The following is a 226,433-nucleotide window of genomic DNA, read 5'->3' on the forward strand; positions in this document are numbered from 1 at the left end:
TCGAGATTCGTCCATCCGTCGCCGTCGCGGTCGGCGTTGCCGTCGGCGGCCTGGTAGGGGTTCAGGCCGCGCGCGCGTTCCCAGGCGTCGGGCATGCCGTCGCCGTCGCTGTCCTTCGGTGCAGGAAGCGACTTCAGCATTGGCCACCCGCCCATGTCGTCCTGGCTGTCGATGATCCGGCCGGTGCCCGCACGAACGCCGGCGACGATCGCCGCGTCGATCGCATCACGGGTCTTCGACGCACCGGCGCGAAGCAGCACGGCGTCGAGGGGCCGTGCGTCGGGGGTGACAGGCGCCACGTCGATCGGGCCGGGCAGCTTCCAGCCCGGCACAATCGTGCCCTTCACCAGCGTCATCTGGTCGACGGGCACCGTTCCGGCCATCGCGTTGCCGGCGAACCAGGCCTTTGCCAGCACATTCGATTCATCGAACGCGAAAGCGCCCTTGCTGTCGGGGCCGGGCAGATAGACGTTGTCGATAAAATTATATCGGACGATGGCGGCCTTGTCGGCGTCATAGCCCGAATGCGATCCGCCCCAATTGTAGAACACGTTCGACCGGAAATCGAAGGTCGCACCCAGGGGATCGATGTCGGGCCCATCGTAATTGCCGGGTCGCGGCATACGGGCGATGTGATTGGCCCAAAGGTTATGATGCCAGCTTGCTTTCGCGCCGCGCCCACCGCGGATCAGGCTGCCGTAACCATGGTCGCCCTTCACATGGCCCGACTTGCGCAGTGAATTGGCGATGATCGACCATTGGACGGTCAGGTCGTACCAGCCCTGCTCCGGATCCTTGTAATTGGCGCTGGCCGACAGCGACTCGTCGATCGACCAGCTGGCCGAGACATGGTCGAGGATGATGCGCCGCCCCTTGGTGACGGTCATCGCGTCTTCCTGACTCTGCGACACATTGCCCAGACGCGATCGGATGTAGCGAATGACGACGTCGTCAGCAGCGACCACCAGGCTATGATCGCGCAGGGTGATGCCGTCGCCGGGTGCGGTCTGGCCGGCGATAGTGATGCGCGGTTCGCGAATCTTGAGTTCGGAGGCGAGCGCGATCGTGCCGGAGACGTCGAAGACGATGGTGCGCGGCCCCTTGGCCTCGACCGCGGCGCGCAGCGAACCGGGCCCGGAATCGGCGAGCGTAGTGACCTTGATGACCCGCCCGCCACGACCGCCCTGGGCGAAGCGGCCAGCGCCCTCCGCGCCCGGAAAGGCAGTGACGGATTGCGGCGCGGCGACGCTCAGCAAAAGCAGCGAAATCATCTGGTTCCTCTCCGAGATATACCCACGATGACCGCACAGGAAACCGGTGTCAATTGCGCACGGGGGGTCACCTCCGTGGAGACGGGGAGCAAGGGTCGCGGTATTCGGTGAACGGCCGGTAGGTCATTCCGAATCGAGCCCCGCCTTCGTGCGAATATCGGGGAGAGGGCGGGTAGCCTAAACCGGCGGCAGTTTGGCCTTCAGCTCGGCGAGCCACACCGCCGCCGTTCCGTCCGACGGCGCGCGCCAGTCGCCGCGCGGGCTGACCGCGCCGCCAGCCGACACCTTCGGTGCATTGGGCAACGCCGATCGCTTGAACTGGCTGGTCTGGAAGAAGCGCCACACGAACGCTTCCAGCCATTTGGCAATGGTGGCGAGGTCGTAGGCATTGCGCGCGTCCTCCGGAAATCCCATCGGCCAGCGCCCCGTGCCCGCATCGCGCCAAGCGTGCCAGGCGAGGAAGGCGATCTTCGACGGCGGCAGGCCGTGGCGCAGGACGTAATGGGCGAAGAAGTCGTGCAACTCGTAGGGGCCGATCCTGTCTTGCGTACTCTGCATCGCTCCGCTTGCGTCGGCGGGGACGAGTTCGGGCGAAATCTCGGTCGCCAGGATCGCTTCGAGCACGGCATCGGTCTCGGCGTCGAACTGGTTCGTGCGCGTCGCCCAGCGGATCAGATACTGGATCAGCGTCTTGGGTACGCCCGCGTTGACGCCGTAATGGCTCATGTGATCGCCGACGCCGTAGGTGCACCAGCCCAGGGCCAATTCGCTCAGGTCGCCGGTTCCGAGCACGATACCCTGCCGCTGGTTGGCGAGGCGGAAGAGGTAGTCCGTGCGAAGACCCGCCTGGACGTTCTCGAACGTCACGTCATATTCGGGATGCCCCTCGGCAAAGGGGTGGCCCATGTCCTTCAGCATCTGCGTCGCGGCGGGGCGGATGTCGATTTCCTCGCCGGTCACGCCGAGCGCCTTCATCAGTCCCCACGCCTGGGCCTTGGTCGCCTCACCGGTCGCAAAGCCGGGCATGGTGAAGCCGAGAATGTCGGAACGCGATCGCCCCATCCGGTCGAACGCCTTGGCCGCGACGATGAGGGCGTGGGTCGAATCGAGCCCACCGGAGACGCCCACGACCAGATGCTTCGATCCCGTGGTGGTCAGACGCTTGCGCAGGCCTTCGACCTGGATGTTGAAGGCTTCGTAGCAATCTTCGTCGAGCTTCGACGGCGTGTTGGGCACGAACGGGAAACGCCGGATGTCGCGTACCAGTCCGCGGTCGGCGAAGTCGGGCGTGTGACGGAACATGACGCGGCGGAAGCGCGTCTCCGGATGCCCGCGCGCGGCGGCGCAGTCGTTGAACGTGCCCGTGCGCATCCGCTCCAGCCGAAGTCGCTGGACGTCGATGTCGGCAACGACGATCTCGGTCGCCAGATCGAACCGGCCGCTTTCCGCCAGCATCTCGCCCAATTCCAGGATCATGCCCTGGCCGTCCCACGCAAGGTCGGTCGTGCTCTCGCCCGGTCCCGAGGCCGAATAGATATAAGCCGACGCCGTCCGCACCGATTGCGACGCGCACAGCAGGGCCCGCTCGCGCGCCTTGCCGATGACGATGTTGGAGGCCGACAGATTGGCGAGGATCAGCGCGCCCGCCAGTGCGCCGTCGGTCGAGGGCGGGGCGGGGGCCCAATAATCCTCGCACACCTCGGCATGGACGATGAAGTCCGTCAGGTCGTCGGCGGCGAACAGCAGGTCGGTGCCGAAGGGCACGCTCCGTCCGGCGACCGCGATCTCCAGCCCCGTCAGCCCGACGCCGGCCGCGAACCAGCGCTTCTCGTAATATTCGCGGTAGTTCGGCAGATAGGTCTTCGGCACGACGCCCAGGATCTGCCCGCGGTGGATCGCCACCGCGCAATTGTAAAGGCGTCCGTTCCGCCGCAGCCCGGCGCCGACGAGCAACAGGGGCGTCAGTTCGGCGGTCGCGGCAGCAACCTCGGCCAGCGCCGCTTCGACCGCGGCGGCATGGGCGTCCTGCAGATGCAGGTCGTCGATCGCGTAGGACGACAGATTGAGCTCGGGGAAGACCAGCAGGTCGCAGCCTTGCTCATGCCCCTGCCGCGCAAGCGCGATCGTCGCGGCGGCGTTGGCGGCTGGGTCGCCCACCGTGCCGATGGGGGTACAGGCGCCGACGCGGACGAAGCCCTGCGCGTGATGCGAATAGAAGGGATGGGTGCTGGTCACAGCGCCTTTTCGATCATCTCGAGCGCCACTTCCAGGCATTTCACGCGCGTCGGTCCGCGACCGATATCGCCGAAATGCTCCTCGCGATGATCTGTCGCGCGACCGGTGCGCGCGCAGCCGAAGTGGACCAGGCCGGGTTCGTCGTCCGGGCCGCCGGGACCGGCGAAACCGGTGATCGACAGCGCGACATCGGCATGGCTCGCCGCGAGCGCGCCATCGGCCATTGCGATCGCCACATCGCGACTGACCGCACCGCAACTCTCGACGACGTCCCGCGCGATGTGCAGAAGTTCGCACTTCGCGTCCTTCGAATAGACGACATAGCCGCGCTCGAACGCGCCGGACACGCCTTCGACGTCGGTCAGCAGTGACGCAAGGAGGCCACCCGTACAGCTTTCGGCGGTAGCGAGCGACAGGCCCGCGTCGGTGGCCTTTTCAAGCACACGGCGCGCTGAGTCTTCGACGTGGTCGGGCAGGGCGGAGGAGAGGGTTTCGGTCATCGCGCCGAGACTAAAGCGGGGCCGTACACAGACGCTATGATGCGCGTTTAGACGGCGCCACTATTCCCGCTCGAGCTGGGCCTGTCGAGGCACCGTTCCGAGATCCGCGAGCGATCGGCGCGGGTATCGCAGGACCGCCCTTCGACAGGCTCAGGGCGACTGCGTCAATATCAGCCTTAGACCTTCGCCGCGTAGATCATCCGGCCTTCGCCCAGCAGGTCGAACACCGTTGCCAGCGAATATTCACCGACCGCGAAGCAGCCCTGGCTGCGGCCGAGCTTGCCGTGCTTGGCCAGCATGTCTTCGTTCGAATACCAGGCGCCATGGATGACGATCGCGCGGTCGAGCGCATTATTGTTGGTCGGGTCCAGACCGACCAGCCGCTGCGAGCGACCGTGCTTGCCGACATAATAGTCGCTCGCGACGAACGCCCCCTCGCACGAGGCTTCGCTGTTCACTTCGTTGGAGAAGCGCTGAAGCCAACCGGTGTGTGCCGGGTCCGACCCGCTGCCGTGCGCGACGAGCAGCGAGGTGACGGTTCCGTCGTGCAGATTGATCAGATGGAAGCGCGGGCTGGACGAGGAACGCGAGAAATCCGCGAGCGCGATCCGGTCCTGCTTCACGATCGCGCTGCTGTGCCGCTGGAGCGCCTGGCGCGCGCGGTCGAACAGCGCGGCATGAATGCCCGGCGGTGCGACAGACGGCGCCGCGGCTACGGCGACGGGCGGCTGCACGACCGGGACGACCGGCGGCGGCGGTGGCAGATGCAGCGTGGCGATCTTGGTCGCCTGCTGGGCACAACCCGGCACGACGGCGACTGATCCGGCGACAAGTGCAGTCTTCAACAGCGCGCGACGCGAGGCCGCACGCGCGAGCAACGGCTCCATTCACTGGTCCTGGTGATTATCCCGGCCACGCATATAGCATCAAATGGTTGCCTTTTCAGCGGGTTGAGGTGCGCACCCCGTCGCATGCCCGGCTCGTCTCGGCGTGGGGCGGCGCGGCGTCTGTCCCGCCGTGGGACGTGAAAAGCTCGCGTTAACCGTCAATTTCGGCTAGCGAATGTCGCGTCCTCCCGCCCGAAAGGCTGCCTGTTGGCGATCCGATCGACCCTGTTGGTCCTCCTGACGCTCCTTGCGACCGATTCGGCCAACGGCAGCGAACCCGGGCCGCGGGTGCCGACGACGCCGGCCGCCCTTTATGCCGCAGCGGAAGGGCTGCGTCCGGGGCAATATCTGTGGCGCGACGACGATCTGACACTGGGCGAGATTTCTGTCGTCATCAATCGCTCGGCACAGGTCGCGCTCGTCTATCGCGGGAGCGTGCTCGTCGCGGTATCGAGTGTATCGACGGGCAAGCCGGGCAAGCGCACGCCGCTTGGGGACTTCACGATCCTGCAGAAGAAGGTCTGGCACCGCTCCAACCTCTACAGCAATGCCCCGATGCCCTATATGCAGCGACTGACCTGGGACGGCATTGCGCTGCACGCCGGGGTCAATCCGGGCTATCCGGCGTCGCACGGCTGCATCCGCCTGCCCAACGGCTTTGCGCAGCTGCTGTACGGGGTGACGAAGATGGGCGCGTCGGTCGCGGTGATCGACGATGCGTCTGCCGCTCCGGTGCCGAAGGAACGTTTCCCGTTGATTATCGCCGATGTCGACGGGCTGGATGACGCTGCGTTCGAACGGGTGACGTGGACCCCGGGCGCGGAACCGCCGCCCGAAGTCCGTGGATCGACCGGGCTTGCGGTACTGGGTGACGAGTGGATCGTGCCGGACAGTCCGCTGATGATCCCCAGCGGGCGCCGGCGCTCCTGACCTCGGGAAGCTTGGGTCAGTCGATCCGTTTCAGCCCGACCGCATAGTCCGCCGCCTTCGCGACATAGACCGCCGCGGACGCGCGGAGCATTGCCTTGGCCGCATCATCTAGCGTGCGCACGGCGCGCGCGGGGCTGCCGACGATCAGGCTGCCAGGCGGAAAGGCCTTGCCCTCGGTCACCAGCGCGCCGGCACCGACGATGCAATCCTCGCCGATCACCGCACGATTCAGGACGATCGCGCCCATGCCGATCAGGCTGCGCGCGCCGATCGTACACCCGTGGAGGACCGCATGGTGGCCGACCGTCACGTCTTCGCCGATCATCAGCGGCGCGCCCGGATCGCTGTGCAAGGCCGCGCCCTCCTGCACGTTGCTGCGCGCCCCGATCATAATCGGGGTGTTGTCGCCGCGGACGACCGCGCCGAACCAGACGCTCGCCTGGTCGCCCAAGTGAACGTCGCCGATCAGGTCCGCGCTCGGCGCGACCCACGCGTCCGCGCCGAGCGTGGGTGCCTGACCCGCGAATGCGTAGAGCGGCACTTCAGCCACCCAGGCCCGGGACGATTCCCGCGGCGTAATAGGCGACCGCCGCCATGACGGCGGAGGCGGGCAGGGTGACGAACCAAGCGAACACGATGTTCGAAGCAACGGCCCAGCGCACCGCCGTCAGCCGCTTGGCCGCCCCGACGCCGACGATCGCGCCGGTAATGGTGTGGGTGGTCGATACCGGAACGCCGATATGCGTCGCAAAGAAGACGGTCAGGGCACCGCCCGTTTCGGCGGCAAAGCCCTGCGCCGGGGTCAGCCGGGTGATCTTCGATCCCATCGTGTGGACGATCCGCCACCCGCCGGACATCGTGCCGATCGCGATCGCGATATAGCAGGACACCGCGACCCAGCCGGGCACCGCGAATTCGGCGATCATGCCTTGCGAGTAGAGCAGGGCGGTGATGATCCCCATCGTCTTCTGCGCGTCGTTGCCGCCATGGCCGAGCGAGTACATCGCCGCCGAGACGAGCTGAAGCTTGCGATAGCGTTTGTCGACGCCCATCGGGGTCAGGCGGACGCTGGTCCACGCCACCGCCAACACGATGACGAGGGCGAGCGCCAAGCCCAGCGCGGGCGACACGAAGATGCCCGCCACCGTCTTGATGACGCCGGCCCAGACGATCGGGTCGAGCCCCGCCTTGACCATTGCTGCGCCCAGCAACCCGCCGATCAGCGCGTGGCTCGACGACGACGGGATCCCGCGCACCCAGGTGATGACGTTCCACGCGATGGCGCCGCACAGCGCGCCGAAGATGACGCGCGGATCGATCACGCTCGCATCGACGATGCCGGAGCCGACCGTCTTCGCGACGGCGGTACCGAAGACGAAGTAGGCAGTGAAGTTGAAGAATGCCGCCCAGATGACCGCGACCACCGGCGACAGCACGCGCGTGGCGACGACGGTCGCGATCGAATTCGCCGCGTCGTGAAGCCCGTTCAGAAAGTCGAACAGCAGCGCGACGACGATCAGGACGACCAGCAGGGTAAAGGAGATGGTCACGGGGCCCGCCTCAGGCGTGGTCGATCACGAGACCCTGGATCTCGTTCGCGACATCCTCGAACCGGTCGCACACGCGCTCCAGGTGGCTGTAGATCTCACGACCGATGATGAAGGCCATCGGATCGGCCTTGGTCTTGCCGAACAGCGCGCGCAGGCCCGCGTCGTGCATGTCGTCCGCCTTGCCCTCGATGCGAACCAGACGCTCGGTCAGGTCATGCAGTCGGCTCGCATTGGGGGCCAGGTTGCGCAGCAGCGGGATCGCCTCGGCGGTGACTTCGGCTGCCTCGACGATCGCTTCGCTCATTGCCACCATCTGCGGTTCGAAGCTGGTCACTTCATACATCGCGATGGTGCTGGCGGTCTGGTTCATCTGGTCGATCGCGTCGTCCATCACCCCGATCAGGTCGGTGATCGCGCTGCGGTCGAACGGCGTTACGAACACGCGGCGCACGTCCATCAGCACTTCGCGGGTGACGTCGTCGGCCTCATGCTCGCGGCGGACGATTTCGGCGATGTGGTCGCTCAGCACGCCCTGGCCGTGAAACAGCTGCGTCAGCGCCTGCGCGCCGGCCACCACGACTCGCGAATGCGCTTCGAATTGATCGAAGAAGCGCCCTTGGCTGGGCATCAACTTCTGGAACCAGCCCAGCATGGGCGTTTCTCCTGGAGGGGATGAGTCGCCGCGCCGTTACACGGGTTAGGGGTGCGCGACAATCGGCGGTGGCGTCCCACCCGCCCGCCGCAAAAAATCATCGGCCGAATCGACAAAACCGCTTGCACGCCGCGCGAACGATGATATTGGGCGCCCTCCCGATCGGGACGCGGCGCCACGGCGTTGCCTACCAAGCCGATCAATGTGGACGCATAGCTCAGTTGGTAGAGCAGCTGACTCTTAATCAGCGGGTCCTAGGTTCGAGCCCTAGTGCGTCCACCACCCCCCCCAAGCGATAGTGCAAAGCGAGACAGGCTGGCCGCCAGCGACGCGTCACGTCGGGCGGTCAGTCTTGCGTCGCGCGTTTCGTCCGGCGTTCGTTGATCGCGGCGTCGACGGCGCGGCGGGCGCTTTCCGAATCGGTTTGCGGCATGCGGGGTTCCGGTGCCGGCGCGGCGGCCGGACTCGCCGACGCGGCTTCCAGCGTTTCGACGCGTTTCGTCAGCAGGTCCAGGTCCAGGCTCTGAGGATTGGCCTTCAGCTCGCCGACCTCGCGTTCGAGCGCGACGACACGGTCTTTCAGGATCTCGATCTCGGTACGATCCTGAAGGTTGATGACCGCGGCGACTTCGGCATCGATCGCGTTGGCGCTGGGGTCGGCGGCGGGATCGCGCGGTGTCCCTTGCGGCGAGCAGGCAGCGAGGCCGAGGCCGAGCAGGATCGGTACGTGGCGCATGGCAGACGTCCTCACCATCCCGCTACCCGGCGATTCTGCCGATCGATCGACATCAGGATGCCGATGCAGATCATCACCGTCATCTGCGCCGAGCTGCCAAAGCTGATGAAGGGCAGGGGAATGCCGACGACCGGCGCCAGACCCATCACCATCATCAGGTTGATCGCGACGTAGAAGAAGATCGTCGTGGCAAGACCGGCTGCGGTGAGCCGCTCGAACCGTCCTTCGGCCCGCACGCCGACCATCACGCCCCAGCGGATCAGCAGCATGAAGGCGAGGATCAGCGCAAAGCCGCCAAGCAGCCCCCATTCCTCCGCCATCGTCGCAAAGGCGAAGTCGGTATGGCCCTCGGGCAGATAGTCGAGATGGCTCTGGCTTCCCTGGAGGAAGCCCTTGCCGGTCAGGCCGCCCGACCCGATCGCGATCTTCGACTGGCTGATGTGATAACCTGTGCCGAGCGGATCGCTCTCGGGATCCAGGAAGATCAGGATGCGGTTTAGCTGATAATCGTGCAGCACGTAATTGATCGCCAGCGGAATGCCCGCCGCGAAGACGATTGCGCCGGTGACGAACAACCGCAGCGGCACGCCCGCCAAAAACATCACCGTCAGCCCGCCGAACGCGATCATTGATCCCGTGCCGAGGTCGGGCTGCGCCATCACCAGCAGGAAGGGCAGGCCGAGCAGAATGCCGGCAGGCACCAGCGGGCCATAGCGGCGCACTTCGGCCGGCGGCAGCATGTCGTAGAATTTGGCCATCGCGAGCACGATCATGACCTTCATCAGCTCGGACGGCTGCAGTCGGATGATGCCCAGGTCGAGCCAGCGCTGGCTGCCGCCTTTCACCGCGCCCAGCAGTTCGACGAGGACCAGCAGGACGAGCAGCACGCCATAGCCCGGCAACGCGAGGTTCGCCCAGAACCGCGGCGACACGCGCGAGATGACGATCGCCATGCACAGGAACGCGCAGAACAAGGTCGCTTGCTTGAGCGCCCAGGGCGACAGGCTGCCGCCCGCGGCCGAAAACAGGACGACCCAGCCGAACCCGCCGATGGCCAGTACCAGGAAGATGATCTTCCACGGCAGCTGAGCGAGCGGCGCGGGAACCAGACCGGAGACGGGTGCACGGATCATTGGGTGTTCCCCATCGGCTGTGGGCCGGGCAGGTCGTCTTCCAGCGGCAATTCTTCGGTCCGCCCCTCGGCGACCCCGGTGGTCGGCGTGGTCGCGTTCGATTCGGCGACGGCGGCGTCGACGACATTGCTTGCCGCGGACTCGACGTCCTCAGGCGGCGCGGCGACCGGGTTCTGCGCCGCCTCGAACGCAGCCTTTTGCGCGGCCATGCGGGTGCGGATGTCGCCGCCCCAGGTCGGCTCGACCTCTTCCAGTGCCTGCACCGCGCGCTTCTTGTCGAACAGATAGGTCATGATGTCGCGGCCGGTCAGCGGCGTATCGAGGTTGCGGACCGTGTGGCCATTGTGTTCGAGCACGATGGCGGCGGCATAGCGGGGATTGTCCGCCGGCGCGAAGCAGATGAAATGAGCGTGGTCGCGCAGCTTGAAGGGCAGCTGGCCGTTCGACAGCACGCCCGACCGGCGCTCCGCCATCGTGATGCGGCGGACCTGCGCGGTGCCGGTCTTGGCCGCCAGCGATACCCCGGGCACATACATGCGCGAGGCACCGCCGGTGCCGCCGCCGTTGACGACCGCCCACATCGCTTCGCGCACGATCGCCAGATGCTCCGGCTTGTAAGGGAGGGCGGCGGCGTTTCGGCTGTCGGGCCCGGCAAGCAGGTGCGGCTGGATCATCCGGCCGCTGGCGATGCGTGCCGCCATCACCGCCATCTGCAGCGGGTTGGCGAGGACATAGCCTTGCCCGATCGAGGCGTTGAGCGAATCCGCAACGGTCCAGTCGGTCTTGTACTTCTTCTGCTTCCACGCGCTGTCGGGGACGGTGCCGTAGCGCTGGCTGGGGTAGGGCAGGTCGTACTTCTGGCCGAGCCCGAGTGCACGTGCGACCGGCGCGATCCGATCATAGCCCAAACGCCGGATCATCTCGTAGAAATAGATGTCGCAGCTCTGTGCGATCGCGCCCTTCAGGTCGACCGGGCCGTGCCCCCGCCGCTTGTGGCAGTGAAACACGCCACTGCCGACCCGCAGCGCGCCCGAGCAGAACACGCGCTCGTTCGGACTCACGCCGGCTTCGAGCAGGGCGAGGCCGTTCATCGGCTTCACCGTCGAACCCGGCGGGTAAAGCCCCTGAAGGACCTTGTTCATGAGGGGCACGTGGTCGTCGTCCGACAGCATCTTCCATTCATTATGGCTGATGCCGTCGGAAAAGCTGTTGGGGTCGTACGCCGGCATCGACACCATCGCCAGCATTTCGCCGGTCTGGCAGTCGAACACGACGCAGCTGCCCGAATTCGTGCCCAGGCGCCGCGCGGCATATTCCTGAAGCCCGGCATCGATATTGAGGCGGATCGTGCGACCAGGGATGTCGGGCCGGGTCTCGAGTTCGCGCACCAGCTTGCCGCGGGCGGTGACCTCGATCCGTTTCGCGCCGGCCTGGCCCCTCAGCTGCGGTTCGAGGCTTTTCTCGAGCCCGTCCTTGCCGAGCTTGAAGCCCGGGGTGAGGAGCAGCGGGTCGCGGCTCGCCTTGAACTGTTCGGCGGTCGCGGCGCCGACATAGCCTGTCAGATGCGCCACCGCCGCGCCGAGCGGATAGTTGCGGGAAAAGCCGCGCGAGGGCACGATGCCGGGAAGCTCGGGTACGCGGACGCTGACCGCGGCGAACCGGTCCCAGTCCAGGTTCTCGGCGACCTGGACGGGTTGGAAGCCCGCGGCGCGCTTCAGCTCGGCATCGACACGCGCGCGCTCGTCGGCATCGAGCGACAGGATGTGCTGGACGGCACCCAGCACGCGGTCCTTGTCGTTGTCATGGACGCGGTCGGGAATGATATCGACGCGAAAGTCGGTGCGGTTGTTGGCGATGGCGTGGCCATGCCGGTCGACGATCCAGCCACGCCGCGGCGGGACCAGCGTCGCGTTGACACGGTTCTTTTCGCTGGCCGCCGAATAGCGTTCGTTCTCCGCCACCGCGAGCCATGTCATCCGGCCGGCGAGCAGCACGCCGAAACCGATCTGCAGGCCCGACACGAACATCGCGCGCCGGGTGAAGGTGTAGGATTGGACGGCTTCGCTCGCGATGGCGAAAGGATTGCTGATCCTCACCGACGTTGCTGCCCTTGCTCGTCGACCCAAGCGCATAGCGCGGCCGCGAGCGGATAGAGGGCGATCGCGATCAGGATCTGGATCAGCAACACCGTATCGACATGCGCGCGAAGCGGCGTTCCGGCAAGTCGCGCGCCGATCAGGAATCCGGCAACGGCGCCTGCCGCGACCAACCACTCCTGCCAGAAATCCCGCCAGACCAGCCGATGGTCGATCAGGTCGATCGTCAGCATTATGAGCGTCCACAGCGACATTGCGCTGCCCAGCGGATGACCGCTCAGTAGGTCGTCCCACAGGCCCAGCGGCACGCCGGCCCATACCGGCAGTATGTCCGGACTGCGCTGGCGCCAGGCGACGAGCAGCAAGAGGCCCAGCGGCGGGAGATAGGGAACGACCGCGACGATCGGTACGATCGGCAGCAGCGACCCCACCATGACCACCGCCGCGGCAATCAGCGACCGGCGACGCGCGCTGATTGGCTCGCCGAACTTCGACGGCCGCGGCGGCCTCATTTTCTCGCGTCCTGGGCAGGGGGCGGGGGCAGGGGCGGCAGGAACGCCTTTTGCACGACCGCAAAATCTAGGGCGTCGGGATCGGCGAAGGGGCGGGCGAGCGCCGCATCGCGCGACTCGGCGTTCACGCGCGCCACGGGGATATTGGGCGGATAGATTCCGCCGGTGCCCGACGTGACGAACACGTCGCCCGCGCGAAACGGCGCGTTGACCGACCCGGCCGATCGAATGTCGAGCATCCCGTCGCCGCGCCCGGCGGCGATCGCGGGAAACCCGTCACGGGTACGGCGCACGGGGACGATGCTTTCGGCATCGGTGATCAGCAGGATGCGCGCGGCATTCAGGCCGGTTTCGAGCACGCGCCCGATCAATCCTTCCGGTCCACGAACGGGCTGGCCCACATCGACCCCCTGGAAGCGGCCGGCATTGAGCGTCGCGAAGCGGCGTGTGCTCGATCCACTCGAATTGACCAGGCGCGCCGTGACGACGGGCGCGGGGTCGACGTCGCGAACGCGCAGCAAGGCGCGCAGCCGGGCGTTTTCGCGATTGATCATCCGCGCACGCAACACGATCGCGCGTTCGGCCTCCAGTTGCTGACGCAGGGCGCGGATCTTGTCCGCGCCGCCGAAATAGTCGGTCAGACCGCCCGGGACGGTCGCCGCGCGACGCAGGCCGTGAAGGCCGCTGGAAATCGGGGTCGTGATCTCCGCCACGCCCGACCGCAGGGCGGCGAAGGCGGGCGGATTGAAGAAGGACAGCAGGACGAGGACGGCGCCGACCAGTGCCCCGGTCGCTGCCGCAACATAACCGATAAAGACCCCGTACTGCGCGCGCCGCGAAAAGCCGGTGCGTCTGGCAATCGGCGGCGCCATCCCGTCCGCGCCCTTCTCTTAATGGTTTAACCGAAACCCTGCCCCGCTCGGGCTGACCCTGTCGAAGCCCTTTGCTTCTCTTCCGAAAAAGAAGGGCGGCCCTTCGACAAGCTCAGGGCGAACGGGGAAGGCATTATCTGCCTTTGCGTTCAGACCTGCAGCAGGACGCCGCGGAACTGCTCGTCCTCCAGCGCGCGGCCGGTGCCGAGCGCAACGCAGGTCAGCGGATCCTCGGCAACGGTAACCGGCAGGCCGGTTTCATCCCGCAGCACTTCGTCGATGCCCTGCAGCAGCGCGCCGCCGCCGGTCAGGACGATGCCCTGGTCGACGATGTCGGCCGCCAGTTCGGGGGCGGTGTTCTCGAGCGCGATGCGCACGCCCTCGACGATCGTGCCGACGGGTTCGCTCAGCGCTTCGGCGATCTGCCCCTGGTTGATCTGGATTTCCTTCGGCACGCCGTTGACCAGGTCGCGGCCCTTGATGTGCAGCGTCATGCCGATGCCGTCGACCGGCGGCTTGGCGATGCCGACTTCCTGCTTGATGCGCTCGGCGGTGGCTTCGCCGATCAGCAGATTGTGGTTGCGGCGGACATAGCTGACGATGGCTTCGTCCATCTTGTCGCCACCGACCCGCACCGATGTCGAATAGGCGAGACCGCGCAGCGAGAGCACCGCGACTTCGGTCGTGCCGCCGCCGATGTCGACGACCATGGACCCGACCGGTTCGGTGACCGGCATGTCGGCGCCGATCGCGGCGGCCATCGGTTCCTCGATCAGGAAGACCTGGCTTGCACCCGCGTTCGACGCGGCATCGCGGATTGCGCGGCGCTCGACGCTGGTCGAGCCCGAGGGCACGCAGATCACGATCTGCGGCCAGCGCAGCATCGACTTGCGACCGCCGTGCACCTTGCGGATGAAGTGCTTGATCATCTCCTCGGCGACGTCGATGTCCGCGATGACACCGTCGCGCAACGGGCGGATTGCTTCGATCGAGCCAGGCGTCTTGCCCATCATCAGCTTGGCATCGTCGCCGACCGCGCGCACCTTCTTGATGCCGTTGATCGTTTCGATCGCCACGACCGACGGTTCGTTCAGCACCACGCCGCGCCCGCGGACGTAGACGACGGTATTCGCCGTGCCGAGGTCGATCGCCATGTCGTGCGACATGAATTTGAAGAAACGCGAAAGCATCATTGAAATCTGTTCCGTCCCATGCCGGGCGTCGCCCACGCCGGCCAATCGCACATATGAACGTCCCTCACCCTGGCGAGCCAGGGGTCCGGCTCCGGCTGTTCGGATACGGGTCGCGGGATGGCGTCGCTTGGGCTAGAGCGTCCCCCATGTCAATACGCCGCCTCCCCAGCCATCTCGTCAACCGCATCGCGGCCGGAGAAGTGGTGGAACGCCCCGCTGCTGCGTTGAAAGAACTGGTCGAAAACGCGATCGACGCCGGCGCCACCCGGATCGCCATTCGTCTGGCCGGCGGCGGCACCGACCTGATCGAAGTGATCGACGACGGCTGCGGCATGACGGCCGCCGACATGGCCCTCGCACTGGAGCGTCACGCGACCTCCAAACTGCCCGACGAGGACATCGAGGCGGTCCAGACCCTGGGCTTCCGCGGCGAGGCGCTGCCGTCGATCGCCAGCGTCGCACGGCTGATGCTGGAGAGCCGGGTGCGCGGCGCCGATGGCTGGATGCGCCAAGTCGACAACGGAGCGGTGGAGCAGGAGGGGCCAGCTGCGCTGCCGCCCGGTACCCGCGTGCGCGTCGAGGGGCTGTTCGCCCGCGTGCCCGCCCGCCGCAAGTTCCTGCGCTCGGCCCGCGCCGAATATGCCGCGTGCCTCGAAATGGTGCGCCGGCTCGCAATGGCCCGTCCGGGTGTCGGCTTTTCGCTCGAACATGACGGCCGCCGCACGCTGTCGGTCCAACCCGACGAGGATCGCCCGGCGCGCGTCGCGGCCCTCACCGACCGTGAACTTGCGGCAAACAGCGTGACGATCGATTTCGAGCGCGAGGGGCTGCGTCTCGGGGGTGTCGCAGGGCTGCCGACCTTCCACCGCGGGATCGCCGATCATCAATATCTGTTCGTAAACGGCCGCCCGGTGAAGGATCGCCTGCTGATCGGTGCGATTCGCGGTGCGTACGCCGAGATGATGCCACGCGATCGCCATGCGGTGGTGGCGCTGTTCCTCGACGTACCGGCCGATGTGGTCGACGTGAATGTTCACCCGGCAAAAACCGAAGTGCGGTTTCGCGATCCGGCACTGGTGCGCGGGCTGATCGTCAGCGGCTTACGACGCGCGCTCGATGAGGCGGGCCACCGTGCGGTGCAGCGGCCGAGTGCCGGGGCGCTGGGAGCTTGGACCTCTTCCTCTAGTCTTTCCCCTTCAGGGGAGGGGTCGGGGTGGGGCCTCGCCGCGAGTCTCGATCTCGGTGAGACATCCCCCACCCCCTATCCCTCCACGGAAGGCGAGGGGCGTCTCAGCGTGCATGACCGTCGCCCGACCTTCGCCATGCCGCCCCCGATGGCGCGTGCCGAACCCGCCTGGGCCCCACCGCCCGAAACCAGTGCATACCCGCTAGGCGTCGCGCGTGGGCAGGTTGCCAAGACCTATATCGTCGCGGAGGCGGAAGACGGCCTGGTCATCGTCGACCAGCACGCCGCGCACGAGCGTCTGGTTCTGGAGCGCATGCGCAACGCGATGGCCGGGGGCGGGGTCGCCAGCCAGGCGCTGTTGCTGCCGGAAGTGGTCGAGCTCGACGAACCTGCCTGCGACCGCCTGGAAGCGCGCGCGCGCGAACTCGCCGACTTCGGGCTCGACCTCGAACGGTTCGGCCCGCGCGCGATGCTTGTCCGCGCGACGCCGGCGCTACTTGGCAGCGGTGATGTATCGGGCCTCGTCATCGACCTCGCCGACGAACTCGCCGCCTATGACGAGGCGTTGTCCTTGCGCGAACGGCTCGATCATGTCGCCGCCACGATGGCCTGCCACGGTTCTGTTCGGGCAGGGCGCGTCCTGTCGGTCGCGGAGATGAACGCGCTGCTCCGCGAGATGGAAGTCACACCCCACTCGGGCCAGTGCAACCACGGCCGCCCGACCTGGGTGAAGCTGGCGCATGGCGATATCGAGAAACTGTTCGGACGGAAATGATGGTCAAGACGACGGAAGAACTCGCGATCCAGCGAGAGGCGGGGCGATTGCTCGCAAGCGTTTTCGAAATGCTCGACCGCGTCGATCTCGCCGGCATGTCGACGCTGGCGGTCAACGATCTGGTCGAGCGCTACATCGTCGACGAACTCCACGCGCGCCCGGCGAGCAAGGGGCAATACGGCTTCGCCTTCGTCCTGAACGCGTCGATCAACCATGTCGTCTGCCACGGGGTACCGAGCGCGGATGACGTCATCCGACAGGGCGACATCGTCAATCTCGACATCACGCTGGAGAAGGGGGGCTTCATCGCCGACTCGAGCAAGACCTATCTGGTCGGCGATGTGGCGCCGGCCGCCCGGCGGTTGGTAAAGGTCGCGCAGGAGGCGATGTGGAAGGGGATCGGTGCGGTCCGGCCCGGCGCGCGGCTCGGCGACATCGGCTTCGCGATCGAGCGCCACGCGAAGAAGCATGGCTATTCCGTGGTGCGCGACTTCTGCGGTCACGGGATCGGGCGCGAGATGCACGAGGCGCCGGAGGTTCTGCACTATGGGCGCGCCGGCACCGGGCAAGTGCTGCGCGAAGGCATGGTCTTCACCGTCGAACCGATGCTCAATCAGGGCACGCGCAAGGTGTCGACGGCGGCGGATGGCTGGACCGTCACGACCGACGACGGCAAATTGTCGGCGCAGTTCGAGCATACGGTCGCGGTGACGCGGGACGGGGTCGAGGTGCTGACGCTCCGCCGCGACGAACGGGCCGCTGCCTGACATCGCGGGCTGCCGGAGTATCGCGGCGCGCGAGCCGTGTTCATGCTCCGGAAACCTTTTCCGCCGGCAAAGCATTGAGAGGCCAAACATCGATTGGTCGCTCAAATGAAACAGATTGTCCCCGTCGTCCTTGCGCTGATCCCGCTAGCCGCCGTCATCGGTGCGTGCGTGACCTGCCCCTGACGCGTCACGCCGCCCGATATTCGCCGACGTCCGGCGAGAGAAAGCCGTTGTTGGCGCGCCGGATTTCGGCAGCGGCCTCGTCGTACAGGAACGGCAGCGTCGCATAGCGCCGACCCCGAACCATCGGCGTGGCTTCGTGCAGGAGCGAGCAGGAGAAGACGATCGCACCGCCCTTCGGAGCGCGATAGGTTCGCCGGCCGAACTCGGGAAACCGCAGGTCGCCGCCCTCGTAATCGTCGTTGAGGTTGATGGTGACCGCAAACCGGCGATGCGCGGTCCCCTTCGTCGTATTGTCCCGATGCGCGTGGAAATAGCCGCCGCCATCGGCGTCATAGGCCGCGACGATATAGCGTTCGATCCGCGTCGCCTCGAACTGAAAACTCCGCTTGATTGCCGGGACAAGCCGCTGGCTTATCCGGGCGGCAAGCGCACTGCGCAGGGCCGGGTCCTCGATATCGGCGTCCCGTCGCCGCTTGAAATCGGCGTTGCTTACCAGCGTCGTCTTGCCGTCGATTTCCTGCATGAACCCGGACTCGCGCCCGCCGTCGCGATCATAGACCGCGATGAGCGCGCGGCAGAGCTCGTCTTCGAGAAGATTCGGCACGGTCAGGACCGGTGCCCAGTCCTGCTCCGCCTGCGCCGCCAGCATGTCGAGCACGGAAAACACGATGCCGGCCTGATCCAGCGTCAGTCGCGCTGCGACCTGCAGCGTGCGATTGAGCACCAGAATATGCGGCTGATAGGAATCGCTGCCCGGCGCGCAGGCGCCATAGGCCTGGCTGATCGCGCGATCGTAATCGAGGAAATGCCGAATGCCGGGCAGTCGCTGGGCGATCCGGCGCTGCGCCGCGTCATTCGGATCGCACGTGACTCCGAACAGGCGCGCCTGGACGTCGTCGAACCGGCTGGCTTGCGCGAGCAAGGTCGCGAGCGCCGCTGCGACTCGCGGTGCCCCGGCGCTTCCCATGAAGAACAGGACGACCGGCGCGCCGGCTGCAGAGCCGAACGCCCAGTCTGAGCGGCCGTCGAGAATCCGGCCCTTGAACCAGGGCGCGAACTCGCCGCAGTCGAGCGGGCGGGCAGCGTGTATCGGAATCGTCATGCACAAGCGGATACCGCGTCCGAAGACGAAACGAAAGAAGCCGCCCGTATCACTACGGGCGGCTTCCTCGAACTTGTTCGGATAAGGAGCGTATCAGCCCTGCTGGGCGTCGCCCTCGTCCGCCTGCACTTCGGCAGTCGCGCCCGGCTCGGCGTTGGGATCGTAATCCTCGGTGAAGCCCGCTTCGTCCTTTTCGAACATCGCGGCCATCACGTCCACGCCCGATGCCTGCATCTCGGCCTCTTCCGGCGAGCGGGCGACGTTGACCTTGACGGTCACCGACACTTCCGGGTGCAGCTGAACGCGGACTTCCGACAGGCCGATCGCCTTGATCGGACGGTCGAGCACGACCTGGCTCTTGTTGACCTTGTGGCCGTCGGCGACCAGCGCCTCGACCAAGTCGCGCACCGCAACCGAGCCGTACAGCTGGCCGGTGTTCGACGCCTGACGGATCAGCGTGACGGTCGCGTCCTTGAAGGTCGCCGCTTCCTTCTCGGCTTCGCCGCGACGGTTGGCGTTGTCCGATTCGATCCGCGCACGGTTCGCTTCGAACACCTTCTTGTTGGCTTCGTTGGCGCGCAGCGCCTTCTTGCGTGGCAGCAGGAAGTTGCGGGCGAACCCGTCCTTCACCTTCACCACGTCGCCGATGGCGCCGAGCTTCTCGACGCGCTCAAGCAGAATGACGTCCATGACTGCTACTTCCTCACTTCACGATGTAGGGCAGCAGGCCCAGATGACGCGCGCGCTTGATCGCCGTGGCGAGCTCACGCTGCTTCTTTGCGCTCACGCTAGTGATGCGCGACGGGACGATCTTGCCACGCTCGGACACGAAGCCCTGGAGCAGACGAACGTCCTTGTAATCGATCCGGGGAGCGTCCTTCGCGGAGAACGGGCAGCTCTTGCGGCGGCGGAAAAATGCGCGGGCCATTATGCGGCTTCCTCTTCACGGTCACGACGGGGCGCACGATCGGGGCGGTCACCGCCACGCTCGCCGCGGTCGGCACGACGCTCACGGTCGCGCTCCTGCTTGCGCATCATCACGGTCGGACCCGCTTCATGCTCATCGACCTTTACGGTCATGTAGCGGATGATGTCTTCGTTGATGCCGGCCTGACGCTCCAGCTCGGCGACGGTGTCGCCCGGGGCATCGATTTCGAGCATCACATAATGCGCCTTGCGGTTCTTCGCGATGCGATAGGCGAGGCTGCGGAGACCCCAGGTTTCGGTCTTGACGACCTTGCCACCCTTGTCTTCGACGATCTTGGTCGCGGCTTCCGCCAGCGCGTCCACCTGCGCCTGTGCCAGATCCTGGCGCGCAAGGAACGTATGCTCGTAAAGAGCCATGCGTCTTTCTCACTGTTGGCCGATCGCTGACATGGCCCCGTGCCATGCCCCTCCGGCTGTCGTTCACTTCAAACAGCACAGGGGCGGAAGAGACTGGCTCCTCCGCCCCGGCTGAGGGGCCCTTAGCGGTTTCCCGTCAAAAGGCAAGCGCGGGCCTTAGTTAAATACGCCGCCCAGCACCGCGCCGATCACGCCGCTGGCAACCGCGATCAAGACCGCATCGTTGCCTGACTGTACCCACTGATAGCCGCGGGGCGGGGCATAAAGGCGGCGGTTCTGATACTGGCGCCAGTTGTTGATCTGGCGAAAGTTGCGTGCCTCGGCCCGGTTGAACCGTTGGCCCTTGTACCATTTCGCGCGGTAATTGGTACGCGCCGGCGTGTTTCGGACGGTCTGCTTCTTCACAACGACCGTGCCGTTGGGCTTGTAGCGGACCGTTTCCTGCGTGTGGCGCGCCTGAGCGGCGGCCGGAACGGCGGCGACGATCGGGCTGGCGACCATCGTGGTGGCCTGTGCGGCGATCAGGACCTTCTTCATGTCTCGTCTCCTTCGACAAATATCTGCGCCGTGTCGCGGCGTCGACGTAGAAGATGGGGCCTGACCGTCCCAGGCACGTGTCATGGCTCACGCGATTTGGTCGCGAAGTGTCGCAAAGGGACAATGATGCTGACGTTTCGTTCAGCTTGCCCTCCCGCGCGCGCCTGCCTAGTCGGCACGGCATATTGAAATTCGGAGACGATCATGCGCGCGTTCATCTTTCCCGGACAGGGCAGCCAGGCGGTCGGCATGGGCACCGCGCTCGCCGCGGCCAGTCCGCACGCGCGCGAGGTGTTTCAGGAAGTTGACGACGCGCTCGGCCAGCATCTGTCGAAGCTGATGGCGGAGGGGCCTGAGGGCGACCTGACGCTGACCGAGAATGCCCAGCCTGCGATCATGGCGAATGCGATCGCGACGCTGCGCGTGCTGGAACGCGAAGGCGGGATTCGGTTGGCCGACAGGGCGGACTTCGTCGCTGGCCATTCGCTCGGCGAATATACCGCGCTATGTGCGGCGGGTGCGCTCGATCTCGCGACGACGGCGCGGCTGCTGAAACTGCGCGGACAGGCGATGCAGGCCGCGGTTCCGGTGGGGCAGGGCGCGATGGCCGCGATCCTGGGCGCCGACCGCGACAAGGCGCAGGCGATCGCCGACGCTGCGGCCGAAGGCGAAGTCTGCACGGTCGCGAATGACAATGATCCGTCGCAGGTCGTGATCTCGGGCGCGAAGGCCGCCGTCGAGCGCGCGGTACCGCTGGCAAAGGACATGGGCGCAAAACGCGCGATCCTGCTCCCGGTGTCGGCCCCGTTCCACTGCCCGCTGATGCAACCCGCAGCGGACGCGATGGCCGAGGCGCTGGCCAAGGTGACTCTGCAGGCGCCGCTGGTTCCCGTCTATACCAATGTCACCGCGGCGCCGGTCGCCGATCCCGCGACGATCGTGTCGCTGCTCGTCGAACAGGTCACCGGCATGGTCCACTGGCGCGAATCGGTTTTGGCCATGGTCGCGGGCGGTGTGCACGACTTCGTCGAAATCGGCGGCAAGGTGCTGGGCCCGATGGTCAAGCGAACGGCCCCGGACGCGACGGCGACGAGCGTGGTGACGATGGACGACATCGAAGCGCTGCTTAAGGTGATTTAATTTTTTCGCGCAGAGGCGCAGAGAACGCAGAGGCTTTCGATGGAAGATATCGATCGGATCACTCGCGATGTGATAGACTCGTCGATCCGTATCCATCGGGAATTAGGCCCGGGACTGCTGGAAAACGTCTATGAAACAGTCCTTGCCGCCAAACTGACCTCGCTCGGATATGCGGTCGTCCGCCAGCATCCTGTTGCGATCGAGTTCGAAGGCTTGAGTTTCGACGCAGCATTCAGGATCGATCTATTCGTCGCAGACCGATTGATCGTCGAAATTAAATCGGTTGAGAGCTTGTCTAAAGTGCATGCGAAGCAAGTTCTAACGTATCTCAGGCTGTCAAAGCAGCCCGTCGGGCTGCTGATAAACTTCGGGGGCGAGACACTGAAGGAAGGTGTCCGTCGATTAGTCAACAACTACGTCCCCTCTGCGTCCTCTGCGCCTCTGCGCGAACTAAAATAAGGAAGGTACGATGTTCGATCTGACAGGCATGACCGCGCTGGTGACCGGCGCTTCGGGAGGGATTGGATCGTCGATCGCCAAGGCGCTGGCAGCGCAGGGCGCGCGGCTGGCGGTTTCCGGGTCGAATGTCGACAAGCTCGAGGCGTTTCGTGCCGGGCTGGGCGGCGATCATGTCGCGGTGCCATGTAACCTGTCCGACGCCGCTGCGGTCGACGCGCTGGTCCCGCAGGCAGTCGAGGCGCTGGGTGGGCGGCTCGACATCCTGATCAACAACGCCGGCGTCACCCGCGACAACCTGGCGATGCGGATGAAGGACGACGAATGGGATCAGGTGATCCGCGTCAATCTGGAGGCCGCGTTTCGACTCTGCCGCGCCGCGGCCAAGCCGATGATGAAGGCGCGCTTCGGACGGATCGTGTCGATCACCTCGGTTGTCGGGGCGACCGGCAATCCGGGCCAGGCGAACTATGCCGCGTCGAAGGCCGGCCTCGTCGGCATGTCGAAGGCACTGGCGCAGGAGCTCGCCAGTCGCGGCATCACCGTCAATTGCGTCGCACCGGGTTTCATCCGCTCGGCGATGACCGACGTGCTGCCGGATGCGCAGAAGACCGCGCTGCTCACCAAGATCCCGGCCGGCGACCTGGGCACGGGCGAGGATATCGGTGCTGCGGTCGTCTATCTGGCGTCGAAGGAGGCGGGCTACGTCACCGGCCAGACGTTGCACGTCAACGGCGGGATGGCGATGCTGTGAGCATGGTCCTGACCCTCGCGCTGCTTGCAGCAGCAGAAGATGGCGTGGTCGTTCGCTGCGCTCTGGCAAAAACACCTGCGGCCGAGAAAATCGCGATGCAGAATGCCACGATCGCTTCCGTCACCCGCGGTACGCCGCCGAGTGCGCAGACCGAGGCGTTGATCGTCAAGCTGCGCCAGCGCGCTGCCGAGTGCCAGCCCGGAAGCGGCAACGTCGATTCGCGCGCCGGCGAGATCACGGTCGCCAGCCTGGTCGTCGAAACCTTGTCGAACGCATTGCAGGGGCAGGGTGTCGATGTGCTCGCGATTAACACGAAGCTCACCCGCACCTCGCCGGCGACGCTCGATGCGCTGCTGGCCAAGAAGCGCTCGGCGGAGGTGGGCGCGATGATGGAGGGCTTGCAGGCTGCTGCCGGGCCTAAGGGCAAGACGGCGACCGTATCGCGGCTGCTGGCCGGCTATGCGTTCAACGCCGCGCGTCTCGGCAAACTGTTCAAGTCGACCGCGCGGTGACACCGCGCCCCTTGCGCGGGCATTGCCTGCGTTCTAGGTGCGTTCAGGAATTTCGAATTTCTACAGAAGGAATTGGGTATGAGCGAAACCGCCGACCGCGTGAAGAAGATCGTCGTTGAGCACCTGGGCGTCGAAGCCGACAAGGTGACCGAGGATGCGAGCTTCATCGACGATCTGGGCGCGGACAGCCTCGACATCGTCGAGCTGGTGATGGCGTTCGAGGAAGAGTTCGGGGTCGAGATCCCGGACGACGCCGCCGAGAAGATCGCCACCGTCAAGGACGCGATCACCTACATCGACGAGCACAAGGGCTGATCGCCCTTGGCGCCGCCCGGCGTTCGGGCGGTGCCACTCGATTTCCAGCGGCTCCCCGTCCCGGGTCCGGGGCCGGGAGCCGCTGTACGTTTGAGCTGATACGGAGAGCTGTATGCGCCGCGTAGTCGTGACCGGGCTGGGCCTGGTGACCCCGCTGGGGGCGGACGTCGAAACCGCCTGGGCCAACATCATCGCGTCCAAATCGGGCGCCGGCACGATCACCCGCTTCGACGCGACCGATTTCCAGTCGAATTACGCCTGTGAAGTGAAGCCGGCAGGGCACGAATACGGCTTCGACGCCGGCAAGCGCGTGGACCACAAGATCCAGCGCCAGGTCGATCCGTTCATCGTCTACGGCATCGACGCCGCCGGCCAGGCGCTGGAAGACGCTGGTCTGACCGACATGAGCGAAGCCGAGCGGTTCCGCGCCGGCTGCTCGATCGGTTCGGGCATCGGCGGCCTGCCGGGCATCGAGAGCGAATCGCTGGTGCTCGCCGAAAAGGGGCCGAAGCGCGTGTCGCCGCATTTCGTCCACGGCCGCCTCATCAACCTGATCTCGGGTCAGGTCAGCATCAAGTACGGCCTGATGGGCCCGAACCATGCCGTCGTCACGGCCTGCTCGACGGGGGCGCATTCGATCGGCGATGCCGCGCGGATGATCGCGATGGACGATGCCGACGTGATGCTGGCGGGCGGTGCGGAAAGCACGGTCTGCCCCATCGGCATCGCAGGCTTCGGCCAGGCGCGCGCGCTGTCGACGGGCTTCCGCGACGAACCGTGGCGCGCGAGCCGTCCGTGGGATCAGGGCCGCGACGGCTTCGTCATGGGCGAAGGCGCGGGTGTCGTCGTGCTGGAGGAATATGAGCGGGCGAAGGCGCGGGGCGCGAACATCTACGCCGAAGTCGTCGGCTACGGCCTGTCGGGCGATGCCTATCACGTGACTGCGCCGCATCCGGAAGGGTCGGGCGCGTTCCGATCGATGGAAATGGCGATGAAGAAGTCGGGCCTCGCGCTTGAGGACATCGATTACATTAACGCCCACGGCACGTCGACGCCGCTCGGCGACGAATTGGAACTGGGCGCGGTGCGCAAGCTGTTCGGCTCGGCTCTCGACGGGCTCAGCATGTCGTCGACCAAGTCGGCGATCGGCCATTTGCTCGGCGGTGCCGGCGCGGTCGAGAGCATCTTCTGCATTCTGGCGATGCGTGACGGCATCGTGCCGCCGACCCTGAACCTCGACAACCCGAGCGAAAATTGCGCGGGCGTCGACCTGGTCCCCCACACTGCCAAGAAGCGGTCGGTGAAGGCGGTGCTGAACAATTCGTTCGGCTTCGGCGGCACCAACGCTTCGCTGGTGATGCGGGCGATCTGATAACGACATCGCTATGGGTTCTCCGGCGAAAGCCGGGGGCCCGGATATAAGCCGGTGGCGACTGTGCCACGATGTTCGCCGGGATACGGTTATGCGGAAGCTTGGGTGTCTCGGACTATTGCTCGCCCTGGCCGCAATCGCCGGCGTGTTCCTGGTCGTCCAGAGCTGGGGCGGGGCCGGGCCGTTGCCGCGCAACACATCGGTCCAGATCGCACCCGGCTCGACGCTGACCAGCGCCGCGGATGATCTCGAAAAGGCCGGCGTCGTCCGATCGGCCAGCCGCTTCCTGCTGTTCGCCAAGATCTTCGGCGGCAGCGAACCGATCCGTGCCGGCGAATATCGCTTCCCCGCGGGCGTCAGCCAGGCCGATGCGCTGAAGCTGATGCAGGGCGGGCGAACGCTCCAGCGGTTCGTGACCGTGCCCGAAGGCTGGCCCTCGGTGCTGGTCCACGATGCCGTGATGGCCGCCCCGCAGCTGGAGGGGACAATCGACGTCCCGACCGAAGGTTCGATCCTGCCCGACAGCTACAGCTACGAACGCGGCGACACGCGCGCGTCCGTTATCCAGCGGATGCAGACGGCGATGACTCGTTATCTCGACGCGGCCTGGGCCAAGCGCAAGCCGACGACGGTAGCAAAGACCAAGCAGGAAGCGCTGATCCTCGCCTCGATCGTGGAGAAGGAAACCGGCAAGCCCGAGGAGCGCCGGATGGTCGCGTCGGTCTATTCGAACCGCTTGCGCCAGGGCATGCCGCTGCAGGCGGACCCGACGACGATCTACCCGATCACCAGGGGGCGGCCGCTCGGTCGCCGCATCCTGCGATCGGAACTGCAGGCGAAGAACGGGTATAATACCTATGCCATGCCCGGCCTGCCGGTCGGTCCGATCGCCAACCCGGATCGCGCGAGTATCGATGCTGTCCTCGACCCGGCAGAATCCAAGGCGCTGTACTTCGTCGCGGACGGCACCGGCGGGCACGTCTTCGCCGACACGCTTCAGCAGCACAACGCCAATGTGCAGAAATGGTATGCCATCCGCCGCGCACGCGGCGAGATGTGACGTTCGGAGCCTTTTCAGGCTGAACGGACGGGCAACCTGCTCACGCCAGCAGCCATGCCCGCGCCGCATCCACATCGGTAAACAGCCCGAAATCGTCCCGGCTGGCCAACCGCGTGATCTGAAGCTTTGACAGAAAGCTGGCGATCACGAAGGCGTTGCGGTCGCCGGGTTGCTTCAGTGCGGTAGCACCGTCGCGCACGTGCAAGGCGACCGAGGGGGATTGCACCATTTCCACGCGTATGAGGGCACGGACATTGGCATAGCGTGCGCGGGCTTCGTTGTGCAGCGGCAGGATCGCGACGAAGAACCGGTCGACCTGCTCGGTGGTCCAGAAGCCGCGGATGGTGATGTCGAACACGCCATCGTCGGCCAGCGCGGCGGAGAAATCCCCGTCGCCGGCCGATCGATTGCCGTGGATCTCGGTCAAGACCTGAGTGCCGAAGCTTCGCGCGCCAGACGCTCGACCTCCGCCATCGACGCCCCCTTCGGCGTCACCCAGCTGCCCCCGACACAGCGGACGGGGCCGAAGCCGAGATAGTTGGGCGCCGTATCCGCGGTGATCCCGCCGGTCGGGCAGAATTGCGCTTCGAAGAACGGCGCCGCGAGCGCCTTCAGCGCGGGCAGGCCGCCATTGGCTTCCGCCGGGAAGAACTTGAAATGGCGCAGGCCCAGCTCGTAGCCGCGCATGATGTCGCCGGCATTGGCCACGCCCGGCAGGAACGGCACGCCGCTGCGGACGATGACTTCGCCCAGATCGGTGGTCAGGCCCGGCGACACGATGAATTCGCCGCCCGCCTCCATCACCTGCGCGAACTGGTCCTTCGACACGACCGTGCCCGCCCCGACGATCGCGCCGGGCACCTGCTTCATTTCGCGAATGGCATCGAGCGCGGCGGGGGTGCGCAGCGTGACTTCGAGAACCTTCAGGCCCCCGGCGACCAGCGCCTCGGCCAGTGGGCGGGCGGTCGCGACGTCGTCGATCACCAGGACGGGGATGACCGCACTGGTGCGCATGATCGTTTCGATGTCAGGCATGGGTGTGCTCCTGGGCAAAGGCGGCCGCGGCGCCGAACAGGCCGGGCTGGGGATGGGTGATCAACTTGACGGGAATGCCCGCCATCAGGTTGCGGAATCGGCCCTTGGCGACGAACCGGTCGGCAAAGCCCGAGCGCAGCAGATGATCCTTCAACCGCAAACCAAGGCCGCCGGCGATCACCACGCCCTTCGGCCCATGACTCAGCGCCAGGTCGCCGGCGACCGCGCCCAGCGACAGGCAGAAGCGGTCGAGCGCGGCCATGGCCAGGCTGTCGCTGCCCTCGAGCGCCATCGTCCAGATCGCTTTGTCGTCCAGCCGTTGCACCGCGCGTCCCTCGATCGCCGCCAGCGTCTCATAGATCACGACGATGCCCGGCCCGGCGACGATACGCTCCACCGACACGCGGTTGAAGATGCCACGCGCGTGGGCGAGGATTGCGTCCTCGATCTTGTCGAGCGGAGCGAAATCGGTGTGCCCGCCTTCCGTTTCGACGACGTGATAGCCGTCGTCGCCGACCCGCAGCACGCCGGCGACGCCGAGGCCGGTGCCCGGACCGCAGACGGTGATCATGCCTTTATCGGGCAGGGCGCCGTCAGGGCCGCACAGGTGAAGAAAGTCGCTTTCCGGCACCTGCGCGACCGCATGGCCAACGGCGCCGAAGTCGTTGACCAGCGTCCAGCTATCGACGTTCAGCCGTTCGTTGATCAGAGCGGGGCGGATGATCCAGGGGTTGTTGCTCAACCGGATCATCTCGCCGCCGACCGGCGCGGCGACCGCGATGGCCGCGGCGCGGGGCAGGGTGCCGCCACGGGCCGCTGCATAGGCCTCCCAGGCGAGTTGCAGGCTGCCGTGTTCGGCGGTTTTCATCGTCGTCGGTTCGCCCAGCGACACCACGCGGCCGTCCGCGACTTCGGCGATGGCGAAGCGGGCGTGGGTTCCCCCGATATCGACGGCGACTGTCTTCAAAACTCCCTCTCCCCTTCAGGGGAGAGGGCAGGGGAGAGGGGCATATTGCCGAACTCTCCGAACTGCCCCTCTCCCAACCCTCTCCCCTGAAGGGGAGAGGGCTCTTTAAAACCCGCCCGCCGCGAGCATGGCCGATCCGCCTTCTTCGGCGGTCGAGCAACCCTGACGCATCAGCGCGAAGAGCTCGCGGCCCGTGCCCATCGCCGATGGCGGCGCTTCAGCCGGCGCGCGCGCGGCCCACTCCGCTGCGTCGACCAGCGCCTCGAGCGTGCCGGCTTCGGCATCGACCCGCACCACGTCGCCATCACGCAAACGCGCGATCGGGCCGTCGGCCAAGGCCTCGGGCGACAGGTGGATGGCGGCGGGCACCTTGCCGCTCGCCCCCGACATCCGGCCATCGGTGACCAGCGCGACGCGGTGTCCGCGGTTCTGAAGGACGCCCAGCGGCGGGGTCAGCTTGTGCAACTCGGGCATGCCGTTGGCGCGCGGGCCCTGGAAGCGGACGACGACGACCACGTCGCGGTCGAGTTCGCCGGCCTTGAACGCGTCCTGGACCTGTTGCTGGTCGGAAAAGACGCGGCACGGCGCCTCGATCACCCAGCGGTCGCGCTCGACCGCCGACACTTTGATGCACGCACGGCCGAGATTGCCCGACAGGATGCGGAAGCCGCCTTCCGCCGAGAAGGGCGCGTCGACCGGGCGCAGGATCGTGTCGTCGCCCGACGCGTCCGCCAGGTCGCGCCAGACGAGCGTGTAACCATCCATGTCGGGCTTGCGGCCATAGTCCGCCATCTCGCCTGCGATCGTCAGCACATCGCCGTGGAGCAAGCTGCCCTTCAGCAGTTCGCGGATGGTGTAGGCGGTGCCGCCGGCATCCTCGAAGCCGTTCACGTCGGCCGAGCCGTTGGGATAGACGCGCGCGAGCAGCGGCACGACGCGGGAGAGGCGATCGAAATCCTCCCAGTCGATGACGATACCCGCACAGCGCGCGATGGCGGGCAGGTGGATCAGGTGATTGGTCGAACCGCCCGTCGCGAGCAGCGCGACCGCCGCGTTGACGATCGCTTTCTCATCGACGCAGCGACCGATCGGGCGATAGTCGTCGCCGTCCCAGCCGATCTTCGCGAGCCGGTGTACGGCGGCGCGGGTCAGTTCCTGACGCAGCTTCGTGCCCGGATTGGCAAAGGCGGCGGCGGGCATGTGCAGGCCCATCGCCTCCACCATCATCTGGTTCGAATTGGCGGTGCCATAAAAGGTGCAGGTGCCCTTGCCGTGATAGGCGGCGATCTCTGAATCGAGCAGTTCCTCGCGGCTCGCCTTGCCTTCGGCGAAGCGTTCGCGGACCGCGGCCTTTTCCTTGTTAGAGATGCCCGAACGCATCGGCCCGCCGGGGATCAGGACCATCGGCAAATGGCCGAACCGCAGCGCGCCCATCAGCAGCCCCGGTACGATCTTGTCACAGATGCCGAGCAGCGCAGCCCCTTCGAACATGCCGTGGCTGAGCGCGATCGCGGTCGACAGCGCGATGGTGTCGCGGCTGAACAACGACAGCTCCATTCCCGCGAACCCTTGCGTCACCCCGTCGCACATCGCCGGCACGCCGCCCGCAACCTGCGCGGTCACTCCTGCCTCGCGCGCCCAAACCTTCATCTGTTCGGGGTAGCGGTAATAGGGCGCGTGGGCCGACAGCATGTCGTTGTAGGCGGTGACGATGCCGATGTTCATTGCAGTGCCACGGCGCATGTCGTCGCGCTGTTCCTCGGTCCCGGCATAGCCATGGGCAAGGTTCGCGCAGCCGAGCCGCGGGCGATCGACGCCGCCCTCACGCTCGCTGGCGATCAGCGCGAGATACGCCTCACGCTTGGGACGCGAACGTTCGATGATGCGGTCGGTGACGGCGGCGACTTGGGGGTGGAGGCTCGGCATTTCGACTTATCCCTTTTGTCACCCTCACCCTTCCGGCGCTTCGCACCTCCCTCCGTCCCCCGGTGGGAGAGGGGAGGGGCCGCTCGCGCCAGCGAGTGGAACGGGTGAGGGTGACTTAACTCACGGTGCCCAGTGGATGTCGACGGGCAGTTCCACGTCCGCCAGGATCCGTCCGATCGGATATGGGGACGATTGCCCTTCCTTCACAGCGTCCTCGATCACCTGTCGCTTGGCGTCGCCAGTCACCGCGATCATCATCGCGCGGGCGGTGGTGAGCGCCGCCTTGCTGAGCGTCACGCGCGCGACCGGGGCCTCGGGCGGCAGCGGGTCGGGCATGACGCCCAGCGCGCGGCGTTCCTTTGGACCATTCAGCGCCTCGTCGAAGTCTGGGCCGGGGAAGATCGACGCGGCATGGCCGTCGCCGCCGACACCGAGGAGCACGAGGTCGAGCGGCCAGTGCAGGTCCTGCAGCAGCGCGTCCGCCGCACGACCGGCGGCCTTGTAGTCGGGCGCGGTCGCCGACACGAGCGGGATCACCCGCGCGCCCTTCGGCAGGAACGCCTTGCCGATTGCGGTCACGTTCGACAATGCGTCGCCCAGCGGAACGATGCGCTCGTCACCGGGGATGATGGTGACGCGCTTCCAGTCGATCTTGGCCTTGGCGAGCTTCTCATAGATCGGCAGCGGAGTCTTGCCGCCGGCCAGCGCGATCACCGCTGCGCCGCGCGCATCGATCGCGCTTTCGATGATGAAGCCGATGTCACCCGCCACCGCGTCGGCCATTTCGGCTGCGTCGTCGTAATCCCACCATTCGATTTCGGTCGTCATGTTTACTCTTCTAGATCGTCATCCCCGCGAAGGCGGGGATCAATTCTGGCTGAACGAAGCGGGTCTCACGATGTTCAGCGGCAAGCTACCCCCGCCTCCGCGGGGCCACGAAGGAGGGAGGCGCTATTCCGTCCACGTCACGCCATCCCGCTCGGTCAGCGCAATCCCTGCGCTCGGCCCCCAGCTCCCGCTCGGGTACGGCTTGGGCTTCACGTCATTCGCCTCCCAGCCGGCGCGGATCGCATCGATCCAGCGCCACTGCGCCTCCACCTCGTCGCGGCGCACGAACAGCGTCGGGTCGCCCTCGATCAGGTCGAGAAGCAGCCGTTCATAGGCGATGCGGCGCCGCGTGCCCGCGAATTCAGTATCGAGGCTGAGGTTCAGCGGCACCTCGCGCAGGCGGATGCCGTCACGGTCGAGGCCCGGCTGCTTCGCCATCACCAGCAGGCGGACATATTCCTCGGGCTGCAGGCGGATGACCAGCGTATTGGGCTGCAGTTGCCCACCGCGATCGGCGAAGATCGAGTGTGGCACCGGCTTGAACTGGATGGCGATCTCGCTCTGGCGGGCAGGCAGCCGCTTGCCCGTGCGCAGGTAGAAGGGGACGCCTTGCCAGCGCCAATTGTCGACATGTGCCTTGATCGCGACGAACGTCTCGGTGCTCGATGGCTTGCCCAGCTCGTCGGCGTAGGACTTCACGACCTTCTCGCCCACCGCACCCGCACCATATTGGCCGGTAACGGTCAGATGGCCCGCGTCCTTGGGCTCGATCGGGCGAAGCGAGCGCAGCACTTTTACCTTTTCGTCCCGGATCGAGGTGCCGTCGAAGCGGGCAGGCGGCTCCATGGCGATCAGCGCGAGCAGTTGAAGGATGTGGTTCTGCACCATGTCGCGCAGCGCGCCGGCGCCTTCGTAATAGCCTGCGCGATCCTCCAGCCCGACCGTCTCGGCGATGGTGATCTGGACGTGGTCGATCCCGCGCGCGTTCCACACCGGCTCGAACAGCGAATTGCCGAAGCGCAGCGCCAGGATGTTCTGGACGGTTTCTTTGCCCAGATAATGGTCGATCCGGAACGTGCGCTCTTCGGGGAAGGCGGCAGCGACAGCATCGTTGATCTCGCAGGACGAGGCGAGGTCGTGTCCCAGCGGCTTTTCGAGGCTGATCCGCACCGTGTCCCCGGCAAGGCCCGCCGATTCGAGGCCCTTGATCGTCGGCTCGAACAGCGAAGGCGCCGTCGACAAGAAAATTGCGAGCCCATCGGACACGTCACCGATCTTTTCGGCAAGTGCTGGAAAGCCTTCGGTCTTCGATGCGTCGAGCGGCTGATACTGCAGCCGCTTTAGGAAAGACGCGATCTTGTCGGCATCCTTGCGGTCGGCCGGCAAGAACTCGTCGAGCGCGGCAGCGGCAAAGTCACGGAAACCCGCATCGTCATAATCGGAACGCGCCGTGCCGGTGATCGTCAGCGCGGTCGGCAGCAGGCCGTCGGCATGCAGCCCGAACAGCGACGGGATCAGCATCCGCCGCGACAGATCGCCCGTCGCTCCGAACAGCAGCAGCTTGCCAACGGCTCCGGTCACTCAGCGCTCCCCCAAAGAATGCACCCCCTCCCTAACGGCGTGGGGGCGGGGGGCAAGGCTTCAGCGTCCAAGAAAACGTATGCGGCGGCGAAGCGGAGTGTGAGCGCTACCAGTCGATCGGTATCGGCGCGTTCAGAGCACCAGTCCGGCCGTCGGATCGAACCCCGCCATGACGTTCAGGTTCTGCACCGCGGCGCCTGCAGCGCCCTTGCCGAGATTGTCGAGGGTCGCGATCAGCCGGGCGTGCCCGCGCTCGGCATTGCCGGTAACGCGCAGGGTCAGCCGATCGGTGCCGGCGTCGTCCTCGACGCGCACCAGCGACGCGCCATCGTCGACGACGCGGACGATCCGGCTGCCGTCATAGGCGGCCGCCAGCGTGTCGCGAAGTGCCTCGAGGCTGGGACGACGGGGCAGGGCGTGAAGCGCCAACGGCACTTCGACCACCATACCGCGATAGGTCCCGACGACCGAAGGCGTAAAGATCGGCGGATGTTCAAGCCGGGCGTGGCGCTGCATCTCGGGGACATGCTTGTGTTCGAGGCTGAGCGCATAGCCGCGCCACGCGCTCTTCTCGGCGCCGCCTTCATAGTCCTCGATCATCTGGCGGCCCCCGCCGGAATAGCCGGACACGGCGTTCACCGTCACCGCGCCATCGACAGGAATCAGACCAGTGCGGACCAACGGCCGAACGAGAGCCAGGAAACCGGTCGGATAGCAGCCGGGGTTGGTCACCCGCGGCGCCTCGGCAATCAGTGCGGTCTGGCTCGGCTCCAGCTCGGGAAAGCCGTAGGTCCAGCCATCGGCCGTGCGATGCGCCGTCGACGCGTCGATCACTCGCGTGCGCGGATTGTCGATCAGCGCGACGCTGTCGCGCGCGGCGTCGTCGGGCAGGCAGAGGATGACGAAATCGGCGTCGTTGAGCGCCGCGCGCTTGGCGGCGGCATCCTTGCGCAGGTCGCCCTCAAGCGTGATCAGGTCGATTTCCGGACGGCCGCTCAACCGCTCGCGAATTTCCAGGCCGGTGGTACCGGCGGCGCCATCGATGAAGACCGAACGCTTCATGGCATCCTCCGCCGCGTCATGATCGGGCCGAGATCGGCAAGCGCGACCCGCGCCACGCCCGCGTCGCCGACGTGGATCGCGTGCGTCCCGTCGGTCGCGATGGCGACGTCGGTTTCGGTGAAGACCAGATCGCCGCGCAGGACCGGTGCGCTATCGCTGACGACATGGCCAAGTTCGCGCGCCTGGATGTCGACGAAGCGGACGGTTTTTGTCCCGGACAACGACAGGACGAGCGACACGAGCCCGCCGGCATCGACGCCCGCGCTCGACCGGCCACCGGCGACGGCGGGCGTTCCGGTCAGCGACTCGGCGATCGCGACGAAATCCTTCGGCAACGCATCGAGCGGACGCACGATCGCCGGATCGAGGCGATCGGCCTGTTCGTTCGTCAGGCGTGTGCCGACCGGAACATCGCCGCCGGGCGCACATACGACATGTGTCGGTTGGACTGGCGTATCGAGCACGTCCATCGCCACGAACCCGACCGTCCCGTCGACGCCGGCGACGCCCCAGGCATAGCCATGCGACAATTCCAGCACGTCGAACGACTCGCCCGGCAATATTTCGGAGATCGGCTCGCCCCCATGCGCTGCCAGGATCGGCGCGCGGCGCGTGGCGCTACGCTGCACCGCGGCCGCATAGTGCGGCGCGAACACGCGGTCGGCCAGGCGGACGTCGGCGAGGTCGCCGCGGGCAGCCTCCACCCGCGGATCGACGCTGTGACTGCGTCCGGTGAGCGCGAAGCGCTTACGCGTGCGCGGGCTGGCGCTGGGCGGCGCCTGATGAGACCGGTGATCCGTCACCGGAGAGGAAGTGCCCGAATTCTGCAAGAAAGTCTGCCCCCTTAGGCGTGCGCGCGACGAAGATGTTACGCTTGTCGGTGTCGTCGCGCTGGCGGCGCAGATAGCCGAGAGCGCCCAGACGATTCAAGGCACGCGTGACGACTGGTTTCGACACGTTCAGCGCACGGGCCAGTCCGCGCACCGTATGGGGGCCTTTTTCCAGATAGACGAGCATCAGCAGCGCCATCTGGCGATTGGTGAGGTCGGGTTCGCCGGAACGCACATAATCGACGAGCGTGTGCATCCAGGTGAACAGCGATTTTTCGGAGATTGCGTTCACGTCATCGGGTCCGCTTCTTACCGTTGCGAGCCCGTCACGGCGGGCGGTCTTGCGGCATTAACGCCAAGATAAGCCTCGGGTTTCAGTGCGTTCGCGAAATGTTTGCGATAGTGTGACAGGGGCGTCCGGGTGCGTGTGCGGCGGCCGCGGTTGATCCCCGGGCAGGCGTCGCCTATGTGCGCCGCCAGTCCACTCATATCGATCGGTTTTCGTCCCCCATGTTCACCTTCCTGCTCGTCGTCCAGGCGATCATCGCCGCGTTGCTCGTGACGGTGATCCTGATGCAGAAGTCGGAAGGTGGCGGGCTGACCACCGGCGGCAGCCCGTCGGGACTGATGTCGGCGCGCGGGGCGGCGGATTTCCTGACGCGGGCGACGGCCGTGCTCGCCAGCCTGTTCATCATCATGTCGATCGGCCTCGCCTTCCTGGCGGCGGCGAACAAGACGTCGACGGTCGATACCAGCCTGGCCCGTACCGCCCCCGCGCCGCAGCAGGCACCGGTCGCAGGCGGCGATCAGGACGCACTGAAGGCCGCTGCCGATGCCGCGGCGCAGAATGCAGCCGCGCCGGCCAACGGCAGCGGCGTTCCGCTCCAGCAGTAATCGCACACGCATTACCGCTTTCACGTCAAGCGCGGGCACTTCCGCGCTTGCCCAACACGCATGTTCAAGGTTAGGCGCATCCTCCCATGGCGCGGTATATCTTCATCACCGGCGGCGTGGTCTCGTCGCTCGGCAAAGGCCTCATGGCGGCCTCTCTCGCAGCTTTGTTGCAGGCACGCGGCTACCGCGTCCGCATCCGAAAGTTCGATCCCTATCTGAACGTCGATCCGGGCACGATGAGCCCGTATCAGCACGGCGAAGTCTATGTGACCGACGACGGGGCGGAAACCGATCTCGACCTTGGCCATTACGAGCGCCTCACGGGGGTGCCGAGCCGTCAGAGCGACAACATCACCTCCGGCCGCATCTACCAGACGATCATCGCCAAGGAACGTCGCGGCGACTATCTGGGCGCGACCGTGCAGGTCATCCCGCACGTCACCGATGCGATCAAGGAATTTGCCCGCAACGAAACCGAAGACCTGGATTTCGTGCTCTGCGAAATCGGGGGCACGGTCGGCGACATCGAATCGCTGCCGTTCATGGAGGCGATTCGCCAACTCCGGAACGATGTGGGCCGGCAGAACACCTGTTTCGTCCATCTGACGCTGGTGCCGTACATCGCCGCGGCCGGCGAGCTGAAGACCAAGCCGACCCAGCACAGCGTGCGCGACATGACCGCGCTGGGCATTCAGCCTGACGTGCTGGTCTGCCGCTGCGAACGGCCGCTCCCGGCCAGCGAACGCGCCAAGATCGCCTTGTTCTGCAACGTGCCGACCGAAGCGGTCATCCCCGCGCTCGACGCCAAGTCGATCTACGGCGTGCCGCTGCAATATCATGCCGAGGGCCTCGACCGCGCGGTCCTGAACAGCTTCGGCCTGCCGTCCTCGGACACGCCCGACCTGCGCCGCTGGGACGACATCATCGACCGGCTGACCAATGTCGAAGGCGAAGTGTCGATCGGCGTGGTCGGTAAATATGTTGGTCTGCAGGACGCGTACAAGTCTCTGCACGAAGCGCTGGTGCACGGCGGCATCGCCAACCGGGTGAAGGTCAACATCCGCTGGCTCGACGCCGAACTGTTCGAACAGGCGCCCGACGATATCGCCGCGACGCTGGAACCGTTGCACGCAATCCTGGTGCCGGGCGGATTTGGCGAGCGCGGGTCCGAAGGCAAGATCGCCGCGGTCCGCTTCGCCCGCGAACGCAAGGTGCCCTATTTCGGCATTTGTCTCGGCATGCAGATGGCCTGCATCGAGGGCGCGCGGAATACCGCCGGCATCGCGGAGGCCTCGACCACCGAATTCGGCCCGACGCCGGAGCCGGTCGTTGGCCTCATCACCGAATGGATGACGGCCGAGGGTCTGCAGCAGCGTCAGGAGGGCGGTGATCTGGGCGGCACGATGCGTCTGGGCGCCTATGACGCGGCGCTGGCGGGCAACAGCCATGTCGCGAGCATCTATGGCTCGAACGCGATCAGCGAGCGCCATCGCCACCGGTATGAAGTGAACGTCCATTACAAGGACGCGCTGGAGGCAGGCGGCCTACGCTTTTCGGGCATGTCGCCCGATGGCGCGCTGCCCGAGATCGTCGAGCGGCCGGATCACCCGTGGTTCGTCGGCGTGCAGTTCCACCCCGAACTGAAGTCGAAGCCATTTGAACCGCACCCGCTGTTCGCCAGCTTCATCGCAGCCGCCGTGCAGCAGAGCAGGCTGGTCTGACGAGCACCGCCGCACGCGGCCCATAGAAAAAGCGCCCGGATCGGAACCGATCCGGGCGCCCTCCTGACGGCGCTGAAAAGGGAGCAAAGCGCCGCTAGTTGGTCAGGCCGCTGTCAGGCGGCCTTGGCCTCGATCGCCGGCTGGCGATCCGCGCTCGCATCGCCGCCGATCGCAACCTTCTTTGGCTTCATCGCCTCGGGCACTTCGCGAACGAGGTTGATGACCAGCAGGCCATCCTTCAGGTCGGCGTCGGCCACGCGGATGAAATCGGCGAGCTCGAAGCGGCGCTCGAAGCTGCGGTTCGCGATGCCCAAATGGAGCATCTGCGCCGCATTGTCCTGCGACTCGGTCTTCTTGCCCGCAACGACCAGCAGATTCTGCTGTGCGGTGATGTCGAGTTCGTCCGAGCGGAAGCCCGCGACTGCCAGCGTGATGCGATAGCGATCGTCGGCAACGCGTTCGAGATTGAACGGCGGATAATTCTCGCTCGGCGCGCTTCGCGTGCCCTGTTCGAGCAGGTCGAACAGGCGGTCGAAGCCGATCGTCGAGCGGCGGTAGGGGGTGAAATCGATCTGACGCATGGTTCAAACCTCCAACTGATGAGCGTTCTGAAACGTCGATCCGGATGTCCGCAGTTGCGCGACACCGGGGTCGCCGCGGCCCGCCAGGCGGCACCGCGTACGCGCTATTTTGGTAGGAGAAGGCGGGGTTTCAAGGGGGCTAAGTCCCTGAGAACAGGCGATACGTAGCGAAGCTTTTGCAGGCGATATTCCTTCTTCCTGTCAAATCCGAGCGTTGGAGTGGGAATAAGGCCGGGACATTCCATAAAAGGGGCCCGATCTATGCCGTCCATCCTGCCGCTCGCGTTGATCCTGCAATCGACCACCGCGTTGCCGCCGCCGGTCGTGGTCGAAAGTCCGGCCGCACCGCAGACGGCGCCGGGCGATCCGCAACGCACCGAAGTCGATGTCCAGCGCAGTTCGGTCGCTTCCGACATCGTGGTGACGGCTCGGCGGCGTGAGGAACGGGCGCAGAATGTGCCGATTCCGATCTCGGTGGTCGGCGTGAAGGAGATCGACGACACCGGCAGCTTCAATGTCGCGCGGCTCCAGCAACTGCAGCCGACGCTGCAATTCTATTCGACCAATCCGCGCAATTCGTCCGTCAATATCCGCGGGCTGGGCGCTCCGCTCGGGCTGACCAACGACGGGATCGACCAGGGCGTCGGCGTCTATATCGACCAGGTCTACCTCAGCCGCGTGGCAGCCGCGACGCTCGACTTCCTTGACGTCCAGCAGGTCGAAACGCTGCGCGGGCCGCAAGGCACGCTGTACGGCAAGAACACGGTCGCGGGCGCCATCAACATCACCAGCCGGGCGCCGAGCTTCGACTTCGAAGGGCGGGCGGAGGTGTCGGCTGGCAATCTCGAGTTCAAGCAGGCGAAGGCATCGGTATCCGGTCCTCTCGGCGAGCGCGTGGCAGCGCGCCTTGGTCTCGCAGCGACAAGCCGGCGCGGAACGGTCTTCAACGTCCGTAGCGGCACCTACGTCAACGAGCAGGACAATCTGGGCGTTCGCGGCGCGCTGTTGTTTCGCGCGAGCGACAGCCTCGACCTGACGCTCAGCGGCGATTATTCGCGCCAGAATCCCGAATGCTGCGCGCAGATCTTCGTTCGCGTCGGCGCGACGCAGCGTCCGCTAAGCCGCCAGTATGATGCGCTTGCCCGCGCTCAGGGCTATGAGCCGGTGAGCCGCAACGCGTTCGCCCGGTTGACCGACCTCGATGCCGAATTGAATGCCGGCAATATCCTGGGCGGCGTATCGTTGCGTGGCGAGCTGGAGACAGGGGCGGGGCAACTGACCTCGATTACCGCTTGGCGGTTCTGGGACTGGAAACCGGCCAACGATCGCGACTTCACCGGCCTGCCGATCACGACCAAGTCGAACAATCCGACCAAGCAGGATCAGTTCACGCAGGAGTTCCGCTTCGCCGGCGACGGCCGCGGGTTCGATTACGTCATCGGCCTGTTCGGCTTCTACCAGGACATCCATACCACCGGCATCCAGCAGCAGGGATCGGCGGCGAGTCGCTGGCTCATCAATCCGACGAACGCACTGTCCAACGATCCTAGTGTGCTCGAGGGCCTGACCGCGAACAACGACATTCGCCTGAAGAACTTCAGCGGCGCGCTGTTCGCCAAGCTCAACTGGCGTCTGGGCGAGCGCTTCACCCTGTCCCCGGGCTTCCGCGTCAACTACGACGACAAGGTCGGCAGCTACGTCAGCATCGTCCGCGATGCGCAGGGTAATCTTGTGCCCTATTCGGGCGGCACCGCGCGCCAGGCCGCGCAGCGCGACGCGATCCAGCCGCAGGCGTTCACGGATGAAGCCTATCGCGCCTGGAACGTGTCGTACGATCTGACCGGATCGTACAAGCCGGCACAGGACGTGCTGCTCTATGCGACCTATGCGCACAGCTTCAAATCGGGCGGGCTAAACCTGAACGGCGTGCCGGTCGTGAACGGCGTCGTGCAGACGCAACTCGCCCAGATCGCGCCCGAGAAGGTCGATCATTTCGAGGCGGGCGTGAAGTCGCAGTTCTGGGACCGCAAGGCCACGCTCAACGTCACAGGCTTCTGGACGACGATCCGCGACTACCAGGCGATCGTGAACAACCAGTCGACCTCGACGCTGCGCGGCTATCTTGCCAATGCCGGCAAGGTTCGGGTCCGCGGCATCGAAGCGGATTTCTCGATCCGCCCGTCGGAGCGGCTGACCGCTTACGTCAATGGTGCGTTCAACGACGCCCGCTACCTCGATTTCAAGAACGCGCCATGCCCGCCCGAACTGTCGGGCGGCGGCAGCGGTGCGACCATCGGCGCGCCGGGCACGCCGGGCACCAACAGCCCGGTCGTCTGCGACATCTCCGGCCAATGGCTGCCCGGCGTGTCGAAATGGGCCTTCTCGTACGGCGGTGAATACAATCTACCGGCGCGGTTGTTCGGGCTCGACGGCCAAACCTATGTCGGGGTGGATGCGAGCACGCGAACCAAGTTCTCGTCGAATGCATCGCGGTCGATCTACACCGATATCGATGGCCACACGCTGGCAAACCTGCGTGCAGGCTTCCGTAGCACGAACGGGTTCAACGTGTTCGGCTGGGTGCGAAACGTGTTCGACAAGCAATATTATGAAGTCCTCGCCACCACCCCGGGAAATACCGGGCTGATCGCGGGCAATGTCGGCGATCCGCAGACATATGGGATCACGATCGGGAAGAGCTTCTGATCGCAGGCGAAGGCAAATGCCGGTGCCCGTCAAGACGGGCATCGCCGAGATCGGTCGGCGGACGGCCCAGGGCCGGTCCGGCCGACGGCCGCTTTACCGGGGTCGCGAGAAGAGGGAACATTAGCCCCCTCACGTTCACCCCGAGCCTGCCGAGGGGCAGGACTGCGAGACAAACGGTCGGCTTTGCGGCACGAAGTACGGTTCTTCGACAAGTTCAGCACGAACGGAGGTTGAGCAGCCGAAGCCAGCGCCGGCGGCAAAGCCGCGTCTGCGGGCGCTGAGGTCAGCGCCCGCCGGCCGGCTTGGTGACGCGCGTTGCGCGACGCGCGCAGTGTGCGCAGTGTGCGCAGTGCCACCAAACGCAAACGCCCGGGCCGTTTCCAGCCCGGGCGTCCTGCGTGACGAAAATGAATTCGTCAGCCCCCTTGATTCCAACCTTCTACCCGCACGCCGATCCTCCCAGAACGGCGGGGCCGAAGGCCTCCCTGAACCGCGGCCATTGCCTGCGTCTCAGTGCGTTTGTGACTATGCAGCCGAGCGCCGCTTGTCATCCCTGAACAGAAGCTGTCGCAACGATTGCGCGACAGTTGTGGGAATCGTGCAACAGCGCGCTTGCCCGCCGTCATGGCGCCCCCTAGGGCGTCACCCATGTTATTGTCCTCCTACGAGCGGATGATCGCGCGCCGTTACCTGTTGCCGGGCCGGGGAGAGGCGTTCATCGCCCTCGTCGCGGGCATCAGCCTGGTCGCGGTCATGCTCGGCGTCGCCGCCCTCGTCGTCGTAATGAGCGTCATGAACGGCTTTCGTGCCGAACTGTTCGACAAGATCGTCGGGCTGAACGGGCATGCGGTTGTCCAAGGATACGGCAATCAGCTGCGCGACTGGCGCGAGATTCTAGCGGAAACGCGAAAAATTCCCGGCGTCATTTCGGCGACCCCGTTAATCGAAAACCCGTTGATGGCGAGTGCCGAGGGACGGGTCGCCGGCGTGATCGTCCGTGGGATGCGGGTGGAAGACATCCAGGCGAACCCGTCGTTGAACAGCAATGTGCTGGCAGGGTCGCTGCGCAAACTTCAGCCCGACAGTGGCATGATCGGGATCGGATCACGCCTGGCCGAATCGCTGGGTGTCACTGAAGGGTCCGAGGTTCAGCTGATCAGTCCCGAAGGCCCCGCGTCACCGATGGGCACCGTGCCGCGGATCGTCAGCTACCGTGTTGGCGCAATCTTCGAAGTCGGGGTGTTCGATTACGACAAGGCCTTTGTCATCATGCCGATGCAGGATGCACAGACGCTGTTGCTGATGGGGGATTCGGTCGGCATGATCGAGATCGATGTTGCCGATCCCGACCGCGTCGACGCCATCGCGACGCCGCTTGCGCAGATCGTCGGCCGGCGCGGCGTCGTCCAGGACTGGCGTCAGATGAACGCGCAGCTCTTCGAGGCGCTGGCCGTCGACCGGCTGGTCACCTTCACCGTGCTGTCGATCCTGATCATGGTGTCGGTGTTCAATATCCTATCCTCGTTGATCATGCTGGTCCGCGCAAAGACCCGCGACATCGCGATCCTGCGCACGATGGGTGCGACGCGCGGTGGACTGATCCGTATCTTCATGACGGTCGGCACGTCGATCGGCGCAGTCGGGATCGGGCTGGGTCTGATCCTCGGGTTCATCCTGCTGACCTATCGCCAGGGCGTGGTGAGCTTCCTGGGCTTCGTGACCGGGCAGCAGATCTGGGACCCGTCGATGCGATTTCTGACCGAACTCCCGGCGAAGACCGACCCACTCGAAGTCGTCGGCATCGCTGCGATGGCGTTCGGCTTCAGCTTCCTCGCGACGCTGTATCCCGCGTTCAAAGCGGCCAATACCGATCCGGTGCAGGTGCTGCGTTATGACTAATCCGGTTCTCGAAACCATTGATCTGCGCCGCAGCTTCACGCAGGGCGAGGTCACGATCGAGGTTCTGCGCGGTGTGAACCTGCGCGTGGGGCAGGGCGAAATCGTCGCGCTGCTCGGTCCCTCGGGCTCGGGCAAGTCGACGCTGCTCCAGGCGGTCGGCTTGCTGGAGGGCGGCTTCGACGGATCGATCCGCATCCTCGGGACCGAAGCGGCAAAGCTCGACAGCGCCGGCCGGACCGAGATGCGCCGCGACCGCCTCGGCTTCGTCTACCAGTTCCACCATCTGCTTCCCGACTTTTCCGCGCAGGAGAATGTCGTCCTGCCGCAGCTGATTCACGGGGCCCCGCGCACCGAAGCCGAAGCGCGTGCCGAAACGCTGCTGAGCGCGCTCGGCCTTGCCAAGCGCCTGGGCCACCGCCCGAGCCAGCTGTCGGGCGGCGAACAGCAACGCGTCGCGGTCGCTCGCGCGCTGTCGAACAAACCCGCGCTGGTGCTTGCCGATGAACCCACCGGCAACCTCGACGAAGCGACCGCCGACGTGGTCTTCGCCGAGTTCCTGCGCCTGGTCCGCGACCAGGGCTCCGCCTCACTCGTCGCGACGCACAATGAACGACTGGCCGGACGGATGGACCGCGTGGTGCGGCTGCACGAGGGAGTGCTCGAATGACCGACATCACTACCATCCCCGTCACCGCCACCGACGGCTCGTCGACCGACCTGTCGGCCTATGCCGGCAAGGTGCTGTTGATCGTCAATACCGCGTCGAAATGCGGCTTCACCCCGCAATATGCCGGGCTGGAGGCATTGCACCGGCGCTACGCCGACCGGGGGTTCGCGGTGCTCGGCTTTCCGTGCAACCAGTTCGGCGCGCAGGAGCCCGGGGATGCGGCGGAGATCGCGAATTTCTGCTCGCTGACCTATGACGTGACCTTCCCCCTATTTTCCAAGGTCGATGTGAACGGCACGGATGCAGCGCCGCTATTTAGGCACCTGAAGCATGAGGCGCCGGGGCTGTTGGGGTCGGAAGGGATCAAGTGGAACTTCACCAAGTTCCTCGTCGATCGCAATGGGCGGGTGGTCGACCGCTACGCGCCGACGACGAAGCCTGAAGATATTGCGAGGGATATCGAGCGACTGCTCTAAGCGCCCGGCGTTCCCAAGACGGTCGAAGGACGGATAATAGGGGCGCGACCTCAAACGTCTCTCGAGCCGAACGGGGGTTGGGTGGGCAGAAATCGACACGCCGATTGGTGTGGATAACCCGGCCGGCCGCCTTTCAAATCCGACCCCGACCGCCTACGCTCCCGACCGTGGCACATTCCGGTTTCGTCCCCCTTCGCGTCTTCTCCTCCTACACCATGCTGGAAGGCGCGATCGAGCCGAAGGCGATCGCCAAGCGGGCGAAGGCGCTGGGGTTTCCCGCCGTCGCGCTGGCGGATCGCAACGGGCTCTACGCCGCCATGGCATTCGGCGACGCGTGCAAGGATGCGGGCGTCCAGCCGATCATCGGTACCCTGCTCGCGATCAAGCGACCGGTCCCGGAGGGAGTCGAGGCGCCGATCGACTGGTTGGCGCTCTATGCCCAGGACACGACCGGTTATGACAATCTGTGCGCGCTCGTCAGCCATGCGCATCTTGGGCGGCCGGTCGAGGAGGATGCGCACGTTCCCCTCGACGCGCTCGAAGGACGGACCGACGGCCTAATCGCATTGACCGCGGGCGGGGAGGGGGCGCTGGCGCGCCTGTATGCAGAGGACCAGCCGGGCGCCGCGGCCGCCTATGCTGATCACTTGCAGGCGCTGTTCCCGAACCGGCTCTACGTCGAGATCAGCCGCCGCGGCGATACGGTCGAGGGGCGCGCCGAAGCCGCGTTGATCGACCTCGCCTACGCCCGCGACCTGCCGCTGGTCGGTACCAACCCGTGCTGCTTCGCCGAGGACAGTTTTCACGAAGCCCATGACGCTATGCTGTGCATCGCCTCGTCGAGCTATGTCACCAGCGATGACCGCAAGCGATCCTCGCCCGAAGCGTGGATGAAGCCGGCGGACGTGATGCGCGAGATGTTCGCCGACCTGCCCGAAGCGATCGAGAACACGCTTGTCGTCGCGCAGCGTTGCGCGGTCGCCGCCCCCAAGCGCAAGCCGATCCTGCCCAGCCTGGCGGGCGACATCGCGGGCGAAGCGGCGATGCTGCGCGAACAGGCGCGCGCAGGGTTGGCGATGCGGCTGGAGAAAGCCGGCATTGCCGACGACGCCGCGGTCGACACCTACCGCAAGCGCCTCGAATTCGAGCTCGACGTCATCATCCAGATGGGCTTCCCGGGCTATTTCCTGATCGTTGCCGACTTCATCAAATGGGCGAAGGAACGCGATATTCCGGTCGGGCCGGGACGTGGTTCGGGCGCGGGATCGGTCGTCGCCTGGGTGCTGACGATCACCGACCTCGACCCGATCAAGCTCGGGTTGCTGTTCGAACGCTTCCTGAATCCGGAACGCGTGTCGATGCCCGACTTCGACATCGACTTCTGCGAAACCCGGCGTGGCGAGGTCATCCGCTACGTCCAGGAACGCTATGGCCATGACAAGGTCGCGCAGATCATCACCTTCGGTAAGCTGAAGGCGCGCGCGGTCGTGAAGGACACCGGCCGCGTGCTTCAGATGAGCTACGGCCAGGTCAACCGCCTTGCCGGGCTGATCCCCAACCACCCGACCGACCCCTGGACGCTGGAGCGCGCGTTGAACGGCGTCGCCGAGCTGGCGGCCGAGTATAAGAATCACAGCGACGTCCGCCATCTGCTCGACCTGGCGCAGAAGCTGGAAGGCTTGCCGCGGCACTCCTCGACCCATGCTGCGGGGGTGGTGATCGGCGATCGGCCGCTCAGCCAGCTGGTCCCGCTCTACCGCGATCCGCGATCGGACATGCCGGTCACCCAGTTCGACATGAAATATGTCGAAGGGGCGGGGTTGGTGAAGTTCGACTTCCTTGGCCTCAAGACGCTGAGCGTCCTGAAGAAGGCGGTCGAGCTGCTCGCCAATCGTGGGATCGACGTCGATCTCGACACGCTCGCCTGGGATGATCCGGAGGTGTACGCGCTCCTCCAGCGTGGCGACACGGTCGGCGTTTTCCAGCTCGAATCGGACGGCATGCGGCGTACGCTGTCGGCGGTCCGCCCGTCCAATTTCGGCGATATCATCGCGCTCGTCTCGCTCTACCGGCCGGGCCCGATGGACAACATCCCGACGTTCGGCGCGCGCAAGAACGGGCGGGAAGCGGTGCAATATCCGCACCCATTGCTCGAGCCGATCCTGGCGGAAACCTACGGCATCTTCGTCTACCAGGAACAGGTCATGCAGGCCGCGCAGATCCTGGCGGGCTATTCGCTGGGCGGCGCCGATTTGCTGCGCCGCGCGATGGGCAAGAAGATCAAGGCGGAAATGGACGCCCAGCGGGCGACCTTCGTCGAAGGGTGCGCGCAGCACAACCAGATACCCGAAGCCTATGCCAACCAGCTGTTCGACTTGATCGACAAGTTTGCCGGCTATGGCTTCAACAAGAGCCACGCCGCGGCCTATGCGCTGCTCGCGTACCAGACCGCGTGGTTGAAGGCCCATTACCCGCACGAATTCTTCGCCGCGTCGATGTGCTTCGACATGCATCAGACCGACAAGCTCTGCATCTTCATCGACGACATGAAGCGCCTGGGCGTGCCGTGCCTGCCGCCGGACCTGAACGCGGCGGAGGCCGAATTTTCGGTGGAGCCGCATGAGGACGGCCACGCGGTCCGCTATGGTCTGGGCGCGCTGAAGGGTGTCGGCGAGCGGGCGATGGAGTTGCTGGTCGCCGAGCGTGAGGAGAATGGGAAGTTCGCCTCCCTCGACGATCTGGCCAAGCGAGTCGATCCGCGGCTGCTGAACAAACGGCAGGTCGAAACTCTAGCCGCGGCCGGGTCGTTCGATTCGATCGATGCGAACCGCGCAGGCGTCTACGCAGTGGCGGAAACATTGCTGGCCGAGGCGTCGCGTCACAAGCAGAGCGAGATGTCGGGACAGGGCGACTTCCTGTCCGCGGTCACCGAACACCGGGTTCACATCGAACTCCCCCAGAGCGCGCATTGGTCGCTTGCCAAGCGGATCGAGGCCGAGAAGGAGGCGTTCGGCTTCTTCTTCTCCTCCCATCCGCTCGATCGCTATGCGCACCTGGCCCGCGGGCAGGGCGCGCGACCGATCGCAGCGCTGGGCGAGGTTCCGGTGGCGGAGGGGGCGCGGTCGGGCGCGACGATCGCGGCGCTCGTCGAGGACGCCCGTTGGCGAACCTCGGCGCGCGGCAATCGCTACCTGATGATGACGCTCAGCGATCAGTCGGGGCAGGTGCCGGCGACGTGTTTCGACGAAGCGGTGTCGAAGGATCTGGAAGAGGCGAGCCGCGAGGGCGGCTGCGGGCTGATGACCGTCGAACTCGATCGCCGTGCGGGCGAGGACAGCGCGCGCGTCACGGTGCGGCGAATTCGACCGCTCGAGGACATGGCACAGAACGCGCGGATGAGCCTCACTTGCGTCGTCGATACGTCGAACGCGTGGGCGCATCTGGCGACGCTGCTCGACCCGGCGCGCGGCGGCCGGGGCGAGGTGCGCGCGCAGGTGCCGCTACCGGACGGGGGCGAGGCGATCCTGGTCGTCGGCCGTGATTTCAGGATCGATCCGGAATTGGCGAGCGCAATCGGGCGGGTTTCGGGTGTCCGCGACGTTGCACTGACGACGGAGCCGGGTCTGTCGCTCGCCGGCTGAGACGCTGCAAGCCCGCTACTGACGGACCTTGATCATCCGTTCGCCTGGCGCTTGGCGAAGGGCATTTCTTGCACGTACGGTCCGATATCAAAGGCGCGACCGGCGCTTTGTGAAGCAAGCCGGCGGACCAAGCCTTGCCAACGCCTATCGACCTGCGGCACTCTCTTTCGAAAGATCGGTATGAAGGAGAGAGGCGATGCTCGGTGCGATGCAGGACGTGGAGCTCAGGATTCCTCTGCTGCTCGATCACGCTGCCCGCGAGCATGGCAGCCGCGAGATCGTCACGCGCTGGGCCGATGGTCGCACGACGCGGACAGACTGGGCCGGCGTTCACCGCGACGCCCGGCGACTGGCGCAGGCGCTCGAGCGGCTGGGCGTCAAAAAGGGTGACCGCGTCGCTACGCTGGCGATGAACCATGTCGGCCATTTGGTGGCATGGTATGGTGTGATCGGGATGGGCGGGGTGATCCATACGGTCAACCCGCGGCTGTTCGACGACCAGCTGGCCTTCATCGCCAATCATGCCGAAGACCAAGTGCTGCTGTACGACGCGATGTTCGCCCCGATCGTCGAGCGCATGAAGCCCCAATGGACGACGATCCGCCATTACGTCTGCTTCGACAACGGCGAATATGACGCGCTGCTCGATGCCGAGGACGGCGACTATCAATGGGTGACCGGACCGGAGCGCGAGCCGTGCCTGCTGTGCTACACCAGCGGGACGACCGGCGATCCCAAGGGCGTGCTCTATACCCATCGCTCCAACATGATTCATGCACTGGCCGAATTGCAGCCGGCGGTGTTCGACCTCGACAGCCGGGCGGTCGCGCTGCCGATCGTGCCGATGTTCCACGCGGTCGGCTGGGGCCTGCCGTTCGCCAGCGCCGCGGCCGGGATCAAGATCGTCTTCTCCGCGGTCAACGACCCCAAAGTGCTGTGTGCGCTGATGAACGACGAGAAGGTGACGCACACCGCGGGCGTGCCCACCGTCTGGCTGGCGATGTTCCAGCACATGGACGCGACCGGCGAATCGCCCAAGCATCTGAAAGTGGTGACGATCGGCGGCTCGGCCGCGCCGCGCGCGATGATCGAGCGGATCATGAACATGGGCGTGCGGGTCAATCACGCCTGGGGCATGACCGAGACCTCGCCGATCGGGACGATGGGGGCGCCGAGCCCCGACTGGGACGAACTGACGTTCGAACAGAAGGTCGACCAGACCGTTCGCCAGGGGCGTGTGCCCTTCGGGGTCGAACTGCGCATCGTCGATGATGAGGATCACGTCCTGCCGCGTGACGGCGAAGCGACCGGGCGTTTGCAGATTCGCGGACCGTGGATCGTCCAGCGCTATTTCAAAGGCGAGACGGACTGCGTGACCGCCGACGGCTGGTTCGACACCGGCGATGTCGCTGCGCTGCACCCCGACGGCACGATGCGGATCACCGACCGATCGAAGGACGTGATCAAGTCGGGCGGCGAATGGATCAGCTCTGTGGAACTCGAAAATGCCGCAGTAGGCTGTCCCGGCGTAGCCGAAGCGGCGGCGATCGGCGTGCGGCATCCGAAGTGGGACGAGCGGCCGATCCTGCTGGTCGTGCGGAAGCCCGGAAGCGCCGTGACCCCGGCGGAGATCACCGCACATCTTGCGAAGTTTGTCGCGAAATGGTGGCTGCCGGACAAAATCGTTTTTGTCGACGAATTGCCGCACACCGCGACGGGCAAGCTGCTGAAGACCGCCATCCGCGAGAAGTACCGCGACTACCGGCTTGCGGCGGCCTAACGCGCAGCGCGCGGTCATAATACGTCATCCCCGCGAAGGCGCGGATCGATTAGCGCTGGACGCCTTGAGGCTCATGTCTTTCAGCGCCAATTGATCTCCGCCTTAGCAGGGACGACGGCGCTCGTTTTACCGCTCCGGCGGCTTCGTCTCGTCCTTGTCGTCTGGCGTCTGCGCCTCTTCGCTCGCGCCACCGGCAGCGGTGCCGGCAGTATCAGGCACGGCGGATTCACCACCCAGGATTGTATCGTCCGGCTGCGGGGGATTGGGGTCGGTCATCGCACTCTCCTTCGCCCCCTCCAACGAGCGACCACCGTCTCTCGATCCCGCCTCAGAACAACTCACCTTGCGGGCCGGCCGGACGGCGGAACAGGTCGGTGCGCAGCCGGTCCCGTTCGCTGTTCAGGCCGTGCTTGCGGCATGCGATGTGGAACCGCGTCCGTAAAAGATCCGCCCACGGGCCGCTGCCACGCATGCGCGAAAAGAAATTCGGATCGTTCCGCTTACCTTCGCGCATCGATGCGATCGTCGCCATCACCTTTGCCTTGCGGTCGGGATAATGCGTGTCCAGCCACGCTTCGAACAGCGGCGCGACCTCCCAGGGCAGGCGCACCGGAATGAACCCCGCCGCGCAGGCGCCAGCCACCGCCCCGCGCGCGATCAGCCGTTCGATCTCATGGTCGGTGATCGCCGGTATCACGGGCGAAATAGACATCCGCACCGGCACGCCCGCGGCCGACAGCGTCGCGATCGCCGCCAATCGGCGTTCGGGATGCGGGGCGCGCGGTTCCACCGTCATGGCGACCTTCGGATCGAGCGAAGTCACCGAGATCATCACCGCCGCCAGCCCTTTCGCCGCCATCGGCGCCAGCAGGTCGAGATCGCGCACGACGCGGTCGGACTTGGTCGTGATCGTGACGGGATGGTCGTGTTCCGCCAGGACCTCCAGGCAGGCGCGCGTGATCCGCCAGTCGCGCTCGATCGGCTGATAGGGATCGGTATTGGTGCCGAATGCGATCGGGCTGCAGACATAGCCCGGCTTGGCAAGTTCGGTACGTAGCAACTCCGGCGCGCTCGGCTTGGCGAACAGCTTCGTCTCGAAATCCAGACCCGGCGACAGATCATGAAACGCATGGCTGGGGCGCGCGAAGCAATAGATGCACCCATGCTCGCAGCCACGATACGGGTTGATCGAGCGGTCGAACGGCACGTCGGGCGACCGATTGTGCGCGATAATTGTCTTCGGCCGCTCGACCGTGACAATGGTGCGCAACGGCGGCGGCGCGCCGTCGACCTGGTGCCGATCGTCGAGCCAATCGCAGTCAACTTCGCGCCGCGGGAGGTCAAAGCGCCGACTCGCCTCGTTCTCCGTTGCTCCTCTGCTCGTCCGCTTCACCATCGTCATATAAGAACATACGTAGAACATGCGTACAAGTGCCATGCCCGTCGTCGCGCAGTCTCCGCGCGCACCGCCGACAAACGCTCTTATTGAGATACAATAAGGCGCATATTGCTATTCAATAATGCGCCTTGCAAACACCCGGCTTTGGCCGTATCGATATTCGATAAGCCACCTCGAAATATGCCATCTTGGAGAGACTGCCATGACCGAGAGCCATAAAGACTCGCTACTGCTGTTCGGCAAAACGCTCGCTCGGCTTCTACAATGGGGCTGCGCGATCACGGCTGGCTTCGCCCTCCTGCTCGTGCCCGTCGTCCTGTTGGCCAGCCAGGGCATGTTGCCGGACTTTGGTAAAAGTGACGTCATCGCGGCATCGCCGCTGTCGGCCGTCGCGATCGTCGCGATGCTCGCCCTTATTCTCGCGGCGCTGTCGCAGTTCTTTGGCAAGCTGCGGGCGATCGTCGCGAGCACCAGCGAGGGGGATCCGTTCACTCCCGAAAACGCGAAGCGGCTGAGCGCGATGGCGTGGTTGTTTCTGGGCGTGAAAATCCTCACCGTGCTGATCGTAGCACTGCGACACCATTTGGCAGACCTTATCGATAAAGGCGCGAGCGGCGACAGCGTCCTCGGATTCAGCCTGTACGATCTCGACGCGTTGCTGATCGTCGTAGTGTTGTTCATTCTCGCCCGCATCTTCCGCGACGGTGCGGCGATGCGTGACGATCTGGTCGGGACCGTCTGATGCCTGCCGATAATGAGGGGGCGTCGATCACGGTCAAGCTAGACGACCTGCTCCACGCACGACGCATGACGCTGACCGAACTGGCCGATCGCATCGGGCTGACGCTTGCGAACCTTTCGATCCTCAAGACCGGAAAGGCCAGGGCGATCCGCTTCTCTACGCTGCAGGCGATCTGTCGCGAATTGCAGTGCCAGCCCGGCGATGTGCTGACCTATGAGGAAAACTGAATTCGACGGAGATCGGCGCGTCGCGTTCGGCCTGGCACAGGACGGTCAACGTCGCGCCGTTACTTCGCGGTTTCCGGTTCCTCCACGGTCACCTTGGCCTGTTGAATATATACGGTGACGTCATAGCTGCCGAAGTTGTCGGAAAACTTGTCGTCATTCGTGCCGAGCGAGATCGCAGCAGCCCCTTCGGGAACTTCGACCTCCGCCTTCCGTCCGATCGCGAACGGCTTGCCGATCACGGTGCCATCGGCGTCGACGAATGCGCCGACCAGCTGGACGAGACGCACCGGGCCTGCCCGCTTGGAAATATAGTAGCTTGGCAGCAGGGTCACTGACCGGTCGAGGACCAGATCGGGATCGCCATCCGGATCGAATGCTCGTCCACCATCGATCCATCCCACTCGACCCGTCGCTTCGAACCGGATCTTGCTGCCCACCGGCAGGAACCGAACGATCATCGTCGGCGCCCGCCCGTCGCCAACGCCGAACGCCAGCTTGGGATTGGCCCCCGGCGACCACGGCCGACTCTGCGCGTCCACCCTGACCGTCATCGTCTGCCCACTGGCTGCGGTCGCGAACAGCAGGGCGGAGATGCCGGCCGCGGCAAGAGGCAGGCGGCCGATACCGCGTCTTGAAGTTGCCCGAAGCCTGCCGGACGTCTGTTCCATCGTATCTCCCCAATCTGATTCGTCTGTGCGGACACTATCATCGGGCATCACGCCAAAACAGTATACGGTATTATTCAATTAGGCGGGATGGGTCGTACACTATTGTTTTTTCTCCGTAACAACTTGCAGGCCAAGGGGTCTTCCATCACCGTGTCGCACCCAAACCGGACGGGAAAGGGAAGTGCGATGAGCTATTCGGGCAGCTGCCACTGCGGAACCGTGGCGTTCACGATCGTCGAGGATGCGCCAACGACCGCGATGAGCTGCAACTGCTCGCACTGCCGTCGCAAGGGCCTTCTCTTGAGTTTTGTTCCGGGCGACGCGTTCACGCTCGATAGCGGCGACGGGGCGCTATCGGCGTATCTGTTCAACAAGCACGCGATCACGCACCGGTTCTGCACGACCTGCGGCTGTCAGCCGTTCGCGATGGGGCAGGGGCCGGGCGGAGCGGCAACGGTCGCGGTCAATCTGCGGTGCGTTCCGACGATCGATCTCGACGCGCTGACGGTTCAGAAGGTGGACGGCGCGAGTTTCTGATGTTCGGGCGAACGGACCATCGTCGCATCGTTGCGCGCGACGGACTTTACCGCTCCATCAGACGCGGCATCAATTCGACGAAATTGCACGGTCGGTGCCGGATATCGAGCTGGCTCACGAGGATGCCGTCCCATCCGTCCTTCACGGCGCCTGTCGAACCCGGCAAAGCGAAGATATAGGTGCCGCGAGTCACGCAGGCGCAGGCACGCGACTGGATGGTCGAGGTGCCGATCTTCTCGTAGCTCAGCCAGCGAAACAGCTCGCCAAAGCCGAGGATCATCTTGTCGGCGACGCGCTCAACCGCCTCGGGCGTGACATCGCGCCCGGTGACGCCCGTGCCGCCGGTGGTGATGATGCAGTCGATCGACGCATCGTCGATCCAGCCGTGCAGCCGCGCGACGATCGTGTCGGTGTCGTCGCGGACGATGGCGCGGTCGGCGAGCTCGTGGCCCGCGGCCTCCAACCGGGCGACCAGCGTGTCGCCTGACCGGTCCTCGGCCAGCCCGCGGGTGTCGGACACTGTCAGGACCGCGATCCGCACCGGGCGGAACGCGATGCTTTCGTCAATTGGCACGCGCAACCGCGTTCGGTGTGGCGCCGGAGGAGACGCGGACGGCGCCCGCGCCCGACATGCCCGGGAATTTCGGCCATAGTCCCTGCGCCAGCGCGGAGCGGCTCGACGACGCTTTGCCCGCCTTGCCCTCGTACATCCAGTAATTGCGCAGGACGGTCATGACGTAGCCGCGCGTCTCCCAATAGGGAATGCTCTCAATATAGAGCAGGGGGTCGCCGCCGTCGCGGGCTTGCGCGTTCCACACGCTGACCGGCAGCGGGCCGGCATTATAGGCCGCGATCACCTTGGGCAGCAGGCCGCCCGTGATGCCCATGTCGCGCAGCTTTTCCAGGTGGCGCTGACCGACCTCGATATTCGTCGACGGCCGGGTCAGGGCCGCGCGGTCGACCGGCGTGCCGCGTTCGCGCGAATAGTCGGTCGCAGCAGCCGGCATGATCTGCATGAGGCCATAGGCCCCGGCCGGGCTGACGACGGCTGCGCGGAACCGCGATTCCTGCAGCGCGTGCGCGTAGACCAGTGCCTTGTCGACGCGCCAGCCGCCGTCGGGCGTCCAGTTGGGCGTCGGATAGCGCGCCGTCATCACCGGCTGGGCGCCCTGCGGACAGTTGTGCGACAGCCACAGCTGGGTCGCCGGAAGGTCGAGCCGCCCGGCCAGGCGGGTCAGCGCCGCATAGTCGGCCCGGTCGCCGATCTTGGCCTGCTGGCGGATGACGGTGTCGGCAAGCTCGCTTTCGCCGATCTCGACAAGGGCGGCGGCGACACGCACGTTGGGGCGGCGCGACAGATCGTGCCAGTCCTCGGCCGTCGTCTTTTCGCCTGCCGGGGTCAGCGGCGCGGAAATGCCGAGCGCCTGGCGTGCGAGCTGGCCGTAGAAGGTCTCGCTAAACTGCGCCGCGCCCTGCAGACGACCCTGAACCAGGTCCGGCCGTCCGCTCGCCATATCCGCCCGCGACGCCCAATACAGCCCGGCGGCTCGCAGGTCGGCGTCCGACGCGCGACGTGCGACGTTCGAGAAATTGGCGGATGCCGACGCGAAGTCCTTCGAGCGCCACGACGCCAGGCCCGCGACCCAGTCCGCCTGCGCGGCCCAGTCGCCTGAACCGGTCTGCGCCAGCGCAGCGACGCGGCGGGCGGAACCATCGTCACCGCCGACATAATAAATCCATGCGACCCGCTGGCGCCATTCGACCAGCGCCTCCGGTGTCAGCAGCGCTGCCTTGCTTTCGACCAGCGCTTCGGCTTCGGGGCCGCGGTCGTCCTTGATCAGCGGCTGCATGGCCACGGCCAGATCGGCGGCGGCGGCATCGCTCTTCACGGTCGCGGCGCGCTGCCGGTTGGGGGCGCCATCATACCAGACGAGCCGTTGTTCGGCGGGCAGCGTGGGCAGGGTTTCCGCGCCGCGCAGCTTTGCCAAGCGCGCGATCTGCGCCGCCTGCGGAAGCTCGGGCGCTTCGGCCAGGAGCGCGAGCAGTGGTTCGAGCGGGGTCTTGGGCGAGCCCTTGGCGGTAAACATCTCCGCGCGGGCGATGGCATGGAGCGGGCCGGGCTTCATCGCATCGAGCTGAAGCTGGGCATCGGCCCATTTGCCGGTGCGGATCGACGCGAAGACCGCGCGATACGCCGCGCGTTGTTCGCCATCGAGCTGGTCGGGAACGCCGTCGCCCTTCGGCGCGGACGAGGCGGTCGGAAACCGCACATCGGGAACGGACGCAGGAGCATCGCCGGCAGCGACATCGGCCGCCTGCGCGGCCATCGGCAATGTGGCGGCGAGCACCGCGAGTCCGAACCTGAAGCGCATCAGCGCGGTCCCCCCATCAGCAGTTGCAGATCCTTCCACGCTTCCGCCTTCATCGCCGGCTGCTTCAGCAGAAAGCGCGGGTGAAGACTGGAAACCACGGAAATCTCTGATCCGTTTAGGTTAATGGCCCGTAAATTTCCCTGACCATCAACGCCGTCCGTCCCGCCGATCGCACGGCTCGCCGCTTGACCGAGCATCAGGACGCGCTCTGGCGACGCGAGCGCCAGATGGTGCCGCGCCAACTGACCGAGCCGGGGAAGCGCCTCGGGCGGCAGGCGGTCGCCGAGCGGTCGGGCCGTCGTCAGCGCAACCAGATAGACCGATTCGCGCGACATCCCGATCGCGGCAAGCATCCGGTCGAACAGCACGCCCGCTTGGCCGCCGATCAAGCCGTCATCGTCGGCGAAATCGACCACGATCGCGGTGGTCGCGGCAGGATCGCCCTCGGCCATGACCGCACCGGCGCGCGCGCCCTCCGGCGCCTCGTCGCCGACCCGCCACGCGAGAAAAGCGTCGAGCGTAGCCGGCAGGGTCGCCGCCGCAACGACAGGCGATGCCGTAACGTCGGCCGGCGGGGGCGGGGGCGGGCTCTGCGCCAGCCAGTTGCGCGGTTCGTCCGTGACGATCACGTCGACGCCGGCATCCCGCCACCAGTCGAGCACGCTGCGGGCGTTCGCCGCCCAATCGAAATGCTGGTCCGCCCCCATGATGTGCCTGTTGGATGCTGTCTTGACGCGGCCGTCAATCTGCTTGAACCGGAGGAAAGGCAAGGCGCCCTGCGCGCACGATGGAAATAGGAATTGGAGACGGGACATGGCCGATCGGGAGTCGATGCCCTATGACGTGGTCATCGTCGGCGCAGGCCCGGCCGGCCTGTCGGCGGCGATCCGGCTGAAGCAGCTGGCGAACGAGGCGGGCAGCGAGCTGGCCGTCTGCGTGCTCGAAAAGGGCTCCGAGGTCGGCGCCCATATCCTGTCGGGTGCGGTGATCGATCCGAAGGCCCTCGACGAACTGCTGCCCAATTGGCGCGAAGACGGCTGCCCCTTGGCCGAGGTGCCGGTCACCGACAACCAGCATTGGGTGCTGACCAGGAAGGGTCGGCGCAGCCTGCCGCATGTCCTGACCCCCGGCTTCATGCACAACAAGGGCACGTATACCGGCAGTCTCGGCAATCTGTGCCGCTGGCTGGCGGGCAAGGCCGAAGAGCTGGGCGTCGAGATCTTCCCCGGATTCGCGGCGGCCGAGGTGCTGTTCAACGAAGACGGCAGCGTTAAGGGTGTCGCGACCGGCGACATGGGCGTCGCACGCGACGGCACGCATAAGGGCGACTATCAGCCGGGGCTCGAGCTTCACGCGAAGTACACGTTCCTCGCCGAAGGCGTGCGCGGTCACCTGACCAAGGAGCTGATCCGCAATTTCGACCTGGCGGCGAACAGCGATCCGCAGGTCTACGGCATCGGCATCAAGGAGCTGTGGGACATCGCGCCCGACAAGCATGTCCCCGGCCGCGTCATTCACACCCAGGGTTGGCCGCTCAGCGAAACGCAAGGATCGAACGGCGGCGGTTTCCTGTACCATCAGGCGAACGGGCAGGTCGCACTCGGGTTCGTGACGTGGCTCAGCTACACCAACCCCTATCTTTCCCCATTCCAGGAAATGCAGCGGTGGAAGACGCATCCGGCAATCGCCGAGATACTGGAGGGCGGCAAGCGCGTGTCCTATGGCGCGCGCGCGATCAATGACGGCGGACTGCAGTCGATCCCGAAGCTGGTCTTTCCGGGCGGCGCGCTGATCGGCTGTTCCGCGGGCTTCCTGAACGTGCCGAGGATCAAGGGCACCCATACGGCGATGAAGTCGGCGATGATGGCGGCCGAAGCCGCCTTCGCCGCTGTCCAGGCGGGTCGCGCGGGCGACGAATTGACCGCCTATCCCGAAGCGTTCGAGGCCAGCTGGGTCAAGTCCGAGCTGTCGATGGTCCGCAACGTCGTTCCGCTGGTGAAGAAATTCGGCGATTTCATCGGATCGGGGCTCGCCGGCGTGACCATGTGGCTCGAAAACTTCGGGCTGAAGGTTCCCTTCACGCTGCATCACAAGCCCGATCACGAGACGCTGTGGCGCAAGGACCTGGTCCGGCCGATCGATTATCCGAAGCCCGATGGCAAGCTGACCTTCGACCGGCTGTCTTCGGTATTCCTGTCGAACACCAACCATGAGGAAGATCAACCGGTCCACCTCACGCTGCGTGACCCTGACATTCCGATCGCCTATGATCTGCCGATGTTCGACGAGCCGGCGCAGCGGTACTGCCCGGCGGGTGTGTACGAGGTGGTCGGTGCGGAAACGGATGACCCGAAATTCGTCATCAACGCGCAGAATTGCGTCCACTGCAAAACTTGCGACATCAAGGACCCCACCCAGAATATCAATTGGGTCGTGCCCGAAGGTGGCGGAGGCCCGAACTATCCGAATATGTAAGCCAAAGCCGCCCGCGGCGAGTGATGCTCGCTGCGAGACGGCGCAAGGCCGGCCGGCGCGAGCATCGCGCGTGTCCGACGTCACGGGGTCTGTTTTCGTGGCGGCTCGTCCGTTTATGGTGGGCTTCGCCGCTTTAGCCGCAATCATCACCAGCCCCGCCCACGCCGACGTCCCGCGCGGGCTGGGCGCCTATGCGCGCGCTCGTGCTGCCGACGCGGCTGGCAAGACGGACCTCGCAATCGAGGGGTATCGCGCGGCCATGGCGGCCTCGCCCGGCAACCCGTTGATCGCCATGCACGCCTATCGCGAAGCGCTGCTGGCGGGCGATATGCCGCTGGTGCGTCAGGCCGCCACCACGCTCAAACAGGCCGGCATCGCCCCGGCCGACGTCGCCTTGATCGACGTTGCCGACGCGATCGTTGCAGAGAGCTGGCAGGAGGCGAATGCCGCCGCCGACAGGTTGGCGACGGGCCCGCTCGATTTCCTGGCGCTCCCCATCAAGGCCTGGCTCGCCTTCGAACGCGGCGAAGCCGCTCCGGCGGCGGGGCTCGATCCCGAGGCGAAGAGCGGTATCGCCCGTCGGTTCAATCTCGAAAATCGCGCGCTGCTCGATATCGCGTCGGGACGCAGCGACGCCGGCATCACCGCGCTACGATCGTTGGTGGCGAGTGGCACCGACAGCATCACGATCCGCGCCGCCGCCGCCCAGCTGCTGGTCGGGCAGGGGCGCCGCGACGACGCGCGCACGCTCCTTGCCGGCGACGACCCCGTGCTCGCCGCTTTGCGCGCGGATATCGCAGGCGCGAAACCCGGTGCCGCGTTCGGCGTGTCGCGGCTGTTCGTGCGGTTGGCCGGTGATATCGTCGATGGCGACGCGCGCCCCCTTGCGATCCTGCTGTGTCGCGCGGCCCTCGTCCTCGATACCGGCGACGATCGTGCCCGGCTGACGCTGGCGGGGGCATTGTCGAACGACGGCGCCCAGGCTCGAGCCCTGGCGGCAGCGGACTCGATCGATCGCGGCGGGCCTTATGCCGCAACGGGCGCGGCGATGGCGGTGACGATCCTGTCCCGGATGGGCGAGACCGATCGCGCAATTGCCGCCGCCGAACGCGCGGCTGCGGCCAAGGGTGCCGGGGTCGACGACGCCCAGCGCCTGGGCGAATTGCTCGACGGCGCCGGCCGGCATCGCGAGGCGGCCGCTGCCTATGCCCAGGCGCTGGAGCGCGCCGGCGACCGGGCGGACTGGACCTTGTACCTGCAACGCGGCGGCGCGCTCGAACAGGCCGGGCGCTGGGCGGAGGCGAAACCGTTTCTGGAGCGGGCCGTGGCACTCGCGCCGGAGGAGGCGCATGCGCTCAACTATCTCGGTTATGCGCAGATCGAGCGCGGCGAAAACCTCGTCGGCGCCCGCGCGCTGCTCGAACGGGCGTCACGCTTGCAGCCCGACGATGCCGCGATTACCGACTCGCTTGGCTGGGCCTATGTCCGGACGGGGGAGGCGGCGAAGGGGCTCCCGTTGCTCGAACGCGCCGCCCGCGCCGAACCGGGTGATGTGACGATCAACGACCATCTCGGCGACGCCTATTGGGCGCTCGGCCGGCGGTACGAGGCGCGGTACGCCTGGCGCGCGGCATCGATCTATGCGGACGCGGGGGACAGCGCGCGGATCGCGGCGAAACTGGTCGACGGGCCGGCACGCTGACCGCATGATCGTCGAGCCCGCACCCGCAAAGCTGAACCTGGCCCTCCATGTCCGTCGCCGACGCGATGATGGCTATCACGACCTTGAGACGCTGTTCGCCTTCGTCGCGGACGGCGATATCCTGACCGTCGCCCCTGCCGACGACGACCGGTTCGAGATCGTTGGCCCCTATGCCGCAGGTTTGTCACCGGACAGCGACAATCTCGTAACGCGCGCCCGCGATGGCTTCGTCGTCGATATTGCGCCCTTGCCGCCGCTCGCCGTGACGCTGGACAAGCGGGTGCCGGTCGCGTCCGGCATCGGCGGGGGATCGGCGGATGCGGCGGCGATGTTGCGCGCGGCGGCGCGGATTACGGGCATTCCGGAGGACGATGCGCGGTTGATGCGCCTGGCGGCCCGGCTAGGCTCCGACGTGCCCGCCTGCCTGCTTGGCAAGACTGCGTTCGGGTCGGGGCGGGGGGAGGCGTTGGCGGAGGTTGCTGGTCTTGCCGGCCGCCCGGTGCTTCTGGTCAACCCCAACGTCGGCGTTCCGACCGGCTCGGTCTTCGCGCGCTGGGACGGCATCGACCGTGGGCCGCTGCCGCAGGGCGATGCCTGGCAGGTCGCGTGCAACGGCCGCAACGACCTGGCCGTGCCGGCCAAGCTCATCGCTCCGGTGATCGGCGAAGTGATCGATGCGCTCGATCGGTTGGCGGGAACGACGCTGGTGCGCATGTCCGGCTCCGGCGCTACCTGTTTTGCCGTCTTCGACGACGCCGATGCGCGGCAGGCCGGTGCGAGAGCGATCCGCACCGCCTATCCGGATTGGTGGTGTCTCGAAACGGTGCTGACGTGACAGTCTTCTGTCCCGTTTCGGGACGTGGTCCGTCAGCGAGCCGTCGCTTAGCGAGGCGGCGGCGCGCTGGCACGATCCATGCGTCGGGCGTGGGCAGCGGATCGAACGCCGGGAGCGAACCGTCCGCCGGTGGCCCGTGGACCGTCCACGCGCCACCGCCCCGGCGGGGCGTGGGGCGATGATTGCAACTCGCCGCGACGGGCCGGTCATCCGCATCGCCTTCGACCGCGCGGTCGCGCGTAACGCGATCGACGCTGACGGTTGGGACGGATTGGCGCGCGCGATCGCCTTGGCCGCCGATAGCGATGCCGCGGCCGTGATTTTGACGTCCGAGGTGCCGGGCATTTTCTCCGCTGGCGCCGACCTGGCGATGCTGGGCACGCTGCATCACGATCCCACCGAGCGCCCCCGCTTTCGTGGCCGCATGGCGCAGGCGGTGGAAGGGCTGGCCGCACTGCCGATGCCGGTGATCGCTGCTGTCGACGGCCCATGCTATGGCGCTGCGGTCGCTCTGGTACTGGCGGCCGATCTCGTGATCGCGGGCGACGATGCGCGCTTTGCCATCACGCCGGCCAAGCTCGGCATCGGCTATCCCGCCGCCGATATCGCGCGTCTGGTCGCGCGGATCGGGCGTGGGCAGGCAAGCCGGATGATGTTCACCGCTGTCCCGATCGACGCCGACGAAGCGGTGCGGATCGGTCTTGCGGACATGCGCGCGACCACGGCGGTGCTGAACGCTTATGAGGTCGCGGCTACGATCGCCGGCAATGCCGCCAGCGCGGTCCGGCTGCTCAAGCGCACGATCGCTCGGCCGGACGGTGGTGACGCGGGCTTCGACGCGGCGTTCGGCGGCGCCGACTTCGCCGACCGGCTCGCCGCTTTCAGGAACAGGCCGCGATGATGCCGATGGTCCTTCGCGGCGACGCGCCCGTCTTGCTGCTGTGCGATCACGCAAGCAATCATGTGCCGGACGACGTCGATCTGCGAATCGCGCCTGATCTGCTCGACCGGCATATCGGAATCGACATCGGGGCGGGGCCGCTGACCCGTGCTCTCGCTGCCGACCTCGCCGCCCCGGCCGTGTTCGGGACCGTCTCGCGGCTCGTCATCGACCTGCACCGCGAGCCCGATCATCCCGGGCTCATCCCGACGGAGAGCGATGGGCATCCCATCCCCGGCAACGTCGGCGCGGACCGCGCGGGTCGAATCGCCCGCTTCTATGCTCCCTATCACCGTACGGTCCGCGACGTCGTCACCCGTATGCGACCCGAACTGATTGTCGCGATCCACAGCTTTACGCCGCGGCTCGAAACCGAACCTGGACCCGATCGTCCCTGGCACGTCGGCATCCTGTCCAACCGCGACCGCCGCGCTGCCGACGTCGCGATCGCATCCTTATCGGCACGCTCCTCGCTGATCACCGGCGACAACGCGCCATACAGCGGGCGCCTGCTCAATCTGACGCTGAACCGTCATGCCGAGGCGCGCGGCATCCCGTCGTTTAGCATCGAGACCCGCAACGACCTGATCCGCGACCCCGGCGGCGTCGCCGAATGGACGCGGATCGTCCGCGAAACGATCGATGATGTACGCAACAGTCTTGCGCAAAGGGTGCCTGTCGCGACATAGGCTTGCCGCATGACCCAGCGTTTCGACAAATCCCGCCTGCCCAGCCGCCATGTCTCCGTCGGTCCAGAGCGCGCCCCCCACCGCAGCTATTATTATGCGATGGGACTGACCGAGGAAGAGATCGCGCGCCCCTTCGTCGCGCTGGCGTCGGCTGGAAATGACAGTGCGCCGTGCAACACCGCGCTCGATGCGCAGGCCGATGCCGCGCGCAAGGGCGTGGAGGCGGGCGGCGGCATGCCGCGGCGGTTCAACACCATCACGGTGACCGACGGGATCGCGATGGGCCATCAGGGCATGAAGTCCTCGCTGGTCAGCCGCGAAGTCATCGCCGACTCGATCGAGCTGAGCGTCCGCGGCCATTGCTACGACGCGCTCGTCGGCTTTGCGGGATGCGACAAATCGCTGCCGGGCATGATGATGGCGATGCTCCGCCTCAACGTGCCGTCGATCTTCGTCTATGGCGGCTCGATCCTGCCCGGCCGGTTCGAGAACCGCGACGTCACGGTGGTCGACGTGTTCGAAGTCGTCGGCCGCTATGCCGCCAAGGCCTGTCCGATCGAAGAGGTTCATGCGCTGGAGAAGGTCGCGTGCCCGGGCCACGGCGCGTGCGGCGGTCAATATACCGCGAATACCATGGCCTGTGTCGGGGAAGCGATCGGATTATCTTTGCCGAACAGTAACATGGTCCCGGCGCCGTATACCTCGCGGGAACAGATCGCGGTGGCGGCAGGCGCGCAGGTCATGGAACTGATCGCGGCCAACATCCGCCCGCGCGACATCTGCACGCGCGAGGCGTTCGAAAACGCCGCGCGCATTGTCGCGGCGACCGGCGGGTCGACCAACGGCGGGCTGCATCTGCCGGCCATGGCGCACGAGGCCGGGATCGACTTCTCGCTGCACGACGTCGCCGAGATATTTAAATCAACACCTTACCTCGCTGACCTCAAACCGGGTGGCAAGTACGTCGCCAAGGATATGTACGAAGCCGGCGGCGTCTACATGCTTATGAAGACGATGCTCGGGGAAGGGCTGCTCCACGGCGATTGCCTGACCGTGACGGGCAAGACGCTGGCCGAGAATATCGATCAGGTGACGTGGAACCCCGATCAGAAGGTCATCTACGACGCCAGGACTCCGATCACTCCCACCGGCGGCGTGGTGGGCCTGCGCGGTTCGCTGGCCCCCGACGGAGCGATCGTGAAGGTGGCGGGCATGCACCGCCTGCAGTTCGACGGTCCGGCGCGGGTGTTCGATTGCGAGGAAGATGCCTTCGCCGCCGTCGAGGCTCGCGATATCGCCGAGGGCTCGGTCGTCGTCATCCGCTATGAGGGCCCCAAGGGCGGTCCGGGGATGCGCGAAATGCTCTCGACGACCGCAACGCTCTACGGCCAGGGGCTGGGCGAGAAGGTCGCGCTGATCACCGATGGTCGCTTCTCGGGGGCGACCCGCGGCTTCTGCATCGGCCATGTCGGTCCCGAAGCGGCCGAGGGCGGGCCGATCGCGCTGGTCGAGGATGGCGACCTGATCCGTATCGATGCCGAGGCGGGGACGATCGACCTGATCGTCGACGACGCGGTGCTGGAGACGCGGAAGGCGGCGTGGGTCCCGCGCACGAACGACTATCAATCCGGGGCACTGTGGCGCTATGCCCAGAACGTCGGCCCGGCATGGGCAGGCGCAGTCACCCATCCCGGAGCGAAGTCAGAAACTCATGTCTTTGCGGATATTTAGCGCAGGATTTCTGTTCGCTCTGGCAAGTTGCGGCGGGCCGCCCGACAGCGTTGCGCCCGCCGAGTCTCCCAACGTCCGGGCCGGCGAGACCGGCACGCCTGCCGGCGACCCGGTCGAGCGCATCGGCTGTGCGGTCGATAACGCGCCGCTGGCCGATGTCTGTACGGTTGATCGCGCGCCGGATGCGGATGGCACGCTGCTGACCATCCGGCACCCCGACGGCGGGTTCCGCCGCCTGCGCGTGTCGCGTGGGGGAGAGGTGAGCGCTGCGGACGGCGCCGTTCCTGCCGTCGTTCGCATGCGCGAGGGCGTGGCCGAGGTCGCGCTGGGCGACGCGCGCTACCGCCTGGCGCTTACCCGCCCGTGATCCGCCGCATTCCCGAAGGCGCGCCGATCGTCACGGCGGACGAGATGCGCGCGTGCGAAGCGGCGGTCTTTGCAACGGGCGTATCGCAAGACGCGCTGATGGAGCGCGCCGGCGCAGCGGTCGCCGAACAGGTCCTTCGCCTTGCGGCGGGCCGGCCGGTGCTCGTGCTCGCTGGCCCCGGCAACAACGGCGGCGACGGCTATGTCGTCGCGCGGGTGCTGAAGGCGCGCGGCGCGTCGGTGGCCCTCGCTACGCTCGGCGCCCCCAAGGACGGCGCGGCGGCGCGCATGGCGGCGCGGTGGGACGGGCCGATAGTCACGCTGAACGATGCCGAGCCACGCCCGATCCTCGTCGATGCGCTGCTCGGGATCGGAACGCCGCGGCCCTTCGATGCACCGATCGCGACTCACATCGCCCGCTTGCAATCCGCCGCCGAGCTCACGATCGCCATCGACATACCGAGCGGCCGGCATGCCGACACCGGCGAGGGATCAGGGAGCGCTGACGTCACCATTGCGCTCGGCGCGCTGAAGCCGGCGCATGTGCTGGGGGCGGGCGGGGCCGCCTGCGGACACATCATCGTGGCAGACATCGGTGTGCCCGTGCCCGACGACGTCACCACCATCGCGCGCCCGCTGCTCCCGGCGTGGCGGCATGACGTCAACAAGTTCAGCCGCGGGATGGTCGCGGTCGTCTCCGGCGCGATGCCGGGCGCGGGATGGCTGGCCGGCCGGGCAGCGCTCGCAGCGGGGGCGGGCTATGTCCAGCTCGTCGGGACGGCGCCCGCGGAAGGCGCGCCGCACGCGCTCGTGCGCCGGAGCATCGGTCGGGTGCAGGATCTTCACGACCTGCTCGACGATCCCCGCATCGGCGCCGTCGTCATCGGCCCGGGCCTCGGCCGCGATGACGAGGCAAGAACCCTGCTCGACGCCGCGCTGGCCTCGGCGCACGATCTGGTCGTCGATGGCGATGCGCTGACGCTGCTTGGCCGCAGCGTGCGCGAACGGATCGCTACGGATCGCCGCCGGGTCTGCCTGACCCCACACGCCGGCGAATTCGCGCGAATGTTCGATACCGACGGCGATAAACTGACCGTCACCCGCGCCGCAGCCCGCGCGACCGGCGCAACGATCGTGCACAAGGGGCCTGATACGGTGATCGCCTATCCCGACGGCCGCGCGATCGTTTGCGCCGGCACCAATCCGGGGCTTTCGACCGCGGGGACCGGCGACCTCCTGGCCGGGACGATCGGTGCGCGACTGGCGGCCGGGGCGGCGGCAAGCGATCCGGTCGCCGCCGGCGTCTGGCTTCACGCGCGGGCGGCGGACCATATGGGCGCCATATTCGCCGCCGATGCGCTCGCCGACCGGCTTACCCAGGAAGTGAACGCATGCCCGACTCGTTGAGCCCCATCGTCCGCATCGCCGCCCGCGGCGACGGGGTCACCGAGGACGGCCGTCATGCCCCGCTGACCGCACCCGGCGATCTGTTGTCGGCGACGGGCGTCCTGACCCGCGGCCCTCACCACCGGGAACCGCCCTGCCGTCACTTCCCATCTTGTGGCGGATGTCAGCTGCAACAGCTTGACGATGATAGCTATTCTGCCTTCGTTCACGATCGTGTAGCCGGCGCGATCGCCGGTCAGGGGCTGACGGCGCCGGTCCGCGCTCCGATCGTCTCGCCGCCACGCAGCCGCCGCCGTGCGACGCTGCATGCGGAGCGACGCGGGCGGCAGGTCCTGTTGGGGTTCACGGAGGGGAGCAGCCATCGGTTGATCGACCTGGCCGAATGCCATGTCCTCCTGCCTGACCTCTTTGCGATGCTGGCGCCGCTGCGGGGGCTGCTCGCTGCCGTGCTGACCGAGCGGGGGCGGGTCGATATCCATTTGACGCGGGTCGATCAGGGGATTGATGTGCTGATCGGCGGGACGCTGGCGGACGGTCTGCCGGCAATCGAGGGCATCACCCGCTTTGCCGAACGTCACAAGCTCGCGCGACTGTCGGTCGACGATGGTTTCGGCCCCGAGGCGCGCTGGGAGCCGGAGCCAGTGACCATCACTCTCGGCGGCGTCGCCGTGCCGTTTCCAGCCGGCAGCTTCCTTCAGGCGACCGTGGACGGGGAGGCGGCGTTGGTCGCGGCAGTGCGCGAAGCCATCGGGGACGCGCGCCTGATTGCGGACCTGTTCGCAGGCCTCGGCACCTTTGCGCTGACGCTGCCTGGCAAAATCTATGCGGGCGAGGCGGCGCGGGAGCCGATTGCGGCACTGAAGGCGGCTGCCGGCCGTGCCGGCCGCGCGATCTTTGCCGAGCACCGCGACCTGTTCCGTCGCCCGCTGACGACGACCGAACTCGATCGGTTCGATGCCGTCGTCATCGATCCTCCACGGGCCGGGGCGCGCGAGCAGGCACAGCAACTCGCCAGCGCGAAGACTCCTCGTATCGCCTATGTTTCGTGCAATCCCAGCAGCTTCGCGCGGGATGCGAAACTTCTGTGCGAAGGCGGTTACACGCTCGACTGGGTACAGCCGGTCGGGCAGTTCACTTGGTCGACTCATGTCGAACTGGCGGCGACGTTCAGTCGGCGGGATAATCCGCGCTGACGAAGAACAGCCCGTCGGGGGGCGCGTTCAGCCCGAGTGCCGTGCGATCGCGGGCCTCCAGCGCCTCAGCCATGTCGTCGGGCGACCATTTGCCTTCCCCGACCAAAGACAGACAGCCGACCATCGATCGGACCTGATGGTGAAGGAACGACCGTGCCGAAGCGCGGATTGCGATGACGTCGCCGATGCGCTCGACATCCAGTCGGTCGAGCGTGCGCACGGGGCTGTCGGCCTGGCAATGGACCGAGCGAAAGGTCGTGAAATCATGCCGCCCGAGCAGCCGCGCCGCCCCTGCCGCCATCGCGTCCGCGTCCAGCGGGCGGGCGAACTGCCACGCCAGCCCCTTGTCCCAGGTCAAAGGCGCGCGGCGATTGACGATGCGATATTCATAATGGCGGCCAAGGCACGAGAAACGCGCGTGCCAGTCGTCCGCTACCGTTTTGCACGCAATGACCGCGACGGGTTGCGGGCGAAGGTGGGCGTTCAAAGCCTCCATCAGGCGGAACGGCGTAATGTCGCGCGCCAGGTCGACATGTGCGGGCATCGCGCGGGCATGAACGCCGGCATCGGTCCGGCCCGAGGCATAGACCAGTGCCTGCTCGCCGGTGATGCGCGTCGCCGCCTCTTCGACCGCCTGCTGCACACTCGGCCCATGGTCCTGCCGCTGCCAGCCCATGAACGGGCGGCCGTCATATTCGATCGTCAGCGCGAAGCGGGTCACAGCTGCGTGCCGGCCGGGATCGGAAAGCCTCGGAGCAGGTCGGCTGACGTCATGACGCCACGTCCGGCCCGTTGAACACGCGTGGGTCGAATGGCACCGTTCGCGCTGGCGATGGTAAGAAGGTTATCCAACACCGTTCCCCGGCGAAGGCCGGGGTCCAGCTCCGACGATGTGGAAACCAAGCCCCGGCCGTCGCCGGGGATCACGTCCGCGGACAGGACACGGACGCGTTCCCCGGCATATTCGAACCATGCCCCCGGCGGATTGAAAGCGCGTATCTGGCGCTCGACCTCGATCGCGGTCTTGTCGAAATCGAGCCGCGTCTCCGCCTTGTCGACCTTGGCCGCGTAAGTAACGCCCTCGTCCGGCTGCGCGACGGCAGGATGCGCTTCGAGATCGGCCAGCACCTGGACCATTAACCGTGCGCCCATCGCGGCCAGCTCCGCCGTCAACGCGCCCGCCGTCTTGCCGCCGATCAACGTCCGCGCCTCTGCCCGCACCGGCCCGGTGTCGAGCCCGGCCTCCATCTGCATGATGCCGACGCCCGTTTCCGCGTCACCTGCCAGGATCGCGCGCTGAATCGGCGCGGCGCCCCGCCACCGCGGCAGGAGCGACCCGTGAACGTTCAGGCACCCGTGGCGCGGCGCATCGAGCACCGTTTGCGGCAGGATCAGGCCATAGGCGGCGACCACCGCGACATCGGCATCATGGGCCGCGAACGCTGCCTGCGCCTCGGCCTTGCGCAGGCTGACCGGGGTGAACACCGGTATCCCCAGCGCGATCGCTCGCTGATGAACAGGCGAGGGCACCTCCGCCTTGCCGCGCCGTCCGCCCGGCCGCGGAGGCTGGCTGTACGCTGCGACGACATCGTGCCCGGCGGCGACCAGCGCGTCGAGCGTCGGCACCGCAAAGTCGGGGGTTCCCATGAAGACGATCCGCATGGGACATGCGCTTCCACGCTGGCGCGCGCCCGCGCAACCCCCTATCTGTTCCGGTGATATGGCTTCCCCCGAAATCGAGGCGCTGACCAACGCGCTGGCGCGGCTTCCCGGTCTCGGCCCCCGCTCGGCACGACGTGCCGTCCTGCATCTGTTGAAGCGCCGCGAAACGACGTTGGCGCCGTTGCTGAGCGCCCTCGCCGCGGTCAACGATCGGCTGGAAACCTGCGCGGTGTGTGGGAATGTCGACACGTCGAACCCTTGCGCGATCTGCGCCGACCCGCGCCGCGACACGCGCTCGCTCTGCGTCGTGGAGGAAGTCGCCGATCTGTGGGCGCTCGACCGCTCACGGCTTTTCCCCGGCAAGTTTCACGTGCTCGGCGGTCGGCTGTCCGCGCTTGAGGGCGTGCGACCGGAGGATCTGGCGATCGACAGCCTGGTTCGCCGGATCGAGGGCGGCGGGATCGACGAGGTCGTGCTGGCGATGAATGCGACGCTCGAGGGGCAGACCACCGCCCATTATGTCGCCGAGCGGATCGAGCGGTTTCCGGTGCGCGTGACGCAACTCGCCCACGGCCTGCCGGTCGGTGGGGAGCTCGACTATCTGGATGACGGGACTCTCGCTCAGGCGCTCAGGGCACGACGCCCTCTCGCTTGACGGGGCGGCCCCCGCGGGATTAGCCGGACGCCATGACCGTGATGACCATCCTCGAAATCCCTGATGCGGGGCTTCGCGCCGTTGCCGAGCCGGTGCCCCAAGTCGACGACGCCGTTCGTACGCTGATCGACGACATGTTCGACACCATGTACGACGCACGCGGCATCGGCCTCGCCGCGACCCAGGTCGGTGTCGAGAAGCGCGTCGTCGTGATCGACCTGCAGGAGGGCGAGGACGAGGACGGCAAGCCGATCCGCGATCCGAAGGCATTCGTGAATCCCGAGATCCTGTGGGTCAGCGAAGAGCTGTCGAAGTATAATGAGGGCTGTTTGTCGATCCCCGAGCAATATGCCGAGGTCGAACGCCCCGCGCGCTGCCGCGTGAAGTGGCTCGACCGCGACGGCAAGGACCACGAGCAGGAGATGGACGGCCTGCTGGCGACCTGCATGCAGCACGAGATCGACCATCTGAACGGCGTGCTTTTCATCGACCATATCTCGCGGCTGAAACGCGACATGATCGTGAAGAAGCTGAACAAGGCGCGGCGCGCGGGCTGACCACGCTGGTCGTCATCCCCGCGGAGGCGGGGATGAATTGATGGCGAACGTGCGGCTCCTTCCGTGCGGTCAGCCAGACTTGATCCCCGGCTTCGCGGGGATGCCGTTCCGCTCTGTCAAGACGATACGCTCAAACGCCTCACCGCACACCGCTTGTCGCCCGTCCCGTCGCGGGATAGGTTCGACGTCTGTTCCCGTCAGCGTCGAGCATATTCATGGATTCCACTGCCTTCCTCCTGATCGTCCTCGCGCTCGTGATCGGGGTTGGGGTGGGCTGGCTGCTCGGCAGCCGCGGCGTGGCGGAGGTCCGCGCCGAGCGCGACGCGCGCGAGGCGGAGTTCAAGCGCGCGATATCCGAACTCGCCGTCGCATCGGAACGCGTTCGCGACATGCCCGAGCTGCGCGAGGCCCTGGAAGTCACCACCGAAGAACGCGATCGCGCCCGCCTGGAATGCGTTGAGCTTCGCACCAAGGCCGCTGCGTTCGAAGCGCGGTTCGCCGAATTCAAGGCCGACCGTGAGGCGATGGCCGCGCAGTTCCGCGACCTCGGTGCGAAGGTACTCGATTCGGCGCAGGAAAGCTTCCTGAAGCGCGCCGACGCCCGGTTCGGCCAGGCCGGGGAGGCGAACGAAGCGAAGATCAAGGCGTTGCTCGCACCCGTCGAGACGACGCTGAAGCGCTACGAGGAGGGCCTGCACCGCGTCGAGAAGGACCGGATCGACAGCTATGCGGGATTGCGCGAGGCGGTCGAGCAGGTCCGCGTCGGCCAGGGGCAGGTCCGCGACGAAACCGCCAAGCTCGTCAACGCTCTGCGCACCAGCCCGAAGGCACGCGGGCGCTGGGGCGAACAGTCGTTGCGCAACGTGCTCGAACAGGCGGGGCTCTCGCCATTTGCCGATTTCCAGCAGGAGGTTGTCGTCGGCACCGACGAGGGTGTGCTGCGCCCCGACGTGATCGTTCGCCTGCCGGGCGGACGGCGCCTGGTGATCGACGCGAAATGCTCGCTCAACGCCTTCCTCGACGCGAGCGACGCGATCGACGACGAGACGCGGACGCGGGCGATGAATGCGCATGCCGCGTCGGTTCGCAACCACGCCCAGCAGCTTGGCTCCAAAAGCTATTGGGACAAGTTCGGCGACGCCGCCGACTATGTCGTGATGTACATTCCAGGCGAACATTTCCTGTTCGCCGCCTTGGAGCAGGACCCGCGGCTGTGGGAATGGGCGATCGAGCGCCGCGTGCTGCTCGCGACGCCGACCAATCTGGTCGCCATCGCCAAGACGATCGCGAACATCTGGCGTCAGGAAAAGCTGATCGACGATGCCCGCGCCGTCGATGCGCTGGGCAAGGAACTCCATGAGCGCCTGGCGACCGCGGCGACGCACCTGAAGCGGGTCGGCGGCGGGTTGAACTCGGCGGTCGACAACTACAATAAATTCGTGGCCAGCTTCGAAGGCCGCGTCCTCGTCTCCGCCCGCCGCTTCCGCGACCTGAGCGTTGGCACGGGCGCAAAGGAGATCGAGAGCGTCGACACGGTCGACGCGCTCGCCCGCCAGACCGCGGTCGACGTCGCCATGCTCCCGGCCGCGGATGCTCCGCCAGCCGACGACGGCGTGACGGAACGGGAAGCGGCGGAGTAGCCCTGTCCCCGTTCGTGCTGAGCGCGTCGCCGCGCGGTTCGGGCGAACGGGCAGGGCGGCTCGTTCAGTCCGCGCGCCGCAGCGTCACGCTCGACCTGCCGTTTGACAGAACGAGCGTATCCGCGCGGCTGCCGCTCGACACCTTCAACGGCGTGCGCAGCGTCGCGACCAGCGTGGTCTCCACCTGCGTCCGCCCGTCCATGCATGCCATCTGGGTGCCGATGATCTCGCTCGTCGTCAGCGTTCCCCGAGCGAAACGATAGGTCCCGCCAAAGCCGTTGCAGACCCTGCCCGACAGCCGGTTGCCGGCAAAGGTCAAAGTGGCTGGCCGGTCGAGGCGGACCGGGCGGCCGTTCAGGGCATCGACCCGCCACGTCCCGGTCAGCGCGTTCGCAGCCCCGTCGCTGACGATCCGCCCGCCGCAGCCGTTTCGCTCCTGCCGGCCGATGCGAACCCGGACCGTGTCGGCATAGACGCGGTCGCTCATCCCGTCCGAACAGCGCGTGTGGGTGATATCGACCGTCATCCGCGGCGTGCGGTAGAGCTCGCCGTTGATCCCGACGATCGGCCGTGGCTTCACTACGGTAATGGGGCGACCGCCGGCGGGCTCGTACCGGAGCGTGGCGGCATCGATGGTCAGCGACCAGAACGGTTCGGTCCCGAGCGCGCGATAGGGTGCGCGGTCGGACTGGGCGGCGGCGGGCACCGCGATCAGCAGGGCGGGGACCAGAAACAGGGCTTTCATCGACCATCTCCTTCGCCCTGAGAATTGCCAGCTCGACCTGAACCCCAGGTGGCCCGTGCGTTCATCCTCGGGTTTGGGCGAGGACCTCATACGCCATCACCGCGGTTGCGACCGCGGCGTTCAGGCTGTCCGCCTTGCCCAGCATCGGGATCTTCACCAGCAGGTCGCACTCTTCCGCCATGTGATCGGGCATGCCCTGCGCCTCGTTGCCGGTCAGCAGGAACGTCGGGGCCTCATAGGTCGCGGCGCGGTAGTCGTGCGTCGTATCGAGGCTCAAACCGACCAGCTGGCCCGGTCCGGCGCGCAGCCAGTCGCGGAACTCCTCCCACCGCGCGCGGGCGACGGGCACGGTGAACAGTGCGCCCATGCTCGCCCGCACCGCTTCGACCGAAAAGGGATCGACGCAATCATCGACCAGGATCAGCCCGCCTGCGCCGACCGCGTCGGCGGTGCGCAGGATGGTCCCGAGATTGCCCGGGTCGCGCAGCCGTTCGGCGACCAGCCATATCTTCGCGGCTGTACGGTCGATATTGGCAAGCGGAGTCAGGAATTCACCATAAACCCCTATAACGGAACCGGGATTGTCCTTGCCCGACAGCTTCGACAGAATGTCGGCGGTCGTCTCGATCGCGTCGCCGCCCGCGGCTTCCACCGCGTCGACCAACGCGCCGACCAGGCGGTGATCTGCGGTCGTGGGCGTGAAGAACAGTGTCTCGGGTAGACGCCCCGCCTCCCGCGCTTCGGTCAGGATGCGCAGGCCCTCCGCAAGGAACAACCCGGCGTCACGGCGATGCTTCTTGTCGCGCAGGCGCTGGGTGGCTTTGACCAGTGGATTGGAGAAGGCGGTTATCTCGCGGGGCATGACATCACCTTACCCTCTCCGGGCGGGAGAGGGAGGGGCCCGCGCCGAAGGCGGGGGAGGGTGAGGGCGGGTGAAGGCGGCATATGGCTGCCCTCACCCTTCCGCCGGCTCCCTCCCTCTCCCGCAGGAAGAGGGATTTAATCCTCACCGAACTTGGCTTCTACCAGCTCGCACAACGCCGCGACCGCGGTCTCCGCATGCTCGCCCTCGGCCGAGATCACGATGTGGTCGCCCATCGCCGCGCCGAGCATCATCAGCCCCATGATCGACGTGCCGGTCACACTCGACCCGTCCTTGCGGACCACCAGCTCACACGGCTGCGACGACGCGAGGGTAACGAACTTGGCGCTGGCGCGAGCGTGGAGCCCGCGGCGGTTGGCGATCAGGACGGTGCGTTCGGCCTTTTCGCTCATGCAGCGGCTTCTCCCAAAACTTCGGAGGCGACGGAGATATATTTGCGGCCCGCATCGCGCGCAGCACTGACCGCGTCGGCGACCTTCATCGCCTTGCGCGCGCCACCCAGGCGGATCAGCATCGGCAGGTTGATCCCTGCGATCACCTCGACCTTGCCTGGCCGCATCAGCGAGATGGCGAGGTTGGAGGGCGTGCCTCCGAACAGGTCGGTCAGCACGATTACGCCAGCGCCCTGGTCGACGTCGGCGATGGCGGTGGCGATGTCGGCGCGGCGACCTTCCATATCGTCCTCCGGCCCGATGCAGATCGTGGCGATCCGATCCTGTTTGCCGACGACATGCTCCATCGCCACAACAAATTCTTCCGCCAGACGACCATGCGTGACGAGAACCAGGCCGATCATGGCGTCAGTCTTGGAAATAGCGTTCATCCGGAAATCAACTTCGCCTTCGGCGCACCCTCGAGCGAGTCCTGCGGCGCCGTGCCGAGGTCGCGATGTGTCACCGTGGGCGAAAACCCCTCGGCTTGCAACCGTCGCGCGATGCGGTCGGCGACATGGACCGAGCGATGCCGCCCGCCGGTACAGCCGATCGCGACGGTGACATAGGATTTCCCCTCCGCCCTGTAGCGTGGGAGCAACAACAGCAGCAGATCCTCGATCCGCGCCACCGATTCGGCATAGGCAGGGTCGCCCGCGACATAGGCCGCCACATCGGCGTCAAGCCCCGTGCCGGGGCGCAGATCCGCCACCCAATGCGGATTGCGCAGATATCGCATGTCGAAGACCAGATCGGCATTGCGCGGCAACCCACGGGCAAATCCGAACGACATGACCGACAGCACCGGCCGCCCCAGTTCCTCGCCGGCGAAGGTCGCGCGAATGGCCTGGGCCAGCTGGTTGGAGCTGAGGTCCGTCGTGTCGATGACGCGGTTGGCCCAGTCGCGAAGCGGGGCGAGCATCTCGCGCTCGCGCGCGATCCCGTCGCTCGCCGGGCGGTCGAGCGCGAGCGGATGCCGGCGCCGCGTCTCGGAATAGCGTCGGTCGAGCTCGGCACCGGCGCAGTCGAGAAACAGCGCGCCGATATCGGTGCCCAATTGGTGCTGCAGCGCCTGGATGCGGCCGATCACCTGCGCCGCGTCGAACCCGCGAGTGCGCGTACCGATGCAGATCGCGAGGGGGCGGTCGGCGCCGTCGGACCCGGCCGGTGCCTTCGTCTCCAGCAGCCGCTCGATCAGCGTCATCGGCAGGTTGTCGACCGTTTCCCAGCCGAGATCCTCCAGCGTGCGCAGGACGGTCGACTTGCCCGCACCCGACATGCCGGTGACGAGCAGGATCTGCTGCGGCATCGTCATGAGCCGTTTCGCCCGTGGCGCAGCGCCCATTCGACCTTGATCGGTGCCGATGGCTCAAGCGAGGGCAGGGCGATTTCGCGCACCTCGACCCCGGCAAGGACACGCTTGCGCCCGCCCGCTGGCATCCGCGGCGGGGTTTCGGTGATGGCGACCAGCATCGCAACCGGCATATCGACCACATGCGACAATTCGACGATGCCGATCCCGCGAATTTCCATCTTCCCCGCCAGATTGTCGGGCGGCCGCGCGATCAGGTCGGCGCCGCGCCGCAGCAGCATCGTATAGTCGTCACTGACCAGGCGCGCGCCGCGATCGATCAGGCGGAGCGCCAGGTCGGATTTGCCGGTACCGGATCGTCCCTCGATCAGGACCGCCTGCCCGTCGATGGCAACGCAGCTGGCATGGATCGTTTCGCTGGACAGCGATGCCATCAGTCCCGTCCCGCCAGCGGCAGGCGGACGACAAAGGCGGCGCCGGTCCGCCCATCCTCACGCGATTCGACCATGATGCTGCCACCATGCCCCTCCACGATCGTCCGGGCAATCGCGAGGCCCAGCCCCGAATGCCGGCCAAAGGCTTCGCTCGCCGGACGCACCGAATGGAACCGGCGAAAGATTGATTCGCGATCCGCCTCGGGGACGCCGGGGCCTTCGTCTTCTACCCGGATCTCCAGCATGTCGTCGGCGCGCGTTGCGGCCAATATGATGCGGCCCCCGTCGGGGGAGAAGGAAATCGCGTTGTCGACAAGGTTGTCGAACACCCGTTCCAGCCGCGCGCCTTCACCATAGACGTTCAATGGTCCGCCGTCATCGGGGCGGAAGGAAAGGCGGATGCCGCGCTCGACCTCGCGCGCGTGGCGCCCGTCGATCAATGCGGTGATCATCGCGCCGACGTCGACACTTTCGAATTTCGCCCGGCTCAACTGCGCATCGAGCCGCGACGCGTCGGAAATATCGGTAATCAGCCGGTCGAGTCGATGGACGTCGTCCCGCACGACCGCCAACAGCTGTTCCTGCAGCGCCGGATCCTCGACCCGCGCGAGCCCGTCGACTGCCGAGCGCATCGATGCCAGCGGGTTCTTCAGCTCATGCGTCACGTCGGCTGCGAAAGCTTCGGTCGCGTCGATCCGGGCGCGCAAGGCCCCGCTCATGTCGGACAGGGCCCGCGCGAGCAGGCCGATCTCGTCGCGGCGGTCGGGCAGGCGGGGGACGACGACTTCGCGCGCGCGGCCCAACCGGACCCGGACCGCCGCGCGCGCTAGGCGGCGCAGCGGGCGCACGATGGTCCGGGCGAGGAACAACGACAACAGGATCGACAGCAGCGAGACGATCGCCAGCACGACGAACAGGCGGAACCGCTCGTTACGGACGGTCGTGGTGATGTCGCGGGCGTTGGCGGTGGTGAAGACGATGCCATCGCCGTAGCGTGCCGCTGCGGTGATGACGGGCGTTCGGTCCGGCGCCCGCCATACGCTCGCGCGCGCCACCGTCGGGTCGAGCGCGGCGGCGACGTCGGGCCAGTCCAGCCCGTTGCGTCGCTCGCGAAACAGCGGCGCGCGGGTGGCACCGACGATGGTGTCGATCGCGCCGTCCAGAAAGCGCGCCACGTCTTGGCGCCACGGGTCCTTGTCGGGATCGCGCAGGATCGCGTTGGTCGATCCGCGCGTCCGGGTATCGTCGAGCAGCCGCCCGTTCGGGTCGTACAGCCGCAGCCGGGCACCGGTGTCGCGGGCATAGCCCATGATCAGCGCACCGCGTTCCTCTGTCGGCACGGCTGCTATCGCATCGGCGATCAACCGCGCCTCGCGACTCGCCTGGGCGATGCGGCTGTCGAGAATGCGGCTGCGGAAGCTGTCGAGATAGAAGAACCCGCCGGCGAGCATCGCGAGCGCGATGATGTTCACCGCCAGAATGCGTGGCGTCAGTGAAACGCGCGCAGACCACGTCAGCGACAGGTCGCGGGGGGAAGTGGGGTCGTCGGAGGGCATTCAGAATCCTCCCCTGGTAGGGGAGGTGGCCGGCGAAGCCGGTCGGAGGGGTGTCGCGCTATCGAGGGGGGGACAACCCTCCGTCATCGCTTCGCGATGCCACCTCCCCGCGGAGGGGAGGACGGGCATGGGTTGCAACCTCACTCGTCCGAAAACCGATATCCGGCCCCGTACAGCGTCTCGATCGCGTCGAACTCCGGGTCGACCTCGCGGAACTTGCGGCGCACCCGCTTGATGTGGCTGTCGATCGTGCGGTCGTCCACGTAGATGTCGTCCTGATAGGCAGCGTCCATCAGCTGGTTGCGCGTCTTCACGATGCCGGGCCGCTGCGCGAGCGTTTCCAGGATCAGGAATTCGGTGACCGTCAGTGTCACCGGATTTCCTGCCCAGGTTACGCGGTGGCGTGCCGGGTCCATGACCAGGCGGCCGCGCTCGATCGGCGCCTGTCCTTCCTGCGCCCCTGCTTCCACGCCCATCGGCGCGCCTTCGGTACGGCGCAGGATCGCACGGATGCGAGCGATCAGGAGCCGCTGGCTGAACGGCTTGGCGATATAATCGTCCGCGCCCATCGCCAGACCCAGCGCCTCGTCCAGTTCGTCGTCCTTGCTGGTGAGGAAGATGACGGGGACCATCGACTTCTCGCGCAGGCGGCGCAGCAGCTCGAGCCCATCCATCCGCGGCATCTTGACGTCGAGCACGGCCAGGTCGGGAGGGTTGTCGAGCAGCGCCTTCAGCGCCGTCTCGCCATCGGAATAGACGCGGGTCAGAAACCCTTCCGTCTGCAGCGCGATCGAGACCGAAGTCAGGATGTTCCGGTCGTCGTCGACGAGCGCGATCGTTGCGGTCATGTGACGGCGTTAGTCGAGAAAAGCACCGTCCTCAACAGTGACACCGGTAGCAGGTTTGACCCTCCCGAAACCCACCGATAAGCGCCGGGGACCAATGACAACATACGTATGCATCGGCGGTCAGCCGGGCACGGAGGAGAATAGAGTTGAGCGATCGCGTTCCTGACGCCGGCCTCGAGTCGCAGGGCATCGAAACCCGCGCCGACATCCACTGGAATCTCGTCACCGCCCGTCTGGTCGACGCCGCGCTGCGCCGGAACGAGGGGAAGCTGAGCGCCGACGGCCCACTGGTGGTCGAAACCGGTCCGCACACCGGGCGCAGTGCGCAGGACAAGTTCATCGTCCGCGATGCCGAAACCGAAAACACCGTGTGGTGGGGTAAGACCAACAAGGGTATGCTCCCGGAACATTTCGCGGCGCTGAAGGAAGACTTCATGACCGCGCTGAAGCGCCGCGAAGACCTGTACGTGCAGGATCTGTACGGCGGCTCGCAGCCCGAGCATCGCGTCAAGGTGCGCGTCATCAACGAACTCGCCTGGCACAATCTGTTCATCCGCACGATGCTGGTCCGCCCGGAGGAGCAGGAGCTGCGCGGCTTCGTGCCCGATTACACGATCATCGACCTGCCGAGCTTCCGCGCAAATCCGGCACGGCATGGCACGCGCAGCGAGACGGTGATCGCGGTCAACCTGACCGAGAAGCTGATCCTGATCGGCGGCACCCGCTATGCGGGCGAAATGAAGAAGAGCGTCTTCGGCCTGCTCAACTATCTGCTGCCGACGACCGGCGTCATGCCGATGCATTGTTCGGCCAATATGGGCGCCGACGGTTCGACTGCGGTGTTTTTCGGCCTCAGCGGCACGGGCAAGACGACGCTGTCGGCCGATCCGAAGCGCACGCTGATCGGCGATGACGAGCATGGCTGGTCGGATACCGCCGTCTTCAACTTCGAAGGCGGCTGCTATGCCAAGATGATCCGCCTGTCGGAGGACGCCGAGCCCGAGATTTTCGCGACCACCAAGCGCTTCGGCACCGTGCTGGAAAACGTCGTGATGGACCCGGTTACGCGCCAGCTCGACCTCGACGATGCAAGCCTCGCCGAGAATTCGCGTGGCGCCTATCCGATCGACTTCATTCCGAACTCGTCGGAAAAGAACATGGGCGGGGTGCCGAAGAACATCATCTTCCTGACTGCCGATGCGTACGGCGTGCTGCCCCCGATTGCGAAGCTAACGCCCGAACAGGCGATGTATCATTTCCTGTCCGGCTATACCGCGCGCGTCGCCGGCACCGAGATCGGCGTGACCGAGCCCGACGCGACCTTCTCGACCTGCTTTGGCGCGCCGTTCATGCCGCGCCATCCGAGCGTCTATGGCAATCTGCTGAAGGAGCGGATCGCCAAGGGCGGGGTCGATTGCTGGCTGGTCAACACCGGCTGGACCGGCGGCAAGTACGGCGTCGGCAGCCGCATGCCGATCAAGGTGACGCGCGCGCTGCTCGACGCGGCACTCGACGGCAGCCTGAAGGACGCCGAATTCCGCACGGACGAGAATTTCGGCTTCCAGGTGCCGGTCGCGGTGCCGGGAGTCGATTCACAGATCCTGAACCCGCCCGAAACCTGGCCCGATGCGGCCGACTATGACGCGACGGCGGCAAAGCTGGTCGGCCAGTTCACGGAGAACTTCGCGCAGTTCGCGGACCATGTCGACGAAGGCGTCCGCCAGGCCGCACCGAAGGTAACGCGACAGGCGGAGGCGGCTTAAAAAATCCTCCCCGGCAAGGGGAGGGGGACAGGCGAAGCCGGTGGAGGGGCTTACGGAGTACTCCCCAAGCCCTTCCGCCACCGCTTCGCGCCCCCCCCATTCTGGGGAGGATTTCTTCACGCCCCGATCATCCGGTCCGTATCGCGCGCCACGAAGCTCAGCGGCCGTGACCCACCGCCCACCACCATGTCGTTGAACGCGCGGTAATCGAACCGCGCGCCCATTGCCGTCTTGGCGCGCTCGCGCTGGCGGTTGATCTCGCTGTGGCCGACCTTGTAGCCGCACGCCTGGCCGGGCCACACGCAATAGCGATCGATTTCGCTCGTCACGCCCTCGACGGTGTCACCGGTCGCTTCCGCGAACCATTCACGCGCGTGATCGCGGGTCCAGCGTTTGTAGTGGATGCCGGTATCGACGACCATCCGCGCCGCGCGGAACGCCATCGAGTCGAGATAGCCGAGCCGCCCGGCCTTGGATTCGATGCTGTCGCCCTCATACACCCCCAGCTCACCCGCCAGCTGCTCGGCATAGAGCGCCCAGCCTTCGACATAGGCGCTGAACCCGTCGCCGATCAGCGTCCCGAGCAGCGGCTGCTTCTGGTTATATTCGCCCTGCCAGACATGGCCCGGCAGCGCTTCGTGATAGGTCAGCGTCGGCAGATTGTACTTGGTGTGCCGCGCCGGGTCGCGCAGGTTGATCCAGAACCGTCCCGGGATGCTGCCGTCGAGCGACCCCGGTCCGCCATAGGCGCCCGGCGCGCCGATCTCCTCCGCCGGCGCGATCCGCCGCACCTCCACCGTGCCGCGCACGAGCGTGTGAAACGCGTTCGGCAGCCGCGGGCGAATGTCGGCGATGCGTCCTTCGATGAACTTCAGGATCTCCGCGCGGCCCGCGTCGCCGCTGGCAAAGGTGAACCGCGGGTCCTTGTTCAGCGTCCGCATGCGTGCGCCGACCGATCCCTGGGTCAGTCCCATCGATCGCAGGATCGTGTCCATCTGGCGGTGGTAGTCGGCGTGCTGGCGCAAGCCGTCGGCATGGACCTCGTCGGGCGTCATCCGCGTCGTCGTCGCCGCGCGCAGCGCCCAGGCGTAATAGGCCTCCCCCTGCGGCAGCTTCCACGCCCCGGCATCGCTCTTGGCCCGGGCGCGGTGCACATTCAGCTCGGCGATCTGGCGATCGAGCGCGGGCAGCACGCCGCTCGTGATGATCCGCTCCGCCCGGGCGGCCCAATCGCCGGGGATGCCGGCTGCCTTCCTGGCGAGCGCGGTGACCACGACCATCTGCGCCGGTGGCTCGTTGCGGGTCAGCGTCATCGCAGCGAGCGTCTTGTCGAGGATGAAATCCGGCGCGATCACACCGCGTCCGCGGTCGATCTTTAGTCGTGCGGTTTCGCCGTCCAGCTGCTTCGGCCACGACGCCAGGCGGGCGAGATAGGCGTCCGCGTCCGCCGCCGTCTTGATCGGATGGTCGCCCTCGAGGAACTTGGGCGTATCGAGGTAGCTGCCCATGTTTTGCGCGACCACATAGGGTCCGTTGCGCCACCCGGCGACCGACGGGTCCCCGTAGCCGAAGGCGAAGCCGTCTGCACTCGTGCGGTACGCCGCCAAGGCGACCTCCGCGGTGCGCGTCGTCGCCGCATCGCCGGCACCCGCGACGACCGCCTGCAGCCGCGGTATCGCGCCGCGTAGCCACGCCTCGACCCGCTTCGCCCCGGCGGGGCTCAGGTCCATCAGCTGCGAGCGAAGCCCGGCCCGCGCGCCGGTATCGATGCCCAGCGATGTGGCGCGGTCGGGAGCGAGGCGCAGCCATTCTTCCGCCAGCACATCGATTACCGACGCCGGCTGGGCGGGACGGGCCGCCGCGGGCATGGCCGCGATCAGCGTCGATCCGGCACCGGCGGCCAGGACATCGCGGCGGGAAAGCAACATCACTTCGTCTCCAAGGGGGAAATGGCTTCGACGACCAGCGCGGTGTCGCGCACGCCGGTCACGCGGACGCGCGCGCCGACCGGCGCATCGGCACCGATCGCGATCCACTCGCTGTCTCCGACGCGCACGCGTCCCCGCCCACCGTCGATTGCCTGGGTCACGGTGACGACGTCACCCAGAAGTCGCACAACGCGGTCGTTGAGCAGCGGATCGGCGCTCTCCGGCCGGGTGTCGGCATACCAGCGGCGCCCGGCCAGCACGGCGATCACCGACCAGGCGGTGAAGCCCAAAAGCTGGCCCCAGAGCGGCAGCTCGGGAAACAGCAGCAGGAAGAGGCCGACGACCGCTGCCGCCGCCGCCAGAAACACGAGGAACACGCCCGGCACGATCAATTCCGCACCACCGAGCAGCAGCGCGGCGATCAGCCAGAACAGGCCGGGCGTCATGGTCACGCGTCGGGCGCCTGCACGCGCGGAACGGACGGCGTAGGCTCACGCTTCGGCGGCGTCGGCGCCGCGCCACCCAGCGCTTCCTTGGCGAGCTCGCCAATCCCACCGAGCGTTCCGATCAATTGCGTCGCTTCGACCGGGAACAGGATCGTCTTCGCGTTCGGACTGGTTGCGAACTTGCCCACCGCCTCGACATATTTCTGCGCGATGAAATAGTTAAGCGACTGGGTGCCGCCCTTTTCGATCGCATCGGACACGACCTGGGTCGCCTTCGCTTCGGCCTCGGCGGCCCGTTCGCGCGCCTCCGCGTCGCGATATGCCGACTCGCGGCGCCCCTCGGCCTCCAGGATGCGCGCCTGCTTCTGCCCTTCGGCACGCAGGATTTCCGACGCGCGGCTGCCTTCCGCCTCCAGGATGTTCGCGCGCTTTTCGCGCTCGGCCTTCATCTGGCGACCCATTGCGGCGACGATGTCGGCGGGCGGGCGGATGTCCTTGATCTCGACGCGGGTGATTTTCACACCCCATGGCACCGTCGCATGATCGACCACCGACAGCAGGCGCGCGTTGATCTCGTCGCGCTTCGACAGTGTCTCGTCCAGGTCCATGCTGCCCATCACGGTCCGCAGGTTGGTCGTCGTCAGCTGGAGCAGCGCGACATAGAGGTCGCTGACCTCATAGGCCGCCTTGGGCGCATCGAGCACCTGGAAGAAGACGACGCCGTCGGTGGAGACGATCGCATTGTCCTTGGTGATGATTTCCTGACCCGGAATATCGATCACCTGCTCCATCATATTCACGCGGCGGCCGACGCGGTAGAAGAAGGCGGGGTAGAAATTGAACCCCGGTGACGCGGTGGTCGTGTACCGGCCGAAATGTTCGATCGTATATTGATAGCCTTGCCGCACGATCTTGATCGACGCGAACAGGTAGAAGACGACGATCAGCAGCGCGACCAGGGCGGCGACGGTCAGTTCCATGTCGGCGATTCCCACTCCCGTTAAGCGCAAAGGGGTAGCATAAGCGCCGGCGATGACCACTCCCCGTCGCCTCGCGCCCCGATCGCTCCTGTTCCTGCCGGCCTCCAACCCGCGCGCGGTCGCCAAGGCGCGGACCCTGGCGGCGGACGCGGTGCTGCTCGACCTGGAGGATGCCGTCGCGGATGACGTCAAGGCAGCAGCACGCGCCGCGGCGGTGGCCGCGGTGAAGGAGGGCTTCGGCCCCCGCCTCGCCGCGATCCGGGTAAACGCGGTCGGTCATGGCGAACATGACGCGGACGTCGCCGCCGTGGCCGCTTCGACCGCGGACCTAATCGTCTTGCCGAAGGTCGAGCGCCCCGAAGATGCTGGAGCGGTCGCCGGTGCCAGTGGCAAGCCGCTGCTCGCGATGATCGAAACACCGCTCGGCGTGCTGGCCGCAGCGGAGATCGCCGCGCAGCCAGGCGTCGTCGGCCTGATCGTCGGCACCAATGATCTGCGCGCGACGCTCCGCCTGCCGCCCTCGGCCCCGCGTGAAAGCCTGTCCCACGCCCTCCAGACGATCATCCTCGCCGCCCGCGCGAACGGCGGCTGGGCCTTCGACGGCGTCTACAACCGCCTCGACGATGCGGAAGGATTTGGTGAAGAGGCGAGGGCGGGGCGCAACCTCGGCTTCGACGGCAAGACGCTGATCCACCCGTCTCAAGTCGACCCGTGCAACATCGCCTTCGGCCCGACGCCGGAGGAAATCGAGGAAGCCCGCGCTCTGATCGCCGCCTTCACCGGCGGCGCCGAACGCTTCCGCGACCGGATGATCGAAGGGATGCACGTCGATCAGGCGCGGGCAGTTCTTGCTCGGGGGGAGTGAAGCAGATTTGTTCAGAGAAGGCGCGAAGGTGCTAAGAAGAATTGGTTTTACGCAGAGGCGCTGAGGTGACGTGCTCGCCGCGACAGCGGCTCTAGAATGCGGCGGTAACGCCCTGCGAAACGTGGCGAAGACATAGCGCGCTGGCGCGCGCGAACGATCTCTGCGCCTCCGCGCCTCCGCGTGAATCTCCCTTCTTCTCTTCGCGCCTTTGCGCCTTCTCTGAACCAATCTTCTTCCTTCTTCCCCGCGCCCGCCCGACCGAAGGACTAGCGCCCGTCACCCCGCTTGGTTACATGGCCCGCCAATTCTCGACTCGACCCAGATTGGCGCACCCATGATCGACATCCCCTACGGCCTGACCTTCGACGACGTGCTGCTGGTGCCGGCCGAAAGCGAAGTGCTGCCGTCGATGGCGGATACCCGCACCCGCGTGACGCGCGATCTGGCGCTCAACATTCCGATCCTGTCGTCTGCAATGGACACGGTCACCGAAGACGCGATGGCGATCATGATGGCGCAATTGGGCGGCATCGGTGTGCTGCACCGCAATCTGACCGTCGAGCAGCAGGTCGCGGCGGTCACCGCGGTCAAGCGGTTCGAAAGCGGCATGGTCGTCAATCCGATCACCATCCGCCCTGACGCGACGCTGGCCGAGGCGCAGGCGCTGATGACCCGTCACCGCATCAGTGGCATTCCGGTCACCGAAGCGTCGGGCAAGCTGGTCGGCATCCTGACGAACCGCGACGTCCGCTTCGCCGAAAACCCGAACCAGCCCGTTGCCGAGCTGATGACGCACGAAAATCTCGCGACCGTCAGCGTCGGCGTTAGCCAGGAGGAGGCGCGCCGTCAGCTCCACCAGCGCCGTATCGAAAAGCTGCTGGTCGTCGACGACGTCTATCGCTGCGTCGGTCTGGTGACGGTCAAGGACATCGAGAAAGCGGTGACCTATCCCGACGCGACCAAGGATGCCGCCGGCCGGCTGTGCGTCGCGGCCGCGACCACCGTCGGCGACAAGGGCTATGAGCGCACCGAGGCGCTGATCGACGCCGATTGCGATCTGATCGTCATCGATACCGCGCACGGCCACAACAAGGACGTCGCGCGTGCGGTCGAACGCGTGAAGGCCCGCTCGAACCGCGTCCAGGTGATCGCCGGCAACGTCGCCACGGCGGAGGCGACCCGCGCGCTGATCGACGCGGGCGCTGACGGCGTGAAGGTCGGCATCGGCCCGGGCTCGATCTGTACCACGCGCATCGTCGCCGGCGTCGGCGTGCCCCAATTGACCGCAGTGATGAACGCCGCGGAAGAAGCCGCCAAGGCGGGGGTGCCCGTCATCGCCGACGGTGGTCTCCGCACCTCGGGTGATCTGGCCAAGGCGCTTGCGGCAGGTGCTTCCACCTGCATGGTCGGCTCGCTGCTGGCCGGGACCGAGGAAGCTCCCGGCGAAACCTTTTTGTATCAAGGCCGTGCGTACAAATCCTACCGCGGCATGGGAAGTGTCGGCGCCATGGGCCGTGGTTCGGCCGACCGCTATTTCCAGGGCGACATCAAGGATCAGCTGAAGCTGGTGCCCGAGGGGATCGAGGGTCAGGTCGCCTTCAAGGGCTCCGCGCGCGAAGTCATCCACCAGCTCGTCGGCGGCATCAAGGCGGCGATGGGCTACACCGGGTCGGCCACCATTCCAGACCTGCAGCAGCGCGCGCAGTTCGTGCGGATCACCGGCGCAGGGCTTCGTGAAAGCCATGTCCACGACGTCACGATCACGCGGGAAGCGCCGAACTACCCGACGCGGGGCTGAGGGCGTCTTCCGCCAACCAATCTCGCCGTCACCCCCGCGCAGGCGGGGGTAAATTCTGGCTGGCGTCGCGAAAAGAGCCGCTCGACCAGCCAAAATCGATTCCCGCCTCCACGGGAATGACGGCTGATAGCGTCGGTTCTGCCAACAAACCGCTGGCAAAGTTGGAAGCGATTTGCTCCACGCGAGTGATGCCTTCTGACCTCACTGTTATTAGTTTCAAAATGAAACCTATATTCCGGCACGAAACCGCCTCTTGGCGTGAACTTCGTGAACTTCGGGTCCGTGTCGCATGACCCCCGCCGCCCGCACCCAGGCCGCGATCGAACTGCTCGATGCGATCGTCACCGCCGCCCGTGACGGTGGCCCGGCGGCCGACACGCTGATCGCCCGCTACTTTGCGCAGCGCCGCTATGCCGGCTCGAAGGACCGCCGCGCTGTCCGAACACTCGTCTACGATGCGATCCGCAGCCTCGGCGAGCGCCCGGCCAGCGGCCGCGCGGCGATGCTCGCACTGGCGAAAGACCGGCCTGAGCTGGCCGAGACGTTCGACGGCAGCGCGCACGGCCCGGCCCCGATTGATGCGAAGGAGCAGGCCGCGCTTTCCGGTGTCGCGCCCGCGTGGCTGGTGGATGGGTTGCAGCGCTCCGGCCTCGACCGTACGCAGCTGACTGCGCTGCTCGACCGAGCGCCGCTCGATATCCGCGTCAACACGCTGATGGGCAGCCGGGACGACGCGCTCGCTCTGTTCGACGGCGCCGCGCCGATCGATCGCACGGCCGCCGGGCTTCGTCTTCCCGCCGACACTGCGGTCGAACGCTCGCCGGCGTTCGAGGGCGGCCTGATCGAAGTGCAGGACGCGGGCAGTCAGATCGTCACCACCGTCGCCCAGGCCATGCCCGGCATGACCGTGGTCGATCTGTGCGCAGGGGCCGGCGGCAAGACGCTGGCGCTCGCCGCGCTGATGGCGAACGACGGCCGCATCGTCGCGACCGACACGGATCGCGCCCGGCTTCAGCGCCTCCAACCCCGCGCCGATCGCGCCGGCGTGACGATCGTCGAGACGCGACTGCTCGATCCGGGCGAGGAAGCCGATGCATTGGCCAACCTTACGGGGGCGGCCGACGTCGTGCTGATCGACGCGCCCTGTTCGGGGACCGGCACCTGGCGCCGAAATCCGGAGGCACGGTGGCGGCTGACCGCGCCGCGGCTCGAGCGTCTGGTCGCGACCCAGGCGCGGTTGCTCGACCTCGGCGCGACGCTGGTGAAGCCGGGTGGATCGATCACATACATCGTCTGTTCACTGCTGGACGCCGAAGGTCGTGCGCAGGTCGACGCCTTCCTGGCCCGGCATCCGGGCTGGGCGGCGGAGGGGCCGGCGGCGGGCACGGCGCACGGTGCAGGCGCTCGATTGGCGCCGGCAACCGACGGGACCGACGGCTTTTTTGTCGCACGCCTGCGGGCTGCGTGATAACTTTGCCCGTGATGATCGGGTGGGAGACTGTGATGCGTTATCTTTCGGTCGCGGCGGCAGTGGGCCTGACGCTCGTCTCGCTCTCGACGTCGCTCCACGGCCAGCGCCGCGACGACCAGATCGATCCGCGTTCGGTCGCGTTGCTCGAAAAGGGCCGCGCTCTGAAGGCCGCGGGCAATCTGTCGGGTGCGACGGACATGGTCGAAACCGCACTGGTCGTCGATCCGCGCAACCGCCCGGGCTTCCTGCTGCTTGCCGAAATCGCGCGCGCGCAGAATCTGCCGGGCAAGGCGATCCGCCTGTACCGCGAGGCTTTGCTGCTCGAACCCAACGACGTCGCAGCGCTCAAGGGGCAGGGCGAAGCGATGGTCCAGAAGGGTGCAGTCGAGAAGGCGAAGGAAAATCTCGCCAAGATCCAGAAGCTGTGCGCCGCCAAGCCCTGCGCCGAGGGCGCGCAGCTTTCGGCGGTGATCGCGAAGGGTCCGCCGGTGGTCTCGGCCACCGCGCAGGTGGCGAAGCAGGACGCGACGAAGGTGCCCGAGGCTCAGAATTAACCGAGCAGGCGGGCGACCGCGACGAACTCGGCCACGCTGACCGTTTCCGCCCGCCGCGCCGGGTCGATCCCGACCACTTCCAGCGCGTCGAGGGCACCCGGCACCGCTTTCAGGCTCTGCCGCAGCATCTTGCGCCGTTGACCGAACGCCGCCGCTGTCAGGCGCTCCAGCGTCGCGATCCGCACGCCCTCCGGCGCCTCGGTCGGAACGATGTGAACGACCGCCGACATGACCTTCGGCGGCGGAGTAAAGGCGGAGCGATGAACCGGCATCGCGATCCGCGCGGTCGAGCGCCATTGGCTGAGCACTGCCAGCCGGCCGTAATGGTCGCTACCGACCGGGGCGACCACGCGCTCGGCGACCTCCTTCTGGAACATCAGCGTCAGGCTTGCCCACCACGGTGCCCATTCCGCCGAGAGCCAGCCGACAAGCAGGGGCGTGCCGATATTGTAGGGCAGGTTCGCGACGATATGCGGTCGGCCGGTGAACAGGCTGCGATGGTCGATCGTCATCGCGTCGCCTTCGACGACGGTCAGCTTGCCCGGATAGGCCGCCTCCAGCTCGGCAAGCGCGGGAATGCAGCGCCGATCCCGTTCGATCGCGGTCACGCGCGCGCCTGCTGCCAGTAAGGCGCGGGTCAGGCCGCCGGGACCGGGGCCGATCTCCAGGACCTCGGCATCGGTCAGGTCACCCGGGATCGCTGCGATACGGGCCAGCAATTGCCCGTCGAACAGGAAATTCTGCCCGAGCGCCTTCGATGCGGCCAGGCCGTGGCGCGCAACGACGTCACGCAACGGGGGTAGGGTTGGCGGCGTCATGCGTCGGATCGCCTCAGGCGACAGCGCGGCGCGCGGCAGCGTCGCCGGCAAGGCGGATTGCCGCGATCGTCGCGCCTGCTTCCGCCATCCCCTTGCCCGCGATGCCAAACGCCGTGCCGTGATCGGGAGAAGTCCGGACGATCGGCAGGCCGAGCGTCATGTTGACACCCTCGTCGAAGTGCAATGCCTTCAGCGGGATCAGCGCCTGATCATGATAGAGGCACATCGCAGCGTCATATTGCGCTCGGGCGCGCGCGTGAAACATGCTGTCCGCCGCCATGGGGCCGACCGCGTCGATCCCTTCCTCGATCAGCTGCGCGATCGCCGGCTCCAGGACGTCGATCTCCTCTCGCCCGATCGCGCCCGACTCGCCCGCGTGAGGATTGAGGCCGGCAAAGGCCAGTCGCGGGCGCTCGATACCGAAATTGCGGTGAAGCCCCCGCGCGGTTGCCCGGGCCTTCGCCAGGATAAGTTCGACGGTCACCAGCCGTGGCACCTCGGCCAGCGCGACATGGGTCGTGATCGGCACGACCCGCAACGTCGGGCCGGCAAGCATCATCACCGCATTTTCGCGCGCGATGCCGCAACGTTCGGCGACGAACTCGGTCTGGCCGGGATGGGTGAAGCCGATACGGTAAAGCTCTGCCTTCGAAACCGGCCCCGTCACCAGTGCGCAGGCCGCACCCGAGCGGGTCACGCCAACCGCAAGCTCCAGCGATTCGATGGCGCAGCGGGCCCCATCGACGTCAGGCTGCCCCGGCACGATCGCACCGGCGTCCGATACGGATAGAACCGGCAACGCGTCGCCGAACACCGGGACGGCTTCGGCAGGGGCAGCGATCCGGGCGATCGGCCCCTTCCACACGGCCGAGATCGCCCGCACGTCACCGATCGCGAAGAAGGGAGGTAGGGCGTGCACACCCCGCGCGTCCCACGCCTTTGCGATCGTCTCCGGCCCTATGCCGGCCGGGTCGCCCATCGACACGGCAATCGGCGCCATGTCGGGGCGGGCGACCCCCGTCACCTTAGCGATACTCGACGACCGCGTCGCGACGCAGGTCGCGCAGCATGCGCTGGGCGCGCAGGTTCACGCGCGTGTCTTCCAGCTTCGCCACGACCTGCTCGACAGTCGGCAGGTTAGCCGCCTTCGGATCATCGCGACCGCACAGCACGAAGGCGCGCACGCCTTCCTTCGGGTCGCCGAAGATCGGCGTCGACTGGCCGATCTGCATATTCAGAATGACGTCCTGCAGCGCTGGCGGCAATTCACGGGCGCTGATCGAATCATTGTCGACGACCTCCGCTCCGATTTCCTCAGCGATCTTGGCGACGCTGCCGCAGCCGTTGATCCGCTTGACGGCAGCCGCCACGACCGAGCCGCGCTGGCTGGCCTGAGCTTCGCTGATGCCGTTAGGAAACTTCACCGTCAGCTGGCGCAAAGCGAGCTTGGCATCGCGCGGATCGACGGTCAGCACCTGCCGCTTGTCGACGAGATACAGGATCGAATAGCCGCCCGGCACTTCGATCGGTCCGGCGATCTGCCCGACCTGCAGCCCCGCGGCCGCGGTCTGCAACTCCCGCGGCAGGACGTCGAGGCGCACCCAGTCGAGGTCGCCGCCAACCGCCTTGGTCGATGCATCGGAGAAATTGCGTGCAAAATATTCGAACGGAGCTCCACCGCGCATCTGTTCGATCATCTTGCGGCTGGCATCGACGACTTCCTCGGCTGGCCGCGACGCGTCGACACGCAGGAAGATTTCGGCGAGGTGATATTCCTCGGTGCCCTTGGCGGCTTCGAGGCGGGCGATCATCGCCTTGGCCTCTTCCTCGCTCACGTTGACCTGCGGGCTGACCTTCTTGCTCAGCAGGCGGTTCCAGGCGAGATCCCCTTCCAGCTGGCGCTTGAGCGCGCGGTCCGACGAACCCATGCCGCGAAGCAGCTTCGTCAGCTCCTCCGGCGTCTTGTTGAAGTTGCGCGCAACGCGGGCGTAGCTCTGATCGATCTGCGACTGCGGAATGGTGATGTCGTTGGCCTTGGCCTCCTGCACCTTCAGCGTATCGTCGACCAGTTCGCGCAGCATCTGCAACTTGACCTGATCGACCTGATCCGCCGGCAGATTGACCTTCCGGCCGTTCTGGATTTCGCTGAGGCCGATCGTCATCGCCATGCGCTGATCGACATCGGTGCCGGTCAGGACCGATCCGTTGACGATGGCGGTGGGCTTGCGAACATTCGGGTCGGCCTTGCCGAAAATCTGCAGGTTCTGCGGCAGGTCGAGCCCGGTCGAAGGTACCTGGCTGTCGGGCACCGTCTGGGCCGCCAGCGCACCCGCTGCCGCCGTCGTCAAAAGCGCCGCGATCTGTGCGGCCGGGCGGCTGAGCCGCACCAGGTGAGAAACCTTCGTCACGTCGTTTCTGCTATCCCGTCATGCGCCCAAAGCGCGAATGGAAATGTCGCTATACACCAATTCCGGCTGAACCGTGGCTTACGCGACGTCAGCGACCCAAATTCTTGAGTGACAAGGTCAGGAGATAGCTGTTCCCCCGACGCGCGTCGCCGCGATCCTGATAGTCGCGCCGCCACGTCACGCCAAGCCTGAGACAATCGTCCTCATATGTGACGCCGACACGGTGTCGTACCGGATCAAACCCTTGCGACTGAGACAGCGGGTCTTCTGCGCGATCTGTCAGGTCGATCGTGGCCGATCCGAAGGCGGACCAGAAGCGAGCGAACTGCACCCGTCCGCCGACCCGCGCTTCCTCGCGGTCCTGCAAGTCCTCGAGCGTGGGATCGATATTCCGGTCGAGCCGCAGATAGCCGAGCAGGACATAGGTCGAGCGGGTCCCGATCGTCGCATCGATCTCGTTTCGACGGACGGCAAACCCGTCTTTGTCGACCCGGTAGCGGTGGATCAGCGACACGAAATCACGGTAGCGGATCGTCGTGCGACCGATGATGTCGGAAAAGCGATCCGACAATCCGGTACCGTCGGGCAGGATCGATAGGCGATTCGACAGGCGATAACTCTGGCCGACATTCGCCTCGACCGAGATGCCGGGCAGGTCGAGCGCATAGTCAACGCCGTAGGTGAAGCGGGCGGTATCCTCGAACCGGTCGTAGCCGGGGAAGCGATTGAGCGCGAAAAGGTTCGAATCCTCCAGCTCGACCGCCCGCGCGTCTTCGTTCGGTATCGACAGGTTTGCGATCTTGGGGCTCGCGACGATCTGCGCGCGCGGGGTCACGCGCTGGGTTCCGCCCAGAAAGTTGCCGATGAACGGCCATTTCACATCGACCGCGAGCGCGCCGATGGCCCGGCTCGAAAAACCCTCCTCGCCGCGGTAGCTGGCAACCGTCGTCGCCAGCACGTCATTGGCGTTATACACATCGCCGCGAGCGAAGGCGGTGAAGGTGACTTCCTGACCCCAACGGGTCAGTCGGCGCAGATCCCACCGCAGCGATGCAAAGGCGCGTTGCGTGTCCTGCCCTTCGGGCCGAGTCAGGGCCAGTGTGTTGAGCTGAAGAAGCGCCTGTCCGCCGAGGAGACCAGTGATGCGACGGCGATAGTCGATCTCCGGCAGAGCGATCGGCTGAACGCTCTGGTTCTCGGTCAACCGCATCGTCTGGGTCGACCAGCCCGCGATCGAGAGATAGCTGTCCGCGTCGATGCGTTCGACCCGGACCGTCGATCGCAGACGGTCATCGCGCGAAATGTCGTACCGCCGCAGGAACGTCTTGTCGGTGACGAGTCGGATCGATTCGCTGACGCTCCACGTCGGGCTCAGCTGGAAGCGACCGGCGCTGTCGAGGTAACCGCGAAAGGCATATTCGGTCGTGCCGGTCAGGCCGGCGATCGCCGGATCGTCGCTCCGCCGGCTTGAGGTCGCCCAGGCCGCGACGCGAAAGGCGCCGAGTGGGTTGAGTTCGCGATATTCCGCCGACAGCATAGGCACCGCATTGGTGAAAATCCGCGGCGTGACGGTAAGGTCGCGATTATCGCCAAGTTCGAAGAGATAGGGCAGGCCGATCTCGAGCCCGTTGACCCGGCCGATCCGAATGTCCGGCAACAGCAAGCCGCTGGCCGGACGCCCGCCGATCGGATGCGAGAAAGTCGGCAGGGGGATGGTCGGCAGACCGAACAGCGACAGCCGCGCCCCCTTGTACCGGATCCGCCCCGCCTCGGAATCGTAGACCACGCGCACCGCGCTGATCTTCCACGACGGCTCCTTCGGGCAGCCCGCACTGTTGGTCACGTTGCACGGTGTGTAGGCGGCGTCCTCGACAGTAATGACACCGCCGTCCGCCCGGCTGCCGCGCCGGGCCGCGATGCGCCCCCCCTGTTCCAGGACGACGAGCATATTCTCGATCACGCCGTCCTTCAGCGAGTCGGTGAGCTCGATCCGATCGCCGTACGCGACATCGCCGCCCGGATTCGTGACAGCGATATTGCCGTTCGCGATTACCTGTCCGGTCTTGCGGTTCCACGTCACCGTGTCGGCCCGCAGGCGGTCGGCTTGGCGGAACATTCGGACGTCACCCTTGGCGGTGACGATGTCGTCTTCGAACTGATACTCGAGCGTGTCGGCGCTGAACTGTACCTGGTCGTCCCGCGCTGGAAGTGACACCTCGGACGGCGGCGGGGGCGCAACCGATCGATCCTGCAGATCCTGGGCAGCGGCCGGAAGCGCAATCAGCGCAAGCGCCAGGGCGCCGGACGACAGCAGGGCAGGACGCTTCACGAAACTCGAGTCTCCACACGGGCGCCCTCGGCCCATCCCGGCGCCCTATCGCACCGGAAGGGCTTGCCCGCAATCACCGTGTCGGTGCTTTGCGAAACCGATCGGCCATGCCTAGATAGGACGGCATCAATCACAATTTCCCGGACACCTTAATGCAGGTCATTTTTGCCGCCACTGTTCCCGCCGACGCCGATGTTCTCGTGCTGCCGGTCGAAAAGGACGGGCTGTCACGCGCTCGACTGACCGGACTCGATGCGGCCGCGCAGGCGCTGGTCCACGGCGGCGCGTCGGCAACGAAGTTCGAAGGCGAAGCAGGAACGATCGCCGAAATGGTCGTGCCGGCGGACGGCCGTATCCGGCGCGTGGCACTACTCGGTGTCGGCGCGGGTGCGGATCGAGACTGGGAAAAGGCTGGCGGCGCCCTCGTCGCGCGGTATCAGGTCGGCGGGACGATCGCCTTGACGGCCGACCTGTCCAGCCTCGACACCCCGCCGACCGCGCAGGCGATAGCGGGTTTCGCAGCGACGGCCGCGCAGCGCGACTGGCGGCATGATATCTATCGCACCAAACTGCCCGAAAAGCAGAAGCCGACGCTTAAGACCCTCACGATCGTCGGTGCGCCGGGCGATACGGATAACAGCTTCGCCGCAGTCGATGCAGTGACGCAGGGCATGGCCCTGACGAGGACGCTGGTCGCGGAACCGGCGAACATCCTCTACCCCGAAAGCTTCGTGGAGCGGGTGACGCAGGCCGTCGATGGCCTCGGGCTCGAGGTCGAAGTTCTCGATGAGGCCGCGATGCGGGCGCACGGCATGGGCGCGTTGCTCGGGGTAAGCCAGGGCTCGCGCCGCGAAGCACGGCTGCTCGTTCTCAAGTGGAACGGTGCCGGCGAAGGCGCGTCGACAGTGGCGCTGGTCGGCAAGGGCGTGACCTTCGACACCGGCGGCATCTCGATCAAGCCGGCGGGCGGGATGGAGGACATGAAGTGGGACATGGGCGGGGCAGGGGCCGTTGCTGGCGCCATGCTCGCGCTCGCCAAGCGCAAGGCCAGGGCGAACGTCGTCGGCGTGATGGGCCTGGTCGAGAACATGCCGGACGGCAATGCACAGCGCCCCGGCGACGTCGTGACGTCAATGTCGGGCCAGACCATCGAGGTGATCAACACCGACGCCGAGGGGCGCCTGGTGTTGTGCGACGCGATCACCTGGGTCCAGCAGGCGCACAAGCCGGCAACGATTGTCGATCTCGCCACGCTGACGGGTGCGATGATCGTCAGTCTGGGCAACGAATATGGCGGGTTGTTCTCGAACGACGAGGATCTGGCCGGCCAGTTGCTCGCCGCCAGCCTCGCCTCGGGCGACAAGCTGTGGCGCTTCCCGCTGGCAGACGCGTATGACAAGCTGATCGACAGCCCGATCGCCGACATGAAGAATGTCGGCCCGCGCGGCGCCGGGTCGATCACGGCGGCGCAGTTCCTGAAGCGCTTCGTGGATGAGGGCGTAAAGTGGGCGCACCTCGACATTGCCGGCATGGTCTGGTCGGACAAGGACGGGACCAACTACGGCAAGGGAGCGACCGGCTACGGGGTGCGGTTGCTCGATCGGTTCATTCGCGACGCGTTCGAGCGCTGACACAGGCCTGTGCAGGTCGACTTCTATCACCTCGTCGCCAGCCCGCTCGAACGGGTGTTGCCGCGGATCGCCGAGCGGGTGGTCGGCGGCGACGGGCGGCTGGTGATCGTGGCTGGCGACGAGCGCCAGCGCATGGCGCTCGACCGGTTGCTATGGACCTACACGCCCGACAGCTTCTTGCCCCATGCCCAGGCGGGAGGAGCGCGGGATGCCGACCAGCCGGTGCTGATCGCGAGCGAGCCCGTTGCCGCGAATGGCGCGCGTAACGTGGCGCTGGTCGATGGCGTCTGGCGTGACGACGTCCTCGGCTTCGACCGAGCGTTCCATTTCTTCGACGGCGACAGCGTCGGCGCCGCGCGCCAGGCCTGGAAGTCGCTCGGTAATCGGGAGGGCGTCGAGCGGCGGTACTGGAAGCAGGACGATGCCGGCAAATGGACGCAGGCGGCCTGACGGTTGCCAAACCGCCGCCCCGGCCCTAGGGCGGCGCCGCAATTTCCGCACCTCACAAGACAGGAGCCCGTGACCGTCATGGCCGCGAACCGTACCTTTTCGATCATCAAGCCCGACGCTACCCGCCGCAACCTGACCGGCGCCGTCACCAAGATGCTGGAAGACGCTGGCCTGCGGGTCGTCGCGTCGAAGCGCATCCAGATGACCAAGGAACAGGCCGAGGGCTTCTACGGCGTTCACCGCGAGCGCCCGTTCTTCAACGACCTGGTCAGCTTCATGATCTCGGGCCCCGTCGTCGTCCAGGTGCTGGAAGGCGAGAACGCCGTGCAGCGCAATCGCGACGTCATGGGCGCGACCAACCCGGAAAACGCCGAGCCCGGTACGATCCGCAAGGAACTGGCCGAATCGATCGAAGCGAACTCGGTCCACGGTTCGGATTCGGACGAGAACGCCGCGATCGAAATCGCCTATTTCTTCAAGCCGGAAGAAATCATCGGCTGATGTCTGGCGGGCGGCCGGTGATCCGGCCGCCCGCATCCAAGATCAATTGCTCGTCGTGCTTGCCGGACGTGCGACGGCAGTGATCGGCGTGACCGAAGCGCCCGCGGGCAGGGTCACCGGCAGTGCGTCCACCGTATAGGCCTTGAGCTCCCGCCCCTGTGGGATCCGCGCGCTCTTGCCCGTCACGAACGGCGCGACCGGCCAGATCAGCGCGACCGACGCGACCGTCGCGACGGTGTTGCCTTCGCCTTCCTGACGATACTTACCCGTCACCGGAATACGGCGACCATTCAGGTTAATCGAGCGCATCTCGACTTCCATCTTGCCCGATTTGCCGAACGCACCCTTGCCGGTCTTCCACACGACTTCGCCCACCGCAGGCGTGCCCTTCGGGATTACGACATAGTCGCCCATCATCACGTCGTAAGCGACCGACAGGTCGAACTTCGTACCGACATCGACCTTCGCACCCTTCGTCGTCAGGTCCTGATTCATCGACAACACGATTTCGGTATTGGCGGGAAGTGTGCTGGCGGGGTCGGTGGGCTTGGCGGCGGCCACCGCCTGGATGGGCTCGGCAGTCTGCGCCGAGAGAAGTGTCGGCGTTGAAAGTGCAGCCGCGAGCGCGGCCGTGACGACGAGCGTCTTCATGATTGGCATCCCCCTGTGCGCCATCTCCCCCCTGGAGCCAGCGTGTCGTCAGCCTAGTCCGCAAATCGCCCATCGCAATGGCGCCGATTGGGTCATTTTGGTTGAAGTTCAGCCCGTTGCCTTCAGTGCTTCCGATGCCCAAAGCGCGTCAAGCTTACGCCCATCACCGCCCGATTGCCGGCGGACCAGCCCGCGCACGGTGAACGACCGCCCGCCGATCAGTCCGCCCGGCTCCGTTCGCCACAACAGGTCGTAGATCGCGGTTTCGCTGCGCTCGCCGTCCTCCGCGGTGCAGGTCGCCGCGATCAGCACGGGCACACGCCCCTCGCGCCGGTCGGCGCCGCCGTCGGTCAGCTTCAGCATCGGCTTCGCCAGCCAGTCCGCTTCGATCAGGTGGGTGGCGACGGTGGTTTGCGTGGCCACGCCCAAGGCGGTCGGAAAGCGGATGTCGGCGCTTTCCAGCGGGCAATCTGCGGGACCGCGAAACGTGACCCCGCGTGCATCGACCGAGGCCGTCGTCAACGGCACGCGGTGGCGCTGGGCCGATTGCTCCGCCTTGGTCGCCGCCTTCTCCGCAGCGGCATCCTGGCGGTCCTGGTAGCCACTCCAGAAGGTCAGACCCGCGATGACGACACCGGCGACGGCGACAGCTTCGCCGATCGAGATCCAGCGGCGGCGGATCGCCCGGGTCTCGGCCTTCTCGGCCGGCGTTTCATCGCTCATCGTCCGCCTGCTTCGAGGAAGCGGCGAGGCGCGACCATTTCCCAGCTCTGTGCAACGCGGTCGCCGATGTGATCCCAATTGCTGCCAGACGCATCGGTGCGAATGGCGATCCAACCCGACGGCCCGAGGTATGCGGGCTTGAAGTAAAGCGCGGGATCGGCCTCGATCAGCGCCGCCATCTCGTCCACGCCTGTGGTCTTGACCAGGACCGCCGTTTCGCCGTCGCTATGATAATTGTGCCAGAAATAGGCGAAGAACTTGCCGCCCTCGATATGGAAGCCGGGCGAGCCATGCGACGTCCGTTCGGCGGCACCCGGCAGGGCGAGGGCAATGGCCCGCAGTTTTTCGAGGTCGCCGTCCTGATCCGGGCTCATCGTCGCACGAACTCCGCGAGTATCCTTGGGTAGAGCGAATGCTCGACCGCGAGCACTCGTTCCGCGAGCGTATCTGCGGTGTCGTCGGGCAGGATCGGGACGCGCGCCTGACCGAGCACTTGGCCTGCATCGAGTTCCTCGGTCACGACGTGGACCGAGCAGCCGGCCTCCGCATCTCCGGCTTCGATCGCGCGGGCGTGCGTGTCGAGGCCTTTGTAGAGCGGCAGCAGCGACGGGTGAATGTTGAGGATGCGCCCCGCCCAGCGCGCGACGAAATCGTCCGAGAGCAGGCGCATGTAGCCAGCCAGCGCGATCACCTCGACCCCGGCATCGCGCAGCGCAGCGTCGAATGCGGCTTCGCGGTCGGCGCGCTTGCCGGGATGGGCGAAGGTCGCGATGCCCTGTTCCGCGGCCCAGGCGAGGCCGGCAGCGTCAGGCTTGTCGCTGGCGACGAGCACGACCCGATAGGCTTCGCCGGCGGCCCGAACGAGCGACTGCATGTTCGAGCCGCGGCCCGAAATCAGGATACCGACGCGCCTGGTCATCGGCGGCAAAGTTCACGAAGTTTACCCTTATGGCCCAAAAAAACCGAAGTGAAATTTCGCATGTTGGGACTCAGGGTGATTAACATCGATGACGGCTGACAGGATTTTTCCAACATTACCAGTCGCGCGTCAGTCGGAGTGGGTCGCCGACCAGTCGCCCCGCGCGCTCCACGTTTCGGTCGACCCCGCCACGGTGCAGCCGCGCCGGCCCGCGCGGACATCGCCGATGCGAACGACGGTCTCACCCGCCGCGGTCAGGTTGGCCGCGACCGTGTCAGCATCCGCGGCGGCAACGATCACCGCCATGCCAATACCACAGTTAAAGGTGCGGGCCATTTCCTCGGGCTCGATCGCCCCCTGCGCCTGCAGGAACGCCATCAGCCGCGGCTGCGGCCAGGCGTCGGCGTCGACATGGGCGTGCAGCCCCTCCGGCAGGACGCGCGGGATGTTTTCGAGCAGGCCGCCACCGGTGATGTGCGCCAGGCCATGAATGCGGCCGGCACGCAGTTCCGGGAGGAGCGGCTTCACGTAGATGCGGGTTGGCGCCATGAGCGCATCGATCATGCGAACCTCATGATCGAAGGTCGCGGGACGATCGAGCTTCCAACCCTTGTCAGCGGCCAACCGCCGGACCAGGCTGAAGCCGTTCGAATGGACGCCCGACGACGCGAGGCCGAGGATCACGTCGCCATCGGCCACGCGGTCTCCGGTCAGCAGCTCTTCGCGCTCGACCGCGCCGACGCAGAAACCGGCGAGGTCATAGTCGCCGTCCGCATACATGCCCGGCATCTCCGCCGTCTCGCCGCCGATCAGCGCGCAACCAGCCTGGCGGCAGCCCTCCGCGATGCCGGCGATGACGCGTTCGGCCACGGCATTGTCGAGCTTCCCGCTGGCGTAATAATCGAGGAAGAACAGCGGCTCGGCGCCCTGGACGATCAGGTCGTTGGCGCACATCGCGACCAGGTCGATGCCGACACCGTCGTGCGCGTCATGCTCGATCGCGAGCTTCAGCTTGGTGCCGACGCCGTCGTTGGCGGCGACGAGCAGGGGATCCTTGAACCCGGCCGCCTTGGGGTCGAACACCCCGCCGAACCCGCCAAGCGCAGCATCGGCCCCGGGGCGGCGCGTCGACTTGGCGAGCGGGGCGATGGCGCGGACCAGCGCGTTGCCGGCGGCAATCGAGACGCCCGCCTGTTCGTAGGTGTAGCTTTCGGTCATCGCACAGGCCTCGACAAGATTCCGGTCGCCCTGGGCTGTCGGAGTGCTGCCCTTCTTCTGCGCGGAAGAAAGGGCAGGGCTTCGACACGCTCAGCCCGAACGGGGGAGTGGATCGCGCGCCCTCTAGCCACAACGCGCTTGGATTTCCACGCCCGCTTCGCCAAAAGGGCGCTCAGATGGTCATTCGCCGTATCCCCCGCGCGCTGGAGTTCGGACTGGCAGCAGCCTTGCTGGCCGGTGCCGGCTATGTTTCCGCGCAGATCGAAGGCGAGGATCGCGGCGCTGCGCCGATCGACAGCTCGGGCGATTTCGAGGTCGGCGGGGTGACCGTCGACACGACCGGCAAGACCGCGGAGGCCGCCCGCCTTGCCGGATGGCGGATCGCCCAGCGCAAAGCGTGGAACCTGCTGAGCCGGCGCCTGACGGGCGCCAATGGCAGTCTGGCCGATGGGGCGCTCGATTCGATCGTCACCGGCATCGTCGTCGAAAACGAACAGATCGGTCCCGGGCGGTACATCGCGCGACTGGGCGTCCTGTTCGACCGGGCCCGCGCCGGGCAGATCCTGGGCGTCGCGACGACCTTCACCCGATCGCCGCCGATGCTGGTCATTCCCGTGATGTGGTCGGGCGGATCGGGACAGGTGTTCGAACGCACGACGCCGTGGCAACAGGCCTGGGCGCGCTATCGCACCGGCAACAGCGTGATCGATTACGTCCGCCCCGTCGGCACCGGGTCAGACCCGCTGCTGCTCAACGTCGGCCAGACGGGGCGACGCGGACGTGGCTGGTGGCGTACCGTGCTCGACCAATATGGCGCGAGCGACGTGGTGATGCCGGAAGCGCGCCTCTACCGGCAATATCCCGGCGGGCCGATCATCGGCGTGTTCACGGCCTTTCACGGGCCGGACAGGGTACCGCTCGCCCGCTTCACGTTGCGGGCGCCCGACGCGAACGGGCTGAACGCGCTGCTCGACGCAGGCGTCGCGCGGCTCGACGAGGCCTATCAGTCGGCATCGCGCGGCGGGGCGCTGAACCCCGACGCTATGCTCGCGCCACCGCCCAAGCCCGAAGCCACGCCGACGCCGACCCCGACGCCAACCCCCAGCGGCACCGATCCGATCGGCGACATCATCGCGGCGTCGGGTGGGCAGACGATTCAGGTCCAGTTCGACACGCCGACCGTGGGTGCGGTGACGAGCGCCGAGGCGGCCGTCCGCGGCATTCCCGGAGTATCGTCGGCGTCCACCGCCAGCCTGGCGCTGGGCGGCGTATCGGTAATGCGCGTCACCTTCGCCGGCGACGTGGCGGTGCTCCGCACGGCGCTGGAGGCGCGGGGGTGGACCGTTCAGGAAGGCGGCGGCACGTTGCGCATCCGCCGCGCCGCCGCGCCCAACGCGCCGCTTGCCGTCCCGTCACCGGGGGGCTGATGCAGCAACTCGACCTGCCGCTGCCGAAACCGGTCAATCCGCGGGCGGAGGAATTTCTGGTCGGGCCGTCCAACGCCCAGGCCGTCCACGCGATCGAACATTGGGGCACCTGGCCGGTGATGACCGCGTTGCTGGTCGGCCCGCGCAAATCGGGACGCAGCCTGCTGGCCCGCGCTTTCCTGGCCAAATCGGGTGGAACGGTGATCGACGACGCCCACCGATCGAGCGAATCAGAGCTGTTCCATGCCTGGAACCGTGCCCAGGCCGATCATCGCCCGCAATTGCTGATCGCCGACCACGCCCCGCCCGACTGGGTGATCCGCCTGCCCGACCTGCGCTCGCGGATCGCGGCATCGCCGCACCTGGCGGTCGATCATCCCGACGATGCGCTGGTCGGTGACCTCCTCCGCTACCTGTTCGAACGGCGCGACCTGGATGCGCGCGACGATGTCGTCGCCTGGCTCGACCGGCGGTTGGAGCGGACGCACCTGGCCGTCCTGCGCGCGGTCGAGCGGATCGAGGAGGAGGCGGATCGTCGCCGGGTGCGTCGCCTGTCGATCCCGCTCGCGCGCGCGGCGCTGGGCGGCGGCGGCTTTATCATCGATCCGTCACATGAAGATGCAAGGGCGGTCGGATGATTCCGCCCCAGACATCGCAAGCCCCCGTTTCGCCCGTCATGCCGGAGCCAGCTCGCCCGGATGCCGAAAGCCGCTATTTCAACCGCGAACTGTCGTGGCTGGCGTTCAATCGCCGGGTGATCGAGGAAGCGTGCAACCCGGCACATCCGCTGCTCGAACGGCTGCGGTTCCTGTCGATCTCCGGTTCGAATCTCGACGAATTCTTCATGACGCGGGTCGCCGGGCTGATCGGCCAGCAAATCCGGGGGGTCGAGCAACGCTCCGCCGACGGCCGCACGCCCAAGCAGCAACTGGCGGCGATCGTCGAAGTGGGCGACGCGCTCGTCGATTCGCAACAGGGGGTATGGCGCGACCTGTCGGCGGCACTGGCGGGCCAGGACATCCGCATCGTCGATGGCGACGTGCTGGACGAAACGAGCGCGGCCTGGCTCGCGATCTATTTCCGCGAACAGCTGTTCCCGATCCTGACACCGCAGGCGCTGGATCCGGCGCACCCGTTCCCCTTCATTCCGAACGGCGGTCTGAGCGTCATCTTCGACCTGGTCCGCCTGTCCGACCAGGAGCCGATCCGCGAACTGATCCTGCTGCCCGCGGGCCTGTCACGGTTCGTCCGGCTTCCGGGTGAGGACTTCCGCTTCCTGACCATCGAGGACATCATCAAGCGTTTCTCGGGGCAGCTGTTCCCGGGATATGAGGTGAAGGCGTCGGCTGCGTTCCGCATCCTGCGCGACAGCGATATCGAGCTGGAGGAGGAGGCGGAGGATCTGGTCCTCTATTTCCGCAGCGCGATCAAGCGACGGCGGCGGGGCCGCGTGATCCGCCTGGAGATGGAAAGCGGGATCGATCCCGAACTGGAGCAGGTGCTGAAGGAGGAACTGGGCGGCGCCCGTGCGCTGCTCACCGAAATCGGCGGGTTCCTGGGGATCGGCGACCTCTCGCGCCTGGTCGAGATCGAGCGGCCCGACTTGCGATTCGCCCCATATGTCGCGCGGTTTCCCGAGCGCATCCGCGAATTCGGCGGCGATTGTTTCGCGGCGATCCGGGCGAAGGACATCATCGTCCATCACCCCTACGAGAGCTTCGACGTCGTCCTGGAGTTCCTGAAGCAGGCCGCCGCCGACCCCGATGTGGTTGCGATCAAGCAGACGCTGTACCGCGCAGGCAAACAGTCGGCGGTCATCAACGCCCTGATCGCCGCGGCCGAAGCGGGCAAATCGGTGACGGCGGTCGTCGAATTGAAGGCGCGGTTCGACGAGGAGCAGAATTTGCTGTGGGCCTCCGCGCTCGAGCGCGCCGGCGTGCAGGTCGTCTACGGCTTCATCGACTGGAAAACGCACGCCAAGATATCGATGGTGGTGCGGCGCGAAGGGGCGGGGTTCCGCAGCTATTGCCACTTCGGAACCGGCAATTATCACCCGGTCACCGCGCGCATCTACACCGATCTCAGCTTCTTCACTGCCGACCCGCGCCTCGGGCGCGATGCGGCGGCGGTCTTCAATTACATCACCGGCTATGTCGAGCCCGATTCGCTCGAGCTGCTGCACATCTCGCCGCGCCACCTGCGCAACGAGCTGGCGAAGCTGATCGACGTGGAGATCGGTCATGCGCTGGCCGGGCGGCCGGCGGCGATCTGGGCGAAGATGAATTCGCTGGTCGACCCGGCGATCATCGAAAAACTCTATGAGGCGTCGAACGCGGGGGTCGAGATCGACCTGATCGTTCGCGGTATCTGCTGTCTGCGGCCGGGCGTGCTGGAAATGTCGGCGCGCATCCGCGTGCGCTCGATCGTCGGTCGCTTCCTGGAGCATAGCCGCATCTGGGCCTTCGCCAACGGCAAGGACCTGCCCAACGACGAGGCGAAGGTGTTCCTGTCGTCGGCCGACTGGATGCCGCGCAACTTCGACCGCCGCGTCGAGTTCATGTTGCCGGTGCTCAATGAAACCGTCCATGATCAGGTGCTCGACCAGGTGATGGTCGCCAACCTCCTCGACAGCGAACAGAGCTGGGAACTGCAGCCTGACGGACGCTATGTCCGGGTGGCGCCGGGGCCGAAGCCGTTCAACCTGCACCGCTATTTCATGACCAATCCGTCACTGTCGGGCCGCGGCGCGGCACTGGGGCGGCGCGGGGCGGTACCCAAGCTGTCGCTGGCGCGACGCGGGCGCGGCGCGGGATGAGTGCCGCGCGCCGGCTGGCGATCATCGATATCGGATCCAATTCGATCCGCCTCGTCGTCTATCAGGGCGCGCGACGGGTGCCGGCGCCGATCTTCAACGAGAAGGTGATGGCCGGGCTTGGCCGGTCGCTGTCCGAAACCGGTGCGATCGATGCCGACGCGTTCGCGCTGGCGCGCACCGGTCTGGCCCGCTTCGCCTGGCTGACGCGGGAAATGAAGGTCGACGAGGTCCGCACCGTCGCAACCGCCGCCGTCCGGGATGCGAGCAACGGCGCAGACCTGATCGCGGTCGCCGAGAGCCTGGGCCTCTCCGTCGAGGTGCTGAGCGGGGAAGAGGAGGCGACCGCGGCCGGGATGGGCGTACTGTCGGCGATCCCCGACGCGGACGGCATCGTCGGCGATCTGGGCGGCGGCAGCCTGGAGTTGGTGCGGATCGTCGCCGGTACCGTCACCGACCGCGTGTCCTTCCCGCTCGGCGTCCTGCGCCTCTCGGCGATCCGCGCCAAGGGCAAGTCGTCGCTGGATCGCCGTGTCGCCGCCTTGCTGGCCGAGACCGGCTGGGCGGGGCGGGGGAAGGGGCTGCCGCTCTACATGGTCGGCGGGTCGTGGCGGTCGCTGGCCAAGCTGGACATGGAGCTGAACGGCTATCCGCTGCCCGTCATCCACGGTTATGCGATGAGCGGCGACGAGGTCGCCCGCCTGGGCCGGTCGCTGACGCATCTCGACAAGGCGCGAATGAAGGCGGTCGCAGGGATTTCCGCCGCCCGTGCGCCGACGCTCGGCGACGCGGCCGCGTTGCTGGCGATCCTGATGCGGCGTCTGGGGACGACCGCTGCGGTGGCGTCATCGCACGGGCTGCGCGAGGGGCTGCTTTACCAGCGCCTGCCCGGCGCGGTTCGTGCCGAAGATGCCCTGATCGTGGCGGCGCGCGAGGAAGCCCGGGTGGCGGGGCGATTTCCCGAACATGGCGACGTGCTCGATCGCTGGATCGCTCCGCTGTTCGACGCGGATCCGCCCGAACGTGCCCGCCTGCGGCACGCCGCCTGCCTGCTCGCCGACGTCGGATGGCGCGCGAACCCCGAATTTCGGGCCGAACGCGGGGTCGAGATCGCGCTGCACGGGAATTGGGTCGCGATCGATGCGCGGGGACGCGCGCTGATCGCGCAGGCGCTGCACGCCTCGCTCGGGGGGGAAGCGACATCGCCCGATCCGCTCGGTCGGCTGGCGCCGCATGACGAGCTTGCGGTCGCGCTGCAATGGGGGCTGGCGATGCGGCTCGGGCAGAGATTGTCGGGCGGCGTCGCAGGACCGCTCGAGCGTACGCGCCTGTCGATCGACGAAGACGCGGTACTGCTGCATGTCGCTCCGGCCGATTCCGCGCTCTACGGCGACACGGTCGAAAAGCGGCACCGCGCGCTTGCCGCCGCGACGGGACGGCAGGCGCGGCTGGTGATCGGCTGACCCGGATCAGCCGCAGTAGATTCGGCTGACGCGGTTATTTTCGTCGATGGCCACGTTTACGCGGCGCGACTTGAACTCCATCGTGACGACGTCGCCCGGCCGGATCGCGCGGAGCTTCTCAGCCCGCGACTGCATGCGGATGCGACGGGCGATGCCGTCGCCGTAGACCTGCCCGACATAGGCCTGGACGCGGTCGTTGAGACAGATGCCCTTGGTGTTCAGATCCACCGTACAACCGGTGAGCAGCAGCAGGGCGACGATCAACAATCTGCGCATCAGGCGTCCTCTTCGCTGTCGGTCCGGGTCATGGTCAATTTGCCGCCGCGCACGGTGAAGCCCAGCCGGCCTTCGACCAGATCGAGCGCATCGCGGCCGAATTGTTCGAAGCGCCATCCGTCCAGGATCGCCAGATCCTTGCGCTGGCCGGCGGCAAGCGCTTCCAAGTCGTCGGAGCGGGCGAGCAGGCGCGCGGCGACGTTGATGTCGCGGGCGCGGATCTTGAGTAGCAGCTTCAGCAGGTCGGCGACCAGCGCGCCTTCCTTGCCGAGCGCCGGTCCGCGTTCGTCGCGAGCCGGCATCTCGGCAGCGGGCAGGGGCTTGGCATCGGCGATGGCCGCCATCAGTCGACCGCCGATATCGTTGCCCGCCCAACTGGCCGATAGCCCGCGAACCTTGGCGAGGTCGGCCTGTTTGCGCGGCGGATTGCTGGCGAGGTCGGCGATCGTCTCGTCCTTGGCGATGCGGCCGCGCGGCAGGTTCTTGCCCCGCGCCTCGGTCTCCCGCCAGCGTGCGATCGCCTTCAGCCGGCCGAGCACTTCGGCCTTGCGGCTGTTGATGCGCACCCGCTGCCAGGCGGCATCGGGGTCTTGGGCGTAATTTTCGGGGTCGCCGAGCCGCTCCATCTCCTGGTCGAGCCAGTCGCCGCGCCCGGTCTTGCGCAGTTTGTCGAGCATCTTGGGAAAGATCTTCGACAGATGCGTCACGTCCGCGATGGCGTAGCTGATCTGGCGGTCGTCGAGCGGGCGACGGCTCCAGTCGGTGAAGCGCGCGCCCTTGTCGACCTGGATGCCCAGATAGCTGTCGACCAGGTTGGAATAGCCGATCTGTTCGCCCTGACCCAGCGCCATCGCCGCGATCTGCGTGTCGAAGAGCGGGAAGGGGGTCTTGCCGGTCAGGTTGTAGACGATCTCCAGATCCTGGCCGCCGGCGTGGAAGACCTTCAGCACCTCGTCATTCTCGGTCAGCAGGTCAAGCAGCGGTTTCAGGTCGATGCCGGGCGCCAGCGGGTCGATCGCCGCCGCTTCCTCGGTATTGGCGACCTGGATCAGGCAAAGCTCAGGCCAGAAGGTGTTCTCGCGCATGAATTCGGTGTCGACCGTGATGAACGGCGAAGCGCTGAGGCGGGTACAAAGATTGGCGAGGGTAGCCGAGTCTTCGATCAACGGGTGAATGTGCATAGGCCGGCGGCCATAGACCCGTGCGCGCGGCTTGACAAAGGGCGTCGTGGAGGGGAGGGCGCCGGCCTAGAATTCCAATCCGTCATCCCCGCGCAGGCGGGGATCAATTCTGGCTGGCTTATCGGCAAGAGCCTCACGCGTCAGCCAGAATTTGCCCCCGCCTTTGCGGGGGTGACGAACAGCAGAGATACGAATGATGCACGCCTATCGCACCCACACTTGCGCCGCGCTCCGCGCTACCGACGTCGGCCAGACGATCCGCCTGTCAGGCTGGATCCACCGCAAGCGCGATCACGGCGGTGTGCTGTTCGTCGATCTGCGCGACCACTACGGCATCACCCAGGTCGTGGCCGATGCCGACAGTCCGGCACTAGCGATCCTGGAGGCCGCGCGGGTCGAATCGGTCATCACGATCGACGGCGAGGTGAAGGCGCGCGCGGCCGGCACGGTGAACGCCAATCTGCCGACCGGCGACATCGAAGTCTTCGCGCGAGGTGCCACCGTGCTATCGGCCGCCGACGAACTGCCGATGCCGGTCGCCGGCGAGCAGGAATATCCCGAAGACATCCGCCTGCGTTACCGCTTCCTCGACCTGCGGCGCGAGACACTGCACGCCAATATCGTCCGTCGGACGAAGGTCATCTCGGCAATGCGCCGCAAGATGGAAGAGGTTGGCTTCACGGAATATTCGACGCCGATCCTGACCGCCTCTTCGCCCGAAGGCGCGCGCGACTTCCTGGTGCCGAGCCGCATTCATCCGGGCAAGTTCTACGCGCTGCCGCAGGCACCGCAGCAGTATAAGCAGTTGCTGATGGTCGCGGGCTTCGACCGCTATTTCCAGATCGCGCCGTGCTTCCGCGACGAAGACCCGCGCGCCGACCGCCTGCCGGGTGAATTCTACCAGCTCGACCTGGAGATGAGCTTCGTCACGCAGGAAGAAGTGTGGGAGACGATGGAGCCGGTCATCGGCGGCATCTTCGAGCAGTTCGCCGACGGCCGCAGCGTGACGCCCTCCGGCGAATTCCCGCGCATCCCCTACGACGAGGCGATGCTGAAGTACGGCAGCGACAAGCCGGACCTGCGCAACCCGCTGATCATCACCGACGTGTCGGAGCATTTCACGCAAAGCGGGTTCGGTCTGTTCGAGAAGATCGTCGGGTCGGGTGGCGTCGTCCGCGCCATCCCGGCGCCGGGGACGGCGGACAAGAGCCGCAAGTTCTTCGACGACATGAACGAATGGGCGCGCAGCGAAGGCCATGCCGGTCTCGGCTATGTCACCCGCAAGGGCGGCGAATTCGGCGGGCCGATCGCCAAGAACCATGGCCCCGAGAATATGGAGGCGCTGTACGCCGCGCTCGGCCTGGGCCCGGATGACGGCCTGTTCTTCGCCGCCGGCAAGGCTGACGCGGCGGCAAAGCTCGCCGGTGCCGCGCGCACGCGTGTCGCCGACCAGCTCGGCCTGATCGAGCAGGGCGCATTCCGCCTGTGCTGGATCGTCGACTTCCCGTTCTACGAATGGGACGAGGATACGAAGACGGTCGACTTCGCGCACAACCCCTTCTCGATGCCGCAGGGCGGACTCGAAGCGCTGGAGGGACAGGACCCGCTGACGATCAAGGCGTATCAGTACGACCTGGTCTGCAACGGTTATGAGATCGCGTCAGGCTCGATCCGCAACCAGTCACCCGAGCTGATGGTGAAGGCGTTCGAGCTGGTGGGTCTGAGCAAGGCCGACGTCGAGGAGCGCTTCGGCGGCCTGTATCGCGCGTTCCAGTATGGCGCGCCGCCGCACGGCGGCATGGCGGCGGGCGTCGACCGCATCGTCATGTTGATCTGCGGCGCGCAGAACCTGCGTGAAATCACGCTGTTCCCGATGAACCAGCGGGCCGAAGACCTGCTGATGGGCGCACCGAGCCTGGCGATGCCGAAGCAGCTGAAGGAGCTGAGCATCAAGGTGGCCGAGCAGGCGAAGCCGGGTGCGACGGCGGGGACGAGCACGCAGCCGATCGCGGCGGTGGTGAAGCCGGAGTAAGCGGGGAAGGGGCGCCGACTTGACCTGCCATGCTCCGGCGAAGGCCGGAGCCTCGGCGGTCGGCCCTCCTTAACTTGCCAGAATTCCGGCTTTCGCCGGAGCGCATATTCGGATCAGGCGGACCGCTTCTCGCCGGCCTTGACGCGCTGCCAGAGCTGTTCCTGCTCCTCCAGCGGAAGCCCGGCGAAGGCATCACCCGCCATGGCTTCCATCGCGCGGAAGCGGCGTTCGAACTTGGCGTTCGCGACGCGCAAGGCGGCCTCGGGCTCGACACCGAGCTTGCGCGCCCAATTGACGACGGCGAGCAGCAGGTCGCCGACTTCTTCGACACGCTCATCGTCCGACGCGGCCTCGACTTCGGCCAATTCTTCGTCGACCTTGGCACGGGCTCCGCTCGGATCGGGCCAGTCGAAGCCGACCCGCGCGGCACGCTTTTGCAGCTTCTCCGCACGCAGGAGCGCCGGCAGGCTCAGCGCAACGCCGGCGAGCGCGCTCGGGTCGGTCTTGGCGGCACGTTCCTCGGCCTTGATGACTTCCCACAGATGATGGCCGCCCTCGGTCGCGTCGCCGAAGATATGCGGGTGTCGGCGTTCCATCTTGTCGCTGATCGCGGCGACGACGTCGGGCAATGCGAAATGGCCGGCTTCCTCGGCGATCCGCGCATGGAACACGACCTGGAGCAGCAGGTCGCCGAGTTCGTCCTTCAGTTCGCCCATGTCGCCGCGCGCGATCGCGTCGGCGACTTCATACGCTTCTTCGATCGTGTAGGGCGCGATCGTGTCGAACGTCTGCACCGTATCCCATTCGCAGCCATGCTCGGGGTCGCGGAGCCGGGCCATGATGGTTACCAACCGTTCGATCATCGCCCACCCGTCAGTTCGATAACATACATTATGTAAAATGGTGTCAGCTTTGCGGGTTGCGCTTCGGCTCTAGAATTAGCGTCCGCCCCTCGACCCGCCATGATCCGAGCCGCGACAGGAAATTCATTCCGAGGACATCCGTCCCGCCAAACGCCGGCGACACAACGACGCCCAGGTCGTTCGTCTCAAGCGTCCCGAGCGAAACCCGCTCGACCCGTGCGCGGCGCGCGGTCACCGACCCGTTGGCGGTGTTGATCACCACCGGAAAGCCCACCGCGTCGGGCTCGATCCCGATTGCGTTCGCGCTCGCTTCCGACACCGCGGTGATCGTCGCGCCGCTGTCGACCAGCATGCGTTTCTCGACGCCGTTCAGCGTGACGCGCGCCCAGAAATGGCCGTCCTCGCTCATCTGGATGCGCACCGTGTCGCCGACCACGGTCTGTCCGCCGATGCCGATCCGTTCGCCGATATCGGTAAAGATCGGTGCGATCCGATCGCGGTTGGCGAACGCCAACGTCGCCACCGCGAAGATCGCGACCCAGCTCAGCACCGAGCGCAAGATCTGACCGAACGAAAGACGGCGCGCCGACAAAGCACTCAGCACCAGCACCAACGCGCCGATGCCCCACAGGAAGGACGCGCTGTCGTCGGTCACAGCCGGACCTCCAGCCCGTCATAGCCGGGCTCGACACCCGCGGGCAGCGTCGCGCACAGCGTTCGGTAATCCATCGACTGATCCATATGGGTCAGAATGGCGCGCTTGGGCCGCAGTTCCGCGATCCAGCCGAGCGCCTGGTCGAGCGTCGGGTGCGTCGGGTGCGGAGCACGGCGCAACGCGTCGATGACCAGCACGTCGGCATCTTGATACAGACTTCGCATATTTTCAGTTAAGATATTGAAGTCGGTTGCATAAACGATCGCTGAACCGGCATGTTCGAAGCGAAGCCCGGCGCTGATGATACTGCCGTGCGGCTGATCGGTGACGCGGATAGTCAGCGAGCCGATGGTCAGATGATCGGGTAGCAATTCGCCGACGACGGTCGACGGATAGCCGTCGCGACCGTGAAAGGCGTAAGCGAACCGGCCTTGCAGACTGGCAAGCGTCGCCTGTCGGGCCAGACCGCGCACCGGCGTGCGCTGCGCATGGTAGACCTGGCGCAGGTCGTCGAGCCCATGGCAGTGGTCCGCATGGTCGTGCGTCCAGATCACTGCATCGACTGTCGCCACGTCCGCGGCGAGCAATTGTTCGCGCAGGTCGGGACCGGTATCGACCAGGATCCGGGTGTCGCCGGTTTCGATCAGGATCGACACTCGCAGCCGGCGGTTGCGGGGCTCGTCCGGATCGCACGCACCCCAGTCGTTGCCGATCCGCGGGACGCCCGAGGATGTGCCGCAACCGAGGATGCGCAGCTTCATGCCCGGCGGGTCTTGGCGAACAGCGTGTGAAAATTCTCACGCGTGCGATCGGCAAGCATCTCGGCGTCCTCGCCGCGCAACTGCGCAAGGAAGCGGCAGGTATCGGCGACGTACGCCGGTTCGCCGGTCTTGCCGCGATGGGGCACGGGCGCGAGGAACGGCGCATCGGTTTCGATCAGCAGCCGGTCGATCGGGAGGCGTGCGGCGGTCTCTTGCAAATCGCGCGCGTTCTTGAACGTCACGATGCCGGAGATCGAGATGTAGAAGCCCATCGCCAGCGCGGCATCGGCAAAGGCCCCGCTGGCGGTGAAACAGTGGATGACCCCGGGATAGGCCCCCTTCCCCAGCTCATCCTCCAGGATCGCCAGCGTGTCGGCTTCGGCATCGCGGGTGTGGACGACGATCGGCAGGCCGGTCTCGCGGCAGGCGGCGAGATGCGCGCGGAAGCTCGACTGCTGCTGCTCGCGGTCGCTCTTGTCGTAAAAATAGTCGAGGCCGCTCTCGCCGATCCCGACCACGCGCGGGTGGGCGGCGCGGGCGACCAGCTTGGCGGTGTCGATATGCGGGTGCTGGTCGGCCTCATGCGGGTGAATGCCGACGGTCGACCAGACGTCGGGCTCGCTTTCGGCGGTGGCGAGCACCGCGTCCCACTCGCTCTCGCGCGTGGCGATGTTGAGCATCGCGACGACGCCGGAGGCGCGAGCGCGTTCGAGCACGCTCTGCTGATCCTCCGCCAACCCTTTGTAATTCAGGTGGCAATGACTATCGGCGAGCTTCATTCCGCGGCGAGCTCCAGGCGGGGGAAGACTGGGCTGGGTGGGTTCAGTCGGGCGCTCGTGGGGTCCCAGTCGGACAGCAGTGCGGCGTGGTCACGCGCTGCCACGCCCAGCTGATCGAGCACCGCCGCCGCCGATGTCGGAATGACCGGCAGGATGGTGATCGCCAGACGCCGGATCGCGTCGACCAGTGTACCGAGCACCGCGTGCATCCGCTCCGGATCGGCCTTGCGCAGAGCCCAGGGCGCCTGGGTGTCGATGTATGCGTTGCAGGCGAAGACGCCGCGCATCCACGCCTCGATTCCCTGGCTCAATGCCAGATCGTCGAACTGCGTCACGAATTCACGCGTTGCCGCATCAACCTCGGCGAGCAGTTCGGCATCGGCCGGTTCGCTCCGTCCGGTCTCAAGCTGGCCAGCAAGGTTCTTGGCGATGAAGGCCAGCGTGCGCTGCGCCAGATTGCCGAAGCTGTTCGATAGATCGGCGTTCGACCGCGTCACGATCGCTTCGTCGCTGAACGTCCCGTCCTGGCCGAAGCTGACGTCGCGCAGCAGGAAATAGCGCAACGGATCGACGCCGTAGAGTTCGGCGAGCGTCATCGGGTCGACGACATTGCCGACCGACTTCGACATCTTCTCGCCCCGGTTGAGCAGGAAGCCATGGCCGAATACCTGTTTCGGCAGCGGCAGCTTCGCCGACATCAGGAAAGCGGGCCAATAGACGGTGTGAAAGCGGACGATATCCTTGCCGATCAGATGCAGGTTCGCAGGCCAATATTTTGAAAACAGAGCGTTATCATCCGGGTATCCGGCGCCGGTGATATAGTTGGTCAGTGCGTCGACCCAGACATACATGACGTGGCCCGGGCTGTCGGGCACCGGCACGCCCCAGTCGAAGCTGGTCCGCGAGACGCTGAGGTCGGCGAGCCCGCCTTCGACGAAGCGCAGGATCTCGTTGCGGCGGCTTTCCGGGCGGATGAAATCGGGCTGCGCCGCATAGAGGTCGAGCAGCGGCTGCTGATATTTCGACAGGCGGAAGAACCAGGTTTCCTCCGCGGTCCATTCGACCGGCGTGCCCTGCGGCGACAATTTGCTGCCGTCCTCCGCGACCGACAGTTCCTTCTCTTCGTAGAAGGCCTCGTCGCGGACCGAGTACCACCCCTCGTAGCGGTCGAGATACAGGTCGCCGGCATCCGCCATCGCACGCCAGATCGCCTGGCTGGCGGCGTAGTGATCGGGCTCCACGGTGCGGATGAAGCGATCATATCCGATGTTCAACTTACCGGCCATCTTGTGGAAATAGCCCGACATTTCATCGGCCAGCGCGCGCACATCGACGCCGCGGTCGCGGGCGGTCTTGACCATCTTCAGCCCGTGTTCGTCGGTGCCGGTCTGAAACCGCACATCGCGCCCGGCCTGGCGCTGGAACCGCGCGATCGCGTCGGCGGCGATCATCTCATAGGCGTGGCCGATGTGCGGGCGGCCGTTCGGGTAATGGATCGCGGTCGTGATGTAATAGGGCTCGGACATGGGCGTGCCCTAGCCAGTTCAGCGGCCCCGCGCCAGCCGTGCAACATAGCCGCCCATCTCGAACGTCGTCGTCGCCGCGTCGAGCGACTGGGCGAGCGACGCGCGCGCGAGGTCGGCCGCCGCGGCATAGGCATCGAGCGCCTCGCGCAGCCCCTCCCCGTTCAGCGTCCGCGCACGTTCGGCGATGAAGGCAGGGACGCGCTCCAGAAAAGCTTCGTAACGGGGCTGGGCCGCTTTGGGGGACAGGGCCTTCGACAGCTTGACCCGCTGTTGTGTGTCGACGTCACCGTCGCGGACGATCGTCTCCAGCGCCGTCTCGATCGCGGCGAGATCGAGCCCGGCGAAACGCAGCGCACGTCCCGGCGACCCCGCACCGGCGCGGATCAGCGCCGCCAGCTCGGCCTCGGTCGCCTGTGGAACAGCCTCGCGCAGGACGGTGCGCATCTCGCCTTCGCCCAGCACGTCGAATCGCAACAGGCGGCAGCGCGATCGGATCGTCGGGAGCAATCGGCCGGGCGCATGGCTGACGAGCAGGAAGATCGTCCCCGCGGGCGGCTCCTCCAGGCTCTTGAGGAGCGCGTTGGCGGCGGGGCGTTCGAGGTCGTCGATCGCGTCGATCACGATCACGCGGCGGTCGGACATCGACGGCTTGACGCCGAGCATCGGCCCCAGCGCGCGGATCTGGTCGATCTTGATCGAGCGTGCGGTGCCCTTTTCGGGCTTGTCTGCATCGACAGGCAGGCGGTCGAGCACGCGATAGTCGGGATGTGCGCCCGCGGTGATCATCGCCGCAGTACGGCCCGCCCGGTCCCCCGCCGCGCGCGCCAGCAACCGCTCCGCGGCATGTTTGGCAAAGGTCGCTTTGCCCAGCCCCTCGGCCCCGGCGATCAACCAGGCGTGATGGAGGTTACCCGCGACGTCGGCGGCCTCTATCGCCGCGCGGGCCTCGTCATTGCCGACAAGTGACGTCATGGCAGCAGGTCGGCGAGCGCTTTCAGCAGCCGTTCGGTCACCACTGCGGGCGTCGCCGCGGCATCGACCAGCCGAACGCGCTCGGGCTCCTGTTCGGCGATGCGACGGAACTGCGCGGCGACGTCGGCATGGAAGTCGGGCCCGCGTTGGGCGAAGCGGTCCGCGGCACCGGCGTCGCGGGCGGCGGCGCGTTCGGCGCCCTGACGATGATCGATCTCGAGCACCAACGTCCGGTCGGGCAACACCCCTTTGGACCCGAAGGCATGGAGCGCCAGGATCGCGGCATCGTCGATGTCCTGCGCCCCCTGATAGGCCCGCGTCGAGTCGACGAACCGGTCGCAGATCACCCAATGTCCCGCTTCCAGAGCCGGGCGGATGCGCTTTTCGACATGGTCGGCGCGTGCAGCGGCGAACAGCAAAGCCTCGCTGTGCGAGCTCCACCGCGAGACGTCACCGCCCAGCAACAGGCCACGGATTGCCTCCGCCCCTTCGCTGCCGCCGGGCTCGCGCGTGACCACCACGTTGAGCCCGCGCGATTCCAACGCGCTGGCCAGGGCGGCGGCCTGGGTCGACTTTCCCGCCCCCTCCCCGCCTTCCAGCGAGATGAACTTGCCTGGTGTCACGCGCCGAACAGCGACATCAGCCCGGCCCAGGCGCGACCGAAGAAGCCGGCCTCGCCCACATCGGCTTCGGCGACCAGCGGCATCGTCGAGGTCGGGCCGCCTTCGGTCTGGACGACCAGGTCGGCGATATGCTGGCCGGCCTTGATCGGTGCCTGGATCGGGCCGTTATAGACGACCTTCGCATTCATCTTCGGATCGCTGCCCGCCGGGATTGTGATCTTCAGATCCTTCGGCGCGACGAGGCCGACTTCGCTCTCGCTGCCGCCCTGGACTTCGGCGGCCGACACGCGCTTGCCCTTGCCAACGACGGGCTTGGCCTTCCACGCGCGGAAGCCCCAATCCATGAACTTGACCGATTCGCTGATCCGCTCGTTGAAGCTGTTGAGGCCCGCGACGACCATCACCAGACGCCGGCCATTCTGTTCGGCCGATCCGGTGAAGCCATAGCCGGCTTCCTCGGTGTGGCCCGTTTTCAGGCCGTCCGCGCCGGCGACCCGGCCGAGCAGCGGGTCACGGTTGGCCTGGGTAATGTCGCTGCCCGAGCCCAGCGTCTTGCCCCAGGTGAATTCCTTCAGCGAGTAGAAGCGCTTGTAGAGCTGCGGGTGGTTCTCGATCGTCGCCTGCGCCAGACGGGCGAGGTCGCGCGCGGTGACATAGGTCACGCCGCCATCGGGCCAGCCGTTCGACGTCCCGAAATGGCTGTTCTTGAGCCCCAACTCCGCCGCCTTCTTGTTCATCAGCGCGGTAAAGGCTTCCTCGGTTCCCGCGATCTGTTCGGCAAGCACGACGCAGGCGTCGTTGCCCGACAGCACGACGATGCCCTTTAGCAGATTGTCGACGCTGACCTGCTCACCAGGCGACAGGAACATGGTCGAGCCGGCCTGGGGCCCGTGCCACTTCTGCCATGTCTCCGGCCGCACCGTCGCCATCGTGTCGAGTTTCAGCTCCCCCTTCTTGATCAGGTCGAACGCGACATAGGCCGTCATCATCTTCGCCATCGATGCCGGCGGCATGCGGACGTCGGCGTCCTTGGCGTAGAGCACCGCGCCGGTCGACAGATCTTCCAGATAGGCGACACGCGCCGTCGTCTGGAACGGCGGGGCCTGGGCGATGCCGGGGGTCGCCGCAAGCAAGGCAAAGATCGAGGCGAGAGCAGGAGCTTTCATCATGGGACGGTCCATTACGCTGAATATTACGGGAAGCGGACGATCGTCGCGCCAGGATAGCCGCGGCGGGCGACATCGGCCTTGGCACGCTGGGCGGCGGCGAGATCGGGATAGGGGCCGAGCCGGACGCGCCACACCGGAGGCCCGGCGATGACAGCCCCACCCAGCGCCTGGGCGAGAGTCATCGCCCGGTCCGCACTGGACACGGCAGCGACCTGAACGGAATAGCCGGCGGCAACGGCCGAACGGGGCTCGGCCGGTTTCTCCGGACGGGTGGCGGTTGCGGGCGCTTTGCGCGCCGCCGGAGTGGACATGGCGCGCAGCGTCGGCACCACCAGAGGTGCCGATGCGAGTTTTCGGCGCAACGCGGCCAGGAGCGCCGGCGGGGCATCCGGGCGCGGTTCGCCCGGGCGACCGGCGTTCAGTTGCGCAACGTCCTGCGGCAGGGGGACGACCCGGCGGACGCGGACGCCCTGTCCGACGCCACCCAAGGCGGCTGCCGCATCGCTCGACACCATGGCGATCCTGTCGGGCGCGACGTTTCCGCTGGCCACGCGCAGAACGATAGTCCGGCCGGTGTCCAGCGCCGTCACCTCCGCATAGCCCCCCGGCGGCAGATCGCGGGCGACTACGAACAGGCCGGACATCTGCGCTTCGTCGGCCCGTCCGACCAGATCGTAGCGCGTTTCGCCGGCAGCCAGCTGCGACGACCCGCGCGGACCGTCTCCGGCCGCCGGTTCCTGCGCTAGGGCCGGCGCAGCAAGGATCAAGGCAAGGCTAGCGAGCGACTTCATCGGCGAGCAGCCCTACCGAAAGCGCGTAGAAATTCGAGCAGTTATAATCGAGAATCACGCGATAATTGCCCGTCAGCAGGTAAGCGGTGCGCCCGGGACCGTCCGGTTCGATCAGCGACGCCAGCACGTCGTCCGCGGGCCAGGCGCGATCCTGCGGCGCGATCCCCACCCGCCGCCACTCGGCGATCGTCCGCCAACGGCTGTGCCGGTCGTGCACGCGCGGGCAGCGCGGCGAGAGCGTCCGGTTTTTCATATCGGCGCGATTGAAGCCGGCCGGCACCGTGACCGCCAAGCCCCAGGGTTGCCCTGCGCGCCACCCGGCGTTGACGAAGTAATTTGCGATCGACGCCAGCGTGTCGGCCGGGTTCGACCAGATATCGGCGCGACCATCGCCGTCGCCATCGCGAGCGAGGCGCAGATAGACCGATGGCAGGAACTGCGGATACCCGAACGCGCCGGCCCAGCTGCCCTTCAGCCGGTCACGCGGCACCCCGCGGTCGATCATCTTCAGCGTGGCGATGAATTCGTCGGTGAACAGCTGGCGACGACGGCCTTCGTAAGCGAGGCTGGCCAGGCTGCGTGGCAGGTCGAAATTACCCGTGTACGAACCGTAATTCGTTTCATGCCCCCAGATCGCGACCATCATCGATTCGGGAACGCCGGTCTCGCGCTCGATCCGTTCGAGCCGTGGGCGTTCGCGCTGGTAGGCGGCACGCCCGCGCGAGATGCGAGCGGCATCGACATGCTGCGCCCTGTACGGCGCGAAGTTCGCAACTGGCGCATTCGGCGATGCTTCGGGCTGCTGGCGATCGAGTTCGACGACCCGCGGGTTGAAGGTCAGCGACGCTGTGACGCTGTCGAAGGTCTCCGGCCTAACCCCTTCCGAAAGCGCGCGACCGCGGATCGATCGGAGGAAGCTCTGGAACCCGGCCTCGTCCTGCGCGCTCGCGCCTGTGGCCAGCAGCAGCGTCGCTGCCACCAGACCATTCGCCCATCCACGCCAACGCATACGCAACCCCTGTTTACCAAGGACAGGTGATGCCACAGCGAGCGCCGCGGGGGGAACCCCAAACATCCCGGTGCTTGCACAAATGGTCGCAGGGGTTAAGGGCGTGCGAACCCGGAGAGATGGCCGAGTGGTTTAAGGCAGCGGTCTTGAAAGCCACTGGAGGTTCACGGTCGACGCGGTGAGAAGGTGAGGATTTCTGCGGGTTTGCCGCTACGTCTGGGTTGTGGGCGAAAGAACCCGTAAGTAGATTGTAAGCAGCAGGCGCGCTGACGGTACGGAAGAGTGTCCGAGTGGTTTAAGGAACCGGTCTTGAAAACCGGCGAGCGGGCAACCGTTCCGTGGGTTCGAATCCCACCTCTTCCGCCAATTTGAAATATGGGGGCTCCGGTGGCGCTGACAGGTAGAATCGATGTCCCCAGCTTTGGCGCGCCTGTCTCGGTCGAGGTAAGCGCAGGCTCCAGCATCGTGTTCGTTGGAGCGAACGGGGCGGGCAAGACAAGGCTTGGTGTGTACCTTGATACTAGCCTGTCCCAGGCTGGCTTGGAGGTCCACCGCATCGCCGCCCATCGATCATTGACCTTGAATCCGGCAGTGGTTCCGCCAAGCCTTGAGATCGCAACCAACCGGCTTTTCTACGGATACGACCAGGGCAATTACGCTCACAAATATGGGCATCGGTACCAGAACAAACCCGAGACGGCCCTGCTCTCCGACTTCGATCATGTGCTCGCTGCGCTGTACGCGGAGAACAATGACGTTTCCATCAAGTATCGTCAGGATGCCCTCAGCAAGCCAGATGAACGAATCACGCCTACCCCAGCCAAAGTGGATAAGTTAAAGAGCATCTGGGAAAAGCTTCTTCCTCATCGAGAGCTGATCGTTCTCGGCGGTAATCTGAGAACCAAGCCACCTGAGGGGGATGAGTATTCAGCGTCTGATATGAGCGACGGCGAGCGCGTCACGCTTTACTTGATTGCGCAGGCATTGCTCGCAAAGCCCGATACTCTCCTTATCTTCGATGAACCCGAGCTTCATATCAACCGCTCCATTCTTGCGAAGCTATGGGACGAGATTGAGTCTGCGAGGCCAGACTGCTGTTTCCTTTATATCACCCACGACGTTGAGTTTGCCAGTTCCAGGCATGCGGCGTCAAAATACGCACTCCGTGCCTTCCGGCGAGCACCGGGGGATGCCTGGGATATCGAGCAGGTTCCCGAGAGCAGCGAGCTACCAGACGATATCGTCGCCACTATCGTGGGTAGCCGCCGACCAGTTTTATTCGTCGAGGGGGATGGCGGCAGCCTGGACTCCGCGCTGTACCGCCGTGTGTACGACAAGTTTACAGTTGTCCCGGTTGGATCATGTGAGCAGGTGATACATACTGTATCCGCGTTTGCCGCCAGGCCGGAGTTGCACCGGGTGGGTTGCGCAGGCCTCGTGGACGCCGATGGGCGAACGGACGAAGAAGCCGCTTATCTCGAAACGAAGGGTGTTTATCGACTCCCGGTCTCCGAGATAGAAAACGTGCTCCTACTCCCCGGCGTCTTTTTAGCCCTCGCCGCATCTTTGAAGTTTTCTGCCCAAGAGGGGCAAGCCAAGCTAACCGCGCTTAAGGGCATAGTTTTTGCTCAAGCCGCGAAGCAGGTGGACGAGATTTGTCTTCGCTACACCCGGCGGCGGGTCGATGCGCAAATGAAGAAGATTGGCCTGTCAGGTTCGGACATAGGAACTCTTGATACAGAGTTTCGGCAGGCCGCGTCGAGCGTCGACCCTTCCGCAATATTCGGCGATGCGAAGGCCAAGCTGACCGACGCGATATCTAACCAGGAATACGAGAAGGTGTTGCTGGCCTACGACAATAAGGGCCTTCTCAGCGAAGTGGCCAAGCAGTTGGGCTATCAGCAGAAAGCGTTGGAGGAGTTCGTGGGACGGACGCTGAGGTCTGACGACAGTTCCGTTCTACATTCGGCGCTCAAAGACGATCTACCAGCAGCAACCCCCCGACCGTAGCCTCTACCGGCTTACGACTTACTTCTGTTTGGCTCAGGCCAGCAAAACTGCTTTGCGGCATAGCGCCTTACGGGAGCGTCCAACAGTTATGATAACTGACGGGCGGGGCCGGTTGCCGACCGGCCCCTACGCACGTCACTTCTTCTTTTTATCCGGCCGCTGCGACAAGGCAGACCCGGCCGCCGTCTTCGAGTCCTTGCCGGTGCGACCATCCCGGAGGACGTTGGAGGCGGCCTTGCCCGCCTTCGCGCTCGTGTGCTCGTTCTTCGCCATCGTTCAGGCTCCAAGCTCACACCATCTTGTGGTGCGGCCCTACGAACGACCTATTAGTTGATTTGTTCCCTGCCCGTTCCACCGTCGCGGCGGCAGCGCCCCGCTCCCCTAGGAGTGCAGGTGCGTGGCGCTGCCGATGGGCGCGGCGGCGGGAGTCTAGCACCACCGCGCCCACTAGGTCGGTCACTGGCCCGTGCCCGTTACCGACTGTCCCTAGATCGCTTCCTTGCACGGGTCGCACATGCGTACCCGCGCCACGTCGGCGGAGAAGAACGGGCGGCGGCAGCGGAGGCATGAGCGCCAGCCCACGTGTCTGACCACGCGAGGCGGGTGTCGGTCAGTGTCGAGCACCGGCTCGCGCCGGGTGCCACCGTCCCAGGGCCACTGCCGCGGCTCCACGAACCCCAGACCGTCCGCGCCCCGCGTCCGCTGCTCCGGGGCGCTGGGCGCTGCAACCGCCTGCGTGGGCGCGGACGCCCCCGTGCGCTCGCGCCACAGCGAAAGCCACTCGGGCAGGGGCACGGGCGCGGTCACCGCCACAGGTCCCACACGCGGTCGTTCCGCCAGCGGTACACAATGGCGATCAGCGCTTCGCCGTCGCGTGGGTCCAGCATCCCTGCGCTCATCATGCCCCGCCACTCACGGGCCATGTTCTCCAGCGTGCCGTATTGGCGCTCGAACGGGCACTGCGCCGGGGCGTCGGAGCGCTCTAGCCGCCCGACCCGCGCCAGCATGGAGCGGACGCGCGCCACGCTACGCCCTGACCACGCCCATGTCGGTCAGCAGCGCCAGGGCGTCAGCACGCGCTTCGTGGTCAGGGCTGTCGCGCACGATCTGCCAGAGCCTGTCGACCGTGGTCCGGTGCAGCTCGGCGTCGAATGGCTGGGGTTGCTCGGGCCGGGTGATGCTGAGCAGGTTGAACAGCTCGTCGCCCGTCATCGGCAGCACCTTGATCTGGCACGGGTGATCGCGGTGGAAGGCCCGTGCGCGCGCCAGGGCGGCGTCGTAGTCGGTGATCGGGTCTACCGCGGCGCGCCTGCCGTCCACGAGCGTCAGCACGAATAGGTCAAGCTTGCCGGGGGCCACTGTCGTGCAGCGATGGCGCGGCTCCCAAGACGCATAGGTCATGCCCTTCTGTCCTGCTCCAGCGCCGTCAGGCGCGCCTCCAGCTCCTCGGTCGCGCGGATGGACGCGAGCGCCCCGATTGCCTCGATGATCTGGCGACCCACGTCGGGGGCGACGACGCCGCCCGCGATGGCGGCCAAGACCTGCTCGACCTGGGTGGCGACCGGAGCCTGCGGATCGAAGTCGAAGGTCACCTTCTCGACCTGGGAGCGCAGCGCGGGCAGCACGCGGGCGAGGATCAGCGAGGCCGCGCCGACCTCCCCCTCCAGCGCCCGCTCGACCAGGGCCGAGACGATGGACTCCGCGTCGGCCAGCATCCGCTGGGCGATCTTGGCCCGCTTGTCGACGATGCCCCGCGGACGGCCAGCCGGGTTCGGGCTGCGCATACCCGGCGTCCAGGCGCGGCTGGCGGGCTTGGGCAGTTCCGGGGGCTGCGGCCCCGGCTGCGGCTGGACGGGCAGCGACACCGCCGCCTGGGCACCGTCCAGCCAGGGCGGCGGGTAGTAGGTATGTGCCTCGCTCACTGCGCTGGCTCCCCCTGTTCAGATCAGCTCTGGATCAGTCCGACGGTGAGCGCCTTGTCGGCGCGGGCCTTGGCGGCACGGAGCGCCTGAACCTCGTGCGGCTTCGCGCCGACGGCGGACTCGAGCGCGGTGAACATCATGCCTCCGCGGTTGCCGAGCAGCTTGAGCGCGCCCTGCATCACCGCCAGCTTGGCGGCCTCCTCCGGCGCCGCCTGCTCGTGGTACTTGCGCAGCAGCGCCGCGTGGCCCTCGGGCGTCAATCCGCAGAGGTACGAGGGACCGGCCAGCGCGGCCTCGGCGGTGACCAAGTCGCCGCGCGTGATGGCAGCGAACACGAAGCCCGGTCGGTCAGACGCCGGCATCCCCCGGATGTAGGCGCGTATCTCGGCTGCGATGGGGTGGGCCGCACGCGCGTTGACGGACGCGTTCAGCTTCTCCTCGATCTGCGCGATGCCCTTCGACAGGTTGGAGTGCTCGGTGTCGAACAAGGCCGCGCACTTCTTGAAGACGCGCTGCGCCATGTCGTCCACCTTGATGGTGCGACCGGCCTCGGTCAGCGACAGGTCGCGCTTCACCGCCTCGCCTGCATCGAACACGGCGGCGACGCCTTCGTACGCCTCCTTGAGAGCGCGCTCTGCCCCCGAGACGTACCCCTTGGTGGCGTCGTCGTAGCCGGGGAGATTGGTCACGTTGGCGGGGTGGAGGCTGGGCGTGACGCGGTTGTCGAGCTTGATGGACATGGGGGGCTCCCTGATTGAACCCGCTTACGGTACGCGCCACCCAAACTGTTGTCTCGCTGTTTTCCTGTTACATCACAGTGACTTAGCATCATGTTCCGGCAGTTTCGTTGTTTGTCGGAGCGACCCCGCGAGAGACTGGAAGGATGGCGCAGCGCGCCAGCGAACCCCCACGCACGCCAGGCGGCGCACGGTGTGGTGGGGGTGGGTTGGTTGGTGGGGTTCGCTACCTTAAGGGCTTACACCCTACCGGCGAACCCTAGTTCGCCAGGGCGGCCCAGGGCTGTCGGGGTTCGCTAGCTAACCCACCAGCGAACCCCCAGCGAACCCCCGCTACGCTGGCGAACCCTCCGGCGCTGCCTCCTCTGGACGCAGCCACGGGTTGCCGTTCGGCGACTTCGGCTCGTGCGTCAGCTTGCGTTTCGCGAACAAGCGCTCGACGGCCCCGAGCACGCGGTCCTGCGTGATGGCATACCCAGTCGCCTTCATCTCGCCGAGCTGTGCCTTCAGGCTGTTCTTGCTCGGGAATGCGCCAGCCTGCACCTGCTCGCGAGCCCACTTCAGAACGAAGTTGTCGTCGAGCTGCGAAGTCAGCGCATCGATCTCGCGGAGGGCGGCCTTCGTCCCCTTTCCGCCCTTGTTGGTCTGGAACGGATGCTCCGGCTTCTCCCCCGGCACCGCCCGACGCAGCGTCAGCGAGGTGATGGGGTCCCCGTCCTCATCGACGCCGATGTGTACCAACTGCATCTGGAAGGGGAAGCTCGTGCCGGTGGTACCGTCCTTCACCTTCGCCAGTCGGAAGCTCGCCATCCTCTCGGCCGGGTCGCCTTCCTTCTGGCACTCCACGACGAAGTCCATGGCGGCGTGCAGCCCTGACCAGCCGCGCATCCCCTTCGTCTCGTCCTTGCCGCTGTGGTGCACGAGCAGGATCACACCGCCGAGCTGCTGCTGAAGCTCGCGGAAGATTGAGATCATCTCTCCCATCGCACTGCTGTTCTCCTCGATCCCAGCTGACGCATGTGCCAGCGTGTCGATGCACAAGACGCCCCCCGCCCAGCCTTGTGCTTTCAGCCCCGAGACCAGCCTCTCGCGGTCAGCCTGTTCGCGCAGGTTTAAGGGCTCCATGATAACGGCTACGTGCGAGCGGATGTCGTTATCCGGTTCAAATGTCGCGAGGTTGTCGGGGTAGCGTTTGGCCGTCTGTGCGGTGCGCCACGCCCTGACGCGGTTGGGAACGCCGCCCTGACCCTCAAACGGCACGTAGACGGCCGGGGCGGCCTTCACCCGATGACCGAACCATTCAAGTCCATTTGAAATGTGTGAAAGCAGATCGAAGATGAGGAACGACTTGAAGGTGCCAGACGCTCCATAGATCGCGCCGATCCCGGCGTCGGGAATGATGCCCTTCACCAGCCAACGCAGCTTCGGCAGTGCGTCGAGGTCGCTGTCCACCAGAAGGCGGAGCGGAGGCGGCGCAGGCAGTCCGCCCGCCTCCGGCCGCATCGTCGCCACAAGGCCCGCGGCGATTTCAGCACCGCGTCGCGACTGCTCGGCCTGCTCCGTAACCCGCGCGGCGGCAACCGCCAGCGTGCTCCGCATGTAGTCGGGTCGGCCCGCCTTGGCCCGCTGCCCGAGGGCTGACAGTCGGAAGGTCGCCCAACACTCGCGAAGGGAACTAGTCCGCGGCAGCAGCAGCATCACAAGCGCAAGGTCGGCCTCAGACTGGGATTCGTACCGTTCGAGGCCCTCTCCCCGAAAGAGTCGCCCGAGCGCCCCACCGTCCGCACGCGCGAGCGACGCTAGTTCGTGGTTAGGCTGGTCCTCACCGGTGAGCAGGATGTCGGGCGCTGGCGGCTCCATCTGCCCCACCATGTTGGTGACGAGGGCTTGCCGGTCGGCGACTGGTTGATCGCGCACCACGTCACCAGTGCAGATGATGAAGCGCTCCTGGGAATATACCTCAACACCGTCGCGCCTGCGCCCTGGCCCCACCTCGGCTCGCACCCAGACGTGCCACCCTCGTCCCGACCGGGAATGTTCAGTGTAGCTGTCCGCCGCGTTGATTATGCTCCCGAAGCGTTCCAGGTCCTCAGCAGACGTGCCATCCTTCACGTCGAGGTCGATGCAGCAAAGCGGATCGCCCTAGTGGAGCATGAAGCCGACGTGCCATCCGTCGCCGCGCTCTGCCGCTGCGCGGCAGGCGGCATCGAAGTCCACCCAGGTCGCCGGGTCCGTGCTGCTCGAGGGGCGACCAGCGGTCGTCAGGGGTCGCTTATCGCCCGGAGCCGCGAGCGCCCACTGCGGACGTTGGCGTAGCTCTGCGGGGATGCGCTGCCAGCGCTGGTGCTGGTGCTGGTCGGGTTGCGGCTGAGCGCCGCCCTGTAGTATAGCGTTCATTGCTTGAAGTGCTCCAGGCGGCGGGATGTTGGCGCGTCCCGCCGCTTTTCTATGAGTTGCTTATGGTCTGCTTCCGCTGGACTGGGTGCGCGCAAATCGACGCACATCCTCAGCAGCCTGCGTCGGCAGACGAGCGGTTAAGTGATTTCATGGAGGTCTGCGCAGCGGGGCTGTACTCGCTCGTGCTGGCGAACGATTGACGCTCGATCCAGTCGGCTACGTCGGTGCGCCAATATCGTATCGGTGATTGCTTCTCGGTTCCGAGCTTGATGAAGCGCGGTCCTTTGCCTTTGCAGCGCCAGATTTCGAGGGTGTTCGGCTTGATGCCGAGCAGCGTGGAGGTTTGCTCGTTATCGAGCAGGTCGTTCAGACGAACGGATTCGGACATGGCGGTGACCCCGCGACAAGCATTTGCATGTACGCTGTGGACACCAGCACCAAGCGAGGCCGCATGCCCCCCTGGCAGTGTCCGGGTCCTGGGGGAATCTCACCCTTACTCCACCGGCTCCGTTTTCTGGAACTTCCCTCGTGGGGGCGCGCCCAGCAGCGCCGACCCTGTAAACCAAGGCTGTGTGCAGGTTTACGTGAGCCCGTTTGCATCAAGCAAGAGGCTTTTTTGGATCAATGGCGCAGCAGCGGTTGCATCTCCGCTATTGCAATTCTGCAATTCCGCGGGTAAGGCGGTTTCTCGCAGTATGTGCGGTGGTCGTCCAATATGGTAGGACGTCTCGATTTCGGTCGAGGAAATCCCGGTTCGATTCCGGGCTGCCGAAAGAAGCCAGAATTGACTTCTTTCGGCAGCCCGGATTTGTATGGTGGATGGACAACGCAACTCGCCTTACCATCTTCAACGCACAAGTTGCGAACGGTCGAGCGCTTAAGGGTGCTATCAGACAGATTCGCCGGGCCGTTAATGACGGACTGCGGAAAGGTAATGACGCTCAGGCTAGCGTTCATACAAAAGTGTTTGCGCAAACATTCTGCTCTTGGGCGGAGGCAAACTTTTCAAAGGTTTTGCATACACCTCATGGATTCACCCTCACCGAAATAGCCGAAGTGAAGCGAGTGTGGTCCGCACAAAGCTTGGCGGATGCATGGATCAAAGCCGTTGATTTAGGATTGAAGAAAGTTCCTGCTCAGCGGAGCGGCTTCGTGCCGAACGCGAGGCAGTCAATCCTGCGGCACATCAAGACCTACGTCTCAGATCCTGCTCTCCTGCGTAACAAGGTAGCCCATGGACAGTGGGAGGTCGCACTCAATCGGCATAACACTGCCGTGAACGCCGACTTGACGGCCGCCATGGTCGCGCTCGACATAGTCCAGATTGATCGCTGGCACGGAGGGCATGAGATGCTTGCGGCGATTGTCGAAAGCTTGATCGAATCTCCGGAGCGTACATTCGCACGTGACTACTGGCCACAGTTGGCAGCACTAGAAGGCTTTGCTCAACGATCCGCGCTTTGGACACTCGCTGCAAAGCGCGAGGCACTTCGTAGAAAGGTGCCAGCAAATGGAGCTTGATAGTTTAGGCTGAAGCGCCACCTGCTACCGAGCAACTGGTCAGGTGCCGGCGCCACACTGGCATTATGCCCGGAGCGCAACCACGTTCGCGCCGCTGGCCTGGGACTCGGCGACCGCGGCCTGCTGATCCAGCCAGTCGCCCACCATGTCGGCCTCGGGCTGGAGCCACTGGAGGTTCGTCGTGTCGAAGTAGTGCTCGGCGGTGACGTCGCGCGTGATGTGGTTCGTCAGCAGGTCGACCCTGAATTTCTCAACTCGGCACTGCCGCAGGGCGACGTTCGTGTATGTGCGCCTCACGTCGTGAGGCGTGACCTTGTTGCCTGCGACCTCGCTCAGCTTGCGCATGAGGTCGCGGGGGTCCTTGATGTGGCCCGCCTTGCCCCAAGAGGGGAAGACGTAGGGGTTGCCCTCGACCCGTGGCCGGGCACGAAGCAGCTCCACGGCCTGGGCAGCGAGCGGCATCGACACGGGGTTGCCGTTCTTGGGGTTCGGTAGGTGGAACCACCCGTCGTCCAGATGCACCTGATCCCACTTGAGCGACGACGCCTCACCGATGCGTAGGCCCGTGAGAAAGAGGAAGCGCACGCGGTCGATGCTGGAGGCGGTGTCGCGGTTGTGGGCCACCGCCCGCCACTGCCGCAGCGCCAGCCAGGCCGCGCCCACCTTGTTGTCCAGCACGCGGCTGGTGCGCGCCTTGAGCCGCACGCGATCGTCCTTGAGCACCCCGACGGGGTTGTGCGCGATCAGCGGCGTCCCGTCGCCGCGCCGGTACTGGCGACCTGCATAGTTGATCAGCGCCCCCAAGACGGAGAAGCCCTGGTTGGCCTGCCCTGGCGCTCCCTTCTTCCCGCGCAGCCCCTCCGTGAGCATCTTGCGGTAGCGCGCCTTGCACATGTCCTCGGTGATCGAGAGGATCGGCTTGTCTGCCCAGTCCGCGAACGTGGTGGTGACGTGCCGTGTGATGGCGCTGCGGCTGCTGGCCTTCAGCTTGCCCGGTCGGTCCACGTAGGCGTCTGCGACGGTGCGGAGCGTGACGGCCAGCGCGGCGTCCTGCTTCTTGAGGTCGCGCGGATCGATGCCCTGGCGCATCGTGCGCAGGTGCTCCCGCGCCTGCTCGCGCGCTTGGTCCACCGTGAAGACGCCGTAGGGGCCGATGGTGATTCGGGGCGTGGCGTCGGTGTTCTCCACCCTACCCTGCACGATGAAGGTCAGCTTGCCCCGCGGCGTGACGCGCACGCCGAACCCTTTCACATCGGTGTCCCAGTGGAACTCGTCCTTGGGGCCGGGGCCGATCTTATCGACGTAGCCCTTGGTCAGTTTCGCCCGCTTCGGCTGTGTAGTCATCGCGCTTCCCCATAACGTGTTCGTAAGCTGATGGAGTAAAGCTACCTCAACCTACAACAAACGTCTCGGGGGTGATTCTTCTCAGAAATCAGCCATTCGTATGCTTATGAATGGCTACGTAAAGGTGTCTAAAGCTGGCCGCCGGGAAACTTGAAAACCGCCGTGGGTGGAAGCTCACCGTGGGTTCGAATCCCACTCTCTCCGCCATCACCTTGGGCGTTGGATCACCGACGCGCGTGCATCATTTGCCGACAAGTGTATCGAAGAGATCGCGCTCGATCGGTTCCTGAAACTCGCAGCCGGCTTCGAAATCGTCGGACCAGCGAACCGTGGCGACGACAGGGCCGATGATCGGCAGCGTCAGCCAGATCAGCGAGCCTTTTTTGAGCGCGGAATAGGTCTGGATCCGGGCGCCATGGATCGACAGGTCGGTGACCTTGCACAGCGTCCGGTCGAGGCCGCCGCGGCCGATCTTCGCATCGAGTGATACCGGGGCGCGGGGCGTCCGGCGCCGGTCGTTCGAGACGGCCGGTTCAAATTCGGCGTTGAAGAGGACGGGCTCATTTGGCGTCATCATGCGACGCCCTTGTGCCACGCGACGGTTAACGTCGCGTTGACTTTCGCCCGTCCTCTCGTAGCGTGCTTACTTCTTTCCGAGCGTAAGGCCACCGAAACGCTTGTTAAAGCGTGCGACCTGGCCGCCCGAATCGAGCACCTGACCACGGCCACCGGTCCAGGCCGGATGCGCCAGCGGATCGATGTCCAGCTGCATCGTGTCGCCTTCCTTGCCCCAGGTCGAGCGGGTCTCGAAGACGGTGCCGTCGGTCATCTGAATCTTGATCATGTGGTAATCGGGATGGGTATCGGCCTTCATGGTCTTGCTCCGGTACGTGGCTGGTTCCGACCAGCCTGAAAGGAAGGCGCGCGCATAGGGCGCGCCGGGGGGAAAGTCAAAGTTTTGCTCGGTCTGGCGAGGCGCGCCGCGGCGACGCCGCGTCCTCGGTCGCCTGACCGTGCTGCGCACCGCGGCCGTTCGCCGGCATGGCCGGCGCAACGCCGCTCGCTCAGGCGGGCGGATCCGCGATCATCGCGGTGAATTCGCATTCCGCCGCCAGTTCGCCGTCGATCTTCGCCTTGCCGGCAAACTTGCAGACACGCGCACGCTTCTGGACGAACTCGACCTCAAGGCGCAGCAGTACGCCCGGTTCGACCGGCTTGCGAAACTTCACGCCGTCGATCGACATGAAATACACCAGCTTGCCGGTGCCGGCGAGGCCCAGGCTCTCGACCGCCAGCACGCCGGCGGCCTGCGCCAGCGCCTCGACGATCAGCACGCCCGGCATGATCGGACGGCCGGGGAAATGCCCCTGGAAGAAGCCTTCGTTGATCGTCACCGCCTTGATCGCCGCGATCGACCGGTCGAGGATCAGTTCCTCGACGCGGTCGACCAGCAGCATCGGATAGCGATGCGGCAGCGCCGCCATGACCCGCGCGGTATCGAGCGGGCCAATCGCGGTCACGGCCGAGTCCGCGCCGTCACTCATCGGCCGGTGGCAGGCCGGGTCGGGGCCGGGGTCGGCGTCGCGGCCGGCGCGGTCGTTGCGGGGGCAGCCTGCGCCGGGGCGGTCACGCTGACCGACGGCAGCGCCGCGTTCAGCGCCGCGAGCACGGCGTCGGTGATCTCGACCGCGGGGGCGTTGTAGAAGGTGTTGTTCTTGTCGACCGCGATCGTCGCGCCGCGCTGGGTCGCGACCTGCGTGATCACCGGGCCCAGGCGCTCGCCGATCTGCTGGCGGACATAGGCGACGTTACGCTGGAACGTCTGCTCCTGCGTCGCGACCTGCTGCTGTGCCTGCTGCTGGCGCGTCTGGAACGCGTTGATGCGGGTCTGGAGCGCGGCGTCCGGGGTGCCCTTGACGGCGTTCACCGCGGTCTGCAGCGACTGCGCTTCGGTCTGCAGCGGCGTTCCGAGCTGCTGAGCCAGCGTCTGCAACTGGTTACGCTGCGCCTGCAGCTGGGTGTTGGCCGCCCGGCACGCGGTGCATTCGGCAAAGATCCGGTCCGAATCGACGACGGCGATCTTCGCGTCGGGCAGCGCCTGCGCGGCGGCCAGCGTCGGGGTCATCGCCGTCGCGGCGAACAGGGCGGTGGCAAAAACGGTCTTCATCAGAACTGAGTCCCTACGTTGAAGGTGAGAAGCTTGGTGTCGTCGCCCGGCTCCTTCAGCAGCGCCTTGGCAAGGTCGATGCGGAGGGGACCGAACGGGGAGTTCCAGTTGACGCCGATGCCGATCGACAGGCGCGGGCGCGCCGAGTCGCCGACGAAGCGTTCGAAGATGGGCGTCGAGGTGCTGAGCGACGGCGTGTTGATCTGCGAGCCCACGCACGGACCACCCGTCGTCGCCGCGGACCCGACCGCGCAGGTGGTGTAGCCCACCGCACCTGTATCGGTCGTGAATTCGTAGATCTGGCGACCCTGGTCGTCCTTCACATAGGTCGTCAGGCCCAGCAGCGTGGGCGACCCATCGGCGTTGAACCGCAGCGATCCATCGGCATTGCGCGCCTGCGGATAATTGTTTGTCGGCAGCGGGCGCGTGACCCCGAACAGTGCACCGGCCTGGACGAAGATCGACGGGCGCAGGCCCATTTCGCGTGCACCGGCGCCCAGCGGAATCTCGAGTTCTGCCTTGGTGAGGTAATAGGCCCGGCCGCCCAGCGCATCGTCGATGATCTGGTTGCGGTCGGTAACCAGCGCCTGGTCACCACCCGCCGCCGTCCCGGTATAGGGGATGCTCTGGATGCGCGGGCCGACGCCGCGGATGTCGAAGCCACGGAACTGCGGCTCACCCAGGTAGAAGCGGTCGACGATGCGCACCGGATCGATGCCCGGGCCGCGGCTTTTTTCCAGACTGTGGATGTAACCGCCCTCTGCCGTCGCCGAGAAGATGAAACCGCTGCGACCGAGACCCCAGTATTTCGCGGCATTCGCAACGCCGCGCAGATACCGCACCTGGCCGCCCAGACCAGCGAAGTCGCCCGAGAGCGACACGCGCTGGCCGCGCGTCGGGCGCAGGCGGCTGTTGAGACTGTCGAAGCTGAGGCCGAGACCGATCGACGACGTCAGCCGGTTGCCGATCGCCTCGCACAGATAGCGGCCGGCGATGCAGACCCCGTTCGAGAAATAGGACGCCTGATCGAGGCTGACGTTGTCCTGCGACAGATTGTACCGGCCCGACAGCGTCCAGAATTCGGTCAGCGGGACGCCGGTCGCCAGCTGGAAGCCGGTCGACACCTGCGAATAGGTCGTATTGCGGTCACCGCTGACGGTGAAGTTGAACGCGTTCAGATCGCGCCGGAAGATCGTCGCACCCAGCGCGATGTTCTTGTCGAACAGATACGGCTCGGTGAAGCCCAGCTCGATCGCCTTCGAATAGCTCGAATAATTGACCGAGGCGCGCAGGTCCTGTCCCTTGCCGCGGAAGTTGCGCTGGCGGATCGACGCCTGGATGATGAACCGCTCGAGGCTCGAGAAGCCCGCCGACAGCGACAATTCGCCGGTCGCGCGTTCCTCGACATTGGCATTGAGCGCGATGCGGTCCGGGGTCGAGCCGGGCTTCTGCTCGATCTCGAACTTGTCCTGGAAATAGCCGAGCGAATTGATGCGGTCGGTCGACCGCTTGACCAGGAAGGTGTTGAACGCGTCGCCTTCGGCCAGACGCATTTCGCGGCGGATCACGCGATCCTGCGTCTGCGTGTTGCCGGTGATGTCGATCTTTTCGATGTAGGTCCGATTGGCTTCCTTGATGTGGAAGTTGATCGTCATCGTCAGATTTTCGCGGCTGCGCTGGAACTCGGGTTCCACCTCCGCGAACGCATAGCCGAACAGGCCCGAGGCTTCGCTCAGGGATTCGACCGAATCCTCGACCTTCTTCGCATCGTACCAGTCGCCCTTCTTCATCGGCAGCGAAGCGGCCAGCGCGGCATCGCTGAAGTCGCGGATGTCGCTGTCGACGGTTACGTCGCCGAACTTATAGCGCGGGCCTTCCTCGACCACATAAGTGATGATGAAGTCGCGCTTGTCCGGCGTGAGCTCGGCGACCGCGGAGATCACGCGGAAGTCGGCATAGCCCTGCGTCAGGTAGAAGCCGCGCAGCTTCTGCTGGTCAGCCGCGAGACGATCCTGGTCGTAGGAGGTGTTCGACGACAGCACGGTCATCAGACTCGCCTGCTTCGTGTACATCTCCTTCTTGAGTTCGCTGTCCTTGAACACCTCGTTGCCGATGATGTTGATCTGGCGAACCTTCGACTTCGGTCCTTCGCGGATTTCGAAGATCACGTCGACGCGGTTCTGGTCGAGACTGACCATTTTCGGTTCGACGACGGCGGCGAAGCGACCTTGGCGGCGATACAGCTCGACGATGCGCGCGACGTCGGCGCGAACCGCGGTGCGCGTGAAGATCTGCCGCGGCTTGAGCTTCAGCTCCTTCTCGATCTTGTCGTTCTTCAGCCGCTTGTTGCCTTCCAGCACGACGCGGTTGATGATCGGGTTCTCGCGCACCCGCACGACCAGGTCACCGGTCTCGACGCCCGCGATCGACACGTCGGCGAGCAGGTCGGACGCCAGCAGGTCCTTGATCGCCTGGTCGATCGTCTCGTTGGTATAGTCCTGGCCGATCCGCAGCTTGGTGTAGCTGAGGATCGTATCAGGCTCGACGCGCTGCGAGCCTTCGACGCGGAGCGACCGGATCGTCCGGGTCACTGCCGGCGCGGTAACATCAGCGGGTGCCGAAGCGGCCGGCGGGGCCGAGACGGTCTGAGCCTGGGCGAGCGCGGGTACGCCGGCCAGGATGGTGCCGGTCAGCAGCGCAGCGGCGCCACGCACCGAAGCTGTCGAGCGCTTGTTCGAAGTCACGTATCCACCCCAGTCGGAAAAAAAATCTGCTCGACGGCAAGTCGTCCGTCGCCCTGCCCCATGCGGGTCAGCCGATCAAGCCGGCGATTCCCCGCCACAGCCCGAACGCCCCCAGATCGTTGATGGTCACCAATACCATCAACGCCAGGATCGCTGCCAGTCCGCCTCGGAACGCCCATTCCATGGCTTGCGGGCTGACCGGCCGACGACGAACGGCCTCGACCGCGTAAAACATCAAATGCCCCCCGTCGAGAACAGGAACTGGCAACAGGTTGATGAATCCGAGATTAATCGAGATGAGCGCCATCAGCGAGACGAATTCGGGCCAGCCGAGGGTCAGCTGCTCGCCGGAGACCTGCGCGATCTTGAGCGGCCCGCCCAGTTCCTGCAGCGACCGTCGCCCGGTCACGATCTGACCGATGGTATCGACCATCATCCCCAGGATCTCGCCCGTGCGCTGAACACCCACGACCGGGGCCTGCACCAGCGACACCGGTGACCATATCGGCGCGGCAGGACCGATGCCGATTCGCCCAACCTTGTAGGTGTTGCCGAACCGATCGCCCTCGCGCAGCGTCCCGATCGTCAACGGGAGCGCCACGGGGCGGCCGTCGCGGACGATGTCCACGGTCACCGTCTCGCCCGGGCGCATCGCCGCATACATGCGCAGGTCGTCGAACCGGTCGACGCTCTTGTCGCCGATCTCGACAATCCGGTCGCCCGGCCGCAGGCCGGCCTGCGCCGCCGCACTGCCGGGCTGGATCACGCCGACGACCGGCGGCGTCGTGCTCTGGCCGTATGCGAGAGCGAAACCGCCCAGGATCAGCACGGCGAGCGCGAGATTGATGAACGGCCCCGCCGCGACGATGATCGCACGCTGCCAGAGCGGCTTGGCCTGGAAGGTTTTGGCGCGTTCCGAAGGCGGCAGTTGCAGCCATTCGGCCGACGGCTGCGACGCCGGGTTCATGTCGCCGGCGAACTTGACGTAGCCGCCAAGTGGCAGCCAACCGAACTTCCAGCGGGTGCCGCGTTTGTCGGTGAACCCGGCGACCTCGCGGCCAAAGCCGATCGAAAACTCCTCCGCCTTCACGCCGAACCAGCGGCCGGCGATGTAGTGGCCGAATTCGTGGATGAACACGAGCGGCCCGAGCAGCAGGAGAAAGGCACCGACGTAGAGAAAAAATCCGGGAGCTTCTGTCACACGGCCAATCCTAAGCGGCTTTCGCCATCACGCGATCCCCTGCGACCCGTCGCGCCCCCGCGTCGACGTCCAGCACGAGATCAAGGCTGTCCGGCGCTCCCGGATCGTATGACCCAAGCGTATCCGCCACGATTGCGGCAATTTCAAGAAAGCCGATTTTGCCGGCCAGGAAAGCGGCCACGGCGACCTCGTTCGCCGCATTCAGGATGGCCGGACGCGCCCCGCCCGCCTCCAGCGCCGCACGCGCCAGCGCGAGAGCGGGGAAGCGGACCATCTCCGCCGCTTCGAAATCGAGCCTGCCGATGGCGGCGAGGTCGAGCGGCGCCATCGGCGTCGCCATCCGGTCGGGCCAGGCGAGGGCATGCGCAATCGGCACGCGCATGTCGGGCGGCCCCAGCTGCGCGAGCAGCGAGCCGTCGACATATTCGACCAGGCTGTGAATGACCGACTGGCGGTGGACCAGCACGTCGAGCTGGTCGGGCCGGAGCGCGAACAGATGCCTGGCCTCGATCAGCTCGAGCCCCTTGTTCATCATCGTCGCCGAATCGACAGAGATCTTCGCGCCCATCGACCAATTCGGATGCGCGACGGCCTGCGCCGGCGTGATGCCACGCATCTCATCGAGCGAGCGTTCGCGAAACGGGCCGCCGCTCGCGGTCAGGATGACGCGGCGGACACGGTCTCGGTTTGCGGGCTCCAGGCACTGGAAGATCGCATTATGTTCGGAATCGACCGGCAGCAGCGTCGCGCCGGTGCGGGCGACCGCCGCCGTCATCACGTCACCGGCCGAGACGAGCGCCTCCTTGTTGGCCAGCGCGACTGCCCTACCCTGCTCGATCGCCGCCATCACGGGCTTCAGTCCCGCACAGCCGACGATCGCTGCCATCGTCCAGTCGGCGCCCATCCCAGCGGCTTCGGCGACCGCCTGCGCACCGCCGGCCGCGCGCGTATCGGTGTCGGCAAGCGCGGCACGAAGGTCGGGAAGGCAGCTTTCGTCCGCAACCACGGCCACTTCGGCCCGGGTGCGCCGGGCGGCGGCGGCAAGCTTGGCAACGTCGCAATTCGCGGTCAGCGCGACGACGCGGAAATCCTCGGGCGCGCGCTCGATCAGGTCGAGCGTCGAGGTGCCGACCGATCCGGTCGCCCCGAGGATCGTGACGCTCTTCATCCCAGCCATTTCGGCAACTCCACGAGAATGGCGGCCACGGGCGCCACGGGGACGAGGCCGTCCAATCGGTCCATGACGCCACCGTGACCCGGCAGCAGCGTGCCCGAATCCTTCACGCCCGCCCGCCGCTTCAGCCAGCTTTCATAAAAGTCGCCGGCTTGCGCGAGGACCGCCAGCAGAGGCGTCCACATCACCAGGCGGAAGGGCAACCCGGCCCAGACATGGAGCGCAAAGGCGAAAAGCGTCGCCGCGATCATCCCGCCGATGAGCCCCGCCCAAGTCTTGCTGGGACTGATCGCAGGCGCAATTTTCGGGCCGCCGATGCTGCGACCGGCGAAATAGGCGCCGATATCGGTCGCCCACACGAGCGCCATGGCCCAGAACGCCAGCAACAGCCCCACCGGCCCCGGCTGTCCGCGCAGGAGCAGCAGGGCGAGGACCGGCAGGCCGACGTAGATCGCGCCCCAGCCGAGCTGACCGTTACGCGTGATGATCGCGATGAAGAAAGCCGCCCCAGCGATCAAACCGAGCGCGAAGAAACCCGGACCCGCCGCGAGCGGCCCCAGGATGGCGAGCGGAATGACCAGAGCGAATTGCGCAATCTGCTTGTTGCGCGCGACACCGGGCGTGTGGAGCGAAACCCATTCGGCCATCATCAACAGGGCCGCGACGACGGTCAGCAGCCAGAAAGCGAAGCCGCCGAGAACGAGGCAGACCGCCGCCACGGCGATCAGGACGATTCCCGACATCGTCCGCTTGGCGAGATCGCCCATCATAACCCCCCGAAACGACGCTGCCGGGTGGCGAACGCCGCCAGCGCGTCCGCCAGAGCGGCGCCGTCGAAATCGGGCCACAGCGTGTCGACGAAAAGCAGTTCGGCATATGCCGCCTGCCACAGCAGGAAGTTCGACAGTCGCTGTTCGCCCGACGTGCGGATCAGCAGGTCGACCGGCGGCAGCGCGCCCGACTGGAGCGCCCCTTCGAACAGGCGTTCGTCGATCGTCTCGGGATCAAGGTCCCGCGCGGCCGACGCGATCGCCAGGTTCCGCGCGGCCGCTGCGATCTCGGCCTGCGCGCCATAATTCAGGGCGATGACGACGGTCGGACCGGGATTGTCGGCGGTCTGCGCCACGGCGTCGTCGATCAGTTCGACCAGGTCGGGCGCCAGCGCGCGATAGGCGCCGATGACGTGCAGGCGCACACCCTCGCGGTGGAATTCCGCGAGGTCGTCGCGGATGAACCGACGGAGCAGGCCCATCAGGTCGCTGACTTCCTCGGCCGGGCGGCGCCAGTTCTCGCTCGAAAAAGCGTAAAGCGTTAGGACCTCGATGCCCTGCTCGCGCGCAGCCCGCGCTACGCGGCGAACCGCCTCGACCCCCTTTCGGTGACCGGCGATGCGCGGCAGGAACCGGGCCTTCGCCCAGCGCCCGTTACCGTCCATGATGATCGCGACGTGGCGGGGCGGTTGGGTCACGCCGGCCGCCCCGCAATGCGTGCCCGGCCGGTCATGCCACCGGCATGACCTGAACGGCGCGTGCGCCGTTCACCGGTCACTTGCCCAGGATTTCCTTTTCCTTCGCCGCCGCCGCCGCGTCGATGTCGGCGATGGTCGCGTCGGTCAGCTTCTGGACTTCGGCTTCGTGGCGCTTGCGTTCGTCCTCGCCGAACAGGCCCTTCTTCTCGTCGGTCTTCAGCGCGTCCATGCCGTCACGGCGAACGTTGCGCGCGGCGATGCGGGCGTTCTCGGCATATTTGCCGGCAAGCTTGGCGAGTTCCTTGCGGCGCTCTTCGGTCAGGTCGGGGATCGGCAGGCGCAGCGTCTGACCATCGACGATCGGGTTGAGACCGAGACCTGCCGAGCGAATCGCCTTGTCGGCCGGACCGACGTTCGACTTGTCCCAGACCTGCACGCTCAGTAGGCGCGGCTCCGGCGCGGAGACGGTCGCGACCTGGTTGAGCGGCATATGGCTGCCGTACACCTCGACCGTCACCGGATCGAGCATGTTCACCGACGCGCGGCCGGTCCGCAGGCCGACCAGATCATGCTTCAGCGCTTCGACGGCACCCGCCATACGGCGTTCGAGGTCGGACTTGTCATAGGCGGCCATGTCTCAATTCTCCTGCGCAGCTTGAACGACCGTCGAGGTGCCTTCACCGGCGAGAACGCGGGCGAGGTTGCCGCGTTCGCGGATGTTGAACACGACGATCGGAATATTGTTGTCGCGGCAAAGCGCCACGGCGGAGGCGTCCATCACCTTCAGATTGTCGGAGAGGACACGGTCGTACGTAACCGTCGGGTAACGCGTTGCGGACGCGACCTTCTTCGGGTCGGCATCATAGACGCCGTCGACCGACGTGCCCTTGAACAGCGCGTCGCACTTCATTTCGGCAGCGCGCAGCGCGGCGCCCGAATCGGTGGTGAAGAAGGGCGAGCCGACGCCGGCGGCGAAAATGACGATGCGGCCCTTTTCCAGATGGCGCTCGGCGCGACGGCGGATGAAGGGTTCGCAGACGCTCGCCATCGGGATCGCCGACTGCACGCGGGTCTGGACGCCGATCTGTTCGAGTGCGTTCTGCACCGCCAGCGCGTTCATCACGGTCGCCAGCATGCCCATGTAATCGCCGGTCGCGCGGTCCATGCCGCGTGCCGCGCCCGAGATGCCGCGGAAGATGTTGCCGCCGCCGACGACGATGCACAGTTCATAGCCCTGCGCGCGAACGTCCGCGATCTCGGCCGCGACCCGGCCGATGGTGTCGGGGTCGATCGACAGGCCGCCGTCCCCCATCAGCACCTCGCCCGAGAGTTTCAGCAGGATGCGCTTGAATCGGGGCGTGTTCATGGGTGCGGAATAACTCGTTACGATAGATACGGAAGCGGCGCGGACCCTAGGAGGGCCGCGCCGCTTTGGGAAGCTCTTAAACCTTCTCCGGGGGGAGAAGGATAGCGTAGCTTACCAGCTCGCTGGTTAGCGAAGCTTGGATGAGGCCGATCGCGCTATCGATAGCGGAGCACCCTCACCCAGCTCCGACTAGGCAGCAAGCTGCCAAGTCTGCGCAACCCTCTCCCACGGGGAGAGGGAGCATATGCTTACTTCGTCAGACCGGCCGTCGCCGCCACTTCGGCAGCGAAGTCGCTCTCTTCCTTCTCGATGCCTTCGCCGAGCTGGAAGCGGACATAGTCCTTCAGCACGATCGTCGTACCGGCGTCCTTGCCCGCCTTGGCGACGACGTCGGCGACCGGGGTCTTGCCGTCCATCACGAACAGCTGGCTGAGGAGGGCGTTTTCCTTGGCGAACTTCTTCACGCCGCCTTCGACCATCTTCTCGATGATGTCGGCGGGCTTGCCGCTCTCGGCGGCCTTTTCACGGGCGATGGCGCGCTCGCGCTCCAGCACTTCCGGATCGAGACCGCTCTCGTCGAGCGCCAGCGGGAAAGCGGCCGCAACGTGCATCGCGATCTGCTTGCCCAGCGGCTCGAGCACGTCGACACCCGCGTCCGATTCGAGCGCGACGAGCACGCCGATCTTACCCAGACCCGGGGCCTGCGCGTTGTGGACGTAGGGGATGACCGCGCCCTTCGACACTTCCAGGCGCTTCGCACGGCGGATCGACTGATTCTCGCCGATCGTCGCGATGTTGTTGGTCAGCGCGTCCTGGACGGTCGTGCCCGACGGCATCTTAGCGGCCTTGATCGCTTCGACGTCGTCACCGTTGGCCAGCGCGATCTGGACGACTTCCTTCACGAAATCCTGGAACTGGTCGTTCTTCGCGACGAAGTCGGTTTCCGAGTTCACTTCGACCGCAGCCCCCTTGGTGCCGGCAACCGCAACGCCGACCAGGCCTTCGGCGGCCGTGCGGCTCGACTTCTTGGCGGCGGCGGCGAGGCCCTTGGTGCGCAGCCAGTCCATGGCGGCGTCGACGTCGCCGCTGGTCTCGGCCAGCGCCTTCTTGCAGTCCATCATGCCCGCGCCGCTCTTCTCGCGCAGGTCCTTGACCATCGAAGCCGTGATGTCGGCCATGTCGAAATTCCTTCTGAGTTAAATACGAACGCGGCGAGACAGAGCGTGTGTGCGCCCTGCCCCGCCGATGTTACGGTTCAGCGACGCTGAGGATTCAAACTCGCTCGAGACGAGGATCGTGATCGTCACGCCCCTGTCCCGAGTGAGTTTAAACCCTTAAGCGTTTGCGGCCTGCTGCTCACCTTCGGCAGCGGCCGGGGCCTGCTCGACGATCGGATCGCTCGACAGCGCTTCCTCGGCCGGGGGCGTGTCCATCGCGCCGATGTCGACGCCGCGGTTGGCTTGGCCCTGCTGGTTGCCACGGGTCGCCGCGATCGCGACGGCTTCGCAGTACAGGCGGATCGCACGGCTTGCGTCATCGTTCGCCGGGACCGGGAAGGCGATGCCGTCCGGGCTGACGTTCGAATCGAGGATCGCGACGACCGGGATGCCCAGCGTGTTCGCTTCCTTGATCGCCAGCTCTTCCTTGTTCGCGTCGATCACGAACATGATGTCCGGCACGCCGCCCATGTCCTTGATACCGCCCAGCGACAGCTCGAGCTTGTCGCGCTCGCGGGTCAGCTGCAGGACTTCCTTCTTGGTCAGACCGGTGGTGTCACCCGACAGCTGCTCGTCCAGCGCCTTGAAACGCTTGATCGACCCCGAGATGGTCTTCCAGTTGGTGAGCATGCCACCGAGCCAGCGGTGGTTGACGTAATACTGACCGGCCTTGCGCGCAGCTTCCGCGATCGGCTCCTGCGCCTGGCGCTTGGTGCCGACGAACAGGACCTTGCCGCCGCCGGCGACGGTCGAGCTGATGAATTCCAGCGCGCGCGCGAACAGCGGAACGGTCTGCGACAGGTCGAGGATGTGCACGCCGTTGCGATCGCCGAAAATGTACGGCTTCATCTTCGGGTTCCAGCGGTGGGTCTGGTGGCCGAAGTGAGCGCCCGATTCGAGCAACGCGTGCATGGAGACGACAGGAGCCGCCATAGGATAGGTCCTTTCCGGTTAAGCCTCTGGGAAGCGATGACCGGCCGTGTGATGCGCTCAAAGCGCCGGCGGGCACCGGGTTATGTGCTTCCCATGCGGGGTTGAGGCGGCGCGCTTAGTCCAAGTTTCGGAACGATGCAAGCGCTCTAAGTGGAACAAAAAGAGATTGACACCCGGAACGATAGAGGAACATAAAGGCATCACCGCCCGAACAGAGCGGATGTTCCGACTTTTTCGGAACAACTTATGTGGTCAAGCGTCTGGATTCATTGAGTTTCGGGTCAACGAAGCTCGGCAGGGAGCCTGAGGGTGATGGCAATTCTCTCATACGCAGTGTTCGGTGCGGCTTTTGTGGCTGCGGCCTGGGCGATCTGGGCAACGATTGCGCCCCAATATGCGCGCATCGTGGATCTGCTCGTCAACGGTCCGGTCGTCACCCCGTTGTTGCCGGCGCCGGTTCCGGCGCGCAGCAATCTTCGCAACGTCAGGGTGCAGGGGCTGGCGGCATCGCCGCGATCGCCGCAGCGCGCTGCCGCCTGATCTTCGCGTACGACCGGACGCTGAACGGCAGCGTCAGAAGGTACAGGATCGTCACGACGCTCAGCGTCTGCCAGGGGGCGGAAATCACGGCGGCCCCCACCGCGACGATCACGACGATCGCTTCGAACCGGATATTCCGGCGCAGTTTCAGCGACGACCAACTGTATGTCGCGAGGCTCGACACCATCAGCACCGCGATCAGTGCGATCCACGGCGCCATCAGCCACGGCGATCGCAGCCAGGGCTCGCCGGTGACGAACCAGAGATACATCGGCAATAGCGCGAGCGCTGCGCCGGCCGGCGCTGGAACGCCGGTCAGGAACCCCGCCGATTTATGGGGCTGGTCGGCGACGTCGATCCGGGCGTTGAAGCGCGCCAGACGAAGCGCGGCGAACACGGCATACACCAGCGCGCAGATCCATCCGATCCGGGGTTCGGCCTGAAGCGACCAGAGATAGATCACGATTGCCGGTGTGACCCCGAAATCGATCGCGTCGGCGAGCGAATCGAGCTCAGCACCGAACCGGCTTTCACCGCGCAGCATCCGCGCGATACGCCCATCGATTCCATCGAGAGCCGCGGCGACCATGATGAAGATCACCGACCGCTCCCAGTCGCCACCGATCGCGTAGCGGATCGCGGTCAGACCGGCACAGAGCGCCAGCGCGGTAATTGCATTGGGCACCAACGCCCGCAGCGGGATGCCACGGTCCGCCCGCTCGGTGCGGTCCCGCCGCCTCAGCGCGAAGCGCGGCTCGCGGAGCGGCTCACTGGGCAACGCCAATGGCCCTTTGCACGCCGACACGGCCGATGATCGTCTCGCCGGCCACCGCGCGCTGACCGAGCGCGACCTGCGGCTCATAGCCGTCGGGCAGATAGACCTCGACGCGGCTGCCGAAGCGGATCAGGCCGATGCGCTGTCCGACCGCGACGATATCGCCGACCTTGGTGAAGGTCATGATCCGCCGTGCCACGAGACCTGCGATCTGCGTGAAGCCGACCTTCGTCCCGTCCGCGCCCTCGACCACGAAATGCTGTCGCTCGTTTTCATCCGACGCCTTGTCGAGATCGGCGTTCAGGAATTTGCCCGAGATATAGACGACCTGGCGGATCGTCCCCGAGATCGGCGTACGGTTGATGTGCACGTCGAACACCGACATGAACACCGACACACGCACGAGCGGTGCATCGCCCAGCCCCTGCGGCCCGGCCAATTCCCGCGGCACCGGAACGCGCTCGATCATCGTGACGAGCCCGTCGGCGGGCGAGACGATCAGCCCCTCCCCCTGCGGTGTCGTCCGGATCGGATCGCGGAAGAAGGCGGCGACCCAGATGGTCAGGCCGATGAACGGCCACGCCCAGAACCAACCACCCAGCCACAGCGCGAGTAGGGCTAGGCCGCCGGCGATGATCGTGTATTTCCGTCCCTCTGGGTGGACGCTCGGAAACCGCCACTTGACGGTCGTCGTAACGGGCAGGCCGCCGGGGCCTTCGGGCTTGGAAAGCGAAGTCATTATGGTTCGATTAGACGTCGTGGCATCCCCTGACAACGCCGGATGCGGAGGTATCGATCCGGCGCGCGGCGGCGAACGTCAGATGCCGGTCCACTGCAAACCGGCCGGAAGGTCGGATGCCGAGAAGTCGACCTGAAGAACGCGCCGGTGGTTAGCCGAGATCGCCGCATCCGAGGCATGAAGGATTGGCGTCGCATATACCCAGACATCGCCTGCCCGGGCCGTACATCGATAGATTCCACAACGGTCGACCGCATCGGGAACCGCCATGACCGGAATCCGGCCGAGGAGATGCGAACCGGGTGCGATCAAGAGCGGCGCGTTCGAATCCGGCACGTCGTCCAGATGCACCCGCACGGTCAGCATACCAGCCAGCACGCCGAAAGGCGGTTCGACATGATGCAATCCTGCCTTCATGGTCCAGGCGCCGAAGCCATCCACGTCCGCCCTGTTCCGCACGCAAATGGTCCGATCCTGATGCCACCCGAGCGACCAATTCGTCGCTGGCGACTTGTCGAACAGAATCGCCCGGACTGCGCGGGCATCTGGGCCCAGCAGGTTCGTGACAAGCGCCCCGATGTTACCCGGAGCACGCAGGACCGACCTGAGCGATGCGATGCCATGCAATCGCACGCCTGCACGATCCTGCGGGATCGCTTCGGCAATTGCGTGCAAGGTCGTCAGGTCGGGCAATGCCGCTCCGACGTAGCACTGCGCGCCATCTGCGGCCAACGTCAGGGGGCGTCTGTCGACAGTGTCGCTCATCCAGACAGCTAAGCGTGCGCACCAGCGATCGCAACGATCCTCTCGGCACGGTTGATCCCTGCGGCCCCCTCCCCTAGACGCGCCGTCAAACCCTCGTTTTAAGGACGAAAAGAGCATGGCGAAGATCAAGGTGAAAACGCCCGTCGTGGAGATCGACGGCGACGAAATGACGCGGATCATCTGGGAATGGATCCGTGAGCGCCTGATCAAGCCCTATCTCGACATCGACCTGAAGTATTACGATCTGTCGGTTCAGAAGCGCGACGAGACCAACGACCAGATCACGATCGATTCGGCGAACGCGATCAAGGAATATGGCGTCGGCGTGAAGTGCGCGACGATCACCCCGGACGAAGCGCGCGTCGAGGAGTTCAATCTCAAGGAAATGTGGAAGTCGCCGAACGGCACCATCCGCAACATCCTGGGCGGCGTCGTCTTCCGCGAGCCGATCGTCATCAGCAACGTCCCGCGCCTGATCCCGGGCTGGACCAAGCCGATCGTCGTCGGCCGTCACGCCTTCGGCGACCAGTATCGCGCGACCGATTTCAAGGTGCCGGGCCCGGGCAAGCTGCGCATGGTCTGGGAAGGCGAGAACGGCGAGAAGATCGAGAAGGACGTGTTCAACTTCCCCGCGGCCGGCGTCGCGATGGGCATGTACAACCTCGACGACTCGATCCGCGACTTCGCGCGTGCCTCGTTCAACTACGGCCTGAACCTGAAGTGGCCGGTGTATCTGTCGACCAAGAACACGATCCTGAAGGCCTATGACGGCCGCTTCAAGGACCTGTTCCAGGAAGTGTTCGACACCGAAGGCTTTGCCGAGAAGTTCAAGGAAGCCGGCATCGTCTACGAACATCGCCTGATCGACGACATGGTCGCCTCGGCGCTCAAGTGGAGCGGCGAATTCGTGTGGGCGTGCAAGAACTATGACGGCGACGTCCAGTCGGACCAGGTCGCACAAGGCTTCGGCTCGCTCGGCCTGATGACCTCGGTCCTGCTGTCGCCGGACGGCAAGACGGTCGAGGCGGAAGCCGCGCATGGCACCGTTACCCGCCACTATCGCCAGCACCAGCAGGGCAAGGCGACGTCGACCAACCCGATCGCGTCGATCTTCGCCTGGACCGGCGGCCTAAAGTTCCGCGGCAAGTTCGACGATACGCCCGACGTCACCCGCTTCGCCGAGACGCTGGAACAGGTCTGCATCGAGACGGTCGAAAGCGGTCAGATGACCAAGGATCTCGCGATCCTGATCGGCCCGGATCAGCCGTGGATGACGACCGAACAGTTCTTCGAGGCGGTCCGCCAGAACCTCGAGAACAAGATGGCTGCCTGGCAGTAGAGAACGACGTCAGCGACGGCGAAACTCGGCCACGAGTCCGCCGTCGCCTTCGATCGTGGCCGCCCTCCCCGGCACAAGCTGCACGGCGCCGCGAGTCTCGACGATCCGCACTGCATTGCACTGTCCCCTGACCGGTCGCGTCCACCGGACGATGACATACATGATACCGTTCGTATCGGGACGCCCGCCCGGAGCGGTCGACCGGGCCGGCGTCAGCGACACGTTAATCTCGCGGCGGTTGGGCTGGATCAACTGGACGTCACGGCAGCTGTCATCCGCCGGCTCGGTCACGCTCTTCTGCCAATTGGCGCCGGTCCGCGTGCCGATCGACACGGTCTCCTCGGCCAGTACGCCTTCCGACGAGCGCAACCTGAAGTCGATTTGAAACCGTTCCTCTGCGGCCACCGGGCCTTGGAAGACGGGAAAGCTCAATCGCGCGGCAGGAGAAGGCGGCGCGGGCGGCGCGGGCGGCGCGGACGGGAGCGAGGCCGCGGCCTGAAGCAGCACGGGAGCGAGCAGGACCACGGTCATCACTTCCTCCGAATCGGACGCTCTGTGCCTAATCCGTGGTCCTTGCCCGTTCGCGAAGAAAGCTGCTTAACCGGCCCCGGCCGGACATTTCCGAACGAGAAACGCCGTCGACGATCGTTTCGGTCATGACAGCGTCGCGATCCTGTTCATAATGGCCGGCATGGCGCTCAACCTCGGCAATCACCAGTTTTCGGACGCTCTCGTCATCCTCGGTGCCGCGGGGATCGTCATCCCCGCCTTCGCGCGGTTTCGCATCAGCCCGGTCATCGGCTTCATCCTCGTCGGTATCCTCGTCGGCCCGGCGGGACTGAGCACGCTGATGCCGCAGGCGCCGTGGCTATATTACGTCACGATCAGCGATCCGGAGTCGATCGAGCCCTTCGCGGAGCTGGGCATCATCCTTCTCCTGTTCACGATCGGCCTGGAGCTGTCGTTCAAGCGGCTGTGGACGATGCGGCGGCTGGTGTTCGGCCTGGGTGCGTTCGAATTGCTTGTCGCGGCCGCCGTCATTGCGCTTGGGCTGCATCTGATCGGCCAGGCGTGGGCCGGGTCGATCGGGCTGGGCCTGGCGCTTGCGCTGTCGTCGACCGCGCTGGTCCTTCCCCTCGTCGGTGCGGCAAGCCAGGTCGGGCGGCCGGCGTTCGCGATGTTGCTGTTCGAGGATCTGGCGCTCGTCCCGATCATCTTCGCGCTGGGGGCGATGGCGCCGACCGCAGGCGCGGACGGCTGGGCGAACCTGGGTACGGTTGCGATCCGTGGCGCGATCGCCGTCGCAGCGCTGTACGTCGCGGGGCGATTCGTCCTGCCGCGACTGTTCGCGCAGGCGGCCCGGACCAAGAACCCCGAACTCTTCCTCGCCGCCAGCCTGCTGGTCGTCATCGTCGCCAGCCTGATCACGACCGCTGCGGGCCTGTCGCCGATCGTCGGCGCGCTGCTTGCCGGGCTGCTGATCGCCGAAACCGAATATCGCGAAGAGGTCGAGGTGATGACCGAGCCCTTCAAGGGCCTGGCGCTCGGCGTGTTCCTGCTCACGGTCGGCATGCGGCTCGACCTGCGACTGATCATGGCCAACTGGCCGTCGCTGTTGGCGGCGATCATCGGCGTCATGGCGGTCAAGATCGTGGTCACGACCGGTGTCCTGCGGTTCACCGGCACGCGCACCGGCACCGCGGCGGAAACGGGGGTGCTGATGTCGAGCCCCTCGGAAACCACGCTAATTGTGCTCGGCGTAGCCACGCAGGCCGCCCTCATCCAGCCTTCGACGGCCGCCTTCTGGACGACGGTGACCGCAATCGGCCTGACGATCACACCCCTCCTTGCCAAGGCCGGCCAAGGCATCGCGCGACGGATCGACCGGCAGGAGCGAATGGCCGATCCTGAGGTCGATACCGATCGCCCCGGCACCGTCATCATCGGCTTCGGGCGCGTCGGGCGGACGGTGGCCGACATGCTGCGGGTCCATAACAAACCGTTCGTTGCGGTGGATGCCGACATCGATGGCGTGAACGCCGCGCGCAAGCAGGGCTATCCGGTCATTTTCGGGGATGTCGCGCGCTCGGAGATGGTCGATCGCCTGCGGCTGGGCCACGCCGATGCGCTGATCCTGACGATGGATGATCCGGTACTGACGGTCAGCCTGGCGCGACGCGTGCGGGCGTGGGTGCCCAAGCTGCCGATCATCGCCCGCGCCCGTGACGCGGCCCATGCCGCCGAACTCTACAAGGCGGGAGTCACCGACGCGGTGCCAGAGACGCTCGAAAGCTCGCTTCAGCTGTCGGAAGCCGTTCTGGTCGATATCGGCGTCGCGATGGGGCCGGTCATCGCCTCCATTCACGAAAAGCGCGACGAGATGCGCCAGCAGATCAAGGCCGCCGCCGACCTCGATCGCGAACCGCGCATCCGTCGTGTCCGCCGCACGGGCGAACTCGGCTGAACGGGGAAGACAGGTACAGTTCAGCCCGGAAACCGTATCCAGTCACGGATCGTTACCCCTGCGATCCAACACCAAGACTGGAGAAGACCATGACGTTTTTCGCGACCGCCCTGCTGCTCGGCACTGCCGCGGCGCCGGCCGCGCTGGCCCAAACTGCCACTGCGACTCCTGCGCCTGCGACGCCCGCCCCCGCTGCCCAGACCGCGCCGCAAGGCCCGGCCGTCGGTGTGACCGTGAAGGATACGGCGAACGGCGAGGTCGGCACGATCGAGGCGATCAACGGCGATCTCGCCGTCATCAACACCGGCACGAACAAGGTCAGCTATCCGCTGAACGCGATGACGCCGACACCGACCGGCCCGATCATCGCCCTCACCAAGGCCCAGCTGGATGCAAGCTTCGTCGAACAACAGGCGAAAGCCGCGGCGGAACTGCAGACCCGCCTCACCGCGGGCACCGAAGTGTTCGCTCGCGACGGGACGACCAAACTGGGCACGATCAAGGCGGTGGATGCCGAATTCGTGACGCTGACAACCACCGCGGGCAAGGACGTACGGTTGCCCAAGGGCGGGTTCGCGACGGGTCGGGTCGGGCTCGTCATCGGCCTGACCGCGGCTGAGTTCACCGCGGCAACCGCCGGGGCGTAATCATGATGTGGCCCCTCCCCTATCCGGGGAGGGGCACTTTTACGCGGAAAGCGCTGCCCGGACCGCGTCGAGCGCTGCCGCAGCATTGGTGCCGTTTGGCCCTCCGCCCTGCGCCATGTCCGGACGACCACCGCCGCCTTGCCCGCCGACCGCGGCAACCGCAGCCTTCACCAGATCGACCGCATTCAGCCGATCCTTCAGGTCGTCGGTCACGCCGACCGCGACCGTCGCGCGGCCGTCGTTCACCGCAACGAGGGCCGCAACGCCCGATCCGATCCGCCCCTTGGCCTCGTCGACCGCGCCGCGCAGACCCTTTGCTTCGAACCCGTCGAGCACCTGGCCGACGAAAGCGACCCCGCCGATCGTTTCCGGCCCGGCTGCTTCGGCCTTGCCTCCACCGCCGAGCGCCAATGCCTTCTTGGCCTCGGCCAGTTCGCGCTCGAGCCGCCGCTTCTCTTCCACCAGCGTCGCGACGCGCGCCGGGACCTCGTCGGGCGATGCCTTGAGCGCCGCTGCCGCTTCCCTCAACTTGTCGTCGCGCGACTGGAGATATCCGCGCGCGGCCTCGCCGGTCAGCGCCTCGATGCGGCGGACGCCCGAGCTGACCGCGCTTTCACCAACGATCTTCAGGAGCCCGATCTCGCCCAGCGCGCTGACGTGCGTGCCGCCACACAGCTCGACCGAATAGGTCTTGCCCCCATCGTCGGTGCCCATCGAAACGACGCGGACTTCGTCGCCGTATTTCTCGCCGAACAGTGCCATCGCGCCCATTGCGATCGCATCGTCGGGGGTCATCAGGCGCGTCGTGACGGGCGTGTTTGCACGAACCTGCGCGTTGACCTGCGTTTCGACGTCGCTGAGCTCGGCCGCGGACATGCTGTTCGGGTGCGACACGTCGAAGCGCAGCCGGTCGGGCGAGACCAGCGAGCCTTTCTGCGCGACGTGGGTTCCCAAACGCTGGCGCAGCGCCTCGTGCAACAGATGCGTCGCGGAGTGGTTGGCGCGAATCTGCGCACGGCGATCGCGATCGATCGTCAGGCGAACCGTATCGCCGACCTTCAGCGTCCCGCTGTCGATCGTCGCCACATGGCCGTGGAGCTTGCCGACATGCTTCTGCGTATCTGAAACGGTCGCCGATACGCCGTCACCGGTAATCGTGCCGGCATCGCCGACCTGGCCACCGCTCTCGGCATAGAAAGGCGTCTGATTGACCAGCACTTCGACCGTCTCGCCGGTCGTCGCGCTGTCGACGCGCGCGCCGTCCTTGACGAGGGCGATGACCTGCCCCTCGCCGACGTCGTTGGCGTAGCCGGTGAATTCGGTCGCCCCCTCTTCGGCGATGTCGAACCACACGTCGTCCGACGCCTTGGCGCCCGACCCCTTCCACGCGGCGCGCGCGGCGGCCTTCTGCTCGGCCATCGCGGCATCGAAGCCGGCGCGGTCAACCGCGATGCCTTGCGGACGCAACGCATCCTCGGTCAGGTCATAGGGAAAGCCATAGGTGTCGTAGAGCTTGAACGCAGTCGCACCGGGCAGGGTGCTGCCTTCGCCCATGTCGCCGGTCGCCTCGTCGAGCAGCTTCAGGCCATTCGCCAGCGTGCGGCGGAAACGCGTTTCCTCCTGCAACAGCGTCGCTTCGATCAGCGGCTGGGCGCGGACGAGCTCGGGGAAGGCGCCGCCCATCTCGGCGACCAGGCTGGGGACCAGACGATGCATCAGCGGGTCCTTCGCACCCAGCAGGTGCGCGTGACGCATCGCGCGGCGCATGATGCGGCGAAGCACATAGCCGCGGCCTTCGTTTGCCGGCAGGACGCCGTCGGCAACCAGGAAGCCGGCCGAGCGCAGGTGATCGGCGATCACGCGGTGGCTCGCCTGATTGTCGCCGGTCGTCGCCGTGCCGGTCAGCGCGCCGCTTTCCGCGATCAGGGCCTTGAAGGTATCGGTGTCGTAGTTGTCATGGACACCCTGAAGCACGGCTGCAACGCGTTCCAGACCCATGCCGGTGTCGATCGACGGACGCGGCAGGTCGCCGACGATCTCGTCCGCTTCCTGCAGGAACTGCATGAAGACGAGGTTCCAGATCTCGACGAAGCGGTCGCCGTCTTCCTCCGGCGAGCCTGGAGGGCCGCCCCAGATATGGTCGCCATGGTCGTAGAAGATCTCCGAGCACGGCCCGCACGGTCCGTCCGATCCCATCGCCCAGAAATTGTCCTTGGTCGGGATGCGGATGATCCGCTCCTCGGGCAGCCCGGCGATCTTCTTCCAGAGGTCGAACGCCTGATCATCGGTATGATAGACGGTCGCCGTCAGCTTCTCTGCCGGCAGCCCCCATTCCTTCGTTAGCAGCGTCCAGGCGTGCGTGATCGCCTGTTCCTTGAAATAGTCGCCGAAGGAAAAATTCCCGAGCATCTCGAAGAAGGTGTGGTGCCGCGCCGTATAGCCGACATTGTCGAGGTCGTTGTGCTTGCCGCCGGCGCGGACGCACTTCTGCGACGAGGTCGCGGTCGAATAGGGCCGGCTTTCGAGACCCGTGAACACGTTCTTGAACGGCACCATGCCGGCGTTCACGAACATCAGCGTCGGGTCGTTCTGCGGAACGAGCGGCGCCGAGGGCACGATCTGATGCCCGGCCTTGCCGAAATAGTCGAGGAACGAGCGGCGGATGTCGTTGGTCGAAGTCATGGGCGTTGCGCTTAGGCGAGGCGCGGGCTGCACTCAAGCGCCCGAACGTGGTAGGGTCGGGACGAACCGGGGGAGAAGGACGATGCGACTGCACGTGACGGGGGCGCTGGCCGCACTCCTGATGCCCGCCCTGGGCGCGCAGGACCTGCCGAAGACGGAGGCGCCGCCCGCGTCCGCGCACCCGATCTGCGGTGGCGATGACGTTGCGGCAAAGCGACCGACCTTGCTGGAGGGATATGGCAAGGGTGGCTGGACAATCTCGACCAAGGTGCCCGCGGCACAGGCGTTCTTCGACAACGGCATGCAATTGGGTGCCGCCTTCGCGCATAAGGCATCGATTGCGGCGATGCAGGAAGCGGCTCGGCTCGATCCCGGCTGTGCGATGTGTGCATGGGGCGACGCCTGGGCGTCGGGGCCGACGCTCAATTACGACAGCGAGCCGGATGAGACCGCAAAGCTGCTGATCCGCGCGAAGCAGGCGCAGGCCCTGGCGGCGACTTCGGGCACGCCGCTCGAACGGGCGCTGACGGACGCCTTGGTGTTGCGGTATCAGCCGGGCAAGCCGAATGCGGGGGCGATCGCCTATGCGAACGCGATGGATGCACTCGCGCGCGCCCATCCGACCGACGTCGCCATCGGCACGCTTGCCGCGGACGCGATGCTGCTGGCGGGTACGCGGGAGAAGGACGGCCGGCCGATGATCGACCGCTCGATCGTCCTTCTGCAAGACGCATTGGCGCGCGATCCGGATTATTCGCCGGCGATCCATTTCTACATTCACGCGACCGAAATCGCCGACGTGCCTGACCGGGCGACACCCTATGCCGACCGCCTGCGCGCGCTGGCACCCAAGGCTAGCCACCTCGTTCATATGCCGAGCCACACTTACTACTGGATCGGCCGGTACCAGGACGCCGCCGACGCCAATGTCGCGGCGGTGAAGCTGGGCATCGAGAACGGCAAGCGGCTGGGGATGACCGGGCCGGACGGTGTCTGGGACCTGCCCTATCACGCGCACAACGTCCATTTCGGCGTCGGCGGCGCGATGATGTCGGGCGATAAGGATGCCGCGTTGCTGCTCAGCGACCCGTTGGTCGACGTGGCAACACGGCGCGACGAGGGATCGGTGTTCTGGCAGGCCATCGCCGGCATGGGCTACGCCGCCGAAGGCCGGTTCGCCGAGCCTGCCAAGGTGCTTTCCCTGCCCCAACCCAAGCTGCCCTATGCACGCGCCTTCTGGCACTATGCTCGCGGCGAGGCGCTGGCGCGGCAGGGCAAGGCGACCGAAGTCCGCGTCGAAGCGGATGCTATCAACCGACAATTGCGCGGCTTGGACGATACGTCTGGGCAGCGATTGGCAAAGATCGCCGCACTTGTGCTCGGCGGACGCGCGGCGATGCTCGATAACGATCCGCGCAAGGCGGCAAAATTCTATGCGGCGGCGGCCAAGATCGAGGAGGCCAAGCCGATCTCCCAATATTCCGACCCGCCGGTGTGGTGGTATCCGCCGCGGCGGTCACTGGCCGAAGCCAGGCTGGCGATGGGGGACGCTCGCGCCGCGCTGGCGGAGGCGGATGCGACGCTGAAGCGGCGGCCGAACGATCCCATGACCTTGTCGATCCGGGCGCGCGCGCAAGCGGCGCTGGGGAATGCGGGCGCTGCCGGGCGCGATGCGCGCAACGCGCTGGCGGGATGGCGTGGCAAGCGCGCGATGTTCGGGCGCGGGATGATCTAACGACCTCCCTCTCCCCTTCGGGAGAGAGGGCTTTCAAACGGGCGCGTCGATCGACGCCGGCGGCTCGCTGAACCACGTCGGTCCTGCCGCCGTCATGTAGAAACAATCCTCCAGGCGCACGCCGAACCTGCCCGGCAGATATATCCCCGGCTCGTTCGAAAAGCACATCCCCGCCGCCAACCGCGTGGTCTCGCCGTGAACGAGGTTCACCGGCTCATGCCCGTCCATCCCGATGCCGTGCCCGGTCCTGTGCGACAACCCCGGCAGCCGATAGCGCGGACCATAGCCCTTCGCCTCGTAGCTCGCCCGCACCGCATCATCGACGCTGCCCGCAGTGGCGCCGATCCGCGCGGCGGCATAGGCGGTCGCCTGCCCCGCCCGGACATCATCCCATATCTTGCGCACCGCCGCCGGCACACTGCCCTTCACGAAGGTTCGCGAGACGTCCGACTGATAGCCCTGCACCGTGCAGCCGCAATCCATCAGAACGACCGACCCCTGTTTGACGACCTGCGGCTTGCGCGTCCCGTGCGGCAGAGCAGCGGCTTCGTCGACCAGCGCCATCGAGAATTCCGGACTGCCGCCGAGCTTGCGAGTTGCAGCGCTCATCATCGCGCCGATCTCCGCGCCGGTCATTCCGACTTCGACCCGCGGCACGGTGAAGCGGTAAGCCGCGATCGTCACGTCGGTTGCGAGTTGCATCAACGCGATCTCCGCGGATGTCTTGATCATCCGGCAACCGCGCACGACAGGATTGGCCGATACGAGCCGCGCGTTCGGCAGCGCGCGCTGCAGACCATCGACCGCGAAATAGCGCACCGTCTCTTCAATCCCGATCGGTCGGGCGTCGAGCTTTCGCTCCTTCAGGAAGGCGGCGACCAGCTTCAACGGATCCTCGTCCTCTTGCCACACGCGCACCTCTGCGGGCACGCCGAGCGATTCGCGGACCGAAGGCTCCTCGAAGAAGGGCGTCACGACCAGCGCCTCGCCCTCGACCGGCAGGACCGCCGCGGTCAGCCGCTCGCTGCGCCCCCAACGCACCCCGGTGAAGTAGATCAGGCTCGATCCTGGCTCGATCAGCACCGCGCCGATGCCGCTCGCCTTCATCAGAGCCTGCGCCCGCGCGACCCGCTTTGCGCGCTCCGCCGCACCGATCGGCACCGCGTCGGTCGTCAGGTCGCGCAACGCCGACAGATCCGGTTCGGCGGCGCGGAGCAGCCCCGGACGGATGAAAAGCGGCAGCGCGGCGGCGCCGGCGACAAGGGTGCGACGGGTCAGGATCATGGTTTCGAACGATAGGGTGCTTGACCGCGCGGTCGCAATCCCCTTCCCTGCGCGGCACTTTCGGGGAGAGATTCTTTGGCCAAGCGGCTGACCTATTACATTCTCGGCGCGCTGATCGCCGGCATCGTGTGCGGCCTGGTGCTGAACGCGATCTTCGCCGGCGGCGATGCCGGACAGGAGACGCTGAAGTCGATCGCCTATTATCTGTCGATCGTCACCACCGTGTTCCTGCGCCTGATCAAGATGATCATCGCGCCGCTCGTCTTCTCGACGCTGGTCGTGGGCATTGCACACATGGGGGATACCGCGGCGCTGGGCCGCGTCGGCTTGCGGTCGATCCTCTGGTTCGTCGGCGCCAGCCTGCTGTCGCTGACGCTTGGGCTGATCCTGGTCAACCTGTTCCAGCCTGGCGTGGGCCTCGGTATCCCGATCCCGCCGGCCGATGCCGCAAGCGGCGTCGACAAGGCTGCGTTCGATTTCAAAAATTTCGTCGCCCACGTCTTCCCCGCCTCCGGCATCGAGGCGATGGCGAACAACGAAATCCTGCAGATCGTGATCTTCTCGGTCTTCATCGGCGTCGCGATCACCGCGGTCGGCGAGAAGGCCGCGCCTCTGGTCAAAGGGATTGAGGCGCTGGTGCAGGTCATGCTGCAGGTGACCAACTACGTCATGCGCTTCGCCCCCTTCGCGGTGTTCGCGGCGGTGACCGCGACGCTGGCGGAGCGGGGGCCCGAGATCCTCGGCACGCTCGGCTATTTCATGCTCACCTTCTACATCGCGCTCGGGCTGTTGTGGTGCGTGCTGATCGGCATCTGTTACCTGCTGGTCGGCAAGCGCACGGGCCTGCTGGTGAAGTATATTCGCGATCCGCTGCTGCTGGCCTTCACCACCGCGTCATCGGAAGCCGCCTATCCGCGCACGCTGGAGGCACTCGACCGGTTCGGCGTGCCGCCGCGTATCGCCAGCTTCGTGCTGCCGCTCGGCTATTCGTTCAACCTCGACGGGTCGATGATCTACATGACCTTCGCGACGATGTTCATCGCGCAGGCCTACGGCATCGAAATGACGCTGGGTCACCAGATCACCATGCTGCTGATCCTGATGGTCACGTCGAAGGGCATCGCCGGCGTTCCGCGCGCCAGCCTGGTCGTGATCGCGGGCACCCTGTCGTTCTTCGATATTCCCGAAGCAGGCCTGCTGCTGATCCTGGCGATCGACCATTTCCTCGACATGGGCCGATCGGCAACCAACGTCGTGGGGAACGCCGTCGCCGCCACCGTCATCGCCAAGTGGGAGGGCGATCGGCTCGATCCAATCGAAAGCCCGGTCATCGACGCACCAACGGCGCCGAGCGGCCATGGACCGGCGGAGGATTTCGACAGCTTTCGGAAGATCTGAGGCATTTTCACGGTCATGCCGGGCCGAGCCGGCATGACCGTACGCTTCGATCAGGCGTAAGCGTAAGGGCCGCCGGCCGCCAACGCCCGCTGATAGGCGGGGCGCGCATGAATCTTTTCCAGCCATGCGACCGTCGCTGGGCGGCCGGCGTCGAGCCCGGCGCGGTGGCGCGCAGCCTCCAGCGGGAAGCTCATCATCACGTCGGCGGCAGTCATCGCGTCGCCGGCGAACCATGCCCGGCTGGCAAGCTCGCGTTCGACCCAGTCGAGATGCACGTCGATCATCGGCTGAATGCGCTTTTGCCCGCGCTTGCCGAGGAACGGGATACGGCCGAGCACCAGCTTCAGGAGCAGCGGCGGCATCAGCGACCCTTCGGCATAATGGAGGAAATGACGGTAGCGCAGCAGCCCGTCACGATGCGCGGGCGCGCCGAGCCGGCCGTCCGCCTTTTCAACCAGATATTCGACGATCGCGCCCGTCTCGGCGATGGTGCGCTCGCCATCGGTCAGGATCGGCGATTTGCCGAGCGGGTGAACCTGGCGTAGCTCGCTGGGCGCCAGCATCGTCACCGGGTTCCGCTCGTAGCGCTTGACCGTATAAGGCAGGTCCAGTTCCTCGAGCAGCCACAGCACACGCTGCGATCGGCTGTTTTCGAGATGGTGAACGGTCAGCGTCATCGGCATCCTCTCCCTTATCGGTCAGGCAATGGCCGACCATATCCAGCCCGCGGCGGGGAAGTCGACCGCGTCCGCAGTGCAGTAACGCTCGATGGCGCCGCGCAACCGATCCACGGACCCGGCCCGGTCCCCGTCCGGCTGTTGTCGCAACGCTGCGGCAGCCGGTCCGATCCGCTGCAGGAAATCGAGCGCGTCGCCCAACGGATCGTCGCCCGCGCCGGCGCGATAGGCGAAATCGACCGGCACGGCCTCGGCGCCTCGCCATCCGGCCGTCGCCAGGATGGTCGCGACACGGTCGCGATCGGCGAAGGCGAACGGCCCCGGGCCCTCGCCGGGCGGCGCCAGGCCAAGCGCCTTCGCTGGGGCCGTTGCGAAGCCGTTGTCGGTCCATGCGCGAAAGCACGAGAAAACCAGGCTCGCGCCGGGTGCGGCTGCCTGTCGAAGCGTGGCGAAGGCGACGACGGGGTCGTCGAAGAACATCACGCCGTGACGGGAATAGAGCAGATCGAAAGGCGCATGGGTGGCGGCGAGGTCAAGAACGTCGCCTGCAAGAAATATAGCGTCGGCCCGATGCGACCCGCGCTCCCGCGCCGGCGTAAGCGCATGGCCTTCCTGCGGATCACCGGCCGCCCGCGGTTCCCGCATGCACAGACGCGATGCTATGGAGTGCCGTTCGTTCGCAACCGCCACCAGCTGTTCGGACAGATCGACACCGATGATCGCCGCATCTGGCCGGGCCGCTGTCAGCGCCAGGCTTGTGCCGCCCGCGCCGCACCCGATGTCGAGTGCGCGGAAGGGTCCCTCCGGCGCCGCGGCAAGGATGGCGGCATCGAGGCGGCGGGATAGATCAGCGAAACTGCGGTCCGTGCGTCGCCACTCCGCTGCCCACACATCACCGACGCGCCCGGTCCAATCTGTAGCGTTGGTCACTCTCGACCCCTGGCTAAGTTGAGAAAGTTGAGACGTGCGGCACGGCCGTTCTCAACTTTTGCCCAAACGCGAAAGGGCTCGCCCACGCTGGACGAGCCCTCCCGATTCTTGCCCTGCGACCGGCCGCCGGCCGGTGCGACGTGGACGCGGCGAACGATCAGAGATCGTCGTCCGCGTCGGGGCCGGTCATCATTTCCTCTGCGACCTTTTCGGTGCGCTGGCGGATCGCCTTTTCCAGGCGGTCCATGAGTTCCGGGTTCTCCTTCAGGAACGTCTTGGCGTTCTCGCGGCCCTGGCCGATGCGGATGCTGTCGTAGCTGAACCACGCCCCCGCCTTTTCGACGATGCCCGCCTTCACGCCCAAGTCCAGAATCTCGCCGATCTTCGAGATGCCTTCGCCATACATGATGTCGAATTCGACCTGCTTGAACGGCGGGGCGACCTTGTTCTTCACCACCTTTACGCGCGTGGCGTTGCCGATGATGTCCTCGCGGTCCTTGATCTGACCCGTGCGGCGGATGTCGAGGCGGACGGACGCATAGAATTTCAGCGCGTTGCCGCCTGTCGTCGTCTCCGGATTGCCGTACATCACGCCGATCTTCATGCGCAGCTGGTTGATGAAGATCACCATGCAGCGCGAGCGGCTGATCGAGCCGGTCAGTTTGCGCAGCGACTGCGACATCAGACGTGCCTGAAGCCCGACGTGACTGTCGCCCATCTCACCTTCGATTTCCGCACGCGGAACAAGGGCGGCAACCGAATCGACCACCAGCACGTCGATCGCGTTCGAGCGGACCAAGGTATCGGTGATCTCGAGCGCCTGTTCGCCGGTATCCGGCTGCGAGACGATAAGTTCGTCGATGTTGACGCCCAGCTTCTTCGCATAGACGGGGTCGAGCGCGTGTTCGGCGTCGACGAATGCGGCGGTCCCGCCGTTCTTCTGCGCCTCCGCGATCACGTGCAGCGCAAGCGTGGTCTTGCCCGAGCTTTCCGGACCATAGACCTCGATCACGCGGCCGCGCGGCAGGCCGCCGACGCCAAGTGCGATGTCGAGCCCGAGCGATCCGGTCGAGATCGCCTCGACCTGCATCGCCTCCTTCTGACCCAGCTTCATCGCCGAGCCCTTGCCGAACGCGCGGTCGATCTGCGCGAGGGCGGCATCCAGTGCCTTTTGCCGATCCGAATTCGTTGCCATGCCGCTGTCGATGACCTTCAGGTTCGCTGCCATGTGGGAAGCTCCGTCGCTAGGGCATCCATCCGCCCGGTTCAACTTAACTGCGTCTATGTACTGATTATGTTCCACGAGAACAAGGGCGGAACATCGATTTTTCTGTGGTCAAATCGAACCTTTCCGCCACACTCGTCCGCGCATCATCCGATCGAGGTTTCCGCCCGTGCCACTCGTCGCCCTTGTCGCCGCTCTGCTCCTTCAGGCTGCTCCCGCAACCGCGGATCCGGACACGCGAGCCTGGTGGGCCACTACCGCTGCGCTTTCGAACGATGCGATGGGCGGCCGCGACGTGGGCAGTGCGGAACATGAGCGCGCCGCCAGACTGGTCGCCGCGCGCCTGGCCAGAGCGGGCGTCCAGCCCGCGGGCGAGGGCGGCGGCTGGTTCCAGCACGTGCCGATGGAGGAAATGGCGATTTCTCGCGCGACGATCCAGGTCGGTGGACGGCCGCTGCGTTTTCTTCACGATCTGTACGCCCTGCCCGGCCAGGTGCCTGCCGCGATCGATCGCCCCCTTGCCTACCGCGGCTATTGCGCGCCCGAGGCCCTGGGGGACGTGCGCGGCAAGATCGTCCTGTGCCACGGGTCGCGGCGGCCGGGCATGCCGTCCCCGGCCGACCGGATCGCGGCACTCCGCAAAGGCGGCGCCGAGGGGCTGATCACCATCGCCGACCCGGGTTTTACCGTGGAGCCCCCGCGGTGGCCCTATGCCTATGCCCGCGCGGTACGATTGCGCAGCAGCCTGGTCGTGCCCGCATCGTTGCCACAGATGACGCTCCGCGCGGGCGCGCTTACGACGGTGCTGGCGGGGAGCGGTCAGGACGCCGCCGCATTGATCGCCGCCGGCAGCGCGGGCCGTCCCCTCCCCGCCTTCGACCTGACCGCGAGCTTTGCCGCGACGTTCACGATGACCCACCGCAGCATCGGCGCGTCGAACGTGCTGGGCATCCTGCCCGGCACCGACCCTGCCCTCGCCGACCAGGCCATCGTCCTGACCGCGCATCTCGACGGCTATGGTCACGGCACACCGGTCGACGGCGACGGACTGTATAACGGCACGCTCGATGACGCCGCCTATGTCGCGCTGCTGGTGCGACTGGCCGAACGGCGCGGCGGCAAGGGCTTTCGGCGACCGATCCTCTTCGCGATCGTCACCGGCGAGGAGAAGGGGCTGCTCGGCACGCGCTGGTTCCTCGACCACCCGACCATTCCGCGCTCGCGGATGGCCGCGAACATCAACCTCGACCAGCTGCGGCCGATCTTCCCGCTCGAGTTGCTGACGGTTCATGCGCTCGACGCAACGACCCTGGGGGACGATGCCCGCGCGGTGGCGCAGGGAATGGGCGTCGCGATTCAGGCCGATCCGGAACCCGAGCGTAACCTGCTTCGCCGTTCGGATCATTGGCCGTTCCTTCAGGCAGGCGTGCCCGCGACCAGCTTCGTCTTCGGCTATCGACCCGGCAGTCCGAGCGAGGCGATCTATCGCCGCTGGTACGTGACCGGTTACCATACGCCGAAGGACGATCTGCAGCAGCCGATCGACTGGAAGGCCGCGACCGACTTCAATCGCTTTTTCTACACCTTGGTCGATCGCGTCGCGAGCCAGGATACGGCGCCGGGATGGAAAGCCGGCGGGAAAGCCCAGCTCGGCCTTACCCCTTAGCGTCCTCGCCGCGCGTCCAGTCGAGCATCTCCGGCGTCACCCACCCATTGACGTAGTTCAGGTAATAGACACCGAACAGGATTGTCGCGACGATCGTCACGCGCAACGCGATGCGGCCGGCCGGGAAATGATGTGGCGCGCTGTCGGCCTGACCGGGGATACGGTCTCCCCCCACTTCGTCGGTCGTGCGCACGCCGAACGGCAGGACGAGAAACACGGAGAACGCCCAGAACAGGACGTAGATGGCCAGGGCGGATGTCCAACGCATGGCCGCGGTCCTAGCGCGAGACGGCGGCGCTGCCCACAGGCGTGTCGCACCGCCGACGCACAAAAAAAGGGGCGGCCGGAGCCACCCCTCGCTTTCCGCGTCGCGGGTCCAATCCGGGAAGGATCAGAAGGCGTTGCGATACTGTTCGTTGCCGACGAAGCCCAGCTTCGACACGTTCGCGCGCTTGATGATCGCGAGAACCTGGTCGACCTTCTCGTACCGGGCCGAGGGGTCCGGACGGAAGTGCAGTTCGGGCTGCGGTGCCATCACGACCGTGCGGTCGAGATACTGGCGCAGCGTCACCTCGTCGATCGGCGCGCCGTTCCAGTAGGTCTGGCCCTGCGGGTCGATCGTCAGCGTGTTCTTGTCCGACTGGATATCCTGTCGGTTGTTCGAATTCTGCGGAAGGTCGACCTTCACCGCATGCGTCTGAACCGGGATGGTGATGATGAACATGATGAGGAGCACGAGCATGACGTCGATCAACGGCGTCGTGTTCATTTCCATCATCGGCTCGCCGTCGTCCTTGCCGCCGCTCATAGCCATTTCGAGATACTCCTAGACTGTGCCGCAGCGGCTTACTGGCGAACCGTGCCGGTGCCGGCGGGCGGTTCGGAGATGAAGCCGACCTTGGCATAACCGGCGGCCTGCATCGTATAGACCGCGCCACCGATGCACTTGTACGGCGTGTTCACGTCACCGCGGATGTGCACTTCGGGGATGTCGTCCGGGGTGATGTTGGACCCCAGGCGATCAACCACGCCCTTGAGCTTGGCAACACCGCGGTCGAGCAGTTCCTGGCTGGTCACCGGGGTCATGCCCCAGGCCACCGTGCACTGATCGCCGTTGCCGGTGACCGCGAGCAGGACGTTTTCCGGCTTCGTCGTCGTCACTTCATACGCGACCTTCGGCAGCGTCAGCGGGATCGACTGGACCACGACCGGGACCGCGATCAGGAAGATGATGAGGAGCACCAGCATGACGTCGACGAGCGGCGTCGTGTTGATGTCCGACATGGGGGTGGAGTCGTCGCCACCACCTGAACTCATCGCCATTGCGAGCTTTTCCTATTCTACGTGTCGGCCCTTTGCGGCTCCCTGAAGAACCGTGCGGGGCTGGTCCGGGATCGCGCACCCGACGGATGCGCGATCCCGGCAGTCCCATTACGCCTTGGTCTGCACGCCACCGGTCTGGCCGGCGGTCGTCGTCGCAGCCGGCTTGGCCGGAGCGGCCGGCTTCACCGGGGCGGTCTTGGCAGCGGCGGTCGGACGGACGGCGCCGTTCGAGGCCAGGAAGCCCAGCACGTCGTTCGAGAAGGCCGACAGGTCTTCCGCGATCGACTTGTTGCGACGCTGCAGCCAGTTGTAGGCAAGCACGGCCGGAACCGCGACGGCCAGACCCAGCGCGGTCATGATGAGCGCTTCACCGACCGGGCCGGCGACCGCGTCGATCGACGCCTGACCGGCAGCGCCGATCTTGATGAGCGCGCGGTAGATGCCGATAACCGTACCGAACAGACCGATGAACGGCGCGGTCGCGCCGACGGTCGCGAGGAAGGCGAGGCCGGTGCCGAGCTTGGCGTTGATCGCCGCTTCCGAACGCGCGAGCGAGCCGTGCAGCCAGTCGTGCGCTTCGACCGGATCGGTCAGCTTGGCATGCTGGTCCTGCGCGGTGATGCCGTCGTCGACGATCTGGCGATAGGCCGAGTTCTTCTCGAGCTTGGCGGCGCCTTCACGCAGCGAGTTCGAGGTCCAGAAGCCGGTGCGCACGCGCTTGGCCTGGTTGATGACCTTCTGCTGCTCGAACAGCTTCGTGAACATGATGTAGAACGAAACGATCGAGAAGGCGCAGAGGATGAGGAACACGGTCCAGGCGATCGTGCCGCCCTGTTCCAGTGCCGCCCACAGGCCGTACGGGTTTTCGCCCGCTGCCGCGCCGTTGGTTGCCGCGGCGAGAATGGTGGTGATCATTGCTCGGTTGGTCCTTTTACGAAAAGCGTATCTTGGTGAGAATTCGAGGGGAGCGGCCGATGCGCTGTGGCACCGGCGCGGTCCTTACTGTTCCAGCTGCCAGCGGATCGCCAACGGGTAGCTGGACGCCACCGGGTTGCCGTCTTCGTCCTTCGCCGGCGTGAAGCGCACCCGGCTCCGCGAGATGCGGCAGGTCGCATCGTCGAGGTCGCGGTTGCCGCTCGACGAGGTAACCCGACAGTCGGTGACGCGACCATCGACGCCAACCGTCAACGTCGCCGCGACTCGACCCTCTGCGCCTTCACGGCGGGCCGTCGGCGGATAGTTGTCCGGTCCGAAGAACTGGCTCACATTGCCCTTCAGGCCAGCCTTCTGACTGATCTTGGGGGGTGCCGGCGGCGCGGGCGGAGCCGGCGGCGCAGGTGGGGCGGGCGGAGCCGGCGGCGGCGCCGTATAGGCCGGCGGCGGCGTCGTCTGCGCCTGCATCACCACCGGCGGTGCGACCGTCTGGACGATCGGCGGCGGGGTGACGAGGACCGGCGGCGGCGGAGTCGACGGCTGGTCCGGCGGCGGCGGTGGCGGAGGCACCTCCTCCGGCGGGGGCGGCGGCTCCTCGACCTCGAACGTCGTCAGCTTTTCCTGGGTTTTCTTGATATACTGATAGGCGAGGCCCGTCACAAAGGCGTAGCCTATCACAGCGTGAATCAGGGCAACGATGACAAGCGCCACCACCCGACTCCCGCTCATATTCTTGTCAGCGTAGGCCATTCAGCTACGAAACTCCCTCATGACTGACTGAGGCGGGCGGCGACTTCCACGCGGTTTTGCGTCCTCTGCCACTGCCTACCTTCTGCCGCAGACGTTATGCCATCGCGCGACAGGGCCATGCGGCTCTATCACATGGTTCCTGTGACGCAAACGCTTTGTCGGGCGCAACAAACGTACGGGCGGAAAAGGACAAAATTATTTCTGTATCGTTCAGGGTCGCCACGCTAACGCTTTCGATCATGCTGACCCCGCTTAACCTTTTCGCCCCGATCACGTTCATATCGGCAGTTTTTGCCGCATTTCCGTCGCAAAGCGCGCAGAACATGGCACCTTCCGGGCAGCCGTCCGCCAGCTATGCGAGTGTGGCGGACCGGGTGATCGCCGCGCCGTTGCTGATCGACGCCACCATCCGCGATGCGACGAAGCTCAAGCCGGCGGAGGCGCCCGACGTCCGGCCCGGATTCGCACGATTCTATGTCGTAGCCGACGTCGGCGCGCTGATTCGGGGACCGGCCGAGGTGTCGGCGCGAGTCTCCTACCTGGCCGACGTGCCGCTGGACGCCCGGGGCAAGGCGCCGAAGCTCAAGAAGATGCGCGTCCTGCTGTTCGCACGGCCCGTGCCGGGGCGCGCGGGCGAGATCCAGCTGCTCGGCCCCGACGGGCAGCAGCCCTGGACGCCGACGCTCGACGCGCGCATCCGCAGCATATCACGCGAGGTTGTGGCGTCCGATGCCCCGCCGGCGATCCGGGCGGTCGGCAATGCCTTTCACGTCGCCGGCTCGCTTCCGGGCGAAGGCGAAACGCAAATTTTCCTGACGACCGCAGACAATCGCCCCGTATCGCTGTCGATCCTGCGTCGGCCGGGCGAGCAACGCCGCTGGGCGGTGGCGCTCAGCGAGATCGTCGACGAGGCCGCCGGCCCACCCGCGCGCGATACGCTGCTCTGGTATCGGCTCGCCTGCGGGCTGCCCCGCGCCCTGCCCGACCGGTCGGTCGCGGCGATGGAGCCGATGGATGCCGCGATCGCGCGCGAGGATTACGCCTTCGTCCTGGCGCAACTGGGGCCCTGCACACGCTGATTCCCCGAATTGGCCGGGAATATCTGCCTGGGCTCTTGCAGGATGGCGTTGGCACGCGCATCGCTTGATCCATGTGGAATCCCCTCAAGATTCGCCGTACCGATGCGGGGGACCTTGCACGGCTGCATCTGGTGATCGAACGGGCCTACCGCGGCGAGACGGCGCGCCGCGGCTGGACGCATGAAGCCGACCTGCTGAGCGGTCCGCGCACTACCGAACACGTCCTGACCGAAATCGTCGGCGATCCGCGTCAACGGTTGCTGTCCGCGTGGCTGGGACCGGAGCCGGTCGGGTGCGTGGCGATCGCCGACCGCGGCGGCGGGCTGGCCTACCTCGGCCAGCTGTGCGTCGAGCCCGAGTTGCAGGCCGGCGGCATCGGCCGGCAGCTGATCGGTGCGGCGGAGGCCACGGCGGCGACAGTGTTCCGTGCCGACCGAATCGAAATGACGGTGATCGAAAGCCGGATCGAGCTGATCGCCTATTATCAGCGGCGCGGCTATGCGGTGACGGGCGAGCGGCGCGACTTTCCGATCGCGCTCGAACCGCCCTTATATATGTCGGTGCTCGAAAAGCCGCTCAGAGCGCTTGCCCGGCCCTGAGCCGCGCGGCATGGCGCGGACCATGTCCGTCACAGCCAAGATCTGCGGCCTTTCGACGCCAGAGACGATCGACGCAGCCGTTCGCCACGGCGCGCGCCACATCGGGCTGGTCTTCTTCCCGCCCAGTCCGCGCCATGTCGATTTCGACCAGGCGCGGGGGCTCGCCGCGCACGTGCCGGCGCATGCGGGAATCGTCGGCGTCTTCGTCGATCCCGACGATTCGCTGGTCGATGCTGCGGTTGCGGCAGGCGAGCTCGATATCCTGCAACTCCACAAGACCGCCCCCGATCGCGTGGCCGCGTTGAAGCGCCGCACGGGGCTCGAGACTTGGGCGGCGGTCGCGGTGAAGACACGCGCCGACCTCGATTCGGCACGCGGTTTCGTCGGCGCGGCGGATCGCATTCTCTATGATGCCAAGACGCCCGAAGGCGCCGCCTTGCCCGGGGGCATGGGGCTACGCTTCGACTGGACGCTGCTCGACGGCTATCGTCATCCCCTGCCCTGGGCGTTGTCCGGGGGACTTGATCCCGACAATGTCGCCGCCGCGGCAAGCCGGACGGGCGCGACGCTCGTCGACGTCTCCTCCGGCGTCGAAAGCGCGCCCGGCGTGAAGGATGTGGACAGGATCGCGCGCTTCCTTCAAGCGGTTCGGCACTTATGAACGCTCCCAATTCCTTCCGCGCCCAGCCCGACGAGCGGGGCCATTTCGGCGATTACGGCGGCCGTTACGTCGCCGAAACGCTGATGCCGCTGATCCTGGACCTGGAGCGCGAATATCGCGCGGCGCAGGCCGATCCCGCCTTCGCCGCCGAGTTCGACGACCTGCTCGAACATTATGTCGGCCGGCCCAGCCCGCTCTATTACGCCGAGCGGCTGACCGAGGCGCTGCGCGAGAGCGCGCCGGAGGGCAAGGGGGCGGAGGTCTGGTTCAAGCGCGACGAGCTGAACCACACCGGCGCGCACAAGATCAACAATTGCATCGGCCAGATCCTGCTCGCGCGGCGGATGGGCAAGACGCGGATCATCGCCGAGACGGGCGCGGGCCAGCACGGGGTTGCGACCGCCACCGTCTGCGCGCGCTTTGGCCTGCCCTGTACCATCTTCATGGGCGCGAAGGACGTCGAACGGCAGGCGCCGAACGTGTTCCGCATGAAGCTGCTCGGTGCCGAGGTCCGCCCGGTGAAGTCGGGCGCGGCGACGCTGAAGGATGCGATGAACGAGGCGTTGCGGGACTGGGTCGCGAACGTCCACGACACCTTCTACATTATCGGCACTGCGGCCGGCCCGCATCCGTATCCGGAGCTGGTCCGCGACTTCCAGAGCGTGATCGGCCGCGAGGCGCGCGAACAGATGCTGTCGCGCACCGGGCGCCTGCCCGACCTGCTGGTCGCGGCAATCGGCGGCGGGTCGAACGCGATCGGGCTGTTCCACCCGTTCCTCGACGACGCCGATGTCGCGATGCTGGGCGTCGAGGCGGCGGGCGAAGGGCTGGATGCGAAGCACGCCGCGAGCCTTGCGGGCGGTTTCCCCGGTGTCCTCCATGGCAACAAGACCTATCTGTTGCAGGACGACGACGGCCAGATCGCCGAGGCGCACTCGATCTCGGCGGGCCTCGACTATCCGGGCATCGGGCCGGAACACAGCTGGCTGAAGGACATCGGCCGCGTCGAATATACGAGCGTGACCGACACCGAGGCGCTCGACGCCTTCCAGTTGCTCTGCCGCACCGAAGGCATCATCCCCGCGCTCGAACCCAGCCATGCCATCGCCGCGGTCGCCAAACGCGCGCGCGAGATGGATCGCGGCCAGGTTATCCTGGCGAACCTGTGCGGGCGTGGCGACAAGGACATCTTCACCGTCGCCGAGGCGCTGGGGGTGGCGATATGAGCGCGACGGGTGGAAGTCTCACGAAGTTTTTGGCGACAGCAGTTTTGACTTTGATCGTCGCTGAGCTGGTTGGTCGGGCCTTGTCGACATGGTTCGACGTGGAACCCTTCTACGATCAAAATAGTGGCTGGCTCCATATGGTCGTCGTTGGGCCGGTCGTTACTTGGGCGTTCTTTCGCTTCAAGGTGATCGAGCGTTTGCGCGAACGGGGACACATTCAATGACCCGCCTCGCCACCGCCTTCACCCGCGGCCCCGCGCTTGTCACGTTTGTGACGGCGGGCGACCCGACGCCGGCCGCGACGCCAGCGATCCTCGACGCGCTCGTCGCCGGGGGCGCGGACGTGATCGAGCTCGGCATGCCGTTCACCGATCCGATGGCCGACGGCCCCGCCATTCAGGCTGCGAACATCCGCAGCCTGGGCGCCGGCACGACCACCGCCGACATCCTGTCGATCGCAAGGGGCTTTCGCGCGCGGCACCCGGACGTGCCCCTGGTCCTGATGGGCTATGCCAACCCGATGCTGCGCCGCGGGCCGGAATGGTTCGCGGACGCCTGCGCCGAGGCCGGCATCGATGGCGTGATCTGCGTCGACATTCCGCCCGAGGAGGATGACGCACTCGGGCCGGCGTTGCGCGCCAAGTGCATCGATCCGATCCGTCTCGCCACGCCGACGACCGATATCGCGCGCCTGCCCACCGTGCTCGATGGCGCGAGCGGATTCGTCTATTATGTCTCGGTCGCCGGAATCACCGGGCTGCAACAGGCTGCGCAATCCTCGATCGAGGACGCGGTCGCCCGCCTGAAGGCAGCGACGGACGTCCCCGTCGCGGTCGGCTTCGGCATCCGCACGCCCGATCAGGCCGCCGCCGTCGCGCGCGTGGCCGACGGAGTCGTCGTCGGCTCCGCGATCGTCAACCTCGTCGCCCAGCACGGCGCCGATGCCGCCGAGCCGGTGCGTGCCTATATCGACACCCTGAAAACCGCCATCAGCAAGGCCATAACATGAGCTGGATCGACCGCGTCCGCAACGCGATCCCCTTCGTCACCAAGCGCGAGACGCCCGACAACCTCTGGCACAAGTGCAAGGGGTGCGGGCAAATGGTGTTCGTGAAGGAGCTGGAGGAAAATCAGCACGTCTGCCCGAAGTGCCAGCATCACGAGCGCATCGGCGGGCGCCTGCGCTTCGCATATCATTTCGACGAGGGCAGCTGGAGCGTGCTGCCCAATCCGCGCGTCGCCGAGGACCCGCTGAAGTTCCGCGATTCGAAGCGCTACACCGATCGCCTGAAGACCGCGCGCACCGACACGGGCGAGCAGGATGCGTATCTGAACGCGGTCGGCACGATCGACGGCCACCGCGCGGTCATCGGGGTGCAGGACTTCGCCTTCATGGGCGGATCGATGGGTCAATTCGTCGGCGAAGCCTTCATCGCCGGCTGTGAAGCCGCGATCCGCGAAGGCGCGCCCTATATCGTCTTCACCGCCAGCGGCGGTGCGCGCATGCAGGAGGGTATCCTGAGCCTGATGCAGATGCCGCGCTCGACCGTCGCGATCGAGATGCTGCATGATGCGGGCCTGCCCTACATCGTCGTGCTGACTGACCCGACGTCGGGCGGCGTGATGGCGGCCTATGCGATGCTGGGCGACGTCCAGATCGCCGAGCCCAACGCAACCCTGGCCTTCACCGGCCGCCGCGTGATCGAAAGCACCATCCGAGAGAAGCTGCCGGAAGATTTCCAGACGTCCGAATATTACCGCGACCACGGACTGATCGACATGGTGACGCACCGGCACGAGCTGAAGGAAACGCTGGGCAGGCTGGTCGGCTATCTCGCCGGTAGCCGGATGGCGGCGTAAGCAAGGAAAGCCCTCTCCCCTTCAGGGGAAGGGGTTGGGAGAGGGGGAGGTCTCACCGAGAGCGACGCTCGCGGCAAGGCCCCTCTCCCCAGCCCTCTCCCCGCAAGCGGGGAGAGGGAGTCGCTATGGACCACGCCACCTCCACCTCCCCCGCCGTCCAGGCGCAACTTGACCGGCTGACAATGCTGTCGCCCGGTGCCGATATCCTCGGGCTGGGGCGTATCCGTGCCTTGCTCGACCGACTCGGCAACCCCGAGCGGCGACTCCCGCCGGTGTTTCACGTTGCCGGCACCAACGGCAAGGGTTCGACCTGCGCCTTCCTGCGTGCCGCGCTGGAGGCGGAAGGGCACCGGGTCCACGCTTATACCTCCCCCCATCTCGTCCGATTCAACGAACGCATCCGCGTCGCGGGCAGGCTGATCGAAGACGACGCGCTCGCCCCCTTGCTCGCGCGTGTCCTCGACGTCGCCGACGGGATCGGTGCGAGCTTCTTCGAAGTTTCGACCGCCGCGGCGTTTCTGACCTTCGCCGAGACGCCGGCTGAGGCATGCGTTGTGGAGGTGGGACTGGGCGGACGGCTCGACGCGACGAACGTCGTCGCCGATCCCGCCGCTTGCGGCATTGCTCAGCTGGGGATCGACCATCAGGCCTTCCTCGGCGATAGCGCCGAAGGGATTGCGCGAGAGAAGGCGGGGATTGCCAAGCCCGGACGCCCGTTGGTCACGCTGTCCTACGCCGACAGCGTCAACGCCGCGGTGCGCGAGGTTGCGTTGACGAGCGCTGCCGACCTTCAGGTTCAGGGCGCTGCGTGGCGTTTCGTCACCGATCCCGCGTCACGGGAAGCACGTCATTATCGCCCCGTCGACGGCGCGGCGATCGTCACGCCGTGGCCTGCTCTTGCCGGCGATCACCAGGTCACCAACCTCGCACTCGCCGTCGCGATGGTGCAGGCACAGGACCGGGTTCGCGTCTCGCCGGCCGCCTTCGCCACGGCCGCTACCGCGGTGCGCTGGCCGGCGCGGATGCAGCGGCTGACCGCGGGCCCTCTGACGGCGCGGCTGCCGGCCGGCACACCGGTCTGGCTCGACGGCGGTCATAACGAACCTGCGGCAAAGGCCGTGGCGGAAACGCTCGCGACGATGGCGGCGGGACGCAAGGTCGATCTGGTCGTGGGCATGCTCGCCAACAAGGACGCCCGCGGCTTCCTCGCCCCGATCCTGCCGCTCGCCCGGTCGCTGACGGGCGTCCCGACACCGGGCCACGATCACCACGCGCCGAATGAACTGGCCGCGATCGCACGGGCCGCCGGCGTTCCGGGCCGGACCGCGCCGGACGTGCGATCCGCCTTCGATGCGCTGTCGGCGACCGGCACGCAGGCGGTTGCGGTGCTCGGCTCGCTCTATCTTGCCGGCGAAGTGCTCGCGGAAAACCACGAGCTGCCGGACTGATCATTATTGCGATTGACTATCAATAGCGCAGTGGCGAACATGGTGGCCTGACGTTCGCAACCAGAGTCGCGCCCATGTCCACCACTCACGCCTTCACCATCCTGCCCCGGCTTCAGCCCGAAGACCCGGCGCCGCGCCTGCTACTGTTCGCCTTTCGTCAAATGGGGTCGCACGGCGTCGACGATGCTGCGGCGGCGCACGCGTTCGTCACCGCTTTCGGCAAGGATTTCCGCCGCCCCCTGATCCTGCTGCGCACGCTGATGCTGGAATTGTCGGCGGCAGCGCAGCGCCCGCTGCAGATCGCGCCGTGGTGCTGTGCGCGGATGACCGGGTGCGAGGGTGCGGTTCTATCGGTCGTCGGCAAGAGCCTGACCAATGAGGCTGCGGCCGAACTGCTGCTTGCCGATCTACTCGGTACACGCGACGCGAAAGGCCCCCTGGCGACGGCGACCGCGCTATCGATCGCCTTCGCCGACCTGGGGATGCCGTTAGGCTGAGGCGCCGGCGCGGGCGTCGCCCTCGCCTTCCGTGCCAGCAGTGCCGATCGAGCGGTCGATGATCCCGCTGCGGGCCATCCACCAGAACAGCAGCACGCCCGGCAGCGCGACCAGCGTCGTGATCCAGTAGAAGCCCGCCCAGCCGAACGCATCGACTAGGTCGCTCGCCACTGCGACGTTCAGGAAGCGCCCGACGATGCTCGCCGCCGAACTGATCAGCGCATATTGCGCGGCGGTGAAGCGCAGGTCGCACAGCGCCGAGAAATAGGCGACGACCGTCACGCTGCCGATGCCGCTCGCGATATTCTCGAACGTCATCGCGCCGGCCAGGATCGTGTTGCTGTGCCCGGCATTCGCCAGGATCGCGAAGCTGGCATTCGACACCGCCATCAGCACCAGGCTGAGCAGCACCGACCGCTTCAGGCCCAGGCGCGCATAGAGGACGCCGCCGATGAAGATGCCGATCAGATAGGCCCAGAATCCGATGCCGACGTCGAACAGCGCGATCTCGTCATTGGTGAACCCAAGATCGTCGAGCAGCAGGCGCAGGACGAGCTGCCCCAGCGTGTCGCCGATCTTGTGGATCAGGATGAACACCAGCAGCAGCAGCGCGCCCGATCGCTTGAAGAATTCGACGAATGGCCCGACGATCGACGCCCAGATCTCGCCCATCCCGCGCCGGCCAGTTGGCTCGCGGTGGCGATCGGGCTCGCCGAACAGCAGCGCGACGCCGATCGCCGGCAGCGCAAAAAGCGCGCAGATCAGGTAAGAGACGTTCCACCCGACGCGCGCCGCGAGCACCAGGGCAAGGCCGCCCGTCAGAACCGACCCGACGCGCCAGCCATACTGAATCATCCCCGACCCGACGCCGAGCTGGTACGGCTTCAGGATCTCGATGCGATAGGCGTCGATGACGATGTCGTAGGTCGCACCCGCCACCCCGACGATGATCGCCGCAACGACCGTCGCCCAAAGCTGGGCGCCCGGATCGACCCGCGCCAGATTGGCAACCGCGGCCATCACCAGCACGCCGGCGAAGATCATCCACGACACGCGCTGCCCCAGCCGGCCGAGCACCGGCAGGCGGATGCCGTCGACCATCCATGCCCACAGCGGCTTGAAATTGTAGACGAGAAACGCGAGCGTGAAGGCGGTGATCGTTTTCTTGTCGATGTTGCTCTGCGCCAGCCGCGTCGTCAGCGTCGCGCCGATCAGGGTGAAGCACAGCCCCGACGAGATGCCGAGGAAGAAGGTCGCGAGCGGCGCGCGTTCGAAATAGGGGCGCAGTCCACCCCACTTGCTGCCCGCTTCGCTTACGCTCGCCATACTTGCTCCCACGCCCCAAAGGCGCGAAACTAGCGGAAAATTTCGGGAGAGGAAGGGTGAACGCACCGACCGAGGGACAACGTGCGCTCGCCGCGCGGCTGGCGGCGGGCGGGGATTGCGCCGACACACTCACCTATGTCGATGCTGCTGCCTATACCGACCCCGCGCGCCATGCCGCCGAACGCGCAGCGATCTTTGACCGGGTGCCGCTGGTCATCGCACCGTCCGCCCTGCTGCCCGACCGCAACATGGCGGTGCCGCATGACGGGTTCGGCAAGCCGCTGCTCATCACCCGCGACGGCCAGGGGCAGATCCACGTCTTCCTGAACGTCTGTCGCCACCGCGGGACCCGGCTGGTCGAGGGCGACGCGTGCGTGAAGGCGCCGCGGCTGGTCTGTCCCTATCACGCCTGGGCCTATGCCACCGACGGTCGGCTGGCCGGCGTGCCGCGTGGCGACAGCTTTCCGGGTCTCGACAAGGCGGCGTATGGCCTGCGCGAGTTGCCGGCGCGGGAAATCGGCGGGCTGATCTGGTTCGCGTTCGACGACGCCGCGGACTTCGCCGATGCCGAGGCGCTGGCACCGGACTTCGCCGCCTTCGACCTTGCCGGTCACCACCTCTTCCGCCGCCGCACGCACGACGTACCGGCCAATTGGAAGCTGGTGATGGATGCCTTTCTGGAGAGCTATCACCTCTCGCGCCTGCACGCCGACACGATCGGCAAGTTCTTCAAGGACGGCGTCGCGGCAGCGGACACGATCGGCGTGCATCAACGCTCCGCCGTAGGCCGCGCCGCGGAGGATGCGGCGCTTACCGCCAGCGACTGGGCGGTGCTGCGCGGGGCGATCACCTTCACCTATCAGATGTTTCCCGGCACCGTGCTTGCGGCAAGCCCCGATTACATCAACCTGATGGTGCTGATGCCACAGTCGGAAGCCCGTGTGCTGATCGAGAATTTCATGCTGATCCCGCAAGCGCCCGCAACAGACAAGGCGCGCGATCATTGGGAGCGGAGCTGGGCGCTGCTCGACCGCGGCGTGTTCGGATCGGAAGATTTTCGCGCCGCGGCGCTCTGCCAGCAAGGGCTTGAGTCAGGCTCGCTGGAACGGGTGACACTCGGCGGGCTGGAGCATGGGATACGGGTGTTCCATGACCAGGTGGAGGGGCGGCTTTCGTAACATCGGCCCCGAACCGTCATCCCCGCGGAGGCGGGGATAAATTCTGGCTGACCGTAATGAGACTCGCCGCCTCCAGCGACTATCGATCCCCGCCTTCGCGGGATGACGGTAATTTGGCTAGACTGTCGCGAACAGGCTGAAGCTCGACGGCAAGCGTTTCGGCATCTTGCCGTCCATCACCTTTTCGAGTGCACCGATCGCGTTCAGCAGGTCGCGCTGGGCATAGGGTTTCGACAGGCAGCCGACCGCCAGCGCCTTGGCATCGCCGGGGCAATTTCCCGTCACGAACACCACCTTGATCCCGCGAGCCGCCGCGGCCTGGGCCACGCTCACGCCGCTGCCATCCGACAGGTTCACGTCGACCAGCACGAGATGAATGTCCTCGTCGCTCTCGATCGCGCCGCACGCGTCGGCGACGGTATCGAATGTCCCGACGATCTCGAAACCCTCGCTCGTCAGGAAATGCTCGGTATCGAAGGCAACCAGCGGCTCGTCCTCGACGACGAGGATCCGCGTGATCCGGCGCTCCTTCTTGGCGAACAGCATATCCCTCGTTTCTGCGCCGGTGTCCTAGCACCTGATTACGAAGCCGTAACGCGCAAGCCGCATTCGGGACGCAAAGTTTTTTTGTCACCCTTCGTCCTGCACGCTAAGGCGCGGATCGTGCAGACTTCAGGACAGAAAGAGCCGCAGCGGATCGCCAAGCTGCTCGCCCGCGCCGGCGTCGCGTCACGGCGCGAGATCGAGCGGATGATCGCCGAGGGCCGGATCGCAATCGATGGCGTGCCCATCGACACGCCCGCCACCCTCCTCACCTCGCTGCGCGGCGTGACCGTCGATGGCGAGGCGGTGAAGGACGCTTCCCCCGCCCGGCTGTTCCTGTTCAACAAACCCGCGGGCACGTTGACCGCGGCGGTCGACTATAACGGCCGCAAGACGATCTACGACGTGCTGCCGAAGGACCTGCCACGGCTGATGCCGGTCGGTCGGCTCGATCTCAACACCGAAGGCCTGTTGTTGCTGACGACCGATGGCGAGTTGAAGCGCCAGTTGGAACTGCCCGCGACCGGCGTCGAGCGATCCTATCGCGCGCGGGCCTATGGCGACGTCACGCAGGCGCAGCTGGAGGAGCTGATCGATGGCGTGGAGGTCGATGGCGTCCGCTATGGACCGATCGACGCCAATCTCGAACGCCGCACCGGTGCGAACGTCTGGGTCGAAATGGTGTTGACCGAGGGCAAGAACCGCGAAGTCCGTCGCGTGCTCGAATATCTGGGCTTGCAGGTCTCGCGCCTCATTCGCACGCGCTACGGCCCGTTCGTGCTCGGCGACCTTCCGGTCGGTGGGATCGGCGAAGTGCGGCAGGTCGACCTGATCCAGTTCCGCGCGAGCCTGAAGGGCAACAAGGCGAAGGCGGTCGAGGAGGCGCGCGCCAATCCGGTGACGGCGCGCATGCCGCAGCCGAAGCGCGAGCCGGGGCCGGATGCGGAGACGCCTGCACCCCGCGCCGAGCGCAAGCCCGCGGTGGATCGCCGGGTCACACTGGCGAAACAGACCCGCCGCCAGGAAGAGGCGAGTGCTGCCCCCGACGCCAGGCCCACCCGTGCGCCGGCGAAGGCCGGAGCCGTGGCCGCGGCCGGTCGCCGATCGTCAACGCCCCGGCCTTCGCCGGAGCACGACGAGGGCGGGCGGTCGAACCGGACCCGTCGCGGCGCTGCTCCACGCCCCGAACGCGCCACCAAGGCCTATGAAGGCCGCGAGACGCGTGACGACCTCGCCACTTCGCGCCCCCGCGGTCCCCGGCCCGATGCCGAGCCGACCACCGCGAAACCCCGCCCGAAGCGCGGCGCCGGCTGGGCCAAGGCCAAGCCCAAGGCGCGGCCGGGCAAGCCCCGGAAGCCCCGTTCATGAGGATCATCGCCGGACAGTGGCGCGGACGCCCGCTCGCCGCGCCTGCGGGCGACGCGACCCGCCCGACCGCAGACCGCACGCGCGAGGCGTTGTTCTCGATGCTGCAGAGCCGGGTCGGCACTTTCGAAGACCTGGCGGTCGCCGATCTGTTCGCCGGTTCCGGCGCGCTGGGGCTGGAGGCGCTGTCGCGCGGCGCGGCGTCGTGTCTGTTCGTCGAACAGGACCGCGCCGCGCTGGATGCCCTGAAGGCGAATATCGCCAAGCTTGATGCGAAGGGCGCGGAGGTTCGGGCGTCGTCCGTCCTGGCGCTCGGCCCGGCCCGTGCGCCGCTCGACCTGATCCTGATGGACCCCCCCTATGCCAGCGGCGCCGGCAATGTCGCGCTCGACAAGCTGGCGCGGCTCGGATGGACGACCCCGGCGACCTGGGTAAGCATCGAGACGGGCAGGACCGAGGACGTCGACGTCGCTGGCTTCGCGATCGAGGCCGAGCGGGTGCACGGCAAGGCGAAGATCACATTGCTGCGGGCGGTGTAATCCCCTCTCCCCATGGGAGAGGGTTCCGCAGGCCTGGCAGCTTGCTGCCTCGTCGGAGCTGGGTGAGGGTGTCACCGCGTCGATAGCGCCATCGGCCTCATCCAAGCTCCGCTGACCGGCAAGTCGGTAAGCTGCGCTATCCTTCTCCCTCCGGAGAAGGATTTCAGCTTTTCGGCCCCAGCAACTCCAGCACCGCCGCGGTCATCGCTGTCGCGCCCGTCACGATCGCCGGCTCGGCCTCCACCTTGAGCAGCGGCGAATGGTGCGATGCGACCGCCGGCCCGGTGCCGTTCGCCGCTGCCTCCAGCGTCGCCCGCGGCGTGCCGCCGACCGCGAAATAATAGCCCGGCACCTTCAGGTCCGGCTGGACGAGATAGGCGAAATCCTCCGCGCCCATTCCGTTCTGCTCGAACGGGATCACCGCAGCGGCGCCCATGTCGCGGGCCAGGGCGGCGTTCAGCCGGCGGGCGAGCTTTGCGTCGTTGATCGTCGTCGGCGTGCCTTCGCTGACGGTGACCTTCGGCAGCTTGTCGTCGGGCATGCCATTCAGCCGACCGACGCCTTCTGCAACACGCTTGATCCCTGCAAGCAACTGCGCGCGGGTCTTCTCGTCGTTCGCGCGGACGGTGACCTGCAATCGCGCCTCGTCCGAGATGATGTTGTGCTTCGTCCCCGCGTGGAACGAGCCGACCGTGATGACGCCCGGGACCAGCGGCGCACGTTCGCGGCTGATCAGCCCCTGCAATGCGATGACGATCTGGCTCGCCATGTACACCGGGTCCTTGCCGGTATTGGGCGACGCGCCGTGCGCACCGACGCCGGGCACGACGATGTCCACCGAGTCGGCCGACGAATATTGGATGCCCTCCGACGCGGCGACGGTGCCGGTCGGCTGCTGGGCAGACACGTGGAAGGCCAGTGCATAGTCGGGCTTGGGAAAACGGGTGTACAGCCCGTCCTTCAGCATCGCCGCCGCGCCGCCGACGCGCTCCTCGGCAGGCTGGACGATCATCACGACCGTGCCCTTCCACCGGTCCTTCATCGCCGCCAATCGACGCGCGGTCGCGACCATCGCGGTGATGTGGGTGTCGTGGCCGCACGCGTGCATCACCGGGCTCTCGACGCCATCCACACCGACCTGGCGCGCCACCGACATGTTGGGCAGCCCGCTGGCTTCCTTCACCGGCAGGCCGTCCATGTCGGCACGCAGCAACACTGTCGGACCGGGGCCGTTGGTCATCACCGCGACGACGCCGGTACCGCCGACCTTCTCGGTCACCGTCGCACCGGTCTTGCGCAGCTCGGCCGCCATCCGCGCCGCGGTATTGACCTCCTTGAAGCTCAATTCCGGGTTCCGGTGGAACCAGTCGAACAGCGCGGCCAGGTCCTTCCGGTAATCCGCGCGGATCGCGGCTTCGTAATCGGGCGCAGGACTGACGGCGGCAAGCAACAGCGGCAGGATCATGGTCAAACCCCCTCGAGCGGAACCGGCGCGGCCGGACGTTGACGTAAGAGCAACAGCGCGACGAGGCTGAGTGCCGTCGCCGCGCTCAGGTACAGGCCGACATAGGCGAGACCGCCCTTCAGCGTCAGCCACTGCGAGATAAGCGGGGTCAGCCCGCCGCCCAGTACGCCCGCGATGTTGAAGGTCATCGACGCGCCGGTGTAGCGCACTCGCGGCGGGAACAGCCCCGGCAGCCATGCGCCGAGCGGCCCATAGACGAAACCCATCGCCAGCAGCGCAAGCGACAGGAAGATGAAGGCGCCGAACAGCGAGCTTTGCATCAGCGGTGCGATGACGAAGCCGAGCAGGATCGTCGCGACGCACCCGCCCGCCAGCACGCGCCGCTCGTCGAAGCGATTGTCCGCCAACCACGCCGCCGAATAGATGCCGACGGCCATGAACAGGATCGCGACCAGCTGGATGCTCAGAAATTCCTGCATCGTGTAGCCGAGCGTCTTTGTGCCGTAGCCGAGCAGGAAGGCCGTTCCGACATAATAGGTCGCGAAACAGGCGATCGCGCCGACGGTGCCCCCGACCAGCATTCGCCAGTGATCGTTCAGCAGCTCGGCCAGCGGCACCTTGGGCGGCGGCGCTTCCTTCAGCGACCGGGCGAATTCCGGCGTCTCGGTCAGCTTGAGGCGGATATAGAGGCCCACCGCGACCAGCAGCGCGCTGATCGCGAACGGCAGGCGCCAGCCCCAGTCGCGAAACTGATCCGGAGTCAGCACCACGCCCAGGATCAGGAACAGGCCGTTGGCGGCGATGAATCCCGCCGGCGCCCCCATCTGCGGTGCACTTCCATAGCGCGCGCGCCAGCCCGGCGGAGCATTTTCGACCGCCAGCAATGCCGCCCCGCCCCATTCCCCACCCAGACCGAAGCCCTGGCCGAAGCGCAGCACGCACAGCGCGAACGGCGCGATCCACCCGGCCTGCTCATATGTCGGCAATATGGCGACGAGTGTTGTCGAGATACCCATCGTCAGCAGCGAAGCGACCAACGTCGACTTGCGCCCGATCCGGTCGCCGAAATGCCCGAAGAACGCCGCGCCGACCGGCCGCGCGAAAAACGCGACCGCCAGCGTCGCGAAAGCCGCCATCTGTTGCAGCCCTGGATCGTGCGAGGGGAAGAAGATGCTTCCGAATACCAGGCTCGCCGCGGTTGCGTAGATGTAGAAGTCGTAGAATTCGATGGCCGTGCCGACGAAACTGGCGGTCAGCACGCGGCGATGTGACGGTGCGGTCAAGTGGCGGTCCTCCCCCGGTCGTGGACGATAGAGCGGTGGCGGGTCAGGGCAAGCCCTCGCCCGCCAAACTCGTCAACCCCGCGCAGGCGGGGATACGACCTGACTGGCGGTTGCGAGACCTACGTCGTTCAACGATCCTTGATCACCGCCTTTGCAGGGCCAACGATCACCCCTGGGCCCCCGGCAGCACCAGCGTCGCCCTTGCCCCGACCGCCCCCGTCAGATCGAACCGCCCGCCCCGCGACTTCGCCAACATCGTCGCGATCCGAAGGCCGAGGCTCGACGACGCACCGCCATCGAACCCCTCGGGCAGGCCGTGGCCGTCGTCCTCGACGCTGACGACGATCTCGCCGCTCGCGGTATCGCGCAGCACGCGCACGTCGATCGCGCCGGAGCGATCGTCGGCAAAGCCATGCTCGACCGCGTTGGCGACCGCCTCCGACACGATCAGGGCAGTCGGGATCGCCGTGTCAGGCTCGATCCCGATCGTCGCGTCCCCCGTCACCGTCAGTGTGACGTCGCCGCGCCCGGTCGCGTCGATGACGCCCCGGCACAATTCGTCGAGGAAGGGCACCAGTCGGTGCGCGGTACCGCTGGGGTCGTAGAGCTGCCGGCTGATCCGCCCGATCAGCTCCAGCCGGCGTGCTGCCTCCGTCAGCGCCGCCCGGGCGTCGGGATCGCTCAGCTGGCGGGTCTGTACCGTCAGCAGCGCTGCTGCGACCTGCAGATTGTTCGATACTCGGTGCTGGAGCTCGCGAAACAGCAGCTCGCGCGTCTCGGCCATCACCCGGTTCGCTTCCCGTTCGGCCGCCAGCCGGCGATTGCCGCTCTGCATCCAGTGGACCAGCACCAGGTCGGTAACGACGACGAAAAGGTAAAAGCCGAGTGCGATCACCGCACCCAGGTTCAGGACGAGCGAATAGCGCGGGGTCAGGAAGAAATACCACGCAAGGAACCCGCAGATCACCGCCGACACCGCGCCCAGCCGCACGCCGAACAGGAACGACGTCACGATCACCGCGGGAAAGAAGCTGACGTACGGAAACCCCGGCGGCAACCAGGGGTCGGCCGCTTCCCGCATCGCCAACGCGATCCCGGCGATGAGCAACGTCGCGATCGTGCCCAGCCATGGGCGATCCTGATAAAGCGGGAACCGCTCGATCCAGCGCGATTGGCCGCTGGTCCCGCTCACCCCCCCATCCCCGGGAAACGCGCAAATTTCGGCAAATCGTGGATCGTCTCCAGCCAGCGTGGCGCCTCCGCCGTCTGGATCAGGACGACCGGCGGGACGGCGTCGGGATCATCGAACGTTGCCGACTGGATATCGACCTGTCCCGGAAACACCGTCGCCGAATAAAAGAATAGTCCCGTCCCGCAAGTCCCGCAGAACTGGCGGATCGACTCGGCCGACGAGTTATAGCTGATCGGGGTACCGACGATCGTCACCTTGTCCTGATCGAACAGTGCCCAGCCGACGGGCGTCGCCCCCGCCGACTTGCGGCAGTCGGCACAGCAGCACAGCGCATTGTGGTGCGGCTGCCCCTCGGCTGTGTACCGAATCGCACCGCACTGGCAGCCGCCGGTAATCGCCATGGCCGCATCCCCTTGTTTCTGCGCGGACCTTGCCCCGCTCGCTGACGTTCTCTACCTGTTCGCCGATGCCAGCGCCAGCCCCCCACCCCGACGAGCCATCCTATCTGACCGGCCTGAACGACCCTCAGCGCGAAGCCGTGCTGACGACCGAAGGCCCGGTGCTGGTTCTCGCCGGCGCCGGCACCGGCAAGACCGCGGCACTGACGGCGCGGCTGGCGCATCTGCTCTACACGCGCAAGGCGTACCCGTCGGAGATCCTGAGCGTCACCTTCACCAATAAGGCGGCCAAGGAAATGCGCGAGCGCGTCGGCCGGCTGGTCGGCGACATGGTGGAGGGGATGCCGTGGCTCGGCACCTTCCACAGCATCGGCGCGAAGATGCTGCGGCGGCATGCCGAACTCGTCGGGCTGCAGTCGAACTTCACCATCCTCGACACCGACGACCAGATCCGCCTGCTCAAGACGCTGATCGCCGACGCCGACATCGATGAGAAGCGGTTTCCCGCACGCAGTCTCGCAGGCTTCATCGACAGCTGGAAGAACAAGGGGCTGACGCCGGCGCAACTCGATGCCGGGGAAAGCGAACTCTACGCCAACGGCAAGGGCCAGCAGCTCTATCAGGCCTATCAGGACCGGCTGAAGACGCTGAACGCCTGCGATTTCGGCGACCTGCTGCTCCACAGCCTCGTGATCCTGCGGACCAATCGCGAAGTGCTGGAACAGTATCAGCGGCGCTTCCGCTATATCATGGTCGACGAATATCAGGACACCAACAGCGTCCAGTACCTCTGGCTGCGGCTGCTGGCGCAGGAGCGCAAGAACATCGCCTGCGTCGGCGACGACGACCAGTCGATCTATTCGTGGCGCGGGGCGCAGGTCGAAAACATCCTGAAGTTCGAACGCGACTTTCCCGGTGCGGTGGTCATCCGGCTGGAGCAGAATTACCGGTCCACCCCCCATATCCTGGGGGCGGCATCGGGTGTCATCGCCAACAACGGCGGACGGCTCGGCAAGACACTCTGGACCGAGCTGGACGCGGGCGAGAAGGTGAAGGTCATCGGCGTCTGGGACGGGCCCGAGGAGGCCCGCCGCGTCGGGCAGGAGATCGAGGCGTGCCAGGTCGCCGGCAAGAGCCTCGACGACATCGCGATCCTGGTTCGCGCGCAGCACCAGACTCGCGAATTCGAAGACCGCTTCATCGCGATCGGCATGCCGTACCGTATCGTCGGCGGTTTCCGCTTCTATGAGCGCGCCGAAATCCGCGACGCGCTGGCCTATCTCCGCGTCATCGCGCAACCGGCAGACGACCTCGCCTTCGAACGTATCGTCAATGTGCCCAAGCGCGGCCTTGGCGACAAAGCTGTTTCAAAGCTCCATCAGCTTGCCCGCGCGCTCGGCGTCCCGCTGAGCGAGGCGGCTGCGCGGATTCTCGACACCGACGAGATGACCGGGGCTGCCAGGAAGTCGCTCGGGCGGCTGGTGGCCGATTTCGCCAGTTGGCGGACGAAGGGGGCGGACTTGCCGCACGCCGAACTCGCTCGGCAGATGCTCGACGAAAGCGGCTATACCGCGATGCTCCAGGCCGATCGCTCCGCCGAAGCTGCCGGTCGCCTCGAAAATCTGAGCGAACTTGTCCGCGCGATGGAGGAATATGACTCGCTCGGCGCGTTCCTCGAACACGTCAGCCTGGTGATGGAGAACGACGGCGGCAACCGCGGCGCGCAGGTGACGATCATGACGATCCACGCCGCCAAGGGGCTGGAGTTCGACACCGTCTTCTGTGCGGGGTGGGAAGAAGGGCTGTTCCCCTCGCAGCGCTCGCTCGACGAAGGTGGCCTCGCCAGTCTCGAGGAGGAACGCCGCCTCGCCTATGTCGCGATCACCCGCGCACGCCGCCGCGCGATCATCCTTCACGCTGCCAATCGCCGCATCTACGGTCAGTGGAATTCGAGCATCCCGTCGCGCTTCGTCGGCGAGCTGCCCAAGCACCATATCGACGAGGAAACGACGATGTCGGGCGGCGAATCCCTGTGGCGTGCCAACTGGAGCGACCGCGCCGATCCCTTCGCCGACGTCGCCAGGGGAACCGGCCGCGGCCCCGGCTGGCAGCGCGCGGCGGGTGTCGGCGGCGGCGTCGACGTGAAGAACCCCGGCGGCAGCTTCACCAGCCGCACGTTCACCCGCGAAGCCCCCCGCGTGAAGGAAGCCACTCGCAGCGCAGTCAGCCTCGGCAACAAGGGCCGCGACGATCTCTCGATGGGCCAGCGCGTCTTTCACCAGAAGTTCGGCTACGGCGAGATCGTCGAGATCGAAGGCAACAAGCTGGAGATCGACTTCGAACAGGCCGGGCGGAAGCGGGTGATGGATAGTTTCGTGATAGCGGGGTGAGCGAGACAGGCTTTGATTTCGACTGCGTCGGTGTTATAGTCAGAAATATAGTCAGGAATGCCACGATGAAGCATGTCAATCTCGCCGACGCAAAGGCCCGGTTCAGTGAGTTGGTTCATGAAGCCGTTGCTGGCGAAACCGTCGTAATCACCCGGCATGGCAAGCAAGTCGCGAAGCTGGTGCAGGACGCGCCCGAGAAAGTTAAGGTCGATGTCGCCGCACTTCGCAAGGCGGCAAAGTCCATTCCGTATCAAACCGAATCCGCCGCTGACCTCGTTCGTCGGATGCGGGATAGCGGTTTCTGATGATCTATCTCGACACGTCGGCGGTGATTTCCGCGATTACCGATGAAGCCGACAGTGATCGCATTTGGAATTGGCTGGATGACCAGGACGCGGGCACGCTGTTCGTCAGCGATTGGACGCATACCGAAGTCTCCAGTGCGTTGTCGATCAAGGTGCGCACGGGGCAGCTCTCCGTCGATGATCGCGCGGTTGCCCTGTCTTCGTGGCGCCGTTTTCTTGGTGCGAGTTTGAGCACGCTTGGCTGCACGGTCGAACATTTTAGACAGGCGACTTTGATCGCTGACCGTCACCATCTCGGGGTGCGCGCGCCGGACGCACTTCACATCGCCATCGCCGCCGGCGCGGGTTTTCGCCTCGTAACCCTCGACAGAACTATGGCCGCTGCCGCGCCACTACTAGGCGTGCCGCTCGAACCGCTCGACTGAGCCGGCCCATTCAGGAACCATATCGTTCTCAACCCGTATCGACTCCGCTGTCCGCACCCCTGCGGGCCACACAATGCAGGACGTCGATCATGACCCGCTTCAAGACTATCGCCATCCTCGCCGCCAGCGCATGCGCGGCCGTCGCCCTTCCCGCCGCCGCGCAGACCACGGCTGAGCAACAGCGGTTCGATGCCGCGCAGCAGCGGTTCGACCGCGAGTACCAGCTCTTCCGCGATGAGATGGATCGCTATCGCGCCGCCGCCGCGCGCAATGGCGGTTACGCGCCGCGGCCGGGCACGCCCTACCGCCAGGCGCCCGATTACCGCGCCGAGGGCTATGACAGCTACGAGGACTGGCGTGACGAGGGCGGTTATGACCCCGCGCGCTACTACCGCAACGGCACCCAGTATCGCGAGCGTGTCCTCGGGCCCGACGAGCGCGTCTATTCGGGCAATGACGGCCGCTATTACTGCCGCCGCAGCGACGGCACGACCGGCCTGATCGTCGGCGGCGCGGCGGGCGGCCTGCTCGGCAACGTCATCGATGGCGGACGCTCGCGCACGGTCGGCACGCTTCTCGGTGCCGCCGCCGGTGCGCTTGGCGGCCGGGCGATCGAGCGGAGCAACGACCAGATCCGCTGCCGCTAAAACCCAACCGTCCGCACTCCTGCGGGAAGCGGGAGCGCGGGAACCACACGCCCTCGCGCGCGTACACGCGTGCGCGGGGGTTGTGGGTAGCCATCGTGGGGGCTAGGGCGTAACGTCACCGTAACACCCCACGAAAGCTTGTACCTTTGACCGACGCGCCGACGCTGGATTCCTCCGACATTTCGCCGATCTCGATCGTCGACGAGATGAAGTCGAGCTACCTCGACTATGCCATGTCGGTCATCGTCGCCCGCGCGCTGCCCGACGTGCGCGATGGCTTGAAGCCGGTGCACCGTCGTATTCTCTACGCCGCGCAGATCGGTGGGTATGTCGCGGGGCGGCCGTATCGCAAGTCGGCGAAGATCGTCGGCGACGTGATGGGTAATTTCCACCCGCACGGCGACAGCGCGATCTACGACGCCTTGGCGCGCATGGCGCAGGACTGGTCGATGCGGGTTCCGCTGATCGACGGTCAGGGGAATTTTGGGTCGATGGACCCCGATCCGCCCGCGGCGATGCGGTACACCGAAAGCCGCCTGGCGCGGGTCGCGAACACGCTGCTCGACGATCTCGACAAGGATACGGTCGACTTCGTCCCCAATTACGACGGGTCGGATCGCGAGCCGTCGGTGCTGCCGGCGGGCTATCCCAACCTGCTGGTCAACGGTGCGGGCGGCATTGCCGTCGGCATGGCGACCAACATTCCGCCGCATAATCTGGGCGAAGTCATCGATGCATGCCTGGCGTACATCGCCAACGGCGCGATCACGGCCGAGGAGCTGATGGAGATCGTCCCCGGGCCGGACTTCCCGACCGGCGCGATGATCCTCGGTCGCGCCGGGTGCCGCAGCGCCTATACCGGCGGTCGCGGCTCGATCATCGTGCGCAGCCGCTACATCACCGAACAACGCGGCGAACGGCGCTCGATCGTCCTGACCGAGATTCCCTACCAGCAGGGCAAGAACGCGCTGGTCGAGAAGATCGCCGAGGCCGCGAAGGACAAGCGCGTCGAGGGCGTCAGCGACATCCGCGACGAATCGAACCGCGACGGCGTCCGCATCGTCATCGACCTGAAGCGCGATGCGACGCCCGAGGTCGTGCTCAACCAGCTATGGCGCCACACGCCGGCCCAGGGGTCCTTCCCCGCCAACATGCTGGCGATCCGCGGCGGCCGACCCGAACTGCTGAACCTGCGCGACATCATCGAGGCCTTCGTCAAGTTCCGCGAGGAGGTCATCACCCGCCGCGCGAAGTTCGAGCTGAACAAGGCTCGCGATCGCGCGCACATCTTGCTCGGCCTGGTCATCGCGGTGACCAATCTGGACGAGGTGGTCCGCATCATCCGCGGGTCGTCCTCCCCCGCCGAAGCCCGTGCGTCGCTGCTCGCCCGCGACTGGCCGATTTCAGAGATCGCGCCCTATATCCGCCTGGTCGAAGCGGTCGAGGTCGAGGTGACCGGCGACACCTATCGCCTGTCGGACATTCAGGTCCGCGCGATCCTCGACCTGCGCCTCCACCGCCTGACCGCACTCGGTCGCGACGAAATCGGCGACGAGCTGCAGGAACTGGCCGCCTCGATCGCCGAGCTGCTCGAAATCCTCGCCAATCGCGCGCGCCTGTACGAGGTGATGGTCGAGGAACTGACCGCGATCCGCGATCAGTATGCGACCCCGCGCCGCACCGAGATCGCCGCGGCTGCCGACGGCATCGATGACGAAGACCTGATCGAGCGCGAAGACATGGTCGTCACCGTGACGGTCGAGGGCTATATCAAGCGCACCCCGCTTGCGACTTTCCGCGCCCAGGCACGCGGCGGCAAGGGCCGCAGCGGCATGGCGACAAAGGACGAGGACGTCGTCACCGAACTGTTCGTGACATCCACACACACGCCGGTGCTGTTCTTCTCGACGCTCGGCAAGGTGTACCGCATGAAGGTGTGGCGCCTGCCAGAGGGCGGCCCTGCCACCCGCGGGCGGCCGATGGTCAACCTGCTGCCGCTCGCCAATGGCGAGAAGATCCAGACCGTCCTGCCGCTGCCCGAGAATGAGGATGACTGGGGCAAGCTCCACGTCATGTTCGCCACCGCCAAGGGCAATGTTCGCCGCAATTCGATGGACGCGTTCACCAACGTGCCCTCGAACGGCAAGATCGCGATGAAGTTCGAGGGCGAGGACGAAGACGACCGGTTGATCGGCGTGGCGCTGCTCGACGAAAGCGACGATGTGCTGCTCGCGACGCGCCAGGGCAAGGCGATCCGCTTTGCCGGTGACGAAGTGCGTGAGTTCCAGAGCCGCAATTCGACCGGGGTGCGCGGCATGCGCCTTGGCGCGGGCGACGAGGTCATCAGCCTGTCGATCCTCCACCGCGTCGGTACTTCGTCGGAAGAGCGCGAGGATTACCTGCGCTTCGCTCCGTGGAAGGCCGAGCGGGAGGGCGAGCCGACGATGCCACTCGACCGGTTCGAGCTGCTGCGCGCGAAGGAACAGTTCATCCTCACCGTCTGCCAGAACGGCTATGGCAAGCTGTCGTCGGCCTATGAATATCGCCGCACCGGCCGCGGCGGTCAGGGCATCACCAATATCGACAACATCGGCCGCAACGGCCCCGTCGTCGCCAGCTTCCCGGCGACCAAGGCCGAACAGCTGATGCTGGTGACCGACCAGGCCAAGCTGATCCGCATCCACCTGGGCGACCTGCGCGTCATCGGCCGCGGCTCGGCGGGCGTGCGGCTGTTCGACGTCGGCAAGGGCGAACATGTCGTCTCCGCCGCCAAGATCGACGAGCAGGAGGAGCCCGAGAACGCCGCCGAGGCGATGGTCGCTGCCGAACTGGCGCAGGAAACGGCCCCCGACACCGGCGACACCATCGGCGGCGATGCGGCCGAAGGGCCGGAGGGCGGCCAGTGAGCCAGCCCTCCACGGCCTATAAGGTGCTGACCCAGGATCAGATGGACGCCCTGGAAGCGGACGGTACGTTCGCCGGCTCGGCTGTCGATCTGGCCGACGGCTACATCCACTTGTCGACCGCGACGCAGCTGACGGAAACGGTCGACAAGCATTTCGCCGGCCAGTCGAACCTGCATGTCGTGGCGGTCAACCTCGACGCGCTGGGCGACGCGGTGCGGTGGGAAGAAAGCCGCGGCGGCCAGCTGTTTCCCCACGTCTACGGGCCGCTGCCGCTGTCGGCGGTCGTCGCCTATTCCCCTCTCGAACGCGACGCGGCGGCGCAAGTCCGCTTGCCGGTGACGGGCTGAGGACGGCTTACGACCTTCATCGCGCGCGAGCGGAAGCATTGCAGGTCCGACCCGGGCCACTCGGTCCGGGCCGGCCGTGCCGCGATCAGGTGCAGGCGCGCCCCGTCTCCTTGTCGCCGCTGAGCGTGTAGTTCAGCGTCCACCCCCCGAACTCCACGTTCGGGTCGCAAGCGTCCTGCGATCCGGTGCGCGGCGTCGCCCCCTCGATCTTCACGGTGTAGGGAAACCGCGTGCCCTTCACCGGCTTGCCGTTTTCCTGCCAGCCTAGCGTTTCGTAGACATACGGCGTGGCGCTGACGACGAGGTACATCTTGGCGCCGGCCTGCGGGGCCATCCGCACACTGGCGCTCGCTCTGCCCTCCACCGTGGTCATCCGCGCATATGCAGGGGTGCCGTCGGCCGCGACCGAAACAAGGGTGAAGCGCCAGGCCGCCTGGTTGCTCGTAGTGTCTCCGTTCAGCGTGACCGTCACCTGCTGATCGGACGTCGTCAGCGGGACGATGTGCGTGCCCCATTGCAACAACGGCCGCTTCGACGGGGGGGCGAACAGTGTCGCATCCGACGTGCTGGCAGCTGCCAGCGGCGTATAGAAGTTCGCCAACCGCGTCGTCGTGCGAGTCGCGCGAAGCGCATCGGCCATCGCGCGTTGGTTGAAAAAGTCCATCGTCACCAGGCGGGCGCCATACCAGCCGATATCGTCGGCGAAGGACGCATAGCCGTTCGGATAGATGCCCTTTTCCTTCGCGAGCCGCACGAAGGCCTGAAAATAGTCTTCGGTCGTCGCACCTGTGGTCGTGCGCAGATTGTTCAACCATGTGCCGAAGACGAGGTCGCGGGTCTTGTCCTGTTCGAACAGGTACGTGAAGATCGGATTTGCCCCGTACCGGGCGGGGGAGAACAGGAAACTGTTTTCCAACTGATTCAGATAGCTGGCGTAAGAAGCGTAATAGGACGGCGTGACTGCGAAGGAATTCCACTCGGCGCCGGTTTCCCAGATCACCCCGGCGTCACCCTTGTCGCGGAAGCCACCGGAATAAAATTGAATCACATGGCCGAATTCATGGACGATGATCGGCGATCCCTTTTCCAGTTCCGTCATCGAGAGGTTGATATATTCGGCGGCGGTATTGCCGCACCCCCGCAGATCGTCGGTGTTCGCCAGCGGGCGGCCGGAGCCGCAGAAGAACACGTCGACCTTTCGCCGGTCGGCGCTGTTGGCGTAGGGCATCGGCGCATTCAGGATGTCGCGATTGATCAGCCACTGCTTCTCCAGCCACTCGCCCGTGTCCTGCGCAACCTGGTCCGCTGTTCGTCCCTGTCTGCCAGCTACGACGTAGAGTTCGCTCTGCGTGTTCGTGCCGTACCAGATCGCGAAATGCTGAGTCTGATGGAGCTTCAGTTTCCCCTGCTCGACGAGCTCGGGCGACGTCATGCCGCTACGATAGGTCAGCCGGTAGCTGGCGGTGTCGGGGACCAGAGGATGCTGCGCCATCGCATCCGCGATGACCGTCTGATCCGCGTCGCTGAACGATTCCGCGCGATATTGCCGGCGGCAACCGTCCGCCGCCTCCAGCAGGACGGTGCGACGCGAGGCGCCGTAATCTTCGCCATAGGCCAGGATCAATCTGGCCTGGAACGGTGCGCCGAAGGCGCTGCCGAGTGCGCGGTCGGGCTCGGCGGGCTCGGCCGTCGCCTTCGGCGTCCACGTCCGGAGTTGCGCCTGCCCCCAGGGAAGGCGGCTCGACTTGCTCTGGCAGCCGACGACCGTCGGCTGTTCGGGGGGCGGCGGCGTCGGAGCAGGGGAGACTGGCGCCGCCACGATGGTCGATCCGCTCTCGCTTGCACCGCCGCCGCCGCAAGCCGCGAGCAGCGAGCAAAGTATCGTAGAAACACTCAGGTCTTTGAACCGCCCTTTCACGTCCACCCCTCCCAACGACATTGTTACGTATATCGTATACATATGTAGTCATGCGTCAATTGGATGGCTTCAGAATGGGCGTATTGAACCAGCGGTCGGCATCCAGCCGCCGAAAAGCCGGTGCCTCGCAGCGCGGTCGATCATTCCAGGTGGCAAGGCGACGCTGGCTGAGCTAGCGGAGGCGAACTCCCGCGCCTTACGCACCCGATGACGCTGCAGGCCAGCTTTCAGCGGACACGTCGGCGCTCGATCATCACTCGACCGACGTCGGTGCGGTTGCGAACTTAGTAATCGCGAGGAAGCAGCCCCGAATGACCCCGCGCGAACTCCTCGATACCGCCCCCGTCCCCGGCGGTGCGCCGCTGCGTCTGTTTCGCCACGGCCGCGACCATATCATCATGCTCGACCGCAACGAGTTGATGAACACGCGGATGAGCGGGTCGGAGGAAGCGCTGGCGACGATGACGATCGATCGCCTCGGCAACCGCCCCGCCCCGCATCTCCTGATCGGCGGCTATGGTATGGGCTTCACTTTGCGGGCGGCACTGGCGAAGCTCGGCAAGGGCGCTCGAGTCACCGTCGCCGAACTAGTGCCGCAGATCATCGACTGGGCCAGAGGGCCAATGGTCGAACTGACCGGCGACTGCCTCGACGATCCGCGGACCACCATCAAGATCGGGGACGTTGCCGACGCGATCCGGAATGGGCGGTATGACGCCATCCTGCTCGACGTGGACAACGGACCGGACGGCGTGGTGCGGGATGCGAATGATCGGCTTTACTCGATGGCCGGGCTCGAACGCGCGCGCCAGGCGCTCACGGCTGGTGGTGTCCTCGCCGTCTGGTCGGCGGGCGATGACGCCAGCTTCACCCGCCGGTTGAAGGACAGCGGTTTCCACGTCGAAGAGGTCGCCGTCCGCGCGCGCAGCAATGGCAAAGGCCCGCGACACGTCATCTGGTTCGCCACGCGGCGCTGACCCGGCCACCCCTCGACATCGCTCGGAACGAGCGATCGCGTTCACGGCGTCAGATCGATTACCTTCTCCCCGGCCCCTTCTGCTGCCAGCAGCAGCGTGCGGTGGCACACCGATGGGTCACGCTCGAAACACAGCAGGGCGCTGGGCATCTCCGCGGCCAGCACGCGCATCCGAACGGCCTCCGCCTGAGCCTCGGGCAGCTCGAGCTGGCCGGCGTAAACCGACTCCAACGTCGCCCGATCGCCCTTCTTCGCCGCGTCGCGCCCGGGCTTGGGCGTGCCGAGCGCCTTCAGATGCACGTAATCGATGCCGCGTTCGGCGAGCGACGCGGCCAGCGACGATTTCGAGAAACCCGGCCGACGAGACAGCGGCAGCTGCCGCACGTCGATGACCCGCTTCACGCCCGCCCGCTCGAGCGCGGCGATCACGTCGGCCTGCGTCGCGCCTTCATAGCCGATGGTGTAGATCGTCACGCGCCTGCTCCTGAGCGACGAGCGTCGACACGACGCCCCAGGCGATCAACGCCTGAGCGGCAAAATAGGTCGGCCAGATCAAGAGGGTCGGAAGACCGCTGTCGGCCAGAACGCTGGCTCGGGCGAACAAGAGCAGGTCCGACGTCACGAACAGCCACGCGCCGACGATCGGCCAGCGCCCGAAACGGCCAAGGCTCGCCGCCCCGGCCATCCCGCCAAGCGCCGCCGCGTAAGCCGCCACGCCGATCGCGCCTGTCAGTGCATAGCCCAGGACGGACACGCCGGCGGCGCAGACAAGAACGACCGCCCCTCCCCGCCGCCAGGCGCCGCGCGCGTAAAGGGCAATGCCAAGCAAATGACCGATCAGGAATGCGAACCCACCGGCGACAAGGCCGTGCGTTTCGAGCAGCACGTCGCCGGTTGCGCCCGCCGCAAGCACCGTCGCAATCGCCCATCCCTCGACCCCGTCAGCATGGCGTGCGGCCCATAGCGCAAGCAGCCCGACGCCGAAGCCCTTCCATGCGACCATGTCGGGGCCCTGCAAAGCCAGCTTGTCGGCCACGAAATAGCTCACGCCGACGAACAGCGCGAATAAGAACAGAATCTGCGGACGGGCACGAAGGTCGATTGACATCATCCGATCATGATCGTAATTTCTGCAATAACAGTAAAGAGTGTTTCATGCGACTCATCGATCATCCGGATGCCAAGGCCTTCATCCTTCATTGGGGGGAGATGGGAACGCAGTGGGGCGTCAACCGGTCCGTGTCGCAAATCCATGCCCTCCTCTACCTCTCCGACGAGCCGTTGACGGCCGAGGCGATCGTCGAGGCCCTGGGGCTCGCTCGCTCCAACGTGTCCACTGCGCTGCGCGAACTTCAGTCCTATCGCATCGTCCGCCGTGTCCATGTCGAAGGCGACCGCCGCGACCATTTCGTTGCTGAAACCGACCTGTGGGACATGCTGATGCGGATCGCGGAGGAGCGCAAGCGTCGCGAGATCGATCCGACGATCGCCCTTCTCGGCGAACTGGCGGAACGTCTTGGCGCGGACGACAGCGCCCCGCCCCACGTCCGCGCGCGCATTGCGCGGATGCACGAATTCCTGACGACGCTCGGCGGCTGGTACGACCAGGTTCGCGTGCTCCCGAAGCCGACTCTGGTCGCGCTGATGAAACTGGGCGGCAAGGTCGCGAAGTTCCTTCCCGGAAAATCGAAAAAGGCTGACTGACGTGTAGGAGGCATCCCATGACGACCGCACTCGCATGCAATTCTTTTTCTGTAATTACCGAAACTATCGGAACAACAGTAAATACGACCGATCGCAGGTACTTACTCCGTGCCGTACGTTGGCGCGACCTGACCGCGATGCGCGTTCGGGACGGATTGGTCGAGTGCCTTCATCCGCTGCCCTGGATCGGCCTGTCCTGGGCGTGCGCAGGAGCGGGTTGGTGGGTGCCGGCGACCGGCGCGGCCTTCATGATATTCCTGACCGCCCTGCGGCTGAACCACGAGGCGATCCACAACAATCTCGGTTTCTCTGCCCGGGGTCATCGCATCGTCCTGCACGCACTGAGCGCCTTGATGCTTGGATCGAACAGCGCGGTTGCGTTCAATCACCTTCGCCACCACCGTCATGTCGGCCATGCCGACGATCTGGAAGGCAAGTGCGGCACGATGCCGGCGTGGCGCGTGCTGCTCTACGGCCCGGTCTTCCCGATCGAGATGCACCGTTCCGCCTGGGCGAAGGGCGGGCCGGTGCTGCGGCGGCGGATGGCGATCGACTTCGTGCTCAACGGCGGTGTTGTCGCGGCGGCTATCGGCAGCGGATCCCCCGTCCTTCTGTTTCACGTCGCTGCGATGCTGGTGGCGCAGTGCCTGACCGCCTTTTTCGCCGTGTGGATCACGCATCACGGCTGCGACGGCGACGCTGCGATCGCGCGCACTCAAAGGTCGCCGCTGGTGAACCTGCTGACCTACAACATGTTCCTGCATCTCGAGCATCACCTGTTCCCCGCGGTGCCAGTGAAGCGCCTCGCGCGGCTGGCCGCACGGCTCGACGCCGTTTGCCCCACGCTGACCGCAAACGCGCGGTCCGTCATTCCCACCCCGTTCCGCTGATCACAGGAGCTGCGCCATGACCGCCCCCACCGACGCCGACATTGCCGCCATGCCCCGGCTAGCCGATGCCGTCCTCGCGAAAGCCCTGCATTGGGCGGCAACCGAGGAGGAGCGCCTCTATCGCGAGTGCCCGACCGCCTTCTGGCTGGCGCCCGAGGCAAACGACATCATGACACCACCACAGGCCATGACGACAGCCACGATCGCGATGACGCCAGAGCCCTCCGACGAAAAGGTCGCGACGGGCCAGGGAAGCGCGATCGGTTTCGCCTCGCTGATTGCCGGCCCCGTCTTTCTATCCACGCTGAGCCTCGTGACCGAGGGCAATGGTACGCCGATCGGCCGCATCCTGTCCGGCGTCGGCTTGGGCCTGATCTCGGCGCCACTGTCCATGCCGGTCGGCGCTATCGCCGCGAGCATGCCGGTGATCCTCGGCGTTGCCCTGCTCAGCTGGCTTGGGCTGAAACACGCGACCGCCCGCCGTCGTAGCCTGTGGGCGGCTGTCGGCGCGGGCATGGGCCTGATCATCGCCGCCGCCTTCGATGCTGGGATGGCGACGATCCCGCTCGTCTTGACCGCAGTCGCTTGCGCCAGCGTCGCGCATAGGGCGATCCACTGGACCGACGTCGATTTCGCCTGACCCGTCCAGCCATTGCCCCGCGCGGCTGATCCCGGCATGGGAAAATTCATGCAGGATCACCAGGTTCATATCATCGGCGGCGGCCTCGCCGGGTCGGAGGCCGCATGGCAGCTGGCGGAGGCGGGCGTCCGCGTGAAGCTCTCAGAAATGCGCGGCTCGGGCGTATCGACTCCGGCGCATCATACCGATGGCCTCGCCGAGCTCGTCTGTTCGAACAGCTTCCGGTCGGACGATGCCGAAAGCAACGCGGTCGGCCTGCTGCACCAGGAGATGCGGACGCTCGGCTCGCTGATCTTGCGCCAAGGCGATGCGACTCGCGTCCCGGCGGGCTCGGCGCTGGCGATGGACCGCGATGCCTTTTCCGCTGGCGTGACCGCGGCGCTGGAGGGGCATCCCAACATCACCATCGTCCGCGAACGGATCGAGGCGCTGCCGGAGGACGGGCCGACGATCGTCGCAACGGGTCCGCTGACCGATCCGCTGCTCGCCGACGCTATCGCCGCCGCGACCGGACGCGACGCACTCGCGTTCTTCGATGCGATCGCGCCGATCGTCCATCGCGACACGATCGACATGGACGTCGCCTGGTTCCAGTCGCGCTGGAACAAGGGCGACGGGTCCGATTACATCAACTGCCCGATGACGAAGGACGAATATCTCGCCTTCCACGCCGAACTGCTCGCTGCAGAGAAGACCGAATATAAGGGCTGGGAGGACGTCCCCTATTTCGAAGGCTGCATGCCGATCGAAGTGATGGCGGAACGCGGGGTCGAAACGTTGCGCTATGGCCCGATGAAGGGGGTTGGGCTCGACGATCCGAAGACCGGCCGCTGGCCCTATGCCGTCGTCCAGCTGCGCCAGGACAATGCGCTCGGCACGCTGTGGAACATCGTCGGCTTCCAGACCAAGCTGAAGCATGGCGAGCAGGTCCGCATTTTCCGCACCATCCCCGGGCTGCAGAACGCCGAGTTCGCACGGCTGGGGGGGCTGCACCGCAACACGTTCATCCGCTCGCCCGAACTGCTTGATCCGACGCTGCGGCTCAAGGCACGGCCGAACATCCGCTTCGCCGGCCAGATCACCGGCTGTGAGGGCTATGTCGAAAGTGCCGCGGTCGGGCTGATGGCGGGGCGGTTCGCCGCCGCCGAAATCCTCGGCACGACCATGACCCCGCCCCCGCTCGAGACGGCACTGGGGGCGCTCCTCCACCACATCACCGGTGCGGCGGTGGCGGAGACCTATCAGCCGATGAACGTCAACTTCGGCCTGTTTCCCCCGATCGAGGGACGAACGAAGAAGGCCGACCGCAAGCGCATGTACACCGATCGCGCGCGCGCGGCGCTGGGCGCGTGGCTCAATCCGCCTCCGCCGCCTCGTTCGCCGGCTGCTGCGGCGGACAGCGACGTCGCGCCGGCGACCGCTTGACCGCCGTCGTCGCGAACTCGGCGGCGTTGAGCGTTCCCGACCGGTCGCGGTCGGCGGTCGTGAACTTCGCGGTCGTCTTCGCGGCCCATTCGTCGAACGACAGCCTGCCGTCGCCGTTGGTATCGAGCTTCGCGTAAGCCTTGCGGCGGCTGGCGAGATATTCGTCCCGCGTGATCGTTGCGTCGCGATCCTTGTCGTAGCGACCGAAGCGCCGCTGTTCGCGGGTCTGGCGGCTCGCCTCGGGCAGCGCCACTTCGCCATCTGCGTCCTGGGCCTCGCCCGGGCTCGGGCTCGCGGCGCGCGGCTCGGGTACCGGCGGCGCCTCCGTCGACGCGCTTGAGCGGAACAGGAAGACGCCGGCCCCGACCAGCAGCAGCGCCGATACCACTCCGGCCAGATATCGCAGCATCGCCCGATCCCCCGCGTCCCCGTCGGCGGCAGGCTAAGCGGCGGACCGGCAATCGGCAATGGGGAACAAAAGTCAGAGAGGATCGATCAGCGACCCGTCAGGCGGTGGCGCAGCACCCGCAGCGAGCGCGCGGCCGGCGACCGGAGCGGGATCGTCGCGAGATGCGCCAGCGCACCGATCGGTCGGCCCGCGCGCGACCAGCGCACCGCGGTCGCCGCGGTCAGGTGACGATCCGCCAGATGCTGCGCCCGCGCTGCCGCCGCGCGATCGGGACTCTGCGCCGCGAAGTCGACGAGCGCCCACCCCTTCCCCGCCGCGCCAACCGGGTCGCCCTCCGCCGCACCTAGAATCCGCGCCAGGGCGGCAAACAGCACCGCCCCCCGACGGTCGGCGAATGCCTCGAGCCGGTCGTCATCGAGCGGTTCGGCGTCAAGCAGCTCCTCCCAGCCTTCGACCATCGCCACGAGCTCGGCACCACGGACGGAGGGCAGGATATGACGCTGGATCGCCTGCAACAGCGGCTCGGCCGGGGCCGGGCGCGTGTCGAGGGCTTCGATCGCCTGATACCACCAGGTCAGACGCATCTGCGCGACGTGGGCGTCGCGGGTAAAGCGCGCGAGCGCCGCCAGGCGGGCATCGAGCGCGAAAAGCGTACGCACGGCGTCGCGCCGGTCCGGCGGCAGCCAGGCCAGCGCAAGCGCCCGTTCCGGCTCGACCGCCGTTTGTCGCAGGTCGCTGCTATCGGCCATTCTGCTCCTTCGCCCAGCGCGGGTAGCCCGGCTCATAACCGCGCGCCGCGCCTTAATCCAAATTTTACGTGGTTCCGCCAGAAGGAACTTTGTCAGAGCCATGAGGTGTTCGCGACAAAGGGAGTTTCGCCCGCGCGATGTCTGAAAATCCGAGAGCCGTGGGGCGCGAGACGCGCGGATTCCTGATGCGGCTTCTGCACGATGTGCGCGGCAACACGCTCGCCATCATGACCGCTGCGCTCATCCCGCTGGCCGGGCTGGTTGGTGGTGGCATCGATATCAGTCGCATGTACATGCTGAAGACGCGGCTGCAGCACGCCTGCGACGCCGGCGCGCTCGCCGGGCGAAAGGCGATGGGCGGCGGTACCTGGTCGTATAACAATAATTACGCGCTGGCGCAGGCGAACCAGTTCTTCGACGGCAACTTCGCATCGGGCGCGTTCAGCTCGACGAACCTGACGCGCAGCTTCAGCGAAGACGCTGGCGTGGTGTCGGGCACGGCGTCGGCGACCATCCCGATGACGCTGATGAAAATCTTCAAGAAGACCGATGAGACGATCAGCGTCACCTGCGATGCCGGCATGCGCATTCCGAACACGGACGTGATGTTCGTGCTGGATACCACCGGGTCGATGAGCGAGACCCCGTCGGGCGACACTCAGACGAAGCTCGCGAGCCTCAAGGAATCGGTAAAGTGCTTCTACGAGATCGTCGCCCGGCTGGACACCGACGCCAATTGCACCACCGGCACCCCCAGCGGCGGTACGGGTAGCCAGACGCAGGTTCGGTTCGGCTTCGTTCCCTATTCGGTCAACGTGAATGTCGGCAAGCTGCTGCCGACGTCGTGGTTCGCCGACAACGCGCCCTATCAGACGCGCAAGGCGATGTACGAAACACAGCGCGGCCAGCCCGTCGTGTCCGAATCCGATATCTCCGCGTCCCCCGTCTCGAACGCCGATTGCAACGACGCGAATATCGCCGCCTACAATTCGACGTCGGCATCCATGTCGGACAATAATAGCGTGAAGACGGTGACGACCGACACGTATAAGCGCAAGAGTTGGACACCGAACACGTGCACTGCGACGCGCCGTCGAGTCGTTACGACGTACGATATCGCTGAAACCGGGACGACCTTCAGTTTCTGGCGATACGGCCAGCATTCGGTCAACGTCGGACGATTGAAGAGCGGCACGTCGTGGCTGAACTCCTTCCAGTGGCCGGTCGGAACAAATGGCGCCAACACCACGATCGCCTGGGATGGATGTATCGAGGAGCGGCAGACCGTGTCGCAGTCGAGCTACAACCCGATCCCCTCGGGCGCGAAGGATCTCGATATCGATATGGTGCCGACGGCGGGCGACCCAACGACGCAGTGGAAGCCGGCGCTGCAAAATCTGATCTGGTCGCGCGGCGACGGTTCGGGGTGGACGCTGAACACCGTCGACAGCGAAGCAAACATGCAGCGGGGCCGGACGTACAGCTGCCCGCGCGAGGCGCGTAAGCTCCAGTCTTGGCCTGACGCGACGTTGTTCGGCAATTACGTGGATAGCCTGGTCGCAGGCGGTCAGACCTATCACGACATTGGTCTGCTCTGGGGCGGCCGCCTGATGTCGCCGACCGGCGTGTTCGCGTCCGAAAACGCAAATACGCCGCAAGGGGGCGAGATCGAGCGTCACATGGTTTTCATGACCGACGGCGACCCCTGTGCTGAAAGCGAGAATTACGGCGCCTACGGTTTCCAATGGTTCGATCGCAGGACCGTCGGCGTATCCACTGTCCCGACTAGCGGCTGCAACAATACCGGCAATCTGGTCGCGCAGACCAATGCCCGGACCGAAGCGCTCTGCACCGCAATCAAGAACAAGAACATCACCCTGTGGGTCGTCACCTTCGGCAATTTGGCATCGGCCACGGTTACGCGCATGAGGAACTGTGCCTCTACCGGCAGATATTACAGCGCCAACAATCGCGCCGAATTGCAGACGACGTTCAAGTCGATCGCCGACCAGATTTCCCAATTGAGGCTGACGCGATGATCGCCGGTATCCGAACCCGTATCGACGGGCTGCGTGACGACGCGCGGGGGGTTACCGCTGTCGAATTCGCCATCGTCGCCCCGGTGATGTGCCTGTTGCTGATGGGCGCGCTCGACGTCAGCCACACGCTCTACACCCGTGCGGTGTTGCAGGGCATCGTTCAGAAGACCGCTCGCGATTCGACGCTCGAATCGGGCGCGGAGGAAAACACCCAGACGCAGCTGGACGACAAGGTCAGGGCGCAGGCCAAGGCCATGTACAACGGCGCCACGATCGTCATCACGCGGCGCTTCTACCGCACTTTCACCGAAGCGGCGGCGGCCCGCGCGGAGACATATACCGATACCAACGACAACAAGACGTGCGATGCCGGCGAGCCGTACAGCGATGCCAATGGCAACGGTGTCTGGGACCGGGATGGCGGCAACGCCGGCCAGGGCGGGGCGAAGGATGCAACGCTCTACACGGTTCGCATGACCTACCCCCGTATCGTCCCGGTTGCCGGGTTCGTCGGCCTCGGCACCACGCAGACGGTTACCGCACAGACCGTGCTCGAAAATCAGCCGTACGGCGACCAGGCAAGCTACGCCGCGCCGGTCGTCAGGAATTGCACATGACACTGACCACCCGTCCCCGTCCCGTGCTGCGCCGGCTGTTCGCCGACCGTCGTGCCGTGGCGCTCGTCGAATTCGCCTATGTCGTGCCCGTCTTCATCGTCATGAGCCTGACCGGGGCCGAACTGACCAATTTCGTTACGACCCGGATGCGGATCAGCCAGGTGGCGCTGCAGATTGCGGACAATGCCGCACGCATCGGTAACGGCACGCAGTTGCAGGCAAAGACGGTGTCCGAAGCCGATATCAACGACTTGCTGACCGGCGCTGGACTTCAGGCGGGCGAGCTCGACCTCTATGGTCGCGGACGGGTGATCGTCACCAGCCTGGAACCCGCGGCGAGCCCGAACACGACCGCCAAATACAAGATCGGCTGGCGGCGCTGTCGTGGGTCGAAGGTCTATACGCCGCTATATACCACCGGCCTTGCCTCGCCGACCTTTTCCGACGGGCTCGGCCCGACGGGCCGTAAAGTCACCGCGCCGGACAATGGTGCGACGATGTTCGTCGAGGTTGCCTACGACTATCGACCGCTCATCAAGACCGGGCTGTTCGGCGACAACCAGATCGTGGAGTTCGCGTCGATGATGGTCCGCGATCGCCGCGATACGTCGACGGCACCCACAAATACGGAAAACGCGACGATCAGCAGCTGTAGCTGATCGTCGCGTTTTCGTCGTAGCCCCTTCCCTCGGCTCGGCGCCGGGGTGGCGCGATCAGCGATAGGTGACCTTCTTCACCGCCGCGACGACCTTGTCCGCAGTGATGAGCGCCAGCTTCTCGAGGTTCGCCGCGTACGGCAGCGGCACGTCCTCATTGGTCACGCGCAGCACCGGCGCATCGAGGTCGTCGAAGCCGTCCTCCATCACGATCGCGGTGATTTCCGACGCGATCGAGCAGGTCGGCCAGCCTTCCTCGACCACGACCAGACGATTGGTCTTTGCGAGCGATTTCAAAACCGTCTTCTTGTCGAGCGGACGTAGCGTGCGCAGGTCGATGACCTCCGCATCGATGCCTTCCTCGGCCAGCTTGTCGGCGGCTTCGAGCGACACACCGACGCCGATCGAATAGCTGACGAGCGTCACGTCCTTGCCCGGACGCATGATGCGCGCCTTGCCGATCGGCAGGACGAAATCGTCGAGCTTCGGCACGTCGAACGAGCGACCGTACATCAGCTCGTTTTCGAGGAAGACGACCGGGTCTTCGCTGCGGATCGCCGCCTTCAGCAGACCCTTGGCGTCCTGTGCGTCATAGGGCGCGATCACGATCAATCCGGGGACGCTGGCGTACCACGGGCCATAGTTCTGCGAATGCTGCGCACCCACGCGGCTTGCCGCGCCGTTGGGACCGCGGAACACGATCGGGCAGCGCATTTGGCCGCCGGACATGTAGTTGGTCTTCGCGGCCGAATTGATGATGTGGTCGATCGCCTGCATCGCGAAGTTGAACGTCATGAACTCGACGATCGGGCGCAGGCCCGACATCGCCGCGCCCGTGCCGATGCCGGCGAAGCCATATTCGGTGATCGGCGTGTCGATGACGCGCTTCTCACCGAATTCGTCGAGCAGGCCCTGGGTGACCTTGTAGGCGCCCTGATATTGCGCGACTTCCTCGCCCATCACGAACACGCGCTCGTCGGCGCGCATTTCCTCGGCCATCGCGTCGCGCAGCGCTTCGCGAACGGTCAGCTTCACCATCTCGGTGCCCTCGGGCACTTCGGGGTTCTCGACCTCGGCCTCGTGGCTCGCAGCCTCGAACAGCTGGCGCGCACCGGTCTCGACCTTTTCCTGGGAAGGATGCGCCGAATCCTCGACCTTGTCGTCCTTCTTGGCGTCGGCCTGAGCCTCCGGCGCGGGCGTATCGTCCTTCGCGGCGGCCGGAGCGGCAGCGGCGGCCGATGCATCCTCGCCCTCGGCGAGCAACGTCGCGATGACGGTGCCGACCTTCACGTTATCCGTGCCCTCGGCGACCATCAGCTTGCCGATGGTGCCTTCGTCGACGGCTTCGAATTCCATCGTCGCCTTGTCGGTCTCGATCTCGGCCATGATGTCGCCGGACTTGACCGTGTCGCCTTCCTTGACGAGCCACTTGGCGAGCGTGCCCTCTTCCATCGTGGGCGACAGTGCCGGCATCTTGATCTCAATCGGCATCAGTACGACTCCACCAGCACTTCAGTGTACAGCTCTTCGGGGTCCGGTTCGGGCGCGCTCTCGGCGAAGTCCGCCGCTTCGTTGACGACCTTGCGGATCTCCTGCTCGACCACCTTCAGGTCGGCCTCGGTCACGCCCTGCGCTTCGAGCAGCTTCTTGACGTGATCGATCGGGTCCGACTTGTCGCGGACGGCCTGGACCTCGTCGCGGCTGCGATACTTGGCCGGGTCGGACATCGAATGGCCGCGGTAGCGATAGGTCTTCATCTCGAGGATGATCGGCCCCTTGCCCGCGCGAACCCATTCCAGCGCCGTCTCGGCCGCGCCACGCGACGCGAGCACGTCCATGCCGTCGACCTGGATACCCGGGATGCGGAACGATTCGCCGCGGCGATACAGCTGGTCTTCCGACGACGCGCGGTTGACGCTGGTGCCCATGGCGTACTGGTTGTTTTCGATCACGAAGATGATCGGCAGCTTCCACAGCTCGGCCATGTTGAAGGCTTCGTAGACCTGGCCCTGGTTGGCCGCGCCGTCGCCGAAATAGGCCAGCGTCACGCCGCCGTCGCCCGAATATTTGTGCTTGAACGCCAGGCCCGCGCCCAGCGACACCTGCGCGCCGACGATGCCGTGGCCGCCGTAGAACTTATGCTCGGTCGAGAACATGTGCATCGACCCGCCCTTGCCCTTGGAGATGCCGGCGGCACGCCCCGTGAGCTCGGCCATGATGACCTTGGGATCGATGCCATAGGCCAGCATGTGGCCGTGGTCGCGATATCCGGTGATGACCGAATCCTTGTCGCCGTCCAGCGCCGACTGAAGGCCGACCGCGACCGCTTCCTGGCCGATGTACAGATGGCAGAAGCCGCCGATCAGGCCCAGACCGTAGAGCTGGCCCGCCTTCTCCTCGAAGCGGCGGATCAGCAGCATCTCCTTGTAGAATTGGAGCAGCTCGTCCTTGGTCGCCTCATAGGGCTTGGGCTCGGCCGGGCGTTCGCGATTGGAAATCGGCGGCTCGCCGGCGGGAGCGGTGGTGCGTGCAGGGGCTTTGGCCACGATGCTAAGAAACCTCGTTCCGAACGGAGTCAGGAACAGCGGCTATGGCGGGAAAGTGCACCGGCTGCAACCGGTGGCAAGCGCCGAAAATACCTTACGGAAACGTCAATTCAGCGGGACGATGACCTCGTCCGGGTGAACGACGTTCAGGTTCTTGCGCGTCATCTCGTCGACCATGTCGGGGTTCGCGCGCTTCGGATCGAGCAAGGCGACACGGTTCTTGAGTTCGGAGCGCTGCTTGTCGAGCTTCTCATAGTCCGCACGCCGCTTTTCCAGCTGCCGGGAATAGTCGCGGTACGACAGGATGCCGTTGGGGCCGAGCACCGCATAATAGCCGAAGAACCCCATCAGGATCAGCGCGGCGGCCGGCAGGCCGGCACGGCGAAGGATGGCCAGGGGGGGCGTCTTGGTACGGGCGCGGACGGCGGGCATGGGTGATTAATCGCTTAATCAAGCGCTTGGTTCAAGAGTCTGCACTTTAAATTCCTCCCCGAGCTTGTCTCGGGGAGGGGGACCGCCGCCGTAGGCGGGGGTGGAGGGGCAATCCGAGGCCACCGACGGCTGGCAGGCCCCTCCACCACGCCCTTCGGGCGCGGTCCCCCTCCCCCAAACGAGCTGGGGGAGGAGCTTTGTTACCGCCGAACCAGAATATCCCGACCTGCATAACGCGCCGCGTCGCCGAGTTCTTCCTCGATCCGGATCAGCTGGTTGTACTTCGCCAACCGATCCGAGCGCGCGAGCGACCCCGTCTTGATCTGCCCGCAGTTGGTCGCGACCGCCAGGTCGGCGATCGTGGCATCCTCGGTCTCGCCCGACCGGTGCGACATGACCGCGGTGTAGCGATTGCGCTGCGCCAGGTTCACCGCCGCCAGCGTCTCGGTCAGCGTGCCGATCTGGTTGACCTTCACCAGCAGCGAGTTGGCGAGACCACGCTCGATGCCATCGGCGAGACGCGCCGGGTTGGTCACGAACAGATCGTCGCCGACCAACTGGACCTTGCCGCCGATCAGCTCGGTCAGCGCCTTCCAACCCTCGAAGTCGTCCTCGGCCATGCCGTCCTCGATCGAGAAGATCGGGTAGCGGCGCGTGAGATCGGCGAGAAATTCGGCGTTTTCGTGCGGGGACAGCGTCTTGCCCTCGCCCACCATCCTGTATGCGCCATCGCGGAAATATTCGGTCGCGGCGCAGTCGAGCGCCAGCATCACGTCGTCGCCCGGCGTGTAGCCTGCCGTCTCGATCGCGCGCATGATGAAATCGAGCGCGTCGGTGGTCGACGACAGATTCGGTGCGAAGCCGCCTTCGTCGCCAACGCCGGTCGCCAGCCCCTTCTCGTGCAGGCCCTTCTTCAGCGTGTGGAAGATTTCCGACCCGCAGCGCACCGCCTCGACGATATTTTCCGCGCCAACGGGCACGATCATGAATTCCTGGAAATCGATCGGGTTGTCGGCATGCTCGCCGCCGTTGATGATGTTCATCATCGGCACCGGCAGCAGATGCGCCGCGACGCCACCGACATAGCGGTAGAGCGGCAGGCCGCGCGCTTCCGCCGCCGCCTTGGCCGCGGCCAGGCTGACGCCCAGGATCGCATTGGCCCCCAGACGCCCCTTGTTCTCGGTGCCGTCCAGCTCGATCATCCGCGTGTCGAGATCGGCCTGGTCCTCGGCCTCAAGTCCCAGCACGGCCTCGGCGATCTCGCCGTTCACCGCCTCGACCGCCTTGTCGACGCCCTTGCCCAGCCAACGCGCCTTGTCGCCGTCGCGCAGTTCGACCGCCTCATGCGCGCCGGTCGATGCACCCGAGGGCACGGCCGCACGGCCGAAGCTGCCGTCCTCCAGCAGCACATCGACCTCGACGGTCGGATTGCCGCGGCTGTCGAGGATCATGCGGCCATGGATGTCGATGATTGCGGTCACGTAACGACCTTCCTAGATAGAGGGTGGTTTTGCGGGGCGCCTCTAACGGTTCGCCGACCGAACGGCAACGTCGATGGAACCGCCCCGCCCGCCCCTTGTTGTGGAGGCGAACCGAAGGAAGGCGTCTGATCATGGCGAACGACACTGCAAACGCTGGTAATCTGGACGTGGAATTCACGCCCGAAGCCGGTCTGGAAGACCGTTTCAACAACCGCGATGCCGAACAGGGCACGGCAACGACCGAGAAACTGCGCGGTGCCAAGCAACTGGTAAAGGACGAGGCCGGCAAGCTGACCGGCCAGGCCGGCGACAAGCTGCGCGCCTTCGCCGACGACGGAAAGGCGCGGGCGACCGGTGCGCTCGACGAACTGGCCAAGACGATCGAGGATGCGGCAACGACCATCGACGAGAAGGTCGGTTCGCAGTTCGGCGGCTATGCCCGTTCGGCCTCGGGTGCCGTTACGAACTTCGCGGACACGCTGCGCGACAAGGACATCGACGATCTGCTCGACGATGCCCGCGACTTCGTCCGCAAGTCGCCCGGCGTTGCGATCGGCGCGGCGGCGGCGGTGGGCTTCGTGCTCGCGCGTCTCGTCCAGTCGGGCATCGATGCCAACCGCGACGCCTGACGTCGGCATCGCGAGGGGGACTGGCATGGCGGGATTGCCAAACGAGACGGAGATCGGCGTGGGCGTCGGTGACGCGATCGTACAGGTCGCCGAAGACGCGCGCGCCTACGCCCTGGCCCAGGTTGACGTCGCGAAGGCGGTCGCAAGCGCACGGTTACGGGCGGCGAAGTTCGGGCTGATCCTGGGCGTCGCCGCGGTCTTTCTTGCCGGATCGGCACTGACCGCGCTGCTCGTGGGGCTGATCCTGGCGCTCTCCACCCTGACCGGCCCCCTGCTCGCAACGGCGATCGTCACCGTCGCGGTGCTGGCGATCGCAGGTGTTCTGGGAACGATGGCAGCGTCCCGGCTGTCGCGAGCATTCGGAGGTGGCGCATGACCGAAGATGCCACCATCCTCGCTGCGCGTGCGCGCGCCCTGGCCGCCCGTGCGCGGCTCGACGCCTCGCTCGCGGTGGCAAAGCAGCGGCTGAATCCCAAGTCACTGGCCGCGGATGCGGTCGGGACTGCCGCGGACAAGGCAAGCATGGCTGCGCAGACCAGCATCCAGGCCGTTCGCGAACGCCCTGCAATAGCCGCTGCCGTCGCGGGCGCCCTCGGCCTGGCCTTGGCGCACAAGCCACTGCTCGGCTGGGCTGCCGGATTGATCGGTCGCGACGATGCAACCGCGGCGCCCGACACGAGTTCAGAAATCTAAATATCTGAAGGACATCATCATGGCCGAAATTTCCAAGTCCGAAAAGACCAAGCCGGCCAAGCGTGCCAAGCTGGCCGACGCGCGTGAAGCCGCGTTCGATCGCGCCAAGTCGGCCGTCCAGGGTCTCGAATCCAATCCCGTCGGGGTGCTCGTCGGCGGTCTAACCGTCGGCCTGATCGCCGGTGCGCTGATTCCGCGCAGCGCGCAGGAGAAGAAGCTGCTCGGCACCGTCGGCAAGCGGCTGGCGGAGGGTGCCTCCGCCGCGCTCGTGGCCGCGCGCGAGACGGGCAAGGAACAGCTGAGCGGCGCCGTGCTTGGCCGTGACGCCGCACGGGAAAGCGCACGCAAGGTGTTCGACAGCGCACTGACCGCGGCACGAACCGGCAAGACGAAGGCCGAAGACACGGTCGAGCGCGCCGCCGACGCCGTCTGAGTGCCTTGACCCCCGGGGATGTGCGGTTATCTGGACCGCGACATTCCCGGGAGTTCCCATGAGCAAGATGCATCTGGTGTTCGGCGGCCGCGTGACCGATCCGCGCACCCTCGATTTCGCCGACCTGTCGCAGATCGATATCGTCGGGATCTTTCCCGACTATGCCAGCGCGGAAAAGGCGTGGCGCGGCGCGGCGCAGAAGACCGTCGACGACGCCGAGATGAAATATGTCCTCGTCCATCTGCACCGGTTGCTCGAACCGGACATGCCGAGCGCATGAAGCGATCGACGGGCGGCGTGTTAGGCGCCGCCCGTTTCTTCGCGGGCCAAAAAGCGATCATGGTCCTTTGGCGAGAGCCTGACGTCGTAGTGCGCCTGCTCGCCCGCGATCGCCTGCCCCAGGACTTCGCCGTGTTGATGCAGCCACGCCGCACCTGCACCATCGCCGGCGTCCAGCGTGATCGTATAGCGGCGGTGGCCGGCGGTCAGCAGCGCCGAAATCGTCGATAGCAGCGAATCGAGCCCCTCCCCGGTCAGTGCCGAAATCGGGACGACATCCTCGCGGCGCGACGCTTCGACGAGCAGGTCCTCGCGGGCTTCACCATCGAGCAGATCGAGCTTGTTCCACGCCTCGATGCGCGGCGTGTGCTCTTCGACACCGATATCCGCCAGCACCCCCTCGACATCCGCTTTCTGCGCCGCGCTGTCGGGATGCGCCACGTCCCGGACGTGGACGAGCAGGTCGGCCGAGACGACCTCCTCCAGCGTTGCCTTGAACGCGGCGACAAGCTGTGTCGGCAATTCGGAAACGAACCCGACCGTGTCGGACAGGATCGCCTTGTCGATGCCGGGCAACGAGATTTGCCGCAAGGTCGGGTCGAGCGTCGCGAACAGGAGATTTTCCGCCATGACGTCGCTGCCGCTCAGGCGATTAAACAGCGTCGACTTGCCGGCATTGGTATAGCCGACCAGCGCGATCACCGGCCACGGCGCGCGCTGGCGCCGCTCCCGATGGAGCCCGCGTGTACGACTGACCTGGTCCAGTTCGCGGCGCAGGCGCGCCATCCGATCGCGGATCAGGCGACGGTCGGCCTCGATCTGGGTTTCACCGGGGCCGCCCAGGAAGCCGAAGCCGCCGCGCTGGCGCTCGAGGTGCGTCCAGCTGCGCACCAGGCGGCCGGCCTGATAATCGAGGTGGGCGAGCTCGACCTGCAACCGTCCTTCGGCAGTGCGCGCCCGTTCGCCGAAGATTTCGAGAATCAGTCCGGTGCGGTCGATGACCTTGCAGCCGAGCGCGGTCTCGAGATTGCGTTGCTGCACCGGTGTCAGGCTGGCGTCGAACACCGCGAGCGTCAGCTCGTCCGCCTTTACGGCGTCCGCCAGCTGCTCGACCTGACCACTGCCGATCAGCGTCGCCGGCTTAGGCGCGCGGACACGGTAGGCGATCTTGTGCGCGACCTGGACGCCGATCGCGAGCGCCAACCCCGCCGTTTCCTCGAGACGCGCGTCGGCATCGCGCGCCGCGCCGCCCTGGTCAGGCAGGACGACGACGGCGCGGGCGCCGCGTGCGAAATCCTCTTGGTCGCGATCGAAACCCGTCGACATCAGGCCCCTTCGGACGCCTGTTCGTCGGCCAGGTTGAGCGGGTTGGCCGGCTGAATGGTGGAAACGGCGTGCTTGTAGACAAGCTGCGCCATGCCCTCACGCTGCAACAGCATGCAGAACAGGTCGAATGCGGCGATGCCCCCTTGGAGCATTACGCCGTTGACCAGAAACATGGTCACGCTTTCTTCCTGCTTGCGCACCGCGTTCAGAAAAATTTCCTGGAGGCCCGGGTTTCTCGACGCGGAGTCGCCGATCGTCTCGACAATGCCAGCGACGTCGAGCGGACCCGACGGCATGATCGTCGAGATCGCATGCTTGTATATCAGCTGCGACTGGCCATCGCGGCGCAGCAGGACGGAGAAATTGTCGAACCAGGTCACGATGCCCTGGAGCTTGACGCCCTTGACGAGGAACATCGTCACCGGGGTCTTCGACTTGCGGAGAGCGTTGAGGAACAGGTCCTGAAGCGAGGTCTGTTTTTCAGCCATCGTCTGTCCTTGCTTTTGGCGGGAGTTGCCCGCTGGGCGCCGCTGAACCGGCGTCGTTTCCGCGTGCCCCCTCGGCACACGGTTACGACAATCTAGGCGGCGGGTTGTTCCACGTCCAGCGCGACGGCGTCCGATCCGTCCCCGTCAGGGAACGTCAGTCTTCTCGTGTCTCGGTGATTCCCAGCAGCTTCAGCTTCCGGTGCAATGCAGACCGCTCCATCCCGATGAAGCTCGCAGTCCGGCTGATATTGCCCGAAAAGCGCCGGATCTGGACGCGCAGATATTCGCGTTCGAAACTCTCCCGCGCTTCGCGCAAGGGGGCGCCCATGATCGCGGCCGAACCGCCGCCCTCGCCGTCCCCGCGCCCCAGCACTTCGGGCGGGAGCAGGTCGAGGTCGATGCGGCCGATGCGATTGCCGGGCGCAAGGATGATCGTCCGCTCGACGACATTGCGCAACTGGCGCACGTTGCCCGGCCATTCGTAGCTTTGCAGCGCGACCATCGCGTCGGGGGCGACTTCGGGCGTGGGCACGCGGCGTTCGGCGGCATAATGGGCGACGAAATGCTCGACGAGCGCGGGAATATCCTCCCGCCGTTCGGACAGCGGCGGGATCACGACCGGCACGACATTCAGGCGATAATACAGGTCTTCGCGGAAACGCCCCTCCGCGATTTCGTCCTGCAGATCGCGCGCGGTGGCCGATACGACGCGAACGTCGACCTTCACCACACGTGTGCCACCGACGCGGGTGAAGCTCTGATCGGTCAGCACGCGCAGGATGCGCGCCTGGGTCGCGACCGGCATGTCGGCAATCTCGTCGAGGAACAGCGTGCCGCCGTGCGCCTGCTCGAGCAGGCCAGGGCGGACGAGGTCGCCCCCCTCCTCTACGCCGAACAATTCTTCCTCGACGCGTTCGGGCGTCATGCGTGCGGCGCTGACGATGACGAACGGCGCGTTGGCGCGACCCGACCAGCCGTGGAGCAGGCGGGCGGCGACTTCCTTGCCCACGCCCGCGCTGCCCGAGATCAGCACGCGACTGCCGGTCGATGCCACTCGCTTCAGCGTCGCACGGACGGCGTTGATCGCGGTCGAACTGCCGGTCAGATCGTCCTCGCGCCCCGCCGAGGCGCGCAGCGAGGCGATCTCGCGCCGCAACCGCTCGGTCTCGGTCGCGCGTTCGACCAGAAGCAGCAGGCGTTCGGCCTCGAACGGCTTTTCGATGAAGTCGGACGCCCCGCGGCGGATCGCGGCGACCGCGGTGTCAATGTTGCCATGGCCGGAGATGACGAGGACCGGGATCGACGGGTCCCGCCGCTTGATCTCGTCGAGGAGGTCGAGGCCGTCGAGGCGCGAGCCCTGCAGCCAGACGTCGAGCAGCACCAGGCTGGGCCGCCGCGTCGCGATCGCCTCCAGCGCGGCATCGCTGTCGGCGGCGAGGCGCGTGTCATAGCCCTCGTCCTCCAGCACGCCGGCGACCAGTTCGCGGATGTCATATTCGTCGTCGACAACGAGGATGTCGATACTCATTGGGAATTCCGATTTCGGGTCAACATGGCAGGACTGGGGTCGGATGCGTCGTCGGGCGCATTCGGGTCGGCGAGGCTCGACAGCGTGCCGGCATCGAACGCCAGCGTCACCACGGTCCCGCCGCCGGGGCGATCGGTGAAGTGCATGGCGCCGAAATGCTCCTCGACGATCTTCTTGACGATGGCGAGGCCCAGGCCGGTGCCCCGCGCGCGGGTCGTCATATACGGTTCGACAATGCGGTCGCGCTCGACGGGCAGGCCGATGCCATTGTCCGAAATCTGAACGCCGACGCTGCGCCCGGCGGTCAGGACCAGCGTGATCTCGCCGGTCGGCAGGTCATCGCCCGTCCGCGCCTCGATCGCTTCGACCGCGTTCTTGACGAGGTTCGTCAGCGCCTGGCCGATCTGGCGGCGGTCGCAGACCAGGGTCGGGGCCGGATCCTGGTAGATCAACGCGAAGCGGATCGCGGGATGCGCGACCTCGTGCAAGAACACCGCCTGCCGTGCGAGGTCGACCAGTGATTCCTCGCGGAACACGGGCTTGGGCATCCGCGCGAAAGACGAGAATTCATCGACCATCCGGCGCAGGTCGCCGACCTGTCGAACGATCGTGTCGGTCAGGCGGCCGAAGGTCGTATCGCCCTCCGGCGCCAGCTTGCCGTATCGCCGCTGAAGACGTTCGGCGGCGAGCTGGATCGGCGTGAGCGGGTTCTTGATCTCGTGCGCGATTCGACGCGCGACGTCGGACCAGGCGGCACGACGCTGGTCGATCAGCTGCTGGGTGATATCGTCGAACGTCAGGACATTGCCGTCGTCGTCGCGGGTGATCTTCACCGCCAGCGTGCGCGCTTCGCCGCTGGCGTTGATCTGAACGACACCCTCGCGTGCGCCGCTGGCCAGCAGCGAATCGAGCTCGGGGGACACGGTCGCGAGCGGGCGCCCGACGACATTGGCGCCGGGTGCGATAAGAGCCAGGGCCGAACTGTTGACGAGGCGGACGGTCCGCTCGTCACCGACCGCGACCACCCCCGCGGTCACGCCCGACATCACCGCCTCGATCAGCGCGCGGCGGCTTTCCGATTCGGCATTGGCTTCGACCAGTGCACTGGTCTGCGCCTGCAGGCGACCGGTCATGCGGTTGAACGCGTCGCCGAGCGCGCCGACCTCGTCCGACACCGCCTTGAGCGGGACCCGCGTCGACAGGTCGCCCCCCGCGACCCGCTCGGCCGCATGCACGAGCTCGTCGATCGGGCGGACGAGCCGGTCGGCGACCGCGAGCGCGATCCAGGTCGCCAGCGCCACGATCAGCAGCGCGACGCCGAACAGGACCGCGTTGAACTGCAATTGCAGGAGCCGGGCCCGCGACTGAAGCGCCGAATAGTCGGACAACAGCTGTTCGGCGCTGCCACTCTGCGCGTTGAGGAAGTCGACGTTGAACGGAGTCGCGACATAGAGGAACAGCCGCTTCGACCGATCGATCGGGGTGATCACCCAGATCAGCTTGTCGTCGAAGTTGATGAACGGCTTGTCGTCCTTCAGCCGGTTGAGCGTATCGCCCGCAACGCGCCGGGCGAAACTTGGCGGATCGGGATAATCGAAGCCGAAGATCGCCTCGACACTCTGGCCGTCCTGCACCCGGAAGACGAGCGACTGCCGCAAGTTGCGCCAATAGGTCTGTTCGAGCACGAAGCGTTGGAACTCCGGCGACCCTGCCGGCGCCTGCGGGTACCAACGCCGGATGTCCTTCGCCATCGACACGGCTTCACCGGTCCAGCGCTCGGCGACGACCTTCTGGCCTTCGCGGGCCAGATCCAGGGTGCTGTTGAAGGCGCCAACCGCGCGCTCCGACCCCCAGAGCTGGACGCCCGACTGGAACATGATCGACGCCGCGACCACGGTCAGGACGATCGGGATGCTCGCCATCAGGGAGAACACGGCGACCAGCCGGACGTGGAGCCGCCCCTTGCCCGCGATCGACGCGCGCGATGCGCGGCGGATCGCGATGCGCCGGCCGATCAGGACGATCAGGACCACCGCCGGGATCAGATTGGCAGTCAGCATGGCCGCTGCCATCGTCGGGCTGAACAGCGCCTTCGACGCGCTGGTCGCCGCGATGATCCGCCAACTGGCGACCGCGACCGCCACCATGACCGCGATGACGGCGAATTCTATTGCGGGTGTAACGGCGAACCGCCGAAAGGGCGTTGCAGGCTCGTCGATCGGCAATGCCGCAACAGTCATCGTTGCGCGCTTACACCCGGACTGTTGCCGAGAAAACACATATTTTGATCGACCGCACTAATCGGCATCGACGTCCCGGGCCGGCCGGCGCGCGTCCGGCATCGTAATGGCGAGATCGTCGAGACGCTTGCGCAGCGTATTGCGATTGATCCCCATGGCCCGGGCCGCACGCAGCTGGTTCCCGCCGTGCCGTTCGAGCATCGCAACGATCAGCGGCCGTTCGACCTCCGCGATGATGCGATCATAGACAGTGCCGTCGTCCAACGCGCCGACGCGCTCGCCCTCGATCTCGGTGAGGCGCGCGAGGACCGCCGCCTTGATCCCACCCGACGGCACAAGGCCGCTGGACACGGTCGCGCCGAGCATCGTGGCCAGTTCCTCGCGGCCGATCCATTCGTCGCGGCTTAGCGCGGCGAGCCGGCGCATCAGGTTTTCGAGTTCGCGCACATTGCCCGGCCAGTGGTGCGCTTCCAGCAGGGTGACCACGCTGTCGTCGATCCGCTTGTGCGGCAGACCATCGTCCGCCGCGCGGTCGAGGAAATGGCGGGCGAGCAGCGCGATATCCTGCCGCCGCTCGCGCAACGCCGGCAGGGCGATCGGTACGACATTCAGACGGTAGAACAGGTCCTCGCGGAAGCCGCCCGAGGCGACCTGCGCCGCCAGGTCCTTGTTCGTGGCCGCAACGATCCGCACGTCGGCGCGGATGGTGCGCGACCCGCCGACCGTCGTGAATTCGCCCGACTGCAGCACGCGCAGCAACCGGGTCTGTGCGTCCATCGGCATGTCGCCGATCTCGTCGAGGAACAGCGTACCGCCCGCCGCCTGCTCGAACTTACCCGCGACCCGCGCCTGCGCACCGGTAAAGGCTCCACGTTCGTGGCCGAACAGCTCGGCCTCGATCAACTCGCGCGGGATCGCCGCCATGTTCAGCGCGACGAACGGCGCTGCCCGCCGCGCCCCTAGATCATGGATCGCGCGGGCGACGAGTTCCTTTCCGGTACCTGATTCGCCCGACACCAGCACGGTGAGGTCGTTGGAGACGACGCGCGCGATGACGCGGTAGACGCCCTGCATCGCCGGCGACCGGCCGATCAGCGGCAGCGTATCGTCCACCTCTTCGGCGGTCGTCGTTCCCGCGCGGCGAGCCCGCGCGAGCCCACCGGCGACAGCCTGCGCCAGAACGTCGAGATCGAAGGGCTTGGGCAGGTAATCGAACGCGCCGGCCTCGGTCGCGCGGACCGCGGTCGACAGCGTGTTGCGCGCTGACAGCACAATGATCGGCAACGAGGGGTGTTCGGCCAGGACCTGCGGCACCAGGTCGAGCCCGTCGCCGTCGGGCAGTACGACGTCGGTTACCAGCACATCGGGCAACCCCTCGGCGAGCAGAGCCCGTAGCTCGCCGAGCGATGCCGCCGTGGTGACGTCATGACCCTTGCGACGCAGCGCCTCGCCGACGACGGTGCGGATTGCCGTATCGTCGTCGACCACCAGGATCCGGCCGGCAGCCGTCATGTCTTCGCCCTTTGCAGCAACACGCGGAACACCGTCCGCTGCGGTTCGCCCTCGCGGGCATAGGTCACGATCCCGCCCATGTCGCGCACCAGCTTGGCGACGAGCGGCAGGCCCAGGCCCCGCCCCTCCGCCTTGCCCGACACGAACGGCTCGAACAGATGTTCGGCGATGTCGGCGGGTGCGCCAGGCCCGGTGTCGATGACGCTGATCTCGATCGGCAGCGGCAGCCGCGGCCGGCCGGGCGCGGCGCTCGCCGCCATGCCGTGTCGATAGGCGGTCGCGAGCAGGATACGGCGATCCTCGACGCCATCCAGCGCCTCGGCGGCGTTCTTGATCAGGTTCAGCAGTATCTGCGTCAGCGCATCGGCATCGACAAGCGCCGGCGGCAGGGACGGGTCGAACTGCTCGTCGATCGTCACCGCGCGCGCAAAGCCGGCGCGGGCGATCTGCCGCACATGGTCGAGCAGCGGATAGACGTTCCGCGGCTCGAGGTTCAGCGGCCGCGTGTCGGTGAAATCCTGCATCCGGTCGATCAGCGCGGCGATGCGATCGACCTCGGTCGTGATCAGCGCCGTCAGCGGGTTGGCCCCGCCGCCATCGCCCAACAGCTGCGCCGCACCGCGAATGCCCGACAGCGGATTCTTGATCTCGTGTGCCAGCATCGCCGCGGCGCCGATCGCGGCGCGCGCGTTCGCCCGGCGATCGGGCGAGCGGCTGCCAGGCGTCACCCGCACCGTCACCATCGTCCAGCCCGGCCGCTCCGGCACGTCGCATTCGACCAGATCGGCGCGAACCCGGCCGATCCGGCCGAGGCCGATATCGACGTCATATGCGGCAAAGGTCCGCCCTTTGCGACGATCGGTGTAACCCGGAGTGAAGCGGATGAGCGCATCGAGCTCCTGCCCCATCATCGCGCGTTCGGAAAAGTTTAGCAGGGTTTCGCTCGCCGCATTGGCGACGGCGATGCGCCCCCCTGGGTCGACGACCAGCATCGCGACCGGCATCGCGGTGAACAGTTCGTCGAAACCGGGCAGGTCGCGCGAGGTCACGCAGCGGCGCGGTTCGTCCAGGGGGCGTAGAATTCCGCCAGCATCGCCTTCACCGTAGCGCCGTCGGGCACCTTATTCACGGTATTGCGGAACTCGGCCGACCCGTGCAGGCCGCGCGTGTACCAGCCGAGGTGCTTGCGCGCCATCGCGACGCCCGTGTGCTCGCCGTAGAGCGACAGCATGTCGTCGTAATGCGCGACGATCAGGCGGTACTGCTCGTCGAGCGTCGGATCGGGCCGGGGATCGCGCCCTTCGAGCGAATCCATCACCTGGCGCAGCAGCCATGGTTTGCCGTACGCGCCGCGGCCGATCATCACGCCGTCCGCGCCCGACTGGTCGAGCGCGGTGTGAGCGTCCTCGGGCGAACAGATGTCGCCGTTGACGATGACCGGCAGGCTGATCGCCTCCTTCACGCGGCGAACGAACGCCCAGTCAGCCGACCCCTTGTACATCTGGTTGCGCGTCCGGCCGTGGACGGTGATCAGCTTGACGCCCAGATCCTCGGCGATGCGCGAGAGCTCAGGCGCGTTCAGGCTCGAATGGTCCCAGCCCATCCGCATCTTCAGCGTCACGGGCACCTTCACCGCACCGACCACTGCCTTGATCAGCTGGGTCGCCAGCGGCAGGTCGCGCATCAGCGCCGATCCGGCGTCGCCGTTGGTCACCTTACGGACCGGGCAGCCCATGTTGATGTCGACGATCGCCGCACCGCGATCCTCGCTGAGCTTGGCTGCCTCGCCCATTTCATAGGGGGTGCAGCCGACCAGCTGCATCGACACCGGGTCCTCGATCGGGTCCCAGGCGAATTTCTGCAAGCTCTGTCGCGTCTCGCGGATCGCCGCCTGGCTCGCGACCATCTCGGTGACGTTCAGGCCGGAGCCATAGCCCCGCACGACCCGGCGGAACGGCAGGTCGGTCACGCCGGTCATGGGGGCGAGGAAGACGGGCGTGTCGATCCGGACCGGACCGATGTCGATCGGTTTGATGCGCATGGGAATTGCCTGAAATTTGGGCAGCGCATAGCGGAATTGGGCGTATGCGGCAAGGCTGGCGGGCTTCAGCGTCCAGCCCTATGAGGCACGCCCAACACTAACCACCGTCATTCCCGCGAAGGCGGGAATCAATAGTCGCTGAACGCCGTGGGACTCATGGACGCCAGCCAGAATTGATCCCCGCCTCCGCGGGGATGACGGATAGATAGCGATCGAGTCCCGCGCCGATGTCCCCTCCCCGCACCGCCGCCATCATCGTCGCCGCCGGCAAGGGCGAGCGCGCGGGCGGTGACGTGCCGAAGCAGTTCGCTTCCCTCGCCGGCCGGCCGATGCTCGCGCATAGCTACGCCGCGCTCTCGGCGCATCCGGCGATCGGCGACGTCATCGTCGTCATCGGCGCAGGCCAGGAGGATGTCCTTCGCAGCGCAGTCGGTGAGGCCCGCCACGTCATCGGCGGCGCGACGCGGCGTGATTCGGTCCTGGCGGGGCTTGCCGCGGTCGAGGGCGCCGACCGCGTTCTGATCCACGACGCCGCCCGCCCGTTCCTCTCGGCGGCCGTGATCGATCGTTTGCTCGCCGCTCTCGACGACGCGCCCGGCGCGGTCCCCGCCCTGCCCGTCACCGACACGATCGCGCGCGCTGGGTCTGACCTCGGGGATACGATCGACCGCTCGAACGTCGTGCGAGTCCAGACACCGCAGGCGTTCTGGCTCGAGACTCTTCGCGCGGCGCAGGCAGCGTGGCCCGCGGGGCAGGAAGCAACCGATGATGCGCAGGTGCTGCGCGCGCATGGGGGACAGGTCATGACGGTCGAAGGCGATCCGATGCTCGAAAAGGTCACGCACGCGGCCGATTTCGCCGCGGCCGAGGCGCGCCACGCCGCAGCAATGATCTCGCGCAGTGCCAGCGGCTATGACGTCCACCGGCTGGAAGCCGGCGAGGAACTGTGGCTGGGCGGCGTGCTGATTCCGCATGACAAGGGCCTGTCGGGTCATAGCGACGCCGACGTCGCGCTTCACGCCATCACCGACGCCCTGCTAGGCACGATTGCTGCGGGTGACATCGGCAGTCACTTCCCGCCGAGCGATCCACAGTGGAAGGGGGCCGCGTCCGACCAGTTTCTCGCCCACGCCGCCGCGCTGGTCGCGGCACGCGGCGGGGTCGTCGATTTCGTCGATCTGACGATCATTTGCGAAGCGCCGAAGGTCGGCCCGCATCGCGAGTCCATTCGTATGCGGATCGCCGACATCTTGCGGCTGGACGCCAGCCAGGTAAGCGTGAAGGCGACGACCACCGAACGTCTCGGCTTTACCGGCCGCGGCGAGGGAATCGCTGCCCAGGCGGTCGCCACCGTTCGCGTTCCGAAAGTGTAACCTGATGATTCTTCGCCCCCTCCTTGCCGCCACCGCCCTGCTGTCGGCGACGGCTGCCCAGGCACAGGCGCCCGCCTGCATTCCCCAGCCCGAAGCCGAGGCCCTGTTCCTGGCGCTTGCCCCCGCGATGATCGGCAGCGTGGCTTCGACCTGTGCGACGAGCCTGCCGGCGAACGCCTTGCTGCGCCGCCCGGTCGATCAATTGACCGCCAAATATGCCGCCGAGAGCGACGCCGCCTGGCCGCGGGCGAAGGAGGGCTTGCGCAAGCTTCTCGGGCCGCAGGGCGGACAGATGGTGGACAGCGAGCTTGCCCGACCGATGGTCACCTCGATGATTGCGCCGATGCTGGCAAAGGAGATCAAGGCGAAGGATTGCCCGAACATCGACCGCGTTCTGACGCTGATCGATCCGCTGCCGGCAAGGAACACCGCGGCTCTGGTCGTCGCGCTGCTCGATATCTCAGGGGCAGCCAGGCCAAAGGCCGGACGGAAAGCGGACTTTGCCCTGTGTCCGCGCGAGAGCCGGCCGTGACCGAACACCGTGACACGATGCTACCGGCCGAACTGGTCGACGCCGCCCGGCGCGTCATCGACGCCAACCGCGCCGCTGGGCGCCGTATCGCGACTGCGGAGAGCTGCACGGGCGGTCTGGTCGCCGCGGCGCTGACCGAAGTGCCGGGGTCGTCGGACGTCTTTGACGGCGGGCTGATAACCTATTCGAACGAAGCGAAGAGCGCCCTGCTGAAGGTTTCGGGCGACGTGCTCGAGACATTCGGCGCGGTGTCGGTCGCGACGGCATGGCAGATGGCGCAGGGCGCGCTCAGCAAGACCGGCGCCGACGTCGCGGTGGCGATCACCGGCGTGGCCGGGCCAGGCGGCGGGAGTGAGACCAAGCCGGTCGGCACGGTCGTCTTCGCGCGCGCCGAACGCGGCGGCAATCCCGACCATGTCGTCGCCGACACGCGCCACTTCGGCGACCTCGGCCGCGGTGGCGTCCGCCTTCAGGCCGCGCTCTGCGCGCTCGAACTGTTGCTGCCGGAGGCGGACGAGCCGGTCGAGGAATCGCCGTAGAGCTTCGCCGCGCGATCCTCGAACGCGCCGATCATCTTGCGCAGCGCGCGGTCGAAGACCTGGCCGGCGATCATCTCGAACATGCGGTTCTTGAATGCGAAGTCGACGCAGAAATCGACCAGACACCCCCCTGCCCATCCGGCCGGAATTTCCAGTCGTTGCTGAGGTATTGCAGCGGTCCGTCGACGTAATCGACATGGATATGCTCGGGCCGCGTCTTCTGAACCCGCGAGGTGAAGCTCTCGCGCAGGCCCTTGAAGCCGACGATCATGTCGGCGACCATCTCGTTCTCGCTGTCCGAGCGCACCCGGATAGCGCTGACCCACGGCAGGAATTCGGCGTACGAGCGCACGTCGGCCACCAGGTCGAACATCTGCTCCGGCGTATAGGGCAGGTGCCGGGTTTCGTTATGCTTTGGCAAGCTTCGCCTCGCGTGCCGCGCGCATCTTCGCGAAGTCGTCGCCGGCGTGGTAGCTCGACCGCGTCAGTGGCGACGAGGCGACCAGCAAAAAGCCCTTCGCCCGTCCGATCGCGGCATAGGCGTCGAACGCCGCCGGGGTCACGAAATCCTGCACCTTGGCGTGGCGCGGCGTCGGCTGGAGATATTGGCCCATCGTCAGGAAATCGATGTCGGCGCTGCGCATGTCGTCCATCACCTGATGGACCTCCAGTCGCTCTTCGCCGAGACCCAGCATGATACCCGACTTGGTGAAGATCGACGGGTCGAGCTTCTTGACCGACTCCAGCAGCCGCAGCGACGCATAGTAACGCGCGCCCGGACGGATCGTCGGGTAGAGCCGCGGCACGGTTTCCAGATTGTGATTGTACACATCAGGCCGCGCCGCAACGATCGCCTCGACCGCGGCCTCGTGCTTGTTGCGGAAATCGGGGGTCAGGATCTCGATCGTCGTGGTCGGGTTCGCCTTGCGTACCGCCTCGATCACCTTGACGAACTGCGATGCACCGCCGTCGGGCAGGTCGTCGCGGTCGACCGAAGTGATGACGATATGATTGAGCCCCATCTGCGCCGCCGCATCCGCGACGTTGTTGGGCTCGTTCACGTCGACCTTGCGCGGCATGCCCGTCTTGACGTTGCAGAAGGCGCAGGCACGCGTGCAGGTGTCGCCCAGGATCATGACGGTCGCATGCTTCTTCGACCAGCATTCGCCGATGTTCGGGCAAGCCGCTTCCTCGCAGACCGTCGTCAGGCTTTTCGAGCGCATCAGCGCGCGCGTCGCGGCGAAACCGGCGCTGGTCGGGGCCTTGACGCGGATCCAGTCGGGCTTGCGCTGGCGTTCCGGGCGGGCGAGCGGACTCATCTCGTTCATCGCGCGCGAGATAGCCATCGCGGGCGCGTCCGACAATGGTGGAACCGAAGCCGGCAACATATGTTGCCAGCCCGATGCGGGCTTGACGCCCGCCAACGATAGAGGATTTGCATGACCCATTTCTCCGATCTGGTCGACGGCTACTACCGGTTCCGCGGCGGCGAGTGGCTGGAGGAACGCGAACGCTGGAGCGAGCTTGCGGCCGGTCAAAGTCCCAAGGTGATGATCATCGCCTGCTCCGACAGTCGCGTGGACCCGGCCACCATCTTCGGGTCACGCCCGGGGGAGGTCTTCGTGGTGCGCAATGTCGCCGCGCTGGTACCGCCGTTCGACGAATCGGGCGGCCTCCATGGCGTCTCGGCCGCGCTGGAATTTGCCGTCACCAAATTGAAAGTCGAAGAGATACTGGTGCTGGGTCACGGCGCTTGCGGCGGCGTGAACGCGGCGCTCACACAGAGCCTGGCCGATGCAAAACCCGGCGAAGGCGGGTTCGTGGCCGAATGGATCGGCCTGCTCGACGACGCGCGCGAGAAGGTCGTGGCGCAGCACGGCGTGTCGGATGCCGGGCAGACCGCACTGGAGCAGGAGGGCGTCCGCGTCTCGATCGAGAACCTCAAGACCTTCCCGTTCGTGCAGAAGGGGCTGGAAGACGGCTCGCTCAGTATCCATGGCGCCGTCTTCGCGATCGCCGACGGCAAGCTGCGGGTGCTCGAGGGCGACGATCAGTTCGTCCCGGCATGACGGCCCGGCGGGGCGCCCCCGATCAGGCGCCTCGCCATCGCCAGAGGAGCAGCGGCCGGCACAGCAGCACGCCGAGCAGGAAGCCGCCGATGTGCGCCGCCGCGGCGATCGGCATTCCCGCCTGTGCGCTCAGCACGCCGATCGCAAGATTCAGGACGGTCCAGGCGGCGAGCAGCCACAGCACGTGAAGCAGCCAGCCAGGCAGCGGGCCGAGATCGCGCGTCTTCTGCCGCCCATAGAGCAGCGCATAAGCCCCGACGATCGCCGACGCCGCGCCGCTCGCCCCGATCATCGGCACGGGTGACTGCGGCCCGACCGCCCATTGCGCGACACAGGCCGCATAGGCGCCGAGCAGGTAGAGGATCATGACTCCGCGACTGCCCAGCGCGCGTTCGGTGGCGATCCCGCAATAGACGAGCGTGACGAGGTTGAAGGCAAGATGCAGCGGTCCGGCGTGGACCAGCGTGGCGCTCAGCGGGGTCAGGCTGACGGGAAACAGCCCAGGCACGTCACCGGCAAACCCCAGGCTGGCGCGCGCCGGCATGAAACCAGCGTAAAGCGCTGCGTGCTGCTCAAGCCCGAACAGTGTCACGATCAGGCTGACGATCGCGGTGATCCCCGCGATCGCGATCGTGGCGGGGGCGCCCCTAAACAGATACATCGACAAATCCGTTCGTCCTGAGCTTGTCGAAGGACCGTCCTACGACACGCCCGCGCGTTGCCCGCGGCACAGAGTAGAGTGCTTCGACAAGCTCAGCACGAACGGGGGTGTGACCTCAAATTCAGATGAATTCGATCTTGTTGACCAGATAATATCGGTCGCCCGCCGGCACCGATACCTCGACCTCGTCATCGACCTTGCGTCCGATCAGCGCGCGGCCGAGCGGCGAGTTATAGCTGATACGACCGGTTTTCGCGTCCGCTTCGGTCTGGCCGACGATCTGATATTTGATCGGCTTGTCGTCCTCGTCGAGCAGAGTGACGGTCGCGCCGAACACGACCTTGTCGCCCGACAGGTCCTTGGGATCGATGATCTGCGCCCGGGACAGCTTGTCCTCGATGTCGGCGATCGACGCCTCGATCTGGCCCTGCCGTTCCTTTGCCGCATGATATTCGGCGTTTTCGGACAGGTCGCCGTGCGCGCGCGCTTCCTCGATCGCATCGACGATCTGCGGCCGTTCTTCCTTCAGACGCTTCAGATCGGCGTGGAGCTTCTCATAGCCCTCGGCCAGCATCGGCATCTTCTCGACGGTCGCCATGTCCTTAATTCCTCAACGCCCCTTTCCCCAAGCGACCTCCCTGAAAGGCCGCCCGCACATCAACCAGCTTGTGGGGATCAGTTGTGCGACTGCGAATAATAGGCCTGCAGGGGCCGTACTTCAAGGGAGGTGCGTGCCAGCGCCGCGATCGCCTGCGCCGCCGCCACGCTCGCCGAAGCGGTCGTGAAATACGGTACCTTCTGCGCGAGCGCCGACTTGCGGATATCCTGGCTGTCCTTGAGCGACTGCCAGCCTTCGGTCGTGTTGAAGATCAGCGCCACATCGCCGTCGCGGATGCGATCGACGATGTTCGGGCGGCCCTGCGCGACTTTCAGCACCGGCTCCACGGTCACGCCGTTCGCCAGCAGATAATCCGCCGTGCCGCCGGTCGCGATGATGGTGAAACCCTGTTCGGCCAGGATGCGCACGCCCGGCAGGACGACCGGCTTGTCGCTATCCTTGACGCTGACGAACACCGTGCCGCCCTTTGGCAGGACCGTCCCCGCCCCGAGCTGCGCCTTGGCAAAGGCGATGTCGAAATCGCGATCGATTCCCATGACTTCGCCGGTCGACTTCATTTCCGGTGACAGGACCGGATCGACGCCGGGGAAGCGGTTGAACGGGAAGACGGCTTCCTTGACCGCGATATGGCCTTGCGCCGTGTTGATCTTCGGCAGATCAGCCAGCTTCTCGCCGGCCATCACGCGGCTTGCGATCTTTGCGATCGGCGATCCCACCGCCTTGGCGACGAACGGCACCGTGCGGCTGGCGCGCGGGTTGACCTCGATGAGGTACACGACGCCGTCCTTCACCGCGAACTGGATATTCATCAGTCCGACGACGCCCAGCGCGCGGGCTAGGCTATCGGCCTGCCGCTCGATCTCGGCGATCAAGTCGGCGGGCAGGCTGTACGGCGGCAGGGTGCAGGCGCTGTCGCCAGAGTGCACGCCGGCTTCCTCGATATGCTGCATCACGCCGGCCACGACCACATCGGTGCCGTCGCAGATCGCATCGACGTCGACTTCGATCGCGTCGCGCAAATAGCTGTCGATCAGCACCGGCGAGTCGCCCGACACCTGCACCGCGGTCTGGATATAGTTGTCGAGCTGGGCGACGGTATCGACCACTTCCATGGCGCGCCCGCCGAGCACATAGCTCGGGCGCATCAGCACCGGGTAACCGATCCGCTCGGCCACCGCGATCGCCTCTTCACGGCTGCGCGCGATGCCGTTGGCCGGCTGCTTGAGGCCGAGCTTGGCGACGAGGGCTGCAAAGCGCTCGCGGTCCTCCGCCAGATCGATCGCGTCCGGGCTGGTCCCCAGGATCGGGATGCCGGCGGCTTCCAGCGCCTTGGCGAGGTTGAGCGGCGTCTGCCCGCCGAACTGGACGATCACGCCGACCAGCTCGCCCGACTGCTGTTCGACGTGCAGGATCTCCAGCACGTCCTCGGCGGTCAGCGGCTCGAAATAGAGGCGGTCGGACGTGTCATAGTCGGTGCTGACCGTTTCCGGGTTGCAGTTGACCATGATCGTCTCGAAGCCTGCGTCCGCCAGCGCGAAGCAGGCGTGGCAGCAGCAGTAATCGAATTCGATCCCCTGCCCGATCCGGTTCGGACCACCGCCCAGGATCACGATCTTGCGCCGATCCGACGGCATCGCCTCGTTCTCGGGTTCGCCGAAGCTGGGCGCTTCGTAGGTCGAGTACATGTACGGCGTCTTGGCGTCGAATTCGGCCGCGCATGTGTCGATCCGCTTGAAGACCGGACGCACGCCCAGCTTCAGACGGTGCTCGCGCACCTCATCCTCAGTGACGCCACCGGTCATCGCCTTGACCGCTTCGTGGATCAGGCCCGACCCGCGCGCGATGCCGCGCTGCATGCCGCGCAGATTGGCCGACTGCAGCGCCAGCCACGCCAGACGCTTGTCGCTGAAGCCCATCGCCTTCAGCCGGCGCATGCCGACCGCGTCGATCGGCAGGCCGTTGGTGCAGACTTCCTTCTCGGCCTCGACGATCTCGGCGATCCGCTCCAGGAACCAGGGATCGAACTTGGCGATCGCGTGGACTTCGGCAACCGTGAAGCCTTCGCGCAGCGCCTGCGCCGCGACCAGCAAACGGTCGGGCGTCGCGACGGCGAGCGCCGCCTCGATCTCCTCGCGCGGGCGGCCGGCGATCCGGTCGACCGTGTTGAAGCCGCTCAGGCCCGTCTCAAGTCCACGCAGCGCCTTCTGCATCGATTCGTGGATGTTGCGGCCGATCGCCATGACTTCGCCGACCGACTTCATCGCGGTGCCCAGCGTCGCTTCGGCGCCCTTGAACTTCTCGAAGGCGAAGCGCGGGATCTTGGTGACGACGTAATCGATCGTCGGCTCGAACGACGCCGGCGTCGCGCCGGTGATGTCGTTGGTGATTTCATCGAGCGTATAGCCGACCGCCAGTTTCGCCGCGACCTTGGCGATGGGGAAGCCGGTGGCCTTCGACGCCAGCGCCGACGAGCGGCTGACGCGCGGATTCATCTCGATGACGATCAGGCGGCCGTCCTTCGGATTGACCGAGAACTGTACGTTCGAACCGCCTGTTTCGACGCCGATTTCCCGGAGGACCGCGATCGATGCATTACGCATGATCTGATATTCCTTGTCGGTCAGCGTCAGCGCCGGGGCGACCGTGATCGAGTCGCCCGTATGGACGCCCATCGGGTCGATATTCTCGATCGAACAGACGATGATCGCGTTATCCGCACGGTCGCGGACCACCTCCATCTCATATTCCTTCCAGCCGAGCAGCGATTCCTCGATCAGCACTTCGGTGGTCGGCGACAGGTCCAGCCCCTTGCGGACGATCTCGACGAACTCCTCGCGGTTGTAGGCGATGCCCCCGCCGGTGCCGCCCAGCGTGAAGCTCGGACGGATGACGGCGGGCAGGCCGGTGAACTCCAGCCCTTCCAGCGCCTCTTCCAGCGTGTGCGCGATGGCCGAACGGGCGCTTTCCAGCCCGATCTTGGTCATGGCTTCCTTGAACTTCTGGCGGTCCTCGGCCTTGTCGATCGCCTCGGCATCGGCGCCGATCATCGTGACGCCGAACTTTTCCAGCGTGCCGTCGTGGAACAGCGCCAGCGCGGTGTTCAGCGCGGTCTGCCCGCCCATCGTCGGCAGGACGGCGTCGGGCCGCTCCTTCTCGATGATCTTGGCGACCACCTCGGGCGTGATCGGCTCGACATAGGTCGCGTCGGCCAGATCCGGATCGGTCATGATCGTCGCCGGATTGCTGTTCACCAGGACGATGCGATAGCCCTCTTCCTTCAGCGCCTTGATCGCCTGCGTGCCCGAATAATCAAACTCGCACGCCTGCCCGATAATGATCGGACCCGCGCCGATGACGAGAATGGAGGAGATGTCGGTGCGTTTTGGCATTAGGAGTTAATCACTTTCCAAATGACGTCGAGCAGCTTCTTCGCCAACTCACCAATTGCGGCGCCACTAAATTTCTCAGCTAAATATCTTAGCGGAGTGGCCAAAACACCGACCAGAGCCTCTAAACGAACCCGCCTTGATCGAATGACGCTTTTACCAGCTTCAAACTCTGCTACGATACGATCCTTTTGATCGCCTAAGGCACTCCCCGCTTCGTTAGACTGTGCTATTTCGCGACCGATCTCGTCTAACCCGTCCGCAATGGAGCTTCGCTGATTATCTGTGAGAGTAACTACTCTATCGGAAGCAGGCACTCCCTCCACGGGATTTTCGCTTTTAAGCAAAGCTCGAATAAGTGTTTCGGCCGCCTCCCAGCCCTTTGCAGTCAGCGTGTAATACGGCCCGTCTTCATCATATGACGACTCGTTCACCAGGCTGTCCTCATCTAGTGAGGCCATTACTTTCCGCAGGAAAACCTTACCGACCTTTGACCCGATAAGCTGCTGTATTTCCTGGATGCCATAGTACTCTTGAGAGTCGCTGACGTAACTCGCGCGATATATCGCAGTGAGCGCCTCATTTCGCGCCGAGTTGAAGGAAAGGAACACGTCAGCCACGAGCTTCACTCACAAACCGCTCGAACAGATAAAAGCTATCCTGCGGCCCCGGGCTGGCCTCGGGGTGGTACTGCACCGAAAACGCCTTGCGGTCGGTCAGCTCCAGCCCGGCGTTGCTGCCGTCGAACAGCGACACGTGAGTTTCGCGCGCGTTGGCGGGCAGGCTGTCGCGTTCGACAGCGAAGCCGTGGTTCATCGACGTGATCTCGACCGCGCCGTCCTCCAGCCGCTTGACCGGATGGTTGGCCCCGCGGTGGCCCTGGAACATCTTGGTCGTGCGCGCGCCGACTGCGAGCGCGAGCAGCTGGTGGCCCAGGCAGATGCCGAACAGCGGCTTGGTCGTAGCGAGCAGCTGCTGGATCACCGGCACCGCATATTCGCCGGTCGCGGCAGGATCGCCTGGGCCGTTCGACAGGAAAATGCCGTCCGGGTTCAGCGCCATGATCTCGTCATAGGTCGCGGTCGCAGGGACCACCGATACCTTAGCTCCCGCCTTAACAAGGTTGCGGAAGATATTGTGTTTGCTGCCGTAATCGATCGCGACGACGTGCGGGCGAAAACCGGCTTTGGTGTGAACTTCGTGACCTTCGCCATCATAGCCGAAACCCAGCCGCCACACGCCGCCGGCGCGGTCCTCGCCCCAGCCGCCATGCGTCTCGCGCGTCACCGCCTTGGCGAGGTCCATGCCCTCCAGCCCCGGCCATTCGCGCGCCATCTGCTGGAGCAGCGACACGTCGAACTCGCCGCTGGCCGAATGCGCGATCACCCCGTTCGGCGCCCCGCCGACACGGATGCGGCGGGTCAGCGCACGGGTGTCGATGCCCGCCAGGCCGATCCGCGCATGCTTCTTCATCCAACGGTCGAGATGTTCGGCCGAACGGAAGTTGGACGGCTCGGTCACATCCTCGCGCACGATCATGCCGAGCGCATGGGGGTTGTCCGCCTCTACGTCGTCGGGGTTCGCGCCGACGTTGCCGATGTGCGGGAAGGTGAAGCAGATCATCTGGCCCGCAAACGACGGGTCGGTCATGATCTCCTGATATCCGGTCATCGCCGTGTGAAAGCACACTTCGCCGACCGCCTGGCCTTCGGCGCCGAATCCTCGGCCCCACACGACCTCGCCGGATGCGAGGACTAGGACGCCGGTGGCGCCTTCGGGCACGGCGATGGGATCGGCGGCAGCCATGTCGGGCGGTCACTCCTGCGTCGGTTGTTGCAATGTCGCTAAGGCGCCGCCGCTAGGCCCCCTCGCCCGATCCGTCAACCGGCGGTATGGGCTTTCCCCATGATTCGTGACGATATCAAAGCCGCCCAGATCGCCGCCATGAAAGCCGGCGACAAGGATTCCCGCAACGCGATCAGCCTGATCCAGGCCGCGATCAAGAACCGCGACATCGAAGCGCGCACCGGAAAGGCGCCCGACAGCGACGACGCGCTGGTGGTCGAAGTGCTGCAGAGGATGGTGAAGCAGCGCCGCGAATCGATCGAGATGTACGAGAAAGGCGGCCGACCGGAACTGGCTGCAGCCGAGGCAGCCGAAGTCGCGGTGATCGAGCGTTTCCTGCCGGCAGTCATGTCGGACGCTGAAACGACCGCAGCGATCGAGGCGATCAAGGCCGAGATTGGCGCGGCCGGCATGAAGGACATGGGCCGCGTAATGGCGGAACTGAAGGCGCGCCACGCGGCGAACCTCGATATGGCGAAGGCGAGCGGGCTGGTGAAGGCGGCACTGGGGTAAGTCATCGCGGCCTGGCCCTAGACTACGCTCGGGACGAACGGATGGGGTGGGCCCGCGCCCGACACTGACACCGTTCGTCCCTAGCGAAGTCGAAGGACAGGCCAACCCCCCTTTCCTCTCGACTCGAATCGCCCCCGTCTGTCACAGCGTAGCGATGGCGTTCTGGACCTATATTCTGCGGTGCGCCGATGGCCGACACGATACCGGCCATACCGACAACCTCGACGGCCGGATCGCGGAGCATGACGCTGGCGGATATTGCGACGTCACAGCACGCCGCCAGCCAGCGATGCCGGTTTGCTTCCAAGATTTCCCGACACGGATCGAGGCGCTCGAAGCCGAACTCTCCATCAGTCCGTGGGCGCGCAAGAAGAAAGAGGCGCTGATCGCCGGTGATTGGGCCGCGCTGTCCTACTGGGCAAAGCCCCCCGCTGAGCGTCGCTCGACGTCGCTCGGGACGAACGGCGGGCAGGATGAGGCGGTGTCGAACCATCTGTTCGTCCCGAGCAAAGTCGAGGGGCCGTCTTACCCATGACCCTCACGCCCCAATTCCTCGACGAACTCCGCACTCGCACGCTCCTCTCGTCGCTCATCGGCAAGACCACGAAGCTGCAAAAGGCCGGCCGCGAGTTTCGCGCCTGCTGCCCGTTCCACAACGAAAAGTCGCCAAGCTTCTACGTCAACGACGACAAGGGCTTCTATCACTGCTTCGGGTGCGGGGCGCATGGCGACGCCATCCGCTGGCTGACCGACAACCGGGGCCTGCCGTTCATGGATGCGGTGAAGGAACTTGCCCAGGCCGCGGGCATGGAGCTGCCGGCGCTCGATCGTCGTGCCGCGGCGAAGGCGGAAAAGGCGAAGGGGCTGCACGAGGCGATGGCGGACGCCGCCACGTGGTTCACCGAGCAGCTCCACGGCATCGCCGGCACCGAAGCGCGCGCGGCGTTGGAGGCCCGCGGGATCCGGGCCGAAACGGCGCGGACGTTCGGCCTTGGCTTCTCCCCCGATTCGCGCGGCAAGCTGAAGGATGCCCTGAAAGGCTACGGCGACGCGATGTTGGTCGAGGCCGGTCTGCTGATCGCTGTCGACGACAAGACGCCCTACGACCGCTTCCGCGGACGGTTGATGATTCCGATCCGCGATCCGCGCGGGCGGACGATCGCGTTCGGCGGGCGCATCATCGGCCAGGGTGAGCCGAAATATCTCAACTCGCCGGAGACGCCGCTCTTCGACAAGGGGCGCACGCTCTACAATCTAGACCGCGCCCTGCCCGCCGCCCGCAAGTCCGAGCGGGTCATCGCGGTCGAGGGCTATATGGATGTCATCGCACTCGCCCAAGCCGGGTTCGAGGAAGCCGTCGCGCCGCTCGGAACCGCGCTGACGGAGCACCAGCTCGAACGGCTGTGGCGAATTGCGGACGTACCGATCCTGTGCTTCGACGGCGATGCGGCCGGGCAGAAGGCGGCGATGCGTGCGGCGATGCGTGCGCTGCCGATGCTCGCGCCAGGGCGCAGCCTGTGCTTTGTCACGATCCCCGACGGACAGGACCCGGACGATCTCGTCCGTGCGAAGGGGCCGGCGGCATTCGACGCCTTGCTGCGCCAGAGCGAGCCTCTGGTCGACCGTTTGTGGACGCACGAGCTGAACGCCGAACCGCTCGATACGCCGGAGCAGCGGGCCGGGCTGAAACGACGACTCGGCGATTTGGCGCAGGCGATCCAGGATCGCAGCGTCGCCGAGGAATATCGCGCCGAGTTCCGGCGCCGTTTCGACGCGCATTTCGCGCCTGCCCCGCGCAGCTTCACCCCGCGCGCGCCGCGCAGGCCCGGTCAGAAATGGACGCCCCCGCCCGAGCCCCCCTCCTCCACGGCTCGCGCGGTCGGCACCACGGGGATCGACCGAGTGCTCGCCAAGGCAATCATCGCCGGTCTCATTCGTCATCCGGCCGAGATCGCCCGTCACATGGAGGTTCTCAGCAGCCTGCGCCTCGCCGACGGCGCGCTCGGTCGGCTGTTCGAAGCGGTCGTCGATGTCGCGCTGGAAGACCGTGCGCTTGATAGCGCGGGGCTTGTCACCATATTGGCCCGGTCGGGTTTCGATTCGATGGCGAGCGAACTGCTTCGCGCCGATACCGTGCGGTTCAGCTTCACGAGCCGCGATGCGGACGAGGAGCAGGCCCGCGCCGACCTGGACGAGGCGATCGCGGTGCTCGCAGCGCGTCCTGCGGTCGATGCGGCACTGGCGCAGGCGACCGCCGCGGTGGCGGATCGCTTCACCGACGAAGCGTTCGCGCGGCAGGTGGCGTTGGTAAAAGAACGACAGGCACTCGAAGCACGACTTGCAAATCTCATGCTCGATGACAAAGAGCAGACTTGAGTATCCCGAGGGTAATTGATGGCTAAGTCCAACGGCGGCGGCAACAGCGGCGGCGACGATATGACGATCGACACGGGCGACGCGCCGCTGATCGACCTGAACGAAGGGTCGCTGAAGAAGCTCGTCGCGCGCGCGAAAAAGCGCGGGTACATCACCGTCGACCAGCTGAACGAAATGCTCCCACAGGACCAGATGTCCAGCGAGCAGATCGAAGACGTCATGTCGGCGTTGAACGACATGGGCATCAACGTCGTCGAGAATGAAGACGCCGGCGAGGATGAGCAGCAGGAGGAGGATTCCTCCGACGAGACGGAAGCGTCGGATGACGGCACCGATGGCAGCCAGACCTTCGAAGTCGCGAAGAAGAAGGAAACGGTCGATCGTACCGACGATCCCGTCCGCATGTACTTGCGCGAGATGGGGGCGGTCGAGCTGCTGTCGCGCGAGGGCGAGATCGCGATCGCGAAGCGGATCGAGGCCGGCCGCGACACGATGATCCTGGGGCTGTGCGAATCGCCGATCACCTTCAATGCCATCATCGGGTGGTCGACTGCGCTTAACGAAGGGACGATGCAGCTGCGCGAGATTCTGGATCTCGACGCCATGCTGTCGAAGGGCCCGTCGGCCGAGCAGGTCGAGGGCGCCGAGGAAGACG

At 66.2% G+C, this 226,433-nt stretch carries 224 protein-coding genes, 3 tRNA genes and 1 pseudogene (2 of these 228 only partly in view); 96 read left to right on the top strand and 132 right to left on the bottom strand.

All coding sequences use genetic code 11. The features are described 5' to 3' along the window. The 4 genes from JW805_07420 to JW805_07435 form a co-directional block, all read right to left on the bottom strand. Positions 1-1,271 carry the 5' portion of a hypothetical protein gene (locus JW805_07420; protein ID MBN2971843.1) on the bottom strand. 31 nt of this gene lie to the left of the window's left edge, so only the first 1,271 of its 1,302 coding nucleotides appear in the window; the start codon lies at positions 1,269-1,271; the stop codon falls past the left edge of the window. Positions 1,272-1,448: 177 nt separating this feature from the next. Next, complete coding sequence (locus tag JW805_07425; GenBank protein MBN2971844.1) at positions 1,449-3,545, bottom strand: NAD(+) synthase; 2,097 nt, start codon at positions 3,543-3,545, stop codon at positions 1,449-1,451. Then, on the bottom strand, positions 3,503-4,006 hold the full coding sequence (locus JW805_07430; GenBank protein MBN2971845.1) for a CinA family protein: 504 nt from the start codon (positions 4,004-4,006) through the stop codon (positions 3,503-3,505). The genes JW805_07425 and JW805_07430 overlap by 43 nt, the downstream gene beginning before the upstream one ends. Positions 4,007-4,182: 176 nt before the next feature. Further along, entirely contained in the window at positions 4,183-4,893 is a 711-nt protein-coding gene (locus tag JW805_07435) for a murein L,D-transpeptidase catalytic domain family protein (GenBank protein ID MBN2971846.1), read from the bottom strand. A 207-nt stretch (positions 4,894-5,100) separates the two neighbouring features. Between JW805_07435 and JW805_07440 the strand changes: the two genes are divergently transcribed. Beyond that, positions 5,101-5,823: a L,D-transpeptidase family protein gene (locus tag JW805_07440; GenBank protein ID MBN2971847.1), complete on the top strand. Its 723-nt coding sequence runs from the start codon at positions 5,101-5,103 to the stop codon at positions 5,821-5,823. Positions 5,824-5,839: 16 nt separating this feature from the next. Here JW805_07440 and JW805_07445 read toward each other — a convergent pair whose 3' ends face one another. The 3 genes from JW805_07445 to JW805_07455 are packed head-to-tail and all read right to left on the bottom strand — an operon-like array spanning position 5,840 to position 8,025. Continuing rightward, positions 5,840-6,364 carry a gamma carbonic anhydrase family protein gene (locus tag JW805_07445; protein ID MBN2971848.1) on the bottom strand — a complete coding sequence of 175 codons (525 nt, stop codon included), beginning with the start codon at positions 6,362-6,364 and terminating at the stop codon, positions 5,840-5,842. Between the two features lies 1 nt (position 6,365). Next, on the bottom strand, positions 6,366-7,373 hold the full coding sequence (locus JW805_07450) for an inorganic phosphate transporter (protein MBN2971849.1): 1,008 nt from the start codon (positions 7,371-7,373) through the stop codon (positions 6,366-6,368). Positions 7,374-7,383: 10 nt separating this feature from the next. After that, on the bottom strand, positions 7,384-8,025 hold the full coding sequence (locus JW805_07455) for a DUF47 domain-containing protein (GenBank protein ID MBN2971850.1): 642 nt from the start codon (positions 8,023-8,025) through the stop codon (positions 7,384-7,386). Between the two features lie 206 nt (positions 8,026-8,231). Here JW805_07455 and JW805_07460 point away from each other — a divergent pair. Next, a tRNA-Lys gene (locus JW805_07460) sits at positions 8,232-8,307 on the top strand. 64 nt (positions 8,308-8,371) lie between these two features. Here JW805_07460 and JW805_07465 read toward each other — a convergent pair. From JW805_07465 to JW805_07490, 6 genes are all read right to left on the bottom strand, one after another. Next, entirely contained in the window at positions 8,372-8,761 is a 390-nt protein-coding gene (locus JW805_07465; protein ID MBN2971851.1) for a hypothetical protein, read from the bottom strand. Between the two features lie 11 nt (positions 8,762-8,772). Continuing rightward, positions 8,773-9,894 (bottom strand): rod shape-determining protein RodA, encoded by a 1,122-nt coding sequence (gene rodA, locus JW805_07470; GenBank protein ID MBN2971852.1) that lies wholly within the window; start codon positions 9,892-9,894, stop codon positions 8,773-8,775. Further along, a complete protein-coding gene (gene mrdA, locus JW805_07475; GenBank protein ID MBN2971853.1) occupies positions 9,891-11,990 on the bottom strand; it encodes a penicillin-binding protein 2 in 2,100 nt (699 codons plus the stop codon). The genes rodA and mrdA overlap by 4 nt, the downstream gene beginning before the upstream one ends. Next, on the bottom strand, positions 11,987-12,502 hold the full coding sequence (locus JW805_07480; protein ID MBN2971854.1) for a hypothetical protein: 516 nt from the start codon (positions 12,500-12,502) through the stop codon (positions 11,987-11,989). Before JW805_07480 ends, mrdA begins: the two co-directional genes overlap by 4 nt. Beyond that, on the bottom strand, positions 12,499-13,374 hold the full coding sequence (locus tag JW805_07485; GenBank protein ID MBN2971855.1) for a rod shape-determining protein MreC: 876 nt from the start codon (positions 13,372-13,374) through the stop codon (positions 12,499-12,501). Before JW805_07485 ends, JW805_07480 begins: the two co-directional genes overlap by 4 nt. Before the next feature lie 149 nt (positions 13,375-13,523). Then, positions 13,524-14,564, bottom strand: a complete 1,041-nt coding sequence (locus tag JW805_07490) for a rod shape-determining protein (protein MBN2971856.1) — start codon at positions 14,562-14,564, stop codon at positions 13,524-13,526. Between the two features lie 149 nt (positions 14,565-14,713). Between JW805_07490 and mutL the strand changes: the two genes are divergently transcribed. Further along, entirely contained in the window at positions 14,714-16,528 is a 1,815-nt protein-coding gene (gene mutL / locus JW805_07495; GenBank protein MBN2971857.1) for a DNA mismatch repair endonuclease MutL, read from the top strand. After that, complete coding sequence (gene map, locus JW805_07500) at positions 16,528-17,295, top strand: type I methionyl aminopeptidase (protein MBN2971858.1); 768 nt, start codon at positions 16,528-16,530, stop codon at positions 17,293-17,295. The genes mutL and map overlap by 1 nt, the downstream gene beginning before the upstream one ends. Before the next feature lie 187 nt (positions 17,296-17,482). Here the strand turns inward: map and JW805_07505 are convergent, their stop codons facing one another. The 5 genes from JW805_07505 to JW805_07525 form a co-directional block, all read right to left on the bottom strand. Then, complete coding sequence (locus JW805_07505; protein ID MBN2971859.1) at positions 17,483-18,580, bottom strand: 2OG-Fe(II) oxygenase; 1,098 nt, start codon at positions 18,578-18,580, stop codon at positions 17,483-17,485. A 93-nt stretch (positions 18,581-18,673) separates the two neighbouring features. After that, complete coding sequence (gene rplI, locus JW805_07510) at positions 18,674-19,270, bottom strand: 50S ribosomal protein L9 (GenBank protein MBN2971860.1); 597 nt, start codon at positions 19,268-19,270, stop codon at positions 18,674-18,676. Between the two features lie 13 nt (positions 19,271-19,283). Continuing rightward, positions 19,284-19,508: a 30S ribosomal protein S18 gene (locus tag JW805_07515; GenBank protein ID MBN2971861.1), complete on the bottom strand. Its 225-nt coding sequence runs from the start codon at positions 19,506-19,508 to the stop codon at positions 19,284-19,286. After that, positions 19,508-19,924, bottom strand: coding sequence for a 30S ribosomal protein S6 (gene rpsF / locus JW805_07520; GenBank protein ID MBN2971862.1), 417 nt, complete (start codon positions 19,922-19,924; stop codon positions 19,508-19,510). The genes JW805_07515 and rpsF overlap by 1 nt, the downstream gene beginning before the upstream one ends. 156 nt (positions 19,925-20,080) lie before the next feature. Then, on the bottom strand, positions 20,081-20,461 hold the full coding sequence (locus JW805_07525) for an RcnB family protein (protein ID MBN2971863.1): 381 nt from the start codon (positions 20,459-20,461) through the stop codon (positions 20,081-20,083). A gap of 201 nt (positions 20,462-20,662) precedes the next feature. Between JW805_07525 and fabD the strand changes: the two genes are divergently transcribed. From fabD to mltG, 7 genes are all read left to right on the top strand, one after another. After that, positions 20,663-21,601 carry an ACP S-malonyltransferase gene (gene fabD, locus JW805_07530; protein MBN2971864.1) on the top strand — a complete coding sequence of 313 codons (939 nt, stop codon included), beginning with the start codon at positions 20,663-20,665 and terminating at the stop codon, positions 21,599-21,601. A gap of 39 nt (positions 21,602-21,640) precedes the next feature. Next, positions 21,641-22,060, top strand: a complete 420-nt coding sequence (locus tag JW805_07535) for a GxxExxY protein (GenBank protein MBN2971865.1) — start codon at positions 21,641-21,643, stop codon at positions 22,058-22,060. A gap of 10 nt (positions 22,061-22,070) precedes the next feature. Next, the gene (fabG, locus tag JW805_07540) at positions 22,071-22,811 is read left to right on the top strand and encodes a 3-oxoacyl-[acyl-carrier-protein] reductase (protein MBN2971866.1); all 741 of its coding nucleotides are present in this window, start codon (positions 22,071-22,073) and stop codon (positions 22,809-22,811) included. A 2-nt stretch (positions 22,812-22,813) separates the two neighbouring features. Beyond that, on the top strand, positions 22,814-23,323 hold the full coding sequence (locus JW805_07545; GenBank protein ID MBN2971867.1) for a hypothetical protein: 510 nt from the start codon (positions 22,814-22,816) through the stop codon (positions 23,321-23,323). Between the two features lie 78 nt (positions 23,324-23,401). Then, positions 23,402-23,638: an acyl carrier protein gene (locus JW805_07550; protein MBN2971868.1), complete on the top strand. Its 237-nt coding sequence runs from the start codon at positions 23,402-23,404 to the stop codon at positions 23,636-23,638. Between the two features lie 112 nt (positions 23,639-23,750). After that, on the top strand, positions 23,751-25,010 hold the full coding sequence (gene fabF, locus JW805_07555) for a beta-ketoacyl-ACP synthase II (protein MBN2971869.1): 1,260 nt from the start codon (positions 23,751-23,753) through the stop codon (positions 25,008-25,010). A 91-nt stretch (positions 25,011-25,101) separates the two neighbouring features. After that, positions 25,102-26,070, top strand: coding sequence for an endolytic transglycosylase MltG (gene mltG / locus JW805_07560; GenBank protein MBN2971870.1), 969 nt, complete (start codon positions 25,102-25,104; stop codon positions 26,068-26,070). Positions 26,071-26,110: 40 nt separating this feature from the next. Here the strand turns inward: mltG and JW805_07565 are convergent, their stop codons facing one another. From JW805_07565 to JW805_07605, 9 genes are all read right to left on the bottom strand, one after another. Next, entirely contained in the window at positions 26,111-26,497 is a 387-nt protein-coding gene (locus JW805_07565) for a hypothetical protein (GenBank protein ID MBN2971871.1), read from the bottom strand. Next, the gene (gene eda, locus JW805_07570) at positions 26,494-27,105 is read right to left on the bottom strand and encodes a bifunctional 4-hydroxy-2-oxoglutarate aldolase/2-dehydro-3-deoxy-phosphogluconate aldolase (protein ID MBN2971872.1); all 612 of its coding nucleotides are present in this window, start codon (positions 27,103-27,105) and stop codon (positions 26,494-26,496) included. Before eda ends, JW805_07565 begins: the two co-directional genes overlap by 4 nt. Further along, positions 27,098-28,072: a glucokinase gene (gene glk, locus JW805_07575; GenBank protein MBN2971873.1), complete on the bottom strand. Its 975-nt coding sequence runs from the start codon at positions 28,070-28,072 to the stop codon at positions 27,098-27,100. The genes eda and glk overlap by 8 nt, the downstream gene beginning before the upstream one ends. A gap of 105 nt (positions 28,073-28,177) precedes the next feature. Then, complete coding sequence (locus tag JW805_07580; GenBank protein MBN2971874.1) at positions 28,178-29,998, bottom strand: phosphogluconate dehydratase; 1,821 nt, start codon at positions 29,996-29,998, stop codon at positions 28,178-28,180. 120 nt (positions 29,999-30,118) lie between these two features. Beyond that, the gene (pgl, locus tag JW805_07585) at positions 30,119-30,826 is read right to left on the bottom strand and encodes a 6-phosphogluconolactonase (protein MBN2971875.1); all 708 of its coding nucleotides are present in this window, start codon (positions 30,824-30,826) and stop codon (positions 30,119-30,121) included. Between the two features lie 123 nt (positions 30,827-30,949). Then, entirely contained in the window at positions 30,950-32,347 is a 1,398-nt protein-coding gene (gene zwf / locus JW805_07590; GenBank protein MBN2971876.1) for a glucose-6-phosphate dehydrogenase, read from the bottom strand. Positions 32,348-32,539: 192 nt separating this feature from the next. After that, on the bottom strand, positions 32,540-33,469 hold the full coding sequence (gene argC, locus JW805_07595) for an N-acetyl-gamma-glutamyl-phosphate reductase (GenBank protein MBN2971877.1): 930 nt from the start codon (positions 33,467-33,469) through the stop codon (positions 32,540-32,542). Next, positions 33,466-34,173, bottom strand: coding sequence for a hypothetical protein (locus JW805_07600; protein MBN2971878.1), 708 nt, complete (start codon positions 34,171-34,173; stop codon positions 33,466-33,468). The genes argC and JW805_07600 overlap by 4 nt, the downstream gene beginning before the upstream one ends. Before the next feature lie 43 nt (positions 34,174-34,216). Next, entirely contained in the window at positions 34,217-34,555 is a 339-nt protein-coding gene (locus tag JW805_07605) for a MarR family transcriptional regulator (GenBank protein ID MBN2971879.1), read from the bottom strand. 254 nt (positions 34,556-34,809) lie between these two features. Here JW805_07605 and secG point away from each other — a divergent pair, with 254 nt between their 5' ends. Together secG and JW805_07615 are read left to right on the top strand one after the other, a co-directional pair. Continuing rightward, on the top strand, positions 34,810-35,193 hold the full coding sequence (gene secG, locus JW805_07610; protein MBN2971880.1) for a preprotein translocase subunit SecG: 384 nt from the start codon (positions 34,810-34,812) through the stop codon (positions 35,191-35,193). 86 nt (positions 35,194-35,279) lie between these two features. Then, a complete protein-coding gene (locus JW805_07615) occupies positions 35,280-36,914 on the top strand; it encodes a CTP synthase (GenBank protein MBN2971881.1) in 1,635 nt (544 codons plus the stop codon). Positions 36,915-37,027: 113 nt separating this feature from the next. On the opposite strand, the gene JW805_07620 is transcribed toward JW805_07615, so the two are convergent. Beyond that, positions 37,028-37,495, bottom strand: a complete 468-nt coding sequence (locus tag JW805_07620) for an Hsp20 family protein (GenBank protein ID MBN2971882.1) — start codon at positions 37,493-37,495, stop codon at positions 37,028-37,030. A 261-nt stretch (positions 37,496-37,756) separates the two neighbouring features. On the opposite strand from JW805_07620, the gene JW805_07625 reads away from it, so the two are divergent. From JW805_07625 to JW805_07650, 6 genes are all read left to right on the top strand, one after another. Further along, entirely contained in the window at positions 37,757-40,201 is a 2,445-nt protein-coding gene (locus JW805_07625; GenBank protein ID MBN2971883.1) for a TonB-dependent receptor, read from the top strand. Positions 40,202-40,849: 648 nt separating this feature from the next. Beyond that, positions 40,850-42,100, top strand: coding sequence for a lipoprotein-releasing ABC transporter permease subunit (locus JW805_07630; GenBank protein MBN2971884.1), 1,251 nt, complete (start codon positions 40,850-40,852; stop codon positions 42,098-42,100). Next, entirely contained in the window at positions 42,093-42,767 is a 675-nt protein-coding gene (locus tag JW805_07635) for an ABC transporter ATP-binding protein (protein MBN2971885.1), read from the top strand. The genes JW805_07630 and JW805_07635 overlap by 8 nt, the downstream gene beginning before the upstream one ends. Continuing rightward, positions 42,764-43,243 carry a glutathione peroxidase gene (locus JW805_07640; GenBank protein MBN2971886.1) on the top strand — a complete coding sequence of 160 codons (480 nt, stop codon included), beginning with the start codon at positions 42,764-42,766 and terminating at the stop codon, positions 43,241-43,243. Before JW805_07635 ends, JW805_07640 begins: the two co-directional genes overlap by 4 nt. A gap of 215 nt (positions 43,244-43,458) precedes the next feature. Then, positions 43,459-46,884 (top strand): DNA polymerase III subunit alpha, encoded by a 3,426-nt coding sequence (gene dnaE / locus JW805_07645; protein MBN2971887.1) that lies wholly within the window; start codon positions 43,459-43,461, stop codon positions 46,882-46,884. Positions 46,885-47,080: 196 nt separating this feature from the next. After that, a complete protein-coding gene (locus JW805_07650; GenBank protein ID MBN2971888.1) occupies positions 47,081-48,664 on the top strand; it encodes a long-chain fatty acid--CoA ligase in 1,584 nt (527 codons plus the stop codon). Between the two features lie 126 nt (positions 48,665-48,790). On the opposite strand, the gene JW805_07655 is transcribed toward JW805_07650, so the two are convergent. After that, positions 48,791-48,940: a hypothetical protein gene (locus JW805_07655; GenBank protein ID MBN2971889.1), complete on the bottom strand. Its 150-nt coding sequence runs from the start codon at positions 48,938-48,940 to the stop codon at positions 48,791-48,793. 52 nt (positions 48,941-48,992) lie between these two features. After that, entirely contained in the window at positions 48,993-50,066 is a 1,074-nt protein-coding gene (locus JW805_07660; protein MBN2971890.1) for a PA0069 family radical SAM protein, read from the bottom strand. Positions 50,067-50,184: 118 nt separating this feature from the next. Here JW805_07660 and JW805_07665 point away from each other — a divergent pair, with 118 nt between their 5' ends. Both JW805_07665 and JW805_07670 read left to right on the top strand, forming a co-directional pair. Continuing rightward, positions 50,185-50,805: a DUF2975 domain-containing protein gene (locus tag JW805_07665; protein ID MBN2971891.1), complete on the top strand. Its 621-nt coding sequence runs from the start codon at positions 50,185-50,187 to the stop codon at positions 50,803-50,805. Beyond that, positions 50,805-51,032: a helix-turn-helix transcriptional regulator gene (locus JW805_07670; protein ID MBN2971892.1), complete on the top strand. Its 228-nt coding sequence runs from the start codon at positions 50,805-50,807 to the stop codon at positions 51,030-51,032. The genes JW805_07665 and JW805_07670 overlap by 1 nt, the downstream gene beginning before the upstream one ends. A gap of 59 nt (positions 51,033-51,091) precedes the next feature. Here the strand turns inward: JW805_07670 and JW805_07675 are convergent, their stop codons facing one another. Beyond that, positions 51,092-51,700: a hypothetical protein gene (locus JW805_07675; GenBank protein MBN2971893.1), complete on the bottom strand. Its 609-nt coding sequence runs from the start codon at positions 51,698-51,700 to the stop codon at positions 51,092-51,094. 186 nt (positions 51,701-51,886) lie between these two features. Between JW805_07675 and JW805_07680 the strand changes: the two genes are divergently transcribed. Beyond that, positions 51,887-52,237, top strand: coding sequence for a GFA family protein (locus JW805_07680; GenBank protein ID MBN2971894.1), 351 nt, complete (start codon positions 51,887-51,889; stop codon positions 52,235-52,237). A 46-nt stretch (positions 52,238-52,283) separates the two neighbouring features. Here JW805_07680 and moaB read toward each other — a convergent pair whose 3' ends face one another. The 3 genes from moaB to JW805_07695 are packed head-to-tail and all read right to left on the bottom strand — an operon-like array spanning position 52,284 to position 55,316. After that, a complete protein-coding gene (gene moaB, locus JW805_07685; protein ID MBN2971895.1) occupies positions 52,284-52,811 on the bottom strand; it encodes a molybdenum cofactor biosynthesis protein B in 528 nt (175 codons plus the stop codon). Next, positions 52,801-54,609 (bottom strand): lytic transglycosylase domain-containing protein, encoded by a 1,809-nt coding sequence (locus JW805_07690; GenBank protein MBN2971896.1) that lies wholly within the window; start codon positions 54,607-54,609, stop codon positions 52,801-52,803. The genes moaB and JW805_07690 overlap by 11 nt, the downstream gene beginning before the upstream one ends. After that, the gene (locus JW805_07695) at positions 54,609-55,316 is read right to left on the bottom strand and encodes a hypothetical protein (protein ID MBN2971897.1); all 708 of its coding nucleotides are present in this window, start codon (positions 55,314-55,316) and stop codon (positions 54,609-54,611) included. Before JW805_07695 ends, JW805_07690 begins: the two co-directional genes overlap by 1 nt. Before the next feature lie 106 nt (positions 55,317-55,422). Between JW805_07695 and JW805_07700 the strand changes: the two genes are divergently transcribed. From JW805_07700 to JW805_07740, 9 genes are all read left to right on the top strand, one after another. Continuing rightward, a complete protein-coding gene (locus JW805_07700; protein ID MBN2971898.1) occupies positions 55,423-57,084 on the top strand; it encodes an electron transfer flavoprotein-ubiquinone oxidoreductase in 1,662 nt (553 codons plus the stop codon). A 97-nt stretch (positions 57,085-57,181) separates the two neighbouring features. After that, on the top strand, positions 57,182-58,786 hold the full coding sequence (locus JW805_07705; GenBank protein MBN2971899.1) for a tetratricopeptide repeat protein: 1,605 nt from the start codon (positions 57,182-57,184) through the stop codon (positions 58,784-58,786). A gap of 4 nt (positions 58,787-58,790) precedes the next feature. After that, the gene (locus tag JW805_07710) at positions 58,791-59,621 is read left to right on the top strand and encodes a 4-(cytidine 5'-diphospho)-2-C-methyl-D-erythritol kinase (protein ID MBN2971900.1); all 831 of its coding nucleotides are present in this window, start codon (positions 58,791-58,793) and stop codon (positions 59,619-59,621) included. A gap of 178 nt (positions 59,622-59,799) precedes the next feature. Continuing rightward, positions 59,800-60,522: an enoyl-CoA hydratase/isomerase family protein gene (locus JW805_07715; GenBank protein MBN2971901.1), complete on the top strand. Its 723-nt coding sequence runs from the start codon at positions 59,800-59,802 to the stop codon at positions 60,520-60,522. Further along, positions 60,519-61,250, top strand: a complete 732-nt coding sequence (locus JW805_07720; protein ID MBN2971902.1) for an N-formylglutamate amidohydrolase — start codon at positions 60,519-60,521, stop codon at positions 61,248-61,250. Before JW805_07715 ends, JW805_07720 begins: the two co-directional genes overlap by 4 nt. A gap of 9 nt (positions 61,251-61,259) precedes the next feature. Continuing rightward, positions 61,260-62,981: a dihydroxy-acid dehydratase gene (gene ilvD / locus JW805_07725; protein MBN2971903.1), complete on the top strand. Its 1,722-nt coding sequence runs from the start codon at positions 61,260-61,262 to the stop codon at positions 62,979-62,981. Beyond that, positions 62,968-63,348: a hypothetical protein gene (locus JW805_07730; protein MBN2971904.1), complete on the top strand. Its 381-nt coding sequence runs from the start codon at positions 62,968-62,970 to the stop codon at positions 63,346-63,348. The genes ilvD and JW805_07730 overlap by 14 nt, the downstream gene beginning before the upstream one ends. Next, positions 63,345-64,754 carry an NAD(P)H-hydrate dehydratase gene (locus JW805_07735; GenBank protein MBN2971905.1) on the top strand — a complete coding sequence of 470 codons (1,410 nt, stop codon included), beginning with the start codon at positions 63,345-63,347 and terminating at the stop codon, positions 64,752-64,754. The genes JW805_07730 and JW805_07735 overlap by 4 nt, the downstream gene beginning before the upstream one ends. Then, entirely contained in the window at positions 64,739-65,947 is a 1,209-nt protein-coding gene (locus tag JW805_07740; protein ID MBN2971906.1) for a class I SAM-dependent RNA methyltransferase, read from the top strand. Before JW805_07735 ends, JW805_07740 begins: the two co-directional genes overlap by 16 nt. Here the strand turns inward: JW805_07740 and truA are convergent. Continuing rightward, positions 65,922-66,668 (bottom strand): tRNA pseudouridine(38-40) synthase TruA, encoded by a 747-nt coding sequence (gene truA, locus JW805_07745; protein MBN2971907.1) that lies wholly within the window; start codon positions 66,666-66,668, stop codon positions 65,922-65,924. The two genes, JW805_07740 and truA, sit on opposite strands and share 26 nt — an antisense overlap. Beyond that, a complete protein-coding gene (locus tag JW805_07750) occupies positions 66,665-67,609 on the bottom strand; it encodes a methionyl-tRNA formyltransferase (protein ID MBN2971908.1) in 945 nt (314 codons plus the stop codon). Before JW805_07750 ends, truA begins: the two co-directional genes overlap by 4 nt. 58 nt (positions 67,610-67,667) lie before the next feature. Between JW805_07750 and recR the strand changes: the two genes are divergently transcribed. The 3 genes from recR to rmuC all read left to right on the top strand — a co-directional run bounded on the left by recR (position 67,668) and on the right by rmuC (position 70,461). Then, complete coding sequence (gene recR / locus JW805_07755) at positions 67,668-68,264, top strand: recombination protein RecR (GenBank protein MBN2971909.1); 597 nt, start codon at positions 67,668-67,670, stop codon at positions 68,262-68,264. Between the two features lie 32 nt (positions 68,265-68,296). Next, positions 68,297-68,821, top strand: coding sequence for a peptide deformylase (locus tag JW805_07760; protein MBN2971910.1), 525 nt, complete (start codon positions 68,297-68,299; stop codon positions 68,819-68,821). Between the two features lie 215 nt (positions 68,822-69,036). Further along, on the top strand, positions 69,037-70,461 hold the full coding sequence (rmuC, locus tag JW805_07765; protein ID MBN2971911.1) for a DNA recombination protein RmuC: 1,425 nt from the start codon (positions 69,037-69,039) through the stop codon (positions 70,459-70,461). Between the two features lie 64 nt (positions 70,462-70,525). Here the strand turns inward: rmuC and JW805_07770 are convergent, their stop codons facing one another. From JW805_07770 to JW805_07805, 8 genes are all read right to left on the bottom strand, one after another. Continuing rightward, entirely contained in the window at positions 70,526-71,206 is a 681-nt protein-coding gene (locus tag JW805_07770) for an META domain-containing protein (protein ID MBN2971912.1), read from the bottom strand. 61 nt (positions 71,207-71,267) lie between these two features. Continuing rightward, positions 71,268-72,068: an RNA methyltransferase gene (locus tag JW805_07775; GenBank protein MBN2971913.1), complete on the bottom strand. Its 801-nt coding sequence runs from the start codon at positions 72,066-72,068 to the stop codon at positions 71,268-71,270. Between the two features lie 137 nt (positions 72,069-72,205). After that, a complete protein-coding gene (locus JW805_07780) occupies positions 72,206-72,481 on the bottom strand; it encodes an HPr family phosphocarrier protein (GenBank protein MBN2971914.1) in 276 nt (91 codons plus the stop codon). Continuing rightward, on the bottom strand, positions 72,478-72,885 hold the full coding sequence (locus JW805_07785; protein ID MBN2971915.1) for a PTS sugar transporter subunit IIA: 408 nt from the start codon (positions 72,883-72,885) through the stop codon (positions 72,478-72,480). The genes JW805_07780 and JW805_07785 overlap by 4 nt, the downstream gene beginning before the upstream one ends. A gap of 23 nt (positions 72,886-72,908) precedes the next feature. Further along, positions 72,909-73,865 carry an RNase adapter RapZ gene (gene rapZ, locus JW805_07790; protein ID MBN2971916.1) on the bottom strand — a complete coding sequence of 319 codons (957 nt, stop codon included), beginning with the start codon at positions 73,863-73,865 and terminating at the stop codon, positions 72,909-72,911. Further along, on the bottom strand, positions 73,832-74,266 hold the full coding sequence (locus tag JW805_07795; protein MBN2971917.1) for a serine/threonine protein kinase: 435 nt from the start codon (positions 74,264-74,266) through the stop codon (positions 73,832-73,834). Before JW805_07795 ends, rapZ begins: the two co-directional genes overlap by 34 nt. After that, entirely contained in the window at positions 74,266-75,822 is a 1,557-nt protein-coding gene (locus tag JW805_07800) for a sensor N-terminal transmembrane domain-containing protein (GenBank protein ID MBN2971918.1), read from the bottom strand. Before JW805_07800 ends, JW805_07795 begins: the two co-directional genes overlap by 1 nt. Before the next feature lie 140 nt (positions 75,823-75,962). Continuing rightward, a complete protein-coding gene (locus JW805_07805; GenBank protein MBN2971919.1) occupies positions 75,963-76,670 on the bottom strand; it encodes a response regulator transcription factor in 708 nt (235 codons plus the stop codon). A 146-nt stretch (positions 76,671-76,816) separates the two neighbouring features. Here JW805_07805 and JW805_07810 point away from each other — a divergent pair, with 146 nt between their 5' ends. Then, positions 76,817-78,433 (top strand): phosphoenolpyruvate carboxykinase, encoded by a 1,617-nt coding sequence (locus tag JW805_07810; protein ID MBN2971920.1) that lies wholly within the window; start codon positions 76,817-76,819, stop codon positions 78,431-78,433. A 116-nt stretch (positions 78,434-78,549) separates the two neighbouring features. On the opposite strand, the gene JW805_07815 is transcribed toward JW805_07810, so the two are convergent. From JW805_07815 to JW805_07825, 3 genes are read right to left on the bottom strand one after another with little or no spacing between them, the layout of a single operon-like run. Then, positions 78,550-80,301, bottom strand: a complete 1,752-nt coding sequence (locus JW805_07815; GenBank protein ID MBN2971921.1) for a DUF885 family protein — start codon at positions 80,299-80,301, stop codon at positions 78,550-78,552. 59 nt (positions 80,302-80,360) lie between these two features. Next, the gene (locus JW805_07820; protein ID MBN2971922.1) at positions 80,361-80,813 is read right to left on the bottom strand and encodes an NfeD family protein; all 453 of its coding nucleotides are present in this window, start codon (positions 80,811-80,813) and stop codon (positions 80,361-80,363) included. Continuing rightward, on the bottom strand, positions 80,810-81,787 hold the full coding sequence (locus JW805_07825; protein ID MBN2971923.1) for an SPFH/Band 7/PHB domain protein: 978 nt from the start codon (positions 81,785-81,787) through the stop codon (positions 80,810-80,812). The genes JW805_07820 and JW805_07825 overlap by 4 nt, the downstream gene beginning before the upstream one ends. A 52-nt stretch (positions 81,788-81,839) precedes the next feature. Here JW805_07825 and JW805_07830 point away from each other — a divergent pair, with 52 nt between their 5' ends. The 4 genes from JW805_07830 to JW805_07845 all read left to right on the top strand — a co-directional run bounded on the left by JW805_07830 (position 81,840) and on the right by JW805_07845 (position 86,475). Further along, complete coding sequence (locus JW805_07830) at positions 81,840-82,652, top strand: CoA ester lyase (protein MBN2971924.1); 813 nt, start codon at positions 81,840-81,842, stop codon at positions 82,650-82,652. 334 nt (positions 82,653-82,986) lie between these two features. Next, positions 82,987-84,450 carry an IMP dehydrogenase gene (gene guaB / locus JW805_07835; protein ID MBN2971925.1) on the top strand — a complete coding sequence of 488 codons (1,464 nt, stop codon included), beginning with the start codon at positions 82,987-82,989 and terminating at the stop codon, positions 84,448-84,450. 289 nt (positions 84,451-84,739) lie between these two features. Next, positions 84,740-85,918, top strand: coding sequence for an RsmB/NOP family class I SAM-dependent RNA methyltransferase (locus JW805_07840; GenBank protein ID MBN2971926.1), 1,179 nt, complete (start codon positions 84,740-84,742; stop codon positions 85,916-85,918). A 35-nt stretch (positions 85,919-85,953) separates the two neighbouring features. Continuing rightward, positions 85,954-86,475: a hypothetical protein gene (locus tag JW805_07845; GenBank protein ID MBN2971927.1), complete on the top strand. Its 522-nt coding sequence runs from the start codon at positions 85,954-85,956 to the stop codon at positions 86,473-86,475. Here the strand turns inward: JW805_07845 and rsmA are convergent. From rsmA to JW805_07865, 4 genes are all read right to left on the bottom strand, one after another. Then, a complete protein-coding gene (gene rsmA, locus JW805_07850; GenBank protein MBN2971928.1) occupies positions 86,472-87,293 on the bottom strand; it encodes a 16S rRNA (adenine(1518)-N(6)/adenine(1519)-N(6))-dimethyltransferase RsmA in 822 nt (273 codons plus the stop codon). The two genes, JW805_07845 and rsmA, sit on opposite strands and share 4 nt — an antisense overlap. A 13-nt stretch (positions 87,294-87,306) precedes the next feature. Beyond that, complete coding sequence (gene pdxA, locus JW805_07855) at positions 87,307-88,293, bottom strand: 4-hydroxythreonine-4-phosphate dehydrogenase PdxA (GenBank protein MBN2971929.1); 987 nt, start codon at positions 88,291-88,293, stop codon at positions 87,307-87,309. Positions 88,294-88,318: 25 nt separating this feature from the next. Further along, positions 88,319-89,701: a peptidylprolyl isomerase gene (locus JW805_07860; protein MBN2971930.1), complete on the bottom strand. Its 1,383-nt coding sequence runs from the start codon at positions 89,699-89,701 to the stop codon at positions 88,319-88,321. Between the two features lie 88 nt (positions 89,702-89,789). Further along, positions 89,790-92,030, bottom strand: coding sequence for an LPS-assembly protein LptD (locus JW805_07865; protein MBN2971931.1), 2,241 nt, complete (start codon positions 92,028-92,030; stop codon positions 89,790-89,792). Positions 92,031-92,182: 152 nt separating this feature from the next. On the opposite strand from JW805_07865, the gene JW805_07870 reads away from it, so the two are divergent. The 3 genes from JW805_07870 to ndk all read left to right on the top strand — a co-directional run bounded on the left by JW805_07870 (position 92,183) and on the right by ndk (position 94,612). Continuing rightward, positions 92,183-93,661: a leucyl aminopeptidase gene (locus JW805_07870; protein MBN2971932.1), complete on the top strand. Its 1,479-nt coding sequence runs from the start codon at positions 92,183-92,185 to the stop codon at positions 93,659-93,661. A 9-nt stretch (positions 93,662-93,670) separates the two neighbouring features. Next, positions 93,671-94,111 (top strand): DNA polymerase III subunit chi, encoded by a 441-nt coding sequence (locus tag JW805_07875; GenBank protein MBN2971933.1) that lies wholly within the window; start codon positions 93,671-93,673, stop codon positions 94,109-94,111. A 78-nt stretch (positions 94,112-94,189) separates the two neighbouring features. Then, complete coding sequence (gene ndk, locus JW805_07880) at positions 94,190-94,612, top strand: nucleoside-diphosphate kinase (GenBank protein ID MBN2971934.1); 423 nt, start codon at positions 94,190-94,192, stop codon at positions 94,610-94,612. A gap of 42 nt (positions 94,613-94,654) precedes the next feature. Here the strand turns inward: ndk and JW805_07885 are convergent, their stop codons facing one another. The 5 genes from JW805_07885 to JW805_07905 all read right to left on the bottom strand — a co-directional run bounded on the left by JW805_07885 (position 94,655) and on the right by JW805_07905 (position 98,123). Beyond that, the gene (locus tag JW805_07885) at positions 94,655-95,263 is read right to left on the bottom strand and encodes a hypothetical protein (GenBank protein ID MBN2971935.1); all 609 of its coding nucleotides are present in this window, start codon (positions 95,261-95,263) and stop codon (positions 94,655-94,657) included. Positions 95,264-95,371: 108 nt separating this feature from the next. Beyond that, positions 95,372-95,986 carry a hypothetical protein gene (locus tag JW805_07890; protein ID MBN2971936.1) on the bottom strand — a complete coding sequence of 205 codons (615 nt, stop codon included), beginning with the start codon at positions 95,984-95,986 and terminating at the stop codon, positions 95,372-95,374. Further along, entirely contained in the window at positions 95,983-96,360 is a 378-nt protein-coding gene (locus JW805_07895; GenBank protein ID MBN2971937.1) for an MmcQ/YjbR family DNA-binding protein, read from the bottom strand. The genes JW805_07890 and JW805_07895 overlap by 4 nt, the downstream gene beginning before the upstream one ends. Continuing rightward, entirely contained in the window at positions 96,357-96,905 is a 549-nt protein-coding gene (locus tag JW805_07900; GenBank protein MBN2971938.1) for a phosphoribosylglycinamide formyltransferase, read from the bottom strand. Before JW805_07900 ends, JW805_07895 begins: the two co-directional genes overlap by 4 nt. 129 nt (positions 96,906-97,034) lie before the next feature. Then, positions 97,035-98,123, bottom strand: coding sequence for a phosphoribosylformylglycinamidine cyclo-ligase (locus JW805_07905; protein MBN2971939.1), 1,089 nt, complete (start codon positions 98,121-98,123; stop codon positions 97,035-97,037). A 176-nt stretch (positions 98,124-98,299) separates the two neighbouring features. Here JW805_07905 and JW805_07910 point away from each other — a divergent pair, with 176 nt between their 5' ends. Genes JW805_07910 through JW805_07925 form a run of 4 tightly spaced genes read left to right on the top strand, consistent with a single transcriptional unit; the run spans position 98,300 to position 103,825 of the window. After that, on the top strand, positions 98,300-99,550 hold the full coding sequence (locus JW805_07910) for a hypothetical protein (GenBank protein MBN2971940.1): 1,251 nt from the start codon (positions 98,300-98,302) through the stop codon (positions 99,548-99,550). Beyond that, entirely contained in the window at positions 99,550-100,188 is a 639-nt protein-coding gene (locus JW805_07915; protein MBN2971941.1) for a hypothetical protein, read from the top strand. The genes JW805_07910 and JW805_07915 overlap by 1 nt, the downstream gene beginning before the upstream one ends. A gap of 38 nt (positions 100,189-100,226) precedes the next feature. Next, positions 100,227-102,365: an RNA degradosome polyphosphate kinase gene (locus tag JW805_07920; protein MBN2971942.1), complete on the top strand. Its 2,139-nt coding sequence runs from the start codon at positions 100,227-100,229 to the stop codon at positions 102,363-102,365. Beyond that, complete coding sequence (locus JW805_07925; GenBank protein ID MBN2971943.1) at positions 102,362-103,825, top strand: Ppx/GppA family phosphatase; 1,464 nt, start codon at positions 102,362-102,364, stop codon at positions 103,823-103,825. Before JW805_07920 ends, JW805_07925 begins: the two co-directional genes overlap by 4 nt. A gap of 6 nt (positions 103,826-103,831) precedes the next feature. Here JW805_07925 and JW805_07930 read toward each other — a convergent pair whose 3' ends face one another. Continuing rightward, positions 103,832-104,101: a hypothetical protein gene (locus JW805_07930; protein MBN2971944.1), complete on the bottom strand. Its 270-nt coding sequence runs from the start codon at positions 104,099-104,101 to the stop codon at positions 103,832-103,834. Continuing rightward, the gene (gene rnd, locus JW805_07935; protein MBN2971945.1) at positions 104,101-105,282 is read right to left on the bottom strand and encodes a ribonuclease D; all 1,182 of its coding nucleotides are present in this window, start codon (positions 105,280-105,282) and stop codon (positions 104,101-104,103) included. Before rnd ends, JW805_07930 begins: the two co-directional genes overlap by 1 nt. A gap of 196 nt (positions 105,283-105,478) precedes the next feature. Here rnd and aspS point away from each other — a divergent pair, with 196 nt between their 5' ends. Then, positions 105,479-107,314 carry an aspartate--tRNA ligase gene (aspS, locus tag JW805_07940; protein MBN2971946.1) on the top strand — a complete coding sequence of 612 codons (1,836 nt, stop codon included), beginning with the start codon at positions 105,479-105,481 and terminating at the stop codon, positions 107,312-107,314. Positions 107,315-107,427: 113 nt separating this feature from the next. Here the strand turns inward: aspS and mazG are convergent, their stop codons facing one another. Genes mazG through JW805_07990 form a run of 10 tightly spaced genes read right to left on the bottom strand, consistent with a single transcriptional unit; the run spans position 107,428 to position 116,462 of the window. Further along, entirely contained in the window at positions 107,428-108,177 is a 750-nt protein-coding gene (mazG, locus tag JW805_07945) for a nucleoside triphosphate pyrophosphohydrolase (GenBank protein MBN2971947.1), read from the bottom strand. Between the two features lie 43 nt (positions 108,178-108,220). Continuing rightward, positions 108,221-108,832 (bottom strand): TIGR02281 family clan AA aspartic protease, encoded by a 612-nt coding sequence (locus tag JW805_07950; GenBank protein ID MBN2971948.1) that lies wholly within the window; start codon positions 108,830-108,832, stop codon positions 108,221-108,223. Further along, a complete protein-coding gene (locus JW805_07955) occupies positions 108,829-109,593 on the bottom strand; it encodes an MBL fold metallo-hydrolase (protein MBN2971949.1) in 765 nt (254 codons plus the stop codon). Before JW805_07955 ends, JW805_07950 begins: the two co-directional genes overlap by 4 nt. After that, the gene (locus tag JW805_07960) at positions 109,590-110,372 is read right to left on the bottom strand and encodes a TatD family hydrolase (protein ID MBN2971950.1); all 783 of its coding nucleotides are present in this window, start codon (positions 110,370-110,372) and stop codon (positions 109,590-109,592) included. Before JW805_07960 ends, JW805_07955 begins: the two co-directional genes overlap by 4 nt. Then, positions 110,369-111,898 (bottom strand): methionine--tRNA ligase, encoded by a 1,530-nt coding sequence (locus tag JW805_07965; protein MBN2971951.1) that lies wholly within the window; start codon positions 111,896-111,898, stop codon positions 110,369-110,371. The genes JW805_07960 and JW805_07965 overlap by 4 nt, the downstream gene beginning before the upstream one ends. An 18-nt stretch (positions 111,899-111,916) precedes the next feature. Continuing rightward, positions 111,917-112,870, bottom strand: coding sequence for a hypothetical protein (locus JW805_07970; protein MBN2971952.1), 954 nt, complete (start codon positions 112,868-112,870; stop codon positions 111,917-111,919). Continuing rightward, complete coding sequence (locus JW805_07975; GenBank protein ID MBN2971953.1) at positions 112,867-113,493, bottom strand: dTMP kinase; 627 nt, start codon at positions 113,491-113,493, stop codon at positions 112,867-112,869. The genes JW805_07970 and JW805_07975 overlap by 4 nt, the downstream gene beginning before the upstream one ends. Next, positions 113,490-114,662 (bottom strand): D-alanyl-D-alanine carboxypeptidase, encoded by a 1,173-nt coding sequence (locus tag JW805_07980; GenBank protein ID MBN2971954.1) that lies wholly within the window; start codon positions 114,660-114,662, stop codon positions 113,490-113,492. Before JW805_07980 ends, JW805_07975 begins: the two co-directional genes overlap by 4 nt. A 23-nt stretch (positions 114,663-114,685) precedes the next feature. After that, entirely contained in the window at positions 114,686-115,453 is a 768-nt protein-coding gene (locus JW805_07985; GenBank protein MBN2971955.1) for an SPOR domain-containing protein, read from the bottom strand. Continuing rightward, positions 115,437-116,462: a lytic murein transglycosylase gene (locus JW805_07990; protein ID MBN2971956.1), complete on the bottom strand. Its 1,026-nt coding sequence runs from the start codon at positions 116,460-116,462 to the stop codon at positions 115,437-115,439. Before JW805_07990 ends, JW805_07985 begins: the two co-directional genes overlap by 17 nt. A 276-nt stretch (positions 116,463-116,738) precedes the next feature. On the opposite strand from JW805_07990, the gene JW805_07995 reads away from it, so the two are divergent. Together JW805_07995 and JW805_08000 are read left to right on the top strand one after the other, a co-directional pair. Further along, positions 116,739-116,828, top strand: a tRNA-Ser gene (locus tag JW805_07995). 21 nt (positions 116,829-116,849) lie between these two features. Continuing rightward, positions 116,850-118,472: an AAA family ATPase gene (locus tag JW805_08000; GenBank protein MBN2971957.1), complete on the top strand. Its 1,623-nt coding sequence runs from the start codon at positions 116,850-116,852 to the stop codon at positions 118,470-118,472. Between the two features lie 135 nt (positions 118,473-118,607). Here JW805_08000 and JW805_08005 read toward each other — a convergent pair whose 3' ends face one another. The 7 genes from JW805_08005 to JW805_08035 form a co-directional block, all read right to left on the bottom strand. Beyond that, entirely contained in the window at positions 118,608-118,745 is a 138-nt protein-coding gene (locus tag JW805_08005) for a hypothetical protein (protein ID MBN2971958.1), read from the bottom strand. A gap of 530 nt (positions 118,746-119,275) precedes the next feature. After that, positions 119,276-119,497, bottom strand: coding sequence for a hypothetical protein (locus JW805_08010; protein MBN2971959.1), 222 nt, complete (start codon positions 119,495-119,497; stop codon positions 119,276-119,278). A gap of 1 nt (position 119,498) precedes the next feature. Then, the gene (locus JW805_08015; GenBank protein ID MBN2971960.1) at positions 119,499-119,873 is read right to left on the bottom strand and encodes a hypothetical protein; all 375 of its coding nucleotides are present in this window, start codon (positions 119,871-119,873) and stop codon (positions 119,499-119,501) included. Beyond that, on the bottom strand, positions 119,870-120,394 hold the full coding sequence (locus JW805_08020; protein MBN2971961.1) for a hypothetical protein: 525 nt from the start codon (positions 120,392-120,394) through the stop codon (positions 119,870-119,872). The genes JW805_08015 and JW805_08020 overlap by 4 nt, the downstream gene beginning before the upstream one ends. Before the next feature lie 23 nt (positions 120,395-120,417). After that, positions 120,418-121,134 carry a hypothetical protein gene (locus tag JW805_08025; protein MBN2971962.1) on the bottom strand — a complete coding sequence of 239 codons (717 nt, stop codon included), beginning with the start codon at positions 121,132-121,134 and terminating at the stop codon, positions 120,418-120,420. A 330-nt stretch (positions 121,135-121,464) separates the two neighbouring features. After that, positions 121,465-123,243: an AAA family ATPase gene (locus JW805_08030; protein MBN2971963.1), complete on the bottom strand. Its 1,779-nt coding sequence runs from the start codon at positions 123,241-123,243 to the stop codon at positions 121,465-121,467. 394 nt (positions 123,244-123,637) lie between these two features. Continuing rightward, positions 123,638-123,916 (bottom strand): helix-turn-helix domain-containing protein, encoded by a 279-nt coding sequence (locus JW805_08035; GenBank protein MBN2971964.1) that lies wholly within the window; start codon positions 123,914-123,916, stop codon positions 123,638-123,640. A gap of 312 nt (positions 123,917-124,228) precedes the next feature. On the opposite strand from JW805_08035, the gene JW805_08040 reads away from it, so the two are divergent. Then, a tRNA-Glu gene (locus tag JW805_08040) sits at positions 124,229-124,301 on the top strand. A gap of 46 nt (positions 124,302-124,347) precedes the next feature. Continuing rightward, on the top strand, positions 124,348-125,049 hold the full coding sequence (locus JW805_08045; protein MBN2971965.1) for a hypothetical protein: 702 nt from the start codon (positions 124,348-124,350) through the stop codon (positions 125,047-125,049). 63 nt (positions 125,050-125,112) lie between these two features. On the opposite strand, the gene JW805_08050 is transcribed toward JW805_08045, so the two are convergent. The 17 genes from JW805_08050 to JW805_08130 form a co-directional block, all read right to left on the bottom strand. Then, positions 125,113-126,393, bottom strand: a complete 1,281-nt coding sequence (locus JW805_08050) for an integrase family protein (protein MBN2971966.1) — start codon at positions 126,391-126,393, stop codon at positions 125,113-125,115. A gap of 241 nt (positions 126,394-126,634) precedes the next feature. Next, positions 126,635-126,970, bottom strand: coding sequence for a PilZ domain-containing protein (locus JW805_08055; GenBank protein MBN2971967.1), 336 nt, complete (start codon positions 126,968-126,970; stop codon positions 126,635-126,637). A 66-nt stretch (positions 126,971-127,036) separates the two neighbouring features. Continuing rightward, positions 127,037-127,267 carry a 50S ribosomal protein L31 gene (gene rpmE, locus JW805_08060; GenBank protein ID MBN2971968.1) on the bottom strand — a complete coding sequence of 77 codons (231 nt, stop codon included), beginning with the start codon at positions 127,265-127,267 and terminating at the stop codon, positions 127,037-127,039. A gap of 190 nt (positions 127,268-127,457) precedes the next feature. Beyond that, positions 127,458-127,937: a 3-hydroxyacyl-ACP dehydratase FabZ gene (gene fabZ, locus JW805_08065; GenBank protein MBN2971969.1), complete on the bottom strand. Its 480-nt coding sequence runs from the start codon at positions 127,935-127,937 to the stop codon at positions 127,458-127,460. Further along, complete coding sequence (locus tag JW805_08070) at positions 127,934-128,560, bottom strand: OmpH family outer membrane protein (GenBank protein ID MBN2971970.1); 627 nt, start codon at positions 128,558-128,560, stop codon at positions 127,934-127,936. Before JW805_08070 ends, fabZ begins: the two co-directional genes overlap by 4 nt. Further along, entirely contained in the window at positions 128,560-131,304 is a 2,745-nt protein-coding gene (gene bamA, locus JW805_08075) for an outer membrane protein assembly factor BamA (GenBank protein MBN2971971.1), read from the bottom strand. The genes JW805_08070 and bamA overlap by 1 nt, the downstream gene beginning before the upstream one ends. A 67-nt stretch (positions 131,305-131,371) precedes the next feature. Then, entirely contained in the window at positions 131,372-132,505 is a 1,134-nt protein-coding gene (locus JW805_08080) for a site-2 protease family protein (protein ID MBN2971972.1), read from the bottom strand. 10 nt (positions 132,506-132,515) lie between these two features. Next, positions 132,516-133,673 (bottom strand): 1-deoxy-D-xylulose-5-phosphate reductoisomerase, encoded by a 1,158-nt coding sequence (locus JW805_08085; protein ID MBN2971973.1) that lies wholly within the window; start codon positions 133,671-133,673, stop codon positions 132,516-132,518. Next, positions 133,670-134,446 (bottom strand): phosphatidate cytidylyltransferase, encoded by a 777-nt coding sequence (locus JW805_08090; protein MBN2971974.1) that lies wholly within the window; start codon positions 134,444-134,446, stop codon positions 133,670-133,672. The genes JW805_08085 and JW805_08090 overlap by 4 nt, the downstream gene beginning before the upstream one ends. Continuing rightward, positions 134,446-135,114, bottom strand: a complete 669-nt coding sequence (gene uppS / locus JW805_08095; protein MBN2971975.1) for a di-trans,poly-cis-decaprenylcistransferase — start codon at positions 135,112-135,114, stop codon at positions 134,446-134,448. The genes JW805_08090 and uppS overlap by 1 nt, the downstream gene beginning before the upstream one ends. A gap of 109 nt (positions 135,115-135,223) precedes the next feature. Continuing rightward, positions 135,224-135,781, bottom strand: coding sequence for a ribosome recycling factor (gene frr / locus JW805_08100; protein ID MBN2971976.1), 558 nt, complete (start codon positions 135,779-135,781; stop codon positions 135,224-135,226). 3 nt (positions 135,782-135,784) lie between these two features. Next, on the bottom strand, positions 135,785-136,513 hold the full coding sequence (locus JW805_08105; protein MBN2971977.1) for a UMP kinase: 729 nt from the start codon (positions 136,511-136,513) through the stop codon (positions 135,785-135,787). A 248-nt stretch (positions 136,514-136,761) separates the two neighbouring features. Continuing rightward, positions 136,762-137,691 carry an elongation factor Ts gene (locus JW805_08110; protein MBN2971978.1) on the bottom strand — a complete coding sequence of 310 codons (930 nt, stop codon included), beginning with the start codon at positions 137,689-137,691 and terminating at the stop codon, positions 136,762-136,764. A 156-nt stretch (positions 137,692-137,847) separates the two neighbouring features. Continuing rightward, the gene (gene rpsB / locus JW805_08115; protein ID MBN2971979.1) at positions 137,848-138,663 is read right to left on the bottom strand and encodes a 30S ribosomal protein S2; all 816 of its coding nucleotides are present in this window, start codon (positions 138,661-138,663) and stop codon (positions 137,848-137,850) included. A 484-nt stretch (positions 138,664-139,147) separates the two neighbouring features. Then, positions 139,148-139,987 carry a phosphatidylcholine/phosphatidylserine synthase gene (locus tag JW805_08120; protein ID MBN2971980.1) on the bottom strand — a complete coding sequence of 280 codons (840 nt, stop codon included), beginning with the start codon at positions 139,985-139,987 and terminating at the stop codon, positions 139,148-139,150. Continuing rightward, complete coding sequence (locus JW805_08125; GenBank protein MBN2971981.1) at positions 139,971-140,717, bottom strand: phosphatidylserine decarboxylase; 747 nt, start codon at positions 140,715-140,717, stop codon at positions 139,971-139,973. Before JW805_08125 ends, JW805_08120 begins: the two co-directional genes overlap by 17 nt. Positions 140,718-140,795: 78 nt before the next feature. After that, on the bottom strand, positions 140,796-141,482 hold the full coding sequence (locus tag JW805_08130) for a phytanoyl-CoA dioxygenase family protein (protein ID MBN2971982.1): 687 nt from the start codon (positions 141,480-141,482) through the stop codon (positions 140,796-140,798). A gap of 115 nt (positions 141,483-141,597) precedes the next feature. Between JW805_08130 and JW805_08135 the strand changes: the two genes are divergently transcribed. Continuing rightward, positions 141,598-142,821, top strand: coding sequence for an NADP-dependent isocitrate dehydrogenase (locus JW805_08135; protein ID MBN2971983.1), 1,224 nt, complete (start codon positions 141,598-141,600; stop codon positions 142,819-142,821). Between the two features lie 9 nt (positions 142,822-142,830). Here the strand turns inward: JW805_08135 and JW805_08140 are convergent, their stop codons facing one another. Beyond that, the gene (locus tag JW805_08140; GenBank protein MBN2971984.1) at positions 142,831-143,352 is read right to left on the bottom strand and encodes a hypothetical protein; all 522 of its coding nucleotides are present in this window, start codon (positions 143,350-143,352) and stop codon (positions 142,831-142,833) included. Between the two features lie 160 nt (positions 143,353-143,512). Here JW805_08140 and JW805_08145 point away from each other — a divergent pair, with 160 nt between their 5' ends. Both JW805_08145 and JW805_08150 read left to right on the top strand, forming a co-directional pair. Further along, the gene (locus JW805_08145) at positions 143,513-145,285 is read left to right on the top strand and encodes a cation:proton antiporter (GenBank protein ID MBN2971985.1); all 1,773 of its coding nucleotides are present in this window, start codon (positions 143,513-143,515) and stop codon (positions 145,283-145,285) included. Between the two features lie 89 nt (positions 145,286-145,374). Further along, positions 145,375-145,932, top strand: coding sequence for a hypothetical protein (locus tag JW805_08150; protein MBN2971986.1), 558 nt, complete (start codon positions 145,375-145,377; stop codon positions 145,930-145,932). Between the two features lie 39 nt (positions 145,933-145,971). On the opposite strand, the gene alaS is transcribed toward JW805_08150, so the two are convergent. After that, positions 145,972-148,614, bottom strand: a complete 2,643-nt coding sequence (gene alaS / locus JW805_08155) for an alanine--tRNA ligase (GenBank protein MBN2971987.1) — start codon at positions 148,612-148,614, stop codon at positions 145,972-145,974. 82 nt (positions 148,615-148,696) lie between these two features. Between alaS and JW805_08160 the strand changes: the two genes are divergently transcribed. Continuing rightward, positions 148,697-150,349: a hypothetical protein gene (locus tag JW805_08160; GenBank protein MBN2971988.1), complete on the top strand. Its 1,653-nt coding sequence runs from the start codon at positions 148,697-148,699 to the stop codon at positions 150,347-150,349. A 33-nt stretch (positions 150,350-150,382) separates the two neighbouring features. On the opposite strand, the gene JW805_08165 is transcribed toward JW805_08160, so the two are convergent. Continuing rightward, positions 150,383-151,630, bottom strand: a complete 1,248-nt coding sequence (locus JW805_08165; GenBank protein ID MBN2971989.1) for an aminopeptidase P family protein — start codon at positions 151,628-151,630, stop codon at positions 150,383-150,385. 78 nt (positions 151,631-151,708) lie between these two features. On the opposite strand from JW805_08165, the gene JW805_08170 reads away from it, so the two are divergent. Beyond that, positions 151,709-153,031: a dicarboxylate/amino acid:cation symporter gene (locus JW805_08170; protein MBN2971990.1), complete on the top strand. Its 1,323-nt coding sequence runs from the start codon at positions 151,709-151,711 to the stop codon at positions 153,029-153,031. Between the two features lie 50 nt (positions 153,032-153,081). Here the strand turns inward: JW805_08170 and JW805_08175 are convergent, their stop codons facing one another. The 3 genes from JW805_08175 to recA form a co-directional block, all read right to left on the bottom strand. Next, entirely contained in the window at positions 153,082-153,708 is a 627-nt protein-coding gene (locus tag JW805_08175) for a glutathione S-transferase (protein MBN2971991.1), read from the bottom strand. A 21-nt stretch (positions 153,709-153,729) separates the two neighbouring features. Then, the gene (locus tag JW805_08180; protein MBN2971992.1) at positions 153,730-154,638 is read right to left on the bottom strand and encodes a class I SAM-dependent methyltransferase; all 909 of its coding nucleotides are present in this window, start codon (positions 154,636-154,638) and stop codon (positions 153,730-153,732) included. 157 nt (positions 154,639-154,795) lie between these two features. Continuing rightward, positions 154,796-155,866, bottom strand: coding sequence for a recombinase RecA (recA, locus tag JW805_08185; GenBank protein MBN2971993.1), 1,071 nt, complete (start codon positions 155,864-155,866; stop codon positions 154,796-154,798). Positions 155,867-156,032: 166 nt separating this feature from the next. On the opposite strand from recA, the gene JW805_08190 reads away from it, so the two are divergent. Then, complete coding sequence (locus JW805_08190) at positions 156,033-157,529, top strand: M28 family peptidase (protein ID MBN2971994.1); 1,497 nt, start codon at positions 156,033-156,035, stop codon at positions 157,527-157,529. On the opposite strand, the gene JW805_08195 is transcribed toward JW805_08190, so the two are convergent. From JW805_08195 to JW805_08215, 5 genes are all read right to left on the bottom strand, one after another. Continuing rightward, positions 157,519-157,797, bottom strand: a complete 279-nt coding sequence (locus JW805_08195) for a DUF1467 family protein (GenBank protein MBN2971995.1) — start codon at positions 157,795-157,797, stop codon at positions 157,519-157,521. The two genes, JW805_08190 and JW805_08195, sit on opposite strands and share 11 nt — an antisense overlap. Before the next feature lie 123 nt (positions 157,798-157,920). After that, positions 157,921-158,343, bottom strand: a complete 423-nt coding sequence (locus tag JW805_08200) for a biopolymer transporter ExbD (protein MBN2971996.1) — start codon at positions 158,341-158,343, stop codon at positions 157,921-157,923. A 32-nt stretch (positions 158,344-158,375) separates the two neighbouring features. Then, positions 158,376-158,813 carry a biopolymer transporter ExbD gene (locus JW805_08205; protein ID MBN2971997.1) on the bottom strand — a complete coding sequence of 146 codons (438 nt, stop codon included), beginning with the start codon at positions 158,811-158,813 and terminating at the stop codon, positions 158,376-158,378. Positions 158,814-158,960: 147 nt separating this feature from the next. Continuing rightward, the gene (locus JW805_08210; GenBank protein MBN2971998.1) at positions 158,961-159,767 is read right to left on the bottom strand and encodes a MotA/TolQ/ExbB proton channel family protein; all 807 of its coding nucleotides are present in this window, start codon (positions 159,765-159,767) and stop codon (positions 158,961-158,963) included. A gap of 84 nt (positions 159,768-159,851) precedes the next feature. Then, positions 159,852-160,496: an energy transducer TonB gene (locus JW805_08215; protein MBN2971999.1), complete on the bottom strand. Its 645-nt coding sequence runs from the start codon at positions 160,494-160,496 to the stop codon at positions 159,852-159,854. A gap of 362 nt (positions 160,497-160,858) precedes the next feature. On the opposite strand from JW805_08215, the gene JW805_08220 reads away from it, so the two are divergent. From JW805_08220 to JW805_08260, 9 genes are all read left to right on the top strand, one after another. Beyond that, positions 160,859-161,614 (top strand): hypothetical protein, encoded by a 756-nt coding sequence (locus JW805_08220; protein ID MBN2972000.1) that lies wholly within the window; start codon positions 160,859-160,861, stop codon positions 161,612-161,614. A gap of 71 nt (positions 161,615-161,685) precedes the next feature. Continuing rightward, positions 161,686-162,213 carry a GNAT family N-acetyltransferase gene (locus tag JW805_08225; GenBank protein ID MBN2972001.1) on the top strand — a complete coding sequence of 176 codons (528 nt, stop codon included), beginning with the start codon at positions 161,686-161,688 and terminating at the stop codon, positions 162,211-162,213. Positions 162,214-162,235: 22 nt separating this feature from the next. Next, positions 162,236-162,874, top strand: a complete 639-nt coding sequence (locus tag JW805_08230) for a phosphoribosylanthranilate isomerase (protein MBN2972002.1) — start codon at positions 162,236-162,238, stop codon at positions 162,872-162,874. After that, positions 162,871-164,100: a tryptophan synthase subunit beta gene (gene trpB, locus JW805_08235; GenBank protein MBN2972003.1), complete on the top strand. Its 1,230-nt coding sequence runs from the start codon at positions 162,871-162,873 to the stop codon at positions 164,098-164,100. Before JW805_08230 ends, trpB begins: the two co-directional genes overlap by 4 nt. After that, on the top strand, positions 164,097-164,324 hold the full coding sequence (locus JW805_08240) for a hypothetical protein (GenBank protein MBN2972004.1): 228 nt from the start codon (positions 164,097-164,099) through the stop codon (positions 164,322-164,324). Before trpB ends, JW805_08240 begins: the two co-directional genes overlap by 4 nt. Then, complete coding sequence (locus JW805_08245; GenBank protein MBN2972005.1) at positions 164,321-165,109, top strand: tryptophan synthase subunit alpha; 789 nt, start codon at positions 164,321-164,323, stop codon at positions 165,107-165,109. Before JW805_08240 ends, JW805_08245 begins: the two co-directional genes overlap by 4 nt. After that, positions 165,106-165,960 carry an acetyl-CoA carboxylase carboxyltransferase subunit beta gene (locus JW805_08250; GenBank protein ID MBN2972006.1) on the top strand — a complete coding sequence of 285 codons (855 nt, stop codon included), beginning with the start codon at positions 165,106-165,108 and terminating at the stop codon, positions 165,958-165,960. The genes JW805_08245 and JW805_08250 overlap by 4 nt, the downstream gene beginning before the upstream one ends. A gap of 182 nt (positions 165,961-166,142) precedes the next feature. Beyond that, the gene (locus JW805_08255; GenBank protein ID MBN2972007.1) at positions 166,143-167,408 is read left to right on the top strand and encodes a bifunctional folylpolyglutamate synthase/dihydrofolate synthase; all 1,266 of its coding nucleotides are present in this window, start codon (positions 166,143-166,145) and stop codon (positions 167,406-167,408) included. A 74-nt stretch (positions 167,409-167,482) separates the two neighbouring features. Continuing rightward, positions 167,483-167,905: a hypothetical protein gene (locus tag JW805_08260; GenBank protein MBN2972008.1), complete on the top strand. Its 423-nt coding sequence runs from the start codon at positions 167,483-167,485 to the stop codon at positions 167,903-167,905. Here JW805_08260 and JW805_08265 read toward each other — a convergent pair. Beyond that, complete coding sequence (locus JW805_08265) at positions 167,897-169,231, bottom strand: MFS transporter (GenBank protein MBN2972009.1); 1,335 nt, start codon at positions 169,229-169,231, stop codon at positions 167,897-167,899. The genes JW805_08260 and JW805_08265 overlap by 9 nt on opposite strands. Positions 169,232-169,287: 56 nt before the next feature. Between JW805_08265 and JW805_08270 the strand changes: the two genes are divergently transcribed. Further along, a complete protein-coding gene (locus JW805_08270) occupies positions 169,288-170,409 on the top strand; it encodes an aromatic ring-hydroxylating dioxygenase subunit alpha (GenBank protein ID MBN2972010.1) in 1,122 nt (373 codons plus the stop codon). Between the two features lie 117 nt (positions 170,410-170,526). Here the strand turns inward: JW805_08270 and JW805_08275 are convergent, their stop codons facing one another. After that, positions 170,527-170,955, bottom strand: coding sequence for a response regulator (locus tag JW805_08275; protein ID MBN2972011.1), 429 nt, complete (start codon positions 170,953-170,955; stop codon positions 170,527-170,529). On the opposite strand from JW805_08275, the gene JW805_08280 reads away from it, so the two are divergent. Then, a complete protein-coding gene (locus tag JW805_08280; protein MBN2972012.1) occupies positions 170,872-172,320 on the top strand; it encodes a pseudouridine synthase in 1,449 nt (482 codons plus the stop codon). The genes JW805_08275 and JW805_08280 overlap by 84 nt on opposite strands. After that, on the top strand, positions 172,317-172,856 hold the full coding sequence (gene rsmD / locus JW805_08285) for a 16S rRNA (guanine(966)-N(2))-methyltransferase RsmD (GenBank protein MBN2972013.1): 540 nt from the start codon (positions 172,317-172,319) through the stop codon (positions 172,854-172,856). Before JW805_08280 ends, rsmD begins: the two co-directional genes overlap by 4 nt. Before the next feature lie 163 nt (positions 172,857-173,019). Here the strand turns inward: rsmD and JW805_08290 are convergent, their stop codons facing one another. The 4 genes from JW805_08290 to JW805_08305 form a co-directional block, all read right to left on the bottom strand. After that, entirely contained in the window at positions 173,020-174,321 is a 1,302-nt protein-coding gene (locus JW805_08290; GenBank protein MBN2972014.1) for an amidohydrolase, read from the bottom strand. A 2-nt stretch (positions 174,322-174,323) separates the two neighbouring features. Continuing rightward, complete coding sequence (locus JW805_08295) at positions 174,324-175,604, bottom strand: MHS family MFS transporter (GenBank protein MBN2972015.1); 1,281 nt, start codon at positions 175,602-175,604, stop codon at positions 174,324-174,326. A gap of 166 nt (positions 175,605-175,770) precedes the next feature. Then, positions 175,771-176,796: a DUF4118 domain-containing protein gene (locus tag JW805_08300; GenBank protein MBN2972016.1), complete on the bottom strand. Its 1,026-nt coding sequence runs from the start codon at positions 176,794-176,796 to the stop codon at positions 175,771-175,773. Continuing rightward, entirely contained in the window at positions 176,793-177,197 is a 405-nt protein-coding gene (locus JW805_08305) for a GFA family protein (GenBank protein ID MBN2972017.1), read from the bottom strand. The genes JW805_08300 and JW805_08305 overlap by 4 nt, the downstream gene beginning before the upstream one ends. A gap of 65 nt (positions 177,198-177,262) precedes the next feature. Here JW805_08305 and JW805_08310 point away from each other — a divergent pair, with 65 nt between their 5' ends. From JW805_08310 to JW805_08335, 6 genes are all read left to right on the top strand, one after another. After that, positions 177,263-179,584, top strand: a complete 2,322-nt coding sequence (locus tag JW805_08310; GenBank protein MBN2972018.1) for a UvrD-helicase domain-containing protein — start codon at positions 177,263-177,265, stop codon at positions 179,582-179,584. A 65-nt stretch (positions 179,585-179,649) separates the two neighbouring features. After that, a complete protein-coding gene (locus JW805_08315; protein ID MBN2972019.1) occupies positions 179,650-179,889 on the top strand; it encodes a type II toxin-antitoxin system prevent-host-death family antitoxin in 240 nt (79 codons plus the stop codon). Beyond that, the gene (locus tag JW805_08320; GenBank protein MBN2972020.1) at positions 179,886-180,314 is read left to right on the top strand and encodes a type II toxin-antitoxin system VapC family toxin; all 429 of its coding nucleotides are present in this window, start codon (positions 179,886-179,888) and stop codon (positions 180,312-180,314) included. Before JW805_08315 ends, JW805_08320 begins: the two co-directional genes overlap by 4 nt. 89 nt (positions 180,315-180,403) lie before the next feature. Continuing rightward, complete coding sequence (locus JW805_08325) at positions 180,404-180,961, top strand: glycine zipper 2TM domain-containing protein (GenBank protein MBN2972021.1); 558 nt, start codon at positions 180,404-180,406, stop codon at positions 180,959-180,961. A 146-nt stretch (positions 180,962-181,107) separates the two neighbouring features. After that, entirely contained in the window at positions 181,108-183,867 is a 2,760-nt protein-coding gene (gyrA, locus tag JW805_08330; GenBank protein ID MBN2972022.1) for a DNA gyrase subunit A, read from the top strand. A gap of 41 nt (positions 183,868-183,908) precedes the next feature. Then, positions 183,909-184,214 (top strand): DUF952 domain-containing protein, encoded by a 306-nt coding sequence (locus tag JW805_08335; GenBank protein MBN2972023.1) that lies wholly within the window; start codon positions 183,909-183,911, stop codon positions 184,212-184,214. Between the two features lie 85 nt (positions 184,215-184,299). Here the strand turns inward: JW805_08335 and JW805_08340 are convergent, their stop codons facing one another. Then, on the bottom strand, positions 184,300-186,033 hold the full coding sequence (locus tag JW805_08340; GenBank protein MBN2972024.1) for a hypothetical protein: 1,734 nt from the start codon (positions 186,031-186,033) through the stop codon (positions 184,300-184,302). 410 nt (positions 186,034-186,443) lie between these two features. On the opposite strand from JW805_08340, the gene JW805_08345 reads away from it, so the two are divergent. Further along, the gene (locus tag JW805_08345; GenBank protein MBN2972025.1) at positions 186,444-187,109 is read left to right on the top strand and encodes a hypothetical protein; all 666 of its coding nucleotides are present in this window, start codon (positions 186,444-186,446) and stop codon (positions 187,107-187,109) included. Positions 187,110-187,150: 41 nt separating this feature from the next. Here JW805_08345 and JW805_08350 read toward each other — a convergent pair whose 3' ends face one another. Together JW805_08350 and JW805_08355 are read right to left on the bottom strand one after the other, a co-directional pair. Next, positions 187,151-187,582, bottom strand: coding sequence for a DUF488 domain-containing protein (locus JW805_08350; protein ID MBN2972026.1), 432 nt, complete (start codon positions 187,580-187,582; stop codon positions 187,151-187,153). Beyond that, positions 187,557-188,216 (bottom strand): hypothetical protein, encoded by a 660-nt coding sequence (locus tag JW805_08355; GenBank protein MBN2972027.1) that lies wholly within the window; start codon positions 188,214-188,216, stop codon positions 187,557-187,559. Before JW805_08355 ends, JW805_08350 begins: the two co-directional genes overlap by 26 nt. A 47-nt stretch (positions 188,217-188,263) precedes the next feature. Between JW805_08355 and JW805_08360 the strand changes: the two genes are divergently transcribed. The 4 genes from JW805_08360 to trmFO all read left to right on the top strand — a co-directional run bounded on the left by JW805_08360 (position 188,264) and on the right by trmFO (position 191,767). After that, complete coding sequence (locus JW805_08360; protein ID MBN2972028.1) at positions 188,264-188,812, top strand: MarR family transcriptional regulator; 549 nt, start codon at positions 188,264-188,266, stop codon at positions 188,810-188,812. A 137-nt stretch (positions 188,813-188,949) separates the two neighbouring features. Further along, complete coding sequence (locus JW805_08365; protein MBN2972029.1) at positions 188,950-189,702, top strand: fatty acid desaturase; 753 nt, start codon at positions 188,950-188,952, stop codon at positions 189,700-189,702. A 16-nt stretch (positions 189,703-189,718) separates the two neighbouring features. Next, on the top strand, positions 189,719-190,342 hold the full coding sequence (locus JW805_08370) for a hypothetical protein (GenBank protein ID MBN2972030.1): 624 nt from the start codon (positions 189,719-189,721) through the stop codon (positions 190,340-190,342). 36 nt (positions 190,343-190,378) lie between these two features. Next, a complete protein-coding gene (gene trmFO / locus JW805_08375; GenBank protein MBN2972031.1) occupies positions 190,379-191,767 on the top strand; it encodes a methylenetetrahydrofolate--tRNA-(uracil(54)-C(5))-methyltransferase (FADH(2)-oxidizing) TrmFO in 1,389 nt (462 codons plus the stop codon). Here the strand turns inward: trmFO and JW805_08380 are convergent. After that, on the bottom strand, positions 191,697-192,176 hold the full coding sequence (locus JW805_08380; protein MBN2972032.1) for a hypothetical protein: 480 nt from the start codon (positions 192,174-192,176) through the stop codon (positions 191,697-191,699). The two genes, trmFO and JW805_08380, sit on opposite strands and share 71 nt — an antisense overlap. An 86-nt stretch (positions 192,177-192,262) precedes the next feature. Then, positions 192,263-192,925 carry a squalene/phytoene synthase family protein gene (locus JW805_08385; protein MBN2972033.1) on the bottom strand — a complete coding sequence of 221 codons (663 nt, stop codon included), beginning with the start codon at positions 192,923-192,925 and terminating at the stop codon, positions 192,263-192,265. A 185-nt stretch (positions 192,926-193,110) separates the two neighbouring features. On the opposite strand from JW805_08385, the gene JW805_08390 reads away from it, so the two are divergent. Genes JW805_08390 through JW805_08400 form a run of 3 tightly spaced genes read left to right on the top strand, consistent with a single transcriptional unit; the run spans position 193,111 to position 196,240 of the window. Beyond that, complete coding sequence (locus JW805_08390) at positions 193,111-194,964, top strand: Tad domain-containing protein (protein ID MBN2972034.1); 1,854 nt, start codon at positions 193,111-193,113, stop codon at positions 194,962-194,964. After that, entirely contained in the window at positions 194,961-195,581 is a 621-nt protein-coding gene (locus JW805_08395) for a pilus assembly protein (GenBank protein MBN2972035.1), read from the top strand. Before JW805_08390 ends, JW805_08395 begins: the two co-directional genes overlap by 4 nt. After that, positions 195,578-196,240, top strand: coding sequence for a pilus assembly protein (locus JW805_08400; protein ID MBN2972036.1), 663 nt, complete (start codon positions 195,578-195,580; stop codon positions 196,238-196,240). Before JW805_08395 ends, JW805_08400 begins: the two co-directional genes overlap by 4 nt. Positions 196,241-196,294: 54 nt before the next feature. On the opposite strand, the gene JW805_08405 is transcribed toward JW805_08400, so the two are convergent. The 4 genes from JW805_08405 to eno form a co-directional block, all read right to left on the bottom strand. After that, positions 196,295-197,728, bottom strand: a complete 1,434-nt coding sequence (locus tag JW805_08405) for a pyruvate dehydrogenase complex E1 component subunit beta (protein ID MBN2972037.1) — start codon at positions 197,726-197,728, stop codon at positions 196,295-196,297. After that, the gene (gene pdhA / locus JW805_08410) at positions 197,728-198,783 is read right to left on the bottom strand and encodes a pyruvate dehydrogenase (acetyl-transferring) E1 component subunit alpha (GenBank protein MBN2972038.1); all 1,056 of its coding nucleotides are present in this window, start codon (positions 198,781-198,783) and stop codon (positions 197,728-197,730) included. Before pdhA ends, JW805_08405 begins: the two co-directional genes overlap by 1 nt. Before the next feature lie 105 nt (positions 198,784-198,888). Then, complete coding sequence (locus JW805_08415; protein MBN2972039.1) at positions 198,889-199,215, bottom strand: septum formation initiator family protein; 327 nt, start codon at positions 199,213-199,215, stop codon at positions 198,889-198,891. Positions 199,216-199,415: 200 nt separating this feature from the next. Beyond that, the gene (gene eno, locus JW805_08420; GenBank protein ID MBN2972040.1) at positions 199,416-200,696 is read right to left on the bottom strand and encodes a phosphopyruvate hydratase; all 1,281 of its coding nucleotides are present in this window, start codon (positions 200,694-200,696) and stop codon (positions 199,416-199,418) included. A 131-nt stretch (positions 200,697-200,827) separates the two neighbouring features. Here eno and JW805_08425 point away from each other — a divergent pair, with 131 nt between their 5' ends. The 5 genes from JW805_08425 to JW805_08445 are packed head-to-tail and all read left to right on the top strand — an operon-like array spanning position 200,828 to position 202,731. After that, entirely contained in the window at positions 200,828-201,325 is a 498-nt protein-coding gene (locus tag JW805_08425) for a hypothetical protein (GenBank protein MBN2972041.1), read from the top strand. A 25-nt stretch (positions 201,326-201,350) separates the two neighbouring features. Beyond that, positions 201,351-201,701, top strand: coding sequence for a phage holin family protein (locus JW805_08430; GenBank protein MBN2972042.1), 351 nt, complete (start codon positions 201,351-201,353; stop codon positions 201,699-201,701). After that, on the top strand, positions 201,698-202,018 hold the full coding sequence (locus tag JW805_08435) for a hypothetical protein (protein MBN2972043.1): 321 nt from the start codon (positions 201,698-201,700) through the stop codon (positions 202,016-202,018). Before JW805_08430 ends, JW805_08435 begins: the two co-directional genes overlap by 4 nt. 19 nt (positions 202,019-202,037) lie before the next feature. Then, complete coding sequence (locus JW805_08440; GenBank protein MBN2972044.1) at positions 202,038-202,451, top strand: hypothetical protein; 414 nt, start codon at positions 202,038-202,040, stop codon at positions 202,449-202,451. Positions 202,452-202,509: 58 nt separating this feature from the next. Then, complete coding sequence (locus JW805_08445) at positions 202,510-202,731, top strand: DUF4170 domain-containing protein (GenBank protein ID MBN2972045.1); 222 nt, start codon at positions 202,510-202,512, stop codon at positions 202,729-202,731. Positions 202,732-202,751: 20 nt separating this feature from the next. Here JW805_08445 and hflX read toward each other — a convergent pair whose 3' ends face one another. The 7 genes from hflX to dusB all read right to left on the bottom strand — a co-directional run bounded on the left by hflX (position 202,752) and on the right by dusB (position 211,865). Continuing rightward, positions 202,752-204,056: a GTPase HflX gene (gene hflX, locus JW805_08450; GenBank protein ID MBN2972046.1), complete on the bottom strand. Its 1,305-nt coding sequence runs from the start codon at positions 204,054-204,056 to the stop codon at positions 202,752-202,754. Beyond that, the gene (gene hfq / locus JW805_08455) at positions 204,056-204,544 is read right to left on the bottom strand and encodes an RNA chaperone Hfq (GenBank protein MBN2972047.1); all 489 of its coding nucleotides are present in this window, start codon (positions 204,542-204,544) and stop codon (positions 204,056-204,058) included. The genes hflX and hfq overlap by 1 nt, the downstream gene beginning before the upstream one ends. 154 nt (positions 204,545-204,698) lie before the next feature. Continuing rightward, the gene (locus JW805_08460; protein MBN2972048.1) at positions 204,699-206,072 is read right to left on the bottom strand and encodes a sigma-54-dependent Fis family transcriptional regulator; all 1,374 of its coding nucleotides are present in this window, start codon (positions 206,070-206,072) and stop codon (positions 204,699-204,701) included. Further along, complete coding sequence (locus JW805_08465) at positions 206,069-208,312, bottom strand: HAMP domain-containing protein (protein MBN2972049.1); 2,244 nt, start codon at positions 208,310-208,312, stop codon at positions 206,069-206,071. Before JW805_08465 ends, JW805_08460 begins: the two co-directional genes overlap by 4 nt. Before the next feature lie 57 nt (positions 208,313-208,369). Further along, positions 208,370-209,824: a nitrogen regulation protein NR(I) gene (gene ntrC, locus JW805_08470; GenBank protein MBN2972050.1), complete on the bottom strand. Its 1,455-nt coding sequence runs from the start codon at positions 209,822-209,824 to the stop codon at positions 208,370-208,372. Further along, positions 209,821-210,873 (bottom strand): two-component sensor histidine kinase, encoded by a 1,053-nt coding sequence (locus tag JW805_08475; GenBank protein ID MBN2972051.1) that lies wholly within the window; start codon positions 210,871-210,873, stop codon positions 209,821-209,823. Before JW805_08475 ends, ntrC begins: the two co-directional genes overlap by 4 nt. Continuing rightward, positions 210,870-211,865 carry a tRNA dihydrouridine synthase DusB gene (gene dusB, locus JW805_08480; GenBank protein MBN2972052.1) on the bottom strand — a complete coding sequence of 332 codons (996 nt, stop codon included), beginning with the start codon at positions 211,863-211,865 and terminating at the stop codon, positions 210,870-210,872. The genes JW805_08475 and dusB overlap by 4 nt, the downstream gene beginning before the upstream one ends. A gap of 227 nt (positions 211,866-212,092) precedes the next feature. On the opposite strand from dusB, the gene JW805_08485 reads away from it, so the two are divergent. The 3 genes from JW805_08485 to JW805_08495 are packed head-to-tail and all read left to right on the top strand — an operon-like array spanning position 212,093 to position 214,309. Beyond that, complete coding sequence (locus tag JW805_08485) at positions 212,093-213,238, top strand: bifunctional 2-C-methyl-D-erythritol 4-phosphate cytidylyltransferase/2-C-methyl-D-erythritol 2,4-cyclodiphosphate synthase (GenBank protein MBN2972053.1); 1,146 nt, start codon at positions 212,093-212,095, stop codon at positions 213,236-213,238. A gap of 4 nt (positions 213,239-213,242) precedes the next feature. Beyond that, the gene (locus JW805_08490) at positions 213,243-213,770 is read left to right on the top strand and encodes a hypothetical protein (protein ID MBN2972054.1); all 528 of its coding nucleotides are present in this window, start codon (positions 213,243-213,245) and stop codon (positions 213,768-213,770) included. A gap of 17 nt (positions 213,771-213,787) precedes the next feature. Further along, positions 213,788-214,309, top strand: coding sequence for a CinA family protein (locus tag JW805_08495; GenBank protein ID MBN2972055.1), 522 nt, complete (start codon positions 213,788-213,790; stop codon positions 214,307-214,309). Here JW805_08495 and JW805_08500 read toward each other — a convergent pair. Both JW805_08500 and lipA read right to left on the bottom strand, forming a co-directional pair. Beyond that, positions 214,240-214,730 (bottom strand): annotated as a pseudogene (locus tag JW805_08500) (type II toxin-antitoxin system RatA family toxin). The gene JW805_08495 and the pseudogene JW805_08500 overlap by 70 nt on opposite strands. Next, positions 214,717-215,655 carry a lipoyl synthase gene (gene lipA / locus JW805_08505; GenBank protein ID MBN2972056.1) on the bottom strand — a complete coding sequence of 313 codons (939 nt, stop codon included), beginning with the start codon at positions 215,653-215,655 and terminating at the stop codon, positions 214,717-214,719. The pseudogene JW805_08500 and the gene lipA overlap by 14 nt, the downstream one beginning before the upstream one ends. A 93-nt stretch (positions 215,656-215,748) precedes the next feature. Here lipA and JW805_08510 point away from each other — a divergent pair, with 93 nt between their 5' ends. Continuing rightward, a complete protein-coding gene (locus tag JW805_08510; protein ID MBN2972057.1) occupies positions 215,749-216,378 on the top strand; it encodes a carbonic anhydrase in 630 nt (209 codons plus the stop codon). Positions 216,379-216,400: 22 nt separating this feature from the next. On the opposite strand, the gene JW805_08515 is transcribed toward JW805_08510, so the two are convergent. The 5 genes from JW805_08515 to carA all read right to left on the bottom strand — a co-directional run bounded on the left by JW805_08515 (position 216,401) and on the right by carA (position 222,850). Further along, a complete protein-coding gene (locus JW805_08515; GenBank protein MBN2972058.1) occupies positions 216,401-217,039 on the bottom strand; it encodes a rhomboid family intramembrane serine protease in 639 nt (212 codons plus the stop codon). 121 nt (positions 217,040-217,160) lie between these two features. Beyond that, positions 217,161-217,637 carry a transcription elongation factor GreA gene (greA, locus tag JW805_08520; protein ID MBN2972059.1) on the bottom strand — a complete coding sequence of 159 codons (477 nt, stop codon included), beginning with the start codon at positions 217,635-217,637 and terminating at the stop codon, positions 217,161-217,163. A 77-nt stretch (positions 217,638-217,714) separates the two neighbouring features. Further along, positions 217,715-221,047, bottom strand: a complete 3,333-nt coding sequence (carB, locus tag JW805_08525; protein MBN2972060.1) for a carbamoyl-phosphate synthase large subunit — start codon at positions 221,045-221,047, stop codon at positions 217,715-217,717. Continuing rightward, positions 221,047-221,664 (bottom strand): hypothetical protein, encoded by a 618-nt coding sequence (locus JW805_08530; GenBank protein ID MBN2972061.1) that lies wholly within the window; start codon positions 221,662-221,664, stop codon positions 221,047-221,049. Before JW805_08530 ends, carB begins: the two co-directional genes overlap by 1 nt. Continuing rightward, the gene (carA, locus tag JW805_08535; protein MBN2972062.1) at positions 221,657-222,850 is read right to left on the bottom strand and encodes a glutamine-hydrolyzing carbamoyl-phosphate synthase small subunit; all 1,194 of its coding nucleotides are present in this window, start codon (positions 222,848-222,850) and stop codon (positions 221,657-221,659) included. The genes JW805_08530 and carA overlap by 8 nt, the downstream gene beginning before the upstream one ends. Positions 222,851-222,949: 99 nt before the next feature. On the opposite strand from carA, the gene JW805_08540 reads away from it, so the two are divergent. The 4 genes from JW805_08540 to rpoD all read left to right on the top strand — a co-directional run. Beyond that, complete coding sequence (locus JW805_08540) at positions 222,950-223,402, top strand: GatB/YqeY domain-containing protein (protein MBN2972063.1); 453 nt, start codon at positions 222,950-222,952, stop codon at positions 223,400-223,402. A 154-nt stretch (positions 223,403-223,556) separates the two neighbouring features. Further along, positions 223,557-223,937: a GIY-YIG nuclease family protein gene (locus JW805_08545; GenBank protein MBN2972064.1), complete on the top strand. Its 381-nt coding sequence runs from the start codon at positions 223,557-223,559 to the stop codon at positions 223,935-223,937. Further along, positions 223,934-225,778: a DNA primase gene (locus tag JW805_08550; GenBank protein MBN2972065.1), complete on the top strand. Its 1,845-nt coding sequence runs from the start codon at positions 223,934-223,936 to the stop codon at positions 225,776-225,778. The genes JW805_08545 and JW805_08550 overlap by 4 nt, the downstream gene beginning before the upstream one ends. 60 nt (positions 225,779-225,838) lie before the next feature. Further along, positions 225,839-226,433: the 5' end (the start) of an RNA polymerase sigma factor RpoD gene (rpoD, locus tag JW805_08555; GenBank protein MBN2972066.1), read on the top strand. The gene runs 1,406 nt beyond the window's last position; the window shows 595 of its 2,001 coding nt (coding positions 1-595); its start codon is at positions 225,839-225,841; its stop codon lies off the right edge, out of view.

Source organism: Roseomonas aeriglobus (genome assembly GCA_016937575.1).
Lineage (GTDB): Bacteria > Pseudomonadota > Alphaproteobacteria > Sphingomonadales > Sphingomonadaceae > Sphingomonas > Sphingomonas aerigloba.

What these genes read in the sequence shown, in the direction of transcription:
- JW805_07425 (MBN2971844.1), bottom strand. Translation starts at nt 3,545, where the DNA reads ATGCCTGGAAGTGGCGCTCGAGATGATCGAAAAGGCGCTGTGACCAGC.
- JW805_07430 (MBN2971845.1), bottom strand. Translation starts at nt 4,006, where the DNA reads ATGACCGAAACCCTCTCCTCCGCCCTGCCCGACCACGTCGAAGACTCA.
- JW805_07435 (MBN2971846.1), bottom strand. Translation starts at nt 4,893, where the DNA reads ATGGAGCCGTTGCTCGCGCGTGCGGCCTCGCGTCGCGCGCTGTTGAAG.
- JW805_07455 (MBN2971850.1), bottom strand. Translation starts at nt 8,025, where the DNA reads ATGCTGGGCTGGTTCCAGAAGTTGATGCCCAGCCAAGGGCGCTTCTTC.
- JW805_07465 (MBN2971851.1), bottom strand. Translation starts at nt 8,761, where the DNA reads ATGCGCCACGTACCGATCCTGCTCGGCCTCGGCCTCGCTGCCTGCTCG.
- rodA (MBN2971852.1), bottom strand. Translation starts at nt 9,894, where the DNA reads ATGATCCGTGCACCCGTCTCCGGTCTGGTTCCCGCGCCGCTCGCTCAG.
- JW805_07480 (MBN2971854.1), bottom strand. Translation starts at nt 12,502, where the DNA reads ATGAGGCCGCCGCGGCCGTCGAAGTTCGGCGAGCCAATCAGCGCGCGT.
- JW805_07485 (MBN2971855.1), bottom strand. Translation starts at nt 13,374, where the DNA reads ATGGCGCCGCCGATTGCCAGACGCACCGGCTTTTCGCGGCGCGCGCAG.
- JW805_07490 (MBN2971856.1), bottom strand. Translation starts at nt 14,564, where the DNA reads ATGCTTTCGCGTTTCTTCAAATTCATGTCGCACGACATGGCGATCGAC.
- mutL (MBN2971857.1), top strand. Translation starts at nt 14,714, where the DNA reads ATGTCAATACGCCGCCTCCCCAGCCATCTCGTCAACCGCATCGCGGCC.
- map (MBN2971858.1), top strand. Translation starts at nt 16,528, where the DNA reads ATGGTCAAGACGACGGAAGAACTCGCGATCCAGCGAGAGGCGGGGCGA.
- JW805_07505 (MBN2971859.1), bottom strand. Translation starts at nt 18,580, where the DNA reads ATGACGATTCCGATACACGCTGCCCGCCCGCTCGACTGCGGCGAGTTC.
- rplI (MBN2971860.1), bottom strand. Translation starts at nt 19,270, where the DNA reads ATGGACGTCATTCTGCTTGAGCGCGTCGAGAAGCTCGGCGCCATCGGC.
- JW805_07515 (MBN2971861.1), bottom strand. Translation starts at nt 19,508, where the DNA reads ATGGCCCGCGCATTTTTCCGCCGCCGCAAGAGCTGCCCGTTCTCCGCG.
- rpsF (MBN2971862.1), bottom strand. Translation starts at nt 19,924, where the DNA reads ATGGCTCTTTACGAGCATACGTTCCTTGCGCGCCAGGATCTGGCACAG.
- JW805_07525 (MBN2971863.1), bottom strand. Translation starts at nt 20,461, where the DNA reads ATGAAGAAGGTCCTGATCGCCGCACAGGCCACCACGATGGTCGCCAGC.
- JW805_07535 (MBN2971865.1), top strand. Translation starts at nt 21,641, where the DNA reads ATGGAAGATATCGATCGGATCACTCGCGATGTGATAGACTCGTCGATC.
- fabG (MBN2971866.1), top strand. Translation starts at nt 22,071, where the DNA reads ATGTTCGATCTGACAGGCATGACCGCGCTGGTGACCGGCGCTTCGGGA.
- JW805_07545 (MBN2971867.1), top strand. Translation starts at nt 22,814, where the DNA reads ATGGTCCTGACCCTCGCGCTGCTTGCAGCAGCAGAAGATGGCGTGGTC.
- JW805_07550 (MBN2971868.1), top strand. Translation starts at nt 23,402, where the DNA reads ATGAGCGAAACCGCCGACCGCGTGAAGAAGATCGTCGTTGAGCACCTG.
- fabF (MBN2971869.1), top strand. Translation starts at nt 23,751, where the DNA reads ATGCGCCGCGTAGTCGTGACCGGGCTGGGCCTGGTGACCCCGCTGGGG.
- mltG (MBN2971870.1), top strand. Translation starts at nt 25,102, where the DNA reads ATGCGGAAGCTTGGGTGTCTCGGACTATTGCTCGCCCTGGCCGCAATC.
- eda (MBN2971872.1), bottom strand. Translation starts at nt 27,105, where the DNA reads ATGCCTGACATCGAAACGATCATGCGCACCAGTGCGGTCATCCCCGTC.
- JW805_07580 (MBN2971874.1), bottom strand. Translation starts at nt 29,998, where the DNA reads ATGCCGAGCCTCCACCCCCAAGTCGCCGCCGTCACCGACCGCATCATC.
- pgl (MBN2971875.1), bottom strand. Translation starts at nt 30,826, where the DNA reads ATGACGACCGAAATCGAATGGTGGGATTACGACGACGCAGCCGAAATG.
- zwf (MBN2971876.1), bottom strand. Translation starts at nt 32,347, where the DNA reads ATGCTGATCCCGTCGCTGTTCGGGCTGCATGCCGACGGCCTGCTGCCG.
- argC (MBN2971877.1), bottom strand. Translation starts at nt 33,469, where the DNA reads ATGAAGCGTTCGGTCTTCATCGATGGCGCCGCCGGTACCACCGGCCTG.
- JW805_07605 (MBN2971879.1), bottom strand. Translation starts at nt 34,555, where the DNA reads ATGCACACGCTCGTCGATTATGTGCGTTCCGGCGAACCCGACCTCACC.
- secG (MBN2971880.1), top strand. Translation starts at nt 34,810, where the DNA reads ATGTTCACCTTCCTGCTCGTCGTCCAGGCGATCATCGCCGCGTTGCTC.
- JW805_07615 (MBN2971881.1), top strand. Translation starts at nt 35,280, where the DNA reads ATGGCGCGGTATATCTTCATCACCGGCGGCGTGGTCTCGTCGCTCGGC.
- JW805_07620 (MBN2971882.1), bottom strand. Translation starts at nt 37,495, where the DNA reads ATGCGTCAGATCGATTTCACCCCCTACCGCCGCTCGACGATCGGCTTC.
- JW805_07625 (MBN2971883.1), top strand. Translation starts at nt 37,757, where the DNA reads ATGCCGTCCATCCTGCCGCTCGCGTTGATCCTGCAATCGACCACCGCG.
- JW805_07630 (MBN2971884.1), top strand. Translation starts at nt 40,850, where the DNA reads ATGTTATTGTCCTCCTACGAGCGGATGATCGCGCGCCGTTACCTGTTG.
- JW805_07635 (MBN2971885.1), top strand. Translation starts at nt 42,093, where the DNA reads ATGACTAATCCGGTTCTCGAAACCATTGATCTGCGCCGCAGCTTCACG.
- JW805_07640 (MBN2971886.1), top strand. Translation starts at nt 42,764, where the DNA reads ATGACCGACATCACTACCATCCCCGTCACCGCCACCGACGGCTCGTCG.
- dnaE (MBN2971887.1), top strand. Translation starts at nt 43,459, where the DNA reads ATGCTGGAAGGCGCGATCGAGCCGAAGGCGATCGCCAAGCGGGCGAAG.
- JW805_07650 (MBN2971888.1), top strand. Translation starts at nt 47,081, where the DNA reads ATGCTCGGTGCGATGCAGGACGTGGAGCTCAGGATTCCTCTGCTGCTC.
- JW805_07655 (MBN2971889.1), bottom strand. Translation starts at nt 48,940, where the DNA reads ATGACCGACCCCAATCCCCCGCAGCCGGACGATACAATCCTGGGTGGT.
- JW805_07660 (MBN2971890.1), bottom strand. Translation starts at nt 50,066, where the DNA reads ATGACGATGGTGAAGCGGACGAGCAGAGGAGCAACGGAGAACGAGGCG.
- JW805_07665 (MBN2971891.1), top strand. Translation starts at nt 50,185, where the DNA reads ATGCGCCTTGCAAACACCCGGCTTTGGCCGTATCGATATTCGATAAGC.
- JW805_07670 (MBN2971892.1), top strand. Translation starts at nt 50,805, where the DNA reads ATGCCTGCCGATAATGAGGGGGCGTCGATCACGGTCAAGCTAGACGAC.
- JW805_07675 (MBN2971893.1), bottom strand. Translation starts at nt 51,700, where the DNA reads ATGGAACAGACGTCCGGCAGGCTTCGGGCAACTTCAAGACGCGGTATC.
- JW805_07680 (MBN2971894.1), top strand. Translation starts at nt 51,887, where the DNA reads ATGAGCTATTCGGGCAGCTGCCACTGCGGAACCGTGGCGTTCACGATC.
- JW805_07690 (MBN2971896.1), bottom strand. Translation starts at nt 54,609, where the DNA reads ATGCGCTTCAGGTTCGGACTCGCGGTGCTCGCCGCCACATTGCCGATG.
- JW805_07695 (MBN2971897.1), bottom strand. Translation starts at nt 55,316, where the DNA reads ATGGGGGCGGACCAGCATTTCGATTGGGCGGCGAACGCCCGCAGCGTG.
- JW805_07700 (MBN2971898.1), top strand. Translation starts at nt 55,423, where the DNA reads ATGGCCGATCGGGAGTCGATGCCCTATGACGTGGTCATCGTCGGCGCA.
- JW805_07710 (MBN2971900.1), top strand. Translation starts at nt 58,791, where the DNA reads ATGATCGTCGAGCCCGCACCCGCAAAGCTGAACCTGGCCCTCCATGTC.
- JW805_07715 (MBN2971901.1), top strand. Translation starts at nt 59,800, where the DNA reads ATGATTGCAACTCGCCGCGACGGGCCGGTCATCCGCATCGCCTTCGAC.
- JW805_07720 (MBN2971902.1), top strand. Translation starts at nt 60,519, where the DNA reads ATGATGCCGATGGTCCTTCGCGGCGACGCGCCCGTCTTGCTGCTGTGC.
- ilvD (MBN2971903.1), top strand. Translation starts at nt 61,260, where the DNA reads ATGACCCAGCGTTTCGACAAATCCCGCCTGCCCAGCCGCCATGTCTCC.
- JW805_07740 (MBN2971906.1), top strand. Translation starts at nt 64,739, where the DNA reads ATGCCCGACTCGTTGAGCCCCATCGTCCGCATCGCCGCCCGCGGCGAC.
- JW805_07750 (MBN2971908.1), bottom strand. Translation starts at nt 67,609, where the DNA reads ATGCGGATCGTCTTCATGGGAACCCCCGACTTTGCGGTGCCGACGCTC.
- recR (MBN2971909.1), top strand. Translation starts at nt 67,668, where the DNA reads ATGGCTTCCCCCGAAATCGAGGCGCTGACCAACGCGCTGGCGCGGCTT.
- JW805_07760 (MBN2971910.1), top strand. Translation starts at nt 68,297, where the DNA reads ATGACCGTGATGACCATCCTCGAAATCCCTGATGCGGGGCTTCGCGCC.
- rmuC (MBN2971911.1), top strand. Translation starts at nt 69,037, where the DNA reads ATGGATTCCACTGCCTTCCTCCTGATCGTCCTCGCGCTCGTGATCGGG.
- JW805_07770 (MBN2971912.1), bottom strand. Translation starts at nt 71,206, where the DNA reads ATGAAAGCCCTGTTTCTGGTCCCCGCCCTGCTGATCGCGGTGCCCGCC.
- JW805_07775 (MBN2971913.1), bottom strand. Translation starts at nt 72,068, where the DNA reads ATGCCCCGCGAGATAACCGCCTTCTCCAATCCACTGGTCAAAGCCACC.
- JW805_07780 (MBN2971914.1), bottom strand. Translation starts at nt 72,481, where the DNA reads ATGAGCGAAAAGGCCGAACGCACCGTCCTGATCGCCAACCGCCGCGGG.
- JW805_07785 (MBN2971915.1), bottom strand. Translation starts at nt 72,885, where the DNA reads ATGATCGGCCTGGTTCTCGTCACGCATGGTCGTCTGGCGGAAGAATTT.
- rapZ (MBN2971916.1), bottom strand. Translation starts at nt 73,865, where the DNA reads ATGGGCGCTGCGCCACGGGCGAAACGGCTCATGACGATGCCGCAGCAG.
- JW805_07795 (MBN2971917.1), bottom strand. Translation starts at nt 74,266, where the DNA reads ATGGCATCGCTGTCCAGCGAAACGATCCATGCCAGCTGCGTTGCCATC.
- JW805_07800 (MBN2971918.1), bottom strand. Translation starts at nt 75,822, where the DNA reads ATGCCCTCCGACGACCCCACTTCCCCCCGCGACCTGTCGCTGACGTGG.
- JW805_07805 (MBN2971919.1), bottom strand. Translation starts at nt 76,670, where the DNA reads ATGACCGCAACGATCGCGCTCGTCGACGACGACCGGAACATCCTGACT.
- JW805_07815 (MBN2971921.1), bottom strand. Translation starts at nt 80,301, where the DNA reads ATGCCCGCGGCGGCCCGTCCCGCCCAGCCGGCGTCGGTAATCGATGTG.
- JW805_07825 (MBN2971923.1), bottom strand. Translation starts at nt 81,787, where the DNA reads ATGGAACTGACCGTCGCCGCCCTGGTCGCGCTGCTGATCGTCGTCTTC.
- JW805_07830 (MBN2971924.1), top strand. Translation starts at nt 81,840, where the DNA reads ATGACCACTCCCCGTCGCCTCGCGCCCCGATCGCTCCTGTTCCTGCCG.
- guaB (MBN2971925.1), top strand. Translation starts at nt 82,987, where the DNA reads ATGATCGACATCCCCTACGGCCTGACCTTCGACGACGTGCTGCTGGTG.
- JW805_07840 (MBN2971926.1), top strand. Translation starts at nt 84,740, where the DNA reads ATGACCCCCGCCGCCCGCACCCAGGCCGCGATCGAACTGCTCGATGCG.
- JW805_07845 (MBN2971927.1), top strand. Translation starts at nt 85,954, where the DNA reads ATGCGTTATCTTTCGGTCGCGGCGGCAGTGGGCCTGACGCTCGTCTCG.
- rsmA (MBN2971928.1), bottom strand. Translation starts at nt 87,293, where the DNA reads ATGACGCCGCCAACCCTACCCCCGTTGCGTGACGTCGTTGCGCGCCAC.
- pdxA (MBN2971929.1), bottom strand. Translation starts at nt 88,293, where the DNA reads ATGGCGCCGATTGCCGTGTCGATGGGCGACCCGGCCGGCATAGGGCCG.
- JW805_07870 (MBN2971932.1), top strand. Translation starts at nt 92,183, where the DNA reads ATGCAGGTCATTTTTGCCGCCACTGTTCCCGCCGACGCCGATGTTCTC.
- ndk (MBN2971934.1), top strand. Translation starts at nt 94,190, where the DNA reads ATGGCCGCGAACCGTACCTTTTCGATCATCAAGCCCGACGCTACCCGC.
- JW805_07885 (MBN2971935.1), bottom strand. Translation starts at nt 95,263, where the DNA reads ATGAAGACGCTCGTCGTCACGGCCGCGCTCGCGGCTGCACTTTCAACG.
- JW805_07890 (MBN2971936.1), bottom strand. Translation starts at nt 95,986, where the DNA reads ATGAGCGATGAAACGCCGGCCGAGAAGGCCGAGACCCGGGCGATCCGC.
- JW805_07895 (MBN2971937.1), bottom strand. Translation starts at nt 96,360, where the DNA reads ATGAGCCCGGATCAGGACGGCGACCTCGAAAAACTGCGGGCCATTGCC.
- JW805_07900 (MBN2971938.1), bottom strand. Translation starts at nt 96,905, where the DNA reads ATGACCAGGCGCGTCGGTATCCTGATTTCGGGCCGCGGCTCGAACATG.
- JW805_07905 (MBN2971939.1), bottom strand. Translation starts at nt 98,123, where the DNA reads ATGACCGAAAGCTACACCTACGAACAGGCGGGCGTCTCGATTGCCGCC.
- JW805_07910 (MBN2971940.1), top strand. Translation starts at nt 98,300, where the DNA reads ATGGTCATTCGCCGTATCCCCCGCGCGCTGGAGTTCGGACTGGCAGCA.
- JW805_07915 (MBN2971941.1), top strand. Translation starts at nt 99,550, where the DNA reads ATGCAGCAACTCGACCTGCCGCTGCCGAAACCGGTCAATCCGCGGGCG.
- JW805_07920 (MBN2971942.1), top strand. Translation starts at nt 100,227, where the DNA reads ATGCCGGAGCCAGCTCGCCCGGATGCCGAAAGCCGCTATTTCAACCGC.
- JW805_07925 (MBN2971943.1), top strand. Translation starts at nt 102,362, where the DNA reads ATGAGTGCCGCGCGCCGGCTGGCGATCATCGATATCGGATCCAATTCG.
- JW805_07930 (MBN2971944.1), bottom strand. Translation starts at nt 104,101, where the DNA reads ATGCGCAGATTGTTGATCGTCGCCCTGCTGCTGCTCACCGGTTGTACG.
- rnd (MBN2971945.1), bottom strand. Translation starts at nt 105,282, where the DNA reads ATGCACATTCACCCGTTGATCGAAGACTCGGCTACCCTCGCCAATCTT.
- aspS (MBN2971946.1), top strand. Translation starts at nt 105,479, where the DNA reads ATGCACGCCTATCGCACCCACACTTGCGCCGCGCTCCGCGCTACCGAC.
- mazG (MBN2971947.1), bottom strand. Translation starts at nt 108,177, where the DNA reads ATGATCGAACGGTTGGTAACCATCATGGCCCGGCTCCGCGACCCCGAG.
- JW805_07955 (MBN2971949.1), bottom strand. Translation starts at nt 109,593, where the DNA reads ATGAAGCTGCGCATCCTCGGTTGCGGCACATCCTCGGGCGTCCCGCGG.
- JW805_07960 (MBN2971950.1), bottom strand. Translation starts at nt 110,372, where the DNA reads ATGAAGCTCGCCGATAGTCATTGCCACCTGAATTACAAAGGGTTGGCG.
- JW805_07965 (MBN2971951.1), bottom strand. Translation starts at nt 111,898, where the DNA reads ATGTCCGAGCCCTATTACATCACGACCGCGATCCATTACCCGAACGGC.
- JW805_07970 (MBN2971952.1), bottom strand. Translation starts at nt 112,870, where the DNA reads ATGACGTCACTTGTCGGCAATGACGAGGCCCGCGCGGCGATAGAGGCC.
- JW805_07980 (MBN2971954.1), bottom strand. Translation starts at nt 114,662, where the DNA reads ATGATGAAAGCTCCTGCTCTCGCCTCGATCTTTGCCTTGCTTGCGGCG.
- JW805_07985 (MBN2971955.1), bottom strand. Translation starts at nt 115,453, where the DNA reads ATGAAGTCGCTCGCTAGCCTTGCCTTGATCCTTGCTGCGCCGGCCCTA.
- JW805_07990 (MBN2971956.1), bottom strand. Translation starts at nt 116,462, where the DNA reads ATGCGTTGGCGTGGATGGGCGAATGGTCTGGTGGCAGCGACGCTGCTG.
- JW805_08005 (MBN2971958.1), bottom strand. Translation starts at nt 118,745, where the DNA reads ATGGCGAAGAACGAGCACACGAGCGCGAAGGCGGGCAAGGCCGCCTCC.
- JW805_08015 (MBN2971960.1), bottom strand. Translation starts at nt 119,873, where the DNA reads ATGACCTATGCGTCTTGGGAGCCGCGCCATCGCTGCACGACAGTGGCC.
- JW805_08025 (MBN2971962.1), bottom strand. Translation starts at nt 121,134, where the DNA reads ATGTCCATCAAGCTCGACAACCGCGTCACGCCCAGCCTCCACCCCGCC.
- JW805_08035 (MBN2971964.1), bottom strand. Translation starts at nt 123,916, where the DNA reads ATGTCCGAATCCGTTCGTCTGAACGACCTGCTCGATAACGAGCAAACC.
- JW805_08045 (MBN2971965.1), top strand. Translation starts at nt 124,348, where the DNA reads ATGGACAACGCAACTCGCCTTACCATCTTCAACGCACAAGTTGCGAAC.
- JW805_08050 (MBN2971966.1), bottom strand. Translation starts at nt 126,393, where the DNA reads ATGACTACACAGCCGAAGCGGGCGAAACTGACCAAGGGCTACGTCGAT.
- JW805_08055 (MBN2971967.1), bottom strand. Translation starts at nt 126,970, where the DNA reads ATGATGACGCCAAATGAGCCCGTCCTCTTCAACGCCGAATTTGAACCG.
- rpmE (MBN2971968.1), bottom strand. Translation starts at nt 127,267, where the DNA reads ATGAAGGCCGATACCCATCCCGATTACCACATGATCAAGATTCAGATG.
- fabZ (MBN2971969.1), bottom strand. Translation starts at nt 127,937, where the DNA reads ATGAGTGACGGCGCGGACTCGGCCGTGACCGCGATTGGCCCGCTCGAT.
- JW805_08070 (MBN2971970.1), bottom strand. Translation starts at nt 128,560, where the DNA reads ATGAAGACCGTTTTTGCCACCGCCCTGTTCGCCGCGACGGCGATGACC.
- JW805_08085 (MBN2971973.1), bottom strand. Translation starts at nt 133,673, where the DNA reads ATGAAGAGCGTCACGATCCTCGGGGCGACCGGATCGGTCGGCACCTCG.
- JW805_08090 (MBN2971974.1), bottom strand. Translation starts at nt 134,446, where the DNA reads ATGGGCGATCTCGCCAAGCGGACGATGTCGGGAATCGTCCTGATCGCC.
- uppS (MBN2971975.1), bottom strand. Translation starts at nt 135,114, where the DNA reads ATGGACGGTAACGGGCGCTGGGCGAAGGCCCGGTTCCTGCCGCGCATC.
- frr (MBN2971976.1), bottom strand. Translation starts at nt 135,781, where the DNA reads ATGGCCGCCTATGACAAGTCCGACCTCGAACGCCGTATGGCGGGTGCC.
- JW805_08105 (MBN2971977.1), bottom strand. Translation starts at nt 136,513, where the DNA reads ATGAACACGCCCCGATTCAAGCGCATCCTGCTGAAACTCTCGGGCGAG.
- JW805_08110 (MBN2971978.1), bottom strand. Translation starts at nt 137,691, where the DNA reads ATGGCCGACATCACGGCTTCGATGGTCAAGGACCTGCGCGAGAAGAGC.
- rpsB (MBN2971979.1), bottom strand. Translation starts at nt 138,663, where the DNA reads ATGGCGGCTCCTGTCGTCTCCATGCACGCGTTGCTCGAATCGGGCGCT.
- JW805_08125 (MBN2971981.1), bottom strand. Translation starts at nt 140,717, where the DNA reads ATGACTTCGCTTTCCAAGCCCGAAGGCCCCGGCGGCCTGCCCGTTACG.
- JW805_08130 (MBN2971982.1), bottom strand. Translation starts at nt 141,482, where the DNA reads ATGAGCGACACTGTCGACAGACGCCCCCTGACGTTGGCCGCAGATGGC.
- JW805_08135 (MBN2971983.1), top strand. Translation starts at nt 141,598, where the DNA reads ATGGCGAAGATCAAGGTGAAAACGCCCGTCGTGGAGATCGACGGCGAC.
- JW805_08140 (MBN2971984.1), bottom strand. Translation starts at nt 143,352, where the DNA reads ATGACCGTGGTCCTGCTCGCTCCCGTGCTGCTTCAGGCCGCGGCCTCG.
- JW805_08145 (MBN2971985.1), top strand. Translation starts at nt 143,513, where the DNA reads ATGGCGCTCAACCTCGGCAATCACCAGTTTTCGGACGCTCTCGTCATC.
- JW805_08150 (MBN2971986.1), top strand. Translation starts at nt 145,375, where the DNA reads ATGACGTTTTTCGCGACCGCCCTGCTGCTCGGCACTGCCGCGGCGCCG.
- alaS (MBN2971987.1), bottom strand. Translation starts at nt 148,614, where the DNA reads ATGACTTCGACCAACGACATCCGCCGCTCGTTCCTCGACTATTTCGGC.
- JW805_08160 (MBN2971988.1), top strand. Translation starts at nt 148,697, where the DNA reads ATGCGACTGCACGTGACGGGGGCGCTGGCCGCACTCCTGATGCCCGCC.
- JW805_08175 (MBN2971991.1), bottom strand. Translation starts at nt 153,708, where the DNA reads ATGACGCTGACCGTTCACCATCTCGAAAACAGCCGATCGCAGCGTGTG.
- recA (MBN2971993.1), bottom strand. Translation starts at nt 155,866, where the DNA reads ATGGCAGCGAACCTGAAGGTCATCGACAGCGGCATGGCAACGAATTCG.
- JW805_08195 (MBN2971995.1), bottom strand. Translation starts at nt 157,797, where the DNA reads ATGCGTTGGACATCCGCCCTGGCCATCTACGTCCTGTTCTGGGCGTTC.
- JW805_08200 (MBN2971996.1), bottom strand. Translation starts at nt 158,343, where the DNA reads ATGGCTATGAGCGGCGGCAAGGACGACGGCGAGCCGATGATGGAAATG.
- JW805_08205 (MBN2971997.1), bottom strand. Translation starts at nt 158,813, where the DNA reads ATGTCGGACATCAACACGACGCCGCTCGTCGACGTCATGCTGGTGCTC.
- JW805_08210 (MBN2971998.1), bottom strand. Translation starts at nt 159,767, where the DNA reads ATGATCACCACCATTCTCGCCGCGGCAACCAACGGCGCGGCAGCGGGC.
- JW805_08220 (MBN2972000.1), top strand. Translation starts at nt 160,859, where the DNA reads ATGGCACCTTCCGGGCAGCCGTCCGCCAGCTATGCGAGTGTGGCGGAC.
- JW805_08225 (MBN2972001.1), top strand. Translation starts at nt 161,686, where the DNA reads ATGTGGAATCCCCTCAAGATTCGCCGTACCGATGCGGGGGACCTTGCA.
- JW805_08230 (MBN2972002.1), top strand. Translation starts at nt 162,236, where the DNA reads ATGTCCGTCACAGCCAAGATCTGCGGCCTTTCGACGCCAGAGACGATC.
- trpB (MBN2972003.1), top strand. Translation starts at nt 162,871, where the DNA reads ATGAACGCTCCCAATTCCTTCCGCGCCCAGCCCGACGAGCGGGGCCAT.
- JW805_08240 (MBN2972004.1), top strand. Translation starts at nt 164,097, where the DNA reads ATGAGCGCGACGGGTGGAAGTCTCACGAAGTTTTTGGCGACAGCAGTT.
- JW805_08245 (MBN2972005.1), top strand. Translation starts at nt 164,321, where the DNA reads ATGACCCGCCTCGCCACCGCCTTCACCCGCGGCCCCGCGCTTGTCACG.
- JW805_08250 (MBN2972006.1), top strand. Translation starts at nt 165,106, where the DNA reads ATGAGCTGGATCGACCGCGTCCGCAACGCGATCCCCTTCGTCACCAAG.
- JW805_08255 (MBN2972007.1), top strand. Translation starts at nt 166,143, where the DNA reads ATGCTGTCGCCCGGTGCCGATATCCTCGGGCTGGGGCGTATCCGTGCC.
- JW805_08260 (MBN2972008.1), top strand. Translation starts at nt 167,483, where the DNA reads ATGTCCACCACTCACGCCTTCACCATCCTGCCCCGGCTTCAGCCCGAA.
- JW805_08265 (MBN2972009.1), bottom strand. Translation starts at nt 169,231, where the DNA reads ATGGCGAGCGTAAGCGAAGCGGGCAGCAAGTGGGGTGGACTGCGCCCC.
- JW805_08280 (MBN2972012.1), top strand. Translation starts at nt 170,872, where the DNA reads ATGCTCGGTATCGAAGGCAACCAGCGGCTCGTCCTCGACGACGAGGAT.
- JW805_08275 (MBN2972011.1), bottom strand. Translation starts at nt 170,955, where the DNA reads ATGCTGTTCGCCAAGAAGGAGCGCCGGATCACGCGGATCCTCGTCGTC.
- rsmD (MBN2972013.1), top strand. Translation starts at nt 172,317, where the DNA reads ATGAGGATCATCGCCGGACAGTGGCGCGGACGCCCGCTCGCCGCGCCT.
- JW805_08290 (MBN2972014.1), bottom strand. Translation starts at nt 174,321, where the DNA reads ATGATCCTGCCGCTGTTGCTTGCCGCCGTCAGTCCTGCGCCCGATTAC.
- JW805_08305 (MBN2972017.1), bottom strand. Translation starts at nt 177,197, where the DNA reads ATGGCGATTACCGGCGGCTGCCAGTGCGGTGCGATTCGGTACACAGCC.
- JW805_08310 (MBN2972018.1), top strand. Translation starts at nt 177,263, where the DNA reads ATGCCAGCGCCAGCCCCCCACCCCGACGAGCCATCCTATCTGACCGGC.
- JW805_08315 (MBN2972019.1), top strand. Translation starts at nt 179,650, where the DNA reads ATGAAGCATGTCAATCTCGCCGACGCAAAGGCCCGGTTCAGTGAGTTG.
- JW805_08325 (MBN2972021.1), top strand. Translation starts at nt 180,404, where the DNA reads ATGACCCGCTTCAAGACTATCGCCATCCTCGCCGCCAGCGCATGCGCG.
- JW805_08335 (MBN2972023.1), top strand. Translation starts at nt 183,909, where the DNA reads ATGGACGCCCTGGAAGCGGACGGTACGTTCGCCGGCTCGGCTGTCGAT.
- JW805_08345 (MBN2972025.1), top strand. Translation starts at nt 186,444, where the DNA reads ATGACCCCGCGCGAACTCCTCGATACCGCCCCCGTCCCCGGCGGTGCG.
- JW805_08355 (MBN2972027.1), bottom strand. Translation starts at nt 188,216, where the DNA reads ATGTCAATCGACCTTCGTGCCCGTCCGCAGATTCTGTTCTTATTCGCG.
- JW805_08360 (MBN2972028.1), top strand. Translation starts at nt 188,264, where the DNA reads ATGCGACTCATCGATCATCCGGATGCCAAGGCCTTCATCCTTCATTGG.
- JW805_08365 (MBN2972029.1), top strand. Translation starts at nt 188,950, where the DNA reads ATGCGCGTTCGGGACGGATTGGTCGAGTGCCTTCATCCGCTGCCCTGG.
- JW805_08370 (MBN2972030.1), top strand. Translation starts at nt 189,719, where the DNA reads ATGACCGCCCCCACCGACGCCGACATTGCCGCCATGCCCCGGCTAGCC.
- trmFO (MBN2972031.1), top strand. Translation starts at nt 190,379, where the DNA reads ATGGGAAAATTCATGCAGGATCACCAGGTTCATATCATCGGCGGCGGC.
- JW805_08380 (MBN2972032.1), bottom strand. Translation starts at nt 192,176, where the DNA reads ATGCTGCGATATCTGGCCGGAGTGGTATCGGCGCTGCTGCTGGTCGGG.
- JW805_08385 (MBN2972033.1), bottom strand. Translation starts at nt 192,925, where the DNA reads ATGGCCGATAGCAGCGACCTGCGACAAACGGCGGTCGAGCCGGAACGG.
- JW805_08390 (MBN2972034.1), top strand. Translation starts at nt 193,111, where the DNA reads ATGCGGCTTCTGCACGATGTGCGCGGCAACACGCTCGCCATCATGACC.
- JW805_08395 (MBN2972035.1), top strand. Translation starts at nt 194,961, where the DNA reads ATGATCGCCGGTATCCGAACCCGTATCGACGGGCTGCGTGACGACGCG.
- JW805_08400 (MBN2972036.1), top strand. Translation starts at nt 195,578, where the DNA reads ATGACACTGACCACCCGTCCCCGTCCCGTGCTGCGCCGGCTGTTCGCC.
- JW805_08405 (MBN2972037.1), bottom strand. Translation starts at nt 197,728, where the DNA reads ATGCCGATTGAGATCAAGATGCCGGCACTGTCGCCCACGATGGAAGAG.
- JW805_08415 (MBN2972039.1), bottom strand. Translation starts at nt 199,215, where the DNA reads ATGCCCGCCGTCCGCGCCCGTACCAAGACGCCCCCCCTGGCCATCCTT.
- JW805_08425 (MBN2972041.1), top strand. Translation starts at nt 200,828, where the DNA reads ATGGCGAACGACACTGCAAACGCTGGTAATCTGGACGTGGAATTCACG.
- JW805_08430 (MBN2972042.1), top strand. Translation starts at nt 201,351, where the DNA reads ATGGCGGGATTGCCAAACGAGACGGAGATCGGCGTGGGCGTCGGTGAC.
- JW805_08435 (MBN2972043.1), top strand. Translation starts at nt 201,698, where the DNA reads ATGACCGAAGATGCCACCATCCTCGCTGCGCGTGCGCGCGCCCTGGCC.
- JW805_08440 (MBN2972044.1), top strand. Translation starts at nt 202,038, where the DNA reads ATGGCCGAAATTTCCAAGTCCGAAAAGACCAAGCCGGCCAAGCGTGCC.
- JW805_08445 (MBN2972045.1), top strand. Translation starts at nt 202,510, where the DNA reads ATGAGCAAGATGCATCTGGTGTTCGGCGGCCGCGTGACCGATCCGCGC.
- hflX (MBN2972046.1), bottom strand. Translation starts at nt 204,056, where the DNA reads ATGTCGACGGGTTTCGATCGCGACCAAGAGGATTTCGCACGCGGCGCC.
- hfq (MBN2972047.1), bottom strand. Translation starts at nt 204,544, where the DNA reads ATGGCTGAAAAACAGACCTCGCTTCAGGACCTGTTCCTCAACGCTCTC.
- JW805_08460 (MBN2972048.1), bottom strand. Translation starts at nt 206,072, where the DNA reads ATGAGTATCGACATCCTCGTTGTCGACGACGAATATGACATCCGCGAA.
- JW805_08465 (MBN2972049.1), bottom strand. Translation starts at nt 208,312, where the DNA reads ATGACTGTTGCGGCATTGCCGATCGACGAGCCTGCAACGCCCTTTCGG.
- ntrC (MBN2972050.1), bottom strand. Translation starts at nt 209,824, where the DNA reads ATGACGGCTGCCGGCCGGATCCTGGTGGTCGACGACGATACGGCAATC.
- dusB (MBN2972052.1), bottom strand. Translation starts at nt 211,865, where the DNA reads ATGCGCATCAAACCGATCGACATCGGTCCGGTCCGGATCGACACGCCC.
- JW805_08485 (MBN2972053.1), top strand. Translation starts at nt 212,093, where the DNA reads ATGTCCCCTCCCCGCACCGCCGCCATCATCGTCGCCGCCGGCAAGGGC.
- JW805_08490 (MBN2972054.1), top strand. Translation starts at nt 213,243, where the DNA reads ATGATTCTTCGCCCCCTCCTTGCCGCCACCGCCCTGCTGTCGGCGACG.
- JW805_08495 (MBN2972055.1), top strand. Translation starts at nt 213,788, where the DNA reads ATGCTACCGGCCGAACTGGTCGACGCCGCCCGGCGCGTCATCGACGCC.
- lipA (MBN2972056.1), bottom strand. Translation starts at nt 215,655, where the DNA reads ATGGCTATCTCGCGCGCGATGAACGAGATGAGTCCGCTCGCCCGCCCG.
- JW805_08510 (MBN2972057.1), top strand. Translation starts at nt 215,749, where the DNA reads ATGACCCATTTCTCCGATCTGGTCGACGGCTACTACCGGTTCCGCGGC.
- JW805_08515 (MBN2972058.1), bottom strand. Translation starts at nt 217,039, where the DNA reads ATGTATCTGTTTAGGGGCGCCCCCGCCACGATCGCGATCGCGGGGATC.
- greA (MBN2972059.1), bottom strand. Translation starts at nt 217,637, where the DNA reads ATGGCGACCGTCGAGAAGATGCCGATGCTGGCCGAGGGCTATGAGAAG.
- carB (MBN2972060.1), bottom strand. Translation starts at nt 221,047, where the DNA reads ATGCCAAAACGCACCGACATCTCCTCCATTCTCGTCATCGGCGCGGGT.
- carA (MBN2972062.1), bottom strand. Translation starts at nt 222,850, where the DNA reads ATGGCTGCCGCCGATCCCATCGCCGTGCCCGAAGGCGCCACCGGCGTC.
- JW805_08540 (MBN2972063.1), top strand. Translation starts at nt 222,950, where the DNA reads ATGATTCGTGACGATATCAAAGCCGCCCAGATCGCCGCCATGAAAGCC.
- JW805_08545 (MBN2972064.1), top strand. Translation starts at nt 223,557, where the DNA reads ATGGCGTTCTGGACCTATATTCTGCGGTGCGCCGATGGCCGACACGAT.
- JW805_08550 (MBN2972065.1), top strand. Translation starts at nt 223,934, where the DNA reads ATGACCCTCACGCCCCAATTCCTCGACGAACTCCGCACTCGCACGCTC.